General features: G+C 65.5%; 195 protein-coding genes, 2 tRNA genes and 2 pseudogenes (1 of these 199 running past the window's edge). 98 read left to right on the top strand and 101 right to left on the bottom strand.

Annotation, left to right across the window (positions count from 1 at the left end):
* Positions 1-527: 527 nt before the first annotated feature.
* The gene (locus QX048_RS11530; RefSeq protein WP_315825501.1) at positions 528-1,565 is read left to right on the top strand and encodes an LLM class flavin-dependent oxidoreductase; all 1,038 of its coding nucleotides are present in this window, start codon (positions 528-530) and stop codon (positions 1,563-1,565) included.
* Between the two features lie 238 nt (positions 1,566-1,803).
* The gene (locus tag QX048_RS11535; RefSeq protein ID WP_315825502.1) at positions 1,804-2,190 is read left to right on the top strand and encodes a hypothetical protein; all 387 of its coding nucleotides are present in this window, start codon (positions 1,804-1,806) and stop codon (positions 2,188-2,190) included.
* A 38-nt stretch (positions 2,191-2,228) separates the two neighbouring features.
* Here QX048_RS11535 and QX048_RS11540 read toward each other — a convergent pair whose 3' ends face one another.
* From QX048_RS11540 to QX048_RS11550, 3 genes are all read right to left on the bottom strand, one after another.
* Positions 2,229-4,334 (bottom strand): tetratricopeptide repeat protein, encoded by a 2,106-nt coding sequence (locus QX048_RS11540; RefSeq protein WP_315825503.1) that lies wholly within the window; start codon positions 4,332-4,334, stop codon positions 2,229-2,231.
* A gap of 81 nt (positions 4,335-4,415) precedes the next feature.
* Positions 4,416-5,108, bottom strand: coding sequence for a flavin reductase family protein (locus QX048_RS11545; RefSeq protein WP_315825504.1), 693 nt, complete (start codon positions 5,106-5,108; stop codon positions 4,416-4,418).
* Between the two features lie 190 nt (positions 5,109-5,298).
* A tRNA-Arg gene (locus QX048_RS11550) sits at positions 5,299-5,375 on the bottom strand.
* Between the two features lie 394 nt (positions 5,376-5,769).
* Here QX048_RS11550 and QX048_RS11555 point away from each other — a divergent pair.
* From QX048_RS11555 to QX048_RS11565, 3 genes are read left to right on the top strand one after another with little or no spacing between them, the layout of a single operon-like run.
* Positions 5,770-6,693 (top strand): fused MFS/spermidine synthase, encoded by a 924-nt coding sequence (locus QX048_RS11555; protein ID WP_315715263.1) that lies wholly within the window; start codon positions 5,770-5,772, stop codon positions 6,691-6,693.
* Complete coding sequence (locus QX048_RS11560) at positions 6,690-7,307, top strand: fused MFS/spermidine synthase (RefSeq protein WP_315825505.1); 618 nt, start codon at positions 6,690-6,692, stop codon at positions 7,305-7,307. Before QX048_RS11555 ends, QX048_RS11560 begins: the two co-directional genes overlap by 4 nt.
* A gap of 25 nt (positions 7,308-7,332) precedes the next feature.
* Entirely contained in the window at positions 7,333-8,277 is a 945-nt protein-coding gene (locus QX048_RS11565) for a M28 family peptidase (protein ID WP_315825506.1), read from the top strand.
* 28 nt (positions 8,278-8,305) lie between these two features.
* Here the strand turns inward: QX048_RS11565 and QX048_RS11570 are convergent, their stop codons facing one another.
* Complete coding sequence (locus tag QX048_RS11570; RefSeq protein ID WP_315752286.1) at positions 8,306-10,432, bottom strand: NAD(P)/FAD-dependent oxidoreductase; 2,127 nt, start codon at positions 10,430-10,432, stop codon at positions 8,306-8,308.
* Positions 10,433-10,802: 370 nt separating this feature from the next.
* On the opposite strand from QX048_RS11570, the gene QX048_RS11575 reads away from it, so the two are divergent.
* From QX048_RS11575 to QX048_RS11585, 3 genes are all read left to right on the top strand, one after another.
* Positions 10,803-11,504: a hypothetical protein gene (locus QX048_RS11575; RefSeq protein WP_409977942.1), complete on the top strand. Its 702-nt coding sequence runs from the start codon at positions 10,803-10,805 to the stop codon at positions 11,502-11,504.
* 100 nt (positions 11,505-11,604) lie between these two features.
* Positions 11,605-12,189 carry a YidB family protein gene (locus QX048_RS11580; RefSeq protein WP_315752288.1) on the top strand — a complete coding sequence of 195 codons (585 nt, stop codon included), beginning with the start codon at positions 11,605-11,607 and terminating at the stop codon, positions 12,187-12,189.
* 34 nt (positions 12,190-12,223) lie between these two features.
* A complete protein-coding gene (locus QX048_RS11585; RefSeq protein ID WP_315715257.1) occupies positions 12,224-12,490 on the top strand; it encodes a GlsB/YeaQ/YmgE family stress response membrane protein in 267 nt (88 codons plus the stop codon).
* Between the two features lie 55 nt (positions 12,491-12,545).
* Here the strand turns inward: QX048_RS11585 and QX048_RS11590 are convergent, their stop codons facing one another.
* Positions 12,546-13,325 carry an SDR family oxidoreductase gene (locus tag QX048_RS11590; protein ID WP_315715256.1) on the bottom strand — a complete coding sequence of 260 codons (780 nt, stop codon included), beginning with the start codon at positions 13,323-13,325 and terminating at the stop codon, positions 12,546-12,548.
* Positions 13,326-13,558: 233 nt separating this feature from the next.
* On the opposite strand from QX048_RS11590, the gene QX048_RS11595 reads away from it, so the two are divergent.
* From QX048_RS11595 to QX048_RS11605, 3 genes are all read left to right on the top strand, one after another.
* The gene (locus tag QX048_RS11595) at positions 13,559-14,623 is read left to right on the top strand and encodes an acyl-CoA dehydrogenase family protein (RefSeq protein ID WP_315825507.1); all 1,065 of its coding nucleotides are present in this window, start codon (positions 13,559-13,561) and stop codon (positions 14,621-14,623) included.
* A 19-nt stretch (positions 14,624-14,642) separates the two neighbouring features.
* On the top strand, positions 14,643-15,800 hold the full coding sequence (locus QX048_RS11600) for an acyl-CoA dehydrogenase family protein (protein WP_315825508.1): 1,158 nt from the start codon (positions 14,643-14,645) through the stop codon (positions 15,798-15,800).
* A 153-nt stretch (positions 15,801-15,953) separates the two neighbouring features.
* Complete coding sequence (locus QX048_RS11605) at positions 15,954-16,760, top strand: enoyl-CoA hydratase/isomerase family protein (protein ID WP_315715253.1); 807 nt, start codon at positions 15,954-15,956, stop codon at positions 16,758-16,760.
* A 110-nt stretch (positions 16,761-16,870) separates the two neighbouring features.
* Here the strand turns inward: QX048_RS11605 and QX048_RS11610 are convergent, their stop codons facing one another.
* From QX048_RS11610 to QX048_RS11620, 3 genes are all read right to left on the bottom strand, one after another.
* Positions 16,871-17,644, bottom strand: a complete 774-nt coding sequence (locus QX048_RS11610; RefSeq protein ID WP_315825509.1) for a hypothetical protein — start codon at positions 17,642-17,644, stop codon at positions 16,871-16,873.
* A 126-nt stretch (positions 17,645-17,770) separates the two neighbouring features.
* The gene (locus QX048_RS11615) at positions 17,771-18,565 is read right to left on the bottom strand and encodes an enoyl-CoA hydratase (protein WP_315825510.1); all 795 of its coding nucleotides are present in this window, start codon (positions 18,563-18,565) and stop codon (positions 17,771-17,773) included.
* A gap of 200 nt (positions 18,566-18,765) precedes the next feature.
* Positions 18,766-19,950 carry an ABC transporter substrate-binding protein gene (locus tag QX048_RS11620; protein ID WP_315825817.1) on the bottom strand — a complete coding sequence of 395 codons (1,185 nt, stop codon included), beginning with the start codon at positions 19,948-19,950 and terminating at the stop codon, positions 18,766-18,768.
* Between the two features lie 223 nt (positions 19,951-20,173).
* Here QX048_RS11620 and QX048_RS11625 point away from each other — a divergent pair, with 223 nt between their 5' ends.
* Together QX048_RS11625 and QX048_RS11630 are read left to right on the top strand one after the other, a co-directional pair.
* Positions 20,174-20,950 carry a thermonuclease family protein gene (locus tag QX048_RS11625; RefSeq protein ID WP_315752293.1) on the top strand — a complete coding sequence of 259 codons (777 nt, stop codon included), beginning with the start codon at positions 20,174-20,176 and terminating at the stop codon, positions 20,948-20,950.
* 48 nt (positions 20,951-20,998) lie between these two features.
* Entirely contained in the window at positions 20,999-22,465 is a 1,467-nt protein-coding gene (locus tag QX048_RS11630; protein WP_315715427.1) for a M48 family metalloprotease, read from the top strand.
* A gap of 15 nt (positions 22,466-22,480) precedes the next feature.
* Here QX048_RS11630 and QX048_RS11635 read toward each other — a convergent pair whose 3' ends face one another.
* The 6 genes from QX048_RS11635 to QX048_RS11660 form a co-directional block, all read right to left on the bottom strand.
* Entirely contained in the window at positions 22,481-22,894 is a 414-nt protein-coding gene (locus QX048_RS11635; RefSeq protein ID WP_315825511.1) for a hypothetical protein, read from the bottom strand.
* A 171-nt stretch (positions 22,895-23,065) separates the two neighbouring features.
* The gene (locus QX048_RS11640) at positions 23,066-23,896 is read right to left on the bottom strand and encodes a CarD family transcriptional regulator (RefSeq protein ID WP_315825512.1); all 831 of its coding nucleotides are present in this window, start codon (positions 23,894-23,896) and stop codon (positions 23,066-23,068) included.
* A gap of 501 nt (positions 23,897-24,397) precedes the next feature.
* Positions 24,398-24,736: a ferredoxin FdxA gene (gene fdxA / locus QX048_RS11645; protein ID WP_315715248.1), complete on the bottom strand. Its 339-nt coding sequence runs from the start codon at positions 24,734-24,736 to the stop codon at positions 24,398-24,400.
* Between the two features lie 114 nt (positions 24,737-24,850).
* A complete protein-coding gene (locus tag QX048_RS11650) occupies positions 24,851-25,156 on the bottom strand; it encodes an RNA-binding S4 domain-containing protein (protein ID WP_315752296.1) in 306 nt (101 codons plus the stop codon).
* Positions 25,157-25,178: 22 nt separating this feature from the next.
* Complete coding sequence (locus tag QX048_RS11655) at positions 25,179-28,748, bottom strand: helicase-related protein (protein WP_315825513.1); 3,570 nt, start codon at positions 28,746-28,748, stop codon at positions 25,179-25,181.
* Positions 28,749-29,302: 554 nt separating this feature from the next.
* Positions 29,303-30,082: a DUF3108 domain-containing protein gene (locus QX048_RS11660; protein ID WP_315825818.1), complete on the bottom strand. Its 780-nt coding sequence runs from the start codon at positions 30,080-30,082 to the stop codon at positions 29,303-29,305.
* Positions 30,083-30,694: 612 nt separating this feature from the next.
* Between QX048_RS11660 and rpmB the strand changes: the two genes are divergently transcribed.
* Together rpmB and QX048_RS11670 are read left to right on the top strand one after the other, a co-directional pair.
* Positions 30,695-31,003, top strand: a complete 309-nt coding sequence (gene rpmB, locus QX048_RS11665) for a 50S ribosomal protein L28 (protein ID WP_172114511.1) — start codon at positions 30,695-30,697, stop codon at positions 31,001-31,003.
* 343 nt (positions 31,004-31,346) lie between these two features.
* The gene (locus QX048_RS11670; RefSeq protein WP_315715245.1) at positions 31,347-32,609 is read left to right on the top strand and encodes a DUF2235 domain-containing protein; all 1,263 of its coding nucleotides are present in this window, start codon (positions 31,347-31,349) and stop codon (positions 32,607-32,609) included.
* A 57-nt stretch (positions 32,610-32,666) separates the two neighbouring features.
* Here QX048_RS11670 and QX048_RS11675 read toward each other — a convergent pair whose 3' ends face one another.
* The 3 genes from QX048_RS11675 to QX048_RS11685 all read right to left on the bottom strand — a co-directional run bounded on the left by QX048_RS11675 (position 32,667) and on the right by QX048_RS11685 (position 33,653).
* Complete coding sequence (locus tag QX048_RS11675; RefSeq protein WP_315715244.1) at positions 32,667-32,915, bottom strand: hypothetical protein; 249 nt, start codon at positions 32,913-32,915, stop codon at positions 32,667-32,669.
* 158 nt (positions 32,916-33,073) lie between these two features.
* On the bottom strand, positions 33,074-33,310 hold the full coding sequence (locus tag QX048_RS11680) for a transcriptional regulator (RefSeq protein WP_315715243.1): 237 nt from the start codon (positions 33,308-33,310) through the stop codon (positions 33,074-33,076).
* Between the two features lie 136 nt (positions 33,311-33,446).
* On the bottom strand, positions 33,447-33,653 hold the full coding sequence (locus tag QX048_RS11685; RefSeq protein WP_315715242.1) for a cold-shock protein: 207 nt from the start codon (positions 33,651-33,653) through the stop codon (positions 33,447-33,449).
* A gap of 458 nt (positions 33,654-34,111) precedes the next feature.
* Here QX048_RS11685 and rpsU point away from each other — a divergent pair, with 458 nt between their 5' ends.
* Positions 34,112-34,435: a 30S ribosomal protein S21 gene (gene rpsU, locus QX048_RS11690; protein ID WP_315715241.1), complete on the top strand. Its 324-nt coding sequence runs from the start codon at positions 34,112-34,114 to the stop codon at positions 34,433-34,435.
* A 47-nt stretch (positions 34,436-34,482) separates the two neighbouring features.
* Here the strand turns inward: rpsU and QX048_RS11695 are convergent, their stop codons facing one another.
* The 12 genes from QX048_RS11695 to cobS form a co-directional block, all read right to left on the bottom strand.
* Complete coding sequence (locus QX048_RS11695) at positions 34,483-34,671, bottom strand: hypothetical protein (protein ID WP_315715240.1); 189 nt, start codon at positions 34,669-34,671, stop codon at positions 34,483-34,485.
* 258 nt (positions 34,672-34,929) lie between these two features.
* The gene (locus QX048_RS11700) at positions 34,930-36,540 is read right to left on the bottom strand and encodes an ABC transporter ATP-binding protein (RefSeq protein WP_315825514.1); all 1,611 of its coding nucleotides are present in this window, start codon (positions 36,538-36,540) and stop codon (positions 34,930-34,932) included.
* Positions 36,541-36,543: 3 nt separating this feature from the next.
* Entirely contained in the window at positions 36,544-37,383 is an 840-nt protein-coding gene (locus tag QX048_RS11705) for an ABC transporter permease (protein WP_315825515.1), read from the bottom strand.
* Positions 37,380-38,351 carry an ABC transporter permease gene (locus tag QX048_RS11710; RefSeq protein ID WP_315825516.1) on the bottom strand — a complete coding sequence of 324 codons (972 nt, stop codon included), beginning with the start codon at positions 38,349-38,351 and terminating at the stop codon, positions 37,380-37,382. Before QX048_RS11710 ends, QX048_RS11705 begins: the two co-directional genes overlap by 4 nt.
* A gap of 80 nt (positions 38,352-38,431) precedes the next feature.
* A complete protein-coding gene (locus QX048_RS11715; protein WP_315825517.1) occupies positions 38,432-39,979 on the bottom strand; it encodes an ABC transporter substrate-binding protein in 1,548 nt (515 codons plus the stop codon).
* Positions 39,980-40,301: 322 nt separating this feature from the next.
* Positions 40,302-40,724: a hypothetical protein gene (locus QX048_RS11720; RefSeq protein WP_315715425.1), complete on the bottom strand. Its 423-nt coding sequence runs from the start codon at positions 40,722-40,724 to the stop codon at positions 40,302-40,304.
* Positions 40,725-40,907: 183 nt separating this feature from the next.
* Entirely contained in the window at positions 40,908-42,008 is a 1,101-nt protein-coding gene (locus QX048_RS11725) for an LLM class flavin-dependent oxidoreductase (RefSeq protein WP_315825518.1), read from the bottom strand.
* Between the two features lie 181 nt (positions 42,009-42,189).
* Entirely contained in the window at positions 42,190-44,082 is a 1,893-nt protein-coding gene (locus tag QX048_RS11730; protein ID WP_316170978.1) for an RDD family protein, read from the bottom strand.
* A 91-nt stretch (positions 44,083-44,173) separates the two neighbouring features.
* A complete protein-coding gene (locus QX048_RS11735; protein ID WP_315825520.1) occupies positions 44,174-45,286 on the bottom strand; it encodes an NADH:flavin oxidoreductase/NADH oxidase in 1,113 nt (370 codons plus the stop codon).
* A gap of 103 nt (positions 45,287-45,389) precedes the next feature.
* Entirely contained in the window at positions 45,390-46,466 is a 1,077-nt protein-coding gene (locus QX048_RS11740) for an esterase-like activity of phytase family protein (protein ID WP_315825521.1), read from the bottom strand.
* Positions 46,467-46,532: 66 nt separating this feature from the next.
* Positions 46,533-48,434, bottom strand: coding sequence for a cobaltochelatase subunit CobT (cobT, locus tag QX048_RS11745; protein ID WP_315715232.1), 1,902 nt, complete (start codon positions 48,432-48,434; stop codon positions 46,533-46,535).
* Positions 48,435-48,578: 144 nt separating this feature from the next.
* Positions 48,579-49,577 (bottom strand): cobaltochelatase subunit CobS, encoded by a 999-nt coding sequence (gene cobS, locus QX048_RS11750; protein ID WP_315715231.1) that lies wholly within the window; start codon positions 49,575-49,577, stop codon positions 48,579-48,581.
* A 295-nt stretch (positions 49,578-49,872) separates the two neighbouring features.
* On the opposite strand from cobS, the gene QX048_RS11755 reads away from it, so the two are divergent.
* A complete protein-coding gene (locus QX048_RS11755) occupies positions 49,873-50,529 on the top strand; it encodes a DedA family protein (protein ID WP_315715230.1) in 657 nt (218 codons plus the stop codon).
* Between the two features lie 14 nt (positions 50,530-50,543).
* Here the strand turns inward: QX048_RS11755 and QX048_RS11760 are convergent, their stop codons facing one another.
* Positions 50,544-51,767, bottom strand: a complete 1,224-nt coding sequence (locus QX048_RS11760; protein ID WP_316200504.1) for a citrate synthase family protein — start codon at positions 51,765-51,767, stop codon at positions 50,544-50,546.
* 83 nt (positions 51,768-51,850) lie between these two features.
* Between QX048_RS11760 and QX048_RS11765 the strand changes: the two genes are divergently transcribed.
* On the top strand, positions 51,851-52,939 hold the full coding sequence (locus tag QX048_RS11765) for a citrate synthase/methylcitrate synthase (protein WP_316200503.1): 1,089 nt from the start codon (positions 51,851-51,853) through the stop codon (positions 52,937-52,939).
* Between the two features lie 43 nt (positions 52,940-52,982).
* Here the strand turns inward: QX048_RS11765 and QX048_RS11770 are convergent, their stop codons facing one another.
* The gene (locus QX048_RS11770; RefSeq protein WP_315715227.1) at positions 52,983-53,627 is read right to left on the bottom strand and encodes a J domain-containing protein; all 645 of its coding nucleotides are present in this window, start codon (positions 53,625-53,627) and stop codon (positions 52,983-52,985) included.
* 110 nt (positions 53,628-53,737) lie between these two features.
* Between QX048_RS11770 and QX048_RS11775 the strand changes: the two genes are divergently transcribed.
* Complete coding sequence (locus QX048_RS11775; protein WP_316174476.1) at positions 53,738-54,007, top strand: BolA family protein; 270 nt, start codon at positions 53,738-53,740, stop codon at positions 54,005-54,007.
* A gap of 7 nt (positions 54,008-54,014) precedes the next feature.
* On the opposite strand, the gene QX048_RS11780 is transcribed toward QX048_RS11775, so the two are convergent.
* The 3 genes from QX048_RS11780 to QX048_RS11790 all read right to left on the bottom strand — a co-directional run bounded on the left by QX048_RS11780 (position 54,015) and on the right by QX048_RS11790 (position 57,202).
* Positions 54,015-55,319, bottom strand: a complete 1,305-nt coding sequence (locus tag QX048_RS11780) for an HlyC/CorC family transporter (protein WP_316200502.1) — start codon at positions 55,317-55,319, stop codon at positions 54,015-54,017.
* Between the two features lie 72 nt (positions 55,320-55,391).
* Positions 55,392-56,540, bottom strand: coding sequence for a 3-dehydroquinate synthase (gene aroB, locus QX048_RS11785; protein WP_316200501.1), 1,149 nt, complete (start codon positions 56,538-56,540; stop codon positions 55,392-55,394).
* Positions 56,537-57,202 carry a shikimate kinase gene (locus QX048_RS11790; RefSeq protein WP_315715223.1) on the bottom strand — a complete coding sequence of 222 codons (666 nt, stop codon included), beginning with the start codon at positions 57,200-57,202 and terminating at the stop codon, positions 56,537-56,539. Before QX048_RS11790 ends, aroB begins: the two co-directional genes overlap by 4 nt.
* A gap of 155 nt (positions 57,203-57,357) precedes the next feature.
* Between QX048_RS11790 and QX048_RS11795 the strand changes: the two genes are divergently transcribed.
* From QX048_RS11795 to QX048_RS11825, 7 genes are all read left to right on the top strand, one after another.
* Positions 57,358-57,504 (top strand): histidine kinase, encoded by a 147-nt coding sequence (locus QX048_RS11795; RefSeq protein WP_315715424.1) that lies wholly within the window; start codon positions 57,358-57,360, stop codon positions 57,502-57,504.
* Between the two features lie 171 nt (positions 57,505-57,675).
* Complete coding sequence (gene xerD / locus QX048_RS11800; protein ID WP_315715222.1) at positions 57,676-58,632, top strand: site-specific tyrosine recombinase XerD; 957 nt, start codon at positions 57,676-57,678, stop codon at positions 58,630-58,632.
* A gap of 219 nt (positions 58,633-58,851) precedes the next feature.
* Positions 58,852-59,814: an acetyl-CoA carboxylase carboxyltransferase subunit alpha gene (locus tag QX048_RS11805; protein WP_316200500.1), complete on the top strand. Its 963-nt coding sequence runs from the start codon at positions 58,852-58,854 to the stop codon at positions 59,812-59,814.
* Positions 59,815-60,108: 294 nt separating this feature from the next.
* Complete coding sequence (locus tag QX048_RS11810) at positions 60,109-61,596, top strand: L,D-transpeptidase family protein (RefSeq protein ID WP_316200499.1); 1,488 nt, start codon at positions 60,109-60,111, stop codon at positions 61,594-61,596.
* Between the two features lie 984 nt (positions 61,597-62,580).
* Positions 62,581-63,045: an Rrf2 family transcriptional regulator gene (locus QX048_RS11815; protein WP_315735202.1), complete on the top strand. Its 465-nt coding sequence runs from the start codon at positions 62,581-62,583 to the stop codon at positions 63,043-63,045.
* Positions 63,035-63,742 (top strand): class I SAM-dependent methyltransferase, encoded by a 708-nt coding sequence (locus QX048_RS11820; protein ID WP_315715217.1) that lies wholly within the window; start codon positions 63,035-63,037, stop codon positions 63,740-63,742. Before QX048_RS11815 ends, QX048_RS11820 begins: the two co-directional genes overlap by 11 nt.
* 262 nt (positions 63,743-64,004) lie before the next feature.
* Positions 64,005-65,318 (top strand): hypothetical protein, encoded by a 1,314-nt coding sequence (locus QX048_RS11825; RefSeq protein WP_316200498.1) that lies wholly within the window; start codon positions 64,005-64,007, stop codon positions 65,316-65,318.
* A gap of 57 nt (positions 65,319-65,375) precedes the next feature.
* Here QX048_RS11825 and QX048_RS11830 read toward each other — a convergent pair whose 3' ends face one another.
* Positions 65,376-66,269, bottom strand: a complete 894-nt coding sequence (locus QX048_RS11830; protein ID WP_315715215.1) for a hypothetical protein — start codon at positions 66,267-66,269, stop codon at positions 65,376-65,378.
* A gap of 321 nt (positions 66,270-66,590) precedes the next feature.
* Here QX048_RS11830 and QX048_RS11835 point away from each other — a divergent pair, with 321 nt between their 5' ends.
* Positions 66,591-68,663: a putative bifunctional diguanylate cyclase/phosphodiesterase gene (locus tag QX048_RS11835; protein WP_316200509.1), complete on the top strand. Its 2,073-nt coding sequence runs from the start codon at positions 66,591-66,593 to the stop codon at positions 68,661-68,663.
* A gap of 263 nt (positions 68,664-68,926) precedes the next feature.
* Here QX048_RS11835 and QX048_RS11840 read toward each other — a convergent pair whose 3' ends face one another.
* Entirely contained in the window at positions 68,927-70,108 is a 1,182-nt protein-coding gene (locus QX048_RS11840; protein ID WP_315825529.1) for a substrate-binding domain-containing protein, read from the bottom strand.
* 185 nt (positions 70,109-70,293) lie between these two features.
* Between QX048_RS11840 and QX048_RS11845 the strand changes: the two genes are divergently transcribed.
* From QX048_RS11845 to QX048_RS11855, 3 genes are all read left to right on the top strand, one after another.
* Positions 70,294-70,737, top strand: coding sequence for a MarR family winged helix-turn-helix transcriptional regulator (locus tag QX048_RS11845; RefSeq protein WP_315715212.1), 444 nt, complete (start codon positions 70,294-70,296; stop codon positions 70,735-70,737).
* 344 nt (positions 70,738-71,081) lie between these two features.
* Positions 71,082-72,989 (top strand): acyl-CoA synthetase, encoded by a 1,908-nt coding sequence (locus QX048_RS11850; RefSeq protein ID WP_315825530.1) that lies wholly within the window; start codon positions 71,082-71,084, stop codon positions 72,987-72,989.
* A gap of 78 nt (positions 72,990-73,067) precedes the next feature.
* A complete protein-coding gene (locus QX048_RS11855) occupies positions 73,068-73,538 on the top strand; it encodes a GNAT family N-acetyltransferase (protein ID WP_015670084.1) in 471 nt (156 codons plus the stop codon).
* 42 nt (positions 73,539-73,580) lie between these two features.
* Here QX048_RS11855 and QX048_RS11860 read toward each other — a convergent pair whose 3' ends face one another.
* Positions 73,581-74,558: a glycerophosphodiester phosphodiesterase gene (locus QX048_RS11860; RefSeq protein ID WP_015670085.1), complete on the bottom strand. Its 978-nt coding sequence runs from the start codon at positions 74,556-74,558 to the stop codon at positions 73,581-73,583.
* A 265-nt stretch (positions 74,559-74,823) separates the two neighbouring features.
* On the opposite strand from QX048_RS11860, the gene QX048_RS11865 reads away from it, so the two are divergent.
* Together QX048_RS11865 and QX048_RS11870 are read left to right on the top strand one after the other, a co-directional pair.
* Complete coding sequence (locus QX048_RS11865; protein ID WP_315825531.1) at positions 74,824-76,122, top strand: flavin-dependent oxidoreductase; 1,299 nt, start codon at positions 74,824-74,826, stop codon at positions 76,120-76,122.
* A gap of 72 nt (positions 76,123-76,194) precedes the next feature.
* The gene (locus QX048_RS11870; RefSeq protein ID WP_315825532.1) at positions 76,195-77,328 is read left to right on the top strand and encodes a glycoside hydrolase family 3 N-terminal domain-containing protein; all 1,134 of its coding nucleotides are present in this window, start codon (positions 76,195-76,197) and stop codon (positions 77,326-77,328) included.
* Between the two features lie 288 nt (positions 77,329-77,616).
* On the opposite strand, the gene secA is transcribed toward QX048_RS11870, so the two are convergent.
* Positions 77,617-80,469 (bottom strand): preprotein translocase subunit SecA, encoded by a 2,853-nt coding sequence (gene secA, locus QX048_RS11875; RefSeq protein WP_315715205.1) that lies wholly within the window; start codon positions 80,467-80,469, stop codon positions 77,617-77,619.
* 392 nt (positions 80,470-80,861) lie between these two features.
* On the opposite strand from secA, the gene QX048_RS11880 reads away from it, so the two are divergent.
* Together QX048_RS11880 and argJ are read left to right on the top strand one after the other, a co-directional pair.
* The gene (locus QX048_RS11880) at positions 80,862-81,776 is read left to right on the top strand and encodes a peptidylprolyl isomerase (RefSeq protein WP_316193279.1); all 915 of its coding nucleotides are present in this window, start codon (positions 80,862-80,864) and stop codon (positions 81,774-81,776) included.
* Between the two features lie 255 nt (positions 81,777-82,031).
* Positions 82,032-83,273, top strand: coding sequence for a bifunctional glutamate N-acetyltransferase/amino-acid acetyltransferase ArgJ (gene argJ, locus QX048_RS11885; protein WP_315715203.1), 1,242 nt, complete (start codon positions 82,032-82,034; stop codon positions 83,271-83,273).
* A gap of 9 nt (positions 83,274-83,282) precedes the next feature.
* On the opposite strand, the gene QX048_RS11890 is transcribed toward argJ, so the two are convergent.
* Together QX048_RS11890 and QX048_RS11895 are read right to left on the bottom strand one after the other, a co-directional pair.
* The gene (locus QX048_RS11890; RefSeq protein ID WP_316193278.1) at positions 83,283-83,654 is read right to left on the bottom strand and encodes a hypothetical protein; all 372 of its coding nucleotides are present in this window, start codon (positions 83,652-83,654) and stop codon (positions 83,283-83,285) included.
* Positions 83,655-83,745: 91 nt separating this feature from the next.
* Complete coding sequence (locus tag QX048_RS11895; protein WP_316193277.1) at positions 83,746-85,095, bottom strand: TadE/TadG family type IV pilus assembly protein; 1,350 nt, start codon at positions 85,093-85,095, stop codon at positions 83,746-83,748.
* Positions 85,096-85,275: 180 nt separating this feature from the next.
* Here QX048_RS11895 and QX048_RS11900 point away from each other — a divergent pair, with 180 nt between their 5' ends.
* Positions 85,276-85,686, top strand: a complete 411-nt coding sequence (locus QX048_RS11900; RefSeq protein ID WP_316166260.1) for a (deoxy)nucleoside triphosphate pyrophosphohydrolase — start codon at positions 85,276-85,278, stop codon at positions 85,684-85,686.
* A gap of 119 nt (positions 85,687-85,805) precedes the next feature.
* On the opposite strand, the gene QX048_RS11905 is transcribed toward QX048_RS11900, so the two are convergent.
* Positions 85,806-86,663 carry a methyltransferase domain-containing protein gene (locus QX048_RS11905; RefSeq protein ID WP_316193276.1) on the bottom strand — a complete coding sequence of 286 codons (858 nt, stop codon included), beginning with the start codon at positions 86,661-86,663 and terminating at the stop codon, positions 85,806-85,808.
* Between the two features lie 78 nt (positions 86,664-86,741).
* Between QX048_RS11905 and QX048_RS11910 the strand changes: the two genes are divergently transcribed.
* The 5 genes from QX048_RS11910 to QX048_RS11930 all read left to right on the top strand — a co-directional run bounded on the left by QX048_RS11910 (position 86,742) and on the right by QX048_RS11930 (position 89,777).
* Complete coding sequence (locus QX048_RS11910; protein ID WP_316200497.1) at positions 86,742-87,545, top strand: ComF family protein; 804 nt, start codon at positions 86,742-86,744, stop codon at positions 87,543-87,545.
* Between the two features lie 29 nt (positions 87,546-87,574).
* Positions 87,575-87,850, top strand: coding sequence for a glutaredoxin 3 (gene grxC, locus QX048_RS11915; protein WP_315715197.1), 276 nt, complete (start codon positions 87,575-87,577; stop codon positions 87,848-87,850).
* Positions 87,847-88,725 (top strand): carbon-nitrogen hydrolase family protein, encoded by an 879-nt coding sequence (locus QX048_RS11920; RefSeq protein ID WP_315715195.1) that lies wholly within the window; start codon positions 87,847-87,849, stop codon positions 88,723-88,725. Before grxC ends, QX048_RS11920 begins: the two co-directional genes overlap by 4 nt.
* Positions 88,722-89,198: a DUF1178 family protein gene (locus QX048_RS11925; RefSeq protein ID WP_315751936.1), complete on the top strand. Its 477-nt coding sequence runs from the start codon at positions 88,722-88,724 to the stop codon at positions 89,196-89,198. The genes QX048_RS11920 and QX048_RS11925 overlap by 4 nt, the downstream gene beginning before the upstream one ends.
* A gap of 141 nt (positions 89,199-89,339) precedes the next feature.
* Entirely contained in the window at positions 89,340-89,777 is a 438-nt protein-coding gene (locus QX048_RS11930) for an EamA family transporter (RefSeq protein ID WP_316200496.1), read from the top strand.
* Here QX048_RS11930 and QX048_RS11935 read toward each other — a convergent pair whose 3' ends face one another.
* Positions 89,778-90,677 carry a DMT family transporter gene (locus QX048_RS11935; protein WP_316166265.1) on the bottom strand — a complete coding sequence of 300 codons (900 nt, stop codon included), beginning with the start codon at positions 90,675-90,677 and terminating at the stop codon, positions 89,778-89,780.
* A gap of 233 nt (positions 90,678-90,910) precedes the next feature.
* Between QX048_RS11935 and QX048_RS11940 the strand changes: the two genes are divergently transcribed.
* On the top strand, positions 90,911-91,192 hold the full coding sequence (locus tag QX048_RS11940; protein ID WP_316170998.1) for a GIY-YIG nuclease family protein: 282 nt from the start codon (positions 90,911-90,913) through the stop codon (positions 91,190-91,192).
* A 102-nt stretch (positions 91,193-91,294) separates the two neighbouring features.
* On the opposite strand, the gene ubiG is transcribed toward QX048_RS11940, so the two are convergent.
* Together ubiG and QX048_RS11950 are read right to left on the bottom strand one after the other, a co-directional pair.
* Entirely contained in the window at positions 91,295-92,059 is a 765-nt protein-coding gene (gene ubiG / locus QX048_RS11945) for a bifunctional 2-polyprenyl-6-hydroxyphenol methylase/3-demethylubiquinol 3-O-methyltransferase UbiG (RefSeq protein WP_409977941.1), read from the bottom strand.
* Between the two features lie 47 nt (positions 92,060-92,106).
* Positions 92,107-92,574 (bottom strand): PH domain-containing protein, encoded by a 468-nt coding sequence (locus QX048_RS11950; protein ID WP_316200495.1) that lies wholly within the window; start codon positions 92,572-92,574, stop codon positions 92,107-92,109.
* A gap of 147 nt (positions 92,575-92,721) precedes the next feature.
* Between QX048_RS11950 and QX048_RS11955 the strand changes: the two genes are divergently transcribed.
* From QX048_RS11955 to QX048_RS11975, 5 genes are all read left to right on the top strand, one after another.
* Positions 92,722-93,978, top strand: coding sequence for an aspartate kinase (locus QX048_RS11955; protein WP_315715188.1), 1,257 nt, complete (start codon positions 92,722-92,724; stop codon positions 93,976-93,978).
* A gap of 302 nt (positions 93,979-94,280) precedes the next feature.
* Positions 94,281-96,548, top strand: coding sequence for a phosphoenolpyruvate--protein phosphotransferase (ptsP, locus tag QX048_RS11960; protein WP_315715187.1), 2,268 nt, complete (start codon positions 94,281-94,283; stop codon positions 96,546-96,548).
* Between the two features lie 62 nt (positions 96,549-96,610).
* On the top strand, positions 96,611-97,696 hold the full coding sequence (gene prfA, locus QX048_RS11965; protein WP_316200494.1) for a peptide chain release factor 1: 1,086 nt from the start codon (positions 96,611-96,613) through the stop codon (positions 97,694-97,696).
* A 193-nt stretch (positions 97,697-97,889) separates the two neighbouring features.
* Complete coding sequence (prmC, locus tag QX048_RS11970; protein WP_316171000.1) at positions 97,890-98,777, top strand: peptide chain release factor N(5)-glutamine methyltransferase; 888 nt, start codon at positions 97,890-97,892, stop codon at positions 98,775-98,777.
* A 563-nt stretch (positions 98,778-99,340) separates the two neighbouring features.
* A complete protein-coding gene (locus tag QX048_RS11975) occupies positions 99,341-100,171 on the top strand; it encodes a DUF4167 domain-containing protein (protein ID WP_315751931.1) in 831 nt (276 codons plus the stop codon).
* A 90-nt stretch (positions 100,172-100,261) separates the two neighbouring features.
* Here QX048_RS11975 and QX048_RS11980 read toward each other — a convergent pair whose 3' ends face one another.
* Complete coding sequence (locus tag QX048_RS11980) at positions 100,262-101,038, bottom strand: class I SAM-dependent methyltransferase (protein WP_316166270.1); 777 nt, start codon at positions 101,036-101,038, stop codon at positions 100,262-100,264.
* Between the two features lie 193 nt (positions 101,039-101,231).
* Here QX048_RS11980 and gloB point away from each other — a divergent pair, with 193 nt between their 5' ends.
* Together gloB and QX048_RS11990 are read left to right on the top strand one after the other, a co-directional pair.
* Positions 101,232-101,999, top strand: a complete 768-nt coding sequence (gene gloB, locus QX048_RS11985) for a hydroxyacylglutathione hydrolase (protein WP_315715182.1) — start codon at positions 101,232-101,234, stop codon at positions 101,997-101,999.
* A 14-nt stretch (positions 102,000-102,013) separates the two neighbouring features.
* A complete protein-coding gene (locus QX048_RS11990; RefSeq protein ID WP_315715181.1) occupies positions 102,014-102,448 on the top strand; it encodes a cupin domain-containing protein in 435 nt (144 codons plus the stop codon).
* A gap of 1 nt (position 102,449) precedes the next feature.
* Here the strand turns inward: QX048_RS11990 and QX048_RS11995 are convergent, their stop codons facing one another.
* The 4 genes from QX048_RS11995 to QX048_RS12010 all read right to left on the bottom strand — a co-directional run bounded on the left by QX048_RS11995 (position 102,450) and on the right by QX048_RS12010 (position 107,887).
* Positions 102,450-104,459: a putative bifunctional diguanylate cyclase/phosphodiesterase gene (locus QX048_RS11995; protein WP_315715180.1), complete on the bottom strand. Its 2,010-nt coding sequence runs from the start codon at positions 104,457-104,459 to the stop codon at positions 102,450-102,452.
* Between the two features lie 227 nt (positions 104,460-104,686).
* Complete coding sequence (locus QX048_RS12000) at positions 104,687-105,559, bottom strand: DMT family transporter (protein ID WP_315751928.1); 873 nt, start codon at positions 105,557-105,559, stop codon at positions 104,687-104,689.
* Between the two features lie 153 nt (positions 105,560-105,712).
* Positions 105,713-106,438, bottom strand: a complete 726-nt coding sequence (locus QX048_RS12005) for a beta-ketoacyl-ACP reductase (RefSeq protein ID WP_315751927.1) — start codon at positions 106,436-106,438, stop codon at positions 105,713-105,715.
* A gap of 270 nt (positions 106,439-106,708) precedes the next feature.
* A complete protein-coding gene (locus tag QX048_RS12010; RefSeq protein WP_315715177.1) occupies positions 106,709-107,887 on the bottom strand; it encodes an acetyl-CoA C-acetyltransferase in 1,179 nt (392 codons plus the stop codon).
* 382 nt (positions 107,888-108,269) lie between these two features.
* Here QX048_RS12010 and phaR point away from each other — a divergent pair, with 382 nt between their 5' ends.
* Positions 108,270-108,863, top strand: coding sequence for a polyhydroxyalkanoate synthesis repressor PhaR (gene phaR / locus QX048_RS12015; RefSeq protein ID WP_315751926.1), 594 nt, complete (start codon positions 108,270-108,272; stop codon positions 108,861-108,863).
* A 21-nt stretch (positions 108,864-108,884) separates the two neighbouring features.
* Here phaR and QX048_RS12020 read toward each other — a convergent pair whose 3' ends face one another.
* On the bottom strand, positions 108,885-110,552 hold the full coding sequence (locus QX048_RS12020; protein ID WP_316171117.1) for an EAL domain-containing protein: 1,668 nt from the start codon (positions 110,550-110,552) through the stop codon (positions 108,885-108,887).
* A gap of 367 nt (positions 110,553-110,919) precedes the next feature.
* Here QX048_RS12020 and QX048_RS12025 point away from each other — a divergent pair, with 367 nt between their 5' ends.
* Positions 110,920-111,141 carry a hypothetical protein gene (locus QX048_RS12025; RefSeq protein WP_315715175.1) on the top strand — a complete coding sequence of 74 codons (222 nt, stop codon included), beginning with the start codon at positions 110,920-110,922 and terminating at the stop codon, positions 111,139-111,141.
* 18 nt (positions 111,142-111,159) lie between these two features.
* On the opposite strand, the gene QX048_RS12030 is transcribed toward QX048_RS12025, so the two are convergent.
* The 3 genes from QX048_RS12030 to QX048_RS12040 all read right to left on the bottom strand — a co-directional run bounded on the left by QX048_RS12030 (position 111,160) and on the right by QX048_RS12040 (position 113,096).
* Positions 111,160-111,885: a hypothetical protein gene (locus QX048_RS12030; protein ID WP_316200493.1), complete on the bottom strand. Its 726-nt coding sequence runs from the start codon at positions 111,883-111,885 to the stop codon at positions 111,160-111,162.
* 188 nt (positions 111,886-112,073) lie between these two features.
* A complete protein-coding gene (rpmF, locus tag QX048_RS12035) occupies positions 112,074-112,256 on the bottom strand; it encodes a 50S ribosomal protein L32 (RefSeq protein WP_006610266.1) in 183 nt (60 codons plus the stop codon).
* A gap of 168 nt (positions 112,257-112,424) precedes the next feature.
* On the bottom strand, positions 112,425-113,096 hold the full coding sequence (locus QX048_RS12040) for a transglycosylase domain-containing protein (protein WP_315751924.1): 672 nt from the start codon (positions 113,094-113,096) through the stop codon (positions 112,425-112,427).
* 185 nt (positions 113,097-113,281) lie between these two features.
* Between QX048_RS12040 and QX048_RS12045 the strand changes: the two genes are divergently transcribed.
* Together QX048_RS12045 and QX048_RS12050 are read left to right on the top strand one after the other, a co-directional pair.
* Positions 113,282-114,205 (top strand): farnesyl diphosphate synthase, encoded by a 924-nt coding sequence (locus QX048_RS12045; RefSeq protein ID WP_315751923.1) that lies wholly within the window; start codon positions 113,282-113,284, stop codon positions 114,203-114,205.
* 9 nt (positions 114,206-114,214) lie between these two features.
* Complete coding sequence (locus QX048_RS12050; protein ID WP_316171004.1) at positions 114,215-114,907, top strand: DUF1345 domain-containing protein; 693 nt, start codon at positions 114,215-114,217, stop codon at positions 114,905-114,907.
* Here QX048_RS12050 and QX048_RS12055 read toward each other — a convergent pair whose 3' ends face one another.
* The gene (locus QX048_RS12055; protein ID WP_316200492.1) at positions 114,908-116,803 is read right to left on the bottom strand and encodes a caspase domain-containing protein; all 1,896 of its coding nucleotides are present in this window, start codon (positions 116,801-116,803) and stop codon (positions 114,908-114,910) included.
* Positions 116,804-117,022: 219 nt separating this feature from the next.
* Between QX048_RS12055 and QX048_RS12060 the strand changes: the two genes are divergently transcribed.
* Positions 117,023-117,397: a nuclear transport factor 2 family protein gene (locus QX048_RS12060; RefSeq protein WP_315756871.1), complete on the top strand. Its 375-nt coding sequence runs from the start codon at positions 117,023-117,025 to the stop codon at positions 117,395-117,397.
* 30 nt (positions 117,398-117,427) lie between these two features.
* On the top strand, positions 117,428-119,035 hold the full coding sequence (locus tag QX048_RS12065; protein WP_315751919.1) for a Na+/H+ antiporter: 1,608 nt from the start codon (positions 117,428-117,430) through the stop codon (positions 119,033-119,035).
* 143 nt (positions 119,036-119,178) lie between these two features.
* Here QX048_RS12065 and QX048_RS12070 read toward each other — a convergent pair whose 3' ends face one another.
* The 4 genes from QX048_RS12070 to QX048_RS12085 form a co-directional block, all read right to left on the bottom strand.
* On the bottom strand, positions 119,179-119,691 hold the full coding sequence (locus QX048_RS12070) for a GNAT family protein (RefSeq protein ID WP_316166276.1): 513 nt from the start codon (positions 119,689-119,691) through the stop codon (positions 119,179-119,181).
* A 478-nt stretch (positions 119,692-120,169) separates the two neighbouring features.
* Positions 120,170-121,471 carry a flavodoxin-dependent (E)-4-hydroxy-3-methylbut-2-enyl-diphosphate synthase gene (gene ispG / locus QX048_RS12075; protein WP_315825549.1) on the bottom strand — a complete coding sequence of 434 codons (1,302 nt, stop codon included), beginning with the start codon at positions 121,469-121,471 and terminating at the stop codon, positions 120,170-120,172.
* 13 nt (positions 121,472-121,484) lie between these two features.
* A complete protein-coding gene (locus QX048_RS12080) occupies positions 121,485-122,438 on the bottom strand; it encodes a DMT family transporter (RefSeq protein WP_316186610.1) in 954 nt (317 codons plus the stop codon).
* Positions 122,439-122,632: 194 nt separating this feature from the next.
* The gene (locus QX048_RS12085) at positions 122,633-123,124 is read right to left on the bottom strand and encodes a Fur family transcriptional regulator (protein WP_315751916.1); all 492 of its coding nucleotides are present in this window, start codon (positions 123,122-123,124) and stop codon (positions 122,633-122,635) included.
* 173 nt (positions 123,125-123,297) lie between these two features.
* Between QX048_RS12085 and QX048_RS12090 the strand changes: the two genes are divergently transcribed.
* Genes QX048_RS12090 through QX048_RS12100 form a run of 3 tightly spaced genes read left to right on the top strand, consistent with a single transcriptional unit; the run spans position 123,298 to position 126,488 of the window.
* The gene (locus tag QX048_RS12090) at positions 123,298-123,777 is read left to right on the top strand and encodes a MarR family transcriptional regulator (RefSeq protein ID WP_315751915.1); all 480 of its coding nucleotides are present in this window, start codon (positions 123,298-123,300) and stop codon (positions 123,775-123,777) included.
* The gene (locus tag QX048_RS12095) at positions 123,770-124,927 is read left to right on the top strand and encodes an HlyD family secretion protein (RefSeq protein ID WP_315715163.1); all 1,158 of its coding nucleotides are present in this window, start codon (positions 123,770-123,772) and stop codon (positions 124,925-124,927) included. Before QX048_RS12090 ends, QX048_RS12095 begins: the two co-directional genes overlap by 8 nt.
* 4 nt (positions 124,928-124,931) lie before the next feature.
* Positions 124,932-126,488, top strand: a complete 1,557-nt coding sequence (locus tag QX048_RS12100; RefSeq protein ID WP_316200491.1) for a DHA2 family efflux MFS transporter permease subunit — start codon at positions 124,932-124,934, stop codon at positions 126,486-126,488.
* Between the two features lie 264 nt (positions 126,489-126,752).
* Here QX048_RS12100 and QX048_RS12105 read toward each other — a convergent pair whose 3' ends face one another.
* The 6 genes from QX048_RS12105 to pcaF all read right to left on the bottom strand — a co-directional run bounded on the left by QX048_RS12105 (position 126,753) and on the right by pcaF (position 133,942).
* On the bottom strand, positions 126,753-128,444 hold the full coding sequence (locus QX048_RS12105) for a flotillin family protein (RefSeq protein WP_316195401.1): 1,692 nt from the start codon (positions 128,442-128,444) through the stop codon (positions 126,753-126,755).
* 36 nt (positions 128,445-128,480) lie between these two features.
* On the bottom strand, positions 128,481-129,131 hold the full coding sequence (locus QX048_RS12110; protein ID WP_315825552.1) for an OB-fold-containig protein: 651 nt from the start codon (positions 129,129-129,131) through the stop codon (positions 128,481-128,483).
* A 22-nt stretch (positions 129,132-129,153) separates the two neighbouring features.
* A complete protein-coding gene (locus QX048_RS12115) occupies positions 129,154-130,326 on the bottom strand; it encodes a PspA/IM30 family protein (RefSeq protein ID WP_315825821.1) in 1,173 nt (390 codons plus the stop codon).
* Positions 130,327-130,583: 257 nt separating this feature from the next.
* The gene (locus tag QX048_RS12120) at positions 130,584-131,648 is read right to left on the bottom strand and encodes a phosphotransferase (RefSeq protein WP_316200490.1); all 1,065 of its coding nucleotides are present in this window, start codon (positions 131,646-131,648) and stop codon (positions 130,584-130,586) included.
* A gap of 60 nt (positions 131,649-131,708) precedes the next feature.
* Complete coding sequence (locus QX048_RS12125) at positions 131,709-132,602, bottom strand: dioxygenase (protein WP_315751910.1); 894 nt, start codon at positions 132,600-132,602, stop codon at positions 131,709-131,711.
* Positions 132,603-132,733: 131 nt separating this feature from the next.
* Positions 132,734-133,942, bottom strand: a complete 1,209-nt coding sequence (gene pcaF / locus QX048_RS12130; protein WP_315751909.1) for a 3-oxoadipyl-CoA thiolase — start codon at positions 133,940-133,942, stop codon at positions 132,734-132,736.
* A gap of 360 nt (positions 133,943-134,302) precedes the next feature.
* On the opposite strand from pcaF, the gene mutS reads away from it, so the two are divergent.
* Complete coding sequence (gene mutS, locus QX048_RS12135) at positions 134,303-137,047, top strand: DNA mismatch repair protein MutS (protein ID WP_316200489.1); 2,745 nt, start codon at positions 134,303-134,305, stop codon at positions 137,045-137,047.
* Between the two features lie 171 nt (positions 137,048-137,218).
* Here mutS and QX048_RS12140 read toward each other — a convergent pair whose 3' ends face one another.
* The 5 genes from QX048_RS12140 to QX048_RS12160 form a co-directional block, all read right to left on the bottom strand.
* Positions 137,219-138,019: a hypothetical protein gene (locus tag QX048_RS12140; protein ID WP_316174433.1), complete on the bottom strand. Its 801-nt coding sequence runs from the start codon at positions 138,017-138,019 to the stop codon at positions 137,219-137,221.
* Between the two features lie 219 nt (positions 138,020-138,238).
* Positions 138,239-138,748 carry an OsmC family protein gene (locus QX048_RS12145; protein ID WP_315715155.1) on the bottom strand — a complete coding sequence of 170 codons (510 nt, stop codon included), beginning with the start codon at positions 138,746-138,748 and terminating at the stop codon, positions 138,239-138,241.
* Between the two features lie 57 nt (positions 138,749-138,805).
* On the bottom strand, positions 138,806-139,591 hold the full coding sequence (locus QX048_RS12150) for an ABC transporter ATP-binding protein (protein ID WP_315715154.1): 786 nt from the start codon (positions 139,589-139,591) through the stop codon (positions 138,806-138,808).
* Positions 139,591-140,439 carry an ABC transporter permease gene (locus QX048_RS12155; protein WP_316174431.1) on the bottom strand — a complete coding sequence of 283 codons (849 nt, stop codon included), beginning with the start codon at positions 140,437-140,439 and terminating at the stop codon, positions 139,591-139,593. The genes QX048_RS12150 and QX048_RS12155 overlap by 1 nt, the downstream gene beginning before the upstream one ends.
* A 326-nt stretch (positions 140,440-140,765) precedes the next feature.
* Positions 140,766-141,740: an aliphatic sulfonate ABC transporter substrate-binding protein gene (locus QX048_RS12160; protein ID WP_316174430.1), complete on the bottom strand. Its 975-nt coding sequence runs from the start codon at positions 141,738-141,740 to the stop codon at positions 140,766-140,768.
* Between the two features lie 196 nt (positions 141,741-141,936).
* Between QX048_RS12160 and QX048_RS12165 the strand changes: the two genes are divergently transcribed.
* The 3 genes from QX048_RS12165 to QX048_RS12175 all read left to right on the top strand — a co-directional run bounded on the left by QX048_RS12165 (position 141,937) and on the right by QX048_RS12175 (position 146,798).
* The gene (locus tag QX048_RS12165; protein WP_316174428.1) at positions 141,937-144,732 is read left to right on the top strand and encodes a [protein-PII] uridylyltransferase; all 2,796 of its coding nucleotides are present in this window, start codon (positions 141,937-141,939) and stop codon (positions 144,730-144,732) included.
* 94 nt (positions 144,733-144,826) lie between these two features.
* Complete coding sequence (locus tag QX048_RS12170; protein ID WP_315825557.1) at positions 144,827-145,192, top strand: DUF1304 domain-containing protein; 366 nt, start codon at positions 144,827-144,829, stop codon at positions 145,190-145,192.
* Between the two features lie 379 nt (positions 145,193-145,571).
* On the top strand, positions 145,572-146,798 hold the full coding sequence (locus QX048_RS12175) for an ABC transporter substrate-binding protein (RefSeq protein ID WP_315715149.1): 1,227 nt from the start codon (positions 145,572-145,574) through the stop codon (positions 146,796-146,798).
* Between the two features lie 255 nt (positions 146,799-147,053).
* Here QX048_RS12175 and QX048_RS12180 read toward each other — a convergent pair whose 3' ends face one another.
* The 4 genes from QX048_RS12180 to QX048_RS12195 form a co-directional block, all read right to left on the bottom strand.
* A complete protein-coding gene (locus QX048_RS12180) occupies positions 147,054-147,671 on the bottom strand; it encodes an ATP-dependent Clp protease proteolytic subunit (protein ID WP_315715148.1) in 618 nt (205 codons plus the stop codon).
* Positions 147,672-147,714: 43 nt separating this feature from the next.
* Entirely contained in the window at positions 147,715-148,074 is a 360-nt protein-coding gene (locus tag QX048_RS12185; protein WP_315715147.1) for an SRPBCC domain-containing protein, read from the bottom strand.
* Positions 148,071-148,385: a metalloregulator ArsR/SmtB family transcription factor gene (locus tag QX048_RS12190; protein ID WP_315715146.1), complete on the bottom strand. Its 315-nt coding sequence runs from the start codon at positions 148,383-148,385 to the stop codon at positions 148,071-148,073. Before QX048_RS12190 ends, QX048_RS12185 begins: the two co-directional genes overlap by 4 nt.
* A 259-nt stretch (positions 148,386-148,644) precedes the next feature.
* Complete coding sequence (locus QX048_RS12195; protein ID WP_316200488.1) at positions 148,645-149,073, bottom strand: DUF1330 domain-containing protein; 429 nt, start codon at positions 149,071-149,073, stop codon at positions 148,645-148,647.
* Positions 149,074-149,227: 154 nt separating this feature from the next.
* Between QX048_RS12195 and QX048_RS12200 the strand changes: the two genes are divergently transcribed.
* The gene (locus QX048_RS12200; RefSeq protein WP_316200487.1) at positions 149,228-151,426 is read left to right on the top strand and encodes a penicillin-binding protein 1A; all 2,199 of its coding nucleotides are present in this window, start codon (positions 149,228-149,230) and stop codon (positions 151,424-151,426) included.
* A 49-nt stretch (positions 151,427-151,475) separates the two neighbouring features.
* Here QX048_RS12200 and QX048_RS12205 read toward each other — a convergent pair whose 3' ends face one another.
* From QX048_RS12205 to QX048_RS12225, 5 genes are all read right to left on the bottom strand, one after another.
* Positions 151,476-154,139, bottom strand: a complete 2,664-nt coding sequence (locus tag QX048_RS12205; protein ID WP_316200486.1) for an EAL domain-containing protein — start codon at positions 154,137-154,139, stop codon at positions 151,476-151,478.
* 317 nt (positions 154,140-154,456) lie between these two features.
* Positions 154,457-155,296 (bottom strand): SprT family zinc-dependent metalloprotease, encoded by an 840-nt coding sequence (locus tag QX048_RS12210; protein WP_315715142.1) that lies wholly within the window; start codon positions 155,294-155,296, stop codon positions 154,457-154,459.
* 208 nt (positions 155,297-155,504) lie between these two features.
* A complete protein-coding gene (locus tag QX048_RS12215) occupies positions 155,505-156,833 on the bottom strand; it encodes a polyhydroxyalkanoate depolymerase (protein WP_315715141.1) in 1,329 nt (442 codons plus the stop codon).
* Positions 156,834-156,956: 123 nt separating this feature from the next.
* Complete coding sequence (locus tag QX048_RS12220) at positions 156,957-157,769, bottom strand: ABC transporter permease (protein ID WP_316200485.1); 813 nt, start codon at positions 157,767-157,769, stop codon at positions 156,957-156,959.
* Positions 157,766-158,557 (bottom strand): ABC transporter ATP-binding protein, encoded by a 792-nt coding sequence (locus QX048_RS12225; RefSeq protein ID WP_316200484.1) that lies wholly within the window; start codon positions 158,555-158,557, stop codon positions 157,766-157,768. Before QX048_RS12225 ends, QX048_RS12220 begins: the two co-directional genes overlap by 4 nt.
* A 97-nt stretch (positions 158,558-158,654) precedes the next feature.
* On the opposite strand from QX048_RS12225, the gene QX048_RS12230 reads away from it, so the two are divergent.
* Together QX048_RS12230 and QX048_RS12235 are read left to right on the top strand one after the other, a co-directional pair.
* On the top strand, positions 158,655-160,010 hold the full coding sequence (locus QX048_RS12230; protein ID WP_315715138.1) for an ActS/PrrB/RegB family redox-sensitive histidine kinase: 1,356 nt from the start codon (positions 158,655-158,657) through the stop codon (positions 160,008-160,010).
* 175 nt (positions 160,011-160,185) lie between these two features.
* Entirely contained in the window at positions 160,186-160,740 is a 555-nt protein-coding gene (locus QX048_RS12235; RefSeq protein WP_315715137.1) for an ActR/PrrA/RegA family redox response regulator transcription factor, read from the top strand.
* 23 nt (positions 160,741-160,763) lie between these two features.
* Here QX048_RS12235 and QX048_RS12240 read toward each other — a convergent pair whose 3' ends face one another.
* The 3 genes from QX048_RS12240 to QX048_RS12250 form a co-directional block, all read right to left on the bottom strand.
* Positions 160,764-161,129 carry a hypothetical protein gene (locus QX048_RS12240; RefSeq protein WP_315715136.1) on the bottom strand — a complete coding sequence of 122 codons (366 nt, stop codon included), beginning with the start codon at positions 161,127-161,129 and terminating at the stop codon, positions 160,764-160,766.
* Positions 161,130-161,347: 218 nt separating this feature from the next.
* Positions 161,348-161,644 carry a hypothetical protein gene (locus QX048_RS12245; protein ID WP_315715135.1) on the bottom strand — a complete coding sequence of 99 codons (297 nt, stop codon included), beginning with the start codon at positions 161,642-161,644 and terminating at the stop codon, positions 161,348-161,350.
* Complete coding sequence (locus QX048_RS12250; RefSeq protein WP_172115156.1) at positions 161,637-161,906, bottom strand: hypothetical protein; 270 nt, start codon at positions 161,904-161,906, stop codon at positions 161,637-161,639. The genes QX048_RS12245 and QX048_RS12250 overlap by 8 nt, the downstream gene beginning before the upstream one ends.
* A gap of 504 nt (positions 161,907-162,410) precedes the next feature.
* Between QX048_RS12250 and QX048_RS12255 the strand changes: the two genes are divergently transcribed.
* The 3 genes from QX048_RS12255 to QX048_RS12265 all read left to right on the top strand — a co-directional run bounded on the left by QX048_RS12255 (position 162,411) and on the right by QX048_RS12265 (position 163,247).
* Positions 162,411-162,548, top strand: coding sequence for a hypothetical protein (locus QX048_RS12255; protein WP_172115158.1), 138 nt, complete (start codon positions 162,411-162,413; stop codon positions 162,546-162,548).
* Positions 162,549-162,640: 92 nt separating this feature from the next.
* On the top strand, positions 162,641-162,883 hold the full coding sequence (locus QX048_RS12260; protein WP_315715134.1) for a hypothetical protein: 243 nt from the start codon (positions 162,641-162,643) through the stop codon (positions 162,881-162,883).
* A 103-nt stretch (positions 162,884-162,986) separates the two neighbouring features.
* Entirely contained in the window at positions 162,987-163,247 is a 261-nt protein-coding gene (locus tag QX048_RS12265; protein WP_315715133.1) for a DUF1488 domain-containing protein, read from the top strand.
* A gap of 143 nt (positions 163,248-163,390) precedes the next feature.
* Here QX048_RS12265 and QX048_RS12270 read toward each other — a convergent pair whose 3' ends face one another.
* A complete protein-coding gene (locus QX048_RS12270) occupies positions 163,391-163,873 on the bottom strand; it encodes an MmcB family DNA repair protein (RefSeq protein WP_316200483.1) in 483 nt (160 codons plus the stop codon).
* Between the two features lie 124 nt (positions 163,874-163,997).
* Between QX048_RS12270 and QX048_RS12275 the strand changes: the two genes are divergently transcribed.
* Positions 163,998-165,719: an alpha-amylase family protein gene (locus tag QX048_RS12275; RefSeq protein WP_315715131.1), complete on the top strand. Its 1,722-nt coding sequence runs from the start codon at positions 163,998-164,000 to the stop codon at positions 165,717-165,719.
* 27 nt (positions 165,720-165,746) lie between these two features.
* On the opposite strand, the gene QX048_RS12280 is transcribed toward QX048_RS12275, so the two are convergent.
* The 3 genes from QX048_RS12280 to QX048_RS12290 form a co-directional block, all read right to left on the bottom strand.
* Positions 165,747-166,403: a nucleotidyl transferase AbiEii/AbiGii toxin family protein gene (locus QX048_RS12280; RefSeq protein WP_315715130.1), complete on the bottom strand. Its 657-nt coding sequence runs from the start codon at positions 166,401-166,403 to the stop codon at positions 165,747-165,749.
* Positions 166,375-166,716 carry a hypothetical protein gene (locus QX048_RS12285; protein WP_315715129.1) on the bottom strand — a complete coding sequence of 114 codons (342 nt, stop codon included), beginning with the start codon at positions 166,714-166,716 and terminating at the stop codon, positions 166,375-166,377. The genes QX048_RS12280 and QX048_RS12285 overlap by 29 nt, the downstream gene beginning before the upstream one ends.
* Before the next feature lie 239 nt (positions 166,717-166,955).
* On the bottom strand, positions 166,956-168,554 hold the full coding sequence (locus QX048_RS12290) for an alpha-amylase family glycosyl hydrolase (protein WP_316200482.1): 1,599 nt from the start codon (positions 168,552-168,554) through the stop codon (positions 166,956-166,958).
* A 153-nt stretch (positions 168,555-168,707) separates the two neighbouring features.
* Between QX048_RS12290 and QX048_RS12295 the strand changes: the two genes are divergently transcribed.
* Positions 168,708-169,376 (top strand): MBL fold metallo-hydrolase, encoded by a 669-nt coding sequence (locus tag QX048_RS12295; RefSeq protein WP_316200481.1) that lies wholly within the window; start codon positions 168,708-168,710, stop codon positions 169,374-169,376.
* Between the two features lie 44 nt (positions 169,377-169,420).
* Here the strand turns inward: QX048_RS12295 and QX048_RS12300 are convergent, their stop codons facing one another.
* Positions 169,421-170,821, bottom strand: a complete 1,401-nt coding sequence (locus QX048_RS12300; protein WP_316200480.1) for a PHB depolymerase family esterase — start codon at positions 170,819-170,821, stop codon at positions 169,421-169,423.
* 460 nt (positions 170,822-171,281) lie between these two features.
* Between QX048_RS12300 and QX048_RS12305 the strand changes: the two genes are divergently transcribed.
* The gene (locus QX048_RS12305; protein WP_316200479.1) at positions 171,282-172,523 is read left to right on the top strand and encodes an LLM class flavin-dependent oxidoreductase; all 1,242 of its coding nucleotides are present in this window, start codon (positions 171,282-171,284) and stop codon (positions 172,521-172,523) included.
* A gap of 175 nt (positions 172,524-172,698) precedes the next feature.
* Here QX048_RS12305 and QX048_RS12310 read toward each other — a convergent pair whose 3' ends face one another.
* Positions 172,699-173,109 carry a response regulator gene (locus tag QX048_RS12310; RefSeq protein ID WP_316200478.1) on the bottom strand — a complete coding sequence of 137 codons (411 nt, stop codon included), beginning with the start codon at positions 173,107-173,109 and terminating at the stop codon, positions 172,699-172,701.
* Positions 173,110-173,398: 289 nt separating this feature from the next.
* On the opposite strand from QX048_RS12310, the gene QX048_RS12315 reads away from it, so the two are divergent.
* The 3 genes from QX048_RS12315 (at position 173,399) to QX048_RS12325 (ending at position 176,927) form a co-directional block, all read left to right on the top strand.
* Positions 173,399-174,217, top strand: coding sequence for an outer membrane protein (locus QX048_RS12315; RefSeq protein ID WP_316200477.1), 819 nt, complete (start codon positions 173,399-173,401; stop codon positions 174,215-174,217).
* A 267-nt stretch (positions 174,218-174,484) separates the two neighbouring features.
* Positions 174,485-174,643: a hypothetical protein gene (locus tag QX048_RS12320; protein ID WP_213737209.1), complete on the top strand. Its 159-nt coding sequence runs from the start codon at positions 174,485-174,487 to the stop codon at positions 174,641-174,643.
* Positions 174,644-175,550: 907 nt separating this feature from the next.
* Positions 175,551-176,927, top strand: a complete 1,377-nt coding sequence (locus tag QX048_RS12325; RefSeq protein WP_316200476.1) for a cytochrome P450 — start codon at positions 175,551-175,553, stop codon at positions 176,925-176,927.
* Positions 176,928-177,100: 173 nt separating this feature from the next.
* On the opposite strand, the gene QX048_RS12330 is transcribed toward QX048_RS12325, so the two are convergent.
* Positions 177,101-177,943 carry a glucose 1-dehydrogenase gene (locus QX048_RS12330; RefSeq protein ID WP_316200475.1) on the bottom strand — a complete coding sequence of 281 codons (843 nt, stop codon included), beginning with the start codon at positions 177,941-177,943 and terminating at the stop codon, positions 177,101-177,103.
* Between the two features lie 181 nt (positions 177,944-178,124).
* Here QX048_RS12330 and QX048_RS12335 point away from each other — a divergent pair, with 181 nt between their 5' ends.
* The 13 genes and pseudogenes from QX048_RS12335 (at position 178,125) to QX048_RS12395 (ending at position 192,490) form a co-directional block, all read left to right on the top strand.
* Positions 178,125-179,093 carry a sensor histidine kinase gene (locus tag QX048_RS12335; protein WP_316200474.1) on the top strand — a complete coding sequence of 323 codons (969 nt, stop codon included), beginning with the start codon at positions 178,125-178,127 and terminating at the stop codon, positions 179,091-179,093.
* A gap of 191 nt (positions 179,094-179,284) precedes the next feature.
* A complete protein-coding gene (locus QX048_RS12340; RefSeq protein WP_316200473.1) occupies positions 179,285-181,063 on the top strand; it encodes a putative bifunctional diguanylate cyclase/phosphodiesterase in 1,779 nt (592 codons plus the stop codon).
* A 133-nt stretch (positions 181,064-181,196) separates the two neighbouring features.
* Complete coding sequence (locus QX048_RS12345) at positions 181,197-182,390, top strand: substrate-binding domain-containing protein (RefSeq protein WP_315715117.1); 1,194 nt, start codon at positions 181,197-181,199, stop codon at positions 182,388-182,390.
* A 66-nt stretch (positions 182,391-182,456) separates the two neighbouring features.
* Positions 182,457-183,221: pseudogene (locus QX048_RS12350) on the top strand (ABC transporter ATP-binding protein).
* Positions 183,218-183,940, top strand: a complete 723-nt coding sequence (locus tag QX048_RS12355) for an ABC transporter ATP-binding protein (protein ID WP_315715115.1) — start codon at positions 183,218-183,220, stop codon at positions 183,938-183,940. Before QX048_RS12350 ends, QX048_RS12355 begins: the two are co-directional and overlap by 4 nt.
* Positions 183,937-184,947: a branched-chain amino acid ABC transporter permease gene (locus QX048_RS12360; protein WP_315715114.1), complete on the top strand. Its 1,011-nt coding sequence runs from the start codon at positions 183,937-183,939 to the stop codon at positions 184,945-184,947. Before QX048_RS12355 ends, QX048_RS12360 begins: the two co-directional genes overlap by 4 nt.
* Entirely contained in the window at positions 184,944-186,014 is a 1,071-nt protein-coding gene (locus tag QX048_RS12365; protein WP_315715113.1) for a branched-chain amino acid ABC transporter permease, read from the top strand. Before QX048_RS12360 ends, QX048_RS12365 begins: the two co-directional genes overlap by 4 nt.
* A gap of 203 nt (positions 186,015-186,217) precedes the next feature.
* Complete coding sequence (locus QX048_RS12370) at positions 186,218-189,319, top strand: EAL domain-containing protein (RefSeq protein WP_315715112.1); 3,102 nt, start codon at positions 186,218-186,220, stop codon at positions 189,317-189,319.
* A gap of 145 nt (positions 189,320-189,464) precedes the next feature.
* Positions 189,465-189,869: a YccF domain-containing protein gene (locus QX048_RS12375; RefSeq protein WP_315715111.1), complete on the top strand. Its 405-nt coding sequence runs from the start codon at positions 189,465-189,467 to the stop codon at positions 189,867-189,869.
* A gap of 305 nt (positions 189,870-190,174) precedes the next feature.
* A tRNA-Arg gene (locus QX048_RS12380) sits at positions 190,175-190,251 on the top strand.
* 186 nt (positions 190,252-190,437) lie between these two features.
* Complete coding sequence (locus QX048_RS12385) at positions 190,438-190,641, top strand: hypothetical protein (protein WP_315751881.1); 204 nt, start codon at positions 190,438-190,440, stop codon at positions 190,639-190,641.
* The gene (locus QX048_RS12390; protein ID WP_315751880.1) at positions 190,607-191,443 is read left to right on the top strand and encodes an SDH family Clp fold serine proteinase; all 837 of its coding nucleotides are present in this window, start codon (positions 190,607-190,609) and stop codon (positions 191,441-191,443) included. Before QX048_RS12385 ends, QX048_RS12390 begins: the two co-directional genes overlap by 35 nt.
* A 525-nt stretch (positions 191,444-191,968) precedes the next feature.
* A complete protein-coding gene (locus QX048_RS12395; RefSeq protein ID WP_316200472.1) occupies positions 191,969-192,490 on the top strand; it encodes a hypothetical protein in 522 nt (173 codons plus the stop codon).
* A 1,285-nt stretch (positions 192,491-193,775) separates the two neighbouring features.
* Here the strand turns inward: QX048_RS12395 and QX048_RS12400 are convergent.
* The 4 genes from QX048_RS12400 to QX048_RS12415 form a co-directional block, all read right to left on the bottom strand.
* The gene (locus QX048_RS12400) at positions 193,776-194,654 is read right to left on the bottom strand and encodes a hypothetical protein (protein WP_315751878.1); all 879 of its coding nucleotides are present in this window, start codon (positions 194,652-194,654) and stop codon (positions 193,776-193,778) included.
* A 1-nt stretch (position 194,655) separates the two neighbouring features.
* The gene (locus QX048_RS12405; protein ID WP_315751877.1) at positions 194,656-195,372 is read right to left on the bottom strand and encodes a hypothetical protein; all 717 of its coding nucleotides are present in this window, start codon (positions 195,370-195,372) and stop codon (positions 194,656-194,658) included.
* Between the two features lie 485 nt (positions 195,373-195,857).
* Positions 195,858-196,223: a conjugal transfer protein TraD gene (locus tag QX048_RS12410; protein ID WP_316206958.1), complete on the bottom strand. Its 366-nt coding sequence runs from the start codon at positions 196,221-196,223 to the stop codon at positions 195,858-195,860.
* Positions 196,135-196,461: a conjugal transfer protein TraD gene (locus tag QX048_RS12415; RefSeq protein ID WP_315751875.1), complete on the bottom strand. Its 327-nt coding sequence runs from the start codon at positions 196,459-196,461 to the stop codon at positions 196,135-196,137. Before QX048_RS12415 ends, QX048_RS12410 begins: the two co-directional genes overlap by 89 nt.
* A gap of 171 nt (positions 196,462-196,632) precedes the next feature.
* Between QX048_RS12415 and traA the strand changes: the two genes are divergently transcribed.
* Both traA and QX048_RS12425 read left to right on the top strand, forming a co-directional pair.
* Positions 196,633-199,644: a Ti-type conjugative transfer relaxase TraA gene (gene traA / locus QX048_RS12420; protein ID WP_315751874.1), complete on the top strand. Its 3,012-nt coding sequence runs from the start codon at positions 196,633-196,635 to the stop codon at positions 199,642-199,644.
* A 129-nt stretch (positions 199,645-199,773) separates the two neighbouring features.
* Positions 199,774-199,989 carry an AlpA family transcriptional regulator gene (locus QX048_RS12425; RefSeq protein ID WP_315751873.1) on the top strand — a complete coding sequence of 72 codons (216 nt, stop codon included), beginning with the start codon at positions 199,774-199,776 and terminating at the stop codon, positions 199,987-199,989.
* Between the two features lie 485 nt (positions 199,990-200,474).
* Here QX048_RS12425 and QX048_RS35250 read toward each other — a convergent pair.
* A pseudogene (locus QX048_RS35250) lies at positions 200,475-200,642 on the bottom strand (SOS response-associated peptidase); the annotation flags it as partial.
* A gap of 3 nt (positions 200,643-200,645) precedes the next feature.
* Here QX048_RS35250 and QX048_RS12430 point away from each other — a divergent pair.
* Both QX048_RS12430 and QX048_RS12435 read left to right on the top strand, forming a co-directional pair.
* The gene (locus tag QX048_RS12430) at positions 200,646-202,328 is read left to right on the top strand and encodes a metallophosphoesterase family protein (RefSeq protein ID WP_315751957.1); all 1,683 of its coding nucleotides are present in this window, start codon (positions 200,646-200,648) and stop codon (positions 202,326-202,328) included.
* Positions 202,329-202,591: 263 nt separating this feature from the next.
* Entirely contained in the window at positions 202,592-204,502 is a 1,911-nt protein-coding gene (locus QX048_RS12435) for a CHAT domain-containing protein (protein ID WP_315751872.1), read from the top strand.
* 17 nt (positions 204,503-204,519) lie between these two features.
* Here the strand turns inward: QX048_RS12435 and QX048_RS12440 are convergent, their stop codons facing one another.
* Positions 204,520-205,029, bottom strand: a complete 510-nt coding sequence (locus tag QX048_RS12440) for a hypothetical protein (protein ID WP_315751871.1) — start codon at positions 205,027-205,029, stop codon at positions 204,520-204,522.
* Positions 205,030-205,320: 291 nt separating this feature from the next.
* Between QX048_RS12440 and QX048_RS12445 the strand changes: the two genes are divergently transcribed.
* Genes QX048_RS12445 through dcd form a run of 3 tightly spaced genes read left to right on the top strand, consistent with a single transcriptional unit; the run spans position 205,321 to position 207,807 of the window.
* Positions 205,321-205,758: a hypothetical protein gene (locus QX048_RS12445; RefSeq protein WP_315751870.1), complete on the top strand. Its 438-nt coding sequence runs from the start codon at positions 205,321-205,323 to the stop codon at positions 205,756-205,758.
* A 7-nt stretch (positions 205,759-205,765) separates the two neighbouring features.
* Positions 205,766-207,154 carry a hypothetical protein gene (locus QX048_RS12450; protein WP_315751869.1) on the top strand — a complete coding sequence of 463 codons (1,389 nt, stop codon included), beginning with the start codon at positions 205,766-205,768 and terminating at the stop codon, positions 207,152-207,154.
* A complete protein-coding gene (gene dcd / locus QX048_RS12455) occupies positions 207,151-207,807 on the top strand; it encodes a dCTP deaminase (RefSeq protein ID WP_315751868.1) in 657 nt (218 codons plus the stop codon). The genes QX048_RS12450 and dcd overlap by 4 nt, the downstream gene beginning before the upstream one ends.
* Here dcd and QX048_RS12460 read toward each other — a convergent pair.
* The 5 genes from QX048_RS12460 to QX048_RS12480 are packed head-to-tail and all read right to left on the bottom strand — an operon-like array spanning position 207,804 to position 214,539.
* On the bottom strand, positions 207,804-208,865 hold the full coding sequence (locus QX048_RS12460) for a caspase family protein (RefSeq protein WP_315751867.1): 1,062 nt from the start codon (positions 208,863-208,865) through the stop codon (positions 207,804-207,806). The genes dcd and QX048_RS12460 overlap by 4 nt on opposite strands.
* 23 nt (positions 208,866-208,888) lie before the next feature.
* On the bottom strand, positions 208,889-211,375 hold the full coding sequence (locus QX048_RS12465; RefSeq protein ID WP_315751866.1) for an effector-associated domain EAD1-containing protein: 2,487 nt from the start codon (positions 211,373-211,375) through the stop codon (positions 208,889-208,891).
* 28 nt (positions 211,376-211,403) lie between these two features.
* Complete coding sequence (locus QX048_RS12470) at positions 211,404-212,234, bottom strand: hypothetical protein (protein WP_315751865.1); 831 nt, start codon at positions 212,232-212,234, stop codon at positions 211,404-211,406.
* Positions 212,231-213,193 (bottom strand): TRAFAC clade GTPase domain-containing protein, encoded by a 963-nt coding sequence (locus tag QX048_RS12475; RefSeq protein ID WP_315751864.1) that lies wholly within the window; start codon positions 213,191-213,193, stop codon positions 212,231-212,233. Before QX048_RS12475 ends, QX048_RS12470 begins: the two co-directional genes overlap by 4 nt.
* The gene (locus tag QX048_RS12480; RefSeq protein WP_315751863.1) at positions 213,190-214,539 is read right to left on the bottom strand and encodes a GTPase-associated system all-helical protein GASH; all 1,350 of its coding nucleotides are present in this window, start codon (positions 214,537-214,539) and stop codon (positions 213,190-213,192) included. The genes QX048_RS12475 and QX048_RS12480 overlap by 4 nt, the downstream gene beginning before the upstream one ends.
* A gap of 713 nt (positions 214,540-215,252) precedes the next feature.
* Here QX048_RS12480 and QX048_RS12485 point away from each other — a divergent pair.
* Together QX048_RS12485 and QX048_RS12490 are read left to right on the top strand one after the other, a co-directional pair.
* Positions 215,253-216,482 carry a S8 family serine peptidase gene (locus QX048_RS12485; RefSeq protein WP_315751862.1) on the top strand — a complete coding sequence of 410 codons (1,230 nt, stop codon included), beginning with the start codon at positions 215,253-215,255 and terminating at the stop codon, positions 216,480-216,482.
* Positions 216,483-216,566: 84 nt separating this feature from the next.
* On the top strand, positions 216,567-218,312 hold the full coding sequence (locus QX048_RS12490) for a caspase domain-containing protein (RefSeq protein WP_316200471.1): 1,746 nt from the start codon (positions 216,567-216,569) through the stop codon (positions 218,310-218,312).
* A 727-nt stretch (positions 218,313-219,039) separates the two neighbouring features.
* On the opposite strand, the gene QX048_RS12495 is transcribed toward QX048_RS12490, so the two are convergent.
* On the bottom strand, positions 219,040-220,398 hold the full coding sequence (locus QX048_RS12495) for a site-specific integrase (protein WP_316200470.1): 1,359 nt from the start codon (positions 220,396-220,398) through the stop codon (positions 219,040-219,042).
* Between the two features lie 631 nt (positions 220,399-221,029).
* Entirely contained in the window at positions 221,030-222,229 is a 1,200-nt protein-coding gene (locus QX048_RS12500; RefSeq protein WP_316173597.1) for an IS256 family transposase, read from the bottom strand.
* An 814-nt stretch (positions 222,230-223,043) separates the two neighbouring features.
* On the opposite strand from QX048_RS12500, the gene QX048_RS12505 reads away from it, so the two are divergent.
* The 3 genes in view from QX048_RS12505 to QX048_RS12515 are tightly spaced (each overlapping or abutting the next) and all read left to right on the top strand, a layout consistent with a single transcriptional unit that may run on beyond the window.
* A complete protein-coding gene (locus QX048_RS12505; RefSeq protein WP_316200469.1) occupies positions 223,044-224,591 on the top strand; it encodes a ShlB/FhaC/HecB family hemolysin secretion/activation protein in 1,548 nt (515 codons plus the stop codon).
* Positions 224,591-229,882 (top strand): filamentous hemagglutinin N-terminal domain-containing protein, encoded by a 5,292-nt coding sequence (locus tag QX048_RS12510; RefSeq protein WP_316200468.1) that lies wholly within the window; start codon positions 224,591-224,593, stop codon positions 229,880-229,882. The genes QX048_RS12505 and QX048_RS12510 overlap by 1 nt, the downstream gene beginning before the upstream one ends.
* A protein-coding gene (locus QX048_RS12515) for a diguanylate cyclase (protein ID WP_316200467.1) crosses the window boundary here: on the top strand, positions 229,882-230,686 show its 5' portion. 743 nt of this gene lie beyond the right edge of the window; the window shows 805 of its 1,548 coding nt (coding positions 1-805); it begins with the start codon at positions 229,882-229,884; the stop codon falls past the right edge of the window. The genes QX048_RS12510 and QX048_RS12515 overlap by 1 nt, the downstream gene beginning before the upstream one ends.

The raw sequence follows: 230,686 nt of genomic DNA on the forward strand, positions 1-230,686 counted from the left end.
ATCGGGAGGCCAGGACCACGCGACTTGACTGTCCGCATCGGATCGTTCGCCGGCGCGACACCGCGCTGCGACCCGCTACGGCCACCGCATCCCTGCCTCGCGTCTCGTGACGACCGCGCGTACGCCCCTCATCGATGAGGCAGGATGGGCGCAGTAGAGCATACTTTCTGGAAAAACGAAAGAAAAATTTTTGCCGGTCGTCCGGACCGTCTGATCCGCCCGGTATCACGACCACCGTCATTCCGGGGCAAGGCCGAGAGGCCTTGAACCCGGAATCTCGATATTGTCTTGCGTCCATTCTGAACGACTTCGAGATTCCGGGTTCAATCGTCAACACGCAGCCGCTCCGCGCCTGCGCATCGACGATTGCCCCGGAATGACGGAGAATGGCGACGGCCCAACCTTCTCGTGATGCGCTCAAGCTCACGGAAACCTTGTGTTTCGCTTTCCTCCGCTTGCAATCCGGTGCGGCCCCTTCCAGCTGACGAGCAGAGGCCGTATGACGGCCCGACGCAACGGAATGAGACATGAGCACAGCGATCGAATTCGGCCTGGACACGTTCGGCGACGTCACCCGCAACGCGGAGGGCGCGATAGCCGCCCATGCCCAGGTGATCCGCGACGTCGTCGCGGAGGCGGTGCTCGCCGACCAGCTCGGGCTCGATTTCATTGGGCTCGGCGAGCACCATCGCGGCGATTTCGCGATCTCGGCGCCGGAGGTGGCGTTGGCGGCGATCGCCGCGCGCACCACGAAGATCAAGCTCGGCTCGGCGGTGACGGTGCTGAGCTCGGATGACCCGATCCGCGTGTTCCAGCGCTTCTCGACGCTGGACGCGGCGTCGAACGGCCGCGCCGAGGTCATCCTCGGCCGCGGCTCGTTCACCGAGTCCTTCCCGCTGTTCGGCTTCGATCTCAAGGACTACGAGGCGCTGTTCGAGGAGAAGCTCGATCTGTTCGTCAGCCTGCTGCCGCAGCAGCCACTGACCTGGCAGGGCCGGTTGCGCCCGCCGCTCAGGGATCAACTGGTCTATCCGCCGGTCGAGCATGGACGGCTGAGGGCCTGGATCGGCGTCGGCGGCAGTCCCGAGTCCGTGGTGCGCGCCGCGCATTACGAGCTGCCGCTGATGCTCGCGATCATCGGCGGCGACCCGAAACGGTTCGCGCCCTATGTCGAGCTGTACCATCGCGCGCTCAAGCAGTTCGGCCGCGAGACGAAGCCGATCGGCGTGCATTCGCCGGGCTATGTCGCCGACACCGACGACGTGGCGCGCGAGGAGCTGTGGCCGGACTACAAGACCATGCGCGACCGCATCGGCCGCGAGCGAGGCTGGCCGCCGATGGGCCGCGACGAGTTCGTCCAGGAGGCCGATCACGGCTCGCTCTATGTCGGCTCGCCGGAGACCGTGGCGCAGAAGATCGCCGCGACGATCAAGGCGCTCGGCCTGTCGCGGTTTCAGCTGAAATACTCAGCCGGTCCGCTGCCGCATGCGAAACTGATGCGGAGCATCGAGCTGTATGGCAAGGTGGTGGTGCCGAGGGTGAGGGAGTTGCTGGCGGAGCAGTAGGCCGGCTACGCGGTCCTTCACCATGTCCGCAACCGCGCCCGGCCCTTGCATCACGGGACCTGGATCAAAGGCGCGAGCAAAACGGCTCGTTCAGGACAATCCAAGCGAGCCGATTAATAGAGCCTTCGTGACACGCATCGTAGGCTCGATGTCGCGCGTGCCTGCTCCGATCAAGGGGGCGCAATCCGATCGGTTGCCCGGAGGCAGACGACAAGCTCGCGAGCCTGGGAACGAACTGATGTTGCTGAAGATCGTCGCGGTGGTCTACGGACTCTGGTTCGTCCAGGCCGCGTTGGAGCCCGGCTTCTACGACACGCCGTCTCACATGGCGAGCTCGACGCTCGCGCTCGGCGGATTGCTCGCGCTGTTCGATCACGCCTTCAGGATGGGCTGGCTGTCCGCCAACATCTGGCGGACCGTTGCGCTTGTCTACGTCGCCGACGGCCTGGTCCACGTGGTCCCGAGCGCCGAGGCCCTGATCGAGGCACAACGTTTCGAGGTGCTGGCGGGCGCTGCGGCGATCAGCTTCGTTTTCCAACTCCCGATGCTCTTCAGCTTGTGGCGATTGTCGTTTCCGTCCACGCGCTCGGATCAGACCGGTCTCGCACGCATGGCCATGCGATAAGCGTCAGGCCCTGTCAGCCTTCGACATCGCTCACCGCCTCATACCAGCCCGGGCAACAACGGCCCGCGCTCACCTGCCGCCAGCCGCGCAAGCTCCCCTGCCGTCCGCGCCAGCACACCGTCCCAAGCCATGGGCTTCTCCTGCCTGAACAGCCGCATGGTCGGATACCACGGGGTGTCGGCGCGATCGCGCAACCAGCGCCAGTCGAGCGCATAGGGCAAGAGCACCCAGACCGGACGGCCGAGCGCGCCGGCGAGATGCGCCACCGACGTGTCGACGGAGATGACGAGATCGAGCACGGCGACGGCGGCCGCGGTCTCGGCGAAGTCGCCCAGCAGCGGCGCGAGATCGATGACGTCGGTGCCAAGCTCGGCGAGCCCTAGCGCATCGTCCGGCCGCGGCTCCTTCTGCAAGGAATAGAGCTGCACGCCCGGCATCACCAGCCGCGGCAGCACCGCCTGCGCGGTGAGCGAGCGCTGGCGGTCGCCCTTGTGCCTGGGATTGCCGGCCCAGACGACGCCGACCTTCAACGACGGCGCGCGCCCGAGCACGTTGCGCCACGCGGCCATCTTGATCGGATCGGCCGCGAGATACGGCACCTCGGCCGGGATCGTCTCCAGCGTGGTGCCGAAGATGCGCGGCAGATCCATCAGCGGCGCCTGCAGGTCGAATGGCGGCAGCGGCGCGCCGCGCGGCACCACGGTCACGCCCTCCAGACAGCGCAGCAGCGGCGCGATCGCTGGCTGCACCTGCAGCACGACCGGTCCCCCCATCATCCTGACGCGATCGATGTAGCGCACGAATTGCAGCGCATCGCCGATGCCATATTCGGCGAACAGCAGCAGCGTGCGTCCGTCGAGCGGCGCGCCCTGCCATTGCGGCGCGTCGAAGCGCGGCATGCCCGCGGAGAGGTCCGGACAGTCGCGGCCCCAGCGATGCTCCGCAAAGCCGTTCACGAGGTCGCCGCACATCAGCAGGAAATGCGCGTGATTGTAGCGGGCGAGCGCATTGTCGGGCGCCAGCGCGATCGCACGATGCGAGGCGGCCAGCGCCGCGTCGATGTCGCCCGCATTGCGCAGCGCCACCGCGAGGTTGGCGTGACCCTTGGCGTAACCGGGATCGGAGGCGACGGCGCGGCGATGCGCCGCGACGGCCTCGATGGTCTCGCCGCGCATCTCGTGGATGATGCCCAGATTGGTATGCGCCGGGGCGTGATCGGGCTGCAGCGCCAGCGCGTGCTCGCAGGCGGCAATCGCCGCATCGAGCTGGCCCGTCCCGCACAGGCAGGCCGCGAGATTGCTGAGCACGACCACATCGGTGGGATCGAGCACGGCGGCGCGCCGATAGGCCTCGACGGCCTCGGCCGGGCGGTCGGCCTCATGCAGCGCGTGCCCGAGCAATCGCGCGGCATTGGCATCGCCGGGCGCGAGATCGCAGGCCTGACGATACTGGACCGCGGCCTCGGCAAAGGCGCGCTGCTTGTAGAGCACATCGCCCAGGCTGAGATGCAGGCCGGCATCGGCCGGCTGCGCCGCCAGCGCATGCAGATAGGCCGGCACGGCCTCGTCATATCTGGCCTGGTCGGCGAGCACATGCGCCAGCGCCCGGCATGCACCGGGATAGGAGGGCTCGCGCTCGAGCAACGCGCGATAGGCTGCTTCCGCCTCGGCAAGCCGCCCCTGCCGGTTGAAGGCGAGCGCGAGATTCCAGCGCGCGTGCAACAGCGCCGGATCGAGCGCCAGCGCGTGGCGATAGGCGGCCTCGGCCTCGGCGAAGCGCGACAGCTCGAGCAGCGCGCTGCCGAGCCTGCTGTGAATCGCCGCATCGAGCGGCCGCAAAGCCGCTGCGCGCGCGAACGCATCGGCGGCGCCCTTGCGCTCGCCTTTCACGGCGAGCGCATCGCCGAGCGTGACATAGGCCGGCGCATGGTGGGGATCGCGGGCGAAGACGCGCCCGAGCAGCTCCGCACCCTCCGCCATGCCGCCGTCGGCGAAGGCGAGGATCGCGGACAGATGCAACGCCGGCAGATGATCCGGCACCGCTTGGAGGATGTCGCTGCACAGCGCCTTGGCCGGACCGGCGCGCCCCGCATTGTAATGATCAGCCGCCTCGATCAGCAGCCGGTCGGCAGCCACAGCCCCCATGATGTCCCCACCTCTCGCACTCGAATGCAAGCTTCAACGTGCGGCCGGGCGATTTCAGGCGAGACTCCAGGCCGAGCCGGCTCAGCCTGCCGCCACCTCCATCCGCATGGCCGCCTCGCGGGCGCGCTCGACGTCGGGCGTGCGATAGGCCGCCTCCGGAATGGTGCCCAGCCGCGACTCGTGAAGGCGCGCGCCCAGGCCATAGAACTGCTGGAAGCTCATGATCAGCGGCCGCCATTTGTCCGGGTCGATGCGGTCACGCGTACCGTCCATCAGGATGGCCTCGTCGACATGGACCCGCTGCACCCGCACCTCGAAGCACTGGATGTGCCCCTTCAGGATCGCGTCGTCGGCGGCGATGCCATGCACCGACTCGATGCGGGCTTCGAGCTGCACCGCGCATTCCGCGACGCGCGGAGCCGCAACGGTTTCCGACGCCGTTGCGGTCAGCCCGGCGGCGGCGAACTTGTCGGACACGTGGCGATAGCCCTTGCGCTGCTTCATCGCCGGCACCGGGTCCGATCCCGTGGTCAGCGCCAGGCGATCGACGGCGGCGACGAGATCGACCGACGGCAGGTTCAGCACGCACTCGCCGGTGCGGCGCATGTTCTGCGGCGTCTTCGATCCGGCGGCGAGGCCCAGCATGCAGCGCCAGCCGAGCCAGAATGCCGACGACATCGGCGCGAGATTGAAGCCGCCGTCCTCGTTGACGGTGCTGATGAGGACGACCGGCGTCCCGAAATAGAGGATGCCCGGCTCGATGGTCGTATGCATGGAAAGCTCTCCAGGGTGATGCATCTCGGCGGCGATTGCGCGCGCCGCGCGGACGGGGCTCAAGCCGCCGTCTCACCCGAAGAAGTTCCTCGATGGCAGCGAAGCGCTCCACCCGATTCCCGAACGGGCCGGATCAGGCGCGCCCTGGGTTTGATCTGGAGATTGTCTGCGCGTGCAAGGCTGCGGCAGATGGCGATCCCGGCATGACTCGAACATGCGACCTACGGTTTAGGAAACCGCCGCTCTATCCAGCTGAGCTACGGGACCGGAGCCTGCACCGAAGTGCACCTGCTTCGCCGCCTCCATAGCAGACCCGGCCACCGACCGGAAGCCTCTCCGGTCGGAGCCTGGGCCGGGCGGCCGACCGGGGCACAACGATGCTCGGGTCCCCTGAGGGGACGGCGACGGGAACGCAGCCGCGCGATCCCGGTTAGAGCGGGGCCGCTCATGCCCGATCACACCCCCGTTTGGGAGCGGCGGTTTGACTATCCGGACGGCAGCCGATGGTCTAAGAGAACGGCGCCAATCCGGAACCCGGCCTCGGGATTGCCGTATTGGTCGTGCCTGAGCGCATCTCGTGGCCGGGCCAGGCGTCCGGCGCCACGAGGTCCGCTCGATCCAGCGCGCCTGCCCATTTCAGCCGAGGGACACAGACAAGTCGATGCTCATCCGGTCGGTCATTTCAGGCGTGTTCGCAAGCTTCCTCTCCATCGCCGCCGCAAGCGCGCAGGACACCCGCCATCTGCTGGAGTCGAAGGAGTCGCTCTACAACAACATCTATGTCTATGAGCAGGCGCCCTACCGCAGCATGACGTTCGGTCACAACCGGCGCATCTATACCGAGAGCGTCTACAACACCCAGGACGAGCTCGATCTGCCGGTCGACTATACCCGCTTCATGACCGCGAGCGTCATGTACGCAAAGAATGTCGGCTCGGTCCTGGAGATCGGCTTCGGTGGCGGCCGCACCGCCTGGTACCTGCACCGCTTCCTGCCCAAGGTGCAGGTGACGTCGGTCGAGCTCGATCCGACCGTGCTGGAGCTCGCCAAGAAGTATTTCGGCATCAAGGAGGAGCCGAACTTCCACGTCGCCAACCGCGACGGCCGGCTGTTCGTGCAGGAATCCAAGGAGCGCTACGACATCATCCTGATCGACGCCTATCGCGGACCGTTCGTGCCGTTCCACCTGCTGACCAAGGAATTCTACCAGCTCGTCAAGGAGCATCTCGCCGAGGGCGGCGTGGTGGCGCAGAACGTCGAGCCGTCGACCATGCTGTTCGACGCCGCGGTCAAGACCATCCACAGCGTGTTCCCGCAGGTCGACTTCTACGAGGCCGGCGGCAACATCGTGATGGTCGCCTATCCCGGCGACGAGCGGAAGCCCGAGGATCTCGCCGCCATCGCGCAAGAGCGCGACAAGGAATTCGGCTTCCGCTACAAGCTCGCCGACATGCTGGCGCAGCGCAAGCGCATCGACATCGATAACGGCCAGGTGATCGACGCCAAGGCCAAGGTGCTGACCGACGACTTCGCGCCGGTCGAGGCGCTGAAGAGCATCGAGCGCCACAACAAGAAGCTGCCATGAGCGCGCCGGTGTCCCGCGCCGGCATGCTGGCGATCTATCTCTGTTCGTTCCTGGTCGGCTGCGTGCTGATGGGCTTCGAGATGCTCGGCAGCCGCTACCTCAACCCGTATTTCGGCAGCGGCATCGGCGCCTGGGCCAGCCTGATCTCGACCGTGCTGTGCGCGCTCGCGATCGGCTATTTCGCCGGCAGCGCCATCGTCGACCGGCAGCCGACGACGCGCACCATCGGCACCATGATCCTGATCGCCGCCGCCTACATGGCGCTGGTGCCGGCGACCGCCGACACCGTCATGGCCGACATCCTCGACAGCATCGGCGACGGACCGATGGCGACGCTGATGGCCTCGACCGCGCTGCTGCTGGTGCCGCTGACCCTGCTCGGCACCTTCTCGCCGATCGCCGTCAGCCTGTTGACGCGCTCGGCCGGCGAGGCCGGCCGTGTCGCCGGATTGGTCTATGGCGTCTCGACCATCGGCAACGTCGTCGGCACGCTGGTCACGACGTTTGCGCTGATTCCGACGATCGGCTCGCGCGCGATCACCTATTATTTCGCCGTGACGCTGGCTGGCTGCGCCGGCATCCTGTTCATTCCCTTCGGCAAGAAGACGTCCTGATTTCCATCATTGAAGAGCTTTGCGGATGACTGAGTTCTGGCCTCGCCTCGCCGCCACCGCGACAGCGGCCGTATTGCTGCTGATGTCGCCGACCGCCTACGCCGCGGACGCGCAGATCGAATTGTGGGACGGTCAGCGCGCAATGGCTGTCATCGCCGATCTGCTGCGGTTCACGCCGCGATCGATGGGCGAGCCGGGACATCAGAAAACGATCGACTACATCAAGGCAGCGATGGCCAAGAGCGCGGCGGACGCCGTGCTCACGCAGAGCTTCACCGCCAAGGGCGATGACGGCAAGGCGATCCCGCTGACCAACATCATCGCCCGCTTCCAGGTGCAGAACCCGCGGCGCGTCATCGTCGCCACCCATTACGACAGCATCATCAAGGCCTATCGCGATCCCAAATCGCCGGACGCACCGATGCCGGGCGCCAACAACTCCGCCTCGGCGGTGGCGCTGCTGCTCGAGACCGCACGCGTGCTGTCGCTGTCGCCGAAGCCCGACGTCGGCATCGACATGATCTTCTTCGACGGCGAGGAGGGGCCGAAATCGCTCGGCGCCGGCGATCCGACCTGGCGCCCGCTGGGCTCGCCGCATTTCGCGGCCAACCTGAAGACCTATTATCCGACGCACAAGCCGGAGAAGGCAGTCGATTTCGACATGGTCTGCGACAAGGATCTCAAGCTGCAGCCGGAGCCGTCGTCGCTGGCCTCGGCGTTGCCCGAGGTCAAGAGGTTCTGGAGCATCGGCAGCCGTATCGCGCCATCGGCGTTCTCGCCGGAGCCCACGGCGTATCCGATCAGCGACGACCACACGGCGCTGCAGCAGGCCGGCATTCCGAGCTTCCTCGTCATCGACTTCGACTACGAGCCCTATTTCAACACCACGCAGGATACGATCGAGCAGTGCTCGGCGCAGAGCCTGGAGACCGTCGGCCGCACCCTGCTGCGCTACCTCTATACGCCTTGATACGCCCGAGCTGCGGCAGGCGCCGCGCTCAGGCCGCCCGCGGCCGCGCCGTCACCGCGTCCGACGCGACTGCCGATGCGCGCGCCAGCAGACCCGGCACCAGCGCCTCGGCCGCCTCCGCGCCCGAGATCACCACGGCCTCGACGCCCGCTCCGGCATTGCCGCCGCCGGCGATGACGAGATTGCGCACCGGCGCCTTGGCGCCCTTCAGCCGTCCCGACTGCGCCACGCCATAGATCGCGCCGGCGCTGGCGAGATCATAGCGTGCATAGGTCACCGGGCTGGCGTCGGTCCGATAGACGATATGCCTGGACAAGTCGGGAATGACGGTCGCGGCAGCGGCAACCATGGCATCGCCGAGCTGCTGCTTGCGGGCCTCGTAGTCCGGCGAGCGCCGCCACGCCTTCCAGTCGTCGCCGCCCTCGCCCGGAAACCAGCGCGTGGCCTGATCGTGCGGCACGAGGGTGATGATCGTCATCGTGGCATGGCCTTCGGGCGCCGCCGACGGGTCGAGCTTGGACATCACGGCAAGGCCGATTCCCATCGGCGTATCGAGATGCGTGGCGGGCGCGATGTCGGGCACGATGTCGAGGCCGAGATGCACCGAGAAGCACGACGTCGCCGGCGCGAGGGTGCGGGCACGCTCGCGAAAACCGGCGGGCAGATCGTCGGGACTCAGAAGCTCGGTGAAGGTACGGCCGAGATCGGCATTCGAGACCACCGCCTGCGCGCGAACCGTGCGGCCGTTGCCGAGCACGACGCCAACGGCGCGGCCCTCCTCGACCAGGATGCGCGTGACCCTGGATTTCAGATGCACCTCGCCCCCCCTGGCGGTGACCGCCTCGGCGAGCACGTCCGCGAGGCGGCCGGAGCCGCCGACCGGATAGAAGCCGCCCTTGAAATAGTAGCCGAAGATCGGGACCATCTGGGCGCAGCTCAGCGTCTCGCTGCCGTCGCCGAGATAGCCCGACAGCGCATTGAGATAGGCGATGAGTTCGGGATCGGAGACATGGGCGGCGACGAGCTCGTCGAACGGGCGGTTCATCCACCTGAACGCCTGCGGATGCTTGCGCGGGAAGGCCAGCATCTCCTCCAATGTGGCGGGCATGCCGGGAATGCCGCTGCGACCCTGCCCCGTCGCGTACATGCTTTCGAAAATGGCATGGATGGTGTCGAACAGCCGGGTGAGCCCGTCCGCGCTGGCGGGAAACATCTCGCAGAGCAGTCGGACATAAGCACGCCAGTCCGCTGGCACGTCGACGCGGCGGCCGGCGAGACGGTAGGAGTGGGTGACCCGCCGCCACTGGATGCGGTCGGCGACGCCGAGCCGGCGCAGCACGCTGTCGACAGGCCCGCCCGGCCAGACGCCGGAGAAATCGTGCGGCCCTGCATCGAAGCGATACAGCACCGGCTTGTTGTCGTGGTGAGCCTTGCGAAGATAAGTGTGGCAGAAGCCGCCCGGCACCACGTGGTGATCGAACACCTTCACCTTCAACCCGGACTCCGCGAGCAGGGCGGCGGCCGTCAGCCCGCCGATTCCGGCGCCGATCACCGCGACGTCGCAGTCGACGCCGGCCGCGGGGGTGAAGCCCGGTGCCGGCCAATGGCACTCCTCGCGCGCGGCCCGCATGCGCAGCAAGGCCTGGCGAATTGCGAAGCGCGGGCCGAAGATCGAGATCAGCGCGCCGCCGACGACGATCATCGTCGCGATCCAGGAGGCGACGCCGGCCCAGCGGCACAGGCCGAGGACCAGGAACAGGACGCCCCAGAGCCCGGTCATCATCATGTTGATCAGGTGGAATTGGGGCGTCGAGGCGCTGTCGGCATAGGCCGAGCGGGAATAGTCCGCGGTCCAGGGACGGCCGACGGCGAGCGAAGCGAAGCTGATGAGGCCGAGCCCTGCGAAGGACAGCCACAGCGCGTTGCCGGCCGTCCAATTCGGCGCGACGTCGTTGGCGATCGCCAGCACGACGAAAAGGGCGAGGCTTCCGAGCTCCAGCAGCGCGAGCTCGCTCCGGGAGGCTCGCCAGACGTTGGCGGCGAGCGCCAGGGCCAGCGCGGACCACACCGCCCATGCCGGCTGATGCCAGGCCAGCAGGGTCCAGAACGCGACGAACGGCAACAGCGCCAGCTTGACCGTGAGGAACACTTTCATCGCAGCCTCTCCTCCGCACCGGGCGGCGCAGCTCATCTTTCCATTGTCAAGATATTCATAGGAGCGCTTGCCCGGTCTCGTCAACACCAATCTTTCCAGCGTCAAGATTAGTTTCGTCAACTACGGCGGGATGAAAATGGTGGAAAAATGCTGCGTATCGTTCCGGCGCCACAGCAAGGCGCGATTCACGAACGGCGCTGCCGTCATTGCCGGCCCGACTGTGGCAACGAGATCACGGAACCACGGCAGATAAAGAAGAAAGTCTCAATTTACGCAGCATTGGAGTCACACCCCGCCGCAAAATGGCGACAATCTCCCGTCATCTGAGGCGGGGAGCCGCTGAGGATTACCGTTCGTGTACCCACCCCGCCTGCCAGTACTGGTCTTTGCAGCGATCACCTGCCTGCCTGCCGTGCAACCTCAACGCGCGCATGCGGAATGGTGGAGCCGCTCCCCGACGGATTTCGAGGAGTGTGCCGACGCTGCCGAGAAGTCCGCCTCCAAGGAGGAGAAGACGGCGGCGCTGGCGCAATGCAACGCGAAATTTGCCGGGAGACGGAAGCCGGGCGGCGGCTACGTCTATTACGACTTCATGCAGGATCGCAGCTTCGACATCGCCGGCCCCAATCCCACGGCCGAAGAGCAGAAGTTCATCGACCAGCAGTATACGCAATACCTCGAGCGCCAGCGCCACGCCAACATGAGCTCGGCGATGATGTCGCGGCCGCAAACGCAGGACCTCCAGCCCTCGCTCCGGGACATGACGGCGCGGGCCGCGATCGAGCCGCCGAAGCCGGCCATGCCGGCCCCGCCGCCGCAACGGCCGAACAAGCCCCCGGCCGCGACCGCGCAGGGCGGATTGCCGCCGCCGACGTCGAACGTGGAGGCACGCGCCCGCATCAAGGCAGCGCAATGCGCCAAGGACGGCTGGCGCCGCGATTCGTTCTCGTGCAACTTTCCAGTCCTGTCGGAGAAGCTCGACGAGCTGAAGCGGATGTTCACCGGCCCGAGCCAGGCCGCAGCCGCACCGCCCGGAGCCAAGGCGCCGAAACGGGCCGAAGCCCGGAACTGAGCCGCGCGCGACACGTTCCCCTGTGCGACGAATCTGACCGCGGCTTGTAACGCCGCGCGCAAGCCCATAGGTTTGTCGGCGCGGGGCGCAGGAGCAGGTCATGGGTCTACTCGATATCCTCAACGGCATGCAGAACGGCCCGAGCGGGCCGAGTCATCCGACCACGCAGAAGAACGGCGGCATGTCGCCGATGACGATGGCGATCCTCGCTTTGCTGGCGTGGAAAGCGGTGAAGCATTTCTCGCAGAATGGACAGCAGCCGAACGCGGCGCCTGCGCCAGTCCCGCCGCCCCAGCCGACCGGGAATCAAGGCGGACCGCTCGGCGGTGCGCTTGGTGGCGGCCTCGGCAACATCATCGCCGGCGGCCTGGGCGGCCTGCTTGCGGGCGGCGCGGCCGGCAGCGTGTTGTCGGGCGGGCTCGGCGATCTCCTGCGCCAGTTCCAGGACAAAGGCCATGGCGACACCGCGAACTCCTGGGTCTCCCCCGGCGAGAACAAGCCGATCTCGCCCGGCGATCTCGCCAATGCGCTCGGCGCCGATCAGATCGATCAGCTCACCGCGCAGAGCGGGCTGTCGCGCGACGAGCTGTTGAACGGGCTAAGCCAGTACCTGCCGAAAGTGATCGATCAGCTCACGCCGGACGGTCGGCTGCCGACCGAGCATGAGTTGGCGGGCCGGATCTGACGCTCCGCGATCGTTGACGGGAAGGACGAGACTCATGCTGCACATTCTGATCGTCGGGCTGGTCGCCGGCTTCCTGGCGCGGCTTCTATCGCCGGGTCCCAACAATCCCTCCGGCTTCATCCTGACCATCGTGCTCGGAATCGTCGGCGCGTTCATCGCCACCGCCATCGGGCAGGCCATCGGCCATTACAGCCCCGACCAGGGCGCGGGCTACGTGACCGCAACCCTCGGCGCGATCGTGGTGCTGTTCATCTGGAACAGGCTGGTCGCGAGCGGCACGATCCGCGATTTCAATCGGTAACGGCCTCGCGCCACGTCATCGCGAGCGACCACAGCGGCCGCTCGCCATGACGATTTCACCCCAACAGATGCATCCCCGCATCCATGCGCACGACCTCGCCGGTCATGTGGCCTGACGCCGGGCTCGCCAGGAACGCCACGAGCTGCGCGATGTCCTCAGCGGATGAAGCCGCGCGCAGCGGCACCCGCGCGACCACCGCATCGCGCACCTGCTTGGCACCGGCCTCGCCGCGGCCCTTGGTGAACCAGGGCGTATCGATGTAGCCGGGGCAGACGGTGTTGACGCGGATCGCAGGCGCCAGGGCGCGCGCCAGCGATAGCGTCATCGTGTTCAGCGCGCCCTTGCTGGCGGCGTAGGCGACCGACGAGCCGATGCCGCTGATGCCGGCTACCGACGAGACGTTGACGACCGCGGACGCACGCGCCGTCGCCTTGGCCGCCGCTTCCAGCAGCGGCCGCGCGGCGCGCACCATCTGGAAGGGGCCGATGGTGTTGACTGCGAAGATGCGCTGGAAATCCTCCGCCGAAAGGCCATCGAGCTGATCGTGCGGCACGTGCTTGGTGGTGCCGGCATTGTTGACGAGGGCATCCAGCCGGCCCCAAGCCGCAGCGGCGGCGACGATCTTGCGGCAATCCTCATCGCGCGACACGTCGCCTTGAATGACGACGACCTCGACTCCTTCCTTGCGGCAGAGATCAGCGGTCTGCTCGGCTTCACTCTTGCTGTTCGAATAGTTCACGACGATGCGCATGCCGGCCTTCGCCAGCAGCAACGCGGTCGCGGCTCCGAGGCCGGACGCCGACCCCGTCACGACCGCGCACAGACCTTCAGCCATTCCGCACCTCCCTGTTTGCCTTGCTTCTTCTTAGCCAACATCGCTGCATCTGCAAAATCGGCACAATCTCCGCAGCGCGGAAATCGCTCGCCTCCATGCGGCGAGCGGACGGGGCCCTGCAGCGGGCTACGCTTGTCAGGGCCGTCGCTTGCGCTCATCATGCCGGCAAAACATCGTCGGCGCGCGCAGGACATGGCGCGCCGAGACCGACGACAACGAGGGCGAGGAGCGCTGTGGCGGAAGCTGAGAACATCGTCGTTGCGACCGCGGAAAGGATCTTCGCCGATCTCGCCGACCCGCAGACGATCAACCACGACAAGGACGGCCGCTGGACGGCGCCGCTGTGGCGGGCGCTGAGCGAGGCCGGCCTGACGCTCGCCTGGGTGGGCGAGGAGTTCGGCGGCGCCGGCACTGACCTCGCCGATGGCTTTGAGATCATCAATGCCGCCGGCCGTTTTGCGATTGCGGTGCCGCTGGCCGAGACGCTGCTCGCGGGCTGGCTGCTGCAACAAGGCGGCATTGCCTCCCCCGACGGCGCCATGACGATCGCGCCGGCTCATCCGAGGGACCGGATCACGCTCGACACCGACGGCACCTTGTCCGGCCGTGCCCGCGGCGTGCCGTTCGCAAGGACGGCGCAGCACGTTGCCGTGCTCGCCGAGGGCGGAGACGGCGTGTCGATCGCGCTGGTCGAGACCGCGCGGCTGCGCATCGACGCGGGCCTCAACCTCGCCAACGATCCCAGCGACGCGGTGACGTTCGACAAGATCATGCCGCTGGCATGCCGGCCGGCACCGGCCGGCTTCGACGCCACCACCTTGATGCTGATGGGCGGCGTCGCCCGCGGACTGCAGATCGCCGGCGCGCTGGATCGGCTGCTCGCGATCAGCGTCAACTATGCGGGTGAGCGCGTCGCCTTCGAGAAGCCGATCGGCAAATTCCAGGCGGTGCAGCACAACCTGGCACGGCTGGCCGGTGAGAGCGCCGCCGCGAGCGCGGCCGCGACATCCGCCGCGGATGCGATCGCGCGGGCCGCCGCATTCGACGAGGCGGTGTTTCTCGAAGCCGCCGCGGCCAAGATCCGCTGCGCCGAGGCCGCCGAGAAGGGCGCGGCGATCGCGCATCAGGTCCACGGAGCCATCGGCTTCACCACCGAGCACATCCTGCACCGCTTCTCGCTGCGCGCGCTGGCCTGGCGCGACGATTTCGGCTCCGAGAGTCATTGGGCCGTCGAGCTCGGCAAGCGCGTCGCTGCGCGCGGCGCCGATGAGCTGTGGCCGCTGGTCGCCTCGCGCTGACCACGAAGAGGATTGTTGCATGAGCGCACTTCGTTTCGATCCGATCCGGCTGCCGAGGGAATGCGAGGAGCTGCGCAAGGAGGTGCGCGCCTTCCTCGCTGATGAGATCGCGGCCGGCACCTTCAACCCGTACCAGCCCAAGCGCGAGGACGCCGACGCGCGCGAGTTTGCAGCCCGCGTCGGCGCGCGCGGCTGGATCGGCATGACCTGGCCGAAGCAATATGGCGGCCACGAGCGCTCGTTCCTGGAGCGCTACGTCGTGACCGAGGAAATGCGCGTCGCCAACGCGCCGGTCAGGCGCTTCTTCGTCGCCGACCGGCAGAGCGGGCCGATCCTGCTGCGCTACGCGCCCGAGCATATCAAGATGGACATCCTGCCGCGCATCTGCCGCGGCGAGCTGTGCTTCGCGATCGGCATGAGCGAGCCGAACTCGGGCTCCGACCTGTTCGCCGCCAAGACACGCGCGACGAAGACCGAGAGCGGCTGGTTGATCAACGGCTCGAAGATCTGGACCACGTCGGCGCACATGGCCGACTACATGATCGCGATCTTCCGCACCTCGCCGTCGACCAAGGAGAACCGGCGTCATGGCCTGACCCAGTTCTTGGTCAACATGAAGTCGCCCGGTATCAAGGTGAACCCGATCGGCCAGATCACCGGGCAGAAGGAGTTCAACGAGGTCGTCTTCACCGACGCCTTCGTGCCAGACGATCATCAGCTCGGCGAGATCGACGGCGCCTGGAAGCAAGCGACCTCCGAGCTCGCCTATGAGCGCTCGGGACCGGAGCGCTTCCTCGAAACCTATTACGTGCTGACCGAGCTGGTGCGCGCGGTCGGTCCCAACCCCGACACGCGCAGCGCGGAGGGCATCGGCCGGCTGGTGGCTCAGCTGCACACGATGCGGCGGATGTCGGTGTCGGTCGCCGGCATGCTGCAGGCCGGCAAGGAGCCGGTGGTGGAGGCCTCGATCGTCAAGGACGTCGGCACGATCTGGGAGCAGCAGCTGCCGCACCGCGTCCGCGACCTCGCCGCGTTCGTCGAGGAGAACGCAGGAAATCGCGAAACCTTGGAGAACCAGCTGACCTTTGCGATGCAGACCGCGCCGAAGCTGACGATCCAGGGCGGCACCACCGAGGTGCTGCGCGGCATCATCGCGCGCGGGCTGGGATTAAGGTGAGGGTCGACGACACGCCGCGATCATCGCAGCCGCACGCGCGGGGAAGTAGCTCCGTCATCGCGAGCGCAGAGAGCGATCCAGGACCGCACCAACAGTCTGGATTGCTTCGCTGCGCTCGCAATGACGCTGGAGAAGCAGAATCGGAGACCCACCATGACCCACTTCCCTGACATCGGCGTCGAGATCCACGGCCATGTCGGCCTGATCGAGATTCGCCGGCCGCCGCTCAATTTCTTCGACATTGCGCTGATCAACCAGATCGCCGACGCGCTCGAAGGCTTCGACCGCGATATCGAGATCCGCGCCTCGGTGCTGGCGGCGCAGGGCAAGGCGTTCTGCGCCGGCGCCAATTTCACCGATCCGGCGCGCCAGGCGCAGGAAGCGGCCGGCGCCAAAGGCGATCCGGCCGACAGCCTCGGGGCGATCAACCATCTCTACATGCAGGCGGTGCGGATCTTCCGCTGCAAGAAACCGGTGGTCGCCGCCGTGCACGGCGCCGCAATCGGCGGCGGGCTCGGCCTCGCCGTCTCGGCCGACTTCCGCGTCACCTGTCCGGAAGCGCGCTTCTCCGCCAATTTCACCAAGCTCGGCTTCCACCCCGGCTTCGGCCTGACGGTGACGCTGCCGGAACTGGTCGGCAAGAACAACGCCGAGCTGATGTTCTACACCAGCCGCCGCGTCACCGGCGAGGAAGCGCTGAGGATGGGCCTCGCCAATGAATGCGTGCCGCAGGACCAGGTGCGGACGGCTGCGATGAAGCTCGCCGCGGAAATCGCCGAATGCTCGCCGCTCGGCCTGCTGTCGACCCGCGCCACGATGCGCGCCAATCTCGCCGACCGTGTGATGGCAGCAACCGAGCACGAACTCGCCGAACAGACCCGGCTGCGCGCGACCGAGGATTTCAAGGAAGGCGTCAAGGCAACGGAGGAGCGGCGCTTCGCGAACTTCAAGGGGCGGTGACGAACCGCGAGCTTCGATCGACGTCATGGCCGGGCTCGTCCCGGCCATGACGTCTTGATACGAGGAAAGACGAACGTGGATGCCCGGTCAAGCTCGGGCATGCCGATCGACTAATTGGCGACCGCCCCCTGCAACGCGAAGGCAACGCCGCCAGTTGTGAAGCGACCGCCTGAAACCGCATAGCCACGGGCGCGCGCAGCGTCGGCCACACGTGCAGCATCGGCGACGCGGAACGTCAGGCCGCTCATGAGTTCGCGCTCGCCGGGTTCGACACGGATACGGGCGTTCGGCAAGTACAACTGCTCAACACCATCGCTGCCGGCCGCCGGCACCACATCGAGAATGCGCCCCCAATGTGCGGCAAGTGAAGCCGGCGCGGGGCTCTGCAGCACCACCTCGGTCAGCGCCGACGTCACGTCGCTGCGGATCGCTCGCGTCCAATCCGGCCCGGCGGGCGGATACGGGCCGAGCACATCGTCGCTGCCCTCGGTGTGATTGAGCTCGATGAAGGCGGCGCGGCAGTCGCGGGGATGCAGTTGCACCCCGTGATAGGGCGGATGATCGATGACGTTGGCGGTCCGCACACCCATCTCGTTGGCACGGGCGGCACGGCCATCGGGATCATCGCAGGCGAAGATCGCCATGTAGCCGCCGCGGCCGCCGGTCTTGTCCAGGAAGCGTCCCGCCGCGGTGTCCTCGCGGGTCGGCGCGATCACCTCGAGCAGGATCGGCCCGACCGGCAGCAGCGCATTCTCCAGCCCGTATTTGCCGACATGCGGATCGCGGTAGCAGACCTCCAGCCCCATGATCGCGGCGATGTCCGAGACCACCGGCTCGAGCCGGGGCGCGACCAGGCAGATCTGACGGAGGTGGAGGTAAGCCATCGCAGCCCTCTTTGCGGAATCCCCTGTTCACACGAGCCCGCGGCGTCATTGCGAGCGACGCGAAGCAATCCAGAGCTCAGGCCATAACCCTGGATTGCTGCGCTCGCAATGACGGAGAACGCGGAGCTATCGGCCCTGAAACACCGGCGCGCGCTTCTCGACGAACGCCCTGGCCGCCTCTCTGTGATCCTCGGTGTCGCTGCAGCGCGAGTGATGCATCGCCTCGGCGTCGAAGCAGGCCTCCAAGGTCATCGTCTCGGCATTGTTGATGTTGCGCTTGATGTAGCCGAGCGTCACGCTCGGCCCCTGCGCCAGCGACATCGCCAGCGCGCGCGTGGCCGCTTCGACCTCGGCGTCGGGCACGACCTTGGTGACCATGCCCAGGGTGAGCGCCTCCTGCGCCGTCAGGACTGGCGAGGTCAGATACAGCTCCCGCGCCTTGGCGCTGCCGAGCAGTTGGGTGAGGAAATAGGTGCCGCCGAAATCGCCCGACAGCCCGACCTTGGCGAAGGCCGTCGTGATCTTGGCCGACTCGCCGGCCACCCGCAGATCGCAGGCCAGCGCGATCGACAGGCCGGCGCCGGCGGCCGCGCCGTCGATCTGCGCCACCACCGGCTTCTGCATCTGGTGCAGCAGCCGCGACACCTCCATGCGCTCGCGCAAGGTCGTCACCTTGGTCTCGAACGAGGGCGCGGTCTTGGCTTCAGCCATCGCCTTGACGTCGCCGCCGACGCAGAACGTGCCGCCGGCGCCCTTGAGCAGCACCGCGCGCACCTCCGGATCATTGGCCGCGCGATGCGCCGCCTCGACCAGGCCCTTGGTCAGGTCGCTGTTGAGCGCATTTCGCCGCTCCGGCCGGTTCATCGTGATCGTGAGCAGGCCGGAGTCGAGGTGCTGCAGGACGGTGGTGTTGGTCGTCATGGCCGGCGCTCCTTGTTGTTTCCCGGTGTTATGTCTCCGTCATTCCGGGGCGACGCGTCAGCGTCGAACCCGGAATCCCGAGCTGATGGACTCACATCGAGGTTCCGGGTTCAACGCTGCGCGTTGCCTCGGAACGACGGATGTCGCGGCAGAGTTTGCGCCTTGCTCAGGCGCGCCCCGGAATGCCGTCGCCCCGGCCGTCACTTCTTGACGAGCGGGCAGCGCGACGCTTCCAGCGGCTGGAACGCCTCGTTGCCAGACACGGTCGCGAGCAGCTTGTAGTCGTCGGACCTGCTCTTCGATTCCGATGGCTTCTTGACCTCGAACAGATACATGTCGTGCACCATGCGGCCGTCCTCGCGGATGCGGCCGCCCTTGGCGAACATGTCGTTGATCGGGGTCGCCCGCATCAGCTTCATGACGGCGTCCGCATCCGTGGTGCCCGCGGCCTTCACGGCTTTCAGATAGTGCGTGACGGAGGAATAGACGCCGGCCTGGGCCGAGGTCGGCACGCGCTTGGTGCGCTCCATGAAGCGCTTGGTGAAGGCGCGGGTGTCGTCGTTGAGATCCCAGTAGAACGCTTCCGCGACCAGCAGCCCCTGCGCCGTCTCGAGCCCGACGCTGTCGATGTCGGAGACGAAGGCGAGCAAAGGCGACAGCTTCTGTCCGCCCTTGGTGAGGCCGAATTCGGCGGCCTGCTTGATCGCGTTGATGGTGTCGCCGCCGGCATTGGCGAGCCCGATCACCTTGGCCTTGGAGGCCTGCGCCTGCAGCAGAAAGGAGGAGAAGTCCGAGGTGTTGAGCGGATGACGCACGCTGCCGAGCACCTTGCCGCCCGACTTCACCACCACGGCGGTGGTGTCCTTTTCCAGATCCTGGCCGAACGCGTAGTCCGCGGTCAGGAAGAACCAGGTGTCGAGGCCAGACTTCACCGCCGCCAGGCCCGTGACGTTGGCCTGCGCAAAAGTGTCGAACACGTAGTGCACGGTGTACGGGCCGCAGGCCTCGTTGGAGAGCCTGACAGAGCCGGGGCCATTGAAGATGATGATCTTGTTGCGCGCCTTGGCGATCTCGCCGGCGGCCAGCGCGGTGGCGGAGGCTGCGACATCCCAGATCATCTCGACGCCCTGGTTGTCGAGCATGTCGCGCGCGATGTTGGCGGCGAGATCAGCCTTGTTGAGATGGTCGGCCGCGATCACCTCGATCTTGCGGCCCAGCACCTCGCCGCCGAAATCCTCCACCGCCATCTTCGCCGCGGTCTCGCTGCCGGGACCGGTGATGTCGGCGTAGAGGCTCGACATGTCGAGAATGCCGCCGATCTTCAGCGGCGGCTTGCTCTGCGCATGCGCCACGCCTGCGGACAACGTCAGCGCCGACGCCAGCATAAACAACGACGCCGCCGCGCCGCGGATGGTTCTGCTCATCGATATCCTCCCTGCCGGGCGCGTCGCTACATGGCGACGGCCTCTTTGATAGTTCGCATCATGGCCCACGCTTTCGCATGCGGCAAGCGCTCAGCACGCTCAGCAAAAGCGTCGCCGGTCGCCGCTTTCCGCTCAGTGGAATGGAAATTTCGTGCGATGATGCAGCATGACGAGAGAGCGCAGGATGCGGAGCAGACGGAGGCTGATCGCGCTCGGCGCGAGCGTCGCGACCATCGCGATGATGTCGGCGAGTCACGCCACACCGTGCATGTTCGCGGAGCTCGGCGAAGGCCACGTCAGCGAGATCATCGATGCACGCAGCTTCCGTCTCGACGACGGTCGCGAGGTCAGGCTCGCCGGCATCGAGGTGCCGCCGGAGGAGCAGCGCGCGACGTCGATGGATGCGTTGGGCGTGCTGCTGCGCGGCCGCGACGTCGTGCTGCGCGGAGAGGACGACACCCCTGACCGCTATGGCCGGCAGCGGGCCTTCGCGTTCGTGGCCGGCGCAGACCAGCCAGTGCAGAGCGAGCTGCTCCGGCAGGGCGCCGTGCTGCGCGGGGTCGACCTGCCCGACCGGGATTGCGCCCTCAGCCTGGGCGCGGCGGAAGCCGAGGCACGCAGCGCCGGGCGCGGCCTCTGGAAGATTGGGACCGTCATAAAAAACACGGAAAGTCCAGACGATATTTTGTCTCGCGTAGGGCTATTTACGGTTGTCGAAGGGAAGGTGTTGTCCGTACGACAGACGGGGACAACAACTTATCTGAACTTCGCTCGTAGCTGGACACGGGGCTTCGCGGTGATTATTCCAAAGCGTATGATGGCGGTATTGGAAGGTGCCGGTATCGACGTCAAATCACTTGCGAATCGGCAGGTTCGCGTGCGCGGTTGGGTTGAGGCGCATGCGGGTCCGAGACTGGAACTGACACAGACTGCCCAGATCGAGATTTTGAGCGGGAATTGACCGCTGAGGTACGTGAGTAGCGACGTGAACCTGTCTGTTCGAAAGCGCATGACGGTGATGAACTGCGGTTCGCGGATCGCACCGGCGCTGCTGTGCCTGGGACTGGCGTTGGCCGGTTGCAGCGACATGGGCAAGTTGCAGCAGGCGACGGCGCCGATGCCGACGCCGCGGCCGAAGCCGGCGATGGTGCAGACGACGCCGGCGAGTGATCGCGAGCACGAGCGCATTCTCGCAACCTATGGCGGCGCCTATGAGGATCCCCAGCTCGAGGGCCTGATCGGCAAGATCGTCGACCGGCTCGTGGCCGTGTCCGATCGCCCCGACCAGGGCTACAAGGTCACGATCCTGAATTCCGGTGCGGTCAACGCCTTCGCGCTGCCGACCGGCCAGCTCTACGTGACACGCGGCTTGATTGCGCTCGCCAACGACACCTCCGAATTGTCGTCGGTGCTGAGCCACGAGATGGCGCACGTGCTGGCGCGCCATGCCGCGATCCGCGAGGACCAGGCGCGGCAGGCCGCCGTGGTGACCCGCGTCGTCTCAGACATGGGCAACGATCCGGACCTGACGGCGCTGGCGCTCGCCAAGACCAAGCTGACGATGGCGAGCTTCTCGCGCACCCAGGAGTTCGAGGCCGACGGCATCGGCGTCGGCATCTCCGCCAAGGCGAAGTTCGATCCCTACGGCGCGGCGCGCTTCCTGAGCTCGATGGAGCGCAATGCCGAGTTGAAGGCCGGTAAAGTCGCAATCGACCCGCGCGCGCAGGACTTCCTGTCGTCGCATCCGGCGACGCCGGAGCGGGTGCAGAACGCGGCCGCCATCGCCAAGCAATACGTCTCCCCCGAGGCCAGGGAGCATGACCGCGAGACCTACTTGGCTGCAGTCGACAACATCGTCTACGGCGAGGACCCGAGCGAGGGCTTCGTGCGCGGCCGGCGCTTCCTGCATCCGAAGCTCGGCTTCACCTTCCAGGCGCCGGAGAACTTCACGCTCGACAACACCGCGCAGGCGGTGATCGGCGTGCGCGAAGGCGGCGCGCAGGCGATGCGCTTCGACGTGGTGCGCGTGCCGGCCCAGCAGACGCTCGGCGACTATCTGAATTCCGGCTGGATGGAGAACGTCGACAAGTCGGCGACCGAGGAGCTGACGATCAACGGCTTCCCGGCGGCCTCGACCACGGCGAGCGGCGATCCCTGGCAGTTCAAGGTCTACGCGTTGCGCGTCGGCAGCGACGTCTACCGCTTCATCTTCGCCTCGCGGCAGAAATCCACCGAGAGCGAGCGCAATGCGCGGGAGACGGTGAACTCGTTCCGCCGGCTCAGCCTGGAGGAGATCCAGTCGGCCCGGCCGCTGCGCATCAAGGTGATCACCGTGCAGCCGGGCGATACCGTCGAATCGCTTGCGCACCGCATGACCGGCGTCGACCGCCCGGTCGAGCGCTTCCGCGTTCTCAACGGCCTCGACGCCCGCGCCCAGGTCAAGGTCCGCGACCGCGTCAAGATCGTGGTGGAGTGACGGGGCTGCGGCGGCTCAGCTCGGCCAGCTTTCCGGAGGACGTCGTTCCAGCTGGGAAGTAGGAAAAACCGGCTCACGGCGCCGAATGTAGCCTATCATCTTTACGAGACGAGCAAGCGCGCCGACATCGCAGCCGGAGCCGTGGCCGACCACGAATTCGTCGAGGCGATGTAGAACATCCTGCTCTTCCGCACTGCCTATGGCCACCGGCTGGAGATCGTCCGGGTCCTGCTGTCCGTCGTGGACGAACAGCTCCCGGTGGTGCAGCCCCTCAGCATCGGGCATCCTCGATCGCTGCAGCCAGAGCGCGATCGGCTGACCGTCCACGGTCTCGAAACGGGCATCGTATGAACCGCCGTCGCGATACACGTCGACTAATACGAGCTCAGCAAGAGGGCTGGATGCCAGTCCAAGCACCGGATTTGACATGGCGTCCCCCTATGTCGAGGCAAAGCATGGGACGCCCGCTGCGCAGACACCCCGCAGCTGACGATCCAAGAACAGTAGCGGGACGTCGTCAAGGCGACACGCCCAAACAAAAAAGCCCGACCTTGCGGCCGGGCTTTCGTAAGCAACTAATTCGAAAACGCAAACGGTCGATCAGGCGGCCTCGTCGGCCACGGCGGTGTCGTCGCCATCGATGTCGTCACCCTCGCCTTCCGCATCACCTTCGGCGACCGCATCGGCTTCGGTCTTGGCACCGCGGCGCGGGCTCTTGGCGAGCTGCGTCTCGATCTCCTTGACGGCCTCGGTCTCGGTCGAGTGCTGCACGACGGCGATCTCGCGCGACAGACGGTCGAGCGCCGCTTCGTAGAGCTGGCGTTCGCTGTAGGACTGCTCGGGCTGCGACTCCGAACGGTAGAGATCGCGCACGACCTCCGCGATCGCGACGATGTCGCCCGAATTGATCTTCGCTTCGTATTCCTGGGCGCGACGCGACCACATGGTGCGCTTGACGCGGGCACGGCCCTTCAGGGTCTCCAGCGCCTTCTTCACCAGCGCCGGGTCGGACAGCTTGCGCATGCCGACATTGGCGACCTTGGCGGTCGGCACCCGCAGCGTCATCTTGTCCTTGATGAAGTTGATGACGAACAGCTCGAGCTTGGCGCCCGCGATCTCCTGCTCCTCGATGGCCAGGATCTGGCCGACGCCGTGAGCCGGATAGACGACGAATTCGTTGGTCTTGAAGCCCTGGCGCTGGGTCGGCAGCTTCTTTTCCTCGACGCGCGGCGCGGCCGCGGCGGGAACAGCCGGCTTGGCGGCGACGGCGGGCTTGGCAACAGGGGCAGCGGCCGCGGGAACGGCGGTCTTGGTGGCAGCCTTGGGCGCAGCGGCGGCCTTGGCAGGCGCAGCCTTGGCAACAGAGTCCTTTGCAAGAGTGGTCTTCGCGGCGGATGCTTTCGCGGCAGTCTTGGCAGTCTTTTCAGGCATTGCGCTTCTTTTGTTCTTGGTGGACTTGGCAGCCGAGGCCTTCGCGGCAGCCCGAATCTCCTTTACAGGAGCCCGGGCACGGCCCTTGGAAACGCTGCGGCTGGCCGCGGCGGCTTTTTTTGTACTCTTGGAAGCACTCTTTTTACGCGTTTTCTGTGACACAGCCTGCGCGCGGAACTGCCACGCCCCTGTTTGATGTTGCGGGAACCTAAAAGGGCGGCCAAAAAAGGTTACGCATGGCCGGGTTCGGCTCTGAGAATGTGCTATATATAGCACATTTGCCGCAAAAATCAATGATTTAGAGGCCGCAGGGGCGGTATTGTGACGGATCCACGAAGTTAGGGTTAAGTGCAACGTGCCGGAATAGAACAACTCATGCAGCGGTTCCCGCTCACCGCATGAGGTGTTCTAGGCCATTGTTTCCGCGCAACGATTTCGATCGGCGCGATGGCGCCCCGCAGGACGGGGCGCGCTGGTGCCTCGCAGGTAGCGAGACGACCGTCAGTCTCCGGCGCCGGGCTTCGACGAAAAATATTTCTGGAACTTTCCATCCTCGCCGTCGTGCTCCTTGGCGTCGGCCGGCGGGTCCTTCTTCTGAGTGATGTTGGGCCAGGACTTGGCATATTCGGCGTTCACGCCCAGCCACTTCTCCAGCCCCGGCTCGGTATCCGGCTTGATCGCGTCGGCCGGGCATTCCGGCTCGCACACGCCGCAATCGATGCATTCGTCCGGATGAATGACCAGCATGTTGTCGCCCTCGTAGAAGCAGTCTACCGGGCAGACCTCAACGCAATCGGTGTATTTGCACTTGATACAGTTTTCGGTGACGACGTAAGTCATCCAAGGCTCCGGAACGGATCGACAATTCGGCTGGCTTGGACTAGCGCAGGACGTGATGTGCCGCAAGTGAAGCGGGGCGAAGAACTGAACTGGACATTGCTCTGGCGCAATCGATCAGGATCGTCCGCCATCCAGATCATCGTACAGTCCGCGCACCGAGGCAGCATCGCCGCGACGCTCGGCAAAGCCGGTCACCTTGAGCACGCGCACGCTGCGATCGAGCGCGATGGTCAGCACATCACCGGTCTTCACCCCATGGCCCGGCGAGGTCTCGCGCACACCATTGACCCGGACGTGCCCCGACGACACCAGCGCGGCGGCGCTGGTGCGCGCCTTCACCAGCCGCGCATGCCACAGCCATTTGTCGAGGCGCTGGCGCTCTGACGGGGTGTCGGACGTCGGCGTTGTCCTTCCAACCAATCTTGCCAACCGATCTTGCCGCTCAGTCCTTGCGGTTGTTCCCCGCGAGTTGCTCCTTGAGCGCGGCGAGCTTGGCGAACGGCGAATTGGGATCGACCGGACGGTCGCGATCCCGGCCGCCGCCGCTGCTCGATGCGTAGGGCCGCAGCGCCGGGCCGCTGTCGCGCTTGTCGCGGCCGCCCTTGCCGAAGTCGCGGCCGCCGCGCCCCTCGCGGTCACCGCCGAACTTGCCACCCTTGTTGCGATCCCGGTTCTGGTCGCGCCCCTTGGCATCATGATCGCGGCGCGGCCCGCGATCCTCGCGCGCCGGCGCCGATGCGCCCTCGGCTGGTGGAGCCGCACCAGCCTCCGGCGGGCCCTTGCGGAAGTCCTTGCCGAACTCCTTCATCCGGTCGCGCCGGCCATGGCCGCGGTGATGGCGCTCGCGCGCCTCGCCGCCCTCGGCCGGAGCGGTCCCGGCCGGTGCCTGGCCGCCGCCGGCGGCCTGCCCGCGCTCATGCTGCGGACGGTTGGGCCGGCCGCGATGATGATGGTCGTGGCGCGGCCGGCGCTCCTCCGAACGCCCGCCCGGCCGCCAGACCTCGACCAGGACGGGCTCGGCAGCAGGCGCGGCCTCGGCGGGAGAAGCCTCGGTAGCGTTCGATCCAGCAGCAGTTTCCGCCGCGGCGGCTTCAGCCGAAGCGTCGCCGATGCTCGTTGCCTCGTTCGCGACGGCCTCAGCGGCTTCGGGCTGCGGCGCATCCGCAGCGACGGCGGTTTCCGCCTCGGCGACGACGCTTTCGGTAGCCGTCTCGGCCACGGACGCCTCGTCCGCCACATCCGGCGTGACGAAATCGACGGTCGGCAGCGATGCCAAGGCCGACACCGACGCGGCTTCCGCCTGCTCCTCACCGACCACCGCGGGCACGGCGACGGCCTGCTCGGTCACCGGAGCGACGGCGGCCTCCGCGACGGTGGGAACCTGCTCGTCGGCCGGCTCGCCGGCGACAACTGCGAGGTCCTCGGCCGGCACGGCCTGCGCATCTGCCGGCTCAGCCGGAGCGGCTTCCGCAGCGGCAGCCTCTGCGACGGCAGCAGCCTCGACGGGCTTCTCAATCGGCTTGGGCGGCAGCGGCGGGCGCTTCTCCATGCGATAGCCGAGCGCGCGCAGGATCGAGGCGAAGTCCTCGCCGGCCGAGCCGGTGAGCGAGGTCATCGCCTGCGTCACCACGAAGCCGCGGCCGTCGAAGGCGCCGGCCGGCTTTTCGCCCGGTGCATTGTCGCGCCAGGCCAGGGCGGGACGAATCAGGTCGGCCAGCCGCTCCAGGATGTCGACGCGCACGGCGCGCTCGCCCGCCTGCTTGTAGCCGAGCACGCGATAGGCATCGCGCGGCAGCGCCTTGTCGACCGGGAACGAGGTCCGGCCCGAGCTCGCCAGATGCTGCGCGCCGGTCAGCGCGGACATGTCGACATTGCCCTGCTTCTCGGCCCACAGCAGCGCAGCGAGCGCGCGCGCGGCGGGCTTGAGCAGCGCCGGGACGTAGATGTGGTAGGCACCGAAGCGCACGCCGTACTTGCGCAAGGTGGCGCGCGACGGCTGGTCCAGATCCTTCATCTCGGCGGCGATCTTGGCGCGCTCGATGACGCCGAGCGCCTCCACCAGCTGGAACGCGATGCCGCGGCCGATGCCGGTGATGTCCTCGGCCTTGGACAACTCGAACAGCGGGCCGAGCAGCTTCTCGATATGCGTCTTCAGCCACAGATCGAGTCGCGCCTGGACCTTGTCGCGCGCAGCACCGGTCAGCCGCTCGTCGGCGATGATGCGCAGGCGCGGATGCAGCGCGTCGTCGGCCGCGACCAGCTTGGCGACCGCGTCGCCGGTCCAGCGCACCGTGCCGTCGGCGGTGAGCACGATGTGCTCGTCAGGCGCGCTGGACAGCTTCTCGGCGCGCGCCTCGATCTCGCCGGCCAGCGCCTTCTGGGCAGCAGCCTGCAAGGCCTTGGCCTCCGAGCCGGCTTCGGCGGCGTCGGGCGCGAAGGTGAATCCATCCAGGCGGCCGATCGCGTGCCCTTCAACGATCACTTCGCCAGTCTTGCCGATTTCCGTATTCAAAACACTGTTCTCCCGCAGGCGCCGCATCAATACACTGGTACGACGATCAACGAAACGCTCCGTGAGCCGTTCATGAAGGGCGTCTGACAATTTATTTTCGAGTTCGCGGGTAATCCCCTGCCAATAATCAGGGTCGCGCAGCCAGTCGGGCCGGTTGGCCACGAAGGTCCAGGTACGGATCTGTGCAATCCGCCCCGACAGCGTATCGATGTCGCCATCGACGCGGTCGGCCTGATCGACCTGGGCCGCGTACCAGGCGTCCGGAATACGCCCCTTCTGCATCAGGAAGCCGAACACGGTGGTCACCAGCTCCGCATGGGCGGCCGGCGACAGCCTGCGATAGTCGGGAATCTGGCAGGTTTCCCACAGACGCTCGACCGCGGCCGCGCCGTGAGCGATGTCGCGCACCTCGGCATCGCGCGCGGCGTGATCGAGCACGCGCAGGTCCTCCGCAATCGGCGCGCGCGTCAGCGCCTCATGCGCCGGCGCGACCGCCAGCGAGACCTGAAGCGCGCTCAAGGACGCGAAATCAAGCCGGGAGTTGCGCCATTGCAGCACCTTCACGGTATCGAAGGCATGGTTCTGGAGCGCATTGACCAGCTCGGGCTCGAATGGCGCACAACGTCCGGTGGTGCCGAACGTGCCATTGCGCGTCGCGCGTCCGGCACGGCCGGCGATCTGGGCAAATTCCGACGGCGTGAGCCGGCGGAACTGATAGCCGTCATATTTGCGGTCGGACGCGAAGGCGACGTGATCGACGTCGAGATTGAGCCCCATGCCGACCGCATCGGTGGCGACGAGATAGTCGACGTCACCGTTCTGGAACATCGCCACCTGCGCGTTGCGGGTTCGCGGCGACAGCGATCCCAGCACGACAGCGGCGCCGCCATGCTGGCGGCGGATCAGCTCGGCGATGGCGTAGACCTCGTCGGCCGAGAACGCCACGATAGCGGTCCGGCGCGGCTGTCGCGTGATCTTGCGATCACCGGCGAATTCGAGTTGCGACAATCGTGGCCGCGTCACCATCGACGCGCCCGGCAGCAGACGCTCGATGATGGGGCGCATCGTCGCAGCACCCAGCAGCAGCGTCTCGTCGCGACCGCGGCGATTGAGGATGCGGTCGGTGAAGACGTGGCCGCGCTCCAGATCGGACGCGATCTGGATCTCGTCGACGGCCAGGAACGACACGTCGAGATCCCTGGGCATCGCTTCGACGGTCGACACCCAGTAGCGCGGATTTTTCGGCTTGATCTTCTCCTCGCCGGTGATCAGCGCGACGGCCTCGCTGCCGACGCGATCGGCGATCTTGTTGTAGACCTCACGCGCGAGCAGCCGCAGCGGCAGTCCGATGATGCCGGAGGAATGCGCGAGCATGCGCTCGATCGCCAGATGCGTCTTGCCGGTGTTGGTGGGGCCGAGCACGGCGGTGACGCCGCTTCCGGGAGCGCGGTCGGACGTGCGCTCGAAAGGCGAGGCAGCCGAAGAGGACGGAAAAGCCATTCGTTAAATGTGGGTCTCGAAGCCGGCGTTGGAAGCGCGCCGTTCACGCGCGACGGATGCGGAATAATCGTGTGTCTGGAGAGGCTGCGATGCTGCCCCCTGTCTCACATTGTGACGCATATAGTGACGCAGCTTAAGCTTCGGAACGCCTTGAGAACGAATCGCGAAGGAATCGCTGACTCCGTCGGCTTTCCGGCTTCGTTCACCGCAACATCTCGCGCTCTGCCATCAAGCCAGCACTAGATCAAGTTTTCGCGGGCTCCACAAGCAACGCTTTCGCGATGGAACTGGCGCGCGTTCAGCGCGTCCCGAGTCGAATCAGAATCAGGGAAGAGTCAAACGGATTCACGCGCAGCAGACAGCATCCATAGGGGGTCCCGACAAATCGGAGCTCATGAGCCCGTCAGTCCGGAGATCATGCAGCGCGAACCCGGAATCTCCATCGGATTCAAGCGATAGCGGACGGCATGCCGTCAGACCATCACGCCACGGCCGCTGACGGGGCTGTGCCGCAACGACGAGATTCCGATGTGGAGGAGCAGAGAAACGACGCACTACTGGGTCTTGGCGACGTGCGGCGCCGCCTGGGTGATGAACGACGTCGCTTCCAGCATCGCGGTCCCCAACGGGGTCGGGATCACCATCTTGAACGGCACCAGCACACGGGTGCCGGCGATCGGCACGAAGAAGATCTCCATGTTGCGGGCCTGAGCCAGATATTTGATCACCGGCCGGTCCGGGATGTAGCCCGCGACTGGCGTGAAGTAGATCGCGCAGACCAGCGCCGGGCCACGATAACCCTTGTCTGCCTTGACGTTCTCCATGCGCTTGTAGTCGAGCTTGAGCTCGTAGCGCATGCGGCCGTCGAACACGGGCGCAGCGCCGCGGCACGAGTCCGGCGACAGCAGCTCGCCGTTGCCCGGCACGCGCACCAGAGAGGCCGTCATCGGATCGAGCACGCCACGCTTGTGGGCATCCGTCACCGGAATGCGGTCGGGATCGACCGGAGGCGCCGGCTCGATGGCGAAGTCCTTCACAGTACCGTTCTGCAGATTGACGCGGATCTGCTCGGATTTCTTTCCCGTCGTGGTCGAGGCCTGGTAGCTCTGGCCGACCAGGGCGCCGTTGACGACGCGCCCCTGCACCGAGCCGGTGCCTGATCCTTGCGAGAAGCTCTTGAGCAGGCCGGCGGTGCCGCCCTGAGCCGCGGCACCATACTGATCATCCCCGATCTCGACCGCCCAGGTGCCCTTGCCGACGGGGATGCCAGCCAGGGAAGCCTCGTATTGAGCGTCCAACCGAGCCTGCGCCTGGGCGTTTTGCGCCAGTAACAACAGGCAGAGCGCTGCCCCGGCCGCGGCCAGGCGACAGCAGAGAAATGAGGGAACCGAGATGATGGTCACGTGACGAATGATCCTACCGATCCGCCTGCCTGAGCGCCGGACCGATCCGACGCGCCGTCCTTGCTACTTAAGCCAAAAACGCCTTCAAACAACGCGAACCGTCCGACAATGGCGGTTTGTCCAGCGCTTTGCAGCTGAACAGCACTCAGACCGTCATCCGCAGCTCTGCCGGAACCGAGCCGCGAACCTCCGACCGCGCCAGCATGCCGCCATTCCGGCATTTCGGACTGTTCGCGGGATATCCATCCATCACGTCCGAATGCGCCCTTTATATGGTCTAAACTATCGGCTATACTATTGATTATACGCCTGCTTTTCTGCTGGTTGGCGATTTCGGCCCGACCAGGAGGATGCACGGGTCGCGCCCTTCGGGTTCGCCGGCCCGGCTCCCTCTATTCGCTGCGGCCTTCAAAACCTTGACGAAAAGCCGCATCCCCCCTATACGACCGCATCTCCCAGAGACGAGCTGGACGAGTTTTGGACCCCCGCGGCCCGCCGACACAGGCGGACGAAGGGTGCGGGGATGAGAGAGGATTTATTGCCATGTCGCGGCGCTGTGAACTGACGGCCAAGGGTCCCCAGGTTGGCCACAAGGTCAGCCACTCCAACATCAAGACCAAGCGGCGCTTCCTGCCGAACCTGTGCAACGTGACCTTCATCTCGGATGCACTCGGCCGCAACGTGCGCCTGCGCGTCTCCACCAACGCGCTCAAGAGCGTCGACCACAATGGCGGCCTCGATGCCTATCTGCTCAAGGCCAACGCCGCGACCCTGTCGCCGCGCGCGCTGGAGCTGAAGCGCGCCATCGAGAAGAAGGCGGCGGACGCTGCCCCGGTCGCCAAGGCGAGCTGAGAGAGCGCGCCGAAATTCAGGATTGATGCAGAAGCCGGACGCGTCACGGGCGCGGCTTCAAGCTGAACGAGATGTCGAAACGGCCGGGTCGAGAGATCCGGCCGTTTTGCTTGCGGATGCCGTGACCAACTGACAACTCTGGACACGGGCAGCAGGCGTGGGGCGGCAGGACTGGTCGGGTGACCATCCGTTCGTACAACGGCGCCCCGCAGTCACTTCGCGATGTCCGCCGCGCCGCGCGCAACAGCGACCCAGACGAAGTGCCATAGGGAACCGACCTCCCCAACACCAGCCGGATGCTCTACACTCGTTGCGGTAGCATTATTGCGGACATTCCTTTGCCATGAAGAATATTGTCATCTGCTGCGACGGCACCGGCAACGAGATCAGCGAGAACATCTCGAACGTGCTCAAGCTTTATCGGTGCCTGCGCAAGACCGACAAGACGACACCGCATCAGGTCGTGTTCTACGATCCCGGCGTCGGCACGTTGACGCAGCCCGACAGCTGGCATCGCTTCAAGGCCAATTTCAACATGGTGCTGGGGCTCGCGACGGGCTACGGCCTCGACGACAACGTCATCAACGCCTACTCTTTCCTGGCCACGCAGTACCAGGACGGCGATCGCATCTTCCTGTTCGGCTTCTCGCGGGGCGCCTACACCGTGCGCGTGCTGGCCGGGCTGATCCACAAGATCGGGCTGATCTCGCCGGGTCAGATCAATCTCGTCGGCCCGGGCGTGATTGCCTACAAGAAGTACTCCTCCGACAATCCGAAGGCCGGGCGCGGCATCACCAAGGAGCTCGAGAGCACCGAGGAGGACGGGCCGATCCCGGAGAGCCGCGCCGACCAGGCCGCGCAGTTCGCGCGGATCACCTCGACGCGCTGGCCGACGATCCATTTCGTCGGCGTGTGGGACACGGTGGCGAGCGTGATCGTGCCGCGCACCGACCGGCTGTTTGCGCTGCCGAGCCTTGAGGAGCTCGCCTTCACGATCGAGAACCCGAGCGTGAAGATCTTCCGTCAGGCTGCGGCGATCGACGAGCGCCGCTGCATGTTCCGGCTGAAGCCGTGGGGGATGCCGCAGACCTTCACGCCGAACCGCTTCAACAAGGCGCAGGCGCGACCGCAGGACGCCAAACAGGTGTGGTTCGCCGGCGTGCATTCCGACGTCGGCGGCGGCTATCCCGAGGTGCGGTCGGCGGCTTCGAAATATCCGCTGCTGTGGATGATCGACGAGGCGGTCGAGGCCGGGCTGACGGTCAATCCGCGCACGGTGAATCAGCTCGCCTGGGGCGTGCAGCGCAAGAACAGTCCGTTCTCCTATGTGGCGCCGAGCGTCCAGGGCCCCCTGCACGATTCGATGACGCCGGCCTGGCGGCTGCTGGAATGGCTGCCGAAGAGCGCGACGTACAAGGAGTGGCCGGAGCGCAAGGCGCATTTCGGATTGTACGTTCCGAATTGCGAGCCGCGCTTCATTCCCGAGGGCGCGTTCATCCACGAGAGCGTGCTGATGCGGATCGCAGAATCGCAGGACTACCGGCCCGTCAATCTGCCCGCGTCCTATGAGCGCGTCCCGCTTCCGGTCAAACAGAAGGCGGAGTAGCAACGGCGCGTTGCGCGTCGGGCAGCGTCTTCAGAGGCCCGCGTGTGGCGGATCGCCTCAGATCATGCGCAGATGGATGACGCCGTCGGTCACCTCGCCACGGGCGAACTGCTCGCGCGCCATCTGCTCGAACGCCGTGCGGTTTCGCTGCAGATAGGCGAACGCCTGGTTGCGGGTGCAAAAGCAGGTCTCGAGATGACAGACCTGCCGCGTGGCGCCGATTGCGAGCGCGAATGCGATCGTCTGGCCTCCACGCTGCGTCTCGTCCTTGGCGATGCGAACGTCTGTAGCTGTCGACTTGGCCACGTCAGCCTCCTCGGTACGAAGGTCGGGTCTGTACGCGGGACGCGGTTGAGACGTAATGATCAGGCATGGATCGCCCGTCTGTTCGAGCACCGGCAACGGATCTGAAGTTCCGATAGTTCCACCGGGCAGCCGACGTCGGAAGGCGAGACGAAACCGCCCTAGCGAGCGACCTTCTTCCGCCGCTTCGGCGCAGGCGCCGCGTCAGAACCCGCTTGCGCAGCTTCCGCTTCCTTGGCGAGCCGCAACACGCGCAGCCGCTCCATGTTCTTGCGGACCGCGGTCGCGCGCTGATCCCATTCGGCGCGCGCCTTCGCCCCGTCCTCGGCGGCGACGCGCTGGCGCTCCGACCGCGCAATGCTTTCGGGGGAGCGTTCTGACATCTTCTTGGTGGCCATCGACCGATCCTTCCGGAAATGCGGGTTACCGTCGAGACGCAGAAAGCCCGCTCAATACAGGATCGAGCGGGCAAACCGGCCATTTCAGTACATCCGTGAAATGGCCCAAGACGTCAGAGACGTCAGATCAGTGCGATCAGACCAGCGCGAGATTTTCTGCGCTGGTTTTACCGCGCATCTTGTCCGTCTTGACCTCAAAACTGACTTTCTGGCCTTCAGCCAGACCGGCGAGACCAGCGCGTTCAACAGCGCTGATGTGAACGAACACGTCGTTCCCGCCATCCTGCGGCTGAATGAAACCAAAGCCCTTCTGGCCATTGAACCACTTGACCGTACCCTGCATGTCTATCTCCAAATCATTCACCGCGCGACCATCACGCGATCTCATTCAACTGAGCGATGACTTTTGGAAATAGCCCACAGGCACATTCAGAAAGGCACAGCGGCTAATCGAACTACCTCAAGGTAGAGATTTTCTGGGGGATTACAAGGCCGCGCGGCAAATATAGTTTGCCGAGGGCCGGAACCGTTGAGTCGGCTCGCGCTGGCAATATCAGCAGATTGCCCCTATCTTCACAGCACCATCGGTAACGGCATGGCCATCGATGGCTGAGAGACACTCGTGCTCCCGCCTTCCGACGAAGGGGATCACCGTGTCTCGCACGTATCGTGACTCATAACATTGTGAGCAACACGTTTCATTGACGCCGCTCTGCTGAGCGCGCCGTTCGCCCCGCCGCAGCGCCGCTCGGCTTTGCCAACCGAATTTCATCGATAGAGATGAAGACAAGGAGGACACTTTTGCAGGTTCTTGTTCGTGACAACGACGTCGAGAAGGCGTTGCGCATCCTGAAGCGGAAGATGCAGCGCGAAGGCGTATTCCGCGAGATGAAGCGCCGCAGATCCTATGAGAAGCCATCGGAGCGCAAGACGCGCGAGAAATCCGATGCGATCAGGCGCCATCGCAAAGTCGCGCGCAAGCAGGCCATCCGCGAAGGGTTGCTGCCGGCGCCGGTCAAGAAGGTACCCGCAGCGCGGCCGGGCGCGCTCCCCTCAACGACCTCGACGCACACCGATCGTGAACGGCCGCGGGACCAGCTTACCGCTACGCCCCCGCGCAGCTGAGCAAGCGACGGCATGCCCGCCGAAATCGACGGGAAGAGGCTGGCGGTTCACGCCAGCTTCTTCGGCTGTTTGCCGGCGCCGTCAGCCGCTTCACGCGCCAATCGCTCGGCCTTCAGTCGCTCGCGGTTCTGATCGAAGGCGCTCTGCGCCTTTTCATAATCGCTTCTCGTCGGCTCGGCCGGCTTGAAGGCTTTTTGAGCCTCGCGCACGGCGGCCGTTGGCTTGCGCTCCGACATGATGAGAGTCCTCGTTGGGATGGTGAACGCCGCTGCGACATCCTGTCGAGACTGGCGCAGCACGGCACGGTCAATGAAGGCCGCGGGTAGAGGGAGCACGAGCCCGCTGTCTTGGCGCGTACCAGCTCGGGCGACCACCCTGCGGCCCCATCGGGGTCCAGTCTTATTATAATCCAAATACGCCGAAGATGTTGCAAGCATTTGAACCCGACCCGGCACGATGCTCCATGGTTCCGACCGGCGGCCGGCTTACGCAAATCACGCCGTACCGTGCTTGCGGCCGGGAACGGCAGCGAGCAGCTCGCGCGTATAGGCGTGTTCGGGATTGGCGAACAGCGCCGCGGTCGGCTTCAGCTCGACGATCTCGCCCTTTTGCATGACGGCGATCCGATCGCAGATCTGCGCGGCCACCCGCAGGTCATGCGTGATGAACAGCATCGACAGACCAAGGCGCGCCTTCAAATCTTCCAGGAGCCGCAACACCTGCGCCTGGACTGACACATCGAGCGCCGACACTGCTTCGTCCGCGACGATGATCTCCGGATCCAGCGCGAGCGCGCGCGCAATGCCGATGCGCTGACGCTGGCCGCCGGAGAATTCGTGCGGATAGCGGCCGATGGCGCCGGCGTCGAGCCCGACCATGCCGAGCAGATCCTGGGCGCGCTTCAGCGCCGCGTCGAGCGGCGTGCCGCGCGCGACCATGCCGTCGGCAATGATGCGGCCGACCTTGCGGCGCGGGTTGAGCGAGGCGAACGGATCCTGGAAAATCATCTGGATGCGGTGACGCTGCGCGCGCAAGGCGCGACCCTCCAGCGCCGTGAGATCGACATCGCCGATCCGCACCGTGCCGCGATCGGCCTCGATCAGCCGCATCACCAGACGCGCAACGGATGACTTCCCCGAGCCGGACTCGCCGACGAGTCCGAGCGTCTCGCCCTGGTGGATCGCGAAATTGACCGCATGCGCGGCGCGCGTCTCGCGCTTCGGGCGGAACCAGCCGGTCGGCGTCACATAGGTCTTGTCGAGGCCGATCACCTCCACCGCCCGAGGCGCAGCCTCGCGTGACTGCCGCGGCGGCGGGTCGAACGACGGCACGGCGGCGAGCAGCGCCTTGGTGTAGTCGTGCTGCGGCTGGCCGAGCACGGCGGCGGCCGTACCCTCCTCCACCACCTTGCCATGGCGCAGAACGACGACCTGGTCGGCGATGTCGGCGACGACGCCGAAATCATGGGTGATGAACATCACCGCCATGTTGTGGCTGGCCTGCAGGTTGCGGATCAGCTTGAGGATCTGCGCCTGCGTCGTCACGTCGAGCGCGGTGGTTGGCTCGTCCGCGACGAGCACCGCAGGCTCGAGCGCCAGCGCCATCGCGATCATCGCACGCTGGCGCTGGCCGCCGGAGAGCTGATGAGGATAGGCGCGGATGATCCGTTCGGGATCGGGCAGGCCGACCTCGCGCACCAGCGCCAGCGCCTTGGCGCGGCGCTCGCGGGGGTTCAGCAGATCATGCGCCTCGAACACCTCCATCAGTTGCTCGCCGATCCGCATCAAGGGATTGAGCGCGGTCATCGGCTCCTGGAACACCATCGCGATGCGGCGGCCGCGCAGATCGCGCCAGCCGTCCTCATCGACGGCAAGCAGGTCGCGCCCCTCGAAGCGCATCTCGCCGCTCTCCACTTTCACCGTATCGGGCAGCAGCCCGAGCAGCGCATGCGCGCACATCGACTTGCCCGAGCCGGATTCGCCGACCACGCAGACGATCCTGCCCGCGGTAAGATCGAAGGAGACGCCGTCGACGGCGTGGGCGCGCTCGGCGCCCGGCGGCAAAGCGATACGGAGGTTGCGGATGGCAACGACGGGATCAGCCACGGCTCACCTGCCCTCGCGCGACAGGCGCGGGTTGAGCGCATCGTTCAGGCCCTCGCCGATCAAATTGAGGCCAAGCACCGACAACAGGATCGCGACGCCGGGAAACACGGTGATCCACCACGCCTGGCGAATGACGGTGCGGCCGGCGCCGACCATATAGCCCCAGGAGATCAGGTTGGGATCGCCGAGGCCGAGGAACGACAGCGAGGACTCCAGGAGGATCGCGGTCGCGACCATCAGCGAGGCCAGCACGATGACAGGCGACAGCGCGTTGGGTAGGATCTCGCGCCAGATGATCCAGGCATTGCTCTGGCCGGTGACGACCGCAGCCTGGACATATTCGCGGGTCCGCAGGCTCAGCACCTCGCCGCGGACCAGGCGCGCCACCGGCGGCCAGCTGACGAGGCCGATCGCGGCGATGATCGAATAGATCGACGGCTGCAGGATCGCGACCAGCACGATCGCGAGCGCAAAGCTCGGGATGGTCTGGAAGAACTCGGTGAAGCGCATCAGCGCGTCATCGACCCGGCCGCCGAAATAGCCGGCGATGGCGCCGAGCGGCACGCCGACGATCAACGCCACCAATGTCGAGACGAGGCCGACCAGCAGCGAGACGCGCGCGCCGAAGATCAGGCCGGCGAGCACGTCGCGGCCGAGCGCATCGGTGCCGAGCGGGACCTTCGACAGCGTGAACGGCGGAACGAACGGCCGCTGCGCCATGCGCCACGGCGAGTTGGGAAAGTAGAACGGGCCGGCCGCCGCGACGACGATCGCCAGTGCGAGAATGATCAGCCCGATGATGCCGCTCGGGCTGCGCAGCATGGTTCGCCAGAACTGCCTCATGACGCGTACTCGATGCGCGGATCGACCAGGCGATAGACGAGGTCGGTGACGAGGTTGAAGATCAGCACCATCGCCGAGGAGACCACGAACACACCGAGCAGGAGATTGTAGTCGCGCTGGATCAGCGCGTCATACATCAGCCGGCCGATGCCGGGCCACGCGAACACGGTCTCGGTCAATACCGCGCCGCCGACCAGCGTTCCGGCGTGGACGCCGGCGAGGGTCACCACCGGCAGCAGCGCGTTGCGCAGCACGTGGCGGCGCAGGATGACGCCGTCACGCAGGCCCTTGGCGCGCGCGGTCTTGACGAAGTCGAGCCGCTTGACCTCGAGCATCGAAGCGCGGGTCATGCGGGTGTAGGTCGCCATGAAGAACAGGCCGAGCGTCGCGGCCGGCATCGCGAGATGGGCGGCGACGTCGAGCGCGTGGCGGACTCCCGTATAGCCGCCACCGACCGTTTCATAGCCGAAGCTCGGCAACCAATCGACCCAGACCGAGAACAGCAGGATCGCGATCAGCGCGATCCAGAACAGCGGCGTCGCGTAGAAGATCAACGCGAGCACGGTAATTGCAGTATCGAGGATCGTGCCGGCGAAGCGCGCGGCGAGCGCGCCGAACAGGACGCCGAGACCGAGCGAGATCGCGAACGCCGTGAGCGTCAGCAGCAGGGTCCCCGGCAATCGTTCGGCGATCAGCCCGGCGACCGGCGCCTGCTGACGGAACGAGAAGCCGAGATCCAGGCTGGCGATACCCTTGACGTAGATGAGGAGCTGCTCCGGCAGCGGACGGTCGAGGCCGAATTTTTCGCGCAACTGCGCCACGAAGATCTGGTCCGAGGCACCGGCCTCGCCGGCCATGACCACGGCCGGATCGCCCGGCGCCAGCCGGATCAGGAAGAAATTCAGCACGATGATGGCGAGAAGGACGATGACGCCTTTCACGACGCGCTGGGCGATGAAGGAGAGCATGAAAGGTCCGTGAAGGTCAGCTCGGCGGGACAGCGAAACACCGGAGCGCGGGGATCATGGCCGCGCCCCGGAGTGCACCGCTATTTGTCGAGCCAAGCGTCTCGGAACCCGTCGTTGACGCCGATGCCGGTGGTGATCAGGTTCTTCACCTTGCACTTGGTGATGGTCGGGAACTGGAGCTCGAGCAGCCAGGCCACGGGCACGTCCTCAGCCAATATCTTCTGCACCTTGTCATAGGCCTCCTTGCGTTTGGCGTCGGTCGGCGCCGTGGCGCCCTCCGCGAACAGCTTGTCGACCTCCGGGTTCGAATAGCCCTCGACATTGTTGAAGAGCTGGCCCTTGGCGATCGCCGAGGTGATGTAGTTGCGGGACACGCCGAGCGCGGGATCGCCGTACTGATACAGATAGGTGAAGGCGATGTCGTAGTCCCACTCCATGATCTTCTGGTTGCCGCCGGGCACGTCGGTCGCAATCGTCTCGATGTTCATGCCGACGTCCTGAAGGTTCTGCTTCACCGCCTCGCCCCAGCGCTGCCAGGTCTCGCCATAGGCGAGCGGCAGCATGCGAATCTTCTCGCCCTTGTAGCCGGCCTCCTTGAGCAGCGCCTTGGCTTTGGCCGGGTCGTACGGATATCTCGGCACGTCGTCGGAATAGAACTTGATGGTCGATGCCGAAGGTCCGGTTGCGACCTTGCCGAGGCCGTTCCAGATCACGTCCTTGGCGAAGTCGCGATCGATGGCATACATGATGGCCTGGCGCACCTTCTTGTTGGCCAGGATCGGGTGGCGGTTGTTGAGCCACATCCACGACAGCGGCGAGAAGAACTCCCATCCGGCCCCGGTGACGCAGGCGCCGGGCAGCTTGGAGACGCGCGGCACGTCGAAATTCTCGATCGAGCCGCCCGGCAGCACGTCGACCTTGCCGGTCTCGAAGGCAACCGCGCGCGCGGCGGCGTCGGGAATGATCTGCCAGTAGACCTCGTCGAGATAGGGCCTGCCCTTCTCATGGTAGTTCGGATTTTTCACCATCCGGATGAAGGATCCCTTCTGCCATTCCTTGAACATGAAGGGGCCGGTGCCAACAGGCGCGTTGTTGTTCGGATTGGTCTTGTAGTCGGTGCCTTCATACAGGTGCTTCGGCACCATCGGCATCGAGCCGACCTCGAAGATGCCGATGAAGGGACCGAACGGCTCCTTCAGCGTGAACACCACCGTGAGATCATCCGGCGCCTCGACCTTCTCGACAATCGCGAGGTTGTTGCGAGCGCGCGCATGCGTTTGCTTCAGCATGTCGATCGAGAACAGCACGTCGGCCGACGTGAACGGCTTGCCGTCGTGCCAGGTCACGCCCTTCTTGAGCTTGAAGGTGTAGACCTTGGCATCCGGGCTGATGGTCCAGCTCTCGGCGAGGCCGGGCAGCGGCTCCAGCTTGGGACTGTAGCGCAGCAGGCCTTCGAAGATGTTGCCGGACACCATCTGCGTCGGGCCGTTCTGGACCATCGCCAGCATCAGGCCGGGCGGCTCGGGCTGGATCACCGCGTTGACCACGCCGCCGATCTTCGGCTCCTCCGCTTGCGCCGCGGACAGTCCGCAGCCAATGACCACACCCAGCAGCACCCGTTTCAACATGATGAACTTCCCAAATGTCATTGCCGGCCGCCATGCATCAAGCGCGCCAAGGTGCGCGATATCGCCATGCAGCTTCTGATGTGATGCCTGCTCTGGGCGCATGGACTGTTGGATCGTCCGCGCGCAGCGCTGTAGAACGGCTCCAATACGACTGCGGGCAACGCTTTGGAAACGTCGCCAGGACCTGTGTCAGTCGCGCAATGCGTCCACGAACGACGCGGCATCACAGGTCGAGCCCCTGATGCAAAGGCTCACACGATCATAATCGCCGCCGCAAGATGAAACTCGCGACAGCGTTAGCCCAAAAATTGAACAGGGAAAATCAGCGCCGCAGACGGGCGATCGCGCCGGAAACGATCTGCATGATCACGCCGATGATCCAGCCGACCATGATCAGCGACGTCCAGACGATGTGCGGATCTTCGCGCAGGATGATGATGGCAACGGCGAAGAACGCCGTGAGGGTTGCGAGGAAGGTCCCGAAGGCGCTCAGAAATTCGGCCGTATCGATCTTCGCCTCCGGCGAGTTCTCCTCATGAGGATGAAAAGGCAGTTGCGGCGTGTCGATGCCGAGATAGAAGCCCAGTGCCCCAGAGAGCATCATCACGATCAGGAAGCCCTGTGTGGTCAGCAACGGAACGCTGGAGCCGACATGGGCCCCGACGAAGACGCCGCAGGCGGCGCCCGCCAGAGCCAGACCCGAGCGTTCGAGGATATGGGCAAACTTCCTGACGCGAAACCGCATGACCTGCCCCCAATGTCAGACCGCCACACGCATGCGGCGGATTCGGCGCCTGGATCCGTCCTAACGGCAAGACCGTCACCCAAACGTCAAATCTGAAGCTGCACTCGCGCGAAAATTTTAGCTACATTTCTTTTGACGCCAGCATTGCCCGAAAGGGAGGGTGAATGCTGGCGCCAAGAGAGACTAGGCGGCCTTGGTGAGGCCGGCATTGAGGTGGCTCAATCTCGGCATCACCTCCTGCTTCAACAGGCGCAGCGAGTTGTGCCAGGCTTCCGGCTTGTGCTTGTAGTCGAAGCCGAACACGCACAGGGTGCCGAAGCCGCCGACCTCATGCCAGATCTTCTCGATCTTCTCGGTCACCGTCGCCGGCGAGCCGACGATCCAGTTGCGCCTGGCGCAATAGTCCACCGTCACGTCGGAATCGGGCACGTCGGGTGAGTGCTTCAGATAGTCCTTGAAGCCGAAATGACCGAGCAGGGGCAGGAAGTACTCGCCCATCATCCGTCCCATCATGTCGCCGGAGGACAAACGCCAGGCTTCCTCGTCCGTATCGGCGACGAACACCTCGCGCACCAGCCGCCAATCGCTGCGGCTGGGCTTGCGACCGGACTTGGCGGCGCCGGCCTCGACCGAGTCCCAGTGCGACGACACATAGGCGGGGTTGAGGTTGAGGCTCATCGGGATGAAGCCACGTTCACCGGCGAGCTTCAGCGTATCGGAGTTCTTCGACAGGCCGGCGACGCCGATCGGCGGATGCGGCGCCTGCACCGGCTTGATGTGCGGCTTGAGGAAGTCGAACATCACGTCGGGCTTGGTCACCGTCCAGTACTTGCCCTTGTACGTCCATGGCGCGTCCTCGGACCACATCTTCAGGATGATCTCCAGCGCCTCGCGCGTCATCTCGCGGTTCTGGCCGCTCATGCCGTCGACGTTGAACATCGCCCAGTCGCTCGGCAGGCCGGATGCGGCAATGCCGAAATTGAGCCGGCCGTCGGAGAGGTGATCGAGCATCGCGACGCGATTGGCGAGCTCGGCCGGGTGATGATAGGGCAGCAGGAAACCGCCGGGCCCGAGCCGGATGTTCTTGGTTTCACGGAAGGCCTGCGCCAGAATGAGATCGGGTGCCGGGTGGGGCTCCCAGGGCGCGGTGTGATGCTCGCCGATCCAGGCTTCCTGATAGCCGAGCTCGTCGAGCCACCGCAGGACCTGCAGATCCCATTCCTGCCCTTCCTTCAATCCGCACTCCGGCGGATGCGAGGGCATCGTGAAATATCCGATTTCCATGGCGCTTTCCTCTCGCGTTTGTATTGCGGCGCATCTTCGTGATGCGCTCATCGTCACGCGAGACGAAACACGACCAGACGAGTCGGCATCGCCGCACGTGGTCTGCGAAGACTAGCACGTCATGAGACGCCGACAATCACCGACTGTTTGAGGGGCGAGCACACGTCAGCGCAGCTCGCGGCTATTTGAGGCCCGTCATGGGTGATGGAAAGCGACCGGGAGGTTTCTCCGACTGGAGTCGCTGCACGAGGTCCGGCGGCAGGTAAACCGTGGGCCGCGGCGGGGCAGGTGCGGCCGACTGCTCGCTGTTCGGGGCGGCGCCATCCACCGCGATGGTTCGAACCTTCGTTGCCGACGCAGCCGCGGCAGTTGCGGTCGCAGGCACGAGGCGGGTCGCGACATGCTCCCTGAGCAGTTCGGCATGGTCAGGAAACCACATCGAGCTCGGCTCCGCCATATTGGCGCGTTCGGCAAAGGCGCGGGACAGCCCCAGGTTCTGCAGCCGCTCCTCCTCGATCGCTATGGTCCGGCTGCGCTCGGCAGCGGTGATTCCGCGATAGGAGGGCTGATGGAAACCGAGCCGTGCATCTGACACGACGATGCGGTCCTTGCCGCCCAAGAAGACAATGGTGCAGGCCGACAGGCATTGCTTCTCGACCAGGGTCGACAATCCGCGCGCCTTGATCAGGTCGGACATCCGTTGCGCCTCGCGGATGCGGCCGCCGGCCGAATCGAGCCGCACCGTCTTGACCTCCGACATCGCGTTCAGGAAACCTTCGAGCTCCTTGGCCGTGCCGTACTTGATGCCACCGGTGAATTCCAGCATTTCGCCAGAGGCGAGGACCTTGAATTGGTGCGGTCCCAGAGAGCTGTCGCCGGCGACGATTTCGGCAATGCCTGCGATCCGCGGCAGGCCTTGCGTGAAGAAATGCCAAACCGAGATTCCGACGCCGAGCGCGACCATGATCTTCGCCAGGCCGCCCCACGCGCCGTTGTCGCCACCGCTATAGCGCGTCGACGAGCGCCAGATGCCAACGGTCTGCCAAAGCGTGAACAACAAGATGCAGAGCCATATCACGCACATCAGGACGAGCGCCGGCAGCGGCTGCGCATCGAATCCCTGCTGCGCGACCAGCGCGGTCACGACTTCGATCGCGAGCGTCGCAATCACCCCGAGCAGTGCTCCGTTGACCCAGTACGACACGGGCAAGGACAGCTCACCGCGCCAGTGCCGGGCAAGGTAGCTCCGCTGCGGGCTCAACGGCGCGGGCGAGAGCGGAGTTGACGGCTCGGCACTTGCCCACCCGCGATCAACGCAATAGACGGCAGTGGTTGCGAACTGGTCGTACCAGCTGTCCCTTCGCATGTAGACTTGCCGCCATGCAGCGAGGCCGACGATCAGCAGCGGACAATACGATGCGAGCGTCACGCCAATGAGCAAGGATGCCGGCAACGCGGCGATGTCCAGGAATGATACCACGACCGACCAGATCAGCGCTGGACTCACGACCAAGAGCAGCAGGCCGTAACGCCGCCCGGCCGCGGCATTCGTCACTGCACTGCAATCGGCGCTCGCCAGACGAATACGACAAATCCTTCGGCCGGGCGTGCCGGCGGCCGTGTCGAATATGGCGCGCAGAACCAGCAACAGCGGCAGCAGGAAAATCCCGAGCGAGAGTCCCTTGACCGGAGTGCCCTCCGCATCGAGCATGCTGTCGACGTGGACTTCCTTGGTGAACGGACCGTCCCGCGTGACCTGCGCGACCCGCACCATGCGGGCAGAGGGCAGGCCGAACACGCTGTTTGTGCAATCGACGATCCGGTTGGGCTTGAGATCGGCGGGCACGGCGACCCCGGACGGGATCGCGTCAAGCTTCCTGCAGCTGATGGCATAGATGCCGTCGGCAAACTGAACGCGGCCGTGGCTCAGCGGAAAAAGGACCAACGCGCAGACCTGCAGAATGGCCGCGATGGCCACCATGTCGATCAGCAACGCGCCAAGCCGGCGCCAGACTCCGGCGCGCTTGGAGGTGCTACTGAGATCCTGGTCTGTCGCTAACCGCTCGGCGAACATCGCTTGCCATGACCCGCCACACGCGGCACCACCTTCGCACGCTACCTGGAATTGACTGCCGGGGCAAGCGATCACACCCGGAAGCGAGCGGTCAGCGTGCGCCGAACGTCGTCTTGCCGAACAGCTCCTTCTGCGTCGACGGCTGCGAGCGCCAATATTGCGGAGGTGCGGCGACTTGTCCGCCGAGCTCTGCTGCCGCGTGCCAGCCCCAGCGCGGGTCATAGAGCATGCCGCGGGCCAGCGCGACCATGTCGGCCTTGCCCGAGGCCACGATCTCCTCGGCCTGCTGCGCCTGCGTGATGAGACCGACCGCAATGGTGGGAAGCCCCGTCGCCTGTTTCACGGCCGCGGCGAACGGCACCTGATAGCCGGGTCCGAGCGTGATCTTCTGCAACGGCGACACGCCGCCCGAGGAGACGTCGATCCAATCGGCGCCGCGGTGCTTCAGCGCTTGCGCAAATATGATGGTCTGCTCGAGATCCCAGCCGCCGTCGACCCAGTCGGTGGCCGAGACACGCATGCCGACCGGCTTGTCCGCAGGGAAGACGGCGCGCACCGCATCGTAGACTTCGAGCGGAAAGCGCATGCGATTCTCCAGAGACCCGCCGTAGCTGTCGGTGCGCTGGTTGGCGATCGGCGACAGAAACTGATGCAACAGATAGCCATGCGCGCCGTGGAGCTCGATCGCGTCGATGCCGAGGCGCGCCGCCCGTTGCGATGCGGAAACGAACGCATCGCGGATGCGGGCCAGGCCCGCGAGATCGAGCGCCTCCGGCGCGAGCTCGCCCTCCTTGTGCGGCAGGGCCGACGGCGCGACCGTCTGCCATCCGCCGTCCGCGAGCGGAATCTGCTGTCCGCCATCCCACGGCTTGTGGCTGGAGCCCTTGCGGCCGGCATGGGCGAGCTGCATCGCAACCGCAGCCTTCGAATGTTTGCGAACCGAGGCCAGGATCGGCTTCAGCGCAGCTTCCGTCACATCGTCCCACAACCCGAGACAGCCGGGAGTGATGCGCCCGATGGGCTCGACATGCGTCGCCTCGATGCAGAACATCGCCGCGCCCGACAGCGCCAGCGTGTTGACGTGGGTGAAGTGCCAGTCATTGGCCGCGCCATTCTCGGCCGAGTACTGGCACATCGGCGACACCATGATGCGGTTGGCGAGTTCGAGACTGCGCAGCTTGATCGGAGTGAACAGGGCGCTCATGCTGAGTTCCAGGTTGTGACCGTTGACGCGATGATCTGATGGCCGCGAGTGTCGATCATGGACGAGCCGCGGTCAACGCGAGCCGCCGCAGCGGTGTCGCAGCTCACTCCATCAGCGTGAACTGCAGCAGGAGCGTGCGCTGGATCATCGAGAAGTTGTCGTCGGACACCAGCGTCAGCACGGTCTCGCCCTCCGGCGTCACATGCGCATCGATGCCCTCGAGATTGTCGATCTCCTGGCCGAGATCGGCGGAGAAGATCGCCGGACCATCGACCAGCGCGCCCGGCGCAATCTGCGCCAGCGTCAGCCGGCGGATTCGAATGCCGACCCCGTTGAACAGCGAGAACTTACGTTCGAGTACCAGAAGATCGCCCGACGGCAGCAGCACGGCATCGCTGACGTCGAAGTCGTTGCTGCGAACGATGCTGAACTGTCCCGCGGCCGGTCCGCCGATCAGGAAGGCCAGCAGATTGCCGTTCGGGTCCAGACCGCGCTCGGAGAGCGCGATCAGGGTGCCGGCGAGCGGCAGGCCCTTCGGCACGACCACCAACGCCTCCAGTCCCTTGTTGTGGGGCAGCCGCTTGGCGGCTGGCGGCAGCGGCACGATCTCGCCGCGCGCGCCGGTTCCACCCTTGGCGAAGTCGTAGCGCAAGAGCTGGTTGACGCGTTCGAGGCCGACATAGACGATGTCTCCATCGCGCGCGAGCGACTCGGAATCATACCAACCGCGATCGGTGATGGGACGTCCGTCCAGACCAAGCAGCGGCGCCGCTTCGACATCGGCGAGCCCCGCGATCTCGCGGCCGGAATAGGCAATGCGGCCAGTGAACCAGCCGCCCTTGTCGCTGACCGCGAGGAAGCGTTCACCCTTGGCATCGAGCCGGATGCCGGACAGGCCGCCAAAGCCGGGAAAGGACGAGGTCAGCGCCACGCCGCTGCGATATTGCAGCATCCCGAAGCGCAGATGCGTCCGATCGCGGAGGTCGAACGAGGGCAGCGGTCGCGCGTTGACCTCGATCTTGACCGCCGATGTGACGGAGTGCTCGTCAATGGTGACGCGTCTGCGAACCGGCGCCGGCGCAAGCTGCGCAACAGCCGCCCTGGACCATGCGAATGCCGACACTCCGCCGATGGTCAGCGCAAGAAAGCGCCTGCGGTCGGCAATCGCCTGCAGCGACATCGTTAGCGGAGCCCCCTCCCCCACCTCCTCCGAGCCGGAGGAGGGACGCAGCCGGCCGACGGCCGCTTACGAATGCAGCCTGCGCTTTTGCCCCGGCGCAGGCTGCGGTGCGGCGTGGGTCTCCGTGAACAATTCGGCGAGCTTCTCGGTGATGGCGCCACCGAGCTCCTCGGCATCGACGATGGTCACCGCGCGACGGTAGTAGCGCGTGACGTCGTGGCCGATGCCGATCGCGATCAGCTCGACCGGCGAACGGGTCTCGATCTCCTCGATGATGTGGCGCAGATGCCGCTCGAGATAGTTACCGGGATTGACCGACAGCGTGGAGTCATCGACCGGCGCACCGTCCGAGATCATCATCAGGATCTTGCGCTGCTCGGCACGCCCGAGCAGGCGCTTGTGCGCCCAGTCGAGCGCCTCGCCGTCGATGTTCTCTTTCAACAACCCCTCGCGCATCATCAGACCGAGATTCTTGCGCGCCCGCCGCCACGGCGCATCGGCCGATTTGTAGATGATGTGGCGGAGGTCGTTGAGGCGGCCGGGATTGGCCGGCTTGCCGGCGGCAAGCCACGCCTCGCGCGACTGTCCGCCCTTCCATGCCCGCGTCGTGAATCCGAGGATCTCGACCTTGACGCCGCAGCGCTCCAGCGTGCGCGCGAGAATGTCGGCGCAGGTCGCGGCCACCGTGATCGGCCGCCCACGCATCGAGCCGGAATTGTCGAGCAGCAGCGTCACCACGGTGTCGCGGAAGGTCGCTTCCTTCTCGCGCATGAATGACAACGGCTGATAGGGGTCGATGACGACGCGCGACAGCCGCGCCGGATCGAGGATGCCCTCCTCGAGATCGAACTCCCAGGCGCGGTTCTGCTGCGCCATCAGCCGGCGCTGCAGCCGGTTGGCGAGCCGCGCCACGATGCCCTGCAGATGCGCGAGCTGCTTGTCGAGATAGGAGCGCAACCGCTCCAGCTCGTCATGGTCGCACAGGTCTTCCGCGGCAATGACCTCGTCGAATTTCGGCGCGAAGGCGTGATATTCGGGGCCGCGCGGCTCGTTGGCGCCGCCGCGGTTCGGACGCGTCGCCTCGCCCGGCGTCTCGTCGTCGCCGAGTTCGCCGTCGTCGAGCGTGTCAGACGCCGAGGCCTGGGCCGCCTCCATCGCGCTCTCCGACATCTCGTCCGACGTCGTCTGCGCCTGGTCGGCGCTCATCTCCTGGGCAGCGTCGGAATCCGGCGAGCCCTCGGCGCCGGACTGCTCATTGTCGCCATCGCGATTGTCGTCGTTGTCCTCGTCCTCTTCCGAATCCGCGTTGCGCTCGTCGCCGAGATCCAGCGCCGAGAGCAGATCGTGAACCAGGTCGCCGAACTTGGCCTGGTCCTCGGTGAAACGGCCGAGTTCATCGAGGCGCTGGCCGATCCTGTCCTCCAGGAACGGACGCCAGAGATCGACCACCTTGCGCGCCGCGTTCGGCGGCGCCATGCCGGTCAGCCGCTCGCGCACCAGCATCGCCAGCGCATCCGACAGCGGTGCGTCGGCGCGGTCGGTGATCTCGTCATACTTGCCGCGATGGAAATGGTCGTCGAGCATCGCCGTGAGATTCTTGGCGACGCCGGCCATGCGTTTTGCACCGATCGCCTCGACACGCGCCTGCTCGACCGCCTCGAACACGCCACGCGCCTGCGGATTGCCCGGGATCAGCTTGCGATGGATCTTCGGATCATGGCAGGCGAGCTTCAGTGCGATCGAGTCGGCATGGCCGCGCACGACGGCGGCGTCGCGCTTGGTCATCTTGCGCGCCGGCTCCGGCAGCCGGGCCTTGCCCGGCGCGAGGCCGGGACGCTCGGCCGCGAAGGAGACTTCGAGCTCAGGCGCCCTGGCGATCGCGCGCAGGCACCCCGTGACCGACCTCTTGAAAGGTTCGGTCGGTGCTTCCTTGACGCCAGGACGGGGCTTGTTGCTCGGTGTGGTCATCTGATTCCTGCGGCTATCGTCCCGGCGAACGCCAGGCCCGATAACCACCGGCGTTCGTTTGTTCGCACTCGCTCTCCCGCATCACCCGACGAGAGAGGCCGCGGCGTATGGGTCCCGGCCCGAGGCCAGAACGACGCCGGTGTGTCAGCTCAGCGCCACGTTGATGGAGGATTCCGGCAGCTCCGCATTGAAGCAGCGCTGATAGAATTCCGCGACCAGCGGACGCTCGAGCTCGTCGCACTTGTTGAGGAACGTCACACGGAAGGCGAAGCCGATGTCACTGAAGATCTCGGCGTTCTCGGCCCAGGTGATCACCGTGCGCGGGCTCATCACCGTCGACAGATCGCCATTGGCGAAGGCGTTGCGCGTGAGGTCGGCGAGCCGCACCATCTTGTTGACGGTGTCGCGACCCTGCGGGTTCTGATAGTGCTTGGCCTTGGCCAGCACGATCTCGACCTCCTCGTCATGGGCGAGGTAGTTGAGCGTGGTGACGATCGACCAGCGGTCCATCTGGCCCTGGTTGATCTGCTGGGTGCCGTGATAGAGGCCCGAAGTGTCGCCGAGCCCGATGGTGTTGGCGGTCGCGAACAGACGGAACGCCGGGTGCGGCTTGATGACCTTGTTCTGGTCGAGCAGGGTCAGGCGGCCCGACACTTCGAGCACGCGCTGGATCACGAACATCACGTCGGGGCGGCCGGCATCATATTCGTCGAACACCAGCGCGACGTTGTGCTGCAACGCCCAGGGCAGGATGCCGTCGCGAAATTCGGTGACCTGCTTGCCGTCCTTCACCACGATCGCGTCCTTGCCGACGAGGTCGATGCGGCTGATATGGCTGTCGAGGTTGACGCGCACGCAGGGCCAGTTGAGTCGCGCCGCGACCTGCTCGATATGAGTCGACTTGCCCGTCCCGTGGTAACCAGTCACCATCACGCGGCGGTTCTTGGCGAAGCCAGCCAGGATCGCAAGGGTGGTGGCGCGGTCGAAGCGGTAGTCGGCGTCGACTTCGGGAACATGCGGGTCGCTTGCGGAAAAGGCCGGCACCTCAAGGTCGCTGTCGATCCCGAACACCTGCCGCACCGACACCTTCATGTCGGGCACACCGGTCATCTCCTGCGCATTGGTCGTAGCGGCGGTCGTCATTCATCCTCCGAGGTCCCGGGCATTCCCGAAACCAGATTTCATGTTTGGCTGCGGTTGAAGGGCTTCGACGCCAGCCTAGCAGAGAGCACGCGCGGGCAGAAGCCTAAGCCTTGATCAAAGTTCCGTCGTTATATCATCGAGATAGGCATGAGTGGCCGTTTTCGAAAGGCTGCCCTGCGAATCGTGCCACCTTTCCGCCCACCGGCTCTTCCCAGGATCTCGACGTGGCACCCGGAGCCGGGGTTCCTACTTATGGAGGAGCTCCCCGCCCACCCTCTGCACCAACAGGAACCGCGTGGCCCATCTGCTCGATCCCCTCATTGCCTTCGTCTCAGCGCATGCGGGACTGGCTTATCTCACCCTGTTTCTGGCCGCCCTGCTGGAGGCGATCCCGATCGTGGGCTCGGTGGTTCCAGGCACGACCATCATCCTGGCGCTGAGCGCATTGATTCCGGGCGGCGAGCTGACCCTGCAATGGGTGCTGGCGGCGGCGATCCTGGGCGCGGTGCTGGGGGACGGCGGGGCGTTCTGGGTCGGCCATCGCAGGCAGCGCGAGATCTTGACGAGCTGGCCGTTCTCGAACTATCCGCGCCTGGTGGCGCAGAGCGAGGCCCTGTTCCACCGTTTCGGCACCCTGGCGATCTTCTTCGCCCGCTTTATCGCGCCGATCCGCGCCGTCGTACCGATCACGGCCGGCGCGCTCGACATCCCTCCGCCCCGCTTCTACGCCGTGAACATCCCTGCCATCGTGCTGTGGGCCGGCGCCCATGTCCTGCCCGGAGTGTTCGCCGTGCAGCTGTTGCACCGTTATGGCGGCATTCCGCATCATAGCCATATCGCCAAGTCCACCTGGATCATCGCGACTGTCGCGGGCACGATCGTGGTCTGGCTCGTGCTGTGGCTCGTGCGGAAGCGACGCGAAACTCAGCTGGCGGCCGGCACGGCGGAATAGGCGGACGGCGGTCGCTAGAGCGTCTCCAGGGTAGCGCCGCGCCCCGGGATGGGTCCGGTGTAGCGGGCGCGCGGCCGGATCAGGCGGCCGAACTGCAGCTGCTCGCAGGCATGGGCGATCCAGCCGACGCAGCGCGCCATCGCGAACAGCGCCAGCTCGCTTCCCGCGGGCAGCCGCAGGCTGTGAACCAGCACGGCCAGCGCGTAATCGATGTTCACGAATTCACCGGTCGCTTCCGCGATCCGCTCGGGCACCTCGCGGGTGAATTTGCGCGGCGCACCGGCGCGCGTCAGCGCCTCCAGGAGCGAGATGGCGCGAGGGTCGCCGTGCTTGTAAACGCCGTGGCCGAAGCCGGCGAAGCGCTCGCCGAGCGCCACCCGCTCGCGGATCAGCGGCGCGACATCGCGATCGATGAGTGCCTTCACCAGCTGCGACGCCAGGACGCCGGCGCCGCCGTGCTGCGGTCCCTTGAGCGCCGCAAGACCCGCGATGACGGCATCGTAGAGGCTGAGGCCCGTCGACGCCGCACAGCGGACGGTGAAGGTCGAGGCGTTCAGCTCATGATCGGCCAGCAGCACCAGGGTGCGACGGATCAGGTCCGGCGCATGTTCATGTCCGGGCGCCCAGCTCCGCGCGACCTGAACATGGAGCGGATCGGCTGACGCTGGCTGGTTCAACATGGTTGCGACCACAAGCCGAACGATGCGCGCGCCGACCAGCGCCCGACCGTCGGGAGCGCGGTTGAAAGCCGCGGGATCAGCATGTGTCGCCAGCGCCAGTACCGCGATGGCGCGGTCGATCGGCGCCGCGCGCCGCGCAGCATCGGCGATGAAACCCATCTCCTCCGACACGGCCGGAAGGTTGCCTGGCGCAAACGGATCGAGCGCGGTCACGTCCCAGAGCAGGGTCGCAGCATGCTCCAGCGTGCCGCGCACGGCCAGGTCGACGCAATTGACGCCGCGATAGATCGGACCGGCTTCGGTGATCGTCGACACGGCGGAATCGAACACGGGGAGGTCCGCATCGAAGCTACGGAAGGCGCGCGGCTCGGGGGCCGGTGCGCGCCTTTCCTTCAGGGCTCGGATGTCCTCGGCGCGATAGCGGTTGCTGCGCGAATTCGGAGACGGCTCGGAGCGGACCAGTCCGCGGCTGACATAGGCGTAGAGGGTGGCCGGCGAGATCGCGAGTTCCGCCGAAGCTTCACGAGCAGATAGGTAAAGGCCGCTGTCTTTTATCATATTGATCAGCTTAATCAAGATTGATCAAGTTGTCGACTGGGCGGATCTTGTCAGCGTGATCATTCTCGAAGGAGACCCTCGCCATGACCATCCAGCTCGGCAAGACCCCGATCGGCCTCGACGGCATCGCCGCCGCCGAGACCGTGCTCAGCCACGTCGACGGCCAGCAGGGGGAGCTCATCATCGCCGGAGCGCGTGTGGCCGATCTCGCCGCCGCCAGCGGCTTCGAGGGCGTGACCGCCCGGCTATGGAGCGCGGCGACGAAGCGCACCGTCGGCGAGGCCGAGGTCCGCGCCAGCCTTGGCCGTGCCCGCGAGCGTGCCTTTGCCCGGCTGCCCGAGCTGCTCGCCGCGACCTCCGGCCTGTCGATCATCGACGGCTTCCGCGCCGCCGTCGCGGCACTGCGGTCCGAACCCGGGCTCGACGACGAAGCCACGATCGTCGGCGCCTGCCCGGTGATTGCCGGCGCCCTGGTCCAGCGCGCGCAGGGAGCGAGGCCGATCGCGCCCGACCCTGACGCCGGTCACGCCGCAGACGCATTGCGGATGGTCCGCGGCGACACGCCCGAGAGCGGCGAGGTGGCGGCGCTGGACACGTATCTCGTCACCGTCAGCGATCACGGCATGAACGCCTCGACCTTCGCCGCGCGCGTCGTCGCCTCGACCCAGGCCGACCTGTTCGCGTCAGTCACCGCCGGCTATTGCGCGCTCACCGGCCCGCTGCATGGCGGCGCGCCGGAGCCGGTGCTGGAAATGCTCAACGCGATCGGCACGCGCGACAACATCAGGCCGTGGGTCGATGCGGCGCTTGGCCGTGGCGAGCGGCTGATGGGGTTCGGGCATCGGATCTATCGCGTGCGCGATCCGCGGGCCGACGTGCTCAAGGGCGCGATCGAGCGGCTGGCGGGCAGCGGGGCTGATCTGCCGTTTGCGAGCGAGGTAGAGGCTTACATTCGCCAAGCGCTGCGGCAGAAGAATCCGGAGCGCGTGCTCGACACCAATGTCGAGTTCTTCACCGCCATCCTGCTCGATGCACTGAAGATTCCGCGCCAGGCGTTCACGCCGATCTTCGCGGTGGCGCGTGCCGCCGGCTGGACGGCGCATGCCCGCGAGCAACAGCGCACCGGGCGGTTGATCCGGCCGAGCTCGGCCTATATCGGGCCGAAGCCCTGATACCTTCAACGCGACGTGCGGCAGCCTCGCGCGCTGCCGCGCGTCAGCCCTTCACCACCGTCTTCAGGTAGTTGTAGGCCTTGATGATCTCGATCAGGCGATCCTCGGTGGAGCGGTCGCCGCCATTGGCATCGGGATGGTGCTGCTTCACCAGCGCCTTGTACTTGACCTTGACATCCTCGAGCGTCGCGTCGGGACCGAGGCCCATCACCTGCAGCGCCTTGCGCTCGGCGTTGAAGACCTTGCGCGTCTCGGCCTTGGGAGCCGAGCGGGGATCCGGACGCCAACTGCCGCGGCCGTTGATCTCGGCGAATACGCTGAACGGATCGGCGGCATCGCCGAGATCGCCCTCGGCGCTGCCGGTGCCGCGCTTGGCCGACGTGTTGGCACCCATCTTCCAGGTCGGGCGGTGTCCGGTCAGCGCATCCTTCTGGTAGCGCGCGACCGCTTCGGCGTTCATCCCCGAGAAGAAATTGTAGGACTGGTTGTACTCGCGCACGTGATCGAGACAGAAGTGCCAATACTCGCGCGCGTTCTCGCGTCCCTTGGGCGCGCGATGCGAGCCCTTGTTCTTGCAGTCCGGCCACTGACAGGGCTGGGCCTCCTCGCGCACCACCGGCTGCCGCGCAGCCTGCTTCTTGGGCTTGATGCGGATGGAGTCGAAGAATTTGTTTGAATCGATCGGCATGGCGGACTTTGACTACGCAACGCGAAAAGCTTCAAGTCTTGACATTGCGAATACCTCAGGCGGGGACCGCCGATTGACGAAAAATAATTTGATGCGTATTTCCAGAGACCATGCGGACCCGAGATGCTATCATCAAAAAGTTGCGCGAAGCTTTCTCGCCCGAAAGCCTCGATGTTCAAGACGAATCACATCTGCATGAAGGCCATGTGGGCCATCAGCCGAGCGGTGAGACCCATTTCCGCGTGTATATTGTGTCGCAGGCCTTCGCCGGCAAGAGCCGTGTCGATCGCCACCGCCTGATCAACGCCGCATTGGCAGCGGAACTTGCCGGCTCGGTGCACGCGCTCGCGCTGCATGCGAAGGCGCCGGGCGAGGCTTGATCCCCAATTAGAACGCCGTGCCCGCACGGCGCGGCCGCGCCTCCTCGGTTTCGCCGCGCGGCACCGGTACGATACGCAGCGCGGTGATGCGATTGCGCTCCCGGCGCAGCACGCGAAAGCGGAAGCCGTGGAACGTGAAGCTCTGGCCGCGCTCGGGGATCGAACGCGCCTCGTGAATGACGAGACCGGCAACTGTCGTTGCTTCCTCATCGGGCAGCGTCCAGTCCATCGCGCGATTGAGATCGCGGATCGGCACTGAGCCATCGACGACGACGGACCCGTCCGGCTGCAGGCGCACACCCGCGACCTGCACATCTTGCTCGTCGGAGATGTCGCCGACGATCTCCTCCAGAATATCCTCCAGCGTGACGATGCCTTCGACCTCGCCATACTCGTCGACCACGAGCGCGAAATGCGTCTTGCGCCGGCGGAACGCCTTCAGCTGTTCCGACACGGAGCGCATCTCCGGTACGAACCACGGCGGGAGCGCCAGTGAAGCAACGTCGATGTGCGACACATCGCCCTCGGCGGCGCGGATCGCACGCAGCAGGTCCTTCGCATGCAGCACGCCGATGATGTTCTCCGGCGTGCCGCGCCACAGCGGGATGCGTGTGTACTCGGTGGCGAGCACCTCGCGCACCAGTTCCTCCTGCGGCAGGTCCGCATTCACCATCACCATTTCGGTGCGGTGGACCATTACGTCGGACACCTGCAATTCGCGCAGATCGAGCAGGCCGCCGAGCATGTCGCGGTCCTGCTTCTCGACCTTGCCTTCATGATGCAACAGATCGACGGCACCGCGCAGGCGTTCGGTCGGCGACAGGATCGGCTGATTGGCCCCGACCTTGAAGCCGATCAGCCGCATCAGCCCGCGCACGATCGCTTCGATCACTGCGAGCACCGGACCGAGCACGAACACGGTCACGCGCATCGGCCTGGCGACCGCGAGCGAGACGCGATCCGGCGCATTGATCGCGATCGTCTTCGGCAGCACCTCGGCAAAGATCACGACCAGCGCGGTCATCACGCCGGTCGCGTAGAGCACGCCGACCTCACCGAACCAGGCGGTAAAAATACCGGTCGCCAGCGCGGAGGCGCCGATATTGGCGATGTTGTTGCCGAGCAGCAGGGCCCCGATCAGCCGTTCGCGCATGTCGAACAGGCTCGACACCACATCGGCATCGCGATTGCCCTGCTTCGACAGCCGCAGCATCGAGGCGCGGGAGGCACCGGTCAGCGCGGTCTCGCTCAGCGCAAAGAAGGCCGAGGCGGCAAGGAGCAGGATGACGACGGAGAGTGTGAACCAGTCCATGACGCCGATGTCGCTCTGTAGGAGGCCGCCGATGATCCGTTGGCACTGCTCAATACGGCGTAAAGCCCGGGATCAGCTTCTGCTGCGCAATTTGGCCTGGAGAAAGTCGCGGACGCGCGCCGGATCGACGTCCTTCGCGATGACGGCGCGGCCGATGGCCTCCATCAGGATGAAGGTGAGCTTGCCGCGCTTGACCTTCTTGTCCTGCGCCATCAAGGCCAAAAGCCGATCGGCGTCGCCGATCCCCTCCTGGGCGAAGCCGGCGATGTCCTGCAGATGGGTCGGCAGACCGACCGCGGCAAGGTGACGCTCGATCCTGACGACGTCGTCGGGCGGCAGCATGCCGAGCCCGGCCGAGAACTGCGCCGCCAGCACCATGCCGACCGCGACGCCCTCGCCGTGGAACAGCCGGTCGGAGAAGCCGGTCACGGCCTCCAGCGCATGGCCGAAGGTGTGGCCGAGATTGAGCAGCGCCCGGTCGCCGGTCTCGCGCTCGTCGCGGGCGACGATCGCCGCCTTGGCGCGACAGGAGGTCGCGACCGCGTGCTCACGCGCCGCACCGCCCTTGACGATGTCGGCATGGTTGGCCTCGAGCCAGCCGAAGAAGCTGGCATCGCCGAGCAGGCCGTATTTGGCGACCTCGGCATAGCCGGCGCGGAACTGGCGCGGTGACAGGGTGTCGAGCACGGCCGTGTCGGCGATCACCAGCACCGGCTGGTGGAAGGCGCCGAGCAGGTTCTTGCCCTGGGGCGAATTGATGCCGGTCTTGCCGCCGACGGAGGAATCGACCTGCGCCAGCAGCGAGGTCGGCACCTGCACGAAATCGACGCCGCGGCGCAGGATGGCGGCCGCGAAGCCGGCGAGATCGCCGACCACCCCGCCGCCGAGCGCGATGACGAGATCGTTGCGCTCGATCCTGGCAGCGATCAGCGCCTCGCTGACCTTCTCCAGGCCGGCATAGGTCTTGGAGCCCTCGCCCTCATCGACCACGATCGTGGACGTCGGGATGCCCGCCTCCGCCAGGATCGCCTCGGCCGGCTTCAGCCAATGCGCGGCCACGGTACGGTCGGTCACGATGGCGGTGCGCACGCCGGGCCGCAGCGCCGCGATCCGCTGGCCGAGTGAAGCCAGCACGCCGCGGCCGATGACGATGTCATAGGCGCGCTCGCCGAGCGCGACGTCGACGATGATCGGATCGGAATGCTTCAGTGGTGCTGTCATCGGAGCGCGCCCATCGCCTGCGGAGGATCGGGTTGAACTGGATCGGGTTGTGGTCCGGCCGGCCCCGCCTCGGTCTCCGGTGGCGAGAAGAACGCCTGCAGCGCCTCCATGCAGTCCTCGACAACGCGATCATGCGGCACATCGCGCGAGCAGATCGTGAGATCGGCAAGCTGGTAGACCGGCTCGCGCTCGACGAGCAGGCGAGCGACCGTGCCTTCCGGATCGGCGGTCTGCAGCAGCGGCCGGTCGGCCCGCCGCCGGACGCGGCGCATGATCACGTCGGCATCGGCCTTGAGCCACACCGAGACCGCCTTCTCCTGGATGCGCCGCCGCGTCTCCTCGCGCATGAAGGCGCCGCCACCGGTTGCCAGCACGGCCGGACCGTTTTCGAGCAGGCGGGCGATCACCCTGGCCTCGCCGTTGCGGAAATAGTCCTCGCCGCGCGACTCGAAGATTTCCGGTATGGTCATGCCGGCCGCGGTCTCGATCTCGGTGTCCGCATCGACGAAGGGCAGCCGCAACCGCGCCGCGAGCCGCCGGCCCACGGTCGACTTGCCGACACCCATCATGCCGACCAGCACGATCAGCCGCTTGCCGAGGCCTGCGAGAATCGCGGCCTCCGGAGCGGCTGGGCTGGGTGCGGGTTGCGTCGTGTCGGTCATCTCCAGGCTTCTAACCCAGCCCCTGCTGCTTTCAAAGGCATCCTGTTCCGTCCCCCGAGCCAAGGCGAGCTGCCCGGTCTGCCCGACGGGCTTGCAAGGCCGATGCGAACATGTTGGATGAAACCGTTCCCTTTCTGGTGGCCTGCGCGACCGACATGCCCAGCCTGTTCCGCTTCCTGACCGTCATCGCCGTCATCGTCGGCGTGGTCTATGGCGCGATCTACGCGCTGGCGAATTTCGTCAATCCGAAGCCGCGCGAGATGACGGTGACGATCCCGCCCGACAGGTTCCAGAAGAGATGAGCGGCGCCGCTGCGACGAACCGAAAAGCCACAGGGCATTGATTAAGAATTTTGCGGTTGTCTGAGGCGGCCGGGCGCCGCGATATCGGCCAGATTTGCAGTCACCGCTCGCCGTGCCGGCACGAATACCTCGTAGTGATTCGATCGCCTCGGACGCAGCGGATTTCACGACATGAAGGTCAAGGCCTCCGACGCCGGGCTGATGAGCCTGTTCCTCGACATGATGGCCGCCGAGCAGGGCGCCGGTCAGAACACGCTGGACGCCTATCGCCGCGACCTCACCGATCTCTCCGAATTTCTCGGCGGCAAGGCCAACGGCTTCGCCACGGCCGACACCCAGGCATTGCGCGACTATCTCGCCGATCTCGACACCAGGGGTTTCAAATCCTCCAGCGTGGCGCGGCGGCTGTCGGCGATGCGGCACCTGTTTCGCTTCCTGCTGAGCGAGCGCATCCGCAGCGACGATCCCGCCGCCATCCTGTCGGGCCCGAAACGCGGCCGGCCGCTGCCCAAGGTGCTGTCGATCGGCGATGTCGACCGGATGCTGACCCGCGCCAAGGAGCTGAGCGAGGGCGCGGACGCTTCGCCGGCGCAGCGGCTGCGCGCGCTGCGGCTGTATTGCCTGCTCGAGGTACTCTACGCGACCGGCCTGCGCGTCTCCGAGCTGGTAGCGCTGCCGCGCACCGCGGCGCGCAACGACGCCCGCATGATCGTGGTGCGCGGCAAGGGCAACAAGGAGCGGCTGGTGCCGCTGAACCAGGCCTCGCGCCAGGCGATGGCCGACTATCTTGCCGCGCTGGATGCGCTGAAGCCCGAGAAGAAGGCCAGTGCGACATTCGGCAAATGGCTGTTTCCGTCGTTCGGCGAGAGCGGGCACCTCACCCGCCAGCACTTCGCCCGCGACCTCAAGGAGCTCGCGGTGGCGAGCGGCCTGCCGGCCCGGCTGGTGTCGCCGCACGTGCTGCGCCACGCCTTCGCCAGCCATCTGCTGCACAACGGCGCCGACCTGCGCATCGTCCAGACCCTGCTCGGCCACACCGACATCTCGACCACCCAGATCTACACCCACGTGGTCGAGGAGCGGCTCAAGAGCCTGGTGCGCGACCTGCACCCGCTGGCCGAGACCTGACCTCGCTTCACACCTTCCCGAAACCAAATCCGCCGGCGTGACGCCCGGCCGGCTTGACTTCGCGCCCGTCTGCCCCGAAAGAGCGCCATCCTGCCCGCGATCCCGGCGCGATGCCTGGAGGCTGGGCACCGATCGTACCCTAAGCTCCTGAAGTCCTTCGGCTTCGGGTCCGAAGGCCGAACCGATTTCGTCTCCCAGCGCTCTTCCTTCAGCTCTTCCATGCCGGATCCCATGCGCAGCTACCTCGATTTCGAAAAGCCCGTTGCCGAGCTCGATTCCAAGGTCGATGAACTCCGGGCGATGGCCGCCTCCGGCACCGACATCGGCGAGGAGGTCAGCCGGATCGAGGAGAAGGCCGGCCAGGCGTTGGCCGAGCTCTATGCCAACCTGACCCCGTGGCAGAAGACGATGGTCGCGCGCCATCCGCAGCGGCCGCATTTCACCGATTTCGTGGGTGGCCTGATCACCGAGTTCACGCCGCTCGCTGGCGACCGCAAGTTCGGCGAGGACGCCGCCTTGCTCGGCGGCTTCGGCCGCTTCCGCGGCGAGCCGATCTGCGTCATGGGCCAGGAAAAGGGCGCCACCACCGAGTCCCGCCTCAAGCACAATTTTGGCATGGCCCGCCCGGAAGGCTACCGCAAGGCGGTCCGCCTGATGGAGATGGCCGAGCGCTTCGGCATCCCGGTGCTGTCGCTGGTCGATTCCGCCGGCGCCTATCCCGGCATCGGCGCCGAGGAGCGCGGCCAGGCCGAGGCCATCGCCCGCTCCACCGACGCCTGCCTGGCGCTCGGCGTCCCGAACGTGGCGATCATCACCGGCGAGGGCATGTCGGGCGGCGCCATCGCGCTGACCACCGCAAACCGGGTGCTGATGCTGGAGCACGCGATCTACAGCGTGATCTCGCCGGAGGCCGCCTCCTCGATCCTCTGGCGCGACGGCACCAAGGCGCAGGAAGCCGCCAACAGCATGAAGATCACCGCCCAGGACATGCTGCGTTTCGGCGTGGTCGACACCATCCTCAAGGAGCCGGTCGGCGGCGCCCACCGCGACCCGGCGGCGATGATCGCGGCGACCGGCGAGGCGATCGCCGAGGCGCTCGACGAGCTGAAGGGGCTCGACGCCGACGCCATCCGCAAACAGCGCCGGCAGAAGTTCATCGAGATTGGCCGCAAGCTCGGCTGATCGGGCCGGAGCCGAGCTCCCGGCGCTCGCGGTTTTGTGAGTCTTTCCAGCCGTTTGGCCGCATTTCGGCCCCGCCGGCGGGGTCTGCTGTTTAGGAGTTGTTGACCAAAGCGGCCGGGGCCTTTCGGCATCACCGGGGCGCGGGTTGCGAGGCTTGGGGTCAAAGGCTACAATTTTAATCAATGGTTTGACGGCATGACGCAGGGTCGACCCGTGATTTATCCAGCTTTCGGGCCGATCGCGTGAGATGAGACTGGGGTGTTGCGGCATGCCGGGTTTGCGGGGAGCTTTGCTTTGATCAACCGCGCTTTCGTCCGGGTTCTGATGACCTCGGCGGTGTTGGCCGCCGGCGCGCTGCTGACGGGTTGCAACAGCGATCAGGTCGCGCTCGCCACCAACGCCAAGGCCAACCAGCCGGTGCCGCCGAAGCTCGTCGCGACGATGGGCGAGAAGGACATGGATCTGCAGTCGCCGATCCTGGTCCGCGTGTTCAAGCAGGAAGCCGAGCTCGAGGTCTGGAAGCAGGACCGCTCGGGCAAGTTCGCGCTGCTCAAGACCTATCCGATCTGCCGCTGGTCCGGCGATCTCGGACCAAAGGTGCGCGAGGGCGACCGCCAGGCGCCGGAGGGCTTCTACTCGATCAATCCGAGCCAGATGAACCCGCAATCGGCCTACTATCTGTCCTTCAACACCGGCTATCCGAACGCGTTCGACAAGGCGCTCGGCCGCACCGGCTCGCAGCTGATGGTGCATGGCGACTGCTCCTCGCGCGGCTGCTTCGCGATGACCGATGAGCAGATCGCCGAGATCTATGCGCTCGGGCGCGAGTCCTTCTTCGGCGGCCAGCGCGCCTTCCAGTTCCAGGCCTATCCGTTCCGGATGACGCCGGTGAACATGGCCAGGCACCGCAACAATCCGAACATGCCGTTCTGGCGCATGATCAAGGAAGGCTACGACCATTTCGAGGTCACCCGGCAGGAGCCGAAGGTCGACTTCTGCGAGAAGAAGTACGTCTTCGACGCCCAGAAGCCGCCGGGCGCGACGCATGATCCGGTGTTCGACGCCTCCGCCAAGTGCCCGGCCTATGTCGTGCCCGACGAGATCACCGCCGCCGTGCGCGACAAGCAGCAGGCGGACGAGGCGGAATATGCCAAGCTCGTCGCCAAGGGCACGCCGGTCGCCAAGCTCAACACCGGCATCGATGGCGGCATGAATCCGATCTTCGCCAGCCGCGTGCCGGGCGCCTCCACCGGCCTGTCCGATGCCGGCGAAGCGCCGGGCCTGTCGCTCGCCAACTTCACGCCGGCGCCAGGCACGATCCCCGGTCATGTCAACCCGCCGCGCGCGCCCGGCGCCGACGAGGTCGCCGCGGTGCCGGCCAGTGCGGCTCCGGCTCCCGCAGCGGCGCCCTCCACCCGCGTGGCGGCCGTCAGTGCGCCGGAGAAGCCGAGCTTCATGTCGAGCCTCGCCCGCAAGGTCGGGATCGGCGGCAATGCCGCGGCCGACACCAAGGCTGCGACCGCGAAGCCCGAGAGCAAGACCGCGGAGGCCAGGCCCTCGGAGATCAAGCCCGCCGAGATCAAACCTGCGCCCAAGCCGGTCGCGGCCAAGCCCGCCGAGACCCGGCAGGCCGCCGCGCGGCCGCCGTTCAAGCCCGCCGCCGGCGACGCGCCCGCCACCACGGCCTCGGCCCCCGCGCAGACCCAGACCGCGCTGGTCTCCGGCGCCGTGCCAGTGCTGCAGTCGAACTCGTTCGACAGCCGGTTCGCAGGATTCAAATAGCAAGCCGTCCATCGAGCGCCGCTTTTTTTGCGAGACACCGAGGGCCGCCGGACGCTAGCCGCGCGCTCGGGTGCCACCCTCCCCTGGAGGGGGAGGGTCGATCGCACGCGAAGCGGGCGAGCGGGGTGGGGTGATCTCTCCACGCATGCTTTTGCGCGCGGAGACATCACCCCACCCCGCCTCACGTTTCGCTTCGCTCCTCGTGAGGCGACCCTCCCCCTCCAGGGGAGGGTGAGCATCGCGTTTGTGGTGCCGTCGTGGTCAGCAATCTCAAACTGCATTTGGGGACGCGCGTCATTGTCCTCGCGACGCTCTTGGCGTCCGAGTGATGCATCGATCTCACCCTCTTCCGAAGCGAGGGTGCAGGGAAGGCCGGACCTCGACTGAGGCCCGTGGCCCGCCTGCGAAAAAAATGCAGGCGGCAGGTACCACAGGTCCAGCCGGACGACCCGGCCCTCCCTGCGCGATAGTTTTAACGGCTGCTTCGCGATCTCCCTGGGGACCGGGCTGTGTTGCCCCCATCACCGGCGAGATGCGCGGGGCATCAACAGCCGGCTTGACCTCAGCATCGGGAGGTCAGGACCACGCGACTTGACCGTGCGAGCCGATGTTGTTCGTCCGCGCGAATGATCACGCTGCAAACCGGCCCGCCCATCACATCCCGCACTCCACGCTTCGTGACGACCGCGCAGCGCCCCTCGTCGATGAGGCGGGACGGACGGAATAAATCACGAAATTCCGAAATTGAGAAGCGGCATATTTTTACTGATGGGACTGGACAGCCCAAATCAGCTTGAATGCGCGGGCAAATTCAGTCTTTCCGCGCAGCGCGTTTCTCATCGTTGGGAGGCATGGACCCGCCCGCCGCACGCGGGATGCAGAACCGAATCGCCCGACGGGCAGAGGCGCCAGCGTCGGCGCCCAAGCCTTCATGGCCGGGCCGGCCGGTTGACGGCTGGAATATCATGTCATATTAAAAGTTACATGAGACCCAACAGCCAGTTGTCCGGCATCCTGCACGTCCTGCTCCACATGGCGGAGCACGACGGTCCGGTCACGTCCGAGGCCCTCGCAGCGATGATGCAGACCAATCCGGTCGTGATCCGCAGAATCATGGCGGGCCTCCGGGACAGCGGCTATGTGCGCTCCGAGAAAGGCCATGGCGGCGGCTGGACGCTCGCCTGCGATCTGGCGACCGTCACCCTGCGCGACGTCTACGATTCGCTCGGGCGTCCATCGCTGTTCGCCATCGGCCATCGGAGCGAGACTCCCGACTGCCTCGTCGAGCAGGCGGTCAATGCGGCGCTCGACACCTCCATCCGGGCCGCCGAGACCTTGCTGCTGTCCCGTCTCGGCGCCATCACGCTGGCGGCGCTGAGCGCTGATTTCCACGACCGCCTCGAACGACGCAAGCGACCTCGCAAAGGAGACATTTGTCATGCCGGCTGACATTGCCGACGGCGCTCAGCAGTTCATCCGCGCGTTTTCCGATCCCGAATTCGTCGCGCGCTACACGGATGGTCCACGTCGCTTCGTGCCCGGTCTCGACGGGCTGCACCGGATGACGGCGGTCCTGCTGGCCGAGCGGGCGCCCGAACATGCGAGGGTGCTCGTGCTGGGCGCGGGCGGCGGGCTCGAGCTCAACGCGTTGGCGGAAGCGCAACCATCGTGGACCTTCGTCGGCGTCGATCCGGCGCCGCAGATGCTGCGACTCGCCGAACGCACGCTCGGCGCGCGGACGAGCCGGGTCGAACTGATCGAGGGCACCATCGACGATGCGCCGGCCGGCCCGTTTGACGCGGCGACATGCCTGCTGACGCTGCATTTTCTGGCAGCATCGGAACGGTTGCGGACAGTCCGCGCCGTGCACGACCGGCTCCACCCTGGAGCGCCTTTCGTGGTGGCCCATAGCTGCCTGCCCAACGAGCCCGTCGAGAGATCGCTGTGGCTGGATCGGTACGCGGCCTATGCCGTTGCGTCCGGCACAGACCCCGAGCAGGCCAGGACGATGCGCGCGACCGTCGATGCCAGCGTCAACATGCTGAGCCCAGGGGAGGATGAAGCCATCCTGCGTGACGGCGGCTTTCGCGATGCCCGTCCATTCTTCACAGCGCTGACCTGGCATGGCTGGATCGGCCACGCCTGAACCGCCGCCGAGCATCACACCGATGCGCCCTGAACGATCGCGATCAGGGCCTGCTAATTAGTTGCCCGGCCTGCGCCGGCATCCACGCATGTCCCTCCCCGCGGCCCCCGAAGAGGTGGATGACGCGGCTCGCGGACAGGCTTCGCGCCGGAGCCGTGCCACGTCTCAGCCTGCGTGATGTCGCGCACGGAGCGCCGGGACGCGATCTGCGACAAACGGCGCGTCACCCGAGGCGAGGTGACGCAACCGAGAGGAGCAGGTCATGAGCTTTTGGGATGATATCGGAGATGCCGTCAGTTCCGCCGTGGACGACGTGAAGGACGTCGCGAAGGATGTGGCGGGTGCGGTCGGCGGTGCGGCGGGCGCCGTGGTCGATACGGTCGAGCACGTCGCCGGCGATGCGGCCCATGCCGTGGGCAGCGTGGTGCATGGCATCGGCGCGCTCGGCGGCGAGGCCATCCATACCGTGGGCGGCGTACTCGGCGCGATCGGGCACGGTGCCGAGGCGATCGGCGGCGGCCTGCTTCACACCGTAGGCGACGTCGCGTCGACCGTGGTCCATGTCGGCGGCGACGTCCTCCATACCGGGATCAACGTCGCCGGCGACGTGGCGTCCGGGGTCGGCCACCTGGTACATGGCGACATCGACGGCGTCATCAACGACGTCAAGCATATCGGCGGCGACATCGTCGACGGCGGGCTCAAGGTCGGTGGCGACGTGGCGCATGGCGCCCTCGACGTCGCCGGCGACCTCGCACACACCGCGGTCGGCCTCGGCGAGGCCGGGCTGGAGGCGGCCGGCGCAGTCGGCCACGGCGCGCTCGGCATGGCCGGCACCATCGTCGGAACGGCCGGCGAGGTCGGCATGGACGCGCTCGACGCCGCAGGCGCCGTGGTGAAGGGCGGCTTCGACGCCGGCGTAGCGGTGGCCGACGGCGCCATCGGCGTGGTCACCGACACGGCGTCGGCGGCGGGCCACCTGATCGGCGGACCGATCGGCGAGGCGATCTCCGGCATCGCCCACGGCGCCGATGCGGTCGGCACCGGCATCGTCGATGGCGTCGGCCATTTCGTCGGCGAGGGTCTCAACGGGCTGGCACAGACCGCCGGCGAGTTGAGCCACTCTCTGGGGCAGCAGCTCGACGCGATCGGCCACGACCTGGGCTCGCTGGTCAACGACCTCAGCCATGGCGATCTCGGCGCGGCGATCGGCGACGTCTTCAAGCTGGCCCAGGACGGCCTGCGCAGCGACGGCAGCATCCAGATCGCTCATGCGGGACAGGACGGCGGCAGCCATGGCGGGTTCTGGGACTCGATCGCGCAGGCGATCCATCAGTCCGCCGACAACGTCCAGGGCGGCCAGGGCCCCGGCTTCCCCGGCCCGTTGCACGGCGAGGGCTCGTCGCACAACCCGATCATCGTCGACAATTTCGGCGACCATGGCCATGCGGGCAACACCGGCATCGTACCGCCGAATTTCGACCACGCGCCGGTGGCCGTGCACGACGCGCCGCACGCCGACTACAGCCACATCGTCCAGATGGACGACGCGCATCACTTCGCGATGCATGGCTGAGGCAACGCCGCTCGGCCGGCAGGCATCCCGCCGTGATCGTCACGGCGGGATGTCGCGTCAGGATCGATCGGCGTCGTGCTGGACGATGGCCGGCGGTGCACCGGTGGCCTGCGCGCGATCTCGCGGCAGGGGATCGTTCATCGCCGAGAGCGCGCATAGCGCCAGCGAGCCCCAGACGGCGGCGCTGAAATACAGCGACATCCAGGCGATCTCTTCCTTCCAGTGCTCGAACTCGTGGGTGACGGTCCAACGCGTGGCGGAGTCGCGCAGACCGGCGAGCGGATGCAGGAGTGGCGTGCCGGCGGCGCGCTCGATGCGCCAGCGCTTCACATACATCGGGACGTCGATCACGACCAGGAAGGCGAGATAGCAGGCGATGCCGACGAGGCCCGCGATCAGAAGGCCGCGCACCAGGCCGTCGAACTCCGGCAGCAGCCGGCCGAGGCCGATGCCGACGAACAGGAAGGCCACCGCCCACAGCGAGTTCTCGATCGCGTTGTAGAGGAAATTCCGGGTGACGACGGCGTACCAGGAACAGATCTCCGCGACGACGATCAGCGGCACGATGATGCGGGCCATGTTAACCGCGGTCTCGGCATCGGCGATCGCGCCGAGCTGCGCGAGGATGATGGCCCACTGCGCCGCGAAGGCGATCTCGGCGATGGTCGCGACGGTGCGGCCGATGAACACGCTCGACAGCCAGCTGTCGACCAGGCAGATACGCTGCACGTCGGCGCGCGGCAGCACCGAGCGGAAGGCGCAGCCGAACACATAGGCCGCCGACAGCGCCAGCATCGAACTGGTCTGGGACGCCTGACCCGACGAACTGCTGCCGCCGTTGAGCTGCCGGTACAGGATGAACCAGAACACGATGTTGGCGAGGCTGACGAGCGTCAGCATCGCCCACCACAGGGCGACCGGGTTCGACAGGGCTCGCGACTGCGCACGCATCCGGGCACTCCAAATTTCATGTGAACGACATCGGATCGTATTAATTCCGTCATGCAGCGGCAACCCATTCCGGCCACGGAGGATCGCAAAAGGCCGTGTGCCGGCGAGCCCTGCGGCCGGCGTTGGCAGTTTCGTCACGATGTCCCGAGTTCCCTGCAGCGGGGCGGCCCTTGCGCCTCGATGGTCGGATTCCAAACCTCTTGCGTGGATCGGCACGGGCAGAGGTGCTGCCCGCGTTGACGCTTCGCTAACCGCGAATCGCGCGTGCCAAAACCGGTCCCGCCGCGGACCGTAGCTCGGCTGAGCGAGGGTACATTGCCGATGTTGACGATCCTGTCCTGCCTGCCCGCCGATCATGATCTGCGCTACGTCGCCGCCGCACTGCTCGTCTGCGTGCTCGGCTCGATCCTGTCCATGCGGCTGCTCGCGCGGGTCCGTCGCAACGCCGGCCTCCGCCGCTTCCATCTGCTGTTTCTGGCCGGACTCGTGGCCGGTGGCACGGTCTGGACCACGCACTTCGCCGCGGTCCTCGGCTACGACACGCCAGGATACCGCTCGTTCGAGCCGGCGATGACCTTCGCCTCGCTCGGACTGGCGATGGCCTTTGCGTGGCTCGGCTTCTTCATCACGACACGCACCCAGCGCGGCCCGCTGATCGAGGCCGGCGGCGCGGTGTTCGGCTTCGGCATCGCCGCCATGCATTACAGCGGCATGAGCGCGCTCAAGCTCGACGGCGTGCTGACCTGGAACGTGCCGATGGTGTGGCTCTCGATCGCGCTCGCGATGGGCTTCGGCGCCGTTGCCGCCAACCGGATCGCGCGTCCCGTCACGCGCTTCTGCAAATATGGCAGCTCGCTCGCGATGGTGCTTGCGATCCTGAGCCTGCACTTCACCGGCATGCTCGCGTTGACCCTGGCACCAATGGCGGCCAGCAGCGCGCCGGTGCAGTCGCTGTCGGACAGCCTGATGCTGATCACGGTGGTCACCGGCATCGGCCTGATCATGGCGATGGCCGCCTCGGCCTACATGATCGACATGCAGGCGACGCAGGAAGCGGTCGAAGGCTATCGGCAATTGGCGCTGCAGGACCCGCTGACCGGCCTGCCGAACCGCAGCGGCCTCGGCCAGCGGCTCGCGCCGCTGCTGACCGAGGGCGACGAGACCGCGCATCTGGCGGTGCTCGCGATCGACCTCGATCGCTTCAAGGACGTCAACGACGCGCACGGCCATGCCGCGGGCGATGCGGTGCTGACGGTGATCGCACAGCGTATTGCATCGACGCTGCAGCCGGGCGAGTTCCTGGCGCGAATCGGCGGCGACGAGTTCGTCGCCGTCAAGAGCGAGATCTTCGCGCGCACCGAGGCGGCGAAGTTCGCCGAGCGGATGCGCGCGCTGGTGCTGGCGCCCGTCGAGTGGGAGGAGCGCAGCCTCTCGGTCGGCTGCAGCATCGGCATCGCGCTGCATCCCGACCACGGCCTGACCTCGGACGAGCTTCTCACCCGCGCCGATCTCGCGATGTACCGCGCCAAGAGTCTCGGCCAGGGCAAGATCTGCACCTATGAGCCGTCGATGGACGAGGCCAGCCGGCGCCGCGCCGAGCTCGCGATCGACCTGAAGCGCGCGCTGGTGCGCAACGAGTTCGAGCTGCACTACCAGGTGCAGAACGACACGCAGAGCGGCGGCATCGTCGGCTTCGAGGCGCTGCTGCGGTGGAACCATCCGGTGAAGGGCCGCGTGCCGCCGAACGATTTCATTCCGATGGCCGAACAAACGGGGCTGATCGTCGACATCGGCGACTGGGTGCTGCGCACCGCCTGCGCCACCGCCGCGACCTGGAGCCAGCCGTTCAAGGTCGCCGTCAACGTCGCGCCGATGCAGCTCAACCACGACCTGCCGAAGCGTGTCGCCGAGGTGCTGCGCGAGACTGGATTGGCGCCGGAGCGGCTGGAGATCGAGCTGACCGAGACCGGTATCATCGCCGACCGCCAGCACGCGCTGCAGGTGATGCAGGCCTTGAAGGCGATCGGCGTCACCGTGGCGATGGACGATTTCGGCACCGGCTATTCGTCGCTGTCGACCCTGCAGGTGTTTCCATTCGACAAGATCAAGGTCGACAAGAGCTTCATCCAGTCGGTCGAGACCAGCGTGCACGCCGCGGCCATCGTCAAGGCGACCCTGCTGCTCGGGCGCAGCCTCAACATTCCCGTGCTCGCCGAAGGCGTCGAGACCGAACAGCATCTCGCCTTCCTGCGCGAGGAAGGCTGCAGCAGCGTACAGGGCTTCCTGTTCGGCAAGCCGATGCCGCAGGAGGCGATCAGCCGGATGATTCGTGAGGTCGGAGGTACGCCGGCGGCTGCCGTCGGCGTGCATGCCAAGAAGGCTGCGGCCGCGTGACGGCAGATCTTGTCATCGTGATTGCCTTGCGGCTGAACTGAACAGGCGGCCGCGAATGTGATGGCTCACCCTCCCCTGGAGGGGGAGGGTCGATCGCAAGCGAAGCGGGCGAGCGGGGTGGGGTGATGTCTCCACGCGCCGGCTCCAGAGGAGAGATCACCCCACCCCGCCTCACGCGCCGCTTCGCGCCCCGTGAGGCGACCCTCCCCTCCAGGGGAGGGTGACCGCGGCACGCAGCCCGGCCAAGCTCGGCGCAGCGTTACTCAGAACGTGCGGATGATCTTGAAGTCCAGCCCGTCGGCCGCGGCGAGATGCATCGCCATGCCGGCGCGGCCCTGCCGGATCGTCACCTCGCCGCGTGCGCCGGAATAGACGATGTTGCGGCCGGCGGCAGCGAGCGGTCGCAGGGACAGCGAGCCAGCGCGCTCGGCGGCCGCCTTGAGAAAGCGCAGGCCCTCGTAGTTCGACTGGCCGACCGATCCGACCGGCGGCGCATCGGCGCCGAACATCGCGGTGTAGCGGCTCATGAACGCGTCATTGGCCTTGGAGCCGATGCAACTGAAATAGCCGGAGGCCGAATACAGGTTCTCGGTGTTGTCGGCGCCGATGCCGAGCAGCACCGTTTCGTCCACCGCGCCGGCGAGACGCAGGGTGGTCGCGGCGAGGCCCGACTCGCCGAAGGCTCGATTGAAGGTAATGCTGTCGGTGCCGATCAGCGAGATCAGCACGACGTCGGGCCTGGCGGCGCGGATCCGCGCCAGATGCGCCTCGTGATCATCCTCGCCCACCGGCACGAACTCCTCGCCGACCACCTGGCCGCCGGCCTCGGTGATGAAGGTCTTGGTCTGGAGGTGCGACTGCCACGGCCAGACATAGTCGCTGCCGATCAGATACCAGCGCCGGGCGCGCTTGTTCTCCGCCAGCCAGTGGATGGCGGGGCGCGTCTGGCTGTGCGGCGTCTCGCCGATCGCCATCACGCCGGGCGTGCGCTCGCCGCCTTCATAGACCGGCGTATACACATAGGGGATGCGTCCGCGGGTGAGCCGGCGCAGCGCCAGCCTCACCGCGCTGATATGCGAGCCCATGACCACGTCGATGTCGTCGAATTCGAGCGCGTCCCTGGCGCGCTCGGCCACCTCGTCCGCCGGCCCGCCGGAATCGTAGAACGACAACTCGATCTCGCGCCCGAGAATGCCACCGTGGCGGTTGATGTCGGACACCGCGAGCAGCGCGCTGTTGGTCGCGGCCGGCCCCCAGATGCCGGGTGACCCGGAGAAGGTGAGGAAGTTGCCGATGCGCAGCCTGTTCTGGGAGCCGCGCCGCTGGATACGGTCAGGATCGAAGGGGGCGAGTGCAGGAAGGCCGGCCCGCCGGGGCGGGCTCCTGAACAGCAGGGATGGCGGCAGACGGAGACGCCCGGCCGTGACAGATCCTGTCGAGAGCACACCCACTCCTTGGCCGCAACCGTGCCTGGCCCATTGTGGGCCGGCGGTCATACGCCGTCAAAATCAGCACGCGTTCGGCAAATATCCTATTCGAAAATGTTGAATGTTCAAGAATTGGGATGCATATAGATCGGGCAGCTACTGCCGGACATTCATTCAAACCGGGACCGCAAGCGAAGTTCACCGTGGCCAAACCGCCCCATCCCAACAGCCCCCTCACCGAACATCTCGCCTACCTGCTCGCGCAGGCCAACCGGGAGATCAACCGGCAGCTGGAGTCACGCCTGAGCACCGAGGGCGTGCCCGTCGAGCAGTGGCGCATCCTCAAGGTGCTCTCCGACGGCGAGGGGCACTCGATGGGCGATCTCGCCGACGCGGTCCTGCTGAACCACCCGACCCTGACCAAGATGATCGACCGCATGGTCTCCGACTCGCTGGTCTACCGCCGCCAGGACGCCCACGACCGGCGCAAGGTGCTGATGTTCATCAGCGATCATGGCAAGGCGCTATGCAAGCGGCTGAACTCGCTGGCCGCCAGCCAGGAGGCGCACATCCTGGAGAACTACGGCGACAAGGCCACCGGCGAGCTGAAGCGGCTCTTGGAAAATCTGATCGACGCGGCGAGCTGAGGCACGCTGCGCGGCCGACATTTAGGGCTAAGCTCTATCCTCCCGTCATTGCGAGCGCAGCGAAGCAATCCAGAGCCCCGCCCACCACCCTGGATTGCTTCGCTGCGCTCGCAATGACGCGGAAATCGGAGCGGTCTTCGCGTCGCATCAAGACGACTTGACCACGCCTCGTCTCCTCGCCTGCGGCAAATCGGGCGGTCCGCCCGGCAACGCCGGGATAGACGCAAGACGAATCCTCCCTCATCCTGTCCTGTGACGATCGCGACGAACGGGCCGCATAGAGCCCGCGCGCAGTCGCCGGCCGCAATCGACCGGACGAGGACACGACACAGGGAGGACAGGCCATGGGCATTCACCTGCTCGATCGCGCCATCGGCAGCGATTATCCGACATTCGCAAGCACCGCTGACATCCGCGCCTTCGAGCAGACGCCGTATGGCGAACGGATCGCCGCGCAGAGCACCTATGAGGCGTTGAAGTGCGGCGCCTCGGTCAACCCGGATGCGCCGGCGATCCAGTTTCTGCCCAACGCCGATCCGGCCGACACGCCGGTCGTGATCTCCTATCGCGACTTCATCGCCCGGGTGACGCAGGCGGCGAACATGTTTCATGCGCTCGGCGTCGGCCCCGACGACGTCGTCAGCTTCATGCTGCCTTTGGTGCCCGACGCCTTCGTCACGCTGTTCGGCGCCGAGGCCGCCGGCATCGCCAACCCGGTCAATCCGCTGCTCGAGCCGCACCAGATCGCCGAGATTCTCGATGCCGCCAGGACCAAGGTGCTGGTGGCGCTCGGCCCCCTGCCCGGCACCGACATCTGGCAGAAGGTCGAGAAGGTGCGCGGCGGCCTCAAGCACCTCAAGGCGATCGTGCAGGTGCATGGCGGCGGCGGTGACCCCGCCAACGGCATTCACGCGTTCAACGACCTGATCGGAGCGCAGCCGAGCGACCACCTCGTCAGCGGCCGGCAGATCAAGGCCAGCGACACCGCCGCCTATTTCCACACCGGCGGCACGACCGGCACGCCGAAGCTGGTGCGCCACAGCCATGGCAACCAGGTCTATCAGGCCTGGGGGATCAACCTGGTCCTGAAGGCCAAGCCCGGCGGCACCTTGCTGTTCGGCATGCCGCTATTCCATGTCGGGGGATCGCTGACCCAGGCGCTGCAGACGCTGTCGGCGGGCGGGTCCCTCGTCGTGCTGTCGGGCGCCGGCTGGCGCAATCCGAATGCGGTGCGCAACATCTGGGGCCTGGTCGAGCGCTTCAAGCCGGAGACGCTGTCGAGCGTGCCGACCGTGCTCGCCGCGACTCTGGCTGTGCCACAAGGTGCGGCCGACATCTCCAGTCTGCGCTATGCCGCGGGCGGCGGCTCGGCGATTCCGGTCGCCGTGGGGCAGGCGATCATGGACAAGCTCAAGCTGCCGGTGATCGAGGTCTACGGCATGACCGAGACCGCGAGCGTGCACACCATGGCCTATCCGGACCAGCCGATCCGGCTCGGCTCGGTCGGCCTGCCGCTGCCTTACGCCAAGGTGCGGATCGTCAAGCTCGATGCCGACGGGCGTTATGAGCGCGACTGCGCAACGGATGAGATCGGCGTCGTCATCATGGCCGGGCCCGGCGTGTTCTCCGGCTATCTCGACGACGCCCACAACAAGGGCGCCTTCGTCCAGGGACATTGGGTCAATTCCGGCGATCTCGGCCGGCTCGATGCCGACGGCTTCCTGTGGATCACCGGCCGCGCAAAGGATCTCGTGATCCGCGGCGGCCACAACATCGATCCGGCGCCGATCGAGGAGATCCTGTTTCAGCATCCCTCGGTCGGCTTCGCCGCGGTGGTCGGCCAGCCCGACGCCTACGCCGGCGAGCTGCCGATCGGCTATGTGCAGCTCAAGCCCGGCGCAAGCGTGCAGCCGGGCGAGCTGGAGGACTGGGTCCGCGCTCGCACGCCCGAGCGCGCGGCGGTGCCGGTGCAGATCATCCCGATCGATCCGATGCCGGTGACCGGCGTCGGCAAGGTGTTCAAGCCGCAACTGCGCTGGGACGCCGCGACGCGGGTGTTCGCCAAGGTGTTGTCGCAACTGACCGACCGCGGCATCGATTGCAACGTCAAGGTCGGCGCCCATGGCAGCCACGGCAGCATCGCCACGGTGACCTTGCGCAACGTGCCGGCGGAGAGCCGCGAGGCTGTTGAGAACGAGGTGCACGCGCTGCTGGCACCGTTCGTGATCCGGCATGAGGTGGTGATGGGGTGAGGCCCCGCTCGGCATTTGATCGCGACGGTTGTGTTCTGGCATCATGGCAGCGGGTTCAGTTCGCCAGGCTGTTTGCAGATGAACGAGACCGACATCACCATCGCGGTCGAGGATGCCAAGCAGGCCGACGTAGCGGCCCTCATGGCGGAGGCCGACGCCTATCTGCGAACGCTTTACCCCGCTCAAGGCAGTTTTCCAGTCGATGTCACCGCGCTCTCGGCGCCCGGAGTCGTCTTCCTTGCGGGCCGTCGCGACGGATCGCTGCTCGGCTCGGTCGCCCTTCGGCCGATCGCTGCGGCACATGCAGAGGTCAAGCGACTGTTCGTGCACGAAGCGGCACGCGGATGCGGGCTCGGACGCAGGCTCCTCGGGACACTGGAAAGCGAGGCCAGGGCGCGCGGCGTCGATCGCATCAGCCTCGAAGTGGGCATCAGACAGCCACAGGCGATCCAGCTCTATCGCAGCGTCGGCTATCGGGATTGCGGGCCCTTCGGTACCTACCGCCTCGACCCACTCAGCCTGTTCATGACGAAACGATTCACGCCTTGACCAGGCCGCGCGACCTGCCCGCGGAAGTACATCGAGACGATTCTATTTCTCCGGAAGGCCTGGCGCCGGCCGCTGAATGTGCAGCTGTCCCACAGGCTTTGCCAAACCCTTTTCAGCAGCCACCTTGCGCAACAGGTCCGGCCGATCGGAGATGATGCCGTCGACGCCGATATCCATCAGCCGGGCCATGTCATCCGGCTTGTTGACGGTCCACACCACGACTTGCAAGCCGAGCGCATGCGCCTCGCTGATCAGCTCGAGAGTCACGTCGGCGAAATAAGGCGACCACACCTTGCCGCCCGCCGCATGAATCGTTGATGGCAGCGAGCCGCCGTGGTCGGCGGGATTGAAACCGGCGGTCCAATGTGTCGCCTGGGTCAGCGAGACGTTCGGCGACCTGCCGCGCTGGATCGTCAGATACACGGTCGGAATGGCAGGCGCGCGCTGCTGCACCAATTGCAGGGTGCGCCAATCGAACGACTGGATCATCACGCGGTCGGCGAAATGCTCCGCCTCGATCAAGCCGAGCAGCAGACTCACGAAGCGCTCCGGGTCGGGCGCCTCCGCTGGATGATCGGGATCGAGCTTGGTCTCGATGTTGAGCCGCACATGCGCGTCGCCCGAGCCGCGCACGAGGTCGATGAGCTGTTTCAACGTCGGAATTCGCGGCGGTGGAACGCCTGGACCGGACAAGACCCGCTGCTCCGGAAACTGCTTGGCGTAGTCGCTGCCAGGGCGGATCTCGCCGATGTCGTAGGACTGCACCTCGGCCAGCGGCAGCTCGATCAGCGGCGAACCAGGTGGCGCGACGTAGTTACCGTCGGCGTCGCGGGCGAGATCGGGATTGAGGCGCCGCTCATGCGAGATCACGAGCACGCCGTCGCTTGTGACGCCGACATCGAGCTCGAGCGTGTCCACCCCCATTGCCAGCGCGGCGGCGAACGCCTGCAGCGTGTTCTCGGGATGCAGCGCGCGACCACCGCGATGGGCCTCGATATCGAATGCCATATCAAAGGCCATGGCTGGGCTCGCAAGCAGGAGCAGAACGAGGCTGAGGACGAGAGAGGGACGCCGCATGGCGGCAGACTATCATACCCCGCAGCGGCGGCCATTGCCCTTGTCTGGGCGGGCCTTCTGCACTAGGCCTTTTCAGAAGCCGCCGGGCGGGACACCGGCCGGTGACCCAGGGGAGGACGGGTTTGCGCGGCCAGCTCCGGCCCGTGGCATCGGCTGCCGTCACCGCCCCTTCCATTAGCGTCCTTCCTGCGTGCAACGGATCAAGCGTATGACCGACCTTCCCGTAATCATCGCCGGCGGCGGCATCGGCGGCCTCGCGACGGCGCTGACCCTGCAGCAGATCGGCGTGCCCTGTGTGGTCTATGAAAGCGTGCGGGAGATGCGGCCGCTCGGGGTCGGCATCAATCTGCAGCCCAATGCGGTGCGCGAGCTGTATGATCTCGGCATCGGCGCTGATGATCTCGATCAGGTCGGCGTGCCCGCCCGCGAATGGGCGCTGGTCGGGCTGAACGGCAACGACATCTATTCCGAGCCGCGCGGGCTCGGAGCCGGCTACAACTGGCCGCAATATGCCGTGCACCGCGGCAAGCTGCATGTGCTGCTGTACAGCCGGCTGGTGGAGCGTGCCGGGCGCGACGCCGTGCGGCTTGGCAGCCGCGTCGCCGGCTATGAGAAAAACGCGGACGGCTCCGTGACCGCACGCGTCGAGCATGCCGATGGGTCGCATTCCGAGCAGCGCGGGCGGCTCCTGATCGGCGCCGACGGCATTCATTCGGCGGTGCGCGCGCAGATGCACCCAACGCAGCCGCCGATCCACTGGGGCGGCGCGGTGATGTGGCGCGGCGTGACCTGGGCGAAGCCGATGCGCACCGGCTCGTCCTTCGTCGGGCTCGGCACCCATCGCCACCGCGTCGTGGTCTATCCGATCTCGCATCCCGATCCCCGGACGGGGCTGGCGCTGATCAACTGGATCGCGGAAGTCACGATGGACAACACCGAGGGCTGGAAGCAGACCGGCTGGTTCCGGCAGGTGCCGGTGAGTGAGTTCGCCCAGCATTTTGCCGGCTGGACCTATGACTGGCTCGACGTGCCCGCGCTGATCGCCGGCGCCGATGGCGCCTATGAGAACCCTATGATCGACCGCGATCCGGTCTCGACCTGGGTCGATGGCCCGGTCGCGCTGATGGGCGACGCCGCGCATGCGATGTACCCGACCGGCTCCAATGGCGCGAGCCAGGCGATCGTCGACGCCCGCGTGCTCGGTACCTGCCTGCTCGCGCACGGCGTCACGCCGGCCGCGCTCGCCGCCTATGACGAGAAACTGTGCGGCCCGATTTCGGCTGTCATCCTGCGCAACCGCGGCGCCGGCCCGTTCGGCCTGCTCAATCTGGTCGACGAGCGCTGCGGCGGGACCTTCACCAATATTGACGAGGTCATCCCACCGGCCGAGCGCGACGCGTTCATGGCCGGCTACAAGAAGGCGGCAGGGTTTGCCATCGAGCAGCTCAATGCCGCGCCGCGGACCATTGCCGAGGGGGCGACGGTCGCGAGCCTGTCAACAACCTGAGATTTGCCTTCGCGGCGATCTGACCCCGTGCATATGAGCGAGTCACCTCCACAGCCGCGAGGCGTGATCGCAATGCTGCGACGACTGGGCCGACTGTCCCTCGCCCTCGCACTCCTGATGCACTCGGGGCACGCCGGCCTTGCCGCCGGCTGCCGCAACACAGCGGCAACGTCGCGGCTCGTGGGCCCGATGATCATGGCCGGCTTCTTCGGGACCAAGGCATCGGATGCCGGATTTCAGCAGATTCTGTCCGATCTCGAGGAGGGGCTGATCGGCGGTGTCGTGATCCTCGGCCGCAATGTCGGAACGTCAGATGATCTCGCCGCGATGATCGATCGACTCCGGTCCTGCAAATGCGCGGCTCCTCCGTTCATCGCCATCGACGATGAAGGCGGAACGGTCGAGCGGCTCGGATCGAATGTCGGCCTTGCGGAAACGCCGTCGGCCGCGGAGATCGCCCGCGGCTCCGTCCCGGCGGCGCGCCGCGCTTACGCGGCACTCGCCGAGAAGCTCGCGACGCTGCACATCAACATGAATCTCGCGCCGGTGGTCGATCTCAACACCAACCCGTCGAACCCGATCATCGGTCAGCGGCAACGCAGCTATGGCCGCGACGCCGACACGGTGGTGCGCTACGCGGCAGCCTTCATCCGGGCGCACCGAAGGCAGGGCATCCTGACGGTGCTCAAGCATTTCCCGGGGCATGGATCGTCCACCGCCGACAGCCACGCCGGCATCGCCGACGTCACGACCACCTGGTCATCGGCGGAGCTGAAGCCGTACAGGCGCCTGATCAGGCGGGGACTGGCTGGCGCGATCATGGCCGGGCATCTCGCGCATTCAAGCCGATGGGGCGGCGTCGCCACCCAGAGCGGCGGCCGTGCGATCGATCGGCTGCTGCGCCGCGAGCTCGGCTATGACGGCGTGGTGATGACGGACGATCTCGCCATGAAGGCCATCCTCGATGCCAAGCCGCCGGCCGCCGCCGCCATCGCCGCCGTCAAGGCGGGCGCTGATATCATCATGTTCACCAAATTCAGCGACGAGGACCAGACCTCCGATGTCGGCCGCGAGATCAACGGTGCGCTGACGGCTGCTGTGTGCGCGGGCGAGCTCAAGGCCGGTGCGATGCAACGCTCCGTCGCGCGGATTCGAAGCTGGAGATCAGGCTGGCTTCAGCACAGCCGCAGGCAAGCACAGCAATAGCCTCGTTGTGCGCGGACCTTGGCCCATGGTTTCAGCCGGACGCAGCGCGACATGCTGGAGTTATCAAAGTGTCGCTGCAGGTAAGCCGGTGGCTATGGATCCAGGCGTACGCCGGGATGACGGCGGTGTGTTCGGCGCGGCTCGATCAACAAGCGTCATTGCGAGCCGCCCGGTCCCCGCAAAGCGCGGCCGGATGACAGGCTCCGCGAAGCAATCCAGAGTCGTGGGCGGATCTCTGGATTGCTTCGCTTGCGCTCGCCATCACGGAAGAGAGACCTCGACCCGAGCTTACGCGTACCTGCCGTGGCAGTGCTTGTACTTCTTGCCGGAGCCGCAGGGGCAATCCTCGTTGCGGCCGATCTTGCCCCAGGTGGTGGGGTCGTTGGGGTTGCGCGCTTCGGCCGGGACCGGGGCGGCGCCCGAAGAGGGCACGAGTGACACGTTGGCGAAGGCCATCTCGTCCTCGCCGGTGCTGGGATCGGCGTGGTGCGCCTGCATCGGCGGCAGGACCGGCTGCTGCTCCTCCGGCGGCACGATCTCGACCCGCATCAGCTGCGCGGTGACGGCCTCGCGCAGATGCGCGATCATCGCCTCGAACAGCGTGAAGGCTTCCGACTTGTACTCCTGCAGCGGATCGCGCTGGCCGTAGCCGCGCAGGCCGATGACCTGGCGCAAATGGTCGAGCATCACCAGGTGCTCGCGCCAGAGGTGGTCGAGCGTCTGCAGCAGGATGGTCTTCTCGACGTAGCGCATCACGTCGGGGCCCCATTGCGCGACCTTGGCGGCCATGCGCTCGTCGGCGTGGGTCTCAATGCGCTTGAGCAACTCCTCGTCGGCGATGCCCTCTTCCTTCGCCCATTCGTCGACCGGCAGGTCGATGTCGAGCACGCGCTTCAGCTCTTCTTTCAGGCCGGCGACGTCCCACTGCTCGGCATAGGCGTGCTCGGGAACGTGCTTGGCGACGAGATCGTCGATGAAGGCGTGACGCATGTCGGTGATCGTCTCGACCACGCTCTCGTCCTGCATCAGCTCGACGCGCTGGTCGAAGATCACCTTGCGCTGGTCGTTCTGGACGTTGTCGAACTTCAGGAGGTTCTTGCGGATGTCGAAGTTGCGCGCCTCGACCTTCTGCTGCGCCTTCTCCAGCGCCTTGTTGATCCAGGGATGGATGATGGCCTCGCCTTCCTTCAGGCCGAGCCGGGTCAGCATGCTGTCGAGCCGGTCGGAGCCGAAGATGCGCATCAGGTCGTCTTCCAGCGACAGGAAGAATTTCGACCGGCCGGGGTCGCCCTGACGGCCGGAGCGGCCGCGCAGCTGGTTGTCGATGCGGCGGGATTCATGGCGCTCGGAGCCGATGATGTAGAGGCCGCCTGGCTTGGTCACGGTCTTCGCCGCCTTCGAGCCCTTGGCGGGCTCGATCTCGACCGTCTCCTCGGCCTTCAGCACGATCTCGCGGAAGCGGGCAATGTCGGCCTTGATCTGCTCGATCTTGGCGGCCTTCTCGGCCTCGTCGGTGATCCCGGCGGTCTCCTGCTGCAGGCGCATCTCGAGCGAGCCGCCGAGCTTGATGTCGGTGCCGCGGCCGGCCATGTTGGTCGCGATCGTGATCGCGCCGGGCACGCCGGCTTCGGCCACGATGTAGGCTTCCTGCTCGTGGAAGCGCGCGTTCAGCACCGCGAACAGCTTTGCCGGCTTGCCGGCGCGGGCCGCGGCATAGAGCTTGTCGAGCGCGCGCTCGCTGCCGAAATCGATCTGCTTGTAGCCGTGCTGCTTGAGATAGGCGGCCAGCACCTCGGACTTCTCGATCGAGGCGGTGCCGACCAGCACCGGCTGCAGGCGCGAATTCGCCCGCTCGATCTCGGCGAGGATGGCGGCGTATTTCTCCTGCTGGGTGCGATAGACCTCGTCGTCCTCGTCGAGACGCGCGACCGGCAGGTTGGTCGGGATCTCCAGCACCTCGAGCTTGTAGATGTCGAACAGCTCGTCGGCCTCGGTGGCCGCCGTGCCGGTCATGCCGGCGAGCTTCTCGTACATCCGGAAGTAGTTCTGGAAGGTGATCGAGGCCAGCGTCTGGTTCTCGGGCTGCACCGGCTGGTGCTCCTTGGCCTCGAGCGCCTGGTGCAGGCCTTCCGAATAGCGCCGGCCCGGCATCATGCGGCCGGTGAATTCGTCGATGATCACGACCTCGCCGTCGCGGACGATGTAGTCCTTGTCGCGGGTGAACAGCGTGTGCGCGCGCAGCGCCTGGTTGATGTGGTGGACGACGGAGACGTTCTCGACGTCGTAGAGCGACTCGCCCTTGAGTTGGCCGGCATCGCGCAGCAGGGTCTCGATCTTCTCCATGCCGGCTTCGGTGAGCGTCACCGTGCGCTGCTTCTCGTCGACCTCGTAGTCGGTCTTGTCGAGCTTCGGCACGAAGGTGTCGATGGTGTTGTAGAACTCCGAGCGATCGTCGAGCGGGCCGGAGATGATCAGCGGCGTGCGCGCTTCATCGATGAGAATGGAGTCCACCTCGTCGACGATGGCGAAGAAGTGCCCGCGCTGGACCATGTCCTCCAGCCGGTACTTCATGTTGTCGCGCAGATAGTCGAAGCCGTATTCGTTGTTGGTGCCGTAGGTGATGTCGCAGGCATAGGCCGCCTTGCGCTCGGCATCGTCGAGGCCGTGCACGATCACACCTGTGGTCAGGCCGAGGAAGCCGTAGATCTGGCTCATCCAGCCGGCGTCGCGGCGGGCGAGGTAGTCGTTCACCGTCACGACGTGGACGCCCTTGCCGGCGAGCGCGTTGAGGTAGACTGCGAGGGTCGCCACCAGCGTCTTGCCTTCGCCGGTCTTCATCTCGGCGATGTCGCCCTCGTGCAGCACCATGCCGCCGATCAGCTGGACGTCGAAATGGCGCTGGCCGAGGGTGCGCTTGGAGGCCTCGCGGACGGTGGCGAAGGCCGGGACCAGGATGTCGTCGAGCGTCTTGCCGTCGGCGAGCTGCTTCTTGAACTCCTCGGTGCGCGCCTTGAGCTGCTCGTCGGTCAGCTTGGCGAGCTCCGGCTCCAGCGCATTGATGGCATTGACACGGGACTGGTAACCCTTGACGCGACGGTCGTTGGCGGAGCCGAATAGCTTACGGGCGAGCGCGCCGATCATTGCTGAAATCCTGCCTCTATGGGTCTGCGTTGCAGCCGTAACTCATGGTTTGGGTTTGCTGTTCCCGACGTGATGCACCGCAGCACCCGCGCCAGCCTCGACCTTCGGCGCCGGGCGGCGTCCGCCAGATGAGTGGGAGACAGGCAAACCAGGGTTCAACGGCCAAAAACGCAGCAAAATAAGCGCCATCGCCCTTGAAGCGACCGGGCAGAGATATGGCTGGGGGGGAACGTTGTCAACGGCGCCCGACAGCGGGGCCGTCGTCGCCAACCTGTCGCCGATTTCACGAAATTGACAGACTTTTCGCGTTGCCAAGGCACGGCGATTGGGCGAGTGTCCCGGCCGCCCTGAGGCCTCCCCCTCGAGCCCCCTCTTCTCAACAAGGATTTTCCATGACCACGTCGTTCCCGGTTACGAAAACCGGCCTGCGCCTCGGCCTTGCCACCGCTCTCGCCGGAAGTCTCGCGTTGTCCCTGCTTGCCGCGCCCGCACGCGCCGCCGACGATGCCAACCCGGTGCTGGCCAAGGTGAACGGCGCCGAGATCCGCAAGAGCGACGTGACGCTCGCCGAGGAGGAGCTCGGACAGAGCCTCGCGCAGATGGATCCGGCGACCAAGGACGAGAACGTGCTGTCGTTCCTGATCGACATGAAGCTGGTCGCCAAGGCGGCCGAGGACAAGAAGGTCGCCGATACCGAGGAGTTCAAGAAGCGCCTCGCCTTCACCCGCAACCGGCTGCTGATGGACAGCCTGCTGGCCAGCGAGGGCAAGGCCGCGACCACGCCGGACGCGATGAAGAAGGTCTATGAGGAGGCCGCCAAGCAGATCGGTGGCGAGCAGGAGGTCCACGCCCGCCATATTCTGGTGGAGACCGAGGACGACGCCAAGGCCGTCAAGGCCGAGCTCGCCAAGGGCGCCGATTTCGCCGAACTCGCCAAGAAGAAGTCCAAGGATCCCGGCGCCTCGGACGGCGGCGACCTCGGCTTCTTTACCAAGGAGCAGATGGTGCCGGAATTCGCCAACGTCGCCTTCTCGCTGGAGCCGGGCAAGATCTCCGATCCGGTGAAGACCCAGTTCGGCTGGCACGTCATCAAGGTCGAGGAAAAGCGCAGCCGCAAGCCGCCGGAGTTCGACCAGGTCAAGGGCCAGATCGAGACCTACGTCACCCGCAAGGCCCAGGCCGACTACGTCGGCAAGCTGCGCGAGGCCGCCAAGATCGAGCGCCTGGACAAGCCGGCCGCCGACGCCGCCAAGCCGGCGGACGCGAAGCCCGCCGACGCGAAGCCGGCCGAGCCGGCGAAGAAGTAAGCGGCTCGGCTACTTGGCTCGAGACGGGACATGGTCGCGTCATAAATGGTGTCGTCCCGGCGAAAGCCGGGACCCATACCGCGTGATGTTTGAAACAGGCACGCGGCCGATACCGGGGCTCCCAACTGGACCCTTTGGTTATGGATCCCGGCGTTCGCCGGGATGACAGCAGTGGGTGCAGTGACATCCACTCCCACAACGACGACCGAGATGATACAGAGCGCTTCCCGCTCATTCCTGCCGGAAGCCTCTCCGATGTCCTCAGCCGTCTCCCCGCTCGCCCCCACCGATGTCCCCGACATGCCCGCCGTTGCGGGCGTCAAGCTCGCGACTGCGGCGGCCGGCATCCGCTACAAGAACCGCACCGACGTGCTGCTGGCGCTGCTCGATCCCGGCACCACCGTGGCCGGCGTGTTCACCCTGTCGAAATGCCCGTCGGCGCCGGTCGAATGGTGCCGGGCCAAGCTGAAGGGCGGCAAGGCACGCGCGCTGGTGGTCAACTCCGGCAACGCCAACGCCTTCACCGGCAAGACCGGCAAGCAGTCGACGGCCCTGACGGCGGCGATCGCCGCCAAGGCGGTCGGCTGCAAGCAGGACGAGATCTTCCTCGCCTCGACCGGCGTGATCGGCGAGCCGCTGGATGCGACCAAGTTCGACGGCGTGCTCGAAGGGTTGGCGGGCACCGCGGCCCCTGAGGACTGGATGGGCGCAGCGCGCGCCATCATGACCACCGACACCTTCCCCAAGGTCGCCACCGCCACCGTCAAGCTCGGAAAGGCCAAGGTGACGATCAACGGCATGGCCAAGGGCGCCGGCATGATCGCGCCCGACATGGCGACGATGTTGTCGTTCATCTTCACCGATGCGCCGATTTCGGCCCCCGCGCTGCAGGCCCTGCTCAAGGCCGGCGTCGAGGACACCTTCAACGCGGTGACGATCGACGGCGACACCTCGACATCCGACACGCTGCTCGCCTTCGCCACCGGGGCCGCCGCGGCGAAGGGCGCGCCGAAGATCAGCCGCGCCAGCGATCCGCGCGCGAAAGCGTTCGTGAAGGCGTTCAATGCCGTGCTGGCCGACCTCGCCGAGCAGGTCGCGCGCGACGGCGAGGGCGCCCGCAAGCTGGTCGAGATCATCGTCGAGGGCGCCAAGAGCAAGCCGTCGGCGCGCAGAATCGCGATGTCGATCGCCAACTCGCCGCTGGTCAAGACCGCGATCGCCGGCGAGGACGCCAATTGGGGCCGCGTCGTGATGGCCGTCGGCAAGGCCGGCGAGCCGGCCGACCGCGACAAGCTCTCGATCTCCTTCAACGGCATCCGCGTCGCATCGAAGGGCGCGCGCGATCCGTCCTATGACGAGACGGAAGTCTCCGAGGCGATGAAGGCGCAGAAGGTGCAGATCAAGGTGGCGCTCGGCCTCGGCAAGGGCCGCGACCGCGTGCTGACCTGCGACCTGACCAAGGAGTATGTCGCGATCAACGGCGACTACCGCTCGTAGCCGCCGGGATCAGAGCTGCTGGCTGACATGGACGGTGACCTCGACGCCCTTGGTCACCGGCCGATTGAGCATATCGGCCCCGTGCCGGACGTAGGCAAAGTGGTCTTCGCCGACGAAGCCCGGCTTCGAGACGTACACGACCTGCGCCCCCTGCACGGAGACCACGCCGTGGCTCGCAGCAGACAGCACGCGGACGCCGAAAATCGGTCCGCGCGAGTGCAGGACTGCGATGCTGCAGCGCTTGCCGGTTTTAGCGTACATGTGCCCTTGAGCCGTCTGGTTTTCCAGCGTCGAGAACGGCGGTACGATGCATTTGGCGGCCGAAGCCCCCGCCGAGAACGCCACAGCCAGCACACACGCCAGCGCGGCAGCCTTGATCACGCGAACCTCCCATCGGGTCGAGCACCCGATGGGATTTCACCTCAGGTCGTGACGGCGATCAACGCCATTTTTGATTGCAATCCGCGCCAACTCAACCCGCGATCCGTGCGTCGGCGACCGCCCTGTCGAACAATTTCTGCATCGCATCCGAGATGCCCTGGGTCGGCGACACCTCGAAATAGAACCCATCGGACGCGCAAGCCTGCATGTTCTGCGCAATCTCGCTGTTCGGCGAGGGGCCGAACGGCCCCTTGTTGAACGGATCGATCCAGTTCATGTACCAGTTGTTCGTCGGCAGCTGCAGGTAGGTCGTGTAGAGCACGGCGATCTTGATGCCGCGGCTCTTCAGCGCCGTGCACAGCGCCGGATTGATCGGCGACTGGCAGCGGTTGCCGCCGGCCTTGGGCTTCAGGCACGCGGCATTGCTCTCGTCGGCGACGCCATCGGAGACGAAGAACAGGTATTTCAGCGGCGAACCCGACGTGCCGTCGCCCGGTGTCGCAATCTCGTTGTTGATCGCCGGCAACACGCTGGTGAACGGCGTATCCTTGTCTGCCGTATAGGAATCGTTGTTGCCATACACGCCCATCAGGTCGATGTTCCCGGCGGCACTCTTGGCGCTGGAGAGGCTCGACGAGAGCGAGAACAGCGACCGCAACCCGATCGTCTTCGACGCCGCACCGAAATCATAGATCGCCATGCGGAACTGGTTCGGATAGGTCTGGGTCTGCTGCGCCTTGTCCATCAGCTGCTGGGTGGCGCTGCGCAGCACGTCGATCCGGGTGGTGACGCCGATGCTCTTTGCGAGGTTATAGAAGTTGTTCGAATCGTTGTAGTCGTGGCAGGCAAAGGCGCAATAGCGGTTGCTGCCGTATCTTGCGTCCGATGTCGCATTGACCATCTTGGTCACGTCCGCCGGCGTCGCCGCCACGCCCATCGACGGCGAGTTGTCGAGCAGCAGGTAGAAGTCGATGTATTTCGGCATCGAGGCCTTGGCCGTCGACGAGCCCTGCAGGGTCATGGTCTTGAACCCGACGATGTTCATGAACATCATCGGCACGGTGGCCGTGAACGACACGGTGGCGCTCAGCACCGAGCCGGCCTTCTTCACCTCCGGCGTCAGGCTGGTCAGCGTATAGCCTGAGGTGCCCGACATGTTGCCGTTGAAGATCTTCGCCGCGTCGTCATTGCCGGCGGCGATCACGCCGTCCGAGGTCATCGTGCCTGCGGCGATGAAGGCCGGCGAGGTCCGGGACACCGCGCCGACCGAGGCGGCGTCGACCGCCGCCTGCAGCTTGGCGCGCATCTGGTTGGCGCGGCTGTAGTCGACGCCGCAGCCGACCGCGGTGATCAGCGGGACGCAGACGATCGCGAACGTCACCGCGACGTTGCCGCTGACGTCGTGCCGCAGGCGGCCGAGCAGGCTGGATAAAATTCGCATGAATGATGCCTAACAAACCATGAGGAGGCCATGGCGTTCACCCGTGAAAATACGCGGCCGGCCATTAAGGTTGGCTTATTTCGACCGTGGAAACCGGGCTCGAAACGGCCTAGGTTAAGATTCCCTCAACAGGCGCACTTGGTTCTCGGACCGGCGCATCCCTCTCAAACCGATCGGACCATGCCCGACCTGAAACTCACGCTCGTGGTCGCCTGCGCGCTCGTCGACGCCGACAATCGTGTGCTGCTGGCGCAGCGGCCGCCCGGCAAGACGCTCGCGGGACTCTGGGAGTTTCCCGGCGGCAAGCTCGAGCCCGGCGAGCGCCCCGAAGCCAGCCTGATCCGCGAGCTCGACGAGGAGCTCGGCATCATCGTGCGCGAGGCCTGTCTCGCGCCGCTGACGTTTGCCAGCCACGGCTATGAGACGTTCCATCTGTTGATGCCGCTCTACATCTGCCGGCGCTGGGAAGGCGTGGTCACCGCGCGCGAGGGACAGCAGCTCGCCTGGGTGCGGCCGAACAAGCTGCGCGACTACCCGATGCCCCCGGCGGACATTCCGCTCCTGCCGCATCTGATCGATCTGCTGATGTGAGGCGCCGCGATAGCCTCACGCTCACTCGTCATGCGCGGGCTTGACCCGCGCATCCATCGACATTCGGACTCTTCAAGAGGGATGGATCGCCGGGTCAAGCCCGGCGATGACGAGAGTAGCTATTCATCAGCTCCCGCGCGCGGGCTCCGGTTCACTGCCGCCTCGAGGCTCGCCGTCGCCGAACCCGGCTTCAGCGGCTTCTGCTGGCTCTCGTGCGGGGCCCAGCCTGACAGCCAGATGATGTCGAAGGTGGCGCGGATACGGCCGTCGGGATCGGCGAAGCGCTCGGCATAGATCTGGGCCATGCGCAGCAGGGTGGCGCGGCGCAGCGGCGTGCGGCGGCGCTCGACCAGGCTGTTGGTCGCGCCCATGCGGCGGAGATCCTGCATCAGGCCGAGCGCGCTGGCATAGCGGACCACGACGCGGTCGACGTCGGTGACGGGTAGCGCGAAGCCGGCACGCTGCAGCAGACCGCCGATGTCGCGCAGATCGGCGAACGGCGCGACACGCGGCGAGACGCCGCCCTCGCATTCGGCTTCGGCGGCGGCGAAGCTCTGCCGGAGCTCGGTCAGCGTATCGCCGCCGATCAGCGCCGCCAGCAGCAGACCATCGGGACGCAAGGCCCGGCGAATCTGCACCAGCAGTCCGGGCAGATCGTTGACGAATTGAAACGCCAGCGCCGACAGCGCGAGATCGAGCGACTGCGCGGCCAACGGCAGCCGCTCGTCCGCGGTGGCGGGCGCGGCGATATGCGCGAGCTGCGAGAGGCGTCCCGAAAGATACGGCTTCAAGCCGGCGGCCGGCGTCCAGACGTCGGCAGCCGCGGTGAAGGACCGGTTCACCGCGGCAAGGCGATCCGCGACATCCTCGGCGACGCGCTCCAGCAGGAAGGTCTCGGGCGCGCGCGCAGCCCGCCGCAGCCTGAGCGCGAGCAAGCTGCGATCGAACAGAACGGGAGCGGTGCCGGGCGGGGTCATGGGGGCTGGTTACGCCGATCCTGGTGGCCGGGCAATGCACCGCTTGAGCCGCGTGGGTTGCGGCGCTAGCCTCAACACATGGGTGTGACGTTTGCTCCAATCAGCGTCGGACGACTTCGTGCAGCCGTGGGCGCGCTGCATGGCAGTCTCGCGCGCGTTGCGAAGCTCGCACTCGACGTCGCGCTTCCCACCCTGTGCATCTGCTGCCGCGAGCCGGTCGACGGCGAGGGCGTGTGTGCGGCCTGCTGGGGCAAATTGTCGTTCATCGAGCGGCCGTATTGCCCGAAGCTCGGCATCCCCTTCGTCTACGATCCGGGCCCCGAGCTGCTGTCGATGGAAGCCATCGCGGCGCCACCGGCCTATGCCCGCGCCCGCGCCGCCGTGCGCTATGACGAGGTCGCCCGCACCCTGGTGCATCAGCTGAAATATCAGGACCGCACCGATCTGGCGCCGATCATGGGCCGCTGGATGGCTCGCGCCGGCCGCGAGCTGCTGGCCGAGGCCGACCTCGTGGTGCCCGTGCCGTTGCACTGGCGGCGCGGCTTCAGCCGGCGTTACAACCAGTCCGGCGCGCTGGCGCGGGTGATCGCCCGGTCCAGCGGCGTCCGAATGCAGGGCGATGCGCTGCGCCGCGTGCGGGCGACCGAGCAGCAGGTCGGCCTGTCGCGCGCCCAGCGCGCCAGCAATGTGCAGGGCGCATTCCAGGTATCTTCAGACCGCCTGCATGACGTGCAGGGGCGCCGCATCGTCATCGTCGACGACGTGCTGACCACCGGCGCGACGGTGGATGCCTGCGCCCGCGCTCTGCTGCGCGCCAAGGCGGCCGAGGTCAGCGTGCTGGTTTTCGCCCGGGTTGTCGATGCCCCCCGCGCTCCCATATAATCTGTCGTTCCGTAACAGCTGAGCGCGACATGACCGCTGCGATCGAAATCTATACCCGTCCGGGGTGCGGCTACTGCACGGCCGCCAAATCGCTTCTGACCCGCAAGAACGTTGCCTTCACCGAGCATGACGCGGGCAAGGATCCGACGATCCGGCAGAAGATGTATGATCGTGTCGGCCCGGGCTCGACCTTTCCGCAGATCTTCATCGGCCACACCCATGTCGGCGGCTGCGACGACCTCTATGCGCTCGATCGCGAGGGCCGGCTCGACGCCATGCTGGCGGGAGACAAGGCGACATCATGAGCAACGACCGCAGCTTTACCGCCGCCATGGTGCAGATGCGCACCTCGCTCCTGCCCGAGCCGAGCCTCGAGCAGGGCATCAGGCTGATCCGGGAAGCGGTCGCGCAGGGCGCGGAGTACGTCCAGACGCCGGAAGTGAGCAACATGATGCAGCTCAACCGGACGGCGCTGTTCGAGCAGCTCAAGAGCGAGGCGGACGATCCCTCTCTCAAAGCCTATCAGGCGCTCGCCAAGGAGCTGGGCATCCATCTGCACATCGGATCGCTGGCGCTGCGCTTCTCGGCAGACAAGGCCGTGAACCGCTCGTTCCTGATCGGGCCCGAGGGCAACGTGCTGGCGAGCTACGACAAGATCCACATGTTCGACATCGACCTGCCGGGCGGTGAGAGCTATCGCGAGTCCGCCAACTATCAGCCGGGCGAGACGGCCGTGATCTCGGATCTGCCCTGGGGTCGTCTGGGGCTGACGATCTGCTACGACGTGCGCTTCCCGGCGCTGTATCGCGCGCTGGCCGAGAGCGGCGCCTCCTTCATCAGCGTGCCCTCCGCCTTCACCCGCAAGACCGGCGAGGCGCACTGGCACACGCTGCTGCGCGCCCGCGCCATCGAGACGGGATGCTTCGTGTTCGCCGCCGCCCAGTGCGGCCTGCACGAGAACAAGCGCGAGACCTTCGGCCACTCGCTGATCATCGATCCATGGGGCGAGATTCTCGCCGAGGGCGGCGTCGAGCCCGGCGTGATCATGGCGCGCATCGATCCGTCGCGGGTCGAGAGCGTGCGCCAGACCATTCCTTCGCTGCAGCACGGCCGCCGGTTCGGCATCGCCGACCCCAACGCGGGTCCGGACTATCTGCACCTGGTGCGGGGCTCGGCATGATCCGCTATGCGCTGCGCTGCGAGCGTGACCATACGTTCGAAAGCTGGTTCCAGAGCTCCTCGGCCTACGATTCGCAGGTGAAGCGCAAGCTGGTGGAATGCCCGACCTGCGGCTCGACCAAGGTCGAGAAGGCGATCATGGCGCCGCGCATCGTCAGCAAGAAGGGCCGCGAGGCCGTGCCGGTACCGGCCTCACCGACGCCAGCGCAGGAAGTGATTCCGCCGGGATCGACCGCGCTGATGATGGCGCAGGAGCGCGAGCTGCGCGCCAAGCTCAAGGAGCTGCGCGACCACATCGTCAAGAACGCCGACGATGTCGGCGAACGATTCCCGACCGAAGCCCGCAAGATGCATTACGGCGAGACCGAGCACCGGCCGATCTATGGCGAGGCCTCGCTCGACGAGGCCCGCGAACTGATCGAGGAAGGCATCGAGGTCGCGCCGATCCCGGTGCTGCCGGACGACCGGAATTGAGCAATAGAGACGCCCTCTCCGTCATTGCGAGCGAAGCGAAGCAATCCAGCGCCGGGCAAAGATTCTGGATTGCTTCGCTTCGCTCGCAATGACGGTTGAAATACCTTGTCTCGAACTGCCTTCTTGGTCTGAGCGATAGCGATGTCCCCCCTCTCCTCCTCCTGGCAGCTCTGGGCTCTCCTCTCCGCGCTGTTTGCGGCCCTCACCGCCATCTTTGCCAAGGTCGGCGTCGAGGGGCTCAACTCCGACCTCGCTACGCTCATCCGCACGGCGATCGTGCTGGTGACGCTGGCGCTGATCCTGTTTTCGACAGGCCAGCTGACGAGCCCCGGCCCGATCTCGATGAAGAGCTGGGTCTTCCTGACGCTGTCGGCGCTCGGCACCGGCGCCTCGTGGTTGTGCTACTTCCGCGCTCTGAAGCTCGGCCCGGCGACCTTGGTCGCGCCGATCGACAAGCTCAGCGTCGTGCTGGTCGCCTTGTTCGGCGTCGTGTTTCTCGGCGAACGACCGAGCCTGCAGGGCTGGATCGGCATCGCGCTGATCGCGGCCGGCGCCGTGCTGATCGCGATCAAGGGCTGACTACACGGCGACCAGCAGCGCCACGCCGGCGACGATCAGCGTGATGCCGCCGATCTCGCGCAGCGAAACCGGCTGCTTGAACGAATAGTACGACACGCCCTGCGCGAACAGTACCTCGATCAGCGCGAGCGTGCGGACGTTGGCGGCCGCGGTCAGCGCGAACGCCAGGAACCAGAATTGCGATGCGAAGGCGCCGACGAAGCCGGCCATCATCGATGGCCGCCACAGCGACAGGATTCCGCGCAGGATGTCGGGCGCGCGCGCCAGCAGATAGACGGTGAGGAGCGCCGTCTGCACGAATAGGCCCCAGACCAGCGTGTACGACGCGGCGGTGACGAAGGACACGCCGTCGACGGTGATGATGGCGCCGCGGAAGCCGACGGCCGACAAGGCGAACGACGCCGCGGCAACCAGGCCGGTTACGGTCGGCCTCAACTCGGCAAAGCTCTTCTCACCGCCGGGCCTGAGGGCGGTGATGACGACGCCGATGGTGGCGATCAGGATCGCGATCACCTTTGGAAGCGAGAGCGGATCGCCGAGAAAGATGAAGCCGAAGATCGCGGTCTGGATCGCCTCGGTCTTCAGATAGGCCGTGGTGACGACGAAGGAGCGGTCAGTCATCGCCAGCAGCATCAGCCCGGTGGCGATGATCTGGCTGAGCGCACCGAGCAGCAGCCACGGCCAGAACACCGCCGGCGGCCACGGCAGGTGGTCGCCGGTGGCCAGCAGCACCGCGGTCAGGAACACCAGCGAGAACGGAAAGCCGAACAGGAAGCGGATATTGGTCGCACCCCAGGTGCCGAGCTTCGCCGTCAGCGACCGCTGCATCGCATTGCGCGCGACCTGGCCAGCGGCGGCGACCAGCGTAAAGGGAATCCAGAGCGAGGTGATGGAGAGCATGCGGCACAATGCAGTAGTGAGATTGGCACCGTGACGACCACGGGGCGCTGGGTCAACAGCGGTGAGGCGGTTCAGCCGCATGTCAGGATTGCAGCTCTCGCCGGAAGGGCCAGGACGGATTGCGTCTTGTGGTAAGCTCGCGCCACACATCCGGTGTCGTCCCTGCGAACGCAGGGACCCATAACCACCGGCTTCAATTGGGTTAGGCGATCCATCCACGCGATGGTGCGGCGATGTACTATGTCTATATTCTCGCCAGCGGCCGTCACGGTACGCTGTACATCGGTGTGACCAACTCGTTACGGACGCGGCTCGAGCAGCATCGCAAGGGCGAAGGCTCGGAGTTCGTGAAGAAGTACGGGGTGTTTCGGCTGGTCTATGTCGAAATCTACACTGTTGCTGCGGAAGCGGTCACCCGCGAGAAGCAGCTCAAGCGCTGGAAGCGTGATTGGAAAATCGAACTGATCGAGCGCGACAATCTTGAATGGCGCGATCTCAGCGACCTGATCTCCTAGCGTGCCTCAAACCCCTCCCTGTGGTTATGGGTCCCTGCGTTCGCAGGGACGACACCGGTTATGGAGCGGCAGACGGGTCAAGCTGATGATTGGCCGCGCGCGCTAAACCATCTGCTCGGCGACCATCATGTAGTTCACGTCCATGTCGGTCGACAGGCTCCAGCGGTCGGCGAACGGGCTGTAGACCACGCCGCTCTGCTCGGTGATGACCAGGCGGTTGTCGAGCAGGTATTTCGTCAGCTCGTCCGGCGTGACGAACTTGCTCCACTCATGCGTGCCGCGCGGCAGCCAGCGCAGCACGTATTCGGCGCCGACGATGGCGAGCGCAAAGCTCTTCCAGTTGCGGTTGAGGGTCGAGACCACCATCATGCCGCCCGGCTTCAGCACCGCGGCACAGCGGCCGAGGAAGGCGCTGACGTCGGTGACGTGCTCGACGACCTCCATCGCCAGCACGATGTCGAAGCGCTCGCGCGGGTCCATCTCCTCGATCGTGGTGCAGCGGTAGTCGATCGACAGATGACCCTTCTCGGCATGCAGCCTGGCGGCGGCAATGTTGCTGGCCGAGGGGTCGACGCCGACGACCTGCGCGCCCAGCCGCGTGAATGGCTCGCACAGCAGTCCCGCGCCGCAGCCGATGTCGAGCATGCGCAGCCCCGACAGGCAGTTGAGGCTCTTGGCGTTGCGCTCGAATTTCCGGCAGGCGGCATCGCGGATGTAGGTCAGGCGCAGCGGGTTGATCTTGTGCAGGGGCGCCATCTTGCCCTTGGGGTCCCACCACGTCTCGGACAGTTTCGAGAACTTCGCGATCTCGGCCGGATCGACGGTCGAGCCGGAGGGAACAGAAGTGCTGCGGGAATCCTGAGGCATTGTCATCGCTGAATACTCAATGATCGAAGCTGCGGCGCCGTACCGGGCTAACGCGCCGTGATGGCGTTCCGGAACGCCAGCGGCTCCGCGATGGTCGAAATGGTTTCCTTGCCCTCGCCCACACCCAAGATGGTGACATCGCCGTAATTGAGAACCCGTCCCATGATGGTCTGGTTGACGTCGACGCTCTCGACCTTGTCGAGAGCCATCTCGAAGGTACGGCGCTTGATGAAACCGGTTTTGTGCACGACACGGCGATTGGTGACGTCCGTCTCGGTGGTGAGGCGATGGAACCAGGCCCGAACCGTCCAATACAGGGCAATAATGGCGATGACGGCGGCGGTGGCCAGGCACAGCATGACCAGATTGTCGTTCACGGTCATGCGGGAGAGGACGAGCAATCCAAACACGACGATCCAGGCCCCGATCGCCGGCAGGTAGAACATCCAATGTGCATTGGTCGAATACAGCACCTTCTCGCCGGGTTGCAGGATTTCGTCGATGTAACGCGCCATTCCAAAGCCTCTACCTGACCCTGTCACCACAAGGAACCGTCTTGCCCCCAGCCGCGGCGCTATGTATACGCGCGTTTCGGCTGGCGCGCCTCCGGTTTCGCGCCCAGCCGGTCAACTTATCCTCCTGATGGGAATGAGCGCGTCGTCATGGGTCGCCTCGTGCTGAAATTCGGCGGCACATCCGTCGCCAACATCGACCGCATCCGCAACGTCGCGCGCCACGTCAAGCGCGAGGTCGACGCCGGTCATGAGGTCGCCGTCGTGGTCTCGGCCATGTCCGGCAAGACCAACGAACTGGTCGCCTGGTGCACCGAGGCGTCGCCGATGCACGATGCGCGTGAATACGATGCCGTCGTGGCCTCGGGCGAGCAGGTCACGTCCGGCCTGCTGGCGATCGTGCTGCAGAGCATGGGCATCCAGGCCCGCTCGTGGCAGGGCTGGCAGATCCCGATCAAGACCAGCGATGCCCATGCCTCGGCGCGAATCGTCGATATCGACGGCTCCGAGCTGATCCAGCGCTTTCGCGACCGCAAGGAGGTCGCGGTCATCGCCGGCTTCCAGGGCATCAACGCCGAAACCGGGCGAATCACCACGCTCGGCCGCGGCGGCTCGGACACCTCGGCGGTGGCGATCGCGGCCGCCATCAAGGCCGACCGCTGCGACATCTATACCGACGTCGACGGCGTCTATACCACCGACCCCCGGGTGGTGCCGAAGGCCAAGCGGCTCGACAAGATCGCCTTCGAGGACATGCTGGAGCTGGCGTCGCAGGGCGCCAAGGTGCTGCAGGTCCGTTCGGTGGAACTGGGCATGGTGCACAACATGCCGATCTTCGTCCGCTCCTCATTCGACAAGCCCGAGGATATCGACCCGCACGCCAACCAGCCGCCGGGGACGCTGATCTGCAGCGAGGAACAAATCATGGAAAATCACGTCGTGACCGGCATCGCCTTCTCCAAGGACGAGGCCCAGATCTCGGTGCGCCAGATCGAGGACAAGCCGGGCGTCGCCGCCTCGATCTTCGGACCACTGGCGGATGCCAATATCAACGTCGACATGATCGTCCAGAACGTCTCCGAAGACGGCAAGACCACCGATCTCACCTTCACGGTGCCGGCCACCGATTACAATCGCGCGCGCGAGACCATCACCGCGGCCAAGGACAGGATCGGCTATCAGCGCCTGGATACCGCGACCGACGTCGCCAAGGTTTCGGTGATCGGATCGGGCATGCGCAGCCATGCCGGCGTCGCCGCCAAGGGATTTGCCGCGCTCGCCGCCCGCAACATCAACATTCGCGCGATCACGACCTCCGAGATCAAGTTCTCGGTGCTGATCGACGCCGCCTACACCGAGCTCGCCGTCCGCACGCTGCATACGCTCTACGGACTGGACCAGGCCTAGAAAATCCTCCTCCGCGACCACACCTGTCCCGTTCTGTGACAGCGGGACGGGCCGGAGATCGTTCGAAAGCCGTTGACGCCGCCCGCGGTGGCAGGCGTTTTGCTTGGCAAAACAAGCCCTAATTCGCTATACGCCATCGCAGGATGGCAGCCGCAAACTGTGCTCCAGTGAAGGTTGTTCTGGTTCGGGCCGGCACTCTGAGCGTGCGATAGTGCCGAATCGAGAAAGCTGTTCGATGCCGCGAGTTTAGCGCCAGATCCGGCCGCGTGCCGGGCTGGCCCCAGGAAGGGGGATTGTGCCACATGCGAAGCGCGTCGGGAGGCCCCCGCGTCCTGCTCAGACGGCTTCGCGAGACCATGGCGGAGCAGGTCTCGGCACAGGAGCGGCTCGACAAGATCGTGGTGCTGATCGCGGCCAACATGGTCGCGGAGGTCTGCTCGGTCTATGTGCTGCGCGTCGACAACACGCTGGAGCTCTACGCTACCGAAGGTCTGAACCGCGACGCCGTGCACATGACCGTGCTGAGCGCGCATGAAGGCCTCGTCGGCCTCGTCGCCAGCGAAGCGACGCCGCTCAACCTGAACGACGCGCAGAGCCATCCCGCCTTCTCGTATCGGCCGGAGACCGGCGAAGAGATCTACCACTCCTTCCTTGGCGTGCCGATCCTGCGCGCCGGCAACACGCTCGGCGTGCTGGTGGTGCAGAACCGAGCCAAGCGCACCTATGTCGAGGAAGAGGTCGAGGCGCTGCAGACCACCGCGATGGTGCTCGCCGAGATGATCGCCTCCGGCGAGCTCGCAGCACTGGCGCAGCCCGGCGCCGAGCCGGCGGCGCGGCACTCGATCCACAAGACCGGCACGGTGCTGTCCGATGGCATCGCGCTCGGCCATGTCGTGCTGCACGAGCCGCGCGTCGTCATCAACAACTACATCGCCGAGGACCTGCCCAAGGAGATCAAGCGGCTCGACGCCGCGCTGCTCAAGCTGCGCGCCGACCTCGACCGCATGCTGGAGCGCGGCGACGTCGCCGATGGCGGCGAGCACCGCGAGGTGCTCGAAGCCTATCGCATGTTCGCCAACGACCAGGGCTGGTCGCACAAGCTGCACGAGGCGGTGGCGACCGGCCTCACGGCGGAAGCCGCCGTCGAGCGCGTGCAGTCGGACACCCGCGCCCGCATGCTGCGCTCGACCGATCCGTATCTGCGCGAGCGGCTGCACGACCTCGAGGATCTCGGCTACCGGCTGCTGCGTCAGCTCGTCGGCCAGGACCACGCGCCGCGGCGCGAGCACCTGCCGGACAACGCCATCCTGATCGCACGCGCGATGGGTCCGGCGGCGCTGCTCGACTACGACCGCAAGCGGCTGCGCGGCCTCGTGCTCGAGGAAGGCACCGCCAATTCGCATGTCGCGATCGTGGCGCGTGCACTGGGCATTCCCGCCGTCGGCGAGGTGCCGAACGCGCCGGGCATCGCCGATCCCGGCGACGCCATCATCGTCGATGGCACCTCAGGCTCGATCTATGTGCGCCCGTCGTCGGAGATCGAATCCGCCTATGCCGAGCGGGTGCGCTTCCGCGCCCGCCGTCAGGCGCAATATGGCGAGCTGCGCAACAAGCCCTGCGTGACCAAGGACGGCCAGCCGGTCGAGCTGATGATCAATGCCGGCCTGGTCATCGACCTGCCGCACATCGAGGACACCGGCAGCGCCGGCATCGGCCTGTTCCGCACCGAGCTGCAATTCATGGTGTCCGCCAGCCTGCCGCGCTCGAGCGACCAGCTGGCGCTGTATCGCACGGTTCTCGACGCCGCCGGCCACAAGCCGGTCACGTTCCGCACCTTGGACATCGGCGGCGACAAGGCGCTGCCGTACATGGAGACCGTGATCGAGGAGAATCCGGCGCTCGGCTGGCGCGCGATCCGCCTCGGCCTCGACCGTCCGGGCCTGCTGCGCGGCCAGATCCGGGCGCTGCTGCGCGCCGGCGGCGGCCGCTCGCTGCGCATCATGTTCCCGATGATCTCGGAAGTCGCCGAGTTCGACACGGCCAAGGCGATCGTCGAGCGCGAGCTGACCTATCTGCGCCAGCACGGCCATACGCTGCCGGAACGCGTCGACGTCGGCACCATGCTCGAGGTCCCGGCGCTGCTGTATCAGCTCGACGAGCTGCTTTCGAAGGTCGACTTCATCTCGGTCGGCTCGAACGACCTGTTCCAGTTCCTGTTCGCGGTCGATCGCGGCAATGCCAAGGTCTCCGAGCGCTTCGACACGCTGTCGACGCCGATCCTGCGGGCGTTGCAGCAGATCGTGCACAAGGCCAAGGCCGCCAAGCGGTCGGTGTCACTGTGCGGCGAGATGGCCTCCAAGCCGATCGGCGCATTGGCACTGATCGCGCTCGGCTACCGTTCGCTGTCGTTGTCGGCCACCGCGCACGGCCCTGTGAAGGCGATGATCCTCGAACTCGACGCCGGCAAGGCGGCGACGAAGATGGCCGAATGGCTGGCCGCGCCGGCCGGCAGCTTCTCGATGCGGCAGAAGCTGACCGAGTTCGCCGAGAGCGAAGGCCTCGCGCTGTAGCGGGTCTGTCGCGGCCTGCGCGTCTTCCGTTCGTATCGTTTGCTCCTAGAACAGATTGCATCATGTCGTCGCTTCCCCAAGCCAAACTGGATGTCCTGCTCGCGCATCACGCCTCGCTCGAGGCGGAGCTGCTCGGCCAGGTCAATTCCGACCGCTACGTGCAGATCACCCGTGAGCTGGCCGAGCTCAATCCGCTGATCGACGCGGTGAAGGCCTATCGCGCCGGCGTCAAGGAGCTCGCCGACACCGAGGCGCTGATCGCCGATCCCACCACCGATGCCGAAATGCGCGCGATGGCCGAGGCCGAGCGCGACGAGCTGATCGCGCGCCGCGGCGAGCTTGAGCAGAAGATCCGTCTCGCGCTGCTGCCGAAGGATGCGATGGACGACCGCAACGTCGTGCTCGAAATCCGCGCCGGCACCGGCGGCGACGAGGCCTCGTTGTTCGCCGGCGACCTGTTCCGGATGTATGAGCGCTTCGCCGCCCTGCAGGGCTGGAAGGTCGAGGTGGTCTCGGCCTCCGAAGGCACCGTCGGCGGCTACAAGGAGATCATCGCCGAGGTGCAGGGCCGCGGCGCCTTCGCCAAGCTGAAGTTCGAATCCGGCGTGCACCGCGTGCAGCGCGTGCCCGATACCGAGACGCAGGGCCGCATCCACACCTCCGCGGCGACGGTCGCCGTGCTGCCCGAGGTCGAGGATGTCGACGTCGACATCAAGCCGGACGACCTGCGCATCGAGACCATGCGCGCGCAAGGCGCCGGCGGCCAGCACGTCAACAAGACGGAATCGGCGATCCGCATCACCCATATCCCGACCGGGATCGTCGTGATGATGCAGGACAGCCGCTCGCAGCACAAGAACCGCGCCTCCGCGATGAACATCCTGCGCTCGCGCATCTACGACGCCGAGCGGCAGAAGGTCGACGCGGCCCGCTCGGCCGAGCGCAAGGAGAAAGTCGGCTCGGGCGACCGCTCGGAGCGCATCCGCACCTATAATTTTCCGCAAGGGCGCGTCACCGACCACCGCATCAACCTGACGCTCTACAAGCTGCCGCAGGTGATCGCCGGCGAAGCGCTGGGCGAACTCATCGACGCGCTGACGACCGAGCACCAGGCCGCGCAGCTCGCCGCGCAAGGTGCTGCGGCGTGATGCGCACCGGCGCATTGCAGGAGGCGATGCGACGCTGCCCCGACACAAACGGTGTCGTCCCGGCGAACGCAGGGACCCCTAACCACCGGCCTTCGTGGCTGTCACAGAAGGCAACTCCGACCGCCCGTCCCGCCACGGCACGGCGTATGGCTCCCCGCGTTCGCGGGGATGACGCGTGGAGGGAGTTTGCGCGATGACCGGCCTCATCGCCGGCGTGACGATCGATGCCGCCCGCCGTGCCCTGGCCGCGCGCTTTGCAGATGCGGGCCTCGACTCGCCCGAGCTCGATGCGCGGCTGCTGGTCGGCCATGCGCTGCAGCTCGACCTCACCGGGCTCGTGATGCACGGGAGACGACAGCTCTCCCATGACGACGCGCAGCGCCTGGAAACGCTGGTGCAGCGCCGGCTGGCCGGCGAACCGGTCGCCCGCATCCTCGGCACCAAAGAGTTCTGGGGCCTGGACCTGCGATTGTCGGCCGACACGCTGGTGCCGCGGCCGGACACAGAGACTGTCGTCGAGCTGGCACTGGAACATCTCGCGGCCGGCGGCGACCTGAAGCGTCGCTTGCGCATCGCCGATCTCGGCACGGGCTCCGGCGCGATCCTGCTGGCGCTGCTGTCCGAGCTGCCGCGGGCCTTTGGACTCGGTACCGACATCAGCTTGGCCGCGCTGACCACCGCGCGGGATAATGCGCGCGCGCTCGGATTAGCCGACCGCGCCGGCTTCGTCGCCTGCTCCTACGCCGCAGCGCTGTCTGCGGGTTTCGACCTGATCGTGTCGAACCCGCCCTACATCCCATCGTCCGAGATCGGTGCGCTCGACGTCGAGGTGCGCACTCATGATCCGCTGCGCGCCCTGGACGGGGGCAAGGACGGGCTCGACGCCTACCGCGCGCTGATGCCGCAGGCGGCGGCCCTGCTGCGGCCGGACGGCGCTGTCATCGTGGAGGTCGGGCTTGGCCAGAGTGACGAGGTCGCTGCATTGATGGTGAGGGCTGGCCTGACGGCCGATTCCTCGACGATCCGGGCCGATCTGGCCGGTATTCCCCGAACCGTCATGGGCCTAAAAAAGCTCCGGTAAAGGTCGGGGAATGCAGAAAAAGCTCTTGGAATATCCCCCGGGAGCGACTACGTTCCATCCATAGCACCGGTGCAGGCCACGACGAGCGGTATTCACGGAACACCGCCGCGGTCAGATGCCAGAGAGCCGCGCCGGGCGATAGGTTCCAGAACGCAGATCTGCTGAGCGCGAGAGCCCGGATGGCTGCGCAGCCCGCGACTGCAAAGCGAACGAAAGCCTGACTTTGCACTTGAGGTCTTACGCTAAGCAAACTGGGTCGGTCGTGGCGCATGTCGCCTTGGCTGGCTGAATGACGTGGTTCGCCGGTCCCAGGGGCTGGCGGGTGGGGAACGCGTTTTGAACGCGCTTTTGTCGAGAGAATCGGCTGTCGATCACATCGGCATGGGTCAAACCGGCATGTCGGAACCGACATGGGTCGGATGGGACCATTTGGACCGCGCGCGAGGCGTCCGAGCCCGGCGAAGGTATTTCAATACACTCTTCAATACACTCTCGGTATTCCGATAACAATCAGTGCTCAGACAATCGGTGCTCCTAACGCAGGGTTGGAATAAAGGCAGGACATGAGAAACGGTCAGAACAACAAGCGGATGCGCAACCGGAACAGCGGCGGTAACAACAACAATAACCGGCGCGGCCAGAATCCGCTGACCCGGGTGTTCGAGTCCAATGGACCGGACATCAAGATCCGCGGCACTGCCTCTCATGTCGCCGAGAAATATGTCCAGCTTGCCCGCGACGCTCGCTCTTCGGGTGACCCCGTAGCCGCCGAGAACTACTACCAGCACGCCGAGCACTATTTCCGCCTGATTGCCGCCGCGCAGGAGCAGTTCCGCCAGAATCAGCCGCAGCAGCCGCGCAACACCGAGGACCTGACCGTCGACGACCTCGACGATGACGGTGAGAGCTTCTCGCATTTCGGCCAGGAGCCCGGCTTTGTTCCGGCCCAGCCGCAGCCTCAGCCCCAACCCTTCATGCGCGACCGCGAAGGCGGCCAGCGCGAGCGCGGCGACAACCAGCCCTATCAGCGCGAGCAGCAGCCGCGCGAGCACCGCGAAGCGCGTGAGCATCGCGAGCCGCGCGAACACCGCGAGCCGCGGGAACACCGTGAACCCCGCGAACATCGCGAGCGGGAGCCGCGCGAGCACCGGGAGCGGCCGCAGCCCGTCCAGTACCAGCCGCAGCCGCAACCCCAGCCCGTCATCGCCGACAGCGGCGTCGATCGGCTGCCGTCCTTCATCACCGGTCCGCAGCCGCAGATCGCCAATCCCCCGGCCGCCTTCGAGGGCGCTGCCGAGCGCTATCCGCGGCGCCGCCGGCGTCCGCATGGTCCGCGCGCTGAAGCAGCCGCTGCTGCGCCAGCGCCGAGCGAGGACCTCAATCCGGGCGAATAGCGATTTCGCTCCGTCGTGAAACACGAAACGGGTGGGCTCTGAGCCCACCCGTTTTTTTGCGCGGGAAGCGCGCAGGAAAACGGCCCGGGATCATCCTTCGTGCGACGGCGGACCGACCTCGCGGCGACCGGCGCCACCGGATCCGGGGGCCGACGGTGACGGCGCCAGCACCGGTTCGAGCCGCGGGATCAGCCGGATGCGCTCGCGGCGCGCCGGGATCACCCGGTAGACCTGCTTGGTCGCCTCCACGATGTGGACACCGGCGAACGGCAGCGACAGCGCCGCGCCGACTCGCTCCCAGGCCATCGCCGATTTCAGGAACCAGCCGCCGACCGGAGGCATGAACAGCGCCTCGCCCCAGCCGGTCGGCGTGAACCAGGTCTGCCGCAGCAGTTGCGTGATCTGCGAGCGCGAATAGGGCCGGCCATGGCCGAACGGCGTGTTGTCGGTCCGCGTCCAGACGCCGCGCCGGTTCGGGATCACGATGATCATGCGTCCCGCCGGTGCCAGCACCCGCCACATCTCGCGCAGCAGCCCGGCCGGGTCGTCCGACATCTCCAGCGCATGCACGATCAGGATGCGGTCGATCGCCGCATCGGGCAGCGGCAGCGAGAACTCGTCCACCAGCGAGGCCAGCGTCGGCCGCGCCGTCGGCCATTTCAGCACCCCCTGCGCCGCCGGCATGAAGGCGATGCAGCGTTCGGAATCCTCGCGGAACAGGCCCAGATAAGGCGTGGGATAGCCGACGCCGAGCACCCGCTGCCCGGCCGCGCTCGGCCAGCGCGCGCGGATACCGCGGTTGATCAAGAGCCGCGCGACGATCCCGAGGCGACCCGAATAGAAATTTCGCAGATCGATCACGTCCATGACGTCAATGTATCATGCGAGCGCGCGCTGCCGCGCGCCGAATATTGCGTTGCGCCTCCAGCGTTAACGCCATATCTCTGCGCGGGACATCGGAGGCCGCCCCGCAGCGCTGCGCCCGGGCTCCGCTTCCACGACCTTCTGGCATCGCGAGCGCGACTGTCGTGCCTCGCCCGGTCCCGCCGACGGAGACATCATGGCCGCCGACATCCGCGCCTTCACCTGCCTGTCCGACAATTTCGGCTATCTGATCCATGACCCGGCAACCGGTGCGACTGCCTCGATCGACGCCCCCGAGGCCGGACCGATCGTCCGGCAACTGGACGCCGAAGGCTGGACGCTCACCGACATCCTGATCACGCATCATCATCACGACCATGTCGGCGGCGTCGCCGAGCTCAAGCAGAAATATGGCTGCCGGGTGGTCGCGCCCCACGACAAGACGACGGCGATCGCCAACGTCGATCTGCGAGTCGCCCATGGCGATGTCGTGAAGATCGGCGAGTTGCTCGCGCGGGTGCTGGAAACGCCGGGCCATACGCTCGACCACGTCTCCTACGTGTTCGATGCCGACAAGGCGCTGTTTGCGGCCGACACGCTGTTCTCGGTCGGCTGCGGCCGGGTGTTCGAGGGCACCTATCCGATGATGTGGGACTCGCTTCTCAAGCTGCGCGCGCTGCCGGACGACTTCCGGCTCTATTGCGGCCACGAATACACAGCCTCGAACGTCAAATTCGCCCTCACCGTCGACGGCGACAACGCGGCGCTGAAGGCTCGCGCCGAGGAGGTCACGCGGCTGCGTGCCGCCAACCGGCCGACCATTCCGTCGCTGCTGGGCGACGAGAAGACCGCCAACGTGTTCCTGCGCGCCGACGATCCGGCCGTCGCACTGCGGCTGCGCATGAAGGGCGCCAGCGCCGAGCAAGTGTTCGGCGAGCTGCGCGAGCGCAAGAACAAGTCGTAACGGCGAGGACGACGATGGCCACGCTCTCGGCTGCCGACATCATCGCGCGTCTCGGCCTGCAGCCTCATCCGGAGGGCGGACATTTTCGCGAGACCTTCCGCGATCCGGCCGTCGACGCCTCCGGCCGCGCCGCATCGACCTTGATCTATTTCCTGCTCGCGCGCGGCGAGCGTTCGCATTGGCACAGGGTCGACGCGGTCGAGACCTGGCACTTCTATGCCGGTGCGCCGCTGACCTTGCGGATCGCCGCCGAAGGCCAGGCGCCGCAAACGACGACGCTGGGCATCGACCTCGCAGCCGGCCAGCAGCCGCAGGCGGTGGTGCCCGCCCATGCCTGGCAGGCCGCCGAGAGCGCCGGCGATTGGACGCTCGTCGGCTGCACGGTGGCGCCGGGCTTCATGTTCGAAGGATTCGAGCTTGCGCCGCCCGGCTGGGAGCCGGAGGTCTGAGTCAGGCGCTCGCGCCGGCGACCTTCGCGGCCGGCTCGGCGAAGCGCTGGCGCTCCTGGGCGAGGAAGCCGGAAATCGCGTCGGCCGGCATCGGCTTCGCAAAGTAGTAGCCCTGAATGTAGTCCGCGCCCAGACGCCGCAGGCTGTCGAGCTGCTCCTTGGTCTCGACACCCTCGACGACGCACGAAATTTCCATGTCGGCGCAGAGGCCGGTCAGCGACTTGATGATCTTGTGGCTGATCGGGTTGGCGTTGACGTCGCTCACGAAACTGCGGTCGACCTTGAGCTTGTCGAGCGGCAGCCGGTGGACGTGACTGAGCGACGAGTAGCCGGTGCCGAAATCGTCCAGCGAGATGCCGCAACCGATCGCCTTCAATGCCGCGATCGACTGCTCGGCGCGGGCGAAGTCGAAGGTGACGGCGGTCTCGGTGATCTCGAACTCGATGCGGCGCGGCGGCACGCCGCTGGCATGGATGACCGCCAGCAGCGGCAGGACGCCATCCGGCGAACAGATGTCGTGCGCGGAGAGATTGAACGACACGCGAATGTCGTCCGGCCAGGTCCGCGCGGCGGCGAGCGCCTTGACCAGCAGACAACGCGTCAGGCTGCGGATGACGCCGATCCGCTCGGCGGCCGGGATGAAGCTTGCGGGCGACACCGTACCCAGCTTGGGGCTGTGCCAGCGCGCCAGGACCTCGAATCCGGTGGTGCGCGAATTCGTCGCGTCCATGATCGGCTGAAACGCCAGGTCCATCTCGGCGTCGAAATCGGCCGTGCGCAACAGGTGCTCGATCACGCTGCGGCTGCGGATCTCCGCCTCGAGCTCGGTCGAGAAGATGATGGCCTGGCCGCGGGCGCGGCGCTTGGCGTGGTACAGCGCATAGTCGGCGCATTCGTACAGAGCATCCGCAACCATGGCCGAGCGCGGATACAACGCAAAGCCGGTCGAGCACGACAGGCCGGTATGGGTCGTGTCGAACTGATAGGGCAGCTTGATGAGGTCGGTGATCTGCCGTCCGAGGTTGAGCAGATCGTCGTCCGTGGGATTGCCGGCGACCACCAGTCCGAACTCGTCGCCGCCGAGCCGGGCGAGATGGACCTGGCCGCCATGGCCGGCACAGGCGTCGCGGATGCGGCGCGCGGCCTCGATCAGCACGCGGTCGCCGACCGTGTGCCCATAGGTGTCGTTGATCGGCTTGAAGCCGTCGAGATCGATGATGCCGACGGCGAGCCGCGTGCCGTCCCGGTCGGCCTCGGCGAAAGCTTGCGTGAGCTCCGAGAAGAAGCGACGGCGATTGGGCAGATCGGTCAGCGAATCCAGATTGGCGAGGCGGAAGTTTTCATCCGACAGCGCTTGCGTCGCCGCCTGCTCCGCGAGCAGCGATTTGCGGCTGGCGACGAGCGCGGCGAAATCCCGATAATAGATGAACAGCACCGTTACCATCGCGCCGGACACGAGCAGCTGATTGACCGCGATCGCCCGCAGCGCGTGAACGCCCGTGGACATGAAGAAGATGACATAGGGCACGATGACCACGAGGGTCACGATCAGGGCTGCGGAGCGCAGGTGCATCAGGCAGAAGATGATGCCGATGACCGTGACCGCCATGTAGAACGCGACCTGCCCTTTGGCGAATGGGTCGCCGTAGGGGAACAACGCGAAGGACCAGACGACGAACAGCGCCCCGATCGGGCCGGCAATCCGGTTGGTGACACGCAGGTTGCGCAGCACCTCGGCGTCGCTGCTGGCGGCCTCGCCCTGCCGCAGCCACCACAGCATGCGCGCGCCGGTAATCGTCGATAGCAACGCCGGCACCGAAATCGTGAGCCACGTCGGCGCCAGCGGCAGGAACGTGTAGGCGAGCGCCAGGCTGTTGGTGATGAGAATGAAATAGAGCAGCGGCACCTGCTTGGAGAACGCCTGGAACTGCGCGCGCGTCAGTTCGGGACTGTCGGCGGGAACGCGAAACAACTCCCCTGCGCGGGCCATGTAACGTCTCACGTCCGGCATTGCCGCCCCGTTGTCAGCACCATTTCGCAGGGACTATCGCTCAGCACGGGTAAAGGGCGGGTTAGGTGCAGACCGCGGCAAACTGTAATCGGCGGTTGTAAGCTACCGGCCGGCGCGCCGGTTTTGCGCACGGTTAAGTGCGCATCAAGGATAACCGGCGGATTCGGACCGCCGTGCCGAGTCCGCATGCGAGCCGGCCCCGCCTGACGTCGCTCGACCTGACGCGGTCAGCGCTTGCGCAGGAGGAACATGTCCTTGGCCGCGACCAGACCGCCGCCGGCAATCAGCAGTGCGGCCACCGCCAGGGTGGCGCTCGGCCGGGCATAGCCGGCAACGATCAGGAAAGCCGTCGACAGCAGCGGCGTCGCATAGGATGCGGCACCGAGCACGCGAATGTCTCCGCGCTTCATCCCGATGTCCCAGGCATAGAACGCGGCGCCAACCGGGCCGATGCCGAGACCGGCAACAGCGAGCCACTGCGTCGGGCTGTCGGGCCAGACCGTTCGCTCGACCGCAACATGGACCAGGGCCGCGAGCGCGGACGTCGCCATGCAGAAGCCGGCGACGGCATCGGTCGGCACCGCCTTCAGACGGCGCGAGAGCACCGAATAGATCGCCCACACGAACGCCGCGACGAAGGCGGCCGCGAGCCCCGGCAACTGGCTCGCAGCGAAGCTCGCACCGTTGCCGAGCAACAGCAGCGCGGTGCCGACAAGCCCGATCACGGCGCCGGTCACGTGATGAACCGCGAGCCGCTCCCCCGGCAGAAAGGCCGAAAATAGCACGATCAGCAGCGGCCAAAGATAGTTCAGCAGCCCGGCTTCTGCCGGCGGCGCGAAGCGCAGCGCCAGGAAGTACAGCGCGTGATAACCGAACAGCCCGCCGACGCCCACGGCCCACGCCGTCAGCGGCTGCCGCAGCACCCGTAGCCCGTCCGGTCGGCGGACCAGACTGAGCAGGCCGACCGCGCCGCCGATCGCGAAGGTCATCGCCGCAAGCTGGAAGGCGGGGATCGTGCCAGTTGCCACCGTCAACAAGGCGAGCAGCGACCACATCAGGATCGCGGTCAGACCGATCAGGGTCGCATTGCGCTGGGACATCAGGCGGCAGGCTCCGTCACGGCCGGCTCATGCCGGCCACCCACGCCTGCGTCCGTGCGGGAAGCGTCCAAGACGTGAATGCCCGCGGCGAGCGCGGGCATCAGGTTTTCCTTAACCGCAGATGGTGGCCGGAGGCAACGCCGCCGGCGAGGCTCACACCATGTACTGGCCGCCATTGACCGACAGCGTCGAACCGGTGATGGCTCCGGCCTCATCAGCGGCGAGGAACACCACGGCGCGCGCGATCTCCTCGGGCTCGCCGAGGCGCCCCACCGGAATCAGCGGCAGGATGGCTTTCTCGAGCACGTCCTTCGGCACCGCCTGCACCATCTCGGTGTTGATGTAGCCCGGGCAGATCGCGTTGACGGTGATGCCGGCCTTGGCCGTCTCCAGCGCGAGCGCCTTGGTGAAGCCGATGTCGCCGGCCTTCGCCGCGGAGTAGTTGACCTGGCCGAACTGGCCCTTCTGGCCGTTGATCGAGGAGATGTTGATGATGCGGCCGAACTTGCGCGCGCGCATGCCCTCGATGACCGGGCGGGTCATGTTGAACAGCGAGCCGAGATTGGTGTTGATCACCGCGCTCCACTGCTCGAGCGTCATCTTGTGGAAGGCCGTATCACGGGTGATGCCGGCATTGTTGATCAGCACATCGATCGGACCGAGATCGGCTTCGACCTTCTTGATGCCTTCGCCGCAGGCCTCGAACGAGCTGACGTCCCATTTGTAGACGGGGATCTCGGTCTCGCTCTTGAACTTCTCCGCCGCGGCATCGTTGCCGCCGTAATTCGCCGCGACCTTGTATCCCGCCGCCTTCAGCGCCTTGCTGATCGCCGCTCCGATACCGCGCGTTCCCCCCGTCACCAACGCCACACGTGCCATGTCGAATCCTTCCCTCGATGACTGATCGCACAGGACAACCTCTGGCTGTCGCCGCGCTTGCCGTTGTTATTGGATCATGAACCTCCGCGCGACGATCAACTTGCCGCACGACAACCCATGCTCGCTCAACTCCATTTTTTAGTGGTCGATTATGCGACGTGTTTGACGGACATCAAGAACAAAACGCCCGGCGAGATCGCCGGGCGTTGATCTTTAGTTGAGCTGGACGCGATTGCGAAGACTGAACGGTTCGCAGTCACTGCCGGCTTTTTAGTCGCGTGCAACGCACAGCGCGATGCCCATGCCGCCGCCGATGCACAGCGTGGCAAGACCCTTCTTCGCGTCGCGCTTCTGCATCTCGTGCAGCAGAGTCACGAGCACGCGCGCGCCGGACGCACCGATCGGATGGCCGATCGCGATCGCGCCGCCGTTGACGTTGACCTTGGCCGGATCCCAGCCGAGATCCTTGTTCACCGCGCAAGCCTGCGCGGCGAACGCCTCGTTGGCTTCGATCAGGTCGAGGTCGGCGATGTTCCAGCCGGCCTTCTTCAGCGCCGAACGCGACGCCGGGATCGGGCCGGTGCCCATGATCTTCGGGTCGACGCCCGCCTGGCCCCAGGACACGATCCGCGCCAGCGGGGTCTTGCCCTCCTTGGCCGCCTGCTTGGCGGTCATCAGCACCACGGCAGCCGCGCCGTCATTGATGCCCGACGCGTTGCCGGCCGTGACCGTGCCGTCCTTCTCGAACGCCGCACGCAGCTTGGCCATGGCCTCGATCGTCGCGCCATGACGCGGATATTCATCGGTGTCGACCACGGTGTCACCCTTGCGGCTCTTGACCGTCACGGGCGCGATCTCGTCCTTGAACCTGCCGGCCTTCTGAGCCGCCTCGGCCTTGTTCTGCGATGCAACCGCGAACTCGTCCTGCTGCGCGCGCGTGATCTGATATTGCTTCGCAACGTTCTCGGCGGTGTTGCCCATGTGATAGCCGTTGAAGGCGTCCCACAGGCCGTCCTTGATCATCGTGTCGACCAGATCGAGCGAGCCCATCTTCACGCCGGCGCGCAGATATTGCGCATGCGCCGCCATGCTCATCGACTCCTGGCCGCCGGCGACCACGATGTCGGAGTCACCATTGACGAGCGCCTGGTAGCCGAGCGCAACGGACCGCAGGCCGGAGCCGCACAGTTGGTTGATGCCCCAGGCCGGGCTCTCGACTGGAATGCCGGCGGCGATCGAAGCCTGGCGCGCCGGGTTCTGGCCCTGCGCCGCAGTCAGGATCTGGCCCATAATGACCTCCGAGACGCGGCCCGGCTCGACGCCGGCGCGCTCCAGCGCGGCCTTGATGGCCACCGCCCCCAATTCGTGGGCCGGGACACTGGCGAAGGCACCGTTGAAACTTCCAACCGCGGTGCGGGCGGCGCTGACGATGACGACATCGTCTGACATGAGCATCTCCTGGGGTTCTTGATCTTGGACGTGAAAGCGAGGGCTTGAGACTCGAGGGTATTTGAAATGAAAATGATCTTTTCAGTTCACGGTCGTGCCGGCCCTCCGCAAGCCCCGGATTGGCGAGTGCGCAACCTTCGTCCTTCATCCTGTTAACGTCGTTGCGACATGTCAATTGGCGGCATCAGCAATTCCTGCTGCAGCGCATTCAAATTGGGATGCTTGGCCGTTTCGTGAGCAAGATTTCTGCTGCGGGATTAACCGTTCCGCACAAAACCGTAGCCGAACTCGCTCGAAAGTGATTACGTTATTGCATTGCGTAGCTCTTCGCCCTGCGGCGACGCCGCCGGGTTCCCTGTTCTCGGTTTGCATGTGTGAGCTCATGGCGAAATCTGACCAACCCACCACAATCAAGAAATACGCGAACCGGCGGCTCTACAATACCGGGACGAGTACCTACGTGACCCTCGAAGATCTGGCCTCGATGGTTAAGAACGGGGAGGATTTCCTGGTCTACGACGCCAAGACCGGCGACGACATCACGCGGTCGGTCCTCGCGCAGATCATCTTCGAGCAGGAGAACAAGGCCGGTCAGAACCTGCTGCCGACCACGTTCCTGCGCCAGCTGATCCGCTTCTACGGCGACAGCATGCAGATGGTGGTGCCAAAGTACCTTGAGCAGTCGATCGACACCCTGACCCGGGAGCAGGAGAAGTTCCGCAAGCAGATCGCCGACACCTTCAGCGGGACGCCGTTCGCGCCGCTCGAGGAGCAGGTGCGCCGCAACATGGAGCTGTTCCAGCAGACCTTCTCGATGTTCAAGCCGTTCACGCCGCCGGTGCGCACCGACGAGAAGGCCGCCGAGCCGGCCCCGGCCGCCGACGACAACATCGACGAGCTGCGCCGTCAGATGAAGGAAATGCAGGACCGGCTCGATCGCATGTCGGAGCCGAAGAAGGACGAGCAGCAAGGCTGACGCCGAAGGGCCGGCGGCTGATCAACCCGCCGCCGGCAGCTCCACCCTGCCGTTACCGATCCACGGCCGATCGACCGAGGCGAGGCCAATCACCCGGCCCTGGATGTAATCGCAGCCCCAGTCGCGCAGCAGCGCGACCGACGCCTCGTCCTGCACCCATTCCGCGACCGTCTTGATCTGCAGCCGTCGCGCCAGCTCGACCAGCGTCTGCACAAAGGCGCGGTCGTCAGCCGAGCGCACGAGATTCTGCACGAAGGCGCCGTCGATCTTGACGATGTCGACGCCGAGCTTGCGCAGATTGCGGAACGAGGTGTGCCCGGCGCCGAAATCATCGATGGCGATTCGGCTGCCGAGATCTTTCAGCCGCGTCACGAAGCCGCGGAGATCGTCGACGTCCTGGATCTCGACCGTCTCGGTGATCTCGACGATCAGCCGTTCGGCGACCCCAGGATGGGCGCGCATCATGGACTCGATCGAGGCCCACCAGTCCGGATCCATGGTGGTCTCAGGCGAGATGTTGAGGCTCAGGGTGACGTCGGGCGTGCTCGCGAGCTCCGCCACCACCAGCTCCAGGATGCGGTGATCGACCAGACGGATCAAACCGAGCCGTTCGGCGACTGGGACGACGTCCGGCGCCAGCAAGGCCCGGCCGTCATCCTGGCGCATCCGCACCAGGCATTCATAGAAGGCGGGCGCAAGCGTGTTGGCATTCACCACCGGCTCGAACGCTGTGACGATGCGCCGCTCATTGAGCGCGGTCACGATCTCGTCGGTGACGCGGATGTTGACCTTGCGCTGTGCGTCGCGCTCCACGTTCGGCCGCCAGGTCGAGAACGATCCGATGCGGCGGCGCTTGGCGGCGTCGAGCGTCTCATGGGCGCGGTTGACCGCTTCCTCGACCGAGCGGGCGTGACGGGGAACGCTCACGGCGCCGATCGTCGCGGTGACGGCGACCGGACCTGACTTGGTCGGCACCACCTCGTCGCGCACGGTCGCGAGAAAGCGCTCGGCCGCGGTGGTCATGTCGTCCATCGTGCAGTTCTTCAGGATCAACCCGAACTTGTTGCCCGAGAACCGCCCGAGCGTGTCGCCACCGCGGAGCCGGCCCCGGATGCGCTGGGCGATCTCCAGCACGACGCCGTCGGCGACGTCGAAGCCGAAGGCGTCGTTGATGCGCGCGAGATGATCGATGCCGACCAGCATGAAGGCGCAGGAGAAGCGGAACCGCTGCGACTCCTCGATCACCTCGGCAAGCGTCGCCAGCAGATGCGTCCGGTTCAGCTCGCCGGTCAGCGGATCGTGCCGTGACAGCTTGAGCAGCTGCTCCTCGCGGGCGTGGCGCTCGTTGTTGATCCGCACGATGCCCTGGGCACGCAAGGGCCGCCCATCGGGGCCGGCGAACCAGCAGCCGGTCTCCTCGACCCAGATCAATGGCGCACCGGCGTGGGTGCGCACGCCATATTCGATCCGGTACGGCGTGCCGGCGGCGCCATGCAGCGGCGCCCCCTGGTGCATGATCTCGGAGCGGATGCTGCGGTCCGGCTCGATCAGCTTGCTGAATTCGGCGCCGTTGCAGAGTTGCGGCAGCGGAACGTCGGCAAACACCGCCCCGACGTGATCGCTCCAGACGATCACGTCGCTCGCCAGATCCCAGACGAAGGCGGCTTGGCCCAGGGATGCCAGGATCATCGCGGTCTGTGGCAATTCGGATGTCAAGGTCGCCTCGTTTCGGCACAGGCCGGCAGCACCGGCGCTGATTTGGGAACGGCCAGCGCGCATCCGCGCGAGCGGCGGCGGCCGAGTTCGCGAATCAGACTACGCATCTCTGGTTAACGGAGAGCATGCCGAGGCGACGAGCGCGTGTCCGAGACGCGTCAACCATGTTTGGAACATGCAGCGCTCCAGAGCGCTTGGAACGGCATTGCTCTTGCGAGATCGAGGAGCGAAAGGCTCCGGCGTCCCAGAACGTGACAATCGCGCCGGCGGTGGTTGGACAATGTTAACGATTGATCAGGACGGCGATCGCCTGGATGGGTCGGAGGAGACCTCCCGCTCCGTGACGCTGCTGCCGAGCGATGCGAGCCATGACCTTCGCGCGCGGATCGTTCGCGCAGCACGCCCCGACGCCGGCTTCGTGACCCATCTGATCGCGACCGCCGAGCAGCTACCGCAAACCCGCACGCTCAGGCGCGCGGCGGTTGCCGACGTCCACAGTGCCTATGCGGCGAGGCTTCAGCCGGTCACGCGTGCCGGCGGCCGGACCCGAGAAATGATCTGAGCGGCGCGCTCCTGCGCCTCAGGGCTTCGGCGCGTCGGGTTTGGGCGGCTCTGGAGCGCCCGGAGCAGCGGTCTCGGTCTCCTTTGCCTCCGCGACCCAGCCGGTCGTCGGAGCGGGAGCCGGCCGGGGGACCGAGCGGTCGAGCAGCACGGTCTCGGCGACCGAAGCAGCAGCCGGCACGGCATCGATCGGCTCTTCAACGACGGGCGCGGCAGCATCCGCCTTTTGAACCTCCGCCTGCTCAACCTCCGCCTTGGCCGGTTCTTTGACCGATTCTCTGGCCGGCTCCTCGATCGGCTGAGGTTCCGAATCAGGCACGGTCGCTTCGGCCGGCGCCGGCACGGAAGCGGGAGCTGCGACGACTGAGCGGGCGGCGCGCTTGGTGCGCAGCGAGACTCCGCCGAAGAAATCGACCATCGCCAGCAGGGTCAGCAGCAGGAAGGTCGAATTCCCGAACTTCTGCCACATCGCGAATTCCGCCGCGGCGCCGCCGAAGACCAGCAGCGACAGCAGATGATCGGTCAGATATTTCCCGTTCGGCTTCGCCGCCTTGATGATTTCGAGCAGCAGCAGCAGCACGCCCAGGGCCAGCAGCATGTCGCCGAGCGAGATCGTCCAGACCTCGCCGGACGGAAGCTGAAGGCGCAGCAGCGTCTCGCTGAACGCGACCCCCGGCATCAGGAAGACGATCATGTTGTAGATCGCCAGCGGGATCAGCAGCAGCGGGAAACCGACCATGGACATCGGTTGAAGCCTTGGATGGCGCGGGCGGCGGCCCGGCGCAAAATCAATCGGTGCGAAGATGATGACAGCGAGACGGGATCACGCGACACAGATACGCAACGGTCCCGGCGAATCACGTCGCACGGGACCGCTTTCAACCCCATCGATGGCCGAATTCGGGCAGCTTGGAAAGCGGCCCGCGCGGACAATCAGGCGTCTTTTTTCTTCAGGACCTGGCGGCCCTTGTACATGCCGGTCTTCAGGTCCAGGTGGTGCGGACGACGCAGCTCGCCGGAATCCTTGTCCTCGACATAGGTCGGCTTCTTGATGGCGTCAGCCGAGCGGCGCATGCCGCGGCGCGACGGCGAAGTTTTTCTTCTGGGGACGGCCATATCGGTATCCTCTAGGGTATTTTTGCAAGGCATCGTCCGCAAAGGACGGCTGCAGCCATGAAGCTGGCGAGCCCGGATGCCGATCAAGGCCGCGCTTATAGAGGAAGGGGTGCGGCATGGCTAGGGCTCTCCGAGGCATTTTTGGCCAAAATTGCGCCCGCTCGGACCTCACCGCCGCTCCCCCCAGCAGGCCTGCAGGCTGGAGGCCTGGGCCCGCACCATGTAGGTCGCCGACAGCCGCCGCACACCCGGCCCCGGGGCCCGGGCGCTGCGCCGGACGGGGTTCGGCAGGATCGAGGCCATCAGCGCCGCCTCGCGCGGCCCTAAGCCAGCTGCCGAGCGGTTGAACGCGTAATTGGCGCCCGCCTCCACCCCGAACTGGCCGCTGGGACCGAGCTCGGCGATGTTGAGGTAGATTTCGAGGATGCGCCGCTTGCCGAGGACGAGGTCGATCCACAGCGCCAGCGGCAGTTCCAGCGCCTTGCGAACATAGCTGCGGCCCTGCCACAGGAACAGGTTCTTGGCGACCTGCTGGGTGATGGTCGAGCCGCCCCGCGAGACCTCGCCGTCCTCGGCATCGTCCATGACCTCGCGCAGCGCGCCCCAGTCGATGCCGTGATGGCTGCAGAATTTGGCATCCTCCGCGGCCACCACCGAGCGCGGCAAATACGGCGACATCGCCGAGAGGTCGATCCAGTGCCGCGTCACCGGCTGCCCCGTCACCGACCGCCACAGCATCAGGGTCGAGACGGGGTGACCCACGGCATAGAACGGCGTCAGCGCATAGGGCACGAGCAGCACCAGCACGGCGATCACGAGGATGGTTCTGACGGTACGCAAGGGCAGGCGTCGCTCGGTTGGGACCGCCGCAGGGGCAGACAATTGGCCGGGATTATCCGACATCTCGATGTGGTTTCCTGCTTTTTTCCGCCGTTACGGCCGAAAGCCGCCACCGCTCCGGCAATTGACGAAGTCGCCGCCATCAACGATTGTCCGGCGAATTTTGCCCCTGGAGCTCTTGTTAAATGACTGCGACGGCCCTCACCGACTTCACCCAACGCCTGGACAAGACCGCGGAAGAGACCGAAGCCCTGCTCGGCGAGCTCCTCGGCGATGCGCCGCTGGCGGACGAGATCATCAGGCCGAAGCGGCTGATCGAGTCGATGCGCTATTCGAGCCTGAACGGCGGCAAGCGGCTACGCCCGTTCCTGGTGGTCGAGAGCGCCGCCGTGTTCGGCGTCCCGCGCAAGGGCGCGCTGCTGACCGGCGCGGCGCTCGAATGCATCCACTGCTACTCGCTCATCCACGACGATCTGCCGGCGATGGACAATTCCGACCTGCGGCGCGGGCGTCCGACCCTGCACAAGGTCTATGACGACGCCACCGCGATCCTGGCCGGCGACGCACTGCTGACCATCGCCTTCGACATCATCACCCGCGACGAGATCCATCCCGATGCCGGCGTCCGCCTCGCTTTGACCCGGGCGCTGGCCCGCTGCGCCGGTGTCGGCGGCATGGCCGGCGGCCAGATCCTCGACCTCGCCGGCGAGGGCCGGTTCGGCGACAGCGGCCCGGTCGACGTCGCCCGCGTCCAGCAGATGAAGACCGGCGCCCTGCTCCGCTTCGGCTGCATCGCCGGCGCCCTGCTCGGCCAGGCCTCGGCGGCCGAGTACCAGGCGCTCGACGACTACGGCCGCGCGCTCGGCGAAGCCTTCCAGATCGCCGACGACCTGCTCGACGTCGAGGGCGATGCCGCCACCCTCGGCAAGCCGGCCGGTGCCGACGCCGAGCTCGGCAAGACCACCTTCGTCACCCAGCTCGGCGTCGAGGGCGCCAGGCAGCGCGTCCGCGACCTGCTCGCCCGCGGCGATGCCGCGCTGTCGGTGTTCGGCGCCAAGGGCGACGTGCTGCGGGCGGCCGCGCATTTCGTCGCCGAGCGCAAGAGCTGAGGCGAGGCATTGGGCGGAGTCCATCCCGACGATCCGGACCTCGCCCGCTTCACGCGGCTGCCGGCTGCGCTGCGCGTCATCTATGCGCGGCCGCGCACCTTCATATCGCTGGGCCTCGCGATCGTCGCGTTCTTCCTGCTGCCGCCGGCACTCCGCCTGATCACGCGGCTCCTGATCAGCTGGGACATCTTCACCGCGCTCTACCTCGTGCTGGTCGCGGCGATGATGCTGCGCAGCGAGCATCATCACATCCGCCGCAAGGCGGTCATGCAGGACGACGGCCGTTTCGTGATCCTGCTGGTCACGGCGCTCGGCGCCTTCGCCAGCATCGCCGCGATCGTGCTCGAGCTCGGCGCTTCCAAGCGCGACGCTCCGGCGCTGACGCTGGCGCTGCTCACCGTCTCGCTGTCCTGGGCCGCGGTGCATGCGACCTTCGCCCTGCACTACGCCCATGACTACTACCGCGGCGCCAAGCCCGGCGGCCTGCAATTCCCCAGCGGCGACAAGGACGAGCACGCCGACTACTGGGACTTCGTCTACTTCTCCTTCATCATCGGCATGACCGCCCAGGTCTCCGACGTCGGCATCACCGACAAGATCATCCGCCGCACAGCGACCGTGCACGGCATCATCTCATTCGTCTACAACACCGCGCTGGTCGCCCTGATGGTCAACATCGCCGCCAGCGTAATCTCGTCCTGATCAGTTGCACACCTCGACGCTGGCATTGTTGGCCGGGCCGCCGCCGCCGCGATATTCCAGCCGGCAACCGGGCCTGACGGCGCGGCACAGATAAGCGTCGCAATAGATCTGCCCGCCCGACTTCGGCCGGGCGGCTTGCGTCTGCGGCCTGGTGTAGCCCGGAGCCGCCCCGACGCCGAGACCGCCACCACCTCCGATCCCACCCCCGACGCCCGCACCGGGAGCCGGCATCGGCAGGCCGGCCTCCGGCGCCGCACGGGCGCGGCGGCGCGACGGCACATCTTCGTCGCTGCCATCGCGCTTGGCGACCGGCTTCCTGTCGCGCCGCTTCTCGCATTCATTGTCGTCGTTGACGAACGAACCCTCGGCGCAAACGATGCGGGTGCAGCGGTCGCCGTCCGGCTTGGTGCCATGCTGGCAGACCAGCGGGCAGACGCGCGCCTGCTTGAGCTTGATCGCCTGCAGCGCATCGGCCGAGGCGGCCTGGGTATCGAGCTTGGTGCCGGCATAGCGGTTGAACTGCGACAGCGAGCGGCGCGAGGCCGAGCCCCAGTCGCCATCGGCATCCTCGGTGAGGCAGCCGACGCGGCGCAGCTCGAGCTGCACCGACTTGGCGAGATCGGCGGGCTGCGCGGCCGGGGTGAGCGAGGCGACCTGGCCCTGCTGCGGTGCTGCGGGCGTGGGCGCGCCGGGCGAGGTCGCCGCGCGCGGATTGTCGACCGCCGCGAGCTGCTGCTCACCGCGCTTCTTCTCGGCGTCGGCCGCCTGCTGCTGCGCCACCTGATTAGCCTTCTCAGCGACAATCCGAGCCTGCTCCGCCGCCCTGGCCTCGGCCTCCGCCTTGGCGAGCGTCTCCTTGCGCGCGCCCTCGGCGGCGAGCCGCGTCCGCTCGGCCTCGGTGGCGCGGGCCTTTTCGGAAGCGGCGGCGCGATTCTCCTCGGCGGCGAGCTTGTCGAGCTGCAACTTGGCGAGGCTGGCGTAGAACCCGTCGGGATATTGCGCCAGGAAGGCGTTCAGCGCGCCCTTGTTGCCGACCTGCATCGCGAGCTCGTAATCGCGCCGGATGTCGGCCTGCGGGCTCGGCGGCGGCGTCACCGGCATCTGCGTGACGACGCGCGGCACGCCAGGGACCAGCGGCACGTCCTCGCCGCCGAGCGAGCCGTACACGAACGGCTCCTGGCGGTTGGCGGTCGCTTTCAGCACCTCGTCGCGGACGAAGCCGAACGCCTTGCGGACGTCGAGGCCGGGGGTCGCGATATGCCGCGACAGCGCTAGCGTGAATGGCGAGTTCTTGCCGTCGCCGTCCTGCGCGGTCGAGCCGGCCTTGGCGGAATAGGCGATCAGCGTATTTGGGCTGGTCGGCTCGACCTTGGCGAGGCCGCGGCCGAGGCTGCGGGTCGCCACCGTCCGCTGCATGTTGCGGGTGAACGGGTTGTCGCGGCAGGCGTCGAGAATGACCAGGCGCAGCTTCTTCGCCGGCTCGACGGCGACCAGAATACGGTCGAGCGACAGCGTCTCGTCATAGACGTCGGTGTCACGCTCGAGCCGGGCGTCGATCGGGATCAGATAGTTCGCCCCTTCGACCTCCATGCCGTGGCCGGCGTAGTAGACCACCGCAATATCGGCATCGCGGGCGGCGTCGGCGAAATCGCGCAAGGCCCGCCTGGTCTCCCGCGCGGTCAGATCGCGCCGGTAATCGACGACATCGAAGCCCGCGCTCTTGAAGGTCGCCGTCATCACCGCGCCGTCATTGGCGGGGTTCGTCAGTTGCGGCACGTTCTGATAGGCGGAATTGCCGATGACGAGCGCCACTCGCTTGTCGGCGAGCGCGGGGTGGCCGACCAGCAGCAGCGCTCCCGCCAGGATGTAACCGCCTAATCGAAGTGACCAAGACATCGTACCTACCCCATACCGCTGGGAGACCTGCTGGGACCTGCCTATCAGAGTGCAGCCCATTAGGCTTGTGACCGGGATCACGCAGATTTATTCCCGATCGACCTGGCCTCGGCCATTATAGTCTGTCGCTGGCGCTATGGCGCCAGTTCATGCCTTGCCAAGCGCCGTTTTGCATCGAAAATGCGATCCTTGTTTGTCCAGGTTCCCAGGGAGTTGGCCGTGAGCACAGACCGTTCCACCGTCGAGGCCGTCGTTCAGGGCTATTTCGATGCGCTCTACGAGGGCGACGCCGACAAGCTCGGTGCCGTGTTCCACCCCACCGCTGACCTGCGCTGGGTCGAGAATGGCGAGCTCAAGATCCTGACCGTGCCGGACTGGCTGGCCTGGGTGCGCAAGCGCCCATCGGCCAAGGCTGAGGGCAAGCCGCGCGAGGACTTCATCGTCACCATCGATCGTTCGGACGACAAGACGGCCTTCATCAAGGTGCGCTGCCAGCTGCCGCCGCGCTATTTCACCGATTATCTCGTGGCGATGAAACTGAAGGACGGCTGGCAGATCGTGTCGAAGTCCTACCGCTACGACCTCCGGGATTGACGCCGGCGCGACGACGCCAAGCCACCAGCCATGGAAGCTCACTTTCAGATATTCCTGATCCTGCTGGCCGTGTTGGCGGGAACCGCACTTCTTGCACGGCGGGCCAACCTGGCGCCGGCGATCCTCCTGATGCTCGCCGGCATCGCGCTCGCCTTCGTGCCGACGATGCCGGCGTTCGCGCTGCCGCCCGAGCTCGTGCTGCTGGTGGTGCTGCCGCCGCTGATCTATTCGTCGAGCGTCGCGATGAGCTGGCGCGAGTTCAAGCGCAATCTGCGGCCGATCGTGCTGCTCGCGGTCGGCTGCGTGATCTTCACCGCCTCCATGGTGGCCACCGCGACCCACTATCTTCTCGGCCTGCCCTGGAGCCTCGGCTTCCTGCTCGGCGCCATCGTTGCGCCGCCAGACGTGGTGGCGCCGCTCGCCATCGCCCGCCGGCTGCACCTGCCGCGCCGGGTCATGGTCATTCTCGAAGGCGAGGGCCTCGCCAATGACGCGACCGCGCTGATCCTCTATCGCTTCGCGGTGGCCGCCATCACCACCGGCGCCTTCTCCTTTCCGGTCGCGGCCGGCGAGTTCGGCCTGATCGTGGTCGGCGAGATCGCGTTCGGCATCGGCGTCGGCTGGCTGATGCTGCGCGCCCGTCACTATGCCCGCGACCCGCAGGTCGAGATCACCCTGTCGGTGCTGACGCCGTATCTGGCGTTCTGGATCCCCGAGCATGTCGGCGGCTCCGGCGTGATCGCGACGGTGGCCTGCGGCCTCTACATGAGCTGGAACGGACCGCTGTGGATCTCCTCGGCGACCCGCCTGCAGGGCATCTTCTTCTGGGACCTGATGATCTACCTCATCGAGGGCATGCTGTTCCTGCTGACCGGCTTCCAGATGCGGCTGATCTACGAGAAGTCGAAGGTCTTTCCGCTCGACGACATCATGATCGCGACCGCGCTGGTGCTCGCCATCGTCGTGATCGCGCGCTTCGCCTGGACCTTCCCGGCGACCATCCTGCCGCGTTTGCTGAGCTCGTCGCTGCGAGCCCGCGATCCCTTGCCGCCCTGGCGGCAGACCTTCATCATCGGCTTCACCGGCGTGCGCGGCACGGTCTCGCTCGCCACCGCGCTGGCGCTTCCGCTGACGCTGTCGACCGGCGACGCGTTTCCCTATCGCGACCAGATCCTGTTCATCGCCTTCGGCGTGATCTTCTTCACCCTGATCGGCCTCGGCCTGACCCTGCCGGCCGTCGTGCGCTGGCTCGGGGTCGGCAACCAGGGTCGCGCCGAGCATCAGCGCGAGCATGAGCAGGAGATCGCGGCCCGGCGCGAGGCGCTCGACAGCGCCTTGCGGTCGCTGGAGACGATGACCAGCGATCGCGAGCTGTCGGACGAGGTGGTGCGGCTGCTACGGGCGCGCCACGAGGTCCGGACCAACCAGCTCCCGGAAGGTCTGAAGCCCGAGGACAACGACGCATCCGCGCTCGGCATCGAGCTGACCCGCGAGCTGATCACGGCAGAACGCAAATTCATCCACGTGATGCTGCGCGACGGCAAGATCACCGACGAGACCCGCCGCCGCATCGAGCGCGATCTCGATCTGGAGGAAGCGAGCCTCGCCAATCGCTCGTATGGTGAGTTGCCGCTGTAGGAGCTGAGAGCTGGTCACGCGGTTGTAGGACGCGATGTTGCGGCAAACGCCGTCATTGCGAGCGCAGCGAAGCAATCCAGAAATCCTTGCGCGGCCCTGGATTGCTTCGCTGCGCTCGCAATGACGTGGAGGGGAGCCTCACGTCACCGCTCGATCATCCAGCGCGTCACGGCCTGGTGGTAGTTCATCGGACCCGGCACCGTCTTGTAGGTCTTCAAGTAACGGAAGCCGGCCTTCTGCAGCGCGCGGTTGGGGGCGGTGTTGTAGGCGTGCGGCTCGCAGAACAGCTGCTTGAGCCGCAACCTCTCGAAATAGAAATCGATGCTGCGGCGGACGCATGCGGTGCCGAGGCCGCGGCTGCGCAGCTCGGGCTCGGTGATATGCAGATGCATGTGGGCGCGGTTGCCGTAGACGATGCGGTCGCAGCTGGAAAAGCCGATGGCGCGGCCGTCGAGCCGCCAGATCACCAGCAGCGCCGCGCGCTCGGCCAACGGCGTCTCGTACAGGGTCTGGAAGAGTCCGGCCCACACCGGCCTGGTCGGCATCCGCGTCGGGTCGATGCCCATCAGGTCGAGTTGCTCGATGCTCGACGAATAGAAGTAGTCGATGACCAGCGAGGTCTCGGCAAGTTCCATTTCGCGGATGTCGAGATTCATCGAGGCGTCCTCTTCAGCAGGCCTCAAGGTGCTGATCATGCGGGCGGCAGTGGGGCGGCGCCGTTCTGATGGGGGCAACCGCGACATCACGGCGTGCGTTGCAGCCGATCCGCATGCAAAAATTTCAGACCGCGGCGCGCGGCACAAGCAGCCGTCGGTTGCAGGTCGACTGTCGCTCTCACGGCAGGCCGATTGGACATGAAATCTAGCCGAGGACTCTTTCTCAAGCTCCTCGCCTGCGACAGAGCGATCGCATATGACGATCGGAGTTGTGCGCCCGTCTGCTGCCACATCGTCATGGCCGGGCTCGTCCCGGCCGTCCACGCCGCTCGGCATCCTCGGAACGACATGGATGCCCGGGACAAGCCCGGGCGTGACGGAGTAACGAATGGTCAGACCTTCTCGCCGCAAGCAACCGCGCGATCAACCCAGCGGCACAGGAGGCGCCGCTGGCTGAGCCGGGACCAGCGTGCCCGCCCTACTCCGCCGCGGTCACGCTCTCCGGCGCCTTGGCGCCGCTGCCGTAGCGCTGGTCGATGTAGTCGATGACGAGCGCCTTGAAGTCGGCCGCGATGGTGGGGCCGCGCAGGGTGCGGAACTTCTTGCCGTCGACGAAGACCGGCGCGGCCGGGGCCTCGCCGGTGCCGGGCAGGGAGATGCCGATATTGGCATGCTTGGATTCGCCGGGGCCGTTGACGATGCAGCCCATGACGGCGACGTTGAGCGCCTCGACGCCGGGATATTGCGTCTTCCAGGCCGGCATCTCCTCGCGGATGAAGTCCTGGATCGAGCGCGCCAGCTCCTGGAACGTGGTCGAGGTGGTGCGGCCGCAGCCGGGGCACGCCGCAACCAGCGGCACGAAGGTGCGGAAGCCCATGGTCTGCAACAGCTCCTGCGCGACCTGCACTTCGAGGGTGCGGTCGCCGCCGGGCTCGGGGGTCAGCGAGATGCGGATGGTGTCGCCGATGCCCTGCTGCAGCAGGATGCCGAGCGCCGCCGAGGAGGCGACGATGCCCTTCGAGCCCATGCCGGCCTCGGTGAGGCCGAGATGGATGGCGTAGTCGGAGCGTGCGGCGAGGTCCTGATAGACCGCGATCAGGTCCTGCACGGCCGAGACCTTGGCCGACAGGATGATGCGGTCCTTCGGCATGCCGAGCTCCTGGGCCCGGGCGGCCGACAGCAATGCCGACTGCACCATGGCTTCGCGCATCACCGCGCGCGCATCGCGCGGGTTCGCGGAGGCGGCGTTCTCGTCCATCAGCTTGCTGAGCAGCTCCTGATCGAGCGAGCCCCAATTGGCACCGATGCGCACCGGCTTGCCGTATTTGTTGGCGAGCTCGATGATGGTCGAGAACTGCGTGTCCCGCTTGTCCTTGAAGCCGACATTGCCGGGATTGATGCGGTATTTCGCCAGCGCCTCGGCGCAGGCCGGATAGTCGGTCAGCAGCTTGTGGCCGATATAGTGGAAGTCGCCGATCAGGGGCGTGGTGATGCCGCGCTTGTCGAGCTGCTCGCGGATCTGCGGGACGGCCGCGGCGGCCTCCTCGCGGTCGACCGTGATGCGGACCATCTCGGACCCGGCGCGCGCCAGCGCTGCAACCTGGGCCACCGTCTGGTCGACGTCGGCGGTGTCGGTGTTGGTCATCGACTGCACCACGATCGGGGCGCCGCCGCCAACGGCGACGTTGCCGACCATGACGCGGGTGGTTCGATGCCGGGGAGCGGGTCCGGCGACATCGGACGCTGAGGTGTTCTCGGTCAGGATCTCGGGCTTGTTCATGGGCGCTCGGATATCAGGTTTTGGTGACATTCAGCAATGGATCAGTCGCGGCCAGGACCACGCGGTTCGGGCGGTTTACGAGAAAAAGCCCAACGATCACAAGCACGGCAGCCAGGCCAAAGGCCAGCGTCAGGGCGTCATGCAGGATGAAATAGCTCGCCACCACCCCGAATAAAGGGGTGATGAAGGTAAATGCCGACAATTTGCTGGCCGAGTAGGCCTTGATCAGGGCGAACCAGATCGTGAACGTGGTCCCGACCACCCAGATCGACTGGTAGGCCATCAGGCCGATCACGAACGGGCTGGGAACCTGGGTCAACCGCTCCCCGGCAATGAGGGCCGCCAGGGCCATGATCGGGACGGAGACCGCCACTTGGTACCCCAATGCCCGCTCGGGCGCGATGAAGCGCAGCCGGGTGCCTTTGACGAACACCGTGGTCACGCCCCAGAGCAGGCCGCCGCCGACCACCAAGAGATCGCCGAGCAGCACGCGGCCGTCGACATCGGCCTGGGGAATGCCGATCGCCAGCGCCACACCGGTGAAGCTGAGCGCCAGCCCGCCCCATTGCGCCGGCCCCATCCGTTCGCCGAGGAAGCGGAACGAGCCGAGCGCGACGAAGAACGGCGCGGTATACAGGAACACGATGGCGCGCGACGCCGAGGTCAGCAGCAGGCCCTGATAGATCAGCACGAATTCCAAGCCGAACAGCAGGCCTGCCACCAGGCCGAGCCCCAGCGTGCCGTCGCGCTCGAACATATTCACGCCGCGCACCCGCGCGAACACCAGCAGCACCGGCAGCGCACCGAGCGAACGGAAGGTGGCCTGCAGCAGCGGCGGAATTTCAGGCAGCGCGAGCTTCACGGCGATCTGGTTGAACGCCCAGGACAGGCACAGCACGAGGATGACGGCGATCGCGCCCAGGCCGAGCGGCCGGGTCGCGGCGGATGAGGTTGGCGTTGCGGACACGAGGACGTTGGCTCCCTGGCGCGTTTCGTTTTTTGGACCGCCATCAAGGTGTGGTCAGCTTTGTCTTGGTCAGTCGGAGATGATGCGGACGTAGAGCGGCGGTGCTGGCCTCTCCCTGCGCGCACCGGACTCGCGCAGAAACTCGAATACGACGGTCATTCACACGTGTACAGCTTGCGCCGCAGTGAGCGTTCTCACGCCGCCTTCTGGCAATGGGCACACAGCCCGGTGATCTCGACGACCGACAGTTTCGGCGTGAAGCCCGATGCCGCGGCGGCCAGCTTCAGGCTTTCCGCGATCGGCGCCGCCGGAACCTCGCCGACGGCGCCGCAGCTCTCGCAGATCAGGAACGCCACCAGCGCGGTCTGCTCGTGGTCATGGGCGCAGGCGAGGAAGGCATTGCGGCTCTCGATGCGGTGCACCAGGCCGTTCGCCATCAGGAACTCGAGCGCGCGATAGACGGTGATCGGCGCCGGCCGCGCGGCGACCTTGGCAAGTTCCTCGATGATCTCGTAGGCGCCGAGCGGCCGGTGGCTCGACAGCAGCGCCTCCAACACCTGGCGGCGCTGCGGCGTGAACTTCTGGCCGCGCTGGGCGCAGATGCGCTCGGCATGGTCCAGGGCATCGGCCGCGCAGCGGCCATGGTCGTGGTCCGGCGCCGGGAAGGTGGGCTTTGCGAGGGTCATTGCCGACAATCTAGCATCTCGGGCCGGTCTCGCCAAAGGCCGCGGCCGAGCCATGCATCTGCGGCGGGGCGGGTGCGCTCGGCAGGGCCATCAAATATTCATAAGCTTGCTTATCATATCCGAGGCTCATTACAGCCAAAGCTTAGTTCCCACTCTTGGAATCGAGATCAGCCATGACCCGCACGTCGGTGGACGTGAACTTCCTGTTTACGCTCGGCGAGCTGCAGCGCCTGGTGCGCGCCTATGCCGACAAGGAGGCGGCGCGCTTCGGCATGACCCGCGCGCAATGGGCCGTGCTGGCGAAGGTCGAGCGCTACGAGGGGATGAAGCAGTCCGAGCTCGCCGAGCAGATGGAGATGCAGCCGATCACGCTGACACGGCTGATCGACAAGCTCGCCGAGGCCGGGCTGATCGAGCGGCGCGGCGACGACAGCGACCGCCGCGTCAACCGGCTCTATCTGAAGAAGGCCGCGCGCCCGCTGCTCGCGAAGCTCGCGGTGCTGCGCAGCGATCTGACCGACACCGCCCTCCAGGGCATCAGCGCCGGTGATGCCGAGCGGCTGATGACCCATCTCGAAGCCATCAAGGAAAACGTGAGAAACGCCCTGCAGTCGCTGTGCGACGAGCAGCGAAAGGAGCAGCGCTATGGCTGAGCCCGCCCTGAAACTCGCCCCCGACCAGAAGGCCAGCCCGGATGCGGCGCCGCCCGCGGCCGCCGACGCGAAGCCGGCGCGCCCCGGATTGCTGCGCCGCTACCGTCGCACGCTGCTGCTGGTCGTGCTGCCGCTCGTCGCCGCCATCGGCGGCCTCGTGCTGTATCTCAATGGCGGCCGCTACGTGACGACCGACGACGCCTATGTCGGCGCCCAGAAGGTGCTGATCACGCCCGACATCTCCGGCAAGATCGTCAAGGTCGTCGTCAAGGAAGGCCAGCAGGTGCAGAAGGGCGACGAGCTGTTCGAGATCGACCCCGTGCCCTATCGCCTGGCGGTCGACCAGGCCAAGGCGGCCCTGGAGCAGGCGCGCATCAGCTATGACAACCTCACCGCCAACATCAAGATCTACGGCCAGATGCTCGATCTCGCGCAGCAGGGCATCGACCTGAAGCAGAAGGACGTCGAGCGCAAGCAGACGCTCGCCAAGAGCAATTTCGGCTCGCAGCTCGACCTCGACAATGCCGCGAATGCGCTGGTGACCGCCGGCGCACAGGCGCAGTACATCAAGCAGCAGCTGTCGAACGCGAAAACGCAGCTGCTCGGCAATCCCGATCTGCCGCTGGAGCAGTTCCCGCCTTACGTCCAGGCAAAGGCCAAGCTGGACGACGCGCAGCGCGACCTCGACCACACCACCTTGCGCGCGCCGATGCCGGGCATCGCGACCCAGGTCGACCAGATCCAGCTCGGCCGCTTCGTGGCCGCGGGCACGCCGGTGTTCTCGGTGATCGACATCAGCAATCCCTGGGTCGACGCCAACCCGAAGGAGAGCGACTTCACCTATGTCGCGGTCGGCCAGCCGGTCGAGCTCGACGTCGATGCCTTCCCCAACCACCGCTTCAAGGGCACGGTCGGCTCGCTGTCGCCGGGCACCGGCGCGCAGTTCGCGATCCTGCCGCCGCAAAATGCGAGCGGCAATTTCGTCAAGGTCGTGCAGCGCGTGCCGGTCCGGATCTATTTCGACAAGGCCGACAGATTCGTCGCGAAGCTCAAGGCCGGCATGAGCGTCAACGTGTCGATCGATACCGGCCACGAGCGCACGCTGGCCGGGCTGTTCGGATCGGCGCACGCGGCGGACAAGGACGAGTAGCGTCATGACCGCGCCTGCGGCCTCATCCGCAGTTCCGGGCCTCCGCCGGAACATGGTGACGATCTGCGCCATGACGGCGACGATCATGCAGGCGCTCGACACCACCATCGCCAACGTCGCGCTGCCCTACATGCAGGGCACGCTGTCGGCCTCGCAGGACCAGATCAACTGGGTGCTGACGTCCTACATCGTCGCGGCCGCGATCATGACCGCTCCGGTGGGATGGATCGCCAACCGCTTCGGCCGCAAGCGCACCTTCATCGTCTGCTCGGCCGGCTTCACCATCGCCTCCGTGATGTGCGGGCTCGCCCAGGACATCACCCAGATGGTGCTGTTCCGCCTCCTGCAGGGCGTGTTCGGCGCCTCGCTGGTGCCGCTGTCGCAGGCGGTCATGCTCGACTCCTACGCGCTGCATGAGCGCGCCAAGGCGATGGCGATCTGGGGCATGGGCGTGATGCTCGGCCCGATCATGGGGCCGTCGCTCGGCGCCTGGCTGACCGAGACCTATTCCTGGCATTGGGTGTTCTTCGTCAACCTGCCGTTCGGCGCCGTGACCGTGCTCGGCCTGATGGCGTTCATGGAGGAGACCAAGCCGAACGCGGAGCTGACCTTCGACTGGTTCGGTTTCGCGGCGCTCGCCATCGGCATCGGCTCGCTGCAGATCGCGCTCGACCGCGGCGAGGACCAGGGCTGGCTGGAGAGCAACGAGATCATCATCGAGTTCATCGTCGCCGCCGTCGGCTTCTATTACTTCCTGGCGCATTCGCTGACGACGCAGCGGCCGTTCATCCAGTTCGCGCTGTTCAAGGACCGCAATTTCGTCGGCGGCTGCGTGTTCATGACCGTGATGGGCCTCGTGCTGTTCTCGACCATGGCGCTGTCGTCGCCGTTCCTGCAGAACGTCATCGGCTATCCCATCATCACCGCCGGCGTGCTGCTCGCGACCCGCGGCTGCGGCACCTTCGTCGCGATGATGCTGGTCGGGCGTCTCTTGCGCTATATCGAGGCGCGCACGCTGATCATCGTCGGCCTGGCGCTGACCGCAGTGTCGCTGTTCCAGATGACGGCGTGGACCGACCAGACTGGCGTGCCCGAGATCATCACCATCAGCATCATGCAGGGGTTCGGCTTCGGCCTCGTGTTCGTGCCGCTTTCGACCGTGGCATTCCTGACCTTGCCGGGCGAGTTGCGGACTGATGGAACCTCGATGCTGACCCTGGTGCGAAATGTCGCAAGCTCGATCGGCATCTCGATCGCGATCGCGCAGCTCACCGAGGGAACACGGCGCAACCACGCGATCCTGGTCGAGCACATCAACCCGTTCAATCACGCGCTGCAGATGCCCAATGTTGCCGGCCTCCTGAACCTGTCCACCGATGCCGGGCGCGCGATGGCCGACGCGATGGTGACCGTGCAGGCGCAGATCCTGGCATTCTCGCACGACTACCAGCTGGTCATGACGTTCATCCTGGTCTCGATCCCGCTCGCGGTCATGATCGGCTCGACGCGCACCGCGTTGCGCGCGCAGTCCGCCCCGGCCGACCACGCCGTCATGGAGTGACCGCTTCCCCCGCGACGGAAAATGCGCGCGCTGTCGAGACAGGGTGGGGGCGGGATAGCAAAAAGGTGACCGCGACGTGATGGATTTGTAACTTCAATCCGGCGCGTTTCCGGCTATCTTCTGCTCACCCCACTCGGTTCTCTGCGTATGAGTTGCGCGCAGGGACTGCACCTCATGAGCGCCCCACTCGTGATGTGCCGGGCGGGGGCGGTGGCTCCTCCAGCGCCGCCCCCAGCCCCGGGGCCTCCCTTTTCACATTTTGGCCTACGGCTTCTGCAGCGGCTCGATCTTCGCCGGTGCGGCAGCGGGACTGGCCTCGGCCGTCGGCAGGATCACGCCGGCCAGCGCCTGCACCGGATCGTCGCCGGGCTTGAAGCCGGACTGCACCAGGATCTCGTCGATCAACGGCTTCAGCGCGTGCACGCGCAGCAGTTCGCCGGCGAGGCCTTCGCCGAAGCCGACATTGCCGCCGGCACCGCCATTGCCGCCGAACGCGCCGCCGGTGTGCAGGATGCGAACGTCCTTCAGATTGGCGATCGGCTTGACCATCTCGCCGAGCGCGGCCGGCATGGTCGCGATGCGCTGCTTGGCGAGCTCGAAATCGATCACGTTGCTGCCGAGCTTGTTCTGGGCTTCGTTCTTCATCAGGATGACCGCGGCTTCCGCCTCGCCGATCTGGCGCACGCCGACGGCCTTGATCTTGTTGGCCTCGGCCTCCGCCTCGGCCAGGGTCTTGGCCGCCTCGCCGCGATCGACCGCGGCGCGCTTTTCTGCCTCGGCGGCAACGGTAATGCCGGTCGAGCGCTGCTCGGCCTCTTTCCGCGCCGCCATGACCGCGGTCTGACGTTCGCGGTCGGCGATTTCGATGGCGCGCGCCGTCGTCACCTTTTCCTCCGCGGAGACCGCAAGCGCCTCGGCCGCCTTGGCGACCGCGCGCGCTTCCGAGGTTTCCTTGCTCTTGGTCGCGATCTGGATGTCGTTGTCCTGCGTCGCGATCTGGATCTCGCGGTCGGCGTCGGTCTTGCGGCGGTTGATCGCGAGATTGCTTTCGATCGCCGCGGTCTCTCGCACCTTCAAGGCTTCCGCCTCGCGCTGCGCGATCTTCTGCTGCGCCTCGATGCGCGCATTCTCCTCGGTCTGCCACGCCGTCTGCGTCGCGCTTGCGACCTCGGCGCGGGTGCTCGCGGTCTTGTTGGCGATGTCGCGCTCCTGGCTGAGCTCGGCCTCCTTCTTGGTGCGCTCGATCTGGAGCGTGAGCTGGCGCGCCTCGAGGTCCTTCTGCGCGATCGCGACCTCATTGTCGCGTACGATCGCGTTGCGGTCGCGGCGCCGCGTCTCGGTGACCGTCTTCAACAGCGTCAGGCCTTCGGCGTCGAAGAAGTTCTCGGCGTTAAAGAACGAGATGTCGGTCTGGTCGAGCTTGGTCAGCGAGACCGATTCCAGCTCCAGGCCGTTGGACTGCACGTCGGCCTCGACTGCGGCCTGGACGTGCTTGACGAAATCCGAGCGCTTCTCCTGCAGGTCCAACAGCTCCATCGTCGCCGCGACCGAGCGCAGGCCGTCGACGAACTTGGCCTCGACCTGGTCGCGCAACAATTCGGCATTGTTGGTGACGGCGCCGAGCGTCTGCGCCGCCAGTGCGATCGAATCCACGTCGGGCTTCACGCGCACGTAGAACTCGGCGTCGATGTCGACGCGCATGCGGTCCTTGGTGATCAGCGAATCCTTCTTCGAGCGCTCGACGCGGAGCCGCAAGGTCTTGAGGTTGACGCGCGCGATGGAGTGGAAGATCGGCAGCACCACCGCGCCGCCGTCGAGCACCACCTTCTTGCCGCCCAGGCCGGTGCGCACGAACGCCTCGTCGCGGGTGGACCGATGGTAGAGAACGGCAAAGACAGTGCCGAGAACGACCAGCAGCACAACGCCGATCGACGCAGGCAGAACCAGATCAAACATGGGATTTACTTTCGGGTTGAGGAAAGTGTCTTGGAGCTAAGGTGTCTTGGAGTTCGTGAGCTCGTCGGCTGCGGCGATCGCGATGAAGCGGCCATCCTTGCGGTCGACGAGGAGAACCGACGCGCCCACCGGCAAGGACGGCGAGTCCGGCGCGGCCGAGGCCGTCACCATGTGCCAGTTGCCGTGGACGTCCTTGACGCGGACGCGGCCGGGCAGCCCGCCATCGAGCGGGCCGACCGCCACCTCGCCGATGCGGCCGACGAGATCGGACAGCCCGACCGCATAGCTCTCATCCTGCGGCACCAGCCGCGCCGCGTAGCGCGTCGAGCGCCGCAGCAGCGGCACCGTGACGACGGCGGCGAGCACGCCCGCGGCCGTTGGCGGCAGCGCCACCGCCACCAGCCGCGCGGCATCCTGGATCAGAAAGCCCGTGATCGAGAAGATGCCGAGCGCGAGCAGGATGCAGATCATCAGCGGCACGCCGCCGACATTGATCCAGGACAGCACGTGGCCGACGCTGGTGCTGTGGCCGTCGTGACCGAGATCGACGGTCTGGCCGAGCAACTCGCTGATCGACAGGCCGATCAGCATCGAGCCGATCTCGACGCCGCCGACCAGAACGATCATCACGGCGGCAATCGCGAACGGCCGCACCTCGGGTTGCATGAAATGGTCGACGATGGTCATGGGACGACGCGCCCCCGCCCGCTCAATTCTGCGATTTCAGCCGCGCCAGCCGCTCGGCGATGTCCTTGTCACGCTTCAGCTTCGACAATTCGTCGATGTCGGGCGACGGCGGGATGCCTTCCGGCACGCCGGTGGCGCGGGCGATGACGCGGGAGGCGCGCGCGGCCTTGGCGAGGCCGGCATCCGGCCCCTTGCGCGATGTGGCCTTCGGCTGGTCGGCGCGCGCCTCGCTGCGTTCGAGTTCGGCGAGACGCGCCTGCGCGTCCTGCAGGCTCGACAGAATCGCACGCAGGGTCGTCAGCACCGCATCGATGCGCTCGGCATTCTCGTCGATCGCCTTCGACAGCACCTCGAACTGGGCTTCGAGATCCATCTGCCGGGCGATGCCGGCGCGGGCGAGATCGTCGCGGTGCTCGACGATGGCGATGCGGATCTGCTCGGCCAGCACGGTCGTCTCGCGCTCGATCTCGGCGCGGCGTGCATTGAGCCGATATTCCTCCGCGCGCGCATGCGACAGGCTCTCGCGCGATTCGCGCTCGGCCTGCTCGATCTCGCGGATCGCCTGGCTGACCAGCGCGACCCGGTTCTTGTCCTCGGCCTTTTCGATCGCTCCATAGGCGATCCCGGCGATGAGGCGCCCGGCGCGTGACAGGAGCGTGTCGGGAGCCGGCGCGTGTTCGGCGAGCATGACGTGGTCCTTTCGTGGGCTGACTGTTGGGCTGAGACGAGCGTGTGACGTTGCGGTAACGCCGAAATGGACTTCGAAGTCATCTTGGTCCGTGCGCACGAGCTGCGCCGGCGTCGCGTGCGGCCAGCCCGCGACGTAGCCGGTCACCTCGAACGGGATCGCGAAGCGACCGCGCGCGGTGCCGAGCGACAACATGCCGGCATTCCTGACATTCACCAGACGGTCGTCGAGCGGCAGCCGCGGGTTCGAGGCGGCGCGATAGGCGGCACGGTCGCGCAAGCCGAGCGTGACGAGGCGCGACGGCAGCCGCGTGGCCTTGCGGATCGGGTCGTAGGCATGGCCGTGCAGCGTGACGAGATTGGCGCCGATGCCTTTGCCGGCAGCGATCTCGTCGAGCATGTCCATCATCCGGGCATAGTCGGCGAAGGTCGCCTCGATCGCGTCCCGCGCCTCGGGGGAGAGGAGCAGACGGTAGCGAACAGCCTGATCGTAAGTGCTTCCGGCCATCGGGAACGTTAAAGCACAATATCCGTGCTTTAGCAAGCCAGCTCCCGATCCAAGAACGCCGCTCCCGTCCGTGACCATGTCGAACGCCATGCCCATGCCGATATGTCGCGCCGATGCTGGCCGGCGGTTTAAGGCCGGCGAACAATCTCTGGTGATCGTTAAGGGGGCTGCTAGCGACGCCGGCAAATGCACCGCAGTGACGTGTAGCGACAAAGACCTCGCCGCGCGCGTGCGGCCCTGTCGCGAGGGAAGCGCCGTCAGTCCAGCAATTCGCGGCAGCCGAGATCGTCGAACGCAAGGAAGATGCGCTCGAGATTATTCCACCAGATCACCGGCGGGAGCTGGATCGCCCATTGCCAGACCGGCTGGGCGATGTGCCAGAGCACGGCGAGACGATAGTCCTGATCCAGCGCCGCCCTGTCGTAGCCGGTCACACCGCCTGCGACCAATGTCTGATGATAGCTGTCGAGCAACGGCCGCTCGATCCGCGCCCGACGGTCGGGATAGATTTGCAGCGCGATCATGTAGGCGAGATCGTTCGCGGGCACGCCGATCCGCCACTGGTCGAAATCAAAGGCGCGCACGTCGTCGCTGTCGGCGGCCTTCGGCACCAGAAAATTCCAGACATGCGCGTCGCCATGCGCAATGCTGAGGTTTCGCCGCGACAGATAGCGTTCCGAGAGCCGCGGCGTCGCCGCCATCAGGCGTTCGTAGACCGCGCGGCGGTCCGCGCTCAGGCGGTCTCCCAACTGATCGGCGAAGCGCTGATAGTGGCCGGCAAAGGTCCTGCTGCGCTCGGCGCGCTCGTCCGCGGTCGCGAAGCTGCCGATGGACACGCCGAGCCGCGGATCGTCCCACCACGCCGCATGCAGCCGCGCCAGCGCCCGCACGATCCCCTCGGCCTGGGGCAGCGCGGGCGGCAGCGGCCATGGCGTCGCCGTCTGGTGCGTGTCGGTGAGATCCTCGAGCAGCAAGTGCCAGGTGAGCGCGGCTTCGTCCCACGCGCCGCCGTAAGAGCCGGGCACCAGGCCCGTCGGCATGAGCCGCGCCAGTCCGCGATAAAAATTGACCTCGTGGCGCCCGCCCCGCCACAGCGTCTTGGCGAAGGCCGGCATCGGGATTTTCAGGATCAGCGTCTTCGGCGCGTCCGGGGCCGCGCCGCTATAGGACAAACCGAGGCGGATGATGCGCGACACCAGCATCGGCCGGTCGCTGATCACGGCGACGTCGGAGACCGCGCCGGACTGGAGCACACCCGCCTCGCGCATCGTCGCCGTCAACGCGGCGGGCTCGGCGACGGACGGCAAGTCGGTGGAGGACATGTGGGCGCCGTCCCTTCAGGGTTGCAGCTTAGCCCACACTAGCATGGATATTCCGAATCGCTACTTGATCGGCGCGCGCGGCAGCACGGTGTCGCCGATCTCCATCCGGTAGACGTGATCGAGCGAATACCAGGGCGTGGTGACGTCGGCGTCCGTCGGATGCGGCTCGTCGTGGCGGACGAAATTGCCGAGCAGCGCCTTCGTGACGCCGAACTGCACGTCGCTGTCGATGTGCGGGTCGTTGGGGTCGTAGACCTGCGAGATCAGGACCTTGAATCCCGGCTTGACGATCAGCGCATGCAGATGCGCCGGGCGATAGGGATGGCGGCCCTGCGCCTTCAGCAGGCGGCCGACGACCCCGTCGGTCGGGATGGGATAGCCGACCATCATCACCGAGCGAAACCAGAAGCGGCCATCGGCATCGGTCACGAGCTTGCCGCGCAGGTTCATGTCGGCCTGATCGGGATCCTGGTTCTCGTAGTAGCCGACCGGCGAGGCGTGCCAGACGTCGACCTCGGCGCCGGCGACCGGCGCGCCGTTCGGATCGACCACGCGCCCGTGCACGAACAGCGCCGGGCCTGATGTCGCCGAGCGCACGATCGAGCCGCCGTTATCAGTGCGCGGCGAGTTCAACCGCCAGAACGGGCCGAGCAGCGACTGCGCGGTCTCGGTGTTGCCGCCATCGCCATTGTTGAGCAGGCAGACCAGCGGCGAGACGCCGAGCGAGCCGGCCATCAGCACGACTTCGTTGTGGCTGTCGTTGGTGCGCTGACCGAGTTCGGCGATGATGGCGGCGGCTTCGCGAAATTCGACCTCGGTAAGCCTGACATCGCGGACGAAGCCGTGCAGGTGCTTGATCAGCGACACCATGATCTCGCGCAGCCGCGGGTTCTCGGTGCGCTCCATCACCGCCAGCACCGCCGGCGTGACGTCCTGTTCGCGGGAGATGGTCATCGTCAGGACTCCGTCATTCCGGGGGCGACGCGCCAGCGTCGAACCCGGAATCTCGATATTGCAGGACTCATCTCCAGATTCCGGGTTCAGCCCTGCGGGCTGCCCGGAATGACGAAGCGCTCAGCGCGTCGTCAGTTGATCGTCTCGATCGCCAGCGCGACGCCCTGGCCGACGCCGACGCACATCGTGGCGAGCGCACGCTTGCCGCCGCGGACCTCGAGGCCGTGCACCGCGGTCATCGCGATGCGCGCGCCGCTCATGCCGAGCGGATGACCGAGCGCGATGGCGCCGCCATGCGGGTTGACGAAATCGGCGTCCTCGGCGACGCCGAGCTGGCGCAGGCAGGCGATGCCCTGGGACGCGAACGCCTCGTTCAGCTCGATCAGGTCGAAATCGGTGATCTTGAGGCCGAGCCGCTCCATCAGCTTGCGCACCGCCGGCACCGGGCCGATGCCCATGATGCGGGGCGGCACGCCGGCCGAGGCGAGGCCGAGAACGCGCGCGCGCGGCGTGAGGCCGTGCTTCTTCACGGCGGCTTCGGAAGCGAGGATCATGGCGGCGGCGCCGTCATTGACGCCCGACGCATTGCCGGCGGTGACCGTGCCCGGATTGCGCACGATCGGCTTCAGTTTGGCCAGACCTTCGAGCGTGGTCTCGGGGCGCGGATGCTCGTCCTTGTCCACCGTCACAGGGCCGGCCTTGCCGCCGGGCACCATGACCGGCGTGATCTCGGCGGCGAAATAGCCCGAGGCGATGGCCTTTCCGGCGCGCTGCTGGGAGCGGATCGCGAACGCGTCCTGGTCGGCGCGCGAGACCTGGAATTCTTCGGCGACGTTCTCGCCGGTCTCCGGCATCGAATCGACGCCATACTGCTGCTTCATCAGGGGATTGATGAAGCGCCAGCCGATCGTGGTGTCGAAGATCTCGGCCGAGCGCGAGAACGCCTCCGTCGCCTTGCCCTGCACGAACGGCGCGCGCGTCATGGATTCGACGCCGCCCGCGATCGCGAGATCGACCTCGCCGGCGCGGATCGCACGTCCCGCCGCGCCGACCGCGTCGAGACCGGAGGCGCAGAGACGGTTCAAGGTCTGGCCGGGAATTGAATCCGGCAGGCCCGCGAGCAGCAGCGCCATGCGCGCGACGTTGCGGTTGTCCTCGCCGGCCTGGTTGGCGCAGCCGAAGAACACCTCGTCGACGGCAGCCCAGTCGAGATTGGGATGCTTCGCCTTGAGTGCCTTGAGCGGGGTGGCCGCGAGATCGTCGGTGCGCACCTTGGCCAGCGCGCCGCCGAACCGGCCGATCGGAGTCCGCACCGCATCACAAATGAACACGTCTCGCATCGCTCTCTCCCGAACTTTCGTGTTTCTGGTCAGAATTGACGGCGGTTTTAGGAGTGCGATCGGGGCAGGTCAAATGACGGGAGCGCGGGGTGGCATGCGCGGCGCTGTCGTATGCGACGCTATCTCAACGCGAGCGGTGCGCCCCCTCCCCCGCTTGCGGGGGAGGGTTGGGGTGGGGGCCGCCCCAAGCGAGAATCCCCGTGAGGAGAGACTTCCCCCACCCGTATCGCATCTTCGATGCGATACGATCTCCCCCGCAAGCGGGGGAGATGCAACAGCAGGCACCGCTCATCGTGGAAAACCGGGACATCGCCTGCAAAGCGGTAGGACCGTCCGGGCAAATTGGCTAGTTTCCGCGCCATGACGATCCAGCAGCCCATCTCCGCCCCGGTTCCGCAAGAATCAATGCCTGCGGCCGCGCCCGCCGAGGCGCCGGCCAAGCTCACGCCGATGATGGAGCAGTATCTCGACATCAAGGCAGCGCATCCGGGGCTGATGCTGTTCTACCGGATGGGCGACTTCTACGAGCTGTTCTTCGAGGATGCGGAAGCCGCCTCGAAAGCGCTCGGCATCGTGCTGACCAAGCGCGGCAAGCACCTGGGCCAGGACATCCCGATGTGCGGCGTGCCGGTGGAGCGCTCCGAGGACTATCTGCATCGCTTGATCGCGCAAGGCATCCGCGTCGCCGTCTGCGAGCAGATGGAGGATCCGGCGGCGGCGCGGGCGCGCGGCAACAAGAGCGTGGTCAAGCGCGGCGTGGTGCGCGTGGTCACGCCGGGCACGCTGACGGAAGACAATCTGCTCGATGCGCGCGCCAACAACTATCTGCTGTCGATCGCGCGCAGCCGCGGCTCCTCCGGCGGCGACCGGCTCGGGCTTGCCTGGATCGATATCTCGACGTCGGACTTCATCGTCACCGAATGCGCGTTCGCCGAGCTGACGGCGACCTTGGCACGGATCAATCCCAACGAAGTCATCGTCTCCGACGCGCTGTACTCGGACGAAGCGTTCGAGCCGGTGCTGCGCGAGCTCGCCGCGGTGACGCCGCTCACGCGCGACGTGTTCGACGGGGCCACCGCCGAACGGCGGCTGTGCGACTATTTCGCGGTCGCCACCATGGACGGCCTCGCGGTGCTGTCGCGTTTGGAAGCGACCGCGGCGGCCGCCTGCGTCACCTATGTCGAACGTACGCAAGTGGGGCAGCGCCCGCCGCTGGCGCCGCCGGCGCGCGAGGCGACCGGCAGCACGATGGCGATCGATCCGGCGACGCGCGCCAACCTCGAACTGACGCGCACGCTCGCCGGCGAGCGCCGCGGCTCGCTGCTCGACGCGATCGACTGCACGGTGACCTCGGCCGGCTCGCGCCTGCTGGCGCAGCGGCTCGCCGCGCCGCTGACGGAGCCGGTGCAGATCGGCCGGCGGCTGGATGCCGTCAACGTCTTCGTCGCCGACAGCGCCGCGCGCGAGGACATCCGCTCCATCCTGCGCGGCGCGCCCGACATGACCCGTGCTATGGCGCGGCTGTCCGTCGGCCGCGGCGGTCCGCGCGATCTCGCCGCTCTGCGCGACGGTATCGTTGCGGCCGACCAGGCGCTGGCGCGGCTGTCGGCGCTCGACCAGCCGCCGCAGGAGATCGCCTCGGTGATGGCCGCGCTGGCGCGGCCGGCGCGCGCGCTGGCCGAGGAGTTCGCCCGCGCGCTTGACGAGCAGCTGCCGCTGATCAAGCGCGACGGCGGCTTCGTCCGATCCGGCTACGACGCGACGCTCGACGAGACCCGCAATCTGCGCGACGCCTCGCGCCTCGTCGTCGCCTCGATGCAGGCGCGCTACGCCGACCAGACCGGCGTCAAGGCCCTGAAGATCCGGCACAACAATGTGCTCGGCTATTTCGTCGAGGTCACCGCGCAGCACGGCGACAAGCTGATGTCGGCGCCGTTGAACGCGACCTTCATCCACCGCCAGACGCTGGCGGGCCAGGTGCGCTTCACGACATCAGAGCTCGGCGAGATCGAGGCCAAGATTGCGAATGCCGGCGAGCGCGCGCTCAATCTCGAGCTCGAGATCTTCGACCGGCTGTGCGCACAGGCGCTCGCGATCGGCGACGATCTGCGCGCCGCCGCGCACGGCTTCGCGATGCTCGATGTCGCGACCGCGCTGGCGAAGCTCGCGGTCGACGACAATTATGTGCGCCCGGAGGTCGACGACTCGCTCGGCTTCGCCATCGAGGGCGGCCGTCATCCGGTGGTGGAGCAGGCGCTGAAGCGTGAGGGGCAGCCGTTCATCGCCAATTCCTGCGACCTGTCGCCGACGCCGGGGCACAAGAGCGGTCAGCTCTGGCTGCTCACCGGCCCGAACATGGCCGGCAAATCGACTTTCCTGCGCCAGAACGCGCTGATTGCCCTGCTCGCCCAAATCGGCTCGTTCGTGCCGGCGAGCCGCGCCCGCATTGGCATCGTCGACCGGCTGTTCTCGCGCGTCGGCGCCGCCGATGATCTGGCGCGCGGACGCTCGACCTTCATGGTCGAGATGGTCGAGACTGCGGCGATCCTCAACCAGGCCGGCGAGCGCGCGCTGGTGATCCTCGACGAGATCGGGCGCGGCACCGCGACCTTCGACGGCCTCTCCATCGCCTGGGCCGCGATCGAGCATCTGCACGAGAGCAACCGGTGCCGCACGCTGTTCGCGACGCATTACCATGAGCTGACAGCCCTCGCTGCCAAGCTACCACGGCTGTTCAACGCCACGGTGCGGGTCAAGGAATGGCAGGGCGACGTCGTGTTCCTGCACGAGGTGCTGCCCGGCTCCGCCGACCGCTCCTACGGCATCCAGGTGGCGAAGCTCGCCGGCCTGCCGCCGGCCGTGATCAGCCGCGCCAAATCGGTGCTGGCGAAACTGGAGGCCGCCGACCGCGGCCAGAACGCCCGCGCGCTGGTCGATGATCTGCCGCTGTTCGCGGTGCCCTCGCGCGCCGCAGCCGAGCCTGCGATGTCTAAGGAGGCGGAAGAGCTGATCGCCGCCGTGAAAGCGCTGCATCCGGACGAGATGACGCCGCGCGAGGCGATGGACGCGCTGTATGCGCTGAAGGCGAAATTGCCGAAGTCATAGCTGGCCGTCATTCCGGGGCGCGCAAAGCGCGAGCCCGGAATGACACCGAGTGTGGCGAGGTCAATCGATCAACAACCGCCGTCATTGCGAGGCGCCTTTGCGCCGAAGCAATCCAGAGTCCCGCCCGCAGCCCTGGATTGCTTCGCTTCGCTCGCAATGACGTGGAGCGACCTATCGGACCGCAGCGACCTTCCGTCGCCCCAGCCACCATAGTCCGAGATTCCAGCCGACGCAGGTCGCCAGCGCACCACTCAGGCCGGCGACGGCGCCCAGATGCAGGCTGCCGAGATGCAGCACGACCACCGCGAGCGAGAAGCCGATCAGGCCGTAGGCGCCGTTGGCCAGCACGGCCGCCGTCGCGGGCCCGCCGATGCGCGGCTGCAGGATCAGCATCATCGAGGTGAAGACGATCGGAAACAGCGCCAGGATGCCGGACACGCTGGGACCGGCCCAGCCGGAGACCGAGGTGACGGTGGCGACGAGCGTTGCCACCAGCGAAGCGCGCAGCGGCACGTCGTACCAGCGCCGCGTGATCAGCGGCATCTTCGCATGGCGATAGCGCTGCAGCAGCGGCAGGCAGATCGCGAAAGTGATGATGTTGGCGACGATGCCCATCAAGAGCGTCCATTGCACGCTCTTGATCAGCGCGGCGAGACCGAGCCACACCGCCACCGCGGTGGCGCTTGCCACCAGCACGCTGCGGCGCTGCGCCAGCACGGCGTAAGCGAGACTGAGGAAGATCGTGGCGGCATTGATCGGCAGGCTGGTCAGCGCGCCCTGCGCGATGAACGCGGCATCGTGATCCAGCGCCAGGAACACGTAGGTCGGACCCGCCGAGATCGGCAGCGTCGCGACCAGCGCGCCGATCACGGGCCCGGTGCGCTCGGCGATCATCGACGCCGACACCACGAACGACGCCGCGATCGCCATGCGCAGAGCCAGCAGCAGCAGGAAGGAGGGATCGAGGGACATCAGTTCATGCTGCGCAGGCGGTGGGCTCCCTCCCCCGCCTGCGGGGGAGGGCTGGGGTGGGGGCGCGGCTCGGGCGGCGATGATGGGGTGTGCCGTGTGGAGAGAAGTCCCCCACCCGCCTCGCATCGGCGATGCGAGGCGACCTCCCCCGCAGGCGGGGGAGGCGCAGACCGAGCGAGCCTCAACAGCTTGTCTCCTCAGAGGCAGCGCCGCCGCGCACTACACCCGCTTCAAGCTGACAGACACCTTCGGGCCGTTCTTGATGGTCTGATAGACCACGCAATAGCGCTCGGTGAGCTTGAGCAGGAGGTCGAGCTTGTCCTGCGGCGCGTCGGTGTCGACCTCGAAGCGCAGACGGATTTCCTGGAAGCCGACCGGCGCCTCCTTGTCGACGCCGAGCGTGCCGCGGAAATCGAGATCGCCTTCGGCGAACACGTGGCCGCTCTTGAGCGGCACCTCGACGGCGGTCGCGACCGATTTCAAGGTGACGCCGGCGCAGGCCACCAGAGCCTCCAGCAACATGTCGCCGGAGCACAGCTCGAGCCCCGAGCCGCCAGTTCCGGGATGCAGGCCGGCCACCGCCATCGCGCGCCCGGTCTCGAGCTTGCAGGTCAGCCCCTCCTGCCCGACCTCGCCCTTGGCCTTCAAGGTGATCACGGCGGCGGACGGGTCGGCCTTGTAGCGTTCCTTGATCGGCGCCTGCATGGCGCGCAGCTCGGCAGCATCCATTTGTCGTTCTCTCGCGGATTTATTTCAGACGAGATGTACCGGGCCGGGCCGCCAAAGTCACCACCACAGGCCGCCGCCGGGCTCACGCCTGCCCTGCGTGTCCGGCATCGTCCGGTCGAGCGAGCGGTCCAGCGCGGTCAAGACATGCCGCTTGAACTGCTCGAACAAGGGCGCGTTGCGGTCGCGCGGCCGCGACAGATTGATGGTGATCTCCTCGAACAGCCGGCCCGGATGCGGCCGCATCACCAGCACGCGGTCGGCCAGCACCACGGCCTCCTCGACGTCGTGGGTCACGAGCACCAGCGTCGGGCGCGTATCGGCCCAGAGATCGAGCAGATGATCCTGCAGATCCTTGCGGGTGAAGGCATCGAGCGCAGAGAACGGCTCGTCGAGCAGGAGCACCTCCGGCTGCGCCACCAATGCGCGGGCGATCGCGACGCGTTGCGCCTGGCCGCCGGACAGTTCGCGCGGCCAGACCTTGGCCTTGTCGGCGAGGCCCACACGTTGCAGCGCGCGGGCGACACGGTCGCGACGCTCGGCTGCCGGCAGCTCGGACAGGCCGAAGCCAATGTTGTCGGCGACCGTGAGCCACGGCAGCAGCCGCGGCTCCTGGAAGATGATGCCGACCTTGGGATGCGGCGCAATGATCGCCTCGCCGTCGAGCGTCACGGTGCCGGCGCTGGCGCGGTCGAGCCCGGCGATGGTGCGCAACAACGTCGACTTGCCGCAGCCGGAGCCGCCGATGATGGCGATGATCTCGCCGAGCTGGATCCCGGCCGAGAACCGCTCCAGCGCGTGGACACCGTTGGGATAGACCTTGGTGACGGATGCGAGCTGCAGCATCAGGCCGCCCCGCTCTGGCGCGCGAAACTGTCCTGCCAGCGCAACAGCGGCGCGGTTGATATCTCCAGGAGCCAGTCGGTGACCTTGCCGATGATCGCGAAGATGACGATGGCCGCCACGATCTGTGCCGGCTTGCCGAGCTGCTGGCCGTCGATCAGGAGGTAGCCAAGCCCTTCGGAGGCGCCCATGAACTCGGCGGCAACGACGAACATCCACCCCAGGCCGAGGCCGACGCGCAGCGCCACCACATAGGCCGGCAGCACCGCGGGCAGCAGGATGCGGCGGATCATGGCCGGTCCGGACAGGCGGAAAACGCGGCCGACCTCGACGATCTTGCGGTCGACCGAAAGAATGGCACCGGTCAGGCCGAGATAGACCGGGAAGAACACGCCGACTGCGATCAGCGCCACCTTGGAGGTCTCGAAGATGCCGAGCCACAAGATGAACAACGGCACCCAGGCGATCGACGGAATCGCACGCAGCGCCTGGATCGTCGGATCGACCAGCCGGCGCGCGAAACCCCAATAGCCGCAGATGCCGCCGAGCAGCGTGCCGGCGGCGACGCCGAGGCCGAAGCCGATGCCGACGCGGGTCAAGGTCATCGTGATGTGGCGGGAGAGTTCGCCGGAGCGGGCGAGCTCGGCGATGGTGGTGAAGACCTTCGAGGGCGGCGGCACCAGCCGGCCGTTGGACCAGCCGGCCCGGACGGCAAGCTCCCAGGCGAGTGCGAGCGACAGCGGCAGCAGCAAGCCGAGCAGCGGGCGCATCAGCCGCGTGAGCCATGGCTGGCTGGCGGTCTGCGGTGTGGCCGCCGCGGCGGGGGCCTGGAGTTCGACGGTCATGGTCATAGTGAGAACAGCGCTCGGGTGCGAATGCAAGGCGTGGGGGCGGATGGCGATGGAGGCCAGGGACGGCGCCCCAAAACTCGCTGTCGTCCCGGCCTTGCGCCGGGACCCATACGCCGCGGCGGTCGTTGTGGAGCGAGATGCCGCTCAAGCGTGGTCAACAACAGGCGTCACGGAGTATGGGTCCCTGTGTCTGGAAAGTCTGCCGGATCTGCGCCCGCCAACGCCATCGCGTTGGCGAGCTTGTCCGGGACGACACCGGTTTTTGATCGCCGGCTCTTGGCATAGGCGATTTGGCGCAGCGGCCTATTGCCCGAGCCGTGCAAGTCCTAATTCGTCGGCAACGGGACCTGGTCGTCGATCAGGGCGTCCAGCGTGGCCTTCACATCCACCTTGGCATCGACGACACCGGCCTGCTGCAGCGCCAGGCCCGCAGCCAGAATCGACTCGCGCTGGGGTGCGCCGATGCGGCTATGGGTCAGCTCGGTGCGCTCCTTGAGCTGCTTGTCGACCACCGTCTCAGGCAGCTTCGTGACGGCGATGAAGGTCTTCTTGAGGTCGTCGTAGTTGGCCAGCGCGTCCTTGCGCGCGACCTCGTAGGTGGCGAGCACGCGGCGGACGATCTCCGGATTATCCTTCAGGAACTGCTCGCGCACGTTCAGGATGCCCCAGGTGTTGGCGTCGGCCTTGCGGTAGAACAGCCTGGCGCCCTCCTCGACCTCGGCCTGCGCCATCATCGGATCGAGCCCGGCCCAGGCGTCGACGTCGCCGCGGATCAGCGCCGCCTTGCCGTCGGCGTGCTGCAGCAATACCGGCGTGATGTCCTTGTCGGTGAGGCCCGCCGACAGCAGCGCGCGCACCAGGAAGATGTGCGGATCGGTGCCGCGGGTCACCGCGACCCGCTTGCCCTTGAGGTCGGCCACGGAGGCAATCTTGGAATCCTTGCCCTTGACCAGCGCGGTCCATTCGGGCCGCGAATAGACGTAGACCGACTTGATCGGGTTGCCGTTGATCCGGGCGACCAGCGCGGCGGAGCCGGCGGTCGAGCCGAAATCGAGCGAGCCGGCGTTGAGGAATTCGAGCGCCTTGTTGGAGCCGGCCGACTGCACCCAGACGATGCTGATGCCGTCCTTGGCGAACTCCTTCTCCAGAAGTCCTTTCTGCTTCAGCACCAGCGACACCGGATTGTAGGTCGCCCAATCCAAGCGGATCTCCTTCACCGGTTCGGCCGCGCGTGCAGCGCCGCATCCCAGTAGAACCACGGCCGCAACCGCAGCAAATCCGCGCCTCGACAATCCACCCATCGTCACCCCTCCAACCCTCAAGAAACATTGCTGTTGTTTCAATGAGTTATGCCAGGGGCGCGCGAGAATTGCTTTTCCTTTCGACGGCGCCGTTCAGAACGATCATCATCCCGTGAGCACCGATGACAGCATGGATCGATTGTTGCATTGGAAGTTTCGTGACAGCACAGGCCTTGTTCGATATCCGGTTGCATCCATGGACAGCGTCGCCCCCCATTCCCACCCTGATAGCCTTTCCGATTTCGACAGCGCCGGCATCGCGGCTGCGGTCGACGCGTTGGCCGCGCAGCATTCGGGACGCGAGGACATGTTCCGCGCCGCCGTGGTGCAATTCCTCAAGGCCGAGCTGGTCAAGGCGCGCGCGGCGGCCCAGGCGCAACTGTTGAAGGACCGCCACGGCCGGCGCTGCGCCGAGCAGCTCTGCTTCGTGCAGGACGAGATCATTCGCATCCTCTACGCCGCCGCCACCCAGCACCTCTATCGCTCGCAGGTGCCGAGCGGCGCCGAGCGCATGGCGGTGGTCGCCACCGGCGGCTATGGCCGCGGCCTGATGGCGCCGGAGTCCGACATCGATCTCCTGTTCATCCTGCCCTACAAGCAGACCGCCTGGGGCGAGCAGGTCGCCGAAGCCATTCTGTACTCGCTGTGGGACATGGGATTGAAGGTCGGCCACGCGACCCGCTCGGTCGACGAGTCGATCCGCCAGGCGCGCGGCGACATGACCATCCGCACCGCCATCCTGGAGACGCGCTATCTCGCGGGCGACCGGCCGCTCTATGACGAGCTGGTCGCGCGCTTCGACAGCGAGGTGGTGCAGGGCACCGCAGCCGAGTTCGTGGCCGCCAAGCTCGCCGAGCGCGAGGAGCGGCACCGCCGCGGCGGCCAGTCGCGCTATCTCGTCGAGCCCAACGTCAAGGACGGCAAGGGCGGCCTGCGCGACCTGCACACGCTGTTCTGGATCGCCAAATACGTCTACCGCGTGCGCGAGACCGCCGAATTGGTCGAGCGCGGCGTGTTCGACGCGCATGAATACCGCACCTTCCGGCGCTGCGCGGACTTCCTGTGGTCGGTGCGCTGCAACCTGCATTTCGTCAGCGGCCGTCCGGAAGAACGGCTGTCGTTCGACCTGCAGCGCGAGATCGCGGTGCGGCTGGGCTACACCAGCCATCCCGGCATGCAGGATGTCGAGCGCTTCATGAAGCACTACTTCCTGGTCGCCAAGGAGGTCGGCAATCTCACCGCCATCCTGTGCGCCAAGCTCGAGGACCAGCAGGCCAAGCCGGCGCCGGTGCTGAGCCGGATGATCTCGCGCCTGACCACCGGCGCCACCTGGCGGCGCGTGCCGGAGAGCGACGACTTCATCGTCGACAACAACCGCATCAACCTCGCCGCGCCCGACGTCTTCAAGCACGATCCGGTCAATCTGATCCGCATCTTCCGGCTGGCGCAGAAGCACAACCTCGCCTTCCATCCCGACGCGATGCGCGCGGTCACGCGCTCTTTGAACCTGATCAACACCGAGCTGCGCGACGATCCCGTGGCCAACCGGCTGTTCATGGAGATCCTGACCTCCAACGATGCCGAGGTCGTGCTGCGGCGGATGAACGAGACCGGCGTGCTCGGCCACTTCATTCGCGCCTTCGGCCGCATCGTCTCGATGATGCAGTTCAACATGTATCATCACTACACGGTCGACGAGCACCTGATCCGCTGCATCGGGTTCCTGCAGGAGATCGAGCGCGGCGGCATCGACGAGTTCACCCTGGCCTCCGACCTGATGCGCAAGATCCGGCCCGAGCACCGCGCTGTCATCTACATCACCGTGCTGCTGCACGACGTCGCCAAGGGGCGGCCCGAGGACCATTCCATCGCCGGCGCCAAGATCGCGCGCCGGCTGTGCCCGCGGCTCGGCTTCAACAATGCAGACACCGAACTGGTCGCCTGGCTGATCGAGGAGCATCTGACGATGTCGACGGTGGCGCAGTCGCGCGACCTGTCGGACCGCAAGACGATCGAGAATTTCGCCGCCGTGGTGCAGTCCGTCGAGCAGATGAAGCTGCTGACCATCCTGACCACCGCCGACATCCGCGGAGTCGGCCCCGGCGTCTGGAACGGCTGGAAGGCGCAGCTGCTGCGTACGCTGTATTACGAGACCGAGCCGGTACTGACCGGCGGCTTCTCCGAGGTCAACCGCGCCAAGCGCATCACCGCGGCGCAGGCCGAATTCCGCAACGCCTTCACCGACTGGCCCGAGGACGAGCTCAACACCTATATCGGCCGGCACTATCCGGCCTACTGGCTCAAGGTCGAGCTGCCGCGCAAGATCCGCCATGCCCGCTTCGTGCGATCGAGCGAGGATGCCGGCCACAAGCTCGCGATCAATGTCGGCTTCGATCCGGCGCGCGGCGTGACCGAGCTGACGATCTTCGCGATGGACCATCCGTGGCTGCTGTCGATCATCGCCGGCGCCTGCGCCTCCGCCGGGGCCAACATCGTCGACGCCCAGATCTACACCACGACCGACGGGCGCGCGCTCGACACCATCGCGATCTCCCGCGAATATGAGCGCGACGAGGACGAAGGCCGCCGCGCGACGCGGATCGGCGAGACCATCGAGCAGGTGCTGGAGGGCAAGCTGCGGCTGCCGGACGCCGTGGCGCGGCGGACGACGCGGGGCAAGCAGCACAAGGCGTTCTCGGTCGAGCCGGAGGTCACCATCAACAATCAATGGTCGGAGCTCTACACCGTCATCGAGGTCTCCGGCCTCGATCGCCCCGGCCTGCTGTACGAGCTGACCACCGCGATTTCGAAGCTGAATCTCAACATCGCCTCGGCCCATGTCGCCACCTTCGGCGAACGCGCCCGCGACGTGTTCTACGTCACCGACCTGCTGGGCGCGCAGATCAACGCGCCGACCCGGCAGGCCGCGATCAAGAGCGCGCTGCTGCATCTGCTGGCGAACGACGACGCGGCCGCTCAACCGGCGGCATGAGCGACCATCGCGCGGCCCTGAGCCGCTCGGAGCTCGATTTGAACGAGGGGACCGGCACCAGCGCCGGCCCACGCAGGCTTGGGGGAGCCGAACCATGGCATTGATTGCAGGCATCGTCGTCGGGCTGATCGGCCTGCTGCACGTCTACATTCTGGTACTCGAGATGTTTCTCTGGACCAAACCGGCCGGCTTGAGAGCGTTCAACAACACGCCGGAGCGCGCGGAGCAGACCAAGGTGCTCGGCGCCAATCAGGGCCTCTACAACGGCTTCCTCGCCGCCGGCCTGTTCTGGGGCCTGGCGCACCCGACGCCGGCCTTCGCGTTCCAGATCAAGATCTTCTTCCTGCTCTGCGTGCTCGTCGCCGGGCTCTATGGCGCCGCCACCGCCAGCCGCAAGATCCTGTTCATCCAGAGCGTGCCGGCCACGATCGGCCTGGTGCTGGTTTGGCTCGCGGGCTGAGCCGGGCTGTATCTCCATCCTCTGTGTCGTCCCGGACAAGCCGTGACGCGCACAAGCGCGTCGCGGCGCCGATCCGGGGCCCATAATCCCAGGCAGCGTTTTGGGGCAGGATCGCCACTCCGAGCCGTAGCCACACGACGGCCTGTGGCCATGGATCCCGGCTCTGCGCCCGACGTCGCTGCGCGACGCCGGGCTTGGCCGGGACGACACCGAACTTGTTGAGCCAGTTGGGCTCATCATAGCGACATCGACGGAACCGCCGCACCCGTGCTCCCCTCGCCTTGCGTCCGCCCAGCCCTTCCTCCACACTCCCTCCCAGCGATGGCGCCCCGGTCGGGCAGACCAGCCGCATAACAAATCAGGAGGAACGATAGACCCCATGCGACAGGGATATTTCCGTCTTGCAGGGGCGGCCGCTTTGGCCGTCACCCTCTCCGTCACGTCAGCCTCGGCCCAGAAGAAGTACGACCCCGGCGCCTCCGACACCGAGATCAAGATCGGCCAGACAGTGCCGTTCTCGGGTCCCGCCTCGGCCTATGCCTCGATCGGCAAGACCCAGGCCGCCTATTTCAACATGATCAACGAGCAGGGCGGCATCAACGGCCGCAAGATCAAGCTGATCCAGTATGACGACGCCTATTCGCCGCCCAAGGCCGTCGAGCAGGTCCGCAAGCTGGTCGAGGACGACGGAGTTCTGCTGACCTTCCAGATCATCGGCACGCCGTCCAACGCCGCGGTCCAGAAATACCTCAACGCCAAGAAGGTGCCGCAGTTGTTCGCCGCCACCGGCGCCACCAAGTTCACGGACCCCAAGAACTTCCCGTGGACCATGGGGTACAATCCCAACTACTTCACCGAGGGCCGCATCTACGGCCAGTATATTCTGAAGGAGCATCCCAACGCCAAGATCGGCGTGCTCTATCAGAATGACGATCTCGGCAAGGACTACCTGAACGGCATCAAGGCCGGCCTCGGCGACAAGGCGTCGACGATGATCGTGTCCGAAGCCTCCTACGAGGTTTCCGATCCGACCATCGACTCGCAGATCCTGAAGATCAAGTCGGCGGGAGCCGACCTGTTGTTCTCGGCCGCGACGCCGAAACAAGCCGCGCAGGCGATCAAGAAGCTCCATGAGCTCGATTGGCACCCCGTGCACATTGTCGACATCAACGCGACCTCGGTCGGCGCGGTCATGCAGCCTGCGGGCCTCGACGCTGCCAAGGGCGTCATCTCCGTCAACTACGGCAAGGATCCGCTCGACCCGCAGTGGAAGGACGATCCGGGCCTGAAGCGCTATTTCGATTTCATGGCCAAGTATTATCCCGAGGGTGACAAGAACTCGAACTTCAATACCTACGGCTATTCGACCGCGCAGCTCCTGGTCACCGTGTTGCAGATGTGCGGCGACAACCTGACGCACGAGAACGTCATGAAGCAGGCGGCGTCGCTGAAGGATGTAACCGGCGACTTCTCGCTACCGGGAATGAAGATCAACACCTCGCCGACCGACTATCGCGTCAACAAGCAACTGCAGATGATGAAGTTCAACGGCGAGCGCTGGGAGCTGTTCGGCCCGATTCTGGAGGACAAGGGCGCGGCGGGCTAGCTGCACTCGACGTCGTTCCAGGGCGTCGCGACAGCGACGAACCAACCTCGAGATTCCGGGTTCGATGCTGCGCTTCGCCCCGGAATGACGCGGTCAACATCGATGGTACGGGGCTGCGCGATGGCGCGGCCCCGTTCTGCATTGCGGCACGGGTTGCGCCCGTTCGCCGCTGCGTGCGCTCGCCGACGGTCATTCGACCGCATCGCGGGTGACGACGGCTGTTGCGGCAGGATCCGCCGTCGCGTCGAGGGAGTATCAGTCGTTGATGACGTCACCCAGGTCGCGTTGCTTGACGACGCGGTCGATCAAGCCCCACTGCAAGGCTTCGTCCGCGGTCATGAAGTGATCGCGATCCAGGGTGCGCTCGACGTCCTCATAGCTGCGCCCGCAATGCTCGGCGTAGAGCCTGATCATGCGGTGCTTGGTCTGCTCCATCTCCCTCGCGTGAATCAGGATGTCGGACGCCTGGCCCTGAAAGCCGCCGAGCGGCTGATGGACGTGAAGGCTTGCATTGGGCAGCGCCGTCCGCTCGCCCGGCTCTCCCGCCATCAGAAGAAACGAGCCCATCGAACGCGCCGTTCCCATGCAGAGCGTGTGCACCGGTGCTTTGACGAATTGCATCGTGTCATACATCGCCAGGCCGCTGGTGATCACGCCGCCGGGTGAATTGATGTAGAGATGGATCGGCCGCTTTGGGTTCTCCGCCTCGAGGAAAAGCAGTTGCGCGCAGACCAGGGCGGAGACCGTATCGTTGACCTCGCCGTTGAGGAAGACGATCCGCTCGCGCAGCAGCCGCGAATAGATGTCGAAGGATCGCTCTCCCCGGCTCGACTGCTCGATGACCATAGGGACGAGTTGCATCGTGTCGCGCATGCGCGAGCTCCCGGTTTCAGTGAGGTGTCGGTGACTTGGAGAATCAGGCCGCGCGCATCAGGCTGCGCCTGTTGCTGTTCGCCGCCGACGGCGTCCGCCGCATCAGCGTCGTGGCGACCAACCCGTGAATGATTCTGAGCCTGGTGCCGCCCTCGGCATTGGGCATGACCTGGAACGTCACGATGCTCTCCAGGAACGGCGGTTCGTGGTCGCGCATCCGGTAGCGGACTTCTTCGCCGGGCGTCGCGGAGATTGGCGCAGCATCGGCGAGGTCGCCGCGCGGCAGCCAGTTCTCGCGCAGCGCAGGAATGCTGATGGCACGCCAGACCTTCTCCGGCGGCGCGTCCAGTTCGTAGTCGAGCACCAGATCGTCGCTCTGCAGGTCAGCCTTGATATCGGTCATTGGTCCATGTCCTTCAGCACGGCCTTCAACGCATCGACCCGCGACGGCCAGTAGGCACGGTACTTCGCCAGCCAGCGCGCGATCTGCGCCAAGCCCTCCGGATCGACCTCATAGTTGACGAAGCGACCCTGCCGTTCTTCCCTCACCAATCCCGCGCTTCGGAGAACCGCGAGGTGCTGGGACATCGCCGGCTGGCTGATCGTCAGACCCTCGCGAAGCGCGCTGGCATTCATGCTGCCGTTCGCCAGCTTCTCGAAGATCGCGTATCGCGTCGGATCAGCCAGGGCCCTGAAGATGTCACTCTCGATCATGCCGACACATAAGCATAAACTTATGTGTCGTGCAAGCGTCGACGACGTGGATGTTGGCGTTCCCTATCGCCGTCCACCGCCGCGCTCCCTCCCCCCTTGTGGGGGAGGGTTGGGGAGGGGGGTAGCTCCGGGCGACCGTCTTCGTGGCCCCCCCCCCTCCCTAGCCCTCCCCCACAAGGGGGGAGGGAACGTACCTTTTGTGTGGCAACACCGTACTACCAGTCTCGCAAATGCAATGAGACGCGAAATGCAATGAGACCTACCCCGCCGGCACCTCGCCAAAGTTCTTGCCCACCGGCAGCACGGCGTGGCGGATCAGGCGCGAGTCTTCGACCGCCGCCTGGCGATGCTTCACCGCCTCGCGATAGACGGGATCGCGGATCATCTCGACGAAGGCTTGCACGCTCGGATATTCGGCGATGAAACAGTGGTCCCAACGTTCGTCCTGCGGACCGATCAGCATCAGCTCGAAGCGGCCCTGCCAGACGATGCGGCCGCCGAGGCGCTCGAACACCGGGCCGCTCTCGCGGCCATAGGCGGCATAGGCTTCCGCGCCGCTGACCTTGCGTCCATCGGGATAGGCTGCCTCCCTGCGCAGCCGCACCAGGTTCAGCATGTGGATCCGCCCCGGGCGGTCGTTCTCCCGAAACTGCGCGAACACCTCCTTGGTGGGATCGATATGGCCCATGAACTCCCTCGCCTGTTGTTGTTTACCTTGGCTTAACCATAACGCGGCGTTAGCGGCGCGAAACTCCTAATCGCGCGTTAAGGTCTTTCTAACTGCCCCTTAAACTCCGGACGTTACCGTGGTCGGACGGCGGGGTCGCGGGCTCGGGTTGCGTATGGCGCGGGGACGGAAACAGGGCGGCGGACGCAAGGAGCCGCGATTCGGTCTTGCGGCCGCGATGGCCGATCTGCGCCTCGACCCCAAGGATCGCATTCCCTCCGACGACACGCCCAAGAAGTCAGTTGCAAAGACTGCAAAGAAAAGGCCGGTCGAGCCCGACGACGAGGACGATGTGCCGGCGCGCGAGCCGAAGGCCTCGACACCGAAACCAAAGCCGAGACGCGGCAAGTCGCGCTGGGGAATGTCGATCGGGCGCATGTTCTACTGGGCGCTGGTCTGCGGCCTGTGGGGCGTGATCGCGCTGGTCGGCGTCGTGATCTGGGCCGGCGCGCATCTGCCGCCGATCCAATCGCTGGAGATCCCCAAGCGGCCGCCGACGATCGAGATCGTGGGCTATGACGGCACCATGCTGGCGCAGCGCGGCGAGATGGCCGGCGCCAACGTCGCGCTGAAGGATCTGCCGCCCTATCTGCCGAAGGCGTTCATCGCCATCGAGGACCGCCGCTTCTACCAGCATTTCGGCATCGACCCGATCGGCATCGCCCGCGCCGTCGTCGCCAACATCCTGCATCGCGGCGTGTCGCAGGGCGGCTCGACCCTGACGCAGCAGCTCGCCAAGAACCTGTTCCTGACCCAGGAGCGCACGCTGGCGCGCAAGCTGCAGGAGGCGGAGCTGGCGCTGTGGCTGGAGCGCAAGTACTCCAAGCGCGAGATCCTCGAGCTGTATCTCAACCGGGTCTATTTCGGCTCGGGCGCCTACGGCGTCGAGGCCGCGGCGCAGCGCTATTTTGGCAAGTCGGCGCGGCAGGTGACGATCGGCGAAGCCGCGATGCTCGCAGGTCTCGTCAAGTCGCCGTCGCGGCTGGCGCCGAACCGCAACCCGGAGGGCGCGGCCAAGCGCGCCCAGACCGTGCTGGCGGCGATGGCGGAGGCCAAGTTCATCACCGAGGCCCAGGCGCAGGCCCAGATCGCGCATCCATCCGTCGCGGTGAAGCCGGCCGGCGCCGGCACCATCAACTACGTCGCCGACTGGATCGGCGAGGTGCTCGACGACCTCGTCGGCCAAGTCGAGGAGTCGATCGTGGTGGAGACCACGATCGATCCGAAGCTGCAATCCGTCGCCGAGGCCGCCATCATCGACGAGCTCGCGGCGAAGAGCGTCAAGTTCAACGTCAGCCAGGGTGCGCTGGTGGCGATGACCCCCGACGGCGCCGTGCGCGCCATGGTCGGCGGCCGCAACTATGCCGACAGCCAGTTCAACCGCGCCGTAACCGCCAAACGCCAGCCCGGCTCGGCGTTCAAGCCGTTCGTCTATCTCACCGCGATCGAGCAGGGCCTGACGCCGGAAACGGTCCGCCAGGACGCGCCGCTCGATCTGAAGGGCTGGAAGCCGGAGAACTACACCCGCGAATATTTCGGCCCGGTGACGCTGACCCAGGCGCTGGCGATGTCGCTCAACACGGTCGCGGTGCGCGTCGGCCTCGAGGTCGGACCGAAGAACGTGGTGCGGACCGCACACCGGCTCGGCATCGCCTCCAAGCTCGATCCCAACCCGTCGATCGCGCTCGGCACCTCCGAGGTGTCGATGATCGAGCTGGTCGGCGCCTACGCGCCGTTCTCCAATGGCGGCCTCACCGTCTCGCCGCATGTGGTGACGCGGATCAGGACGCTCGACGGCAAGCTGCTCTACATGCGCCAGACCGAGCAGCCGGTGCAGGTGATCGAGCCGCGCAACGCGGCGATGATGAATCAGATGATGCAGGAGACCCTGATCTCCGGCACCGCGAAGAAGGCGGAGATCCCGGGCTGGATCGCTGCCGGCAAGACCGGCACCAGCCAGGATTTCCGCGACGCCTGGTTCATCGGCTACACCGCGCATCTCGTCACCGGCGTCTGGCTCGGCAACGACGACAACTCGCCGACCAAGAAGGCGACCGGCGGCGGCCTGCCCGTCGAGGTCTGGACCCGCTTCATGCGATCAGCGCATCAGGGCGTGCCGGTCGCGGCGCTGCCGAACGCGCAGGGCTCGGGCCTGGTCCCGACCCTGGCGCAGATCGCCTCGCAGATCACGGCGCCATCCGCGCCGGCACCGAGCGCACGCTCGGCGCCGCCGAGCCGCGGCAACGCGCGACCGGAAGCCGCCGCGGGTCTCGACGGCTGGCTGGTGGATCGATTGTTCGGTGGAAAGCGCTGAGCCGGCGAAGATGAGGTGAGAGGCGCATCCGCGACGGGATGCACCCTTCTCAGCTGGCGGCTGCGGCGATGGGACGCGCTGCCGGCTCGGCGGTTGCCGCGCCGGACGCTCGGGCCAGTTTGCGCCCGATCTGCCGCAGCATCAGGCTCGCCCGCAGCGCGCTGTAGTCCAGCAGCCAGCGGCTGAAGGCGCTGGCGGCCATCGGCCGCGCGAACAGGAAGCCCTGCATTGCATCGCAGCCGAGCTCGGCCAGCAGCTTGCGCTGCGGCTCGGTCTCGACACCTTCGGCGACCACTGCCACGTCGAGGCTCTGGCCGACGCGCACGACCGCGGTCACGATCGCCCGCGTGCCGCTGTCGTTCTCGAAATCGCGCATGAAGCTGCGATCGATCTTCAGCTCGTCGATCGGCAGCTGGGCCAGCCGGCTCAGACTCGAATAGCCGGTGCCGAAATCGTCCAGCGACAGGCCGACGCCCATGTTGCGCAGCTCGTTCATGGTCGCGATCACGGTGGCGCGCTCGTTGAGGATGACGCCTTCGGTGATCTCCAGCATCAGCATCTTCGCCGGCAGGTCGTTGGCGGCCAGGATCTGCGCCACCATCGCCGCCAGGTTGACGTTCTGGAAGTTGATCGGCGACAGGTTCACCGAGATGCAGGGGATGTCGAGACCGGCACGGCGCCACGACGCCATCTGCTGGCAGGCCAGCTTGATCGACCACACGCCGATCTGCTCGATCAGGCCGCATTCCTCGGCGAGCGGAATGAACTTGGCGGGCGAGACCTCGCCGAGCACCGGATCGTGCCAGCGCGCCAGCGCTTCCACGCCGTGGATCGCGCCGTCGCGGGTGCGGATCTGCGGCTGATAGTGCAGCGTCAGGGCCTCGCTGGCGATCGCCTCGCGCAGCGCGGTCGAATGCATCAGCCGTTCTTCGGCGAGCTTGTCGATGTCGGCGCTGAAGAAGCGATAGGTCGCCCGGCCGCCGCGCTTGGCCTTGTACATCGCGGCGTCGGCCTGCTTGATCAGGGTCTCGATGTCCTTGGCATTATCAGGATAGAGGCTGAGCCCCATGCTCGCCGACATCGGCACCTGGCGCTTGCCGATCGTCAGCGGCATCGCCAGCGCGGCGGTGATGCGCGCGGCCGCGAGCGAGGCTTCCAGGGCATCGCGGTTCTGCAGCACGATCACGAACTCGTCGCCGCCGAGCCGGCCCAGCATGTCGCCGGGGCGGATCTGCGCTCGCAGCCGGTTGGCGAAGCCGACCAGGAACTCGTCACCGGCGGCATGGCCCAGCGTGTCGTTGACGTCCTTGAAATTGTCGGCGTCGAGGAAGGCCACGGCGACGTGTCCGCCGTCCGGACACGCCTTGATGGCTTCGGCGATCAGCGACGGGATGCGGGCCCGGTTCGGCAGGCCCGTCAGCATGTCGTGATAGGCGACCTGTGAGATCGTCGAGCGGACCTCCTGGCGCTCGATGGCGAGCGCACCGAGCTGGACGCAGGCGGCGACGATCTGCTCGTGCCAGGGACTGGGGCCGCGGCATTCACGGAAGTAGAAGGCAAAGGTGCCGATGACGCGGCCATCCTTACCCTTGATGGGCGACGACCAGCAGGCACGCAGGCCGGCAGCGAGCGGGCCGGCCTTGTAGGGTTGCCAACGCGGATCATTATCGATGTCGTGCGACAGCACCGGCTCGCAGAGATAGGCGGCGGTGCCGCAGGAGCCGACGTCCGGCCCGATCGCGACGCCGTCGAGGCTGGCCGAATAAGCGGGCGGCAGGCTGGGGCCGCCGAGCGGATGTACGTGCCCATCGGAATCGACGTGCAGGATCGAGCAGACGACGTCCGGAGCGAGCTCTTCGACCCGGCGGCACAGCTGATCGGCGATGGTCGTGATCGAAACGTCGGACGCCAGCGACGCCATGATCAGCTGCTGCAGCGAGCGCAGCTGCTTGGTCTCCCGGATGTCCGTGAGCAGCCCGAACAGATATCTGACCTTGCCCCGCTTGGTCCGGTGCGCCTTGACATAGGCGGTCGTCCAGATCTCGCGGCCGTCCTTGTCGTAGACCAGCACGTCCTCTTCGATGCCACGGTCGTCCTCGAGGCATTGTCTCAGCCGGTCGACGATGGCGGGATCGGTGCAGGGGCCGATCAGCAGCTCCTCGGCGCGGCGCCCGACCGCCTGTTCAGGCGTGTAGCCGAACAGGCTGGCAAAGGCGGCGTTGGTGTAGAGGATGTTGAGATCGCGATCGGTGACGATGACGGCCCGGTTGGTCCGGTCGGCGACCGACGTCAGCAGCGCATTGCGCTCGCGCATGTCGACTTCGGTGGTCACGTCACGAATGAACAGCAGCGAACGGACCGGCTCATCCTCCCGGCCCGGCGGGAGCGCGCACAGCGACAGGCGGAGGCGGGTCCGCCCGCCGTCGGCATGGCGCATCGTCGTTTCGCGGGCGTCGGACTGGTCCGCCTCGTGCTGCGCGTCGATCGTCTCGTCGCACGCGATCGCCGGGATCAGATCCGCGGGCAGACCCAGACTTTCGAGGTCGGCGCCGACCAGAGCGGCCGGCTCGCGCCGCAGCAGCACCGACGCCGCCCGATTGGCGTGCTGGACGTGGCCCTGCGCGTCGAGAAAGAGAATCGCCTCGGAAACACCGTCGAGCGCGGCCGAGAGCAATTGTGTGGATGCGGCCGGTTGGAACTCGCTTGCAAGCATCGTTCGATTCGAGGCGCGCTGCACGTTTCGAGAGAAACGATCTGCGCTTTGGTTGCAGCGAACGACCCGGCAGCTCGCTGGGACGTCACCTTGGGTTTGATTGCGGTAAATCTGGCGAGCGCAGCGTTACAGCCACGTTAAAGCGCCGCCGAATTGGGCAATATCCTCCGACTGCAGGCGAGAAGGCTTAAGAATTCGATAGTCCGCAGGCGGGTTCTGAGTTCATCATTGCAGATTGGAACCCGACGAAGAAATGGCCCGGACCAGAAGGCCGGGCCATTGGGATTCACATCGTCGAGCGGTCCGTCGTCGAGACCTCAATCGTCGATGCCGTAGCGATGCAGGTCGTTGCCGCAGGTGTCGAGCCACTTCTTGGCGCGCTCGACCGAGGCGCAGATCCGGCCACACACCTTCCAGAACCGCGGCGAGTGGTTCATCTCGATCAGATGCGCGACCTCGTGCGCCGCGAGATAATCGAGCACGAAGGGCGGCGCCAGGATCAGGCGCCACGAGAACGACAGCGAGCCGGCCGAGGTGCACGAGCCCCAGCGGCTGGACTGGTCGCGGATCGACAGCCGCTTGACCTTGACGCCAAGCTGCTCGGCATAGGCGTCGGCCGCCTTCTGCAGGTCACGGCGCGCCTCGCGCTTCAGGAAGTCGAGCACGCGGCGTTCAGTGTGCTCGATCCCGCCGGCCACGCACAGGATCTTCTCGCCACTGTCTCGCGTCTCGGTCCACACCGTGCCGCGTTCGCCCGCGCGATGCACGATCTTGTGCGGCACGCCGCGAAGCGGCACCAACGTGCCCGGCAGGAACGGCGCCGCCTTCGGCAGACGTCCTAGACGGGCTGCGATCCAGGCGCCGTGACGCTGCGCGAAGTCTTTCGCCTCGATGATGGTGCCGCGCGGCGGCATCGTGAGGATCGCCTCGCGATCCGACGGATGAATTCTCAGGGTATAACGTCGCGCACGACGGTGACGCCGCAATCTAATCGAGTAGATTTGCGAGCCATGCTTGACGAGAAGACGCGAGGGTTCGGCGGGCCGCCGATAGAGTAGCGCGCGAGTGGCCATTTCTGTCAGTCCGGGGGGTAAGAGCTCGCCCGGATTTTGCCATATCCACCGCCAGGGAAAGCGCTCGGCGCAAAAACAAATCATTTGCCCAACATACAGGGGTTCAGAAGGTTCCGCACCCTAGCAGTTGGGCCTCGCGCGCCCCCGAAAACATGAATTCAGATTCAAAAGCATCGCTCAAGAAGCGACGCCACATTCACTGCTTGAGTCACTCCTGAGTTTCGGTTTCGACCGTCCCTTCAAAGGGTTACCGCGCAGCCGGATTCGGATGCGCGGTGACCATCGTCTTCGCTCATTCAGCCGCAATGGCGAGCAGCGACTTCGGATCGGCTGCCGACAACATGAAATCGTTGATGCGCGGCACGATCTCCGACTTGAATCGCGAGCCGTTGAACACGCCGTAGTGACCGACACCCGGTTGCACGTAGTGAACCCGGCGGTGATCCGGGATCGACGAGCAGAGTCCGTGCGTCGCCTCGGTCTGACCGAGACCGGAGATATCGTCCTTCTCGCCTTCGACCGTCATCAACGCCACACGCGTAACCTTCGACGGATCGACCAGGGTGCCGCGATGGGTCATCTCGCCCTTCGGCAGCGCGTGCTTGATGAACACCGTCTCCACCGTCTGCAAATAATATTCCGCAGCCAGGTCCATGACGGCGAGATACTCGTCGTAGAAGTCGCGATGCTTGTCGACCTGATCGCCATCGCCCTTCACCAGGTTGGCGAACAGCGCCTTGTGGGCGTCGACATGGCGGTCGAGATTCATGCTGATGAAGCCGTTCAGCTGCAGGAAGCCCGGATAGACGTCGCGCATCACGCCCGGATGCGGGAACGGCACCTTGGTGATGACGTGGTTGCGGAACCAGTCGATGCCGCGCTCCTGGGCGAGATTGTTCACGCCGGTGGGGTTGCGCCTGGTGTCGATGGGGCCGCCCATCAAGGTCATCGAGATCGGCGCAAACGGGTCACGCTCGGCCTCCATGACCGAGACCGCCGCCAGAACGGGCACCGCCGGCTGGCACACCGCCATGACGTGCATGTTGGTGCCGAGAAAGCGCAGCATCTCGATGACATAGTCGATGTAGTCGTCGAGATCGAAGCGGCCTTCGGCCAGCGGGACCATCCGCGCATCGGACCAATCGGTGATATAGACCTCGTGGGTCGGCAGGAACGCTTCCACCGTGCCGCGCAACAGGGTCGCGTAATGGCCGGACATCGGCGCCACGATCAGCAGCCGGGGCTGCGGCGCGCGCAAGGGGCGGGTCAGCTTGCGGTCGAAATAGAGCAGCCTGCAGAACGGCTTTTCCCAGATCGAGCGGACCTCGACCGGGGTCCGGATGCCGTTGACCTCGGTCTCGTCGAGTCCCCATTCGGGCTTGCCGTAGCGGCGTGTGGTGCGCTCGAACAGTTCGCAGGCCGCCGCGACCGATTTGCCCATCTGGGTGTGGGCCCAGGGATTGAGCGGATTCTGAAACAGGATCTTGGTGGCGTCGGTGACGGCGCGCGCCGGATTGAGCGAGGCATGCGCCATTTCGTACATCCAGTACATCGGCGTCGTCAGGACTGGACTGCCTTCCGACGCCAGGGGCGGTGCACCGCCAAACTCACCTATCGGCATTCTCGTTCAACCTCTCTGCAGCGCAGCATACTGCCGAATGCGTAATTATGCGTCAATGCGGTGGTGTACGAGAAGGTGCCTCAAAGCGACGAAAAAGCCCGGAAATCCACGGGAAAAGCGCAATTATTCCCCTGACGCCAGCAGCGAGCCGGCGCGGCGTGCGCTGCGCAAGAGAGCAATGAATGCCGCAAACGACGCCAGCAGCAGGGCGGCATTGAGCCCGAGCGCGGTCAGCATCAGGTCGGACCGGAAGACGTGATCGGCCAGCAGCGCGCGCATGCCTTCGAACACGTAGGTCGGCGGCAGGGACCAGGCGACCAGCTGCAGCCAATGCGGCAGCACCTGAACGGGATAGTACACGCAGGCCAGCGGCATCAGCGCGAACATCAGCGTCCAGACGATGCTTTCGGCGCCGAGCCCGTTGCGCAGCACCAGCCCCGACACGAAGATGCCGACCGCCCAGGAGGTGAAGATCAGGTTGCAGAAGAAGGCGATCAGCGGCAGGCCGATGCTGTAGAAGTTGAAATCGAAGAACCAGACCGCGATCAGGGTCATCGGAATGATGCCGATGGCCAGCCGGATCAGGCTCATCGTCATCAGCGCCAGCAGGAATTCGATCGGGGTCAGCGGACTCATCATCAGGTTGCCGATGTTGCGCGCCCACATCTCCTCCAGGAAGGAGATCGAGAAGCCGAGCTGTCCGCGGAACAGGATGTCCCACAGGATCACCGCGCCGATCAGGGTGCCGCCGGCGCGGGCGAAGAAGCCGGCATTGGCGGCGATGTAGGTCTGCAGAAACCCCCAGGTGATGATCTGCAAGGTCGGCCAGTACATCAGCTCCAGCAGCCGCGGCCAGGACGACAGCAGTAGATACCAGTAGCGCAGGATCATCGCGCCGATCCGGTGCGGGGCGATGCGGAGCGAAAGATCGTTCATTGCGCCGCCTCCCGGTTGCGGCCGCGGGCGACGTCGAGAAAGACCTCCTCGAGCGTCGAGCGGTTGTAGCGCGCCATGATCTGCGCCGGACTGTCGTCGTCCTCGATGCGGCCGCGCTTCATGATGATGACGCGGTCGCATAGACGCTCGACCTCGAACATGTTGTGGGAGGCGAGCAGGATGGTGGCGCCGCGGCGCTGTCGGTATCGCTCGAGATGGCCGCGCACCCAGTCGGCGGTGTCGGGATCGAGCGAGGCCGTCGGCTCATCCAGCAGCAGCAGCTCGGGATCGTTGATCAGCGCTTTCGCCAGCGCCACGCGGGTCTTCTGCCCGGCCGAGAGCTTGCCATTGGCGCGATCGATGAAGTCGCTCAGGTCGAGCTGCGCCGCGAGCTCGGCGATCCGCTCCTTGAGGTGGTCCACCGCATAGAGGCGGCCGAAGATGGTGAGGTTCTGCCGCACCGTGAGCCGCATCGGCATGTCGACATAGGGGCTCTCGAAATTCATCCGCCCCAGCACGGCCGCAGCCTCGTCCGGCATCCTGTGGCCGAGCACGGCGACCTCGCCCGAGGTCGGCTGCACCAGCCCCATGATCATCGCAATCGTCGTGGTCTTGCCGGCACCGTTGCCGCCGAGCAGCCCGGTGATGCTGCCCCGGCGGATCGCAAACGAGACGCCGTCGACAGCGGTCGTCGTCTTGTAGACCTTGGTCAGCCGCGACACGGCAATCGCGGGGGAAACCGAGCTGGAATCGGATGAGAGGGTCGGCACTGCGTCATCTTGCGTCATGGGAGGGGTTCATTGAGGCATTGTGCCGCAAACCGCAACAGGCCACCAACGGCGGGCCAGATTTGTCGCCGTGCTTGCGCGGCATTAGGTTCCCGTCATGACCGACGACGCCCTGATCATCGACACGCCCGACACCGACTATCGCCATCCGCGACAGCGCGTCCGGCTCGACACCATCCTGCGGCTGCGCTGGCTGGCCGCGCTCGGTCAATTGAGCGCGATCTTCATCGTGGTGCAGGGCCTGGAGTTCGACCTGCCAGTGGTGCCCTGTCTCGCGGTGATCAGCATCTCGGCGCTGCTCAATCTCGGCCTGCAGATCGCCTTCAACCCGATGCAGTTGCTGGAGCCGGCCCACGCCGGCGGCCTGCTCGCGCTCAACATCATCGAGCTGACGGTGCTGCTCTATCTCACCGGCGGGCTGGAGAATCCCTTCTCCTACATGTTCCTCGCCCCGGTGCTGATCTCGGCGACCGCCCTTCCCGTCCGCCTGACGATCATGCTCGGCCTGCTCGCCGTCACCTGCGCCACCGCCTTGTTCTTCATGCATCTGCCGCTGCCGTGGGAAGGCGAGGAGCCGCTGATCTTCCCGCCGATCTATCTGTTCGGTGTCTGGCTCTCGATCGCGCTCGCGATCGGGGTCACCAGCCTCTATGCGTTCCAGGTGACCGAGGAGGCGCGCAAGCTGTCGGACGCGTTGGCGGCGACCGAGCTGGTGCTGGCGCGCGAGCAGCACCTCACCCAGCTCGACGGCCTCGCGGCGGCCGCCGCGCACGAGCTGGGCACGCCGCTCGCGACCATCGTGCTGATCTCGCGCGAGTTGGAGCGCGCCCTGCAGGACAACAGCCAGGTCACCTCCGACATCAAGACCCTGCGCGAGCAGGCGCAGCGCTGCCGCGACATTCTCGGCAAGATCACCCAGCTGTCCTCGATCGGGTCGATGTACGACCGGATGAAGCTGTCGACCTTGATCGAGGAGACGGTCGCACCGCATCGCGACTTTGGCGTCGACATCAAGGTGCGCGTCGCGGTGACCGCGGCCAAGGAGCCGGTCGGCTCGCGCAACCCCGCAATCCTCTATGGCGTCGGCAACATCCTGGAGAACGCCGTCGATTTCGCGCGCAACGCCGTCGAGGTGAACGCCTGGTGGAACAACGAGACGGTCGAGATCGTGGTGTCCGACGACGGCCCCGGCTTTGCGCCTGATATCCTGAAGCGGATCGGCGAGCCCTATCTGTCACGCCGGCCCAGCGCCGAGGACGGCCCGGGAGGTAACCAGGGCGGCGGCCTCGGGCTCGGCGTGTTCATCGCCCGCACCCTGCTGGAGCGAACCGGAGCCAAGGTCTCGTTCAGCAACCGCACCTTCCCCGACCATGGCGCCGTGGTCCAGATCGTCTGGCCGCGGCGGCGCTTCGAGGCCAGCGAGGACGACGATGGCGAGGCGGAGCCGGAATGAAACCTCCAGGGCAGCCGCCGCTGGCGCGGTCCTGGCATACAGCACACCGGCCCCGCGCGGCGTCACGCCGCAGACTGCGGCAACCCGCGATCTTGGCAGCGGCGACTCGGCAGACCATATGAGGATGGACCAGATCGTCTCGCAACCATCGAGCCTTCTTCTCAAGGATATGACCGTGGGCGCCATCGCCGAACTGACGAACCATCCGGACCGCTCTCTCCTCATCGTGGAGGACGACAAGCCGTTCCTGGAGCGCCTGTCGCGCGCCATGGAGACCCGCGGTTTCACGGTGACCTCCTGCGAGAGCGTCGCCGAAGGTATTTCACAGATCGGCAAGGCGGCGCCGGCCTTCGCCGTGGTCGACCTCCGGCTGGGCGACGGCAACGGCCTCGACGTGGTGTCGGCGCTGAAGCGCAAGCGTCCCGAAGCGCGCGCCATCGTGCTGACCGGCTACGGCAACATCGCCACCGCCGTGACGGCGGTGAAGATGGGCGCCGTCGACTATCTCGCCAAACCGGCCGATGCCGATGACGTCGTTGCAGCGCTGCTGTCGACCACCAGCGAAAAATCCGAGCTGCCGCAGAATCCGATGTCGGCCGACCGTGTCCGCTGGGAGCACATCCAGCGCATCTATGAGATGTGCAACCGCAACGTCTCGGAAACGGCGCGCCGGCTCAACATGCACCGCCGCACCCTGCAGCGCATCCTCGCCAAGCGCGCGCCGAAATAGGCGGATTTTTTGCTCGCCGCGGGTCAATGCGACTTCACGAACGCCTGCAATGCATGGAAGACGGTGCGCCGCGGGTTGCGGCTGCACCAATTGCGCATCCAGCTGTCGACCTCGGTCAGATCGAGCTTGATCTGCCGGCCCTCATCGCCGCGATCCGCGTTGATGGCGGACACGTAGCCCATCATCCACTGCTGATATTTTGAGATGGCGTTGACGTAGGGGCCGTCGCCACTGGTGATGGCCTTGTAGGTGCCGGGTGGCTGCTCCTCGGCGGCGGCGATGAAGCGCTCGCAGGAATCGGCGCCCACGCCCAGGACGTAGAACGCCATTTCCTCCGCGCGGACTCCGGTCGCGAAGAGCAGTGTCAACGCCAAGACCACCCGTCGCATCTGTCGTCCCTGTCCGCACCCCTGGGCTGGATACCGCTCGAGCCTTAAAAATGTTCCGGCATGTTGCGCCCCATGCGGGGCAATTGTCGGGCAGAGCCGGGGAAATTGCCAGGAGGCCGGGACGAGCGGATGTTGTCGCGCGCTGGCAACGGTCCTGAATCGGGCGCGGGCGGATTCACAGGTGGATCTGGAAGGCGCCACGATGCGCCGGCCCGACGTCAGCTCTCCCCCGTCAGCCGGGAGAAATCGGCCAGGACAGCAGCGATCAGCTCCCGATGCCTGGTATCCTGTTCCGCAAGGCTCGCGGCGTAGATGTTCAGGAGATAGCGCGCCTTCGCGGCGGCTTCCGGCCACGACTCGGCCGCGTTGGCGAGCAGGTGCTGCTCGAGAACAGCCTGCCGATCGCGCAGCTCCCGCGCATGACTTTCGGCCTCTGCCAACGCGCGACGGAGGTCCACGGCCTTCTGCGCGCTCATCCCGCGGTGCCTGTCGAGATCGAGCGGCTCGTCAGTCATCCGACGCACTCGCGTCGACACGCTGCGCGTCTGCAAGATCGACCGAGCTGATGGACAGCATCTCGACGGCAGCGGAGCGCGAACCGGCGACCGGGACCATCATCATTGTCGCAACCCGGCGGTAGGCAGCAAAGGACAATCCCTCGATCAGTTCCTCGTCCGTGACCACCTCGTAGGTGCCCTCGGGCAAGAGACGCTCGATGCTCCTGATCCGGAACGGGTGTTTGAAGGTGACGAATTCGCGCCGCGAGCGGATGCTCATCTGCGCCTACCTTTCGCAACGGCTGTCGCTGTCGCGACTTCGAAGTCTTTCGAAGCATGCGCCTTGCGGCCGGCAATAGCCACCGCTTTCTCATCAGCACGACGTGATGAGCGGCGTGGCGTCATCGGACCGTGTCGCTGCGCTTTGGTGCTCGCTATTGCAGGGGCCAGGGTGTATCAATGGCGATCACCGCCATTCCGACGGCATTCACCGGTGACTGAGGGTCACGAGCGCTCCCGCCGCAAACCACGCGAGGGGTAGCCAATGCCGCAGTTTCGTCTGAGCGAGTGGATCGTTCCACCCATTATCGTGCCGCTTCTGCTGATCCTTCTCGCGCTCGCAGTTGCCGCACTGCATTCGTAGATCCGACCACCGCGGCGCCCGCATCGGCAACCGGTGGACGACGGCCGCCCGGCCGACCGGCAGTGACGCTGCGCACGCAGGATCGACGGGGCGCTCGTCCGATGCGTTGAACCAGCTCCAACCCGAGTCGAGGAGACCGACATGGCCAAAGGTCAGCAAAAAGGCAATCGCGAAGCCAAGAAACCCAAGAAGGAAAAGCCCAAGAGCATTGCCGCAGCGCCGAGCCAAAAGGCCGGAGCATGGCAGCCGGATTTTTCCAGTGACAAGAAGAAGCGCTAGGGGATTTCCGGTCCTCATCAGTCTGGATGGTCTCCCGCGCGCAATGCGGTGCCGATGCGGCCGACCGTACTCGATAGTCCAAAGGACAGAACATGGCGCGCGAAACGATCTATGTCGTTCAGGCGTTCAGCGCCGGCCGGGGCGGACGCGCGAAAGCCGAGACGCCGATTGCCTGCAAGACGGAAGCAAGCGCGCGCCGGACTGCGGAACGGCTGGTGTCCAGCAAGGCAGGCGTCGTCGCGTTCTCATCCTCGGGCGATCCCGACATGGGCGACTATGACGATGAGCCGACGATCTTCTTCCGCCACGGCGAGTTGCCGTCGGCTTTCGATTGAGATGCGCGCAACCCCTTTGTCGCCGGCGACCATTGCCGAACGACGCCCCTTGGATGACGTCCGCCCTCACCGCGGTGTCCTCCGAACCTGATCGGTCACACACATGATTGAGTTTCCAAATCACAGCCGCTCCTATGACCGCACGCGACGTGCCGTACGGTTCTGGGGCTATGACAGCGCGATGGAAGCGTCGTTCTTCGTCGACGAGGGTGCGTTGAGACGCCTGCAGCCCGACGCCCGCCCCGACGAGTCGGGCTTTCTGACCGCATTCGATTCCAACCGCGAGCGGATCTGCGCCGCCGCCGCCCGGCTCTATGTCCGCGGCAGCCGGGGCTCCTACGATCTCGTCGCCGCCAATTTCTGACGGCGATCGGCCAGGCCGGCGGTGATGCGGATCGGCTCTCAGCGATGCTGATGTCTCTCATCTCGAGACTCGCGACCTGACGGAGCCTCTGTCACCTACCTAGACGGGGAAACCCCGTCCAGTGGAGCGCATTTGAGGATTCTCTAGAGGTCCACGTGGCCCTGCGGGTCGATCAGCCGGTTGATCCGCTGCGCCGCCGCGAGCCCGAAGCGTACCGTCATCAACTTGCGCGTCGGCGCCGGCAATCGGTGCTCAGGCGCCTCGCAGTGCAGGTGGGCGCCATAGGCATCGGCGACGATCAGGCCGGTGTCCTGCGGAAAGATATCGCACGGCAGATCCTGCGTGAAGGCGAAGAACAGCCGGTCGCAATGGGCACGGTAGTCCTCCCATTTGTGATCCGCGCGCAGATCCTCGACCGACGACTTGATCTCGACGATCCAGATCTCGCCGCGCTCGTTCAGCGCCACCAGGTCGGCGCGACGGCCCGACGGCAGCGGCAGCTCGCTGATGGTGGCAAAGCCGAGCGAGCGCAGCAGGCGCGAGGTGCCGCGCGCGATCGCCAGCGCCGTCTCCGACTGGCGGCGGTCGATGGGAACGAGGCTGATCCTGGCGGCGGACGATTCCATTGCCGCAGCATAACCGATTCCAGGCGTCGCCCAAGTCCGCCGATCACCCGGGAACCGGAACCTGACGCCGGCCTTCCGCTTAACAAGCCGGCCGCCGGCCGGGCGGCGCAGCGAGGCGCCGTCCATGATCGACGATCTCTGGTACAAGAACGCGGTGTTCTACTGTCTGTCGGTCGGCACCTATATGGACGCCGACGGCGATGGCATCGGCGATTTCAAGGGGCTGACGCGCCGGCTCGACTATCTGCACGGGCTCGGCATCACCGCGATCTGGCTGATGCCGTTCCAGCCCTCGCCGCAGCACGACGACGGCTACGACGTCGCCGACTATTACGGCGTCGACCCGCGCTACGGCACGCTCGGTGATTTCGTCCAGTTCACGCATGGCTGCAAGCAGCGCGGCATCCGGGTGATCATCGACCTCGTCGTCAACCACACCTCCGACCGGCATCCCTGGTTCGTCGACGCCCGCAGCTCGAAGCAATCGCGCTATCGCGACTGGTATGTCTGGTCGGACAAGAAGCCGGCCAATGCCGACAAGGGGATGGTGTTTCCCGGCGTGCAGAAGTCGACCTGGACCCGCGACAAGGAGTCGGGCGGCTGGTACTTCCACCGCTTCTACGACTTTCAGCCCGATCTCAACACCTCCAATCCGGAGGTGCAGGCAGAGATCCTGAAGATCATGGGCTTCTGGATCCAGCTCGGCGTCTCCGGCTTCCGCATGGACGCGGTTCCGTTCGTGATCGCGGCCAAGGGCGCCGATGTCAGGAAGCCGGTCGAGCAGTACGACATGCTCAGGACCTTCCGCGAATTCCTGCAATGGCGCCAGGGCGAAGCGATCATCCTGGCCGAGGCCAACGTGCTGCCGGAAACCGACATGGAGTATTTCGGCGACGACGGCGACCGCATGCACATGATGTTCAACTTCCACGTCAACCAGCATCTGTTCTACGCGCTGGCGGCCTCCGACACGCGGCCGCTGGCCGAGGCGCTTTATCAGACAAAGGCGCGGCCGGCCTCGGCGCAATGGGGCCTGTTCCTGCGCAATCACGACGAGCTCGATCTGGGACGCCTGACCAAGCCGCAGCGCGCGGCGGTGTTCGCGGCGTTCGGCCCGGACAAGAACATGCAGTTGTACGATCGCGGCATTCGGCGGCGGCTGGCGCCGATGCTCGGCGGCGACCGCCGCCGCATCGAGCTCGCCTACAGCCTGATGTTCACCTTGCCCGGCACGCCCGTGATCCGCTATGGCGACGAGCTCGCGATGGGCGACGATCTCAGCCTGGCCGAGCGCAATTGCGCGCGCACCCCGATGCAATGGTCGACCGAGCCGCATGGCGGCTTCACCAAGAGCGACGCGCCGGCGTCTCCGGTGATCGATCACGGCCCCTATGGCTATGATCACATCAACGCCGCCCGGCAGCGGCGTGATCCGAATTCCATGCTGAACTGGACCGAACGCATCATCCGCATGCGCAAGGAGGTGCCGGAAGTCGGCTGGGGCGATTTCGAGGTGATCGCGACCAGGGATCCGGCCGTGCTGATCATGCGCTACGACTGGCGCAACAACTCGGTGCTGTTCGTGCACAATCTCGACGAGAAGCCGCGGGAGATCAGCTTCGATGCCGGACTGCCGGACGATGGCGGGAAGCTGCTGATCAATCTGCTGTCGGAGGATCACAGCCAGGCCGACGACCGCGGCCGCCACACCCTGGTGCTCGAGCCCTACGGCTACCGCTGGTACCGCGTCGGCGGATTGGACTATCTGCTGCGGCGAAGCGATATCGAGACGAAGAGCCCGGTGAAAAAGCGGCGGAAGACGCGGCGGCGATCGACGACCAACTGATGACGGGCGTCTTCAAGGAGAACGGCTTCAGCCGCTCGGCTGCGCATCTCGTTCGTGAACGAGGCGCTGAATTTCGACCAACGCCTCCAACGCCATTTCGCAGGAGGTGTCGACGAACTTCTCTCCGCGAGCCGTCAAATTGATGAGGTCTCGCATTTCCGCCTGGAACTGATATCTTGCCAGACTTAAACGATTGTGTGCGGCCGATACGACATCGCGGGTCATTGCCGGAGATTGCGCGATCTCGCCGAGCGCCGGTCGATCATAGAGATAGACCGCGGCAAGGTCGAACGTGTCGCGCGCCGTGTAGGTCGATGCACGATAGATCAACTTTTTCGTCGCAATCTCTGCCGGTCGCTCCGCCGGTATAATCCGGCCGCCGAAGCTCAACGGATACGTCGGATGATCCGTAAAGGTGGGCGCATTCAAGAAATCGATCTCACCTACGTCCCGGAGAATCAGCTTCAGATATTTGCCCGGCCATTGCCACGTATCGCAAAGGGCCTTCGTGACAGGATTCATGTTCGGCGCGAGCCGCTTCAGGGCCGTGCTCGAATCCAGAAAGATGTCGACGTCGTAGCTGATGCGATGATCGAAGCTCTGCGCCAGGGCCGTGCCGCCCCCGAACGTCCACGCCCCAGGGCCGCCCTCCAGGCTATCGAGGGACAGCAGCGCCTTCTGCATGAGGTCTTGCCACCTCGAAGGCCGCCATTTCCCTGACCCATCTCTCATTTTCGGACCCCACAACCTGCCAAGTGTCGATCGCCTTCGATAGTTCTTCGAACGTCACAGCCTTGTCTAGGACGAGATGATGGATCACAGAGGCATCAATTTCGTCAAAGAACGCCTGCACGTGGACACGCCATTTCGGCTCCAGTTTCTCGGCCTTGAGGCAGGCCAGCAACGTCGCCTCGCCAATGCGGACCGGCAGCGGCGTATTGATCGTGGTCACGGCCGCGGTGAGACTGTCAGACGTCGTCGGCGGCAGCGTATTCATCAGTTCGAACTCCCGCGAAGTACCGGTTTCGGAGACCAGTACACGTCATCTCCTTGAAGGCCGAAGATTCCCCGGCATCTGTCGCGCAATATGGCGCCGTTCGGTGGGAACCTCAACAATTCCGGGGACACGGCGGCACGGAAGACCCGAGCAATACGGCTGAAGGCGTCCAGCGAAGCCCTGCGATCGGGCCTCAAAGACATCGATTGCGACGCGCCGCCGCCTCGCCAGGGACGTGGCTACGTCCTCCTGCCGACGACCACGCCCTCATTGCCGCGCAAATCCAGCGTGCCGTCGATGCGTTCGCCGCCGCGGTCGAGCCAGGTCGAGAGCAGGATCTCGCCGGTAAGGCCGCCTGCTTCGGTCGCGATGGAAACCGGCTCGCCGCCGAGATTGAGCGCGATGGTCAGCACCTCGCCGTCGCCTTCGCGGCGGTAGAGCAGGAGATCGCCTTGCGCCGCGACCGGCCGATAGGACCCGGTGACGAGCACGCGGTGCTGCTTCCGCAGACGAATGAGCGCACGGGTGAGATTGAGGACCGAGCGCCGGTCGGCGGTCAGATTGACGACATTCTCATGCATGTAGTCATCGGCAACCGGCAGCCACGGCGCGGCTTGGCTGAAGCCGGCCTGCGGCAGCGCGCTCCATTGCATCGGGGTGCGGCAGCCGTCGCGGCCGACGCCGATGCCGGGCACGTTCTTCTCGAAGGGATCGCGCACCTGCTCCGGGCTGATGGCGACCTGATGCATCCCGATCTCGTCGCCGTAATACAGCGTCGGCGTGCCGCGCAAGGTCAGCAGCAGCATCGCCGCTACCCGCGCCTGCTCGGGCCCGACACGGCTCGCCACCCGGGGCCGGTCGTGGTTGCCGAGCACCCAGTTGGGCCAGGCGCCCGGTGGCAGCGCGGCTTCGTAGTCGGCGATGATCCTCTCGATCTCGCGCGCATGCCAGGGCGCGGACAGCAGCGCGAAATTGAATGGCAGATGCGCGCCGCCGAGATCCTTGCCGTAATAGGTCATCAGCCGCTCCAACGGCAGGTAGATCTCGCCGATCAGCACGCGGTCGTCGAATTCGTCGATCACCTGCCGCATCTCGGCGACGACCTCATGCACGTCCGGTTGGTCGGCGGAGAAGCGCGACAAGATCTGCTCATGCGGCGGCCTTCCGCCGTGATATTCGGGATTGGCCGGGTTGTCGCGAAACTCGGCGTCCTTGATGAGGTGCCAGATCACGTCCACGCGAAAGCCGTCGACGCCCTTGCGCAGCCAGAACCGCATGACGTCATAGATCGCCGCCCGCACCTGCGGATTGCGCCAGTTCAGGTCCGGCTGCTGCGCCAGGAAGGCGTGATAGTAGTACTTCCCGGTCTGGGACTCGAACTGCCAGGCGCTGCCGCCGAACTCGGACAGCCAGTTGTTCGGCGGCCCGCCATCGGCGGCCGGATCGCGCCAGATGTACCAGTCGCGGTGCGGGTCATCGCGCGAGCGGCGCGCCTGCAGGAACCAGGGATGCTGATCGGAGGTGTGGTTCGGCACGAGATCGAGAATGAGCTTGAGGCCGCCGTCATGCGCGGCCTTCACCAGCGCGTCGAAATCCTCCATCGTCCCGAACAGCGGATCGATGCCGGTGTAGCCGGCGATGTCATAGCCGAAATCGGCCATCGGCGAGGTGAAGATCGGCGACAGCCAGATCGCATCGACACCGAGCGTCAAGAGATAGGGCAGGCGATGGATGATGCCGGTGAGGTCGCCGACCCCGTCGCCGTCGCTGTCCTGGAACGAGCGCGGATAGATCTGGTAGAAGGTCCCCTCGCGCCACCAGGCGCCCTGCTCCGCCATGTCGACCGCCTTCTGCTTGCAACCTGCGGCCCAACGCAGGAACCGGCGGCAGGTTCACAAGCCCCGCCTTGGTCGCCCTGGCCGGGACGTCGAGCCGCCGCCCGCAGGGTGTTTTTCACTTGGCGCATTGCGAAAAATCGGCATGCTGGCGCCATGACCGAGCAGAACCAGACCAGGGCGAAGGCCGGCGCGATGATCGTGCCCGTGACGCCGTTCGAGCAGAACTGCACCATCCTGTGGTGCGAGGCGACGAAGAAGGCGATCGTGATCGATCCCGGCGGCGACGTGCCGAACATCCAGGCGGCGATCGCGCAGGCCAATGTCACCGTGGAGAAGATCTGGCTGACGCATGGCCATATCGATCACGTCGGCGGCGCGGCCGATCTGCGCGATCAGCTGAAGGTGCCGATCGAGGGGCCGCATGTCGCCGACAAATTCCTGCTCGACAACGTCGTCGCCAGCGGCGCGCGCTTCGGCATCACGGGCGTGCGCGACGTGACGCCCGACCGCTGGCTCGAAGAAGGCGATACGGTCGAGATCGGCGAGCTCGTCTTCGACATCCTGCACTGCCCCGGCCATTCGCCGGGCAGCGTCGTGTTCTTCAACAAGGAAATGCGCTTCGCCCATGTCGGCGACGTCTTGTTCAACGGCTCGGTCGGCCGCACCGACCTACCCGGCGGCAGCCACGACACGCTGATCCGCTCGATCAAGGACAAGCTGCTGCCGCTCGGCGACGACGTCGGCTTCATCTGCGGCCATGGCGCCGGCTCGAGCTTCGGCCAGGAGCGGATGACGAACCCGTTCCTGACGGGAGACGTCTGACCCGCGCGTCCCTCGCGCGCGAGCCATGAACGGCTGCGGCGCGTCTACTTCAGGCCGGCCGCTTGCAGGGCACGGTCGATCACGGCGGCGACGTTGATGGTCCGGCGCCGCGGCTTGGCGGTCGCGCCACTGCCGTTGATCGAAGATTCGCCGGTCGACGACTCCAGCCGTTTCGGCTCTGGGGGCTTGGAGACGGCCACGGGCTTGGACTCCGGCGCGACCTTGGGCTGCGGGACCGCAGCGGATGCCGGTGCAGAGAGCAGCATGCCGGTCGGCGACATTCGGGGCTCGACCACTTTGATCTCGGCTGGCTTGACGTCGACCGGCTCCGCAGCGGGGGATGGGGCGTCCGCCGCGCGTCGCAAGATCTTGGTCAAGGCCGGCACCGCCGAGATCGGCGACACCTGCGGGATCAGCTTCGTGCTCGGCGACGTCGTGGCCGCCTTGAGCGGACGAATCCAATCGGTGACGCCGAAGAATTTCGCGATGTGATAGGACGAGGAAATGCCGGCCTCGAGCAGGAACGGTCCGGCCTTGCCATAGCGCTTGTCGTTGGCCGCGAGCCCGATCGGCGTGCCATGCGCCATGTTGGAAATCGTGAACGATTCCACGACGGTCTCGCCGTCGGCATTCCACCATTGCTCATGCGGATAGCCGTTCACCTCGGCTGCGGCCATTGGCGCCAACGGCAGATGGTGCAGGTCCAGCCACTGCTTGACGATCTCGCCCGCATTGTCCGGATGCACCGTGTAGTCCGCTGTGCCGTGCCACACCGACAGCTTCGGCCACTTGCCGCGGTGGTTCGAGGCCCGGCGAACGAGATCGCCGAGCTCGCCGGCGGGGCGCGCCGGCGGCATCCGCATCTGCAGGATCGCGTCGCGCATGCTGCGCGCGGTGCCGAACGGCAGCCCGGCGATGACGGCGCCGGCAGCGAACAATTCGGGATGCGCGGAGAGCAGCGCCATGGTCATCGCGCCGCCCGCCGACAGGCCGGTGACGTAGATGCGCCTGGGATCGATGGCATAGTCCGCCACCATGCGCGCGATCATCTCACGGATCGAGGCGACCTCGCCCTGGTCGCGCGTGATGTCCTCCGGCTGAAACCAGTTGAAGCAGCGCTGCGGATTGTTGACCCGCTGCTGCTCCGGCAACAGCAGCGCGAAGCCGAAATGCTTGGCGAGCGTCGACCAGCCGGCGCCGAGATCGTACTCGGCGGCGCCCTGCCCGCAGCCATGCAGCACGACGACCAGCGGCGCCAGCGGCTGACGCTGCGCCGGCACATGGGCGAACATCTTCAGGCGCCCAGGATTGGTGCCGAAATGCTCGATCTCGATCAGCGGAGTCTCCGGGGCGCGACGCGGCTGACGATGAAAATCGGCAAATCCGGTGATGCTGTTCAGCTCGCGCAGCCTTCGCAAGTACTCAACATTTTCAGCGAGGGACAACGGCAAGCTCCTTAGGCATTCACGTATTCACGTCAGCGGGTAGACAATCCACCATCACCCAGATGGTTGCTGCAGTGCAAAACAAAAAGCCCGCGAGACTGCGGACCTCAGCAATTTGATTGCGAATTTCGTTCTTGCTGCGATCTAAATGCCACGCCGAGGCGGCACTTCACGCAGCAATCACCGAAACGCGAACCGCGGAGCACGTCAATCGCCGCGAACGTGAGAGCGAGGCGCGCCACAACCAGCAAAGACCCGCACCACGCGCTCGACGGCATCATTCTTCATCACATGGCGAATCGCTCCGCGCGGATGAAGTGTGAGCATCGATCGGCGATCAGTAAACAAACAAATGGCAGCCATGCACCGGTCGTCGTGCGCGGCAAGATGATTGCCTCACACCGAGGCGCCAACTAGCCTGATCGGCAAGCAACAACGAATTCCGCTTGGGAGAAAACACATGGCGCGGCTCAAATTTGGCGCTTTCCTCGCTCCGCATCATCCAATTGGCGAGCATCCGATGCTGCAATTCCGCCGCGACCTCGATCTGGTTTCTCAGCTCGACGAACTCGGCTATGACGAGTTCTGGTGCGGCGAGCATCATTCCAGCGGCTGGGAAATGATTGCCTCGCCCGAGATGTTTCTCGCCGCGGCCGGCGAGCGCACCAAGCGCATCAGACTCGGCACCGGCGTCATCTCGCTGCCTTATCATCATCCCTACAACGTCGCGCAGCGGATGGTGCAGCTCGATCACATGACCGGCGGCCGCGCCATCTTCGGCTCGGGCCCGGGCGCGCTCGCCTCCGATGCCCACACGCTCGGCATCGATCCGATGACGCAGCGTGACCGTCAGGACGAGGCGATCGCGATCATCCGTCGCCTGTTCAACGGCGAGCGCGTCACCGCCAAGAGCGACTGGTTCACGATGAATGACGCAGCGCTGCAGATCCTCCCCTTGCAGGAGGAGATGCCGTTCGTCGTGGCATCGCAGATCTCGCCGTCCGGCATGACGCTCGCGGGCAAATACGGCATCGGCATCATCTCGCTCGGTTCGATGTCGACGCAGGGCCTGATGGCGCTGCCGCGGCAATGGGAGTTCGCCGAGGATGCTGCGAAGAAGCACGGCACGACCGTGAGCCGCGCGAACTGGCGCGTGCTGTTGTCCTGGCACATCGCCGAGACGCGCGAGCAGGCGCGCCGCGAGGCCGGCCCCGGACTGATGCGCTGGCACAACGAGTACACGGTGGGCACCCTGATGCGGCCGGGCCTGAAGCCGTTCTCTTCGCCCGATGAAGCCGTCGACAAGACCGCCTTCGTCGACGGCGCGGCGTCGACGATCGGCACGCCCGACGACCTCGTCAAGACGATCAAGAACCTGATGCAGGTGTCCGGCGGTGTCGGCGCCATCATCGGCTTCGTGCACGACTGGGCCAATCCGGAGAACACGCGCCGCAGCTGGGACATGGTCGCGCGCTACGTCGTGCCGGAGATCAACGGCTACATCGACGGGCTGCGCCGCTCGCAGAAATTCGTCATCGAGAACCGCGCCATCTTCGACCGCGCCGGGCAGGCCGTGATGGCCAAGATCATGGACAACGACAAGGCCGCCGCGGCGCTGTCGCAGACGGGACCCGGCCGCGTCGCGATTCCCGCGGTGAATGCGCCGGACCTGCAGCAGGCCGCGGCGAAGCAGCGGGGGTGAATCAACGACGGTGCGTAGGGCGGATTAGCGCAGCGTAATCCGCCGACCCTCACGAGAGACTTCATCAGGTCGTCGTCGGTATCACGATCGAGCATGGTATATGCCAAGTGGGCAGGTCACTACGCCGTACCCTGACGGCGGATTACGCTGCGCTAATCCGCCCTACCCATGGCCCTCACCTCACCGCCGCGACGAGCTTCCCGCAGTCGGCGATGGTCGCGATCTGCTTCAGTGTCTCGCGGAGCGCCGGCAGGCCGACGGGCTTCTGGAATTGCGGATAGACGACGAGCCCGAGCACGGTCGCGAGCCGGACGTGCTCCTCGCGCGTGGCGTCCTCGGCGCCGCTGATGAAGATCACCGGCGTGCGCGATTTCAGCTCGTTGAGCAGCAGCAGGATATCGGCGCCGCAGCGATCGCCGAGCGACAGATCCAGGGTGATGCAGTCGAAGGTCCGCTGGCGCAGCACCTCCGCCGCAGCCCCGACCGAGGTCACGCAGGTCGCCTCGTAGCCGCATTGCGCGGCGATCTTGCGCAGGATCGACAGATGCACCTCGGCATCCTCGATCACCAGCAACTGATTGCTCATGCCCTTGCCCTCGTTGTCTGCTGACCAGACGTCAGGTCTGGCCGTTGCTAGATGAGGCCGATGGCCGGGTGGTAAACATTTGGCTCCGTGGATTTACGGGTCAAGGGGACTCGGGGGCCGACCTCGGGCAGGGTGGACCGTCGAACGTCGCTTCGACCAAGTCGACGTATCCCGCCAGCAACACCGCGAACTTTTTGGCCCAGCCGATCGCGATGCAATTGCCGCGTTCGATGCAACCGGCGATGGTGCCGCAACCATGTCGAATCGACGTCGCGCGCTAGGGCAAAGCATGACGAAATCTGGAGTGGCGGCGATGGCGTTCGCGTTCGCGAGCATCGCGCTGGCGGGAGCGGCGAAGGCGGCCGACCTGCCGGTGAAGGCACCGCCGGTTGTCGCCGCGCCGTCGTGGACCGGCGTCTATGCCGGCGTGTCGGTCGGCGCCCGCTGGGCGGACAATGATTGGCGGACCAGCGACATCTCCCCGAACTTCGGTGCCGGCGTGTTCGTGCCGACGGCCGGCACCGGCGGGGCGATGGACAGCGTCGCCGCCAGGATCGGCGGCTATCTCGGCGTCAACTGGCAGTTCGCTCCGTCATGGGTGGCTGGCGTCGAGGGCGACTTCGGCTGGGCCGACAACACCAAGCGGGCGAGTGCGCTGCCGGGCACGGCCGGGCTGTTCTTCGGCATCCCGCTGGTCGGCCTGCCGTCCGGCTCGGTGAAGGAAACATGGGACGGCAGCGTGCGCGCCCGTCTGGGTTATCTGGTCGCGCCCTCTACGCTGGTCTATGGCAGCGGCGGCGTGGCGTGGCAGCGCCTCGAGCTGAACGCCAGTTGCACCATCGTTCCCGGCAACCCGTTCTGCTTCGGCAATCCTCACGACGAGACCTACGCCTCGACCCGGGTCGGCTGGACCGTCGGCGGCGGCATCGAGCACATGATCGGCGGCCACTGGCTGGTGCGGGCCGACTACCGCTATGCCGATTTCGGCACTTGGACTCAGCCCTTCTTCGTCGCCGGCGGCGTCGGGGTCGGGTTCGACGACCGCTTCACCGCGCACGTGACGACGCGAACTCATACGGCGACGATCGGCCTCGCCTACAAGTTCTGAGGCGCGGTCGGTGCTGAAGCGAGCGGTCCTGCGCACGCCGATGAAAAGTGAGCGCGGTCAAACCATAGGCCGGAGGGAAATGGTCCGACGGGGCCACACGGGCGGCCGAGTGTGCATCGGCGATCGGCGTCACGAGGATTTTCTTAACCCGGGCCTGCCATGTTCGCGGCAAATCGAGCCCGGTCTGCAAGAGACCGCTCGCGCGTGTGATGCGCCAGGCAGCCCGCCGTCTCGACCCGGCGGGCTTTTCCGCGGGAAAGGTCGCCAATGTCGCTCTCTTCAGCCAAGAACTACGCGCTGCGCGCCGAACGGTCGCAGGACCCCAAGGAGGCCGCCGACCTCCTGGCAAAGGCGATCCTGGAGCTGGCGGCCTCGATCGAGGCAACCGACGCCAAGGTGAAAAAGATCAACAAATCGGGCGGCTGATGGACTTGGCTCCAGGTCGGAACGCGTGGCGGCTTCTGCCTGCGGCGAGGCTTGCCCGCCTCGAAAGATGATCCGCTGACCCTGCGCGGATTGACCGCCGAAATCGCGGCATCACCGGCGAGCGACAGCAGGACGTATTGGCGACCGTCGGGGCCGACGGGCAAATCGCTTCCAGCAAAGCGCCTTTGAGAAGGCGAAACCGCACCGCGCCGGCCTGTCGATCACAGGCTCATCACCATGAAGCGGTGCGCGCCGAAAAACTCATTTCACGAAACACCTCAATCACATCATCCCTGTCCAGTCCTGCGCGCAAAAATATTCTGCTTTCGTTTTTCCGAATAAGGCATACCTTCACGCAGTCCCGTCTCGATTAAGAGGGGCGCTTCGCGGTCGTCACGAACGTTGAGGCGGGATGCGGTGGGCGTGTCGATGTCGCAGCGTGGTTATCCCGCGCGGACGAACGGCGGCGATGCGCACGGTCAAGTCGCGTGGTCCTGGCACCCCGATGCTGGTGTTACGCTTGCAGCGGCGCTCACGCGTCGCGCAGGCAACGGTGGCCAAAAAGCCCGGCGCACCGGGGAGAACGCGAAGCAGCCGTGAAAACCATCGCGCGGGGAATGCCGGGATGCCTCGGCTGAACCTGTGGTACCTGCCGCCTGCATTTTTTTCTGCAGGCGGGCCATGGGTGCGGCCAGCGCCCGGCATTCCCCGTGCCCTCTGCTTGGGGGGCAGCAAGTCCAGCAGGACTCGGACGCATGAAGCGCGTCGCGAGATCGCCAACGCGTGCGATGCAGCACAACTACACCGAGACGAAATAACGCAGCGTATTGCATGATGGCTGCAACCGCCCTTCAATGTGTGCCGGCGCGTCGCCGCGCCCCGCCGCCTCGAAAACGGAGCCTCCTTGATGTCGATGCAAAGTGTGGCCACGCCATCGTTCCGCCTGACCTCGCCGCGGCGCAACTCACTGACCCATATCCCCGGCGACGAAGGCTGGCCGATCATCGGCAAGACGTTTGCGACCCTCGCCGACCCCAAGGGTCACGTCGAGCGCAACGCCAGGAAGTATGGCCCCGTCTACCGCACCCACATGTTCGGCGAGGTCAACGTCGTGCTGCTCGGCCCCGAAGCCAACGAGCTGGTGCTGTTCGACCAGGCCAAGCTGTTCTCGTCGGCGCATGGCTGGGGCCACATCCTCAACCTGCTGTTTCCGCGCGGCCTGATGCTGCTCGATTTCGACGAGCACCGCATGCACCGCAAGGCGCTGTCCGTCGCCTTCAAGGCCGGGCCGATGAAGTCCTATCTCGCCGGGCTCGACCGCGGCATCGCCGCGCGCATCGCGCAGTGGAAAGCAAATCCGGGCGAGATGCTGTTCTATCCGGCGATCAAGCAGCTCACGCTCGACCTCGCCGCGACGTCCTTCCTCGGCACCGAGATCGGGCCGGAGGTCGACGCCATCAACCGCGCCTTCGTCGACATGGTCGCGGCCTCGGTGGCGCCGATCCGCAGGCCGCTGCCAGGCACGCAGATGGCGCGCGGGGTCAAGGGCCGCCAGCGCATCGTCGCCTATTTCTCGGAGCAGATTCCGCTGCGCCGCGCCAAGGCCGACGGCGACGATCTGTTCTCGCATCTGTGCCGCGCCACCGATGACCACGGCGCGTTGCTGTCGACGCAGGACATCGTCGACCACATGAGCTTCCTGATGATGGCGGCGCACGACACGCTGACCTCGTCGCTGACCTCCTTCGTCGCCCAGCTCGCCGCGCATCCACAGTGGCAGCAGAAGCTGCGCGACGAGGTGACGAGCCTCGGCCTCGCCAAGGACGAACCGATGAACTCGGAGCATCTGGAGAAGATGAAGCTGACCGAGATGGCGTTCCAGGAGACCCTGCGGCTGATGCCGCCGGTGCCGTCGCTGCCGCGCCGGCCGATCCGGGATTTCACCTTCAAGGGCTACGCGATTCCCGCCGGCACCGGCGTCGGCATCAACCCGATGTACACCCATCACATGCCGGAGATCTGGCCGGAGCCGGAGCGGTTCGACCCGATGCGCTTCACCGACGAGGCCCAGCGCGGCCGCCACCGCTTCGCCTGGGTGCCGTTCGGCGGCGGCGCGCACATGTGCCTCGGCCTGCACTTCGCCTACATGCAGGTGAAGTGCTTCGCGCGGCACTTCCTCGCCAACCTCGAGGTCTCCTTCGCCCCCGGCTATCAGCCGAACTGGCAGGTCTGGCCGATCCCGAAACCGCGCGACGGGCTGAAGGTGATGCTGAAGGCGGTATGACCCGCGCGCATTGATGCAGCGAGGGCGCCAGGGATCTTGGTTTGTTGCGGACTCTTTCCCCGTCGTCTTCCTCCTCGTCATGGCCGGGCTTGACCCGGCCATCCATCCTGCTGCAACGCGCGGATGAGAGACGTGGATGTCCGGGCATGACGAAATGTATACTTCGCCGTCCCCTACTCCACCGCATCCCCCAGCAGCTTGCGCATCGCCTGATAGCCCTGCTGCTGCTGGCTCCAGTTGCGGCCGCCGGTGATGGCACCGTCGATGACGAGATCATGGCCGTTGATGAAGCTCGATTCGTCGCTGGCGAGAAACACCGCAGCGTAGGCGATGTCGTCGGGCAGGCCGGCACGCGGAATCGGCTGCGCCGTGGCATAGGCGTTGCGGATCGTCTCCGGCGTCTTCTCGGCCGCCTCGGTCGACAGGCCCAGCGCCTTGCCGAAGATGCCGGTGGCGATCAGTCCGGGCGAGATCGAGTTCACGCGCACGCCGGATTCGCCGAGCTCCATCGCCACGCATTTCGTCAGATGGATCACCGCCGCCTTCGCCGTGCTGTAGACCACCGAGGTGGAGAAGCCGGCGAGCCGGCCGGCGATCGAGCCGTTGTTGATGATGCTGCCGGAGCCTTGCCGCTTCATATGGGGCGCTGCGTATTTCATGCCGAGCATGACGCTGCGCACCAGCACCGCGATGGCCTGGTCGAACCGATCGGCGTCGAGGCCTTCGATGCCGCCGGTCTGCGCCGGACCGCCGGCATTGTTGAACACGCAATCGAGCCGGCCGAAGCGCTCGACCGCGCCATCGATCAATGCCCGCATCTGCCCGTCGACCGTGACATCGGTCTGCCGGAACACGCAGCTGGCCCCAAGCCTGCTCGCCAGCGCCTCGCCCTCGGCGCTGCGCCGGCCCGCGACGACGACCTTCGCACCCTCGGCTACGAAGATTTCCGCCGTCCGCAGGCCGATGCCGCTGGTCGCGCCCGTGATCACGACGACCTTGCCCTCCAACCGTCCCATTCCCTGCTCCTTCCTTTGCTGCTGCGTGCTCGTTCTGGGCGGCGGAATAACAAGCGCCTGAGTTCCGCCGCGGAACCATCATCCTGCGCGCCAGGTTGCAACACACGCAAGACGGCCTCCATCAACCGGACAAATTACCGCCACGTCGGCCTTAATTTGGTTGCGCAGTTGAGGCTCATGGATGTCCATGACGCGACTCATCGACGACATCAAGCGGATCTGGCGCGGCGAGCAGCAGCCTTCCCTGACATGGAGCTGCATGTTTGCAGCGATGTGCCTGCTCGCAGCCACGGCGCTCCGCTACGGCATGGCGCATCTGCGGCCCGACGTGTTCTTCACGCCCTACCTGCCGGCCGTCTTCTTCGCCACCGCGATGGGCGGATCGGGCGTCGGCCTGGCGACGGCGATCGCAGGCGCAGCGCTCGGCCTGACGCTCGATTTTGGCGGCGGTCCGGCCGATGGCGCCCGGCTCGCGCTGATGGCGATGTATATGGTTGTGGCGCTGCTGGTGATCTGGGGCGTCGATCACTACCGGCGCCTGGCCGCCAAGCAGCGCGAGATCGCCCGGCGGCTCACTCAGGAGGAGCAGTATCGCAAGCTCCTGGTCGACGAGCTGCACCACCGGCTCAAGAACAAGACTTCCACCATTCACGCCGTGCTGCATCAGGTGCTGTACGACCAGCCGCAGGTGTGGAGCCGCATCGACCAGCGCATCCGCGCGCTCGCGACCGCGGACGACCTGATCGCGCGCGCCGACGGACAGGGCTGCGACCTGAAGGATCTGCTGGTCTCGGAGCTCGGGCCATATGGCCATGTCCGCTTCGAGCTCCACGGCCCGCCGCTGTTCCTGCCTGCCAAGCTCGCCGTCAGCCTCGCTTTGATCTTTCACGAGCTTGCGACCAATGCCGGCAAGTACGGCGCCTTTGCCTCGCCGCGCGGCTTCCTTCAGGTGTCATGGACGATGCAGGAGGACCGCCTCCATCTGACCTGGGACGAGGCCGCGGGTCCGCCGATCGGTCCGATCGGCAAGCCCGGTTTCGGAAGCAAATTGCTGAAGTCCGTGCTGTCGTCGTTCGATGGCAGGACCGAGACCAGATTTCTCGAATCCGGCCTTCACTGCACCTTGCAGTGTCGCGTGCCACCAAGCTGAACCGGCCGCCGGGCGGCCATTCCTGCCTACCACTTTCGCCGCATGCGCGCGGCCGCGTCGCTGCTCCGATTCAGGAACGGTTAATGACGCCGCGGCACAAAGCTCCGTCATTCCCGAGACTTGGCTCGCGCGTTCCGGGTTTCTACGTAGCGCTTAACTAAAATGAAGCGGGAACTTTGCACAATCGGCGCATGTACAGCAGCGACCGATTCAACTTTTCCCCCGGGCCGAACGAGGGGCTGGGCTCGACCGAGGCCGAGCTGCGCTTCCTGCGCAGCGTCCTCAGCCAGCTGCCGTCGGGCGTCACGGTCCAGGACGAGCACGGTCGCTTTCTGCTGGTCAACGATACGGCCGCCGTCCAGCTCGGCGCCGCCGCCAACAGCATCGACGGCCTCTCGGCGCCGCATCTCCATAACCGGCGCACGGCCTGCCGCGAGATCCTCGGCCGGGGTCGAACGGTGATCGGCGAGGAAAAAGTGGCAGGCGAGCGCGGCGCGCAGACCTTGCTGACCGCGCATCGGCCGGTTCGCATCGGCGACCAGACCGTCCTCATCTCCAGCTCGGCCGATATCAGCGAGCAGAAGGAGTTCGAGGACCAGTTGTTTCGCGCCGCCTATTACGACGAGTTGACCGGCCTGCCGATGCGCCGCGTGGTCGAGCATCGCGCCGACCTGCTGGTCCGGCGCGGCCGCGTCGACGGACGCTTCGCACTCGCCTTTCTCGACCTCGACAATTTCAAGTACATCAACGACTATTACGGCCACGCCACCGGCGATGCGCTGCTGGTCGAGCTCGCCAAGCGCATCAGCCGCGACCTGCGCGAGTCGGACCTGCTGTCGCGCATCAGCGGCGACGAGTTCCTGCTGCTGCTGCATCCGATCGAGCGCGCCGAGGAGGTCGCCGAATTCCTGCACGCGATGCTGGAACGCCTGAATGCGCCCTTCTTCATCGACGGCGCCGAGGTGTTCGCCTCCGCGTCCGTCGGAGTGAGCCTGTTTCCCGAGCACGGCGCAAGCTACGACGTGCTGCGCCAGAACGCGGATCTGGCGATGTACCGCGTCAAGAACAGCGGCAAGGGCACGCTGGCCTTCTTCTCCAGCGCGATGGAGCACGAGGCGCTGGCGCGCATGAAGGTCGAGCAGTCGCTGCGGCTCGCGATCCTCGAAAAGCGCTTCTGCTGCGCGTTCCAGGCCAAGGTCGACATCCGCACCGAGGAGATCAAGGGCATCGAGGCGCTGGTGCGGCTGCGCGACAATGAAGGCGTGATCCAGGCACCCGGATCGTTCATCAACCTTGCGGTCGAGCTCGGTCTCATCGACGAGCTCGCCCATCTCGTGCTCGACGAGATCGTCAAGTCGATTGACCTGATCAACGACACCTTCGGACCCGAGGCGACGATCAGCATCAACGTCGCGGCCAAGCAGGCGTCGAACCCGGACTTCATGCAGCCCTTCGCCCGGGCGATCGCAGCGACCGGCTTTCCCAAGCGGTTCATGATCGAGGTCACCGAGGACGCGTTCGTGACCCGCAGCCATTTCCAGGACGAGATCGTGCCGCTGCTGCGCGGGATCGGCGTCGGCATCTCGATCGATGATTTCGGCATCGGCTATTCGTCGCTGTCGGCACTCGCCGACATCACGGCGGACGAGATCAAGATCGACCGGTCCTTCATCACCGACATTCATAAGCGACCGCGCAGCCAGGGCATCCTGCGTGCGATCGAATCCCTGAGCGAGGCGCTGGGCATGACGGTGATCGCGGAGGGCATCGAGTCGTTCGAGGAGCTCGCCTATCTGCAGGCCGCGACCAAGATCCGCTATGCGCAGGGCTACTACTTCTCGCGTCCGATCTTCCTGGAGGAGCTGAAGCCGGCGGCCCCGCTTGCAAGCGAAGCGCGCATCAGTCTCGCCAGTCGCCCTGTGCAGGAAAATCGCCAGGTCTATGCGCGCAGCAGCCGCTATCGGCGCTGAGCTTTTGGAGGACGACACCCTTCGACCCAAGGTATGAGCCGTCACGGGCTGCCGCCGAAAGCGCCTTGACCCAGGCCGAGCCTGCACACTATCAGTTGCAGGCAACAGCCGCCAGTAGCTGGGAGGAAGGCTCGTGAAGACGTCACATATTCTCAAAGGTATTGTTTCATCATTGACTGCCGCCCTGCTGGCGACCGCCGCCCAGGCCGATGATCTGAAAATCGCTCTCATCTACGGCAAGACCGGCCCGCTCGAGGCCTATGCCAAGCAGACCGAGGCCGGTCTCCGCCTCGGCTTCGAATATGCCACCAAGGGCACCAACATGATCGACGGTCGCAAGATCGTCATCATCACCAAGGACGACCAGGGCAAGCCCGACCTGTCGAAGGCCGCGCTCTCCGAAGCCTATCAGGATGACGGCGCCGACATCGCGATCGGCACGACCTCCTCGGCCGCAGCGCTGGCCGACCTGCCGGTCGCCGAGGAGAACAAGAAGATCCTCATCGTCGAGCCTGCGGTCGCCGACCAGATCACGGGCGAGAAGTGGAACCGCTACATCTTCCGCACCGGCCGCAACTCCTCACAGGACGCGATCTCCAACGCGGTCGCGATCGGCAAGCCCGGCGTCACGGTCGCCACCCTTGCGCAGGACTATGCCTTCGGCCGCGACGGCGTCGCTGCCTTCAAGGAGGCGCTGGCCAAGACCGGCGCGACGCTGGGCGCCGAGGAATATGTGCCGACCAGCACCACCGACTTCACCGCCGTCGGCCAGCGCCTGTTCGACGCGCTGAAGGACAAGCCCGGCAAGAAGATCATCTGGGTGATCTGGGCCGGCGCCGGCGATCCACTGACGAAGCTGCAGGACATGGATCCGAAGCGCTACGGCATCGAGCTGTCGACCGGCGGCAACATCCTGCCGGCGCTTGCCGCCTACAAGCGTCTGCCCGGCATGGAAGGCGCCACCTACTACTATTATGACATTCCCAAGAACCCGGTGAACGACTGGCTGGTGGCCGAGCACCAGAAGCGCTTCAACGCGCCGCCGGACTTCTTCACCGCCGGCGGCTTCTCGGCCGCGATGGCCGTCGTCACCGCCGTAACCAAGGCCAAGTCGACCGACACCGAGAAGCTGATCGCGGCGATGGAGGGCATGGAGTTCGATACGCCGAAGGGCAAGATGATCTTCCGGAAAGAGGATCACCAGGCGCTGCAAAGCATGTATCACTTCCGCGTCAAGGTCGATCCGAACCTTGCCTGGGCCGTCAACGAGCCGGTGCGCGAGATCAAGATCGACGAGATGGCGGTGCCGATCCGCAACAAGCGGTGAGATAATGGATCGCGTGCCCGGCCCTCGCGCCGGGCACATTCTTACTGGCAGTGACAAGCTGGCGACATGGCCCTTACCCTCGAAACCCGCGACCTCACCATCCGTTTCGGCGGTCATGTCGCGGTCAACAGCGTCAGTTGCAGCTTCAGGCCGGGTGAGCTGACCGCCATCGTCGGCCCCAACGGGGCCGGCAAGACCACCTATTTCAACCTGATCTCCGGCCAGCTGACGGCCTCCTCGGGCTCCATCCTGTTCGACGGCCGCGACATCACCGGTCTCTCGGCGCCGCTGCGCACCCGCGCCGGCTTGGGACGCGCGTTCCAGCTCACCAACCTGTTTCCCAATCTCAGCGTCGAGGAGAACGTGCGGCTCGCTGCGCAGGCGCAGAGCGGCGTGCACTATGACCTGCTCCGCCCCTAGATGGCGCGGCGCGACCTGATTGCGCGCGCGGACGCGATCCTCGACCAGGTCGCGCTCGGCGGCCGCCGCAGCGTCACCGCGACGACGCTGTCGCATGGCGATCAGCGCAAGCTCGAAGTCGCGCTGATGATGGCGCTGGAGCCGAAGGTCTTCATGTTCGACGAGCCCACCGCCGGCATGAGCATCGACGAGGTGCCGGTCGTGCTCGACCTCATCGGCAGGCTCAAGCAGGACACGAGCAAGATCATCCTGCTGGTCGAGCACAAGATGGACGTCGTGCGCTCGCTCGCCGACCGCATCATCGTGCTGCACAACGGACAGCTGGTCGCCGACGGTCCGCCCGCGGAGGTCATCGCCTCGCCAATCGTGCAGGAAGCCTACCTTGGCGTGGCGCCGCGGAGTGCGGCATGAGCACGCTACTGAAGCTTGCGGGCGTCGAGACCTATATCGGACGCTATCACATCCTGCAGCGCGTCGACTTCGAGGTGCCCGAGGGCCAGACCACGATGCTGCTCGGCCGCAACGGCGCCGGCAAGACCACGACCTTGCGCACCATCATGGGCCTCTGGCAGGCCAGGAACGGCACCATCTCACTCGCCGGCGAGCCGATCGAGAGGCTGGCAACGCCCGACATCGCGCAGCGCGGCGTCGGCTACGTGCCCGAGAGCATGGCCGTGTTCTCCGACCTCACGGTGAAGGAGAACCTGATCCTGGCGGCGCGCAACGGCCCGCTCGACGATGCCCAGCTCGCCTGGATCTTCGGCTTCTTTCCCGCCTTGAAGAAGTTCTGGCTGTCGCGCGCCGGCAGCCTGTCCGGCGGCCAGAAGCAGATGCTGTCGATCGCCCGCGCCATCGTCGAGCCGCGCAAGCTGCTCCTCATCGACGAGCCCACCAAGGGCCTGGCGCCGGCGATCGTGGTGTCGCTGATCGAATGCCTCAAGGAGATCAAGCGCCGTGGCGCAACCATTCTCCTCGTTGAACAGAATTTCCACGCCGCGCGCGAGCTCGGCGACCAGGTGCTTGTGATGGACAATGGCACCATCGTCCATCGCGGCGAGATGGCCGCGCTCGCGGCCGACGTGCCGTTGCAGGAGCGCCTGCTCGGCCTCAGCCTGGAGGCGCATCAATGAGCGAGATCGCTGCGACCGAGGCACTGCCGAAACCGAAGCGCGACATCGCGCCGCTGCTGCTGCCGGTCGTGCTGGCGCTCCTGATGATCCCGCTGGTCGGGTCAGCGAGCTCCTGGGTGACCCTGACGGTCGCGAGCCTCGCGATGGGCATGATGATCTTCATCATGGCCTCGGGCCTGACGCTCGTCTTCGGCCTGATGGACGTGCTCAATTTCGGCCACGGTGCCTTCATCGCCGTCGGCGCCTACGTTGCGACGCTGGTGCTGCTGCCACTGGCGGGCTGGGCCCAGTCCGACTCGCTGCTGACCAACCTTGCCGTCCTCGTTCCGGCGGCGCTGCTGTCGATGGGCGTGACCGGCGCACTCGGCCTCGTGGTCGAGCGCGTGCTGGTGCTGCCGGTCTACGGCCAGCACCTCAAGCAGATCCTGATGACCACCGGCGGACTCATCGTCGCCGAGCAGACGCTGTATGCGCTGTTCGGTCCGCAGATCATTCCCATGCCGCTGCCCGCGGCGTTGCGCGGGTCTTTCATCATCGGCGACGTCGCGATCTCGAAATACCGGCTGCTGGCCATGCTCGTCGGCTTCGCGATCTTCGTCGCCATCGAGCTGGTGCTGAACCGGACCAAGATCGGCCTGTTAATCCGCGCCGGTGTCGAAAACCGCGAGATGGTCGAGGCGCTCGGCTATCGCATCCGCCGGCTGTTCCTCGGCGTGTTCATGACCGGCTCGGCGCTGGCCGGCCTCGGCGGCGTGATGTGGGGGCTGTATCGCGAGCAGGTGCATGCCTCGATCGGCGACGAGCTCACCGTGCTGGTGTTCATCGTCGTGATCATCGGCGGGCTCGGCTCGATCACCGGCTGCTTCATCGGCGCGGTCCTGGTTGCGATGGTCGCCAACTATGGCGGCTTCCTGGTGCCCAAGCTCGCCCTCGTCTCCAACATCCTGCTGATGGTCGCCGTGCTGATGTGGCGGCCGCGCGGTCTCTATGCGGTGACCAGCCGATGATGATCCTGTCCGGCGATCCGCCCCGCAGCCGCGCGCTGTCCATCCTGCTCACCGTCATCATCCTGGCGCTGCTGGCGACGCCCTTCATCTTCCCCGGCGCCAAGGCGCTCAACGTCGCCGCCAAGATCTGCATCTTTGCCGCGCTGGTCGCCTCCTACGATCTGCTGCTCGGCTATACCGGCTCGGTGTCGTTCGCGCATACGATGTTCTACGGCATTGGCTCCTACGCGGTCGCGATCGCGCTCTATGGCCTCGGTCCCAACTGGTCATCGGTGGCAATTGCCGCCGCCGCCGGGTTGCCGCTCGCGCTGCTGCTGGCGCTCGCGATCGGCCTGTTCTCGCTGCGGGTCGAGGCGATCTTCTTTGCCATGATCACGCTCGCGGTCGCCTCGGCCTTCCTGGTGCTGGCATCGCAATTGTCGTGGCTGACGGGCGGCGAGGACGGCCGCAGCTTCCAGCTGCCCGAGCTGTTGCGCCCGGGCACGGTGTTCATCGGCAAGGACTGGTTCGGCTTCCCGATCAACGGTCGCATCCTGACCTATTACCTGGTGCTGTCGGCCTGCGCGCTGATGATCCTGGCCCTGCTGCGCGTCGTCAACTCGCCGTTCGGCCGCGTGCTGCAGGCGATCCGCGAGAACCGCTTCCGCGCCGAGGCGCTCGGCTATCGCACGGTCTTTCATCTCACCTATGCCAACTGCATCGCAGCCATGATCGCGGCCTGCGCGGGGATGCTGAACGCACTCTGGCTGCGCTATGCCGGCCCCGACACGTCGCTCAGCTTCTCGATCATGCTCGACATCCTGCTGATGGTCGTGATCGGCGGCATGGGCACGATCTACGGCGCCATCATTGGGGCTGCCATCTTCATCCTGGCGCAGAATTATCTGCAGGCCCTGATGGGGATCGCTTCGACCGCGGCGGCGGACGCCGGACTGCCGCTGCTGCCCGGCCTGCTGCACCCCGACCGCTGGCTGCTGTGGCTCGGCCTCCTGTTCATCGCCAGCGTCTATTTCTTTCCGACCGGCGTCGTCGGCCGCCTTCGCAACAAGCCGGGCGCGGCGCGCTGAGCTGCAAGTACCCCCGAAATTCTGCGCGGCGGCGCCGGAGCAGCCTAGGCCGCACGGTATCCACATGCGGAAATTATCGTTTGCCGCGAAGTTTCGACGCGCGCTTAAGCGACGGCTAACCGCATTTCCTAACCGGACCGGCACCAGTGCCTTGTTATCAAGCGAGCTTGCAACAAGTCATTTCCTCCCGGGTCGATCAAGGCATGCAAGGCGCAGCAGACACGTCAGGGACCGGCGGTAGCGAGCCGGAATGGATTGGCACGTCCCTCTGGCGCGGTCCGGTGCCATGGCTGATCGCGTGCGGAGCGCTTCTGATCGCAGCCATCGTCATCGGGACGATCGTCATGGCCAGCGGTTTTCGGGCGCGTGCGATCGCCAACAACGAGCGCGAACTCGAAAACACCGTACTGCTGTTGAGCCGGCATTTCGCGCAGCAATTCGAAGACGCCGAGACCGCGGTTTCGCATGCGATCCGCCGCATGCAGCTCGAGTCGATCGGTTCGCCGGAGGCGTTCCGGTCCGAGATGGCAAGACCCGAGATCAGCGAGATGCTGCGCTCTCAGGTCAGCGGCCTGTCCTATATGGGAGACCTCACGATCGTCGACGTCGACGGCAATTTCGTGAACTGGTCGTCCAGCGACCCACTGCCGCCCATCAACGTCGCGGACCGCTCCTACTTCAAGGACCTGCAATCGGCATCGCGGCCGGACAGCTTCGTGATCCTGCCGGTCATGAGCCGCGTCACCGGCGGCTGGGCGACCATCGTCGCGCATCGCCTGAACGGCGCCAACGGGGAATTCCTTGGCTTGCTGACCCGCCGCGTGGATCCGCACACCTACGAGACGTTCCTGGAATCGATGGCTCTCGGGAAGGGCTCGTCGATCATGCTGGTCCATTCCGACGGCGCCGTGCTGGCGCGCTACCCGCACGCCGAATCCCTGATGGGCGCCAGGATAGGGAACGACGAGTTGCTGAAGGGGGTCGCCGAGAGTGGCCTGCGCACGACCCTGCTCACGAGCTCCGTCGACAACCTGGAGAAGATCGCGTCGGCTTCCAGGATCGGGCGCTTTCCGCTCGTCATCTCGGCCAATAGGCCGGTCGACGATGCGCTCGCGGACTGGCGATCGCAGATGGTGCTGATCGTGGGTGCGGCGGTGCTTGCGATCGCCGTCATCGCCGTGACGTTCACCCTGATGATCCGGCAGATCGTGCGACAGGGGCGTGCGGCAACGCGTCAACTGGAGACCGAGAAGCAAAGGGTCGAGACTGCGCTGGACAACATGACGCAGGGGCTGATCTCGTTCGACGCGAACGCATGCGTCGTGATGTTCAATCAGCGCTTCATCGACCTGCTCGGCCTGTCCACGGACGTGATCAGGCCCGGCGCCCACCTCAGCGAGGTCATCGCGCACTGCAAGGCGCGCGGATCCTTCAACGGCGACGTGACCGACTTCTGCGCCGACATCATCGACAGAGCCGCGGCAGGCGGCACGTCGCAGATGATCGCGGAGGGCGGAGCCGGCCGCTTCTTCAACATCATCGACAAGCCGCTGGCCTCGGGCGGATGGGTCACGACGATCGAGGACATCAGCGAGCATCGCAGGCTCGAGCAGGAGCGCGACCGCAACTACGCATTCCTGCGCGAGATCATCGACCACATCCCGTCGCACATCATGGTCAAGGACGTCCGCGACCGGCGCTATGTACTGGTCAACCAGTCGACCGAGCAGCGCTTCGGCGTGCCGCGCGAGGAGATCGTCGGCAAGACGGCGTTCGACCTGCTGCCGCGACCGGTCGCGGAAAAGGTGACCGCGGACGACGACCGGGCTCTGGAGCAGTCGGACGGGCTGTTTCTCGCCGAACATCCCTGGCAGAGTCCGGGGCTGGGATTGCGTTACATCACGTCACGGCGCATCGCCATCGCGGATGATGCGCAGCGGCCGCGCTATCTGATCAACGTGATCGAGGACACCACGGAGCGGCGGCTGGCCGACGAGAAGATCGCCCATCTCGCGCATTTCGACGCGTTGACCGAGCTGCCGAACCGCGTGCTGTTCCAGGAACGCATCGATGAGGAGCTGGAACGCGCGCGCCACGGCACCTTCTTCGCGCTGCTCTATATCGATGTCGACGAGTTCAAGGGCATCAACGATTCGCTCGGCCATCATGTCGGCGACGAGCTGTTGAAGACGATCGCGCGGCGCATCGAGGGCTGTCTCGCGCCGGAGGATATGGTGGCCCGGCTCGGCGGCGACGAATTCGCGGTGCTGCTGACCACCGTTGCGGACCGGGACGAGGTCATCGTGGCCGTGAAGGAGATCCTCGACGCGATCCGCAAGCCCTATAAATGCCTGGGCCACCAATTGTCGACCGACGCCAGCATCGGCATCGCGCTGGCGCCCCATGACGGCGTCGAGCGCGACCAGCTGACCAAGAATGCCGACCTCGCAATGTATGCCGCCAAGGCCGGCGGCCGCCGCACTTTCCGTTTCTTCGAGCCCGCGATGGATGAAACCGCGCGCGCGCGGCTGCAGTTGCAGCAGGACCTGCGCCGGGCGATCACCGAAGGCCAGTTCGAGCTGCATTACCAGCCGCTGCTCGGCTTCAGCGAGAACGTCATGACCGGCTGCGAGGCGCTGTTGCGCTGGCGTCATCCGGAGCGAGGGATGGTGCCGCCGCTCGACTTCATTCCGCTCGCCGAGGACACCGGGCTCATCAACGAGATCGGCGACTGGGTGTTGCGCACCGCCTGCGCCGAGGCCGCGCATTGGCCCGCCGGCATCCGCATCGCCGTGAACGTCTCGCCGGTGCAGCTCAAATCGCCGACCCTGGCGCTGCGGATCGCAGGCGCGCTGTCGACGGCCGGCCTTGCGCCCGAACGGCTCGAGGTCGAGATCACCGAGGCGGTGCTGATCAGCGACGACGACGTCGCGCTCGGCATCCTGCACCAGTTGCACGACATGGGCGTGCGTATCGCACTCGACGATTTCGGCACCGGCTATTCGTCGCTGAGTTATCTGAAGCGGTTTCCGTTCGACAAGATCAAGATCGACCGCTGCTTCGTCAGCGACATCGGCGCCGGCAGCTCGTCGGCGATCGTCCAGGCGGTGGTGAGCATCGCCACCGCCAGCAACATGACGACCACGGCCGAGGGCGTCGAGACCGGGGCGCAGCAGACGGCGCTGCGCCAGCTCGGCTGCACGGAGATGCAGGGCTACCTGTTCAGCGCCCCGAAGCCGGCGGCCGAGCTGCGCAAGCTGTTCGGTCCGGAAGCGGCGGCAGGGAGCTTGCAGGCCGCCGGCTGAGCCCGCTTTGCGGCGCCGTCAACGCCTGGCCGCCCCGGCCGAGCCTGCGGCGCGAGGCCACGCAGATTTCGACGACCGGCCCGCTACCGGCCTTGGCGCCGCGTTCCTATATCCGGAGCGGCAACAACGGAGTTGGCAGGTCGTCATGCAGCCGGTTTCCATGCTTCTGAACATCCTCTGGATCCTGTGCGGCGGCGCCTACATGGCGTTCGGCTGGCTGGTCGCCGCGGTCGTCATGGCGATCACGATCGTCGGGCTGCCCTGGTCCCGCGCCGCATTCAACATCGCCGCCTATACGCTGCTGCCGTTCGGCTCGCGCGCCGTCCGCCGCGACCAGCTCACCGGCATGGAAGACGTCGGAACCGGCGTTCTCGGGCTGCTCGGCAACATCATCTGGTTCGTGCTGGCCGGCTGGTGGCTGGCGCTCGGCCACCTCCTGACCGCAATCGTGCTCGCGGTAAGCATCGTCGGCCTGCCCTTCGCCTGGGCCCATCTGAAGCTCGCCGGGCTGGCGTTGTGGCCGATCGGCAAGACCATCGTGCCGGCGTAAGGCGGGTCGGCGGGAGCGGTCCGGCCGCGCACCCCGCCGAACTGCCGCCTCGCGGCGCGAGCGGCCCGTCCGCCTGGTCCGGGGAGCATCCAAGGCCGTTGCCGTCGCCCAGGCAATCGGCTAAACGATTTGCCGTACGCACCCGTAGCTCAGCTGGATAGAGCGTTGCCCTCCGAAGGCAGATGTCAAGCTGTTTTGCGGGAGCGTCGGACTGAAAAGAGACTTGGATTTCAGAGACTTAAGAAATCAGCGCGGATCGCTTCACACCCACGGAGTATCCGCGTAAGCACTGCGTAAGCAGGCAGGCACCCGTAGCTCAGCTGGATAGAGCGTCGCCCTCCGAAGGCGAAGGCCACACGTTCGAATCGTGTCGGGTGCGCCAACCAAGTCGGTATCGTGCACAAGGCACTTCGGGCGTCCTAGGTTCCAGATTCTGCAGGGTCGGGGGTGGGGCAGGTTGGTTAAGTCTCTGGCCTAGCCAGCACTTTACCGGCCTCCAATCAATCCAACTTGACAGCGGAACGGTGCGGGATTCTAACCATTGAGTCGCGGCGGGAGAGACATCGTCATGTTGGACGTGATTGCATCCACCAACCTGCAGGATCTGTTAACTCCCAAGGGACGCGGCGATAGGGTGAATGTGCATGTTGTGATTGCGCGCCCCGAACCAAGGCCCGACTTTGAGGCGATGGAAAAGGTGATAAAGGGCTCTGAGACAACTCAGGATGCTCGCGCGAATGGCCCGCGAAGAGAAATTCCCAAGAACGACTGAGCTACCGAGTCAATCTCCGCTATTCTGGGTGGAGCAGAAGGACCGCTATCTTCGTCAACTCTTAATCCGCGATATCGAGGAACTGACCAGCAGGCGACTCGTCGTCTACTTTGGAAATCGGTTTGAAAACGCACAGATTGATGCTGGAGACTGCTCAATGATGGCAGAACTCCTGGGCGACGTTGGAGATCAACCGTTCGATCTGATGTTAGAAACAAACGGCGGCATGACCGACGCGACCGAAGGTTTGATTTCTCTCATCAAGAATATCGCCACAGATTTCCGTGTGATCGTTGTGAACGCGGCGAAAAGCAATGGGACCCTTCTCGGGTTGGCAGCACGTTCCATCGTCATGGGAGCCACTTCGGAGTTAGGTCCGATCGAGCCATTGGTGCAAGGCATTCCTTGTACCGTTCTGACAGAGCCACAAATTGCTCAGCAGAACTTCCCACTTCACATGTATGGTCAATACGCGCTCAAACAGACTGTCACGTTGGCGAAGACTTTGTTGTCAGCGGGAATGATGAGCGGCAAGACTTCGGCTGAAGTTGACACTGTCGTCCAAAAGCTCGCATCGCGCGACGCCTATTTTTCCCATGGATCTGTTATCGATCACAAGGAAGCAGCTGCGATCGGACTCACCGTTGAGTATCTGAGGCCCGAAGATCAACTATGGCAGAGGCTATGGCTACTTCTTTGCATGTACGAGCACGACTGCCGTCAGAGCCGTTACCTAAAGGTGTTTGAAGGACGGTCGCGCAGCACGGCCATTGCTGTCCCCACCGGAGCTCCTAAGCCGTAAGCTTCGGCGGGGTCGTGCAGTCAGTCGGACGAACGAGCGCTTTGTTTCGCTATATTGGGCGTCAAGCGAACGCCCGGCCGACCTCCATTCATAAGTTCGATCCCGGCCGCTTCGATAGCACGTCGGATCGCCGTAGCAGTTACACCGTGTGCGCGCAAAACGCCGCGTTGGCTCTCCAGCCGCTTGATTGTCGGAAGCGAAACGCCGGAAGCCTGCGCGAGATCTCGTTGCTCCCATCGAAGGAGCGCTCGAGCTGCGCGAACGAGCTCGCTGGTAAGCTCGACCGACTCGATACCTTTATCATCATCTGATGCCTCAGGTATTGACATCATCTCCAGACCGTAGTACCTCAGGGCTAACATTCGGGACCAGGGTCTGCGCCCCATTTGAAGCGGGCACGCAATCAACCTTGGGCAGCAGTCAAATCGCTCCGTAGCCACGGAGCGACGAGGGCGGCTGTCAGAATCATCGTCGTGCCAATTTCGCTTGGGCAGCCATACTTCACGGTTGGCGCAACGCGCAAGCATGCCGAAGGGACAGATGGTTAAAATCCGCACAGAAGCCGATCCGCGTGCAGAAGTTAGTGAAGATCCAGAATGCACTTCTTTCGCAGCGGCGCCCCCCTATGCTGATGCCACGCTGATGGTTCTTGAGCGGCAGTTCGAAGCAATTTCAGCAGAACTGCTGGCACTGGAGGAGACAGGCGGCGCGAGGACAAGATGCCTAGACGATTCTCTCCACGCACATGAAGAACCCGAGAACAAGGCCTATAACGGCGACAACACGTATAATGAGGCTCTGACGCTCCAGATCGAAATGATCCTCACTCGTCTTGATCCTATCGAGCAGGCGATCATGCAAACACAACCTAGCACGATTGCCGGCTTGGGCGTGAAGGCCCGTCATGCGGCTCATGTGATGTCCCACTACTGGGAATGCCCTGTTGATCAGCTCGATTGTGACGCTCGGGTAGTTCGTCTTCTGGTGGAGGCAGTTTGCAATATTGCCGGCACGCCGCTGCCAATTCGCAGCTCAAATAACGAGTAGTCGCGCCAAGCAACGAGAAGTCTTTGCAAAGCCTGCCGAAACGGAAGAACGCGAATGAGCATAGTATCGGTCATGGCCGCCGTTCTCGAAGACGAACTGCGAGAGCACGGTATCTACGAGCTGACCCAGCTCGATTACGAGACAATGGTCCAGAGTATGATCGAACGGGCCGCTAGACTTGAAGCGCACTTCAGACAGATTCGCTCAGAGCCGTACTCCAATGACAGACACTAGATCATTTGTGACTGCATAGCCGAGGATAGCCAGCAGTGCCATCCGGCCACCCCAACCTCACAGATCATGGATTGTTACTGCTCTCGGGCGAGCGCTCGATCAACCGCAGACGGCCCCGGGAAACTGCACTTCAACTCCGACCCCCTGCTCCAGGGGCAGGCGAGCAGTTGCGAAGGTTCGGCTCCTTGAGCTGCGCGCGGAGCGTCAAGATCCAGTGACCGACGGAGTCCGGCTGTACAGGTCCGATGCCGCCTGGAAGAGACGTCTACAGGGGCTGCTGGAAATAACGTGACATTGGCGCACTGGCCGTCGAGAGCAGCAGGCTTCTTGCCACTGTTCTCCTTCCAGAGACGCTGCATGGCCCCAACCACGTTTGAGGGGACTAGGCGATCCGCGGAGCTAGGCTGCTGGTCGCCCAGACCCCCGACCACGTTCTTCCCCAGCAGACCGTCGTGGCGCCCCTGTGCCGAGCTCAAACTTTTGGTCGAGATCAAGCTTGGCCAGCCGACTGAAGGACCGGGGCGCTTACGTTTGCTCGTCGAAACCCTCAAGTACCGCGATCGGAACGCGCTGCGGCCTGGACATTTTTCTGCGATTTCGGGCTTTCTAAGGCAACTTTGCCCCAAAAACCATAAATTTGGCGATGCAGTGGCCTTGCAACCGGTTGAATTTACTATATTTTAATTTGTACGGCGGTATCTACTGGGGTCGTGACTCGCAGGGGCTTGCGAGGAACCCTAATCCGCTTCATAAGATTATTCACGAGCACGCACGAGCAGACTAGAGCATCCTTCCTTGGAGTTCTGGAAAGCCATCCGAAGCCGACGTTGGTAGCTTGCGACCAACGAACGCGTGTTCTCCGTAGTTAGATCGTGGACGCAGTCCTGCAGGACGTCTCCTCGATGGCTGCTGGGATCCGTAGGTGCGAAGGAAGTGTCCGCTAGGTTGAGATTTAACCTGAGCCGGCTCCGTCCTGTTGCTTGAAGGCAAGCGAGTATAGGAACCGGCCGGCGGGACGCTTTTGTGTCCCGCCGGCCTCATATTTTCGATATCAACGCACGAAGTCGTTGGGTGAGATGTTCACGTGAGTGGCTCTCCCTGGTGCCGTGCGCATCGCATGGCAATTCGGATAATCGCTTGCCAGCCCGTTCCGGACCGGAACGCAATCGTAGTGGAAATCGGCTGGATAGTGGCCTCCTATCCTGCTTCTCGCGTTCAGCAGGCAGATCATCGCGTGATTGTCGGCGGCCGCGTTGCGGAAGTGCCCATGCCTGTCCCGGCCAGGACTTTTGAAAAATAGGCGGCCATCGCTGAAGCAATGCCGGTCCTGTCCCGGCGGGCGGACGCGAGGATGGTCAGCGATGAAGCTCTTCACAACTGACTCGATGTACGGCTTCCGATCCGCGACCCGGGGGAGGTTGCCGTACAGGTCGTCGAGAATCGACCGAAGCTTTACCGAGGCGAAGTTGCGTAGTGGTAGCAGCAACGGCGTAAGATTCTGGACGTTCGTAAACTCGGAAACGGTGCGAGCGATTCTACGCAGTTCAATGGCCGCCTCCGTCACCTGTTTTGCGAACTCATTGAGGACGTTTCGTATCTGAGGACGCGTTCGCGCTTGGCTAAAGTCGGGGGCCGGCAGCGGGTAAGCCAGACTGAACGGAAAAAAGGTCGCCAGCAGATCCGATGTGGATTGGTCCTTGTAATCTACGTAAAGAAGCAACGTGGAGAACGGTTCAGTCTCGTTCCGCTGCTTCGCATACCCGTAAGTGGCCGTGATAAGCTTCTGGATGTATTTGCTGTCATAGCGGGAGTGCGCGGGCAGCGGTGAAATGATAGGCAGTCCGTCGGGCGCGAGAGTCTTTCCTGATATCTGTTTGACCCGGTCGAACAGCTCTGCGGACAAGCCCGCGATCACCAGCGCGTGGACCACGTCAGACCTTCTTTCTCATCAGGGCCGCCACGACGTCGAGGCTTAACGAGGTACTCGACAGTTGCTTGTGATCTAAGGCGGCGATCATTGCCTCCAGCACGTTGCCGGTATTCACCGTAGGTAGGAAGCCTCGCGGAGCCCTCTTCTGATGGAAGTCGGCCGGGTCTCGGCCGTGCAGATGGCACCATCGGACAATGTTCTCCGCAATGTGCCGATCTCTGGCCTGCAGCCCTGGATCAGCGACAAAGTCGGGGGTAATCTCCACCCAGCCTTCGGGAGGCGTCTCGCCCGGCTCAACGTCCTTGAACACGAAATCGGTGAGGTTCAGGAAACGGCGCCCGGTTTGGATGGGAACGGAGAACGCCGCCCAGAAGCGGTAGTTGAATCGCGGAGTCGGCTTCGCAACGACCATCCTTTCAATAATGACCTGCTCGGATACCGTGAGCGCTGGCTCCGGCTCGACCGTTGAATTCGCTGCGCGAACTAACGCCTGCACGTTGTTGAACTCGCCGGTTTTGACGATGGTGAACTTGTCGGAAAGGCGATCGCGAATAAAGTTTCCTAGACTTTGCTTCGTGACGAGCTTGAGAGTGTTGAGGGCGGACCCAAGATCCTTGCCCAGTTCGCTCAGGAGATAATAGCTCCTCGTGCTCAGGGCGGCATCCGCCAGCTCCACGATCCTAACGGCGATCTGATCTATCGTGCCTTCTTCGCCCATGCGCCCGCCTCACTGCCCTAAAGCGCGAATTATGCACGGTCGAGCCGGCCAATTCCATCCTCAAATAGGTAGGCATCGCCATATCACTGCCCCGCGGGCGCCTCTGCAGCGGAAACCGCGCGGTTGACCTTGCACGCGACCAACCACGCTTCGAGATCTGGTCGCCCTGAGTATGTCGACAAGAATGGCGCTCTCGTCCGCATGGCCAGCCATGTAGTACAGGCGTTGACCAACGACCGCTACTGCATGCGAACTTACGCGGTCGTGCGGGCCACAGCGTCCACCACGGAGTTGTCGGCAGGCTGGAACCCGTTTTGTCCACGTCATGCCTACGCCCCCCTTTTGAGTTCAAGTTTCTGCGGCTATGCCGGCCCCAGGGTTTTCACACTGGTCCGGCCCATAGCGAATCGGACCTTCGTTTCGTAGCCCAATCGAGTTCCTGGCGCGCTCGATGGCTGCGAGAAACGGTCGCGACTTCGCGTCGATCACACCTCTGCGAACCCGATTGGGACATGCTCAGAACTTAAAAGGCCCCGGCCTGTGGGGTCAGCACCGAAAGCCTGCTTACCTCTTGCGGCCCAGAGCGCTCGCGCGCTTTCGCCCCGGTCGCTCTGGATCTTCTCAGCCATACAAAGCAGCGCACCGTAGATCACGGCACGGTCGTCACCTGTTAACTCGACCACGCGAGCTTTGACCATGAGGCCGCCAAGCTCGATGAGGTGCCGCGTGCGCTTGCGGCGATCTACCTGCCACGTGCGCATGTCATGTCGTGCCTTTGCGGCTTGATACCGGTTGCGCGCCACTCGGTAGCGCAGGAGCGCTGTAGAAGTTGCGGTCAGTTGTTGGTGCATTTCGCTTCGGCCGGCTTTGAAAAAATGAGGACCCACGCTTGGCCCATGCCTCCCTCTTCCCGGCTTCTTTTGTCTCAGCCAAGACGATCAGTGCGCCCGCCAGTTCGTCCGCGCTGAGTGCATCCGCACCGGTGGCGATGACCAATTCGCCGAGCTGACGCACTTTGCGGGTCTTCAGGCCTTGCGCCTTGTCGGCGAGTGCCTTTAGGTCCGCATCGAAATCCCTCGGTTTGCGCATCGCTGTCTCCATGAGTGTCTGTGAAGAAATGATAGCTGGGCGAACGGCATAATGCTGTAAGGTCGTCAGAACATCCTGAGACGCGGTAATCCCTCCCGAGATTTTTTCGAGGGAGGGCGCGCTTATACGTCGTGCCGACGTGCGCTTCGCTGTGCCAGTGATCCGATCGCGATGGCGATCTATCATCTTCACGTCAAGGTCATTGGCCGGAAGGCCGGGAGCAGCGCGGTGGCATCGGCGGCCTACCGCTCGGGCTCGCGACTGCGCGACGAGCGCTTGGATCGCAGCCACGACTTTTATGGCAAGCGCGGCGTCGTCCATTCCGAGGTGATGCTGCCGGAGAATGCGCCGCAGGCGTGGAGCGACCGCGAACGGCTGTGGAACGATGTCGAGGCATTCGAGGTCCGCAAGGATGCCCAGCTTGCCCGCGAAGTCGAATTTGCCCTTCCCCGCGAGATGAGTGAGGTCCAGGGCATCGAACTGGCCCGCGACTTCGCTCGGGCCGAATTCGTCGATCGGGGCATGATCGCCGATCTCAACGTGCATTGGGACAGGGCCGAGGACGGCACGCCGAAACCCCATGCTCATGTCATGCTGACCATGCGCGCGGTCGACGAGAGCGGCTTTGGCCAGAAGGTGCGGGATTGGAACCGCACGGAGATGGTCGAGCGCTGGCGCGAACGCTGGGCGGAGATCGCCAATGAACGTCTCGCCGAACTCGACATTGACGCGCGCATCGACCATCGCAGTCTGGAAGTGCAGGGCATCGCACTGGAGCCGCAAAGCCAGATCGGCGCACCCGCCAAACGCATTGAGGAGCGCGGCATCGAGGGCGAAGGCAGCGGGGCCGATCGCGCCGAGATGCACCGCGAGATCGCACGCAGCAATGGGGCACAGATCATCGCCGATCCCTCCATTGGGTTGGACGCTATCACCCGGCAGCAATCGACCTTCACACAGCGCGACATGGCGAAGTTTGCGCACCGGCACAGCGACGGGGTCGACCAGTTCAACGCGGTCATGAGTGCGATGCGTAGCGCGCCCAATCTGGTCGAGCTCGGCAAGGACGGACGCAGCGAGGATCGCTTCACGACCCGCGAGATGATTGAGGCCGAACAGCGCCTGCACCGCGCGGCCGCACTGATGGCGGAACGGGAACGCCATGCGACGCGGGATGCAGACCGGGAAGCCGCTTTGGCACGCGCGGAAGCGCGCGGCCTTGTCCTTTCCGGCGAGCAAGCCGAGGCGCTGGCGCATATCACCGATGGGCGCGATCTCGGCATTGTCGTCGGCCATGCCGGAACCGGCAAGAGCGCGATGCTGGGGGTGGCGCGGGAGGCGTGGGAGGCGGCGGGTTACGAGGTCCGGGGCGTAGCGCTGTCCGGCATTGCGGCGGAAAATCTCGAAAGCGGATCGGGCATTGTGTCACGCACCATCGCCAGCCTGGAACATGGCTGGCAACAGGGCCGCGACCTGCTCACGTCGCGCGATGTGCTGGTGATCGACGAGGCGGGTATGGTCGGGACGTGCCAGTTGGAGCGCGTGCTGTCCCATGCGGCCGAGGCTGGCGCAAAGGTCGTGCTGGTCGGCGATCCGCAACAACTGCAAGCCATCGAGGCCGGCGCGGCGTTCCGATCGATCCATGAGCGTCACGGCGGTGCGGAAATCGGCGAAGTACGCCGTCAGCGGAAGGAGTGGCAGCGCGACGCCACGCGCGATCTGGCCAATCGCCGTACCGGGAACGCACTCGAAGCCTATCGCTCCAGGGGCATGGTGCATGAGGCCCAGACCCGCGAGCAGGCGCGCCGCGATCTGATCGATCGCTGGGACCTCGACCGACAGGCATCACCGGATCGGAGCCGGATCATCCTCACCCATACCAACGACGAGGTCCGGGCGCTGAACGAGGCGGCCCGCGGGCGGATGCGGGTCGCCGGTGATCTGGGCAATGAGGTGGCTGTGGCGGTCGAGCGCGGCGCGAGAAATTTTGCCAGCGGTGATCGCCTCATGTTCCTGCAGAACGAGCGCGGTCTCGGGGTCAAGAACGGCACGCTCGGGACCATCGAGCAGATTAGCGCGCAATCCATGACCGTGCAGACCGACGATGGCCGATCCGTTCGCTTCGACCTCAAGGATTACAATCGGGTCGACCATGGCTATGCCGCGACCATCCACAAGGCCCAGGGCATGACGGTCGACCGCGCCCATGTCCTGGTGACGCCGGGGATGGATGCTCACAGCAGCTATGTCGCCCTGTCCCGACACCGCGACGGCGTGGACCTGCATTATGGCCACGACGATTTTGTGGGTCGGGACCGGCTTGTCCGTACCCTCTCGCGCGACCGGTCCAAGGACCTGGCCTCGGACTACGAACGCGCCGACCCGGTACAGAGCTATGCCGAGCGGCGTGGGATCACCTTCCGCGAGCGTGTCGCCGAGATCGTGCGCAAGGTCGTGCCCGAGAAGGTCCGCAACATGTTCGACGGCCTTCGCTCTCCGTCAAATATGCCCGACCCGGATGGTGGACGGAGCCCGGAGCGGGAAACGCCGGAAAGGGAAAGGGGCGGCACGGAAGCCCTTCGGCGCGGAACAGAAGCGCCGGAAAGGAAGGTGGCGGAAGAGGCGGAAAAGGAATTGCGTCGCGTGCGTACCCGAGCGCTCGTGCGCCATGCCCGCGCCGTGGGTGCGATCTTCGAGGCGCAGGAGATGGGCAGCGAGGCCAGTCCCGCGCAAGTGAAAGAACTGCAAAAGGCCCGCCGGGTCTTCGAGGAGGTGCGGCCTTATGGCTCGCTCGATGCCGAAGCCGCCTACAAGAAGAACCCGGAACTTGCCCGCGAGGCGGCTGGCGGCCGGGTCAACCGCGCCATCCGCGCGCTCCAGCTCGAGACCGAACTGCGCATCGCCCCTCACCGCCGCGCCGACCGCTTCATAGAGGACTGGCAGAGGCTCAACCAGGCCAGCCGGCGCCAGTATCAGGCCGGCGACTTCTCCGGCTACAGGGCCACGCGCTCGGCGATGGGCGACATGGTAAGGAGCCTCGAACGCGATCCGCAACTGGAATCCCTCCTCGATAATCGCAAGCGGGAGCTCGGCATCGCCTTCGAGTCAGGCCGCCGGCTCGGCCTCGAACTCGCCTTCTCCCACGGCATCGATCTTGGCCGAGGCCGGGGCATCGGAATTTGAACCACCCGATTTACCGCCGATTCTTCGCCACGGTGCAGCACGTCGAAAAACCCTCTTGCGTGCCCTTGGATGCCTTCCTTGTCTGGTCTCAGCAGCCGTCAGAAACAGCCAACAGGAGGCAGCGCGGCCATGCGCGAACCTGACCGTATCATCCGTTTGAAAACCGTCCTCGATAGGACCGGGCTGTCCCGCTCAACCATCTACCGCAAGATCGCCGAGGGCACGTTCCCACCGCAGATCAGGATCAGCGTCAACGGGACCGGCTGGCATGAATCCGACATCAACCGCTGGATCGCAGATCCCGCCGGATGGCGTCCGAAAGGCGAGTTCGATGAGGTCCGCTGACGGTAGAGGCTAGCGGCCGTCACGCAGCCGAAGCAGCTGAGAACCAAATTTTCGCCAATGCCCGTCGCCGCAGATCTGGCCGATATGGGCTGCATCATTCCTTCAGCTAACAATTCGGCGCTCGATGGCAGCTTGTCTGACGACCCTGAATATCCAACCAGCCGCTTCAGCCGTTCAGACGCGGCCCGACAAAAAAATCGCCTCGATCAGCTTGCAGACCGCCGCTTCGTGGTCTCGAAGGGAGTTTGCCCATGTATCAGCTGTCTATGTTATCTGGCCCGTAGGCCCTCCGAACATGATGGTCATGAACGGAACGACCCCGGAGATCTCCGCGGATTTCAGCGCAACATCGGCTTGACTGACCACCGGCAGTACGCGGCCGCAATAGTCGATACCAGTGACCGCCATTACGCGATCATCAAGGGATTGTTCTCCGCCTGGTCGCGATTGCGACCCGCTTGCGTCCGAGTGCCATCTCCGAGGTTACCGCCATCAGGCATAGGAGCCGTCCTCGATTTCGCATGACCCTGCCTCGTCTTCGTAGCGTCGATCAGTGCTTTGGAGGACGATGGCATGCCCCACCGCCCGCTGGCGAGCTCGCGGCCTTCGGCTCCCGTCCGAACGATCGGCGGCTTGTAGTCCAGGAAGATGCCGACTTGCTCTACCTCGTTGGTCATTATCTGCGCGCGGTGCCGGGGTTCGAGCGCAAGGCGCATCTGCAGGAATTGGTCGCCGGCGTGCCTGTCCAGTTCGGCGAGAACTTCGCGATATCGACGGCCCCCTTGCCACCGCAAGACGTTTACGGCCTCGCCGATTTGCCTATCCACGGGAATCCCTTAGGTTATCTATCCGCATCCGCCGCGCTAGGCGGCTGCGGCGGCGGACCGGGATGTGACCGGAGAGATGGAGTTGGAATGATCAGAGAGGTCTTAAACCGCGAATTCGTCCTTGCGCAGATGGACACGGTGCTGGAGGAACTCAAGAAGCGTGCCTCAGCACGGCGGGGCGGGGCGGCGTCGGATCACGAACCGGTCGTCGAGAAGCAGGAATATTCGCGCGCCGTATCGGAGGTCGAAGCGGCAAAGGAGCGCCAGAACGCCGGCTCGTGGGAAGCGACCGGTTTCCAGCTTCGACCGCGGCGGCGTGGCCAGGCTTCCGCGTCACTGGACGAGACCTGCTTCATCAGCAGCAATCCCATCGTCAGCATCACTCAGAGCGCGCTCGAAGAATACTTCGATCATCCCGACAGCAGAGATCACGTCGACGAGAGCATTGTGGCGTCTGCGCGCGGCGGCGCAAAGGCGACCACGCCTGTGACCGACAGGTCGCTGGCCGCCGGCCTGCCTCCTTCCTCCCGCCGCGTCCTGGACAAGTTCTCGGTGACCGATCCCGGCTGGGTGAGCTCGCTCGTCGCCATGGGCATCTCCAAATTCCGAAATCCGCATCCGTTCAATCCCGAGCCCGCGCCCACGCACGTCATGGCGGACCGATGCCGGCTCGTGTTCGTGGGCGACTGGGGAAGCGGCTTGCCGAGAGCGCAGAAGGTCGCCACTCAAATGCGCAAGCTCGTCGAGGGGGCGATGGCTGCGGGGACAGAATGCCACGTCATTCATCTGGGCGACGTGTACTATTCCGGCTTCGACTACGAGTACCGAAAGCGCTTCCTGCCCTATTGGCCCGTCAACCCTGGCGAGGAGGACAGGATCGGGTCCTGGTCCTTGAACGGCAATCACGACATGTATTCGGGCGGTCACGGGTACTACGGCACTCTGCTCGCCGACGCGCGGTTCGCGAGGCAGGCCCGATCGAGCTTCTTCCGTCTGGCCAACGACCATTGGCAGTTTATCGGCCTCGACACGGCGTACGACGACGACGGTCTGAAGGATCCGCAAGCGACGTGGCTGGCCGACATCCTGGCCGGAAGCCGACAACGCGCCGTGTTGCTGACGCATCATCAATTCTTCAGCGCATACGAGGACGGCCCCGACGTCGGCAAGGTTCTGCGCGAAAAGCTCGGTCCTCTATTGGCCGACAAGGCGATCTTCGGCGCGATCTGGGGCCACGAACATCGATGCGTACTCCACTCCGCCCATGGCGGCCTCGAGTACGCACGCCTCGTCGGCAACGGAGGGGTCCCGGTCTACATGACGCACGCGGAGGGAGACGAGTATCCGTCGCCCGCGATCTTCGAAGACCGACGGTACATCGCAAGCGGCTTCGAACACTGGGCGTACATGGGCTTCTCGGTCGTCGACCTCGATGGCGATTCGCTGCGAGAGCGCTACTTCGACGAGGACGGATTTCTCTGCCGCGAAGGAACGATCGGCCCCGGCACCTGAACGGCACCGCGTCGACCAACACCTAGCCGCAGCGACGCGACGATGGCCTGCAGCGCGCAAGGACCGTGGCACGGGGGAACGAGTGGATGGCTCACAGCGGAAAAATGTTATAGTCTCCGCGATCCGTGAGGCGAACGGGCCGCGACCAATGCGTCGCATCGGCGGGATGATGGTGGCAGGGGATGGCGACTTGCGCTCGATAGAGTTTCCGCGCAACGCAACGCATCGAGCGTGCCGCTGGCGGATCCGATGGGCGGGTCGCCATGAATGATGCGACGGAGCAGGACGCCGATCCGGCGGCTGTCGATGATTTCGACCGGGCCGTCGACCTATTGGGATGCCGGCACCTCGAGCCGGCGCTGCGGATCTTCGTTCGTCTCGCCGAGTCGGACGAGTGGTTCGAGCGTTGCTCCGCCTACATTCTCGAAATCTGTTCGGAGCTTCTTCGGGCTCCAGGTCCGACGGATGACGTATCGAAGCTGCGCGACATCGAAAAGAGCGTCATCTCGAGAATGCGCGAACGGGGCGCTCGGACGAAGAGCGCAGGCCTCGCGCACCAGGTGTCCGGAGATGTGCTAACCTTCGATCATCTGCCAGGCCTGCCGATGCCCGACACTTTCCAGTCGCCGGCGACCGATCAAAAGGGCGGTGACAAGACGGAACGGCCACTCCGACCGATCGTCGAGCAGACCCCCCATATGGACATCATCCATGAGGGATCGCTGGTACCCGGCGCGGCGCTCAGCGTGAAGGTGTGGCTCGACGTCTCGCCGGCCAGAACGGGCGAGATCGCGACCAACGTGGTCGCACCGGCAGGAACGGGAATCGAAGCCGTTCTCGTCGCCTCCAGCCACTTCGAGATCGAGGGCAACGACCGGACCACCTTCATTCTCGAAACCGCGCAGACGACGGTGTCGTTGCCATCGTTCCAATTGAAGGTCGTCCGAGACCAGGAAACGATGGGCGAGAGGCCCTGCATCATCATCGTGTTCTTCGCGGAACAACGCGCCTGCGGCAAGATTGCGCGCATCGTGGAGTTCAATAAGGTTTCAGGCACGACTGTGAACCCGCCGGCCAAGCTGGTGATTCCGCCGCCGGATGCGCCCAGAGCCGATCTCGTCGTCACGATCGTCGCCGATCCGCCGGGCAGCAGCCGGCAATTCGTCTGCCTCGTCAGCTCTCCGCACCTGGAGAAGTACAGAACCCCGCAGACCGGGCCCTGGAGTCCCGGAGACGACACCAGCCGAATCGTCGCAGGATTCATGGATCGCTTCACGTCGGACCAGACGCCCCCCGAAATGCTGACGGACGAACTGCGCGGAGCCGGTAAGCAGCTGTTCACTGCCTCGCCGAAAAACTTCCAGCAGGCATTCTGGGATCTGATCGACGCGAGCGCTCCGCTCTCGACAATCGCGATCGTGTCGGAGGAAGCCTTTTTTCCTTGGGAGCTCATGGTTCCTCGGCGCATCGTCGGAAAGACATGGCAGGAGCGAAATCCCCTAGGTGTCGAGTTCGGAATTGGCCGATGGACCGATCGGAGTCTGATATCGCCGGCGTGGAGCGTCGAGCTCGTCGACAGTTTCGTGGTCGCTCCCAGATATTCCGGCGCAACCAGGCTCGCCAGCGCCGAGCAGGAAGCCGAAATGGTGCTCGCCGCATACGGCGGCCGACGCGTCGATCCGGCGACATTCGGAGAATTCCGCAAGGAGCTTCTCGCGCAGTCGCGATCGCTCATTCATTTCGTATGCCACGGCGAGTCTTCCGCGGTCGACCAGACGATCCGCCTTGAAGATTCGAGCATCACGACGACGACGTTGTTAGGAATTCCCAACCTGGCGGCGATCATCGCCGAAAAGCGCCCTCTCGTCTTTCTGAACGCGTGCGAGATCGGCAGGCTCAAGCCTGCGCTGGTCGGAGTGAGAGGATTCGCATCCGCCTTCATCGAATTGGGAGCGGCAGCCGTGATCGCGCCGCTATGGAGCGTGGACGACGGCATCGCGCATCAGGTCGCGCGGGCGTTCTACGAGGCGGTGAAGAACGATCCGAGCAAACCGTTCAGCCTTATCATGTCGCAGATCCGCGACAAGGCCTACACCGAGGCGAAGGACACATTTGCGGCGTATTGCTTCTTCGGCGACCCGCTCGCCAGCATCGCAAGACCGGCTCAATCATGATCTCGCGCAGAAGTCAGCTATGCCGGAAGGCCGTCCAGCAAAGCGGCGTGTTTCAATCTGAATTCCCTCGCCTCGACGGAAAGAAGACCCAGGGAATTCGGGTACACCACCACGTATACCGGCGAGCGCACGCCGCGTTCGAGCGATATTCCAAGATGCGCGAGAGCCGCGTCTCCCAAATAGGGCCGGTGTTCGGTATCGACCTGAAGACGACCGTAGGAATCCTGGAGCAAACGCATGGCCTCCAGATTGTCGTCCGAGCCCTCGTCGGCTGCAAGCTCTTCGTAGCGAATGCGCACCTGCTCGCCACAGGGCGTCCAAGGCAAGAGGCGAACGAAGCCCGGCTCCCGAAGAACCATCAGCAATTCCGCTGGATTGCCCTTGTTCGGCTTCAGCCAATCGAACCGGGCGGTCCAACGGGGCAGCAGATTGAGCCGCCGGTGGGGGTCAATGTGCGCCAATTCCTGAAAGACCGCCGCGCCCGGCAGCGGAACGAGCGGCCGCCCGCTGGGAATCGTCTCTGCCATGGGTCATATTGGGTAAATCATGAGAAGTTGTCGCGCGGGTCAGGCGCGGGCGGCGGAGCTTGGACCGAGCCCCTATTCAGGCCGAAATCCGGGCGGGAAAGCACATGCATGTTGGCACTCGCTTTGACAGAAACACCACATATTGTTATATCTTGGATCACTGAGCATAACACGCTTCGCACGGCGCTTTTTACTGGCCAACGCTTCCGATCAGGCTCATGCTTAGCTGAACGGCGAGCCACCGGTTCCAGCATGGACGAGCCCGATGGGTAAAACAAGTTGGGGGATAGGGTGAGCTTCAAACGGCAATATCAAGCGGTAGACATCGGCCTCCGATACGTGCTCGAGAGCGGTCTCAACACCGTGAGAAGCGCGTCGCTGGCCCCAACGGACCCGGACGTGCTGGGAAGCCTGGTGGAGATCTTCTCGGAAGCCGGCCGGGGGTCTCAAAACATCCAGAGGCGAGAATTCCTGGTTGGCATCGAAGACCGGCCGGCATTCGATCGCTTCTCGTTGTTTTTCAAGTACCTGAAGAATTCGCTGAAAGGCGACGTTCCCAGTCGAATCCATGAAGCCGCAACCGTGTTTCAACGCGTCCGCGACCGCGTGCCGGTCGATCCGGCAGAACAAGAACGCGCGGCCGAACTCGTCGAGAAGCTTCTGGATTCGATGAGGAAGGAAGCCGCCTTGGCTCGTCCGGTGGCACCACGATCGATCGTGATCGAGTAGAGACGGCATGCCGCAGCCGCTCCTGCTGGCACAACAGGCTTGCTCCTTCTTCCTCGCGCGTCTGGAAGCCGAGACGGTCCGGCTGAAGGGCCTCACCTTCCCGGGGCACGACATCGGCCCCCGAAAGTGGATCAATCTCGTCGCCGGCCTGATTTCGTCGGGTCGCGCATTTCTCGACGAGTCGCGATCCGAAACCGACCCCGGCACGGCCCGCAGAAAGCTGCAGGAGGCGGAAGATATAGGAGAGCGGGCCTACAAACTGCTCGCCGAAGTTTCCGGCACCGACGCCACTCAAATCCCTCACGAGATCATCGCACCGTTCCACTCGTGGATTCGCGATCTCAAGATCGACAACACGACCTTTTTTCGGGCAGCCCATCTGTCGAACTACGAACTGTGGACCGTTCCAGAGCCGAAGATGCGGACCAAGCCGTCGCCGACATTCTCGAAGGCGTTGGCCGACATCGCATGGCCCGTGTTGATCGTCGCCGTTCCAGCGCGTGCGATGGACATGTTGCCCCATTTCGCCGTTGTCGCTCACGAGCTCGGACACGCCATACACCACCTGATCAAACCGGATCTCAAGCTCGCGGAGAACGAGAGGCGAGCGTGCGAGGCCCGTATCGAGGCCCGCCTGCAGGCGAACGGCACCCCGTTCGGACAGGAGGAGCAGCTTAGGCTCACGGAGATCACGGACAACTGGATCGAGGAAATCAAGGCGGACGCGGTCGGGCATATTCTTGTCGGGCCCGCCTACTTCTTCGCATTGTGCGGTTTTCTGGAACTCGCGCTGCGCACCTATGGCATCGCGGAAACACATCCGCCCTCCCAGCTTCGACGCCAGTTGTTGATGCAGGAGCTCGCCTCCGGCTCCTCGTCGTTTTCCGATGTATTTCTGCGGCGGACGCAGGTCGCTCTGTCGGACGATCTCAACAGTCCCAACATCCCTGCTTGTCCGCACGGAGACGACCTGTTCTCCGAGCTGCTGGATCAATATTCCGTCACCGAGGCGGCCATTTGCACGGAGTTGATTCCTTACATCGCCTCGCTCGGTCCAATCGTGTTCGCCGCCGCCAGGAGCCACCTGCAAGAGACCTGCCCCGATCTGATCTACACCAGCGACAAACTCGACTACGACCTCGGCGATCCGCTGACGATGTTGAGCTACCTCGTTCCGCCGATCGAATCGAACGACGGGGCGGCGCCGAAGCCGCTGGGACTAGCGTCGATATTGAACATCGGGTGGGCCGCACTGCTCACGAGGCTCGACCAGATACCCGATAAGGGGGGAGACCCCTCCAAGCTTGACGCTCGGCGTTCCGATCAACTCCACCAGTTGCTGCTCAAGGCCGTCGAGCTTTCCGAAGCCAGCCGTTTATGGAGCAGTCCGACGTGAGCGCGCTCTCCACTGAAGCCATCAAGTCGCGCCTTCGCGAGCAGGATCCGACCAAGCGCCTGGTCATCAGTCCGCTGCTGGATCAGGACGAGCAGATCAAGCCCGGACAAGCATCGGTCGACGTCCGGCTTGGATTTCACTTCTGTCTGGTGACGGCCTCTCTGTTCGGCTCGATCGACGAGTTCGACGAATCGACCAACAAGCGGACGTTCACCGATCTCTACCGCAGAGAATACGTCCCGTTCGGCGCAAGCATCATCATCCACCCCCATCAGTTCTTCCTTGCGCAAACGTTCGAATACCTTCGCCTTCCGACCGATCTGATGGCGTACGTAGTCGGTCGATCCACTTGGGGAAGATTGGGCCTCATCGTGGCGACGGCGGTGGGCATCCACCCCAGCTTCGCCGGAAGCCTGACCCTCGAACTGCGAAATCTCGGGGAGACGCCGCTCACGCTTTATCCGGGACAGACGATCGCCCAACTCTTTCTGCACTCGGTGGTCGATGGCAACGGCGCCCCGTCCACGCTGCCGCCCAAGGCCGCGCAGTACGCCGGAACGGTGGACATGGTCCCTCAATTGATCTCGTCCCCGGCGACGAACGGTCGGCTTTCCAAGCTCATCGAACGACACAGGACCCGTTCGCGCGTCTAACCGTTCGATCCGCCTGCATTGAGAGCGAGCAACTCGCTATGCTTCGGGTAATCGGCCAGCGCGGCCGCGATCAGCGTGCGCCGGTCGACGTTGCGCCCGCCACCTCCTCGCCGCAACGCCCGCAACGCGGAGAACCAATTCGATTTTCCCGTTCCGTTCAATTTGAGCAAGGAAAGATCGCCTCCGGCGCGGAGCCAAATATCCTGGTCGGTCGGCCCGAGCGGATAGAGATCGGGCAGCAGGACTTCGAGGTCGCGCGGCGAATGCAAAGACTGCCGCGCGATGTTCGCTTCTGCGCAGGTCAAGGCGATCGGAAAGTTGTCATCGAGGTCGTGAACCCGAAGCACCGGATGCTGCAGTCCGCTCATCGTTCGATTGACGTGTTCGGCCACGTAATTGAAAAGGTCGAGAACGCGAACGACTCCGTCGCTTCCGGTTCGCGACAGACCGGTCAATGCCTCCAGAATTTTGTCGGTGAACACGCTGTTGCGTGCACCCGGCAGGACGTGGGAATTCTCCTCCATCCGCGAAGATGCGATCACAACTCGACCGTTCCCGTGTGCGAGCGTGCGCAGTGCCTTCTCCGACAGGCCCGGTAACGCGATCTGCGGCCCGGCGCTCTTAAAGGTACCCGCACCGGCGGCATGGCACGCATCGATAAGGACGAGCAATCGCCGCGAGGGAATGGCAGCAAAGGCGTCGGAGAACTCCTCCTCCATGAGGACCGTCCCGTGCGGATCGTCCGCCCTGAAATCGATCGGCATCAGGAAACTCGTCTGATCGCCTGCGAAGCGCCCTCCATGGCCTGAGAAGAAAATGAGCACAGTATCGTCCGGGTCGGCGGATCGGGCGAGGTCCGTTAGCGACGCTCGCAGGCCAGCCAGCGTCGCATCATCGTCGGTGAGCGTGCGCACGTTCGCAGGAAGGAAGCCGCAATGGTCGGGCGACAGAAGTACGGAGGTGATGTCGCGAGCATCGTTCACCACGGCGTCCGGAAGCCGTGCTGCGTCGGTATAATCGGCCACCCCGATCACTAAGGCTCGCCCCCGTTCGAACATCCTGTCCGCCTCGGCTGTCGCAGCTATCGATGACCGCCGAACTCGGGATCGTCGACGAGAAATCTCAAACGTTCGTTGGAGGCGTAGTCATCCAACATGGTCCGAAGAAGAGAACGGACGCTCGGCGCGCTTTGGCCGCGGCGCAGTTTGCCGAGCGCCACGCGCCATTGATAGCGGCCGTTTCCGGCCCGCTCGAGATCCGCGCCGCGCCCTCCGGCCCGCTCCCATAGCCCGTCCTGGTCCGGCCCCCAAGGGTAGAGGTCCGCAGCCAACTCTTCGAGAGAATTCCACTTCTCGTCCGCCGTGATTTCCTTCAGTCCCCAGTACCAACGATCCCAATAGCCTAGCAGGCTGGCGCAGACCCTCAGGGCCGGTCGCACATCTTGCCGTCCGATCCGGAGCGAGCGCAACAGATCCTCGGCCGTGCGTCGCCAGCTGCGATCGCGCAGCAGACGTCCCAACGCTTCCGCATCGTGGGGAGCGATCGCGCTCGAACGTGCACCGGCAACATGCCACATATCCAAAAAGCGGTTCTCGCCCAGCGACGGCAACGCATCGACGATCTCGACGGCCCTAGCCAGGTTCGAGGCGGCGAGCTTCCTGAGAAGGTCTTCGAGACTTCGCTCGCGAAGAATGGCTTCCTGCAGTTCCGGTTCGATCCGCAAGACCGGATCTCTCGTCGCGCCGCGCTCGATCCAGCCCCTCGCCGTCGCAGTCATGAGATTGCCCCGTGCCGGCTCTTTGATCCGCGGCCATAGTTCAACACGCCGAGGGAACGTGGCGAGATCGGCGAGCTGTGTGCGCGAAACGGCATCGATCGTTTCACCGGACCCGGCGGCACCGTCCAAAATCTCGGTCAGCATGGCATGGAAGGCGCCCACCGGATCGCGAGGTCCCTGCCACGCCCTTGCGTCGGACCGCAGCGCGCCCGACCAGATTTCTCGCGCGATAGGGAGTGTCATATCGACGTCGGCAAGCAGCGTTGGGTCTGCAACCACGAGCGAGGTAGCGATCTCGACGACGCGATCGTCGGCCAAGGACAATGCGCAGTTCACCACTTCGGACGGCGAGGCTCGTCCCAGCACGAGCCGTATTCCCTCCGACCGCGGCGCCGGTTCGGCTGCGACCTGGAGCCGCACGGCCACCACTGGCTCGTAGGCCGCCGCGACCGCGACGGCATGAAGGCGGTAGAAGCGCCTGTCGGAGACGAGCGGAGCAAGCGTCCGGACGGCATCTACGCTCAGACTGGAGGGGACGGTCTCGACGAGACGGACCTCCAGATCGGCCGTGGGCAGAATGCATTCCCACAGGACCAAAAGCAGATCGGGTCGCGCCTCGGCAATACGCCAGAAGACCCGCGCAAAAGGAGCACGCGCGGAGCGCGCCGCTTCGAAAAGCCCGGATCGGACGGACGCCTGCCAGTCCTGCACCGGTGGGTCCGAACGAGGGGCGAGAGCGTCCTGGATGGCCCTGAAGAGCAAGAAGTCTTCGGTCGGCTTGAAGTCGTGGTCCGCGATCCAGCGCGTCAACCTGGTCCATAGTTGTTCGGATCGCGCGAATCCGGCGAACGAGACGTTGCGCAGGGACAACACGTCCGACATGTCAGCCGATTCGAACTGTAGAAGCAGGCGATCGAGCACCTTCCGCTTTCCGTCTCGCCCATCGGACGGGTCGGGTGAAATGCGCTCCGCCAAACGAGCGATCCGCACGGTGTTCAGCAACGTCTCTGGCTCCAATTCGGCAATCCGATAGGCTTGCTCAAGGTAGGGAAGCTCGGGAAACTCCGACACCTTCGCGCCGATATTGGCCTTGAAGGCGCGGAGCACCTCGCCTTCTATTCCTCCAGACAACATCGAGGCTGCGATCGACATCCTTTCAGGTGCCCCTTCCAACAGACGATGCCCTCGCCAACGCGCGGACAAGGACGGAGGCGTGCAGACCAGGGCGGGTACAGGGGTCTCCACGACATCGCCGGGCCCGAAGCTGAGCCGAAACGCAAACCCTCGGCGGATGTCGGGCCATAGGTTGGCCCACAGGGACACGATGAGATCCTCGAATCCGTCGTGACCGAGCCGAACTACGGGCCCTTCTCCCCGCTCGGCGAGCAGGGCCGCTGCTGCGGGCAGCTCGGGAGACGGCGTTGGCATGTGGTCGAGCGGTTCCAGATCGAGGTTGTCGATGTTCGCCGGCGCATCAGGCGTCGCGATCAACCGCTCGAACAGGAAGCTCAGATTCGAAACGTCAACAAGCTCGTCGAGAGGCGCTATCAGCGCATGCGAAACCACCATGCCCGATCGGCTCGCTGCGGCATCGCGAAAGGTCCTGGCGACGACGTACCAATCGCCGTCCGGAAAGCCCGAGACAAAAGGGGACCAATCGGTACCCGGCGGAGCCGTATCGGGGAGATCTAGGCGCGCGGACAGCTCCGCAGGTACGCTCAGACCCTCGCTGGCCGCCTTCAGCTGATGGCCGCCCCTTACCTCGCCGAATAGCGCCTGGGAGATCTTCACGCGACCGCCTCGGTACGAAACTGCGCGATCACTTCGCGTCGTCCAGAAGGAGCTGGATCGGCAACGTCAGATCGGGCGACCGGGATCCGTCCGCGCACACCACGTAGCCGAAACTCTCTGGCCCTTTCGCGACGTAGTCCAGGTCGCGCTCGTTCGGACTGAGCGGCCTCTCCAACGCCGAAACGCCCAGCACCGTCGGCGCGCGCCAACTGGATCTGATGAAGGTCCAGAACAGCGGCAATCTTTCCTTCAGTACGGCTTCCGGGGCGCCTTCGAAGCCGAGCTCGTCCCAGCACGTGAGAAGAACCGCGAGACGCGGGCGCTCCAGCGGCCGGTCGCCCATCGATCCGACGAACAGGAGCATCTGCAGCAGCTCGATCATTCTCGCCTGGTCCGAGACCTGCCCCTCGGCCGCGACCGCCGACGAACTCCGCAGCGAAGCGAGCGGCCTCGAAAAGATGTCGTCTCCTATCCGTAGCGCCTGCAGCCTCACCAACATAAGCCAGGCCGGCGAAGTCGTTATCCGTTCTCGCCAGGCGTTCGGAATCCGGCGGGTCTCGATCATCCGCCTGATCTGCTCGCCCCCGTAATCCGGCCAAACGAGATCCGCGCGACGTCCGGTACCGTCTATGATCGGCCATACGCTTTCGGAATAGGTCGACGTCGCCGTATGATCGGCCGCCCGCCCTTCCTGCAGACTGTTCATCGCCGATTGGAAAGGAAGCAGATTCGTCGACTGCCCTTCCATCCGGAGAACACCTTCGACGTTCATCAGGCGGTTCAGCAGTTGAGCGCCGTAGTGGGTCTTGCCCACTCCGCTTTCGCCCAAGAGAAGTATCGAGTTGTGACGTTCCGTCATGGTGACAATGCTCCGAACCTAAAGAGAGCATCGCTTCGCTTGCTCGATGGATTTTCCAGCTCGATCCGTGGTCGGCGGATGCTCAGCGTCCACCGAAACAGTTCGAGCAGGCCGGTGCTGACGCCGATAGGATCAGCCTCGGGGGGCATCATGCTAACGGAAAACTCCTTGGCGTCGGGCATCTGGTCGAAAACCGCGCGGCGGACCGCCTTTTCCATCTCAGGCGAGATCTTGACGTCGGTCTTCGTCCAGACGAGGGCGACCGGACGGCCGCCTCGCTCGGCAGCCAGACGTCTCGCGAGAAGCTGGAGTTCTCCGCGCGCCGTCCCCATGCTGGATCCGGAAAGCGATTCGCAGTCGGCCGTTAGCAGAAAGGCGTCGGCGCGATCCGCGATCCAGGCCGCTCCCAGCGCCTCGGGAGAATCGCGGCTGACCGACCATTTCTGAAACCATTCGCCAGGCGCATCGGCGAAAAGATAGTCGGCGGCCGAGCTCCGCCCAGGATCCCAAAACGAGACGTGCAGCAGACCCGGGGCTCGCCCCCCGCGGCTGGTCGTGTGCGGAGGAAAGGTGGGCGGCTGTCCCGGGCTCCAACGCAAGGTGCCCGCCACGGCCTCCCAACCTGCCAGCGAAAACGATCCGGCAAAGTGACGGTCATCAGCTCCGATCACTCCTCGACCGAGAAGCAGGTAGAAGGCGCCGAGAAGCGTCGTCTTTCCCGCGTTCTGTGGCCCTACGACGCCCACCAGGAACGGCCGCACACGCCCCGAGACGAACGCCAGATCGGCCAACCCCAACGAATTTCCCGACCAGGGAAGCAGCACTTCGTCCGACGACGCTTGAGTTTGAGATTCGGCCTTCGCGCCCCCCTCCCATTGGGGACAATCCAAATAATTCGGATATCCGAGGTCGCACCCCAGATCCGGAACGTTGCAATTCTTTTGACTGCATTGCGTCATGCGGCCGGCGCTTCCTGCGGCGCTACCTTCAACTCAGGCTTCAGAGTCGTGGCCGCGGCGGCCTGCAGTTCGCGGAAGACCCAAGTCGACCATTGTGGCAACGTCAGTTCGGTCTCGGCCGGAATGCCCGTCAGGCGGCGAAAGTCTTCCGGTTTCTTCGACGCCAGGAGGTCGGGGTAGGCGACGAGCGACAGGACAGGGGTCCGGCCCGCAGGCCGCGCGTACGTCTTGGCGAGCTGTTCCCGAAACGACGAAAGCCGATCATCCTTCTGTGCATCGTCGACGAGTCCGAGGATGCCGTAGCTCCGCTTTGCGTCGATGGTCGGAAGGCCGATCACCGCTTCGAAGAGAAAGGCTGAAACGCTCGCGGGCGAATAGACCGGAACGTGCCCGTGCATGTCGAAAGCCATCAACGTCGCCGCGGATCGGGGTGATAGCTCCCGATAGCTCGCCTGCGCGCTCGGCGAATAGCGAGCCTCCTTCCACCAGAGAAGGTTGGCCCTTCGCTGGAGACCGGCAGTGGCGGCGCTGACGGCGTTTAGCGCTTGGTCCACGTGCTCCGCAACGCCGTTAGCCAGCGTCTTGAGAGGCTTGGACAAGTCCACCGGCGGAAGGGCCAGCGAGCCTACGGAGCCGTCGATCGCATCCGCGATCGACTTCGCGAGGCGTTCGCCGAACTCCGTGACCCAAACAGGCTGATTGCTTGTCGGCCAATGGGGATTCCCGTTCGTCGCGACCTGAGTACCTTGAGCATTCTGAAAGTTCGGCCCCGAAGCTGCTCGGATCCCGGTCTTGAGGGCTTCCCTATCGACGGGCTTCCGGGTGGCCTGCCGAGGGTCCGGCACCGACACTTCGAATTCCAGCGGCTGCACGACGATGGACGACGGTGTCGCCCATTCCACCTCTGCTCGGGCATCGATCCTCGCCTCGATTTCGCGGACCAGTTCGTCCCAGATCTCCTGTTCGTGGCCCGCTTCCATCAACGGCAGCGTATTGCGCGCCAATGCCACGAACGCTGCGCCGATGCGATCGTCGTTCTTCGCCGCCTGCGCCAGCGCATCGAGCAGCAGTGCCCTCGCGACCGCGACGGGCGTTCCGGAGAAGGTGTTGACGTAGGTCGTCCACCTCTGTTGCAGGATCTCGAGCGCCTCCTTAACCACGGGATCGCCGGCGGGCGCCTGAGGGTCGAATGCAATCAACGCGAACGGTATCGCCTTGAAGGGCGCGCTCTCGAGCACCCCAGCAATATCCGCCGCTGTCGCCCTAAGTCTGTCGAGCTTGGCATCGTCGCCGCCAACATCGATCAAACCTCTGGTCAGAAAGCGCAAAAGAACATTGTCCGTCAAAGCCGACCTCAAGCAGTGGGATCACTTTTTGTTCCCATAGCAACCTGGCATTGGGATATCCACTAGTTTGCAACGGATCGCACACTTGCGAACAGGAAGAGAGACGAAACCCGCCTTCAGGTCGGTGCACCCTTGGTCCAACGCCGGGCCGGGGACCGGTCAGACCTCCACCGGGGTGCGCAATTGCGTGTTGGCTTGCGAAGTTTCAGTCAGAAGATCCAGGGCCGCTTCGGGCGCTTCGATGCTAAGATGAGGGAGTACCTGACGGTTTCGTCCAAATCCTTCACCGTCCTGTAAGAAGACCACCATCCGCGTATAGGAATCACGGAAAGCCGACCATCGAGCGGAAAGCGTCGCTGCCGCCGTAGTCCGTCAGCTTTCTATCGGCGCCGGCAGCTTCGACGGCATCCCTGATCTCCTGGCCATCCATCCGGCGTCACGTCCCTGCGGGCCATTTTCCCGCCACCCTACTACAGATACCGGCGGGCTGTCTGCGGAGTCGCCGGTCGATACCGCCCAAAAGGAAAAGGGGCGCGCGCCGACCTGCATCGGCAACGGACTATGCCGATCTCTTGAAGTAGGGACAGCTCCATGTAGGCTGTCGCCGCGGCGATCGCGCTGTGGCCGCCGATCCATGTGCCATCGTGACAGTGCCTCCGGCCGGTGCTTGCCTGCGGCGTAGACCACGCCGATGATGTAAAGGGAGAGAGACGATGAGCGAATGGCTGGTTGTCCGGCGCGTACAACCGAGCACCCGCCGGAGAGGTGCGGCGCCTATTCCGAAGACCGCGTCCGCTCCGTCCACGCCCGAAATCACGATTCGGGTTGCACCCGAGCATGCGCCAAGCCGGCATCAGCTTCCCGATCCGAACGAGATCGGAATGGCGGCGAGGCCGATGCCCGTGTCCCTCATCGCGCCGATCGTGACGGCGACCAGTGCGGCCGATGCGATCTTGCGCGACGCCAGGGCCGCTGGTGTCACGTGGGGTCTGCAGACGCTTGGTGTGGACGCGAAACGCTTCGATGGTGCTGGCGTGAAGGTGGCCATCATCGACACCGGGATCAAACGCGACCATGCCGCCTTTGCCCATCTCAAGGGCGCGATAGACGAAGCGGATTTTACTTACAAGCCCGGCGGCACTTTCGGCGATGGCGCCGCCCTGGACACCGACGGCCATGGAACGCACTGCGCCGGGACCATCTGCGGAGGTATGGTCGATGGAGTTCGTATCGGCGTCGCACCGAACATCGAGAGGCTGTTCGTCGCAAAGGCGATCGGCGGAACGCGCGGGTCTGCCGCGCTGCTCGATGCGCTCAATTGGGCGGCCTATACGGTACGGGCTAACGTCATCTCGATGTCGCTCGGCTTCGATTTCGTCGGCTACCGAGCCTCCCTGGTCAAGGCGAGCGTCCATGCAGATGCGGCCACCTCGATGGCACTCATCGCGTTCCGCGACAACATCAGAATCTTCGACGCGTGGATGAACGAGTTGAGGGCGAGACGAAAAGATGGCTTCGATCCCCTCGTCGTAGCGGCAAGCGGAAATGAAAGCGGTCGACCCACATTCGTCGTTGGTAAAGCCAGTCCGTCGGAGGCCGACAGCGTGATCGCTGTGGGTGCCGTCGACGCCGCCCTTGCGATCGCGCCCTTTTCGAACGCGGACGTAACCTTTGTTGGTCCGGGAGTGGACGTGGTATCCGCCGGCATCAACGAGCAATTGTCGGTCTTGAGCGGGACGAGCATGGCTTGCCCGCACATCGCAGGCTTGGCCGCTCTCTATTGGCAATTCGCTCGCACTGGAAGACCGGCGGCTACGGCGGAGCGGGTTCAGCGGATGATGGCCACCAGCGCCGAAGATTATTTCAAGGAATTCCATACCCACGAGCCGTCCGACGTCGGCGGAGGAATGCCTCGTGCGCCCGAACAGCGGCCCCCGCCTTAGTACGGCGCGTATGCACCACGGCAATTGCTCGCGTGACAATCGTTGAATTCGGGATAGTCCGAACTTGCCACAAGATATGATCACATGCCGGCTAAAGCGATAATTGTCGGAATTTCAGTATATAGGGAAAGCGGTCTACGCAATCTTCCGGCGGTCGATGCCGATCTCTCTAATATACGGTCTTGCTTCGAAAGACACGGTATCGAGATCATCAAGGAGCTCAAGAACGTCGGCGTCACTGAACTTTTTACTAGCCTTCGGGAGGCCTGCTTGAGAGCCAAGCCCTCAGAAGATTTGATAGTATATTTTTCGGGTCATGGACAAGCTTTCAACAACCGCGATTTCCTTATGCCCACGGACGCGACCGTCCGCGATATCGAGATAGTCGACAAATTACTCGTTCCCGTCGATTTAGGCGGCGCACTTCAAAAATCGAGTGCTGCGTCGATCACGATGATCATAGATGCATGCCGAGATGGCGTTGAACTGAACATCAAGGGATTCGGAAGTTGGTCAATGAGACCAATCAAACCCAAAAACGGGCCGATATTCACCATCTATGGCTGCGGTCGAGGCCACCAGAGCTTCTACATAAGCGACGATAAAGGAAGCATCTTCACCACGTCACTTTGCGAGGCAATCGAGAACGCCGGCTATGGGCTCGGCTCCGTTGACAACGTCATCGCCGCAACCCAAAAAAGGATGAAACACAATTCCACAAAATATGGAACACCGCCACAGACAATTTCTCTCGCGTCGATTGCCTCGCAAGAGTCGAAGACTCATCGCGTATTTCCCGACGGCACCTTGTTTGCCAGCACACCCTCTCAAGATGAACCAAAGGAAACCGTCTCCCAAACCGTCTTCGTAAAACGCGTACCTCGAATATATTTATTCCTTGGTCTACTTGTCGTTGCGCTTTTGGCGCTCATGATAGACTTGATTCTTTTCTATACGGACAGAGAGCGGAAATTCGATCAGTTGTACTTTAAAGCGATCCAAGATGATGAATATTACAGATCGGCCGATCAGGAGCTATACCGGCAAGATCTAAAAGGACGAACGACAGAATACATCAATGCGGCGTTCAAACCGATCGCGGACTGTTTGGCGGATAAGTCATGCAGCCCCGGTTGGATGAGGGTGCCCGTGTGCTGGAGAGCTAAAGGAAGCTGGCAAAACTACATCAATCTTCGTATGACGCTCGACAGGGAGAAAATACCAATAACCACCGGCCGGGACAGTCCTGGGCCGGATTTCACTCGGACGGTTTGGCTCAGGCCGATGCCGGATCTCGACAAGGTGCTACAACTAGCCTGCAACTTCTTGGTCGAGAAAGAAGCTGATTGGAGCTGGATGTATCAAGCCGAGTCCGAAACCAACAAGCGCCTGAGTTGGATGGAGAATTGGGAAGCGGGTATGTGCGAGGCTGCTCGGGCACTTCGTTCCGCAACAAGATCGGACCAAGACGTGAGTGGCATCGGTGCAAGGTTTCCCACACCAGCGCAGTGCACCAAGGTCTCGGATCGGAAGGCACGCTGTATCTGGACCGGGCATTCCATAGGTTGGCCAGACGGCGATAGCGCCGGCTCATCAGAGGACCGGCTGGATGCCGCGCTCCATAGCTGTCTGACGCTCGGGACCTTTTATGCTCCTAAGGAGGGCGAGAGCGAGCCATCCAAGAGCGACCCTTGCCATAGAGTGACGCGGCTCTATCCCTACGCGCAAACGCCTGCCGTGCAGGTCCCATACTTACTACGGACATCGATCACGACTTGCGCGGATCATGCGATCTACGAAATGGAGGCCAAACCAGACTCCGTCCGCTGAAACATTCTAAGTCTACAGCAACGCGAAACAAGTGTACGCAGTCATTTTGAGCATCAGGCCGTCTCTCAAGACAACGGACGATATCTTAACTTCGTCCAACAGCCTCTTCGTTGTCGCAATTCAATGTGACTTCGCTGCCAGTTCAGAGACCGTCTTTTGAGCGAGCAAGCACGTCACAGAACTTTTCACTCACCTGAGTTTAACCACGTCGCGTCCTGTTGAGCCTTTCGGCTCACCGAAGAAGGCCCAAGTGCTGATTGGATAGATAGCGTCGCGCGACTGCGACTGGGTCGAAGCAGCCGGCGAACAGCCAGCCAGGCCCCGCGCTCGCGGAGACCCTGAGGACCGAACTTAGTCTTCAGGCTGCGCTTGTTCAGGGCGGCATTGGTCTTGATGTCCAGGGCGCACGTCAGGTTTCATTTCTCGTTGCACGACGAGTCGAGCAGCGCGGAGCCGTCCATCTACTGCTGTGGAAAGCGTACCAAGATAGATCCCATTCTAACGGTATGAGGCCTCGTCGGCAGCTCCTTACTGCTCAGTGGAGTGAAGACGAGTCTCGGGTCGAGATAAAAATTTCGCCACACTGAATCCAGACTAAACGGAAATCTTGGTCTGGGGCCACTTTCCGCTAGTGCAGAAATTTGATATAGTATGGAGGTAGATGGCGCGCCCGGAACGATTTGGATGTCCGCCACTCAGATTTGTAGCGTTCGGGTCACAGACATCGTTAGACAGCGAGGTTCTCCGGATCTTCAGCCTTTTCGGCCCGTTCACCAACAGCTTGGGCTAAGAATCGGGCCAACGCTGCTTTACGCGAAGCGCGATCGAGGGCGTAGGCCGTTTGCTTGAATCTAACGCCGTCGAGAAGTCCTTGAATATAGCCCGAAATTGTATCGGCGGCCATGATGAGCGCGGTGTCGAGTGTATGGATGTACTTGCTGGTTACGGACCCCTTCGAATGACCAACTAGCGCTGCGATCGTAACCTCCGTGAAGCCGAGATCGTTCGCGATGCTAGCAAAGCTGTGACGCAGCACGTGAGGTGTGAAGTCAGGAAGCGATGATTTGCTGAACAACTGTTCCCAGTGGTTTGGGAAACTGCCGAATGCGTTGTCGTCTCTGTACCCCGGAAAAACGTAAGAGCCGACTTTCTTCCGCTTTCGAGCGTCCATGAATTCCACCACAGGAAGCCCAATCGGTCGGATTGATGCACCCTCCTTGCTGTCCGCTAGACGTAAACAGCTCGACTCGGTATCCACTTCCGACCACCTCAGGCCGATGATTTCGCTGCGACGGCAGCCGGTCAGCGCGATCTGGCGGATGATGTCGACCGTTATGGCGTACTTTTCGTCCTTTGCTGCTTCCTCCAGCATCTCGCCCAGCGTCCGGTACTCGGCCTCCGTGAGCCGACGATTGCGGACATTGTCCTTCGGCTTGCGAATGCCGTGGGCTGGATTGTGCTCGATGATCCCGGCCTCCACCGCATAGGTGAGAATGCCCCCGAGGAGACCGACGGTTCGCGTTGCCGTGCCGACGCCGCCACGTACATTGGCTCGGCCACGAAGCTTCTTGGTCTTGACGCTGGCACGGGTCTTCCCGGCCATGATGTCCTTCAGGACCTTGTTTACGTCTGCTTTGACGAGATCCTTGACCCGACGCGTGCCAATCAATGGAATGATGTGGCGATGAATGCGCCCAGTATCGGTCACCAACGTTGTCGACTTCTTCGGGCGTCCGCCCTTGCCTAGAATAAGGCCCGCTTCAAAGTCTTTGAGGTAGAGTTCGCAGAGCTCCTTGACCGTCACCGCTTTGTGGTCGAGCTGCCGCTCCTCGGCCGGGTTGTCACCTTGTGCGACCCGCCCCAGCTGAATCTTGACTTCCTTACGGGCAAGCTCAGGCGTCCAAACACCGTGAACCCCGATGCTATAGCGGCGAGAGCGGCCCGCTGAACGGTATTGAATTAGGTAGCTGCGCTTGCCCGACTTGAAGACGCGCAGGCCAAAGCCAGGGAGTTCGTCATCCCAGAGCACGTAGTCCGTGCTTTGAGGTTCAGCGCCTTCGACAACGCGTTTACTGAGCTTAGGCATGGATTTTCTCTCCTCCGAAGCCCGTCTTCCGCGTAAGCACCACGTAAGCACTTGGAGGAAAACCGGAGCGTGTCGCAGGATACAACCGGCGGAGGCTCATTCCAGATTCGATAATGATTAGAGTGGGATATCGCAGCATTGGATGTCCTGGCGTTTTCTCGCGCAGCACAACTTAAAATGCTCCGAAGGCAAAGGTCACACGTTCGAATCGTGTCGGGTGCGCCAGTCCTGGCTTGGTCCCGTGACGCGGTTGGACAGCCTGCTGGCTTTTGCCTCGCCTGCGCATCGGTCCGCAGCGCATTCTCTCCCGGCCCTGCTCAATATCCCCGGCGAGCATTCTGATCGTCGCGTGCCACCGTCGCAGCAGCCCTAGCTAGCTGGTCCAATCGGGTTGCTGGTATGAGGACGACCTCGCCGAAGCGGTGCGTTCCTATTTTCCGGTTACGCACAACGTTGCCGATGGCGCGGGTGGCGCTCCGCTTGCCGGGCTTTTGCAAGAGCGCGCCCGCTTGGCCGGAAAGAAGGTCGGGGTGATTTTGTCGGGCGGCAATATCGATGCGTCGGGATCGTGTCCCATTGCGTGGTGTAGCTAGCGGTGGGGCAGCGCGTTCGCCGGGGAGAGCTGGGCAGGTCAGCTGGCGATCGCCGGAAGGCTGACGGTGGGATCATCGCTCAACGGCGCGATTGTTTCCAGTGTCATGTAGCGGGCGTGCTGGACGGCCCATTCATCGTTTTGCTCAAGCAGGATCGCGCTGATGAGGCGGACGATGGCGTCTTCATTGGGGAAGATGCCGACAACCTCGGTCCGGCGCTTCATCTCGCCGTTGAGGCGCTCGATCGGATTGGTCGAGTGCAGCTTGGTCCGGTGCTGCGGTGGGAACGTCATATAGGCCAGCACATCGGTCTCGACCTCGTCGAGGAAGCCAGCAAGCTTAGGCAGTTTGGGGCGGAGTTGATCGGCGACCTTCCGCCACTGCGCTTGTGCAGCCTCGGCATCGTCCTGGGCAAAGGCGGTGGCGATGAAGGCGGAGACCACGCGCCGGCCGCTCTTGCCGGCATGCGCCAGCGCGTTGCGCATGAAGTGCACGCAGCACCGCTGCCAGCTGGCGTTGAGCACCTTGGCGACGGTGGCCTTGATACCTTCATGGGCGTCGGACACGACCAGCTTGACACCGCGCAGGCCGCGGCGGGCGAGCTTGCGCAGGAAAGCGGTCCAGAACGTCTCGGCTTCAAAGGGACCGATGTCCATCCCGAGCACCTCGCGTCGGCCATCGCTATTGACGCCGACCGCAACAATCACCGCGACCGACACGATGCGCCCGTTCTGACGCACCTTCACGTAGGTGGCGTCGATCCACAGATACGGCCAGTCGCCTTCGATCGGACGGGCGAGGAACGCCTTCACCTTGTCGTCGATCTCCGCGCAGAGCCGGCTCACTTGGCTCTTCGAAATACCGGTCATGCCCATGGCCTGCACCAGATCGTCCACCGAACGGGTCGAGACGCCCTGCACATAGGCTTCCTGAACCACGGCGGTGAGCGCCTTCTCGGCCATCCGGCGCGGCTCCAGGAAGCCGGGGAAGTAGGAGCCCTTGCGCAGCTTGGGGATGCGAAGCTCGACCGTGCCGGCACGAGTCTCCCAGGTCCGGTCGCGATAGCCGTTGCGCTGGGCCAGGCGCTCGGGGGTCTTCTCGCCGTAGGCCGCCCCGGTCTGGCCTTCGACTTCCATCTTCATCAGCCGCTGAGCAGCAAAGCCGATCATCTCGCGCAACAGATCGGCATCAGGGGTCTTCTCCACGAGCGTGCGCAGGTTCATCATTTCGTCGGTCATCGGTGGTTCCTCGGTTGCGTTGGCGTGTCGCAACCCGATCCTACCGGAGAACTGCCGGTGACCACCGCAAAGCCGCCCGCCCGCTACGGCGCTATCGGAGGCGCGCGTCCGAGCGGCTTTGCTCTACCGAGCTACACCACCACCGGGGACACGACCACGCGCCCCAGCCCATCGCTCAATCGCCGGGTGGTCAAATATGGCATAATGGTCAATCAAACTGCACTTTAGTGAGGCTTACATCTGCGGATTGTTCGCGGCGCCTAACGCCGGTCTCGGCCAGGGCGCCGGCGTCCTGCGAGACGCTCAGCACCCTGCCGTAGACAAGGCCGTAATGGGTGAAGTTGAAGGTGTCGATCTTTATCTCGGCCGCCTCGCCGAAATTGACGAAGCCGAAGTCCCAATGAGATCATGGCTGCGGAATAGCCGTGCGTCTCATGGAGCGTGTACCTGTCGGCGAGGAGGACGGCTTGGCGCTGGCTGGCTCACGATCGCTCCGTGGAATTACTGGCTGACCCCGCAGAGAGCTCCACTTCAACGTCCCATTAAGCATGAAGCGCTTAGGTCGTTGGGCTGAAAGAAGTGCGCGCGCCTCGGACAACACCGTTGGCTCGCGGAGTGACATGAGTCGAAGCGGCATATGGCGAAGCCTGTCAGCTCCCTTCTATGTGCCGCAGCCAGTATCGGGGCGCTGATGTACTCCTCGTCCGCGCTATCCCAGATCGCAGCTCCCAGTCAGGTGACTCCGCCGAGCCTGCGACCTCAATTCCCGGCGGGCGAGCAGCCGTTGCGACTACCGGGGCCGCTGGAAACGGCCGTGCCGCCCGGCAACGCAGCCATGGCCGTCGTGGTCGGCGAGGCGCAGCTCGATGGCGCGTTTCCCGAGCTTCGCACGCTCACCGACCCCCTGATCGCTCGCGTCAAGGGCCAACGTGTCAGCGTTGCCCAGATCTATGCGCTCGCGACCAACCTCGAAGGTCTCTATTCGCGCGCCGGCTATCCGCTAGTGCGGGTCAGCGTGCCGCCGCAACAGCTGGTCGACGGCGGGACACTTCGCCTTGTTGTCATCGACGGCTTCATCGAAGCGATCGACGTCAATACGCTTCCTGAGCGCGTGCGAAACGTGGTCGTCGGCCGGACCAACTTGCTGCTGGGGCGGCCGCATCTCACGACCGAACAGATCGAGCGTGCGCTGCTGATCGCGGGCGACGTTCCCGGCTTGAGGCTGCGCAGCACTCTGGTGCGCGGCACGCGCGAAGGCGGGGTACGGCTCGTGCTCGAGGGCGAGCATCGGCTGATCTCGGGCTCGGCCGGAGCCGACGATCGCCTGTCGCGTTCGCTCGGCACTTGGCAGCTGCGCGGCACGCTGGCGCTCAACAGCGCGCTCGGCGCTGGCGAGCAGATCTACGGCACGGCCGGACTCAGCACGGATTTGCGTGCGGCCTCGGCAGGCGACGCGCCGGTCTCGCTCTACGGCGGCGGGGCCGTCGTGCCGATCGGAGCGGACGGCATCACGGTCAATCCGGAATACACGCATTCGCGGACGGTCACGAAGCAGACGCCCGGCGCCCCCGCTTCGCTCGGCAGCTTCGACCGGTTCGCCCTACGCCTGCGCGGGCCGATCGGGCTGTCGCGAAAGGCGTCGCTCTACGCCAACCTCGCCGTCGAGGATGTCGAGCAGCAGATCTCGGCGCCGGATTTCGGGGTGGCGCTCAGCCACGATCATTACCGCGTGCTTCGCGGCGGCATCGACTACGCCACGACGTTGCCGTCGCAGGCAGGGCTACAGCTCGGAGCGCAGCTCTCGAAGGGGCTCGGCGGACGCAATGCCGAGGACGCGATCACCTCGCGCGTGCCGTTGTCGCGGATCAGCGCGACGCCCGACTTCGTCAAGCTTGCGGCCACCGCGCGCCTGTCGCAACCTTTGCCCGCCGGCTTCCGCTTCGATGTCATCGGCACCAGCCAGATCACCGGCGGCAAGGCCATGCTGCGCTCCGAGCAGCTGTCGCTCGACGGAAGCGACGCGCTGTCTGCCTTCGCGTCCGGCACGTTGAATGCCGATGAGGGCTTCACTTTGCGCGGAGAGCTGGCCTACCCGTTCGTGTTCAATGCGTTCGGCACGGGAGCCGCCGCATCGCCCTATCTGTTTGCAGCCGGCGGCCGGGGCTGGATCGCGAGTCCCTCGGCCGTCGAACAAGCCGCCCTCAACGCGGGAGCCGTGGGGACCGGCGTCCGCAGCAGCGTCAGCATTCCCGGCAGCTCCGCCGATGCGAGCCTTGCAGTCGAGATCGCGCGCGGCTTCACCGACGTCAGCGGCGTGCGGCAGGGCTGGCGGGCCAATGTCCTGGGCACGGTGAGCTTCTGATGCGCGCGTTCGACCACGCACGAAACGCGCGAGCGGCGAGCGGATGGCGCAGACGCGCTGCCCTCTTGCTCGGCTGCACCTCTCTGCTTGCCATATCATCGCGCGCGCTGGCGCAAGCCGGTCTGCCGCAGGGCGGCAGCCTCGTGTCAGGTCAGGCCACGATCGGCGCGCCGGCGGGCAATACCCTCACGATCAACCAGACATCCTCCAGGGCGATCGTCGACTGGAACAGCTTCTCTGTCAGTGCCGGAAACAGCGTCAACTTCGTCCAGCCGAACTCGAGCGCAGCCATCCTCAACCGGGTCACGGGGACGACGACCTCGACCATTGCCGGCCAGGTCAGCGCAAACGGGCAGGTGTTCCTGGTCAATCCCAACGGCATCGCAATCACGCCAACTGGGTCGGTGCAGGTTGGCGGCGGCTTCGTGGCCTCGACGCTCGACATCGGCAATGCCGATTTCAACGCCGGCCGCCTGATCTTCACCGGCAAGGGCGCTTCGGCCGCCGTCAGCAATGCCGGCGCGATTTCCGGCGCGAGCGGTGCATTTGTCGGGCTGATCGGCGGGACCGTGTCCAACAGCGGCACGATCACCGTGCCGCTCGGCCGCGTCGGGCTCGGCGCCGGAGAGGCGATCACGCTCAATCCGACAGGCGACGGCTTCCTGCAGGTCGCGCTTCCCACCAAGTCCACCACCGCCGATGGCAAGGCGATCATCGACATCGCCGGCAGGATCAAGGCGGCGGGCGGCGCGATCGAGATCAAGGCGGCGGCGGCCCAGCAGGCCGTGCGCGACGTGGTCAACGTGTCCGGCGTGCTCAGCGCCCGCTCGCTGTCGGGCCGCTCCGGCCGCATCGTGCTCGGCGGCGGAAGCGGCGCGGTGACCATATCAGGACGGCTTGCGGCCAATGGCGGCCGCAGCAATGCCGGCGGCACCATCGTGGTGACCGGGAAGAAGGTTGCGCTGACCGCGACCGCGAAGGTGAGCGCCGACGGCAAGAGCGGCGGCAAGGTGCTGATCGGCGGCGATATGCGCGGCGGCCGGGATCCGTCCGCGAAGCTGGTCGCCGATGACGTGCCGACGGCCGAGACCACTTCGGTCGCGCAGGGCGCGACCATCTCGGCGAAAGGCAGTGCCGGCGATGGCGGCAAGGTCGTGCTGTGGTCGGAGCAGACGACCGACTTCCGCGGCAGCGTCGTTGCGACCGGCGCTGATGGCGGCAATGGCGGCGGCGCCGAGGTCTCGAGCCACGGCCTGCTGGACTTCCGCGGCAGTGTCGACCTGACCGCCACGGGCGGCAAGACCGGCACGCTGCTGCTTGACCCCTATGACGTGACCATCTCGACCGCGGCCGATAGCAACATGTCGAGCAGCGGCAACACCTACTCGCCGACCGGCAACAGCTCGGTGCTGTCGGTCGCCACGCTGCAAGGCGCGCTGGCGACGGCAAATGTCACCGTCGACACCGGAAGCGGCGGGTCACAGAGCGGCGACATCACCGTGGCGAACGCCGTGACCTGGGCCAGCGGCCACTCGCTGACGTTGAACGCCGCGCGTGACGTCAACGTCAATGCGGGCATCAGCACCAGCGGCGGCGGGACATTCTCGGTGTCGGCCGGCCGCGACGTGAATGTCAGCAGCAGCATCACGGCCACCGGCGGAGCCCTCAACGTCAATCTGGCTGCGTCCGGAAGCTCGGGCTCGCTCGTTATCAACGGCGCAACCATCGACACGAATGGCGGCGCGCTGACTGGGTCCGCAGTTCAGGCGGGGAGCAACGCGGCTGTCTGGCTGGCCAATAGCACCCTCAACGTCGGCGCTCTGACGCTCACGGGCACCTCGGCCTCCGGCAACGGGGTCGTATTCGCCGGATCGAACGCCATCACCAACACCGGCGGCGGCGCGTTGAGCATCAGCGGAAGCAGCCCCACGTTGCCGGCATTCGTGCTGCAGGCCGGTGCGAGTCTGGATACCGCCGGCGCAGTCAGCATCACCGGAACGTCGAACAGCAGTGTCGGCGTCTATCTGCTGGGCAACAACACCATCACCGATCATTCCGGCGGTCTGACCCTGAGCGGGACGACGTCATCCAACGTCGGATTCTGGATCAACAGTGGCAACAACACCTTCACCAACTCTGGTGGCGGCACGCTCGCGCTGAACGGCACGGTCACGACCTCATCCGGATCCCAGGGCATCGCATTTAACTCAGGCGTGGGCCTGACCACGTCGGGCACGGTCACGCTCACCGGCACATCGATCACCTCCAACGGTGTCGAATTCCAAGGCTCGAACCTCGTCACCGACACTGCCGGAAACCTTACCGTCAGCGGAGCCAGTACCACCGGCATCGGCGTCTTCTTTACCGCCACACCAACAACGCTGACCAATTCCGGGACGGGAGCTCTTTCGATCTCAGGCAGTTCGGCTGCGGGCGCGGGAGGGGGATTTGGCGCGGCCATCAATTCCGACCTGACGACGTCGGGCAACATCTCGATCTCCGGCACCGACACCGGCACCTCCTACGGCCTGTACCTGAACGGCTCCGCGATCACCAGCAACTCGGGCAATCTCACGCTGAGCGGCTCCTCGACGGGTTCGAATGGCGTCTGGGATCAGGGCAACGGCACCTTGGCGCTGACCAACGCGGGGGCCGGCACATTCCAGCTGATCGGCAGCACACCCAGCGCCAGTCGTGGCATCCGCTTCAATACCGGCAGCAATCTGACCACCCTGGGCTCCGTCTCACTGAACGGGTCGTCGGGAAGCGGTGAAGGCCTGTCGTTCAAAGGCAGCAACATCGTCACGATTCTGAACGGCACGCCGAGCTTTGCAGGCAGCTCGACCTCCGGCAGCGGCGTCTTCTTCCAGGGCGCCACGACCATCGATAACCAGGGGACCGGCACGGCGACGTTCTCGGGCACGTCAAACAGCGGCTTTGGCGTGAACTTCACCGGGACGAACACTGTGTCCGGCAACGTATCGTTCGCGGGCATCTCGACGGCGAGCGACGGCGTCAGCTTTGGATCAGCCTCGAGCCTCGCCGTAACGGGCGGGAACGTCGCCGTCAGCGGCATCTCCACCGCCACGAGCGGGTCAGGCTCGACGGTCGGCACTTACTTCTCCGGTGCGACGGTCAGTAACTCGGGCAGCGGATCGCTGACCATCACTGGAACCTCCAACGACACGGGGCCGACGAACAGCGGGAGCGCCGGCGTGCTCTTTGCCGGCACCGACGCCATCAGCAATTCCGGCGCTGGCACCCTGGCCATTTCGGGATTCAATCCGTCCGGCTACGGACTCCAGTTCCGGAATTTCTCTGCTGTAACTACATCTGGCACCATGTCGCTGGCTGGAACGTCGAGCACGGGTTATGGCGTGTTGGCATCGCTCGCCAGCTTCACCGCAACGGGAAGTGTGACGCTGACCGGCACCTCGAACAGCAATGTCGGCATGGTCGCCAACGGAGGCAACACGCTGACCGCGACGAGCGGCGCTTTGATCCTGCAAGGCACTTCGGTGTCCGCTGATGGCCTGCAACTGCGCGGGACACTCGCCACCAGCGGCTCGGGGCTTGTGTCGATCAGCGGAACGAGTAGCGGCGGAAGCGGCATCGCGGTCAACGCCAATGTGACCTCCTCCGGCACCACGTCGATCTCAGGCAGCTCGACCAGCGGCAACGGCATCTATTTGCGGGGCAGCACCACGATCGACAATCTGAGCGGAACCGCCGTGACGTTCGCCGGCACGAGCACCAGCGGGGCCGGAGTGACGATCGATCAAGGCAGCACGCTCACGACCTCAGGCGACCTGCAGCTGAGGGGGACGAGCAGCACCGCATCCGGCCTCGTCGCCAGCGGTAGCAACGCCATTACGGCCAACTCGGGCGCGGTCACCCTTGCAGGCAGCACCTCGTCCGCTTCGGCCGTCGGAATCGACACGTCTGCAGCCGGGGTTGCGATCACCAACAACGGCACCGGCACCCTCATCCTCGACGGTCGCGGCGGCGACCGGCTCGGCGCCACGATCACCTCAGGCGCGGCGCCGGTGGTGATCAGTGACACTGGTGCGGTGAGCCAGATCGGCGGCGCCATCGCTGCTACGGCGCTGCGGCTGTCGGGCGGAACGAGCTACGTGCTTGGCGCCGACAACACTGTCGGCACGCTTGCCGCCAGCGGTATCGGCGCGCTCACCTTCAACAACGCACAGAGTTTGACCATCGGTGCGGTACAGGGGATCAGCGGAATCAGCGCCAGCGCCAACGCGACGATCCTCTCGGCCAGCGACCTGACGATCGCAAGCGGCAGCGCGGTGGTCGCCGCAAGCCCGGTCCTATCGGCAGCTCGTGCCTTCATCAACAATGCCGGCAGCGGCGCGGTGAGCGCGACGTCCGGCCGCTGGCTAATCTATTCGGCCGCACCCGGCGCCGACAGTTTCGGCGGATTGGACAGCGGCAATCCTGCGATCTGGAACGCGACCTACCAGTCGGTGCCGCCGGGGAGCGTGAGTGCGCCGGGCAATCGTTACCTGTTTGCGGCTGCCGCGCCCGGGACGGCCGGCAATGGCTCATCGTCCGCGAACACGGATCTCATTCCGGCCCCATCGACGCCCGCTCTGATTCCCCCCTCGCCGTCCTCCACGCCCGATTCCGGCGTCTTGAACGGCTTTGGAGCCGCAGCTGAGTCAGTGAACAATGGAAGGACCAGCGGCGGTGCTGGAGGTGGCCATGGCGGCTTGGGCGGTGCGGCCTCTGCCTCGAGCGCTTCCCAGAGTTCGGCAGGCCAAGGCCCTGCAGCCGGCCCGGCAAAGTCCGCAGCCGAGCATGCCGCTGCGGCTCCGCCGGCCGCCGCACCCGTGCCGCCGCCGAGCCAACCCGCCCAAGCTGCCCCCGAGCCACCGATCTTATCCGCGCCGCCCACCACGATCGCGCCTGCGCCAGCCCGAAGCATGGTCGATCTTGCGCTGTCGCGCCTCAATCGCGAAGCGCTCGCGACCACCATTGCCGAGGAAATTTCGCGTGTGGCCCGCTCCGCCGCGGGGTCATTGAGGGCCGCCGAATTCACCATTGCGGCCGCAAGCTCGGTCCTGACCGTCGGCTTCATCGCTTGGCTGCTGCGCGGCGGGACGCTGCTCGCCGCGTTCCTGGCCTCGGTCCCGCTGTGGCGCGGCTTCGATCCTTTGATGGTGGTGCTGCGGCCGCGGAGGACGGAAAGGACCCGCGCCACATCCGAGGTTGATGCGATGTTCGAGGGCGGCCAGGGAGCCGGTCGATCGCTCGCGGACATCACGTGATGAAGCGATGGCTGTCCCCCAAACTCCAGCTCAGCCTCGGTCTGGTATCCTTGACCGTCAGCCTAATTCTCGTCGCCGCCTCGCTTGGCTTGCTGCCAAACGAGGAGAGAGCCGAGCTGGAGCAGCGCGGCGTCACCGCAACCACGCTGGCGGTGCAACTCGCCGTCCTCGCCAGCCGCAATGACACGGCCGCGATCAAGGACACGATCGACGTCGTGGTCAGCCGCAGCCCAGCCATCCTCTCCATTGCCATCCGCGACGCGCATGGCAATATCCTCGCCGGATCCGATCGCCACCTGACCCACTGGCGCGAGCTGCCCGACGGCAAGTCGACCGCGACGCATATCCAGGTGCCGCTGTTCAATGATGACACGCCTGCCGGTCGGATCGAGATCGCCTTCAGGCCGCTCACCAGCGGAGCGAACCCGCTCGATCTGGGGCCGGCCCTGTTCGCGTTCGTGGGATTCATGGCGGTTACGGGCTTTGCCGGCTTCTACCTGGTGCTTGGCCGCGCCCTGCGCGAGCTCGATCCGAGTCGCACGATTCCGAAGCGGATCGAGGCGGCGTTCGATACCCTCGCTGAGGGCGTGCTGATCATTGACGACGACGAGCGCGTGCTGCTCGCAAACCGGGCCTTCAAACACAACGTTCTGACCGGTGGCGAACTTGAGCTCGGCTCTCCGGCCAGCGGATTGCCGTGGCTTTCGTCGGTGGCGGCTCCGGTTGCGCCAAGCGATCTGCCGTGGCGCGTCGCCCTGGAACATGAGCATCCGGTGCTCGGCGCGGAGCTGAGCATTCGCGATG

The sequence above is a fragment of the Bradyrhizobium sp. SZCCHNS30572 genome (genome assembly GCF_032484415.1).
GTDB lineage: Bacteria > Pseudomonadota > Alphaproteobacteria > Rhizobiales > Xanthobacteraceae > Bradyrhizobium.

What these genes read in the sequence shown, in the direction of transcription:
- QX048_RS11530 (WP_315825501.1), top strand. Translation starts at nt 528, where the DNA reads ATGAGCACAGCGATCGAATTCGGCCTGGACACGTTCGGCGACGTCACC.
- QX048_RS11535 (WP_315825502.1), top strand. Translation starts at nt 1,804, where the DNA reads ATGTTGCTGAAGATCGTCGCGGTGGTCTACGGACTCTGGTTCGTCCAG.
- QX048_RS11540 (WP_315825503.1), bottom strand. Translation starts at nt 4,334, where the DNA reads ATGGGGGCTGTGGCTGCCGACCGGCTGCTGATCGAGGCGGCTGATCAT.
- QX048_RS11545 (WP_315825504.1), bottom strand. Translation starts at nt 5,108, where the DNA reads ATGCATACGACCATCGAGCCGGGCATCCTCTATTTCGGGACGCCGGTC.
- QX048_RS11555 (WP_315715263.1), top strand. Translation starts at nt 5,770, where the DNA reads ATGCTCATCCGGTCGGTCATTTCAGGCGTGTTCGCAAGCTTCCTCTCC.
- QX048_RS11560 (WP_315825505.1), top strand. Translation starts at nt 6,690, where the DNA reads ATGAGCGCGCCGGTGTCCCGCGCCGGCATGCTGGCGATCTATCTCTGT.
- QX048_RS11565 (WP_315825506.1), top strand. Translation starts at nt 7,333, where the DNA reads ATGACTGAGTTCTGGCCTCGCCTCGCCGCCACCGCGACAGCGGCCGTA.
- QX048_RS11570 (WP_315752286.1), bottom strand. Translation starts at nt 10,432, where the DNA reads ATGAAAGTGTTCCTCACGGTCAAGCTGGCGCTGTTGCCGTTCGTCGCG.
- QX048_RS11580 (WP_315752288.1), top strand. Translation starts at nt 11,605, where the DNA reads ATGGGTCTACTCGATATCCTCAACGGCATGCAGAACGGCCCGAGCGGG.
- QX048_RS11585 (WP_315715257.1), top strand. Translation starts at nt 12,224, where the DNA reads ATGCTGCACATTCTGATCGTCGGGCTGGTCGCCGGCTTCCTGGCGCGG.
- QX048_RS11590 (WP_315715256.1), bottom strand. Translation starts at nt 13,325, where the DNA reads ATGGCTGAAGGTCTGTGCGCGGTCGTGACGGGGTCGGCGTCCGGCCTC.
- QX048_RS11600 (WP_315825508.1), top strand. Translation starts at nt 14,643, where the DNA reads ATGAGCGCACTTCGTTTCGATCCGATCCGGCTGCCGAGGGAATGCGAG.
- QX048_RS11605 (WP_315715253.1), top strand. Translation starts at nt 15,954, where the DNA reads ATGACCCACTTCCCTGACATCGGCGTCGAGATCCACGGCCATGTCGGC.
- QX048_RS11610 (WP_315825509.1), bottom strand. Translation starts at nt 17,644, where the DNA reads ATGGCTTACCTCCACCTCCGTCAGATCTGCCTGGTCGCGCCCCGGCTC.
- QX048_RS11615 (WP_315825510.1), bottom strand. Translation starts at nt 18,565, where the DNA reads ATGACGACCAACACCACCGTCCTGCAGCACCTCGACTCCGGCCTGCTC.
- QX048_RS11620 (WP_315825817.1), bottom strand. Translation starts at nt 19,950, where the DNA reads ATGCTGGCGTCGGCGCTGACGTTGTCCGCAGGCGTGGCGCATGCGCAG.
- QX048_RS11625 (WP_315752293.1), top strand. Translation starts at nt 20,174, where the DNA reads ATGCGGAGCAGACGGAGGCTGATCGCGCTCGGCGCGAGCGTCGCGACC.
- QX048_RS11630 (WP_315715427.1), top strand. Translation starts at nt 20,999, where the DNA reads ATGACGGTGATGAACTGCGGTTCGCGGATCGCACCGGCGCTGCTGTGC.
- QX048_RS11635 (WP_315825511.1), bottom strand. Translation starts at nt 22,894, where the DNA reads ATGTCAAATCCGGTGCTTGGACTGGCATCCAGCCCTCTTGCTGAGCTC.
- QX048_RS11640 (WP_315825512.1), bottom strand. Translation starts at nt 23,896, where the DNA reads ATGCCTGAAAAGACTGCCAAGACTGCCGCGAAAGCATCCGCCGCGAAG.
- fdxA (WP_315715248.1), bottom strand. Translation starts at nt 24,736, where the DNA reads ATGACTTACGTCGTCACCGAAAACTGTATCAAGTGCAAATACACCGAT.
- QX048_RS11655 (WP_315825513.1), bottom strand. Translation starts at nt 28,748, where the DNA reads ATGGCTTTTCCGTCCTCTTCGGCTGCCTCGCCTTTCGAGCGCACGTCC.
- rpmB (WP_172114511.1), top strand. Translation starts at nt 30,695, where the DNA reads ATGTCGCGGCGCTGTGAACTGACGGCCAAGGGTCCCCAGGTTGGCCAC.
- QX048_RS11670 (WP_315715245.1), top strand. Translation starts at nt 31,347, where the DNA reads ATGAAGAATATTGTCATCTGCTGCGACGGCACCGGCAACGAGATCAGC.
- QX048_RS11680 (WP_315715243.1), bottom strand. Translation starts at nt 33,310, where the DNA reads ATGGCCACCAAGAAGATGTCAGAACGCTCCCCCGAAAGCATTGCGCGG.
- QX048_RS11685 (WP_315715242.1), bottom strand. Translation starts at nt 33,653, where the DNA reads ATGCAGGGTACGGTCAAGTGGTTCAATGGCCAGAAGGGCTTTGGTTTC.
- QX048_RS11695 (WP_315715240.1), bottom strand. Translation starts at nt 34,671, where the DNA reads ATGTCGGAGCGCAAGCCAACGGCCGCCGTGCGCGAGGCTCAAAAAGCC.
- QX048_RS11705 (WP_315825515.1), bottom strand. Translation starts at nt 37,383, where the DNA reads ATGAGGCAGTTCTGGCGAACCATGCTGCGCAGCCCGAGCGGCATCATC.
- QX048_RS11710 (WP_315825516.1), bottom strand. Translation starts at nt 38,351, where the DNA reads ATGCTCTCCTTCATCGCCCAGCGCGTCGTGAAAGGCGTCATCGTCCTT.
- QX048_RS11715 (WP_315825517.1), bottom strand. Translation starts at nt 39,979, where the DNA reads ATGTTGAAACGGGTGCTGCTGGGTGTGGTCATTGGCTGCGGACTGTCC.
- QX048_RS11720 (WP_315715425.1), bottom strand. Translation starts at nt 40,724, where the DNA reads ATGCGGTTTCGCGTCAGGAAGTTTGCCCATATCCTCGAACGCTCGGGT.
- QX048_RS11725 (WP_315825518.1), bottom strand. Translation starts at nt 42,008, where the DNA reads ATGGAAATCGGATATTTCACGATGCCCTCGCATCCGCCGGAGTGCGGA.
- QX048_RS11730 (WP_316170978.1), bottom strand. Translation starts at nt 44,082, where the DNA reads ATGTTCGCCGAGCGGTTAGCGACAGACCAGGATCTCAGTAGCACCTCC.
- QX048_RS11735 (WP_315825520.1), bottom strand. Translation starts at nt 45,286, where the DNA reads ATGAGCGCCCTGTTCACTCCGATCAAGCTGCGCAGTCTCGAACTCGCC.
- QX048_RS11740 (WP_315825521.1), bottom strand. Translation starts at nt 46,466, where the DNA reads ATGTCGCTGCAGGCGATTGCCGACCGCAGGCGCTTTCTTGCGCTGACC.
- cobT (WP_315715232.1), bottom strand. Translation starts at nt 48,434, where the DNA reads ATGACCACACCGAGCAACAAGCCCCGTCCTGGCGTCAAGGAAGCACCG.
- cobS (WP_315715231.1), bottom strand. Translation starts at nt 49,577, where the DNA reads ATGACGACCGCCGCTACGACCAATGCGCAGGAGATGACCGGTGTGCCC.
- QX048_RS11760 (WP_316200504.1), bottom strand. Translation starts at nt 51,767, where the DNA reads ATGATAAAAGACAGCGGCCTTTACCTATCTGCTCGTGAAGCTTCGGCG.
- QX048_RS11765 (WP_316200503.1), top strand. Translation starts at nt 51,851, where the DNA reads ATGACCATCCAGCTCGGCAAGACCCCGATCGGCCTCGACGGCATCGCC.
- QX048_RS11770 (WP_315715227.1), bottom strand. Translation starts at nt 53,627, where the DNA reads ATGCCGATCGATTCAAACAAATTCTTCGACTCCATCCGCATCAAGCCC.
- QX048_RS11775 (WP_316174476.1), top strand. Translation starts at nt 53,738, where the DNA reads ATGCGGACCCGAGATGCTATCATCAAAAAGTTGCGCGAAGCTTTCTCG.
- QX048_RS11780 (WP_316200502.1), bottom strand. Translation starts at nt 55,319, where the DNA reads ATGGACTGGTTCACACTCTCCGTCGTCATCCTGCTCCTTGCCGCCTCG.
- aroB (WP_316200501.1), bottom strand. Translation starts at nt 56,540, where the DNA reads ATGACAGCACCACTGAAGCATTCCGATCCGATCATCGTCGACGTCGCG.
- QX048_RS11790 (WP_315715223.1), bottom strand. Translation starts at nt 57,202, where the DNA reads ATGACCGACACGACGCAACCCGCACCCAGCCCAGCCGCTCCGGAGGCC.
- QX048_RS11795 (WP_315715424.1), top strand. Translation starts at nt 57,358, where the DNA reads ATGCCCAGCCTGTTCCGCTTCCTGACCGTCATCGCCGTCATCGTCGGC.
- xerD (WP_315715222.1), top strand. Translation starts at nt 57,676, where the DNA reads ATGAAGGTCAAGGCCTCCGACGCCGGGCTGATGAGCCTGTTCCTCGAC.
- QX048_RS11805 (WP_316200500.1), top strand. Translation starts at nt 58,852, where the DNA reads ATGCCGGATCCCATGCGCAGCTACCTCGATTTCGAAAAGCCCGTTGCC.
- QX048_RS11815 (WP_315735202.1), top strand. Translation starts at nt 62,581, where the DNA reads ATGAGACCCAACAGCCAGTTGTCCGGCATCCTGCACGTCCTGCTCCAC.
- QX048_RS11820 (WP_315715217.1), top strand. Translation starts at nt 63,035, where the DNA reads ATGCCGGCTGACATTGCCGACGGCGCTCAGCAGTTCATCCGCGCGTTT.
- QX048_RS11825 (WP_316200498.1), top strand. Translation starts at nt 64,005, where the DNA reads ATGAGCTTTTGGGATGATATCGGAGATGCCGTCAGTTCCGCCGTGGAC.
- QX048_RS11830 (WP_315715215.1), bottom strand. Translation starts at nt 66,269, where the DNA reads ATGCGTGCGCAGTCGCGAGCCCTGTCGAACCCGGTCGCCCTGTGGTGG.
- QX048_RS11835 (WP_316200509.1), top strand. Translation starts at nt 66,591, where the DNA reads ATGTTGACGATCCTGTCCTGCCTGCCCGCCGATCATGATCTGCGCTAC.
- QX048_RS11850 (WP_315825530.1), top strand. Translation starts at nt 71,082, where the DNA reads ATGGGCATTCACCTGCTCGATCGCGCCATCGGCAGCGATTATCCGACA.
- QX048_RS11855 (WP_015670084.1), top strand. Translation starts at nt 73,068, where the DNA reads ATGAACGAGACCGACATCACCATCGCGGTCGAGGATGCCAAGCAGGCC.
- QX048_RS11860 (WP_015670085.1), bottom strand. Translation starts at nt 74,558, where the DNA reads ATGGCCTTTGATATGGCATTCGATATCGAGGCCCATCGCGGTGGTCGC.
- QX048_RS11865 (WP_315825531.1), top strand. Translation starts at nt 74,824, where the DNA reads ATGACCGACCTTCCCGTAATCATCGCCGGCGGCGGCATCGGCGGCCTC.
- QX048_RS11870 (WP_315825532.1), top strand. Translation starts at nt 76,195, where the DNA reads ATGCTGCGACGACTGGGCCGACTGTCCCTCGCCCTCGCACTCCTGATG.
- secA (WP_315715205.1), bottom strand. Translation starts at nt 80,469, where the DNA reads ATGATCGGCGCGCTCGCCCGTAAGCTATTCGGCTCCGCCAACGACCGT.
- QX048_RS11880 (WP_316193279.1), top strand. Translation starts at nt 80,862, where the DNA reads ATGACCACGTCGTTCCCGGTTACGAAAACCGGCCTGCGCCTCGGCCTT.
- argJ (WP_315715203.1), top strand. Translation starts at nt 82,032, where the DNA reads ATGTCCTCAGCCGTCTCCCCGCTCGCCCCCACCGATGTCCCCGACATG.
- QX048_RS11895 (WP_316193277.1), bottom strand. Translation starts at nt 85,095, where the DNA reads ATGCGAATTTTATCCAGCCTGCTCGGCCGCCTGCGGCACGACGTCAGC.
- QX048_RS11900 (WP_316166260.1), top strand. Translation starts at nt 85,276, where the DNA reads ATGCCCGACCTGAAACTCACGCTCGTGGTCGCCTGCGCGCTCGTCGAC.
- QX048_RS11905 (WP_316193276.1), bottom strand. Translation starts at nt 86,663, where the DNA reads ATGACCCCGCCCGGCACCGCTCCCGTTCTGTTCGATCGCAGCTTGCTC.
- QX048_RS11910 (WP_316200497.1), top strand. Translation starts at nt 86,742, where the DNA reads ATGGGTGTGACGTTTGCTCCAATCAGCGTCGGACGACTTCGTGCAGCC.
- grxC (WP_315715197.1), top strand. Translation starts at nt 87,575, where the DNA reads ATGACCGCTGCGATCGAAATCTATACCCGTCCGGGGTGCGGCTACTGC.
- QX048_RS11920 (WP_315715195.1), top strand. Translation starts at nt 87,847, where the DNA reads ATGAGCAACGACCGCAGCTTTACCGCCGCCATGGTGCAGATGCGCACC.
- QX048_RS11925 (WP_315751936.1), top strand. Translation starts at nt 88,722, where the DNA reads ATGATCCGCTATGCGCTGCGCTGCGAGCGTGACCATACGTTCGAAAGC.
- QX048_RS11930 (WP_316200496.1), top strand. Translation starts at nt 89,340, where the DNA reads ATGTCCCCCCTCTCCTCCTCCTGGCAGCTCTGGGCTCTCCTCTCCGCG.
- QX048_RS11935 (WP_316166265.1), bottom strand. Translation starts at nt 90,677, where the DNA reads ATGCTCTCCATCACCTCGCTCTGGATTCCCTTTACGCTGGTCGCCGCC.
- QX048_RS11940 (WP_316170998.1), top strand. Translation starts at nt 90,911, where the DNA reads ATGTACTATGTCTATATTCTCGCCAGCGGCCGTCACGGTACGCTGTAC.
- ubiG (WP_409977941.1), bottom strand. Translation starts at nt 92,059, where the DNA reads ATGCCTCAGGATTCCCGCAGCACTTCTGTTCCCTCCGGCTCGACCGTC.
- QX048_RS11950 (WP_316200495.1), bottom strand. Translation starts at nt 92,574, where the DNA reads ATGGCGCGTTACATCGACGAAATCCTGCAACCCGGCGAGAAGGTGCTG.
- QX048_RS11955 (WP_315715188.1), top strand. Translation starts at nt 92,722, where the DNA reads ATGGGTCGCCTCGTGCTGAAATTCGGCGGCACATCCGTCGCCAACATC.
- ptsP (WP_315715187.1), top strand. Translation starts at nt 94,281, where the DNA reads ATGCGAAGCGCGTCGGGAGGCCCCCGCGTCCTGCTCAGACGGCTTCGC.
- prfA (WP_316200494.1), top strand. Translation starts at nt 96,611, where the DNA reads ATGTCGTCGCTTCCCCAAGCCAAACTGGATGTCCTGCTCGCGCATCAC.
- prmC (WP_316171000.1), top strand. Translation starts at nt 97,890, where the DNA reads ATGACCGGCCTCATCGCCGGCGTGACGATCGATGCCGCCCGCCGTGCC.
- QX048_RS11975 (WP_315751931.1), top strand. Translation starts at nt 99,341, where the DNA reads ATGAGAAACGGTCAGAACAACAAGCGGATGCGCAACCGGAACAGCGGC.
- QX048_RS11980 (WP_316166270.1), bottom strand. Translation starts at nt 101,038, where the DNA reads ATGGACGTGATCGATCTGCGAAATTTCTATTCGGGTCGCCTCGGGATC.
- gloB (WP_315715182.1), top strand. Translation starts at nt 101,232, where the DNA reads ATGGCCGCCGACATCCGCGCCTTCACCTGCCTGTCCGACAATTTCGGC.
- QX048_RS11990 (WP_315715181.1), top strand. Translation starts at nt 102,014, where the DNA reads ATGGCCACGCTCTCGGCTGCCGACATCATCGCGCGTCTCGGCCTGCAG.
- QX048_RS11995 (WP_315715180.1), bottom strand. Translation starts at nt 104,459, where the DNA reads ATGCCGGACGTGAGACGTTACATGGCCCGCGCAGGGGAGTTGTTTCGC.
- QX048_RS12000 (WP_315751928.1), bottom strand. Translation starts at nt 105,559, where the DNA reads ATGTCCCAGCGCAATGCGACCCTGATCGGTCTGACCGCGATCCTGATG.
- QX048_RS12005 (WP_315751927.1), bottom strand. Translation starts at nt 106,438, where the DNA reads ATGGCACGTGTGGCGTTGGTGACGGGGGGAACGCGCGGTATCGGAGCG.
- QX048_RS12010 (WP_315715177.1), bottom strand. Translation starts at nt 107,887, where the DNA reads ATGTCAGACGATGTCGTCATCGTCAGCGCCGCCCGCACCGCGGTTGGA.
- phaR (WP_315751926.1), top strand. Translation starts at nt 108,270, where the DNA reads ATGGCGAAATCTGACCAACCCACCACAATCAAGAAATACGCGAACCGG.
- QX048_RS12020 (WP_316171117.1), bottom strand. Translation starts at nt 110,552, where the DNA reads ATGATCCTGGCATCCCTGGGCCAAGCCGCCTTCGTCTGGGATCTGGCG.
- QX048_RS12030 (WP_316200493.1), bottom strand. Translation starts at nt 111,885, where the DNA reads ATGTCCATGGTCGGTTTCCCGCTGCTGCTGATCCCGCTGGCGATCTAC.
- rpmF (WP_006610266.1), bottom strand. Translation starts at nt 112,256, where the DNA reads ATGGCCGTCCCCAGAAGAAAAACTTCGCCGTCGCGCCGCGGCATGCGC.
- QX048_RS12045 (WP_315751923.1), top strand. Translation starts at nt 113,282, where the DNA reads ATGACTGCGACGGCCCTCACCGACTTCACCCAACGCCTGGACAAGACC.
- QX048_RS12055 (WP_316200492.1), bottom strand. Translation starts at nt 116,803, where the DNA reads ATGTCTTGGTCACTTCGATTAGGCGGTTACATCCTGGCGGGAGCGCTG.
- QX048_RS12065 (WP_315751919.1), top strand. Translation starts at nt 117,428, where the DNA reads ATGGAAGCTCACTTTCAGATATTCCTGATCCTGCTGGCCGTGTTGGCG.
- QX048_RS12070 (WP_316166276.1), bottom strand. Translation starts at nt 119,691, where the DNA reads ATGAATCTCGACATCCGCGAAATGGAACTTGCCGAGACCTCGCTGGTC.
- ispG (WP_315825549.1), bottom strand. Translation starts at nt 121,471, where the DNA reads ATGAACAAGCCCGAGATCCTGACCGAGAACACCTCAGCGTCCGATGTC.
- QX048_RS12085 (WP_315751916.1), bottom strand. Translation starts at nt 123,124, where the DNA reads ATGACCCTCGCAAAGCCCACCTTCCCGGCGCCGGACCACGACCATGGC.
- QX048_RS12090 (WP_315751915.1), top strand. Translation starts at nt 123,298, where the DNA reads ATGACCCGCACGTCGGTGGACGTGAACTTCCTGTTTACGCTCGGCGAG.
- QX048_RS12095 (WP_315715163.1), top strand. Translation starts at nt 123,770, where the DNA reads ATGGCTGAGCCCGCCCTGAAACTCGCCCCCGACCAGAAGGCCAGCCCG.
- QX048_RS12100 (WP_316200491.1), top strand. Translation starts at nt 124,932, where the DNA reads ATGACCGCGCCTGCGGCCTCATCCGCAGTTCCGGGCCTCCGCCGGAAC.
- QX048_RS12105 (WP_316195401.1), bottom strand. Translation starts at nt 128,444, where the DNA reads ATGTTTGATCTGGTTCTGCCTGCGTCGATCGGCGTTGTGCTGCTGGTC.
- QX048_RS12110 (WP_315825552.1), bottom strand. Translation starts at nt 129,131, where the DNA reads ATGACCATCGTCGACCATTTCATGCAACCCGAGGTGCGGCCGTTCGCG.
- QX048_RS12115 (WP_315825821.1), bottom strand. Translation starts at nt 130,326, where the DNA reads ATGGCCGGAAGCACTTACGATCAGGCTGTTCGCTACCGTCTGCTCCTC.
- QX048_RS12120 (WP_316200490.1), bottom strand. Translation starts at nt 131,648, where the DNA reads ATGTCCTCCACCGACTTGCCGTCCGTCGCCGAGCCCGCCGCGTTGACG.
- QX048_RS12125 (WP_315751910.1), bottom strand. Translation starts at nt 132,602, where the DNA reads ATGACCATCTCCCGCGAACAGGACGTCACGCCGGCGGTGCTGGCGGTG.
- pcaF (WP_315751909.1), bottom strand. Translation starts at nt 133,942, where the DNA reads ATGCGAGACGTGTTCATTTGTGATGCGGTGCGGACTCCGATCGGCCGG.
- mutS (WP_316200489.1), top strand. Translation starts at nt 134,303, where the DNA reads ATGACGATCCAGCAGCCCATCTCCGCCCCGGTTCCGCAAGAATCAATG.
- QX048_RS12140 (WP_316174433.1), bottom strand. Translation starts at nt 138,019, where the DNA reads ATGTCCCTCGATCCCTCCTTCCTGCTGCTGCTGGCTCTGCGCATGGCG.
- QX048_RS12145 (WP_315715155.1), bottom strand. Translation starts at nt 138,748, where the DNA reads ATGGATGCTGCCGAGCTGCGCGCCATGCAGGCGCCGATCAAGGAACGC.
- QX048_RS12150 (WP_315715154.1), bottom strand. Translation starts at nt 139,591, where the DNA reads ATGCTGCAGCTCGCATCCGTCACCAAGGTCTATCCCAACGGTGTCCAC.
- QX048_RS12155 (WP_316174431.1), bottom strand. Translation starts at nt 140,439, where the DNA reads ATGACCATGACCGTCGAACTCCAGGCCCCCGCCGCGGCGGCCACACCG.
- QX048_RS12160 (WP_316174430.1), bottom strand. Translation starts at nt 141,740, where the DNA reads ATGGGTGGATTGTCGAGGCGCGGATTTGCTGCGGTTGCGGCCGTGGTT.
- QX048_RS12165 (WP_316174428.1), top strand. Translation starts at nt 141,937, where the DNA reads ATGGACAGCGTCGCCCCCCATTCCCACCCTGATAGCCTTTCCGATTTC.
- QX048_RS12170 (WP_315825557.1), top strand. Translation starts at nt 144,827, where the DNA reads ATGGCATTGATTGCAGGCATCGTCGTCGGGCTGATCGGCCTGCTGCAC.
- QX048_RS12175 (WP_315715149.1), top strand. Translation starts at nt 145,572, where the DNA reads ATGCGACAGGGATATTTCCGTCTTGCAGGGGCGGCCGCTTTGGCCGTC.
- QX048_RS12180 (WP_315715148.1), bottom strand. Translation starts at nt 147,671, where the DNA reads ATGCGCGACACGATGCAACTCGTCCCTATGGTCATCGAGCAGTCGAGC.
- QX048_RS12185 (WP_315715147.1), bottom strand. Translation starts at nt 148,074, where the DNA reads ATGACCGATATCAAGGCTGACCTGCAGAGCGACGATCTGGTGCTCGAC.
- QX048_RS12190 (WP_315715146.1), bottom strand. Translation starts at nt 148,385, where the DNA reads ATGATCGAGAGTGACATCTTCAGGGCCCTGGCTGATCCGACGCGATAC.
- QX048_RS12195 (WP_316200488.1), bottom strand. Translation starts at nt 149,073, where the DNA reads ATGGGCCATATCGATCCCACCAAGGAGGTGTTCGCGCAGTTTCGGGAG.
- QX048_RS12200 (WP_316200487.1), top strand. Translation starts at nt 149,228, where the DNA reads ATGGCGCGGGGACGGAAACAGGGCGGCGGACGCAAGGAGCCGCGATTC.
- QX048_RS12205 (WP_316200486.1), bottom strand. Translation starts at nt 154,139, where the DNA reads ATGCTTGCAAGCGAGTTCCAACCGGCCGCATCCACACAATTGCTCTCG.
- QX048_RS12210 (WP_315715142.1), bottom strand. Translation starts at nt 155,296, where the DNA reads ATGATTTGTTTTTGCGCCGAGCGCTTTCCCTGGCGGTGGATATGGCAA.
- QX048_RS12215 (WP_315715141.1), bottom strand. Translation starts at nt 156,833, where the DNA reads ATGCCGATAGGTGAGTTTGGCGGTGCACCGCCCCTGGCGTCGGAAGGC.
- QX048_RS12220 (WP_316200485.1), bottom strand. Translation starts at nt 157,769, where the DNA reads ATGAACGATCTTTCGCTCCGCATCGCCCCGCACCGGATCGGCGCGATG.
- QX048_RS12225 (WP_316200484.1), bottom strand. Translation starts at nt 158,557, where the DNA reads ATGACGCAAGATGACGCAGTGCCGACCCTCTCATCCGATTCCAGCTCG.
- QX048_RS12230 (WP_315715138.1), top strand. Translation starts at nt 158,655, where the DNA reads ATGACCGACGACGCCCTGATCATCGACACGCCCGACACCGACTATCGC.
- QX048_RS12240 (WP_315715136.1), bottom strand. Translation starts at nt 161,129, where the DNA reads ATGCGACGGGTGGTCTTGGCGTTGACACTGCTCTTCGCGACCGGAGTC.
- QX048_RS12245 (WP_315715135.1), bottom strand. Translation starts at nt 161,644, where the DNA reads ATGACTGACGAGCCGCTCGATCTCGACAGGCACCGCGGGATGAGCGCG.
- QX048_RS12250 (WP_172115156.1), bottom strand. Translation starts at nt 161,906, where the DNA reads ATGAGCATCCGCTCGCGGCGCGAATTCGTCACCTTCAAACACCCGTTC.
- QX048_RS12255 (WP_172115158.1), top strand. Translation starts at nt 162,411, where the DNA reads ATGGCCAAAGGTCAGCAAAAAGGCAATCGCGAAGCCAAGAAACCCAAG.
- QX048_RS12260 (WP_315715134.1), top strand. Translation starts at nt 162,641, where the DNA reads ATGGCGCGCGAAACGATCTATGTCGTTCAGGCGTTCAGCGCCGGCCGG.
- QX048_RS12265 (WP_315715133.1), top strand. Translation starts at nt 162,987, where the DNA reads ATGATTGAGTTTCCAAATCACAGCCGCTCCTATGACCGCACGCGACGT.
- QX048_RS12270 (WP_316200483.1), bottom strand. Translation starts at nt 163,873, where the DNA reads ATGGAATCGTCCGCCGCCAGGATCAGCCTCGTTCCCATCGACCGCCGC.
- QX048_RS12275 (WP_315715131.1), top strand. Translation starts at nt 163,998, where the DNA reads ATGATCGACGATCTCTGGTACAAGAACGCGGTGTTCTACTGTCTGTCG.
- QX048_RS12280 (WP_315715130.1), bottom strand. Translation starts at nt 166,403, where the DNA reads ATGCAGAAGGCGCTGCTGTCCCTCGATAGCCTGGAGGGCGGCCCTGGG.
- QX048_RS12285 (WP_315715129.1), bottom strand. Translation starts at nt 166,716, where the DNA reads ATGAATACGCTGCCGCCGACGACGTCTGACAGTCTCACCGCGGCCGTG.
- QX048_RS12290 (WP_316200482.1), bottom strand. Translation starts at nt 168,554, where the DNA reads ATGGCGGAGCAGGGCGCCTGGTGGCGCGAGGGGACCTTCTACCAGATC.
- QX048_RS12295 (WP_316200481.1), top strand. Translation starts at nt 168,708, where the DNA reads ATGACCGAGCAGAACCAGACCAGGGCGAAGGCCGGCGCGATGATCGTG.
- QX048_RS12305 (WP_316200479.1), top strand. Translation starts at nt 171,282, where the DNA reads ATGGCGCGGCTCAAATTTGGCGCTTTCCTCGCTCCGCATCATCCAATT.
- QX048_RS12310 (WP_316200478.1), bottom strand. Translation starts at nt 173,109, where the DNA reads ATGAGCAATCAGTTGCTGGTGATCGAGGATGCCGAGGTGCATCTGTCG.
- QX048_RS12315 (WP_316200477.1), top strand. Translation starts at nt 173,399, where the DNA reads ATGACGAAATCTGGAGTGGCGGCGATGGCGTTCGCGTTCGCGAGCATC.
- QX048_RS12320 (WP_213737209.1), top strand. Translation starts at nt 174,485, where the DNA reads ATGTCGCTCTCTTCAGCCAAGAACTACGCGCTGCGCGCCGAACGGTCG.
- QX048_RS12325 (WP_316200476.1), top strand. Translation starts at nt 175,551, where the DNA reads ATGTCGATGCAAAGTGTGGCCACGCCATCGTTCCGCCTGACCTCGCCG.
- QX048_RS12330 (WP_316200475.1), bottom strand. Translation starts at nt 177,943, where the DNA reads ATGGGACGGTTGGAGGGCAAGGTCGTCGTGATCACGGGCGCGACCAGC.
- QX048_RS12335 (WP_316200474.1), top strand. Translation starts at nt 178,125, where the DNA reads ATGTCCATGACGCGACTCATCGACGACATCAAGCGGATCTGGCGCGGC.
- QX048_RS12340 (WP_316200473.1), top strand. Translation starts at nt 179,285, where the DNA reads ATGTACAGCAGCGACCGATTCAACTTTTCCCCCGGGCCGAACGAGGGG.
- QX048_RS12355 (WP_315715115.1), top strand. Translation starts at nt 183,218, where the DNA reads ATGAGCACGCTACTGAAGCTTGCGGGCGTCGAGACCTATATCGGACGC.
- QX048_RS12360 (WP_315715114.1), top strand. Translation starts at nt 183,937, where the DNA reads ATGAGCGAGATCGCTGCGACCGAGGCACTGCCGAAACCGAAGCGCGAC.
- QX048_RS12365 (WP_315715113.1), top strand. Translation starts at nt 184,944, where the DNA reads ATGATGATCCTGTCCGGCGATCCGCCCCGCAGCCGCGCGCTGTCCATC.
- QX048_RS12370 (WP_315715112.1), top strand. Translation starts at nt 186,218, where the DNA reads ATGCAAGGCGCAGCAGACACGTCAGGGACCGGCGGTAGCGAGCCGGAA.
- QX048_RS12375 (WP_315715111.1), top strand. Translation starts at nt 189,465, where the DNA reads ATGCAGCCGGTTTCCATGCTTCTGAACATCCTCTGGATCCTGTGCGGC.
- QX048_RS12385 (WP_315751881.1), top strand. Translation starts at nt 190,438, where the DNA reads ATGTTGGACGTGATTGCATCCACCAACCTGCAGGATCTGTTAACTCCC.
- QX048_RS12390 (WP_315751880.1), top strand. Translation starts at nt 190,607, where the DNA reads ATGGCCCGCGAAGAGAAATTCCCAAGAACGACTGAGCTACCGAGTCAA.
- QX048_RS12395 (WP_316200472.1), top strand. Translation starts at nt 191,969, where the DNA reads ATGCCGAAGGGACAGATGGTTAAAATCCGCACAGAAGCCGATCCGCGT.
- QX048_RS12405 (WP_315751877.1), bottom strand. Translation starts at nt 195,372, where the DNA reads ATGGGCGAAGAAGGCACGATAGATCAGATCGCCGTTAGGATCGTGGAG.
- QX048_RS12410 (WP_316206958.1), bottom strand. Translation starts at nt 196,223, where the DNA reads ATGCACCAACAACTGACCGCAACTTCTACAGCGCTCCTGCGCTACCGA.
- QX048_RS12415 (WP_315751875.1), bottom strand. Translation starts at nt 196,461, where the DNA reads ATGCGCAAACCGAGGGATTTCGATGCGGACCTAAAGGCACTCGCCGAC.
- traA (WP_315751874.1), top strand. Translation starts at nt 196,633, where the DNA reads ATGGCGATCTATCATCTTCACGTCAAGGTCATTGGCCGGAAGGCCGGG.
- QX048_RS12425 (WP_315751873.1), top strand. Translation starts at nt 199,774, where the DNA reads ATGCGCGAACCTGACCGTATCATCCGTTTGAAAACCGTCCTCGATAGG.
- QX048_RS12435 (WP_315751872.1), top strand. Translation starts at nt 202,592, where the DNA reads ATGAATGATGCGACGGAGCAGGACGCCGATCCGGCGGCTGTCGATGAT.
- QX048_RS12440 (WP_315751871.1), bottom strand. Translation starts at nt 205,029, where the DNA reads ATGGCAGAGACGATTCCCAGCGGGCGGCCGCTCGTTCCGCTGCCGGGC.
- QX048_RS12450 (WP_315751869.1), top strand. Translation starts at nt 205,766, where the DNA reads ATGCCGCAGCCGCTCCTGCTGGCACAACAGGCTTGCTCCTTCTTCCTC.
- QX048_RS12460 (WP_315751867.1), bottom strand. Translation starts at nt 208,865, where the DNA reads ATGTTCGAACGGGGGCGAGCCTTAGTGATCGGGGTGGCCGATTATACC.
- QX048_RS12470 (WP_315751865.1), bottom strand. Translation starts at nt 212,234, where the DNA reads ATGACGGAACGTCACAACTCGATACTTCTCTTGGGCGAAAGCGGAGTG.
- QX048_RS12475 (WP_315751864.1), bottom strand. Translation starts at nt 213,193, where the DNA reads ATGACGCAATGCAGTCAAAAGAATTGCAACGTTCCGGATCTGGGGTGC.
- QX048_RS12485 (WP_315751862.1), top strand. Translation starts at nt 215,253, where the DNA reads ATGAGCGAATGGCTGGTTGTCCGGCGCGTACAACCGAGCACCCGCCGG.
- QX048_RS12490 (WP_316200471.1), top strand. Translation starts at nt 216,567, where the DNA reads ATGCCGGCTAAAGCGATAATTGTCGGAATTTCAGTATATAGGGAAAGC.
- QX048_RS12495 (WP_316200470.1), bottom strand. Translation starts at nt 220,398, where the DNA reads ATGCCTAAGCTCAGTAAACGCGTTGTCGAAGGCGCTGAACCTCAAAGC.
- QX048_RS12500 (WP_316173597.1), bottom strand. Translation starts at nt 222,229, where the DNA reads ATGACCGACGAAATGATGAACCTGCGCACGCTCGTGGAGAAGACCCCT.
- QX048_RS12510 (WP_316200468.1), top strand. Translation starts at nt 224,591, where the DNA reads ATGCGCGCGTTCGACCACGCACGAAACGCGCGAGCGGCGAGCGGATGG.